Genomic DNA, 227,472 nt, shown 5'->3' with positions numbered 1-227,472 from the left:
GCCGGAATCCCCACCCTCGCCGTCGTCTTCGGGAACTCGACCGCCGGGGGCGCCTACATCCCCGGCATGTCCGACCACGTGATCATGGTCAAGGAGCGGGCGAAGGTGTTCCTCGGCGGGCCGCCGCTGGTGAAGATGGCCACCGGGGAGGAGAGCGACGACGAGTCGCTCGGCGGAGCCGAGATGCACGCGCGCGTGTCGGGTCTCGCCGACTACTTCGCCGTCGACGAGCGGGACGCGCTGCGGCAGGCGCGGCGGGTCGTGGCCCGGCTCAACCACCGCAAGGCGTACGGCGACCCGGGGCCGGTGATCCCTCCCAAGTACGACGAGGAGGAACTCCTGGGAATCGTTCCGGGCGACCTCAAGATCCCCTTCGACCCGCGCGAGGTCATCGCCCGGATCGTCGACGCCTCCGACTTCGACGAGTTCAAGCCGCTGTACGGGACGAGCCTCGCCACCGGCTGGGCCACCCTGCACGGCTATCCCGTCGGGATCCTGGCGAACGCCCAGGGCGTGCTGTTCAGCGCGGAGTCCCAGAAGGCCGCCCAGTTCATCCAGCTGGCCAACCAGCGCGACATCCCCCTGCTGTTCCTGCACAACACCACCGGCTACATGGTCGGCCGGGAGTACGAGCAGGGCGGCATCATCAAGCACGGCGCGATGATGATCAACGCGGTCAGCAACTCCACGGTGCCCCACCTGTCCGTCCTGATGGGCGCCTCGTACGGTGCCGGGCACTACGGCATGTGCGGGCGGGCGTACGACCCGCGCTTCCTGTTCGCCTGGCCCAGCGCGAAATCGGCCGTGATGGGGCCGCAGCAGCTGGCCGGCGTGCTCTCGATCGTCGCCCGGCAGTCGGCCGCCGCGAAGGGGCAGCCGTACGACGACGACGCCGACGCGGCCCTGCGCGCCATGGTCGAGCAGCAGATCGAGTCCGAGTCCCTGCCGATGTTCCTGTCCGGGCGGCTGTACGACGACGGCGTCATCGACCCGCGCGACACCCGCACCGTCCTCGGCCTGTGCCTGTCGGCCGTCCACACCGCGCCCTACGAGGGCGCGCGCGGCGGCTTCGGCGTCTTCCGGATGTGAGGTCCCGAACGTGATTTCTTCCGTCCTCGTCGCCAACCGCGGCGAGATCGCCTGCCGCGTCTTCCGCACCTGCCGTGCGTCGGGAATCCGGACGGTCGCCGTGCACTCGGACGCCGACGACAACGCCCTCCACGCGCGCGTGGCGGACGTGGCGGTACGGCTGCCGGGGGCGACCCCCGCCGAGACGTACCTGCGCGGCGATCTGATCGTGAAGGCCGCGGTGGCGGCCGGCGCGGACGCGGTGCACCCCGGCTACGGCTTCCTCTCCGAGAACGCCGACTTCGCGCGCGCCGTCCTGGACGCGGGCCTCCTCTGGATCGGGCCGCCCCCGGAGGCGATCGAGGCCATGGCGTCCAAGACGCGCGCGAAGGAGCTGATGGGGCTCGCACCCCTGCGCGAGGTCACCGAGGCCGACCTGCCGGTGCTGGTGAAGGCGGCCGCGGGCGGCGGAGGCCGCGGCATGCGGATCGTGCGCCGTCTCGAGGAGCTCGACGGCGCGCTGCGGGGCGCCCGCGCGGAGGCCACGAGCGCCTTCGGGGACGGCGAGGTCTTCGTCGAGCCCTACGTCGAGAACGGGCGCCACGTGGAGGTGCAGATCCTCGCCGACACCCACGGCACGGTGTGGGCGCTCGGCACCCGCGACTGCTCCCTCCAGCGCCGCCACCAGAAGGTGATCGAGGAGGCCCCCGCACCCGGGCTCCCCGAGGAGCTCACGCGGGAACTCCACACGCTGGCCGTGCGCGCCGCCCGCGCGGTCGACTACGTGGGCGCCGGCACCGTCGAGTTCCTCGTCGCCGACGACACGGCGCACTTCCTGGAGATGAACACCCGCCTGCAGGTGGAACACCCCGTCACCGAGGCGGTGTTCGGCGTCGACCTGGTCGCCGAACAGATCAGGATCGCCGAGGGCCACGCCCTCGAAAGCGACCCTCCACGCGCGCGTGGCCACGCCGTCGAGGCCCGCCTCTACGCCGAGGACCCGGCCCACGACTGGGCCCCGCAGACCGGCACCCTGCACCGCCTCGCCGTACCCGACGGCGTCCGCCTCGACACCGGCTACACCGACGGCGACGAGATCGGTGTCCACTACGACCCCATGCTCGCCAAGGCCGTCGCCCACGCCCCCACACGCGCGGAAGCCCTCCGCAGCCTCGCCGGCGCCCTGGAACGGGCGACGATCCACGGCCCCACCACCAACCGGGACCTCCTCGTACGCTCCCTGCGCCACGAGGAGGTCACCACCGCCCGCATGGACACCGGCTTCTACGACCGCCACCTCACCACCCTCACCGAACCGGCCTCCGACCCCTACGCCCCGCTGGCCGCCGCCCTCGCCGACGCCCACGGCCGCTCCCGCTTCGGCGGCTGGCGCAACCTGCCCGCACAGCCCCAGACCAAGCGCTACGCCATGGCCGGCGAGGAACACGAGGTCCACTACCGGCACACCCGGACCGGCCTGACGGCCCAAGGGGTGCGCGTGGTGCAGGCCGACGCGCGTCTGGTCGTACTCGAAGTCGACGGCGTACAGCGGAAGTTCGAAGTGGCCCGCTACGGCGACCAGGTCCACGTCAACGCCACCACCCTGACCGCCCTGCCCCGCTTCCCCGACCCGACCGCGCAACGCGCCCCCGGCTCCCTCCTGGCACCTATGCCGGGCACGGTCGTACGCGTCGCCGAGGGGCTGGCGGTGGGAGCCGCCGTACGGGCCGGAGAGCCCCTGCTGTGGCTGGAGGCGATGAAGATGCAGCACCAGATCGCATCCCCGGTCACGGGCACGCTCAGCGCCCTGCAAGCCACACCTGGTCAACAGGTGGAGCTCGGCATGCTCCTGGCGGTCGTACAGGAAACCTAGGGGCGCGGGGCCGCATCGATATGCGGCTCCGCCGCGCGAGCGTGACCGGCCACAACGAACCCGCACCCGAAGGAGTCACGTGACCACCCTCGTCGAACCCGAAGAGCACAAGGACCTCCGCGCCGCCGTCGCGGCCTTCGGCAAGCGCTACGGCCGCGAATACCTCACCAAGATCGTCGCCGAGGGCGGCTACCCGACCGAGCTCTGGCAGGAAGCCGCCAAGCTCGGCTACTTGGGCGTCAACCTGCCGGCGGCACACGGCGGAGGCGGCGGCGGTATCGCCGAACTCTCCATCGTCCTCGAAGAGCTCGGCGCGGCCGGCGCCCCCCTCCTCATGATGATCGTCTCGCCCGCCATCTGCGGCACGGTCATCGCCCGCTTCGGCACCGAGGAGCAGAAGCGCGAGTGGCTCCCCGCCCTCGCCGACGGCACCCGCACCATGGCCTTCGGCATCACCGAACCCGACGCCGGCTCCAACTCCCACCGCATCACGACCACCGCCCGCCGCGACGGCGACAGCGGGGACTGGCTGCTGACCGGCCGCAAGGTCTTCGTCTCCGGCGTCGACATCGCCGACGCCACCCTCGTCGTCGGCCGCACCGCGGACGCGCGGACCGGCAGCCTCAAGCCCTGCCTGTTCATCGTCCCGCGCGACGCCGAGGGCTTCTCCCGCCGGCCCATCGACATGGAACTGCACGGCGCCGAGAAGCAGTTCGAGCTGCTCCTGGACGAGGTACGGCTGCCCGCCGAGGCCCTCGTCGGCGACGAGGACGCCGGTCTGCTCCAGCTGTTCGCCGGCCTCAACCCCGAGCGGATCATGACGGCGGCGTTCGCGATCGGCATGGGGCGTTACGCCGTGTCCCGGGCGATCGAGTACGCGCGCGACCGTACCGTCTGGAAGACCCCGATCGGCGCCCACCAGGCCATCGCACACCCCCTCGCCCAGGCGCACATCGACCTCGAACTCGCCCGCCTGATGATGCAGAAGGCCGCGTATCTGTACGACGCGGGTGACGACGTCGGCGCGGGCGAGGCCGCCAACATGGCGAAGTACGCGGCCGGGGAGGCCTGCGTGAAGGCCGTCGACCAGGCCGTGCACACCCTCGGCGGCAACGGCCTCACGCGTGAGTTCGGCCTCGCCTCATTGATAACCGCCGCGCGCGTGGCTCGTATTGCTCCGGTGAGCCGGGAGATGATTCTCAACTACGTCTCCCACCAGACCCTGGGTCTGCCCAAGTCGTACTGATCCAGCACGCCGTTGTGCGAGGAGGAACCGTGTCACGAGTGTTCCGCAGCGAGTACGCAGACATCACGCCCGTCGAACTCCCCATCCACGAGGCGGTGCTGGGCCGGGCCGCCGAATTCGGCGACACCCCCGCGCTCGTCGACGGCACCGACGGCACCACCCTCACGTACGAACAGGTCGACCGCTTCCACCGGCGGGTCGCCGCCGCGCTGGCCGAGGCGGGCGTACGCAAGGGCGACGTCCTCGCCCTGCACAGCCCCAACACGGTCGCCTTCCCGATCGCCTTCTACGCCGCCACGCGCGCGGGGGCCTCCGTCACCACCGTGCACCCGCTCGCCACGCCGGAGGAGTTCGCCAAGCAGCTGCGCGACTCCGCGGCCCGCTGGATCGTCACCGTGTCCCCGCTGCTGGAGAGCGCGCGCCGGGCCGCCGAACTCGCGGGCGGCGTCCGGGAGATCTTCGTCTGTGACGCCGCGCCCGGACACCGCTCGCTGATCGACATGCTCGGCTCGGCGGCTCCCGAGCCGCAGGTGGACATCGACCCGAACGACGACGTGGCCGCCCTGCCGTACTCCTCCGGCACCACCGGCGTCCCCAAGGGCGTGATGCTCACGCACCGGCAGATCGCCACCAACCTCGCCCAGCTCGAACCGGCGGTCACGGCGGGCCCGGACGACCGCATCCTCGCAGTCCTGCCCTTTTTTCACATCTACGGTCTTACCGCCCTGATGAACGCGCCCCTGCGCCAGGGCGCCACCGTCGTCGTACTCCAGCGCTTCGAGCTGGAGACCTTCCTCGCGGCCATCCAGACCCACCGCATCACCGGCCTGTACGTGGCCCCGCCGATAGTCCTCGCCCTCGCCAAGCACCCGGCGGTCGCCCAGTACGACCTGTCGTCCCTGAAGTACGTCATCAGCGCGGCCGCCCCCCTGGACGCCGACCTCGCCGCCGCCTGCGCCGAGCGCCTGAACCTCCCGCCGCTGGGCCAGGCGTACGGCATGACGGAGCTGTCCCCGGGCACCCACGTCGTCCCCCTCGACGCCATGCGCGACGCCCCCGCCGGGACCGTCGGCAGGCTCATCGCCGGCACCGAGATGCGCGTCGTCTCCCTCGACGACCCCGACAGCGACCTCGGCATCGGCGAGCCCGGCGAGATCCTCATCCGCGGACCCCAGGTCATGAAGGGCTACCTGGGCCGCCCCGACGCCACCGCCGACATGATCGACAAGGAGGGCTGGCTGCACACCGGCGACGTCGGCCATGTCGACGCCGACGGCTGGCTGTTCGTCGTCGACCGCGTCAAGGAGCTCATCAAGTACAAGGGCTTCCAGGTCGCCCCCGCCGAACTCGAGGCCCTCCTGCTCACCCACCCGGGCATCGCCGACGCCGCCGTCATCGGCGTCTACAACGACGAGGGCAACGAGGTCCCGCACGCGTACGTGGTCCCCCAGCCCACCGCCACCGACCTCTCCGAAGGAGAGGTCATGATGTACGTCGCCGAACGCGTCGCCCCCTACAAGCGCGTCCGGCAGGTCACCTTCATCGACGGGGTGCCGCGCGCCGCCTCCGGGAAGATACTGCGCCGACAGCTGAGGGAGCGGACATGACCCTGATCGGCCGTACCCGCGCGCGTGGCATCGACACGCTCAGCCTCGACTCCCCGGACAACCGCAACGCGCTCTCGGCGGCGCTCGTCGGCGAACTCGCGGACGCGCTGACCGGCTGCGCCAAGGACACCGACGTGCGCGCGGTCGTCCTGACCCACACCGGCAACACCTTCTGCGCCGGCGCCGACCTGCGCGACCCTCCGCACCCGGACGCGCTGGTCGGCCTGCTGCGGCAGATCGTCGAGCTGCGCAAACCGGTCGTCGCCCGGGTCACCGGCCACGTACGGGCGGGCGGCCTGGGACTGCTCGGCGCCTGCGACATCGCGGCCGCGTCGCGCGCGGCCACGTTCGCGTTCACCGAGGTGCGGATCGGGGTCGCCCCCGCCGTCATCTCGCTCACCCTGCTGCCCCGCACGGATCCGCGCGCCCTCGCCCGCTACTGCCTCACCGGCGAACGCTTCGACGCCGTCGAGGCGGCCCGTATCGGCCTGCTGACCGCGACCGGCGACGACGTGGACGACGTACTGGCCCCCGTCCTGGACGGCCTGCGAGGGTCCGCCCCGCAGGCCCTGGCCGAGACGAAACAGCTGCTCACGGCTAGGGTGCTGGAGGCATTCGACCAGGACGCGGCCGACCTCACCGCGCTCTCGGCCCGGCTGTTCTCCTCCGCACAGGCCCGCGAGGGGATGACGGCCTTCCTCGAACGACGGGATCCCTCATGGGTGGTGTGAGCACGGCCGGCGACCGTCTGGAACGTACTCCCAAGCAGGACCGCAGCCGAGCCACCCGGCAGCGCCTCCTGGAAGCCGCCGTGTCCTGCCTCGCCGAACACGGCTGGGCGGGTTCCACGGTCGCGGTCGTCGCCGAACGCGCCGGAGTCTCCCGCGGCGCTGCCCAACACCACTTCCCCACCCGCGAGGACCTCTTCACGGCGGCCGTCGAGTACGTTGCCGAGGAACGCTCGTCCGCGTTGCGCGCGCTGTTCCCCGAAGGCGGCGCCGAGCGCCACGCCGCCGTCGCCGCTCTCGTCGACCTCTACACCGGCCCCCTCTTCCGGGCCGCCCTGCACCTGTGGGTGGCCGCCTCCGACGAGGAACAGCTGCGCCCGCGCGTGACCGAGCTGGAGGCCCGAGTGGGCCGCGAGACCCACCGCATAGCCGTGGAACTCCTCGGCGCCGACGAGTCCGTGCCCGGTGTCCGCGAGACCGTCCAGGGGCTGCTCGACATGGCCCGCGGCCTGGGCCTCGCCAACCTCCTCACCGACGACACAGGCCGTCGGCAACGGGTGGTCGCGCAGTGGGCGGGGCTGCTGGAGGAGACTCTGGGCCGACCTCTGGCCGACCGCCTCAGGGACTGAGCCGTTCCGCCCGCCAGCTTCCGTCCGGCTCCGCCACGTACCGGAGCCGGTCGTGCAGCCGGTTCTCCCGGCCCTGCCAGAACTCCACCGTCTGTGGCGCCACCCGGAAGCCGCCCCAGTTCGGCGGCACCGGGACCTGCTCACCCTCCGGGTAACGCGCGGCCAGCTCGGTGTACGCGGCGTCGAGCTCGGCGCGGGAGAGGATGACGCTGGACTGGGCGCTGGCCCAGGCCCCCAGCTGGGAGCCGTGCGGCCGGCTACGGAAGTAGGCGGCCGTCTCGTCCCGCCCGGTGCGCCGTGCCACGCCCTGGACGATGACCTGGCGGGCCATCGGATGCCAGGGGAACAGCAGCGAGACGTACGGGTTCTCCGCCAGGTCACGGGCCTTGCGGGAGTCGTAGTTGGTGTAGAAGACGAAGCCCTGCTCGTCGAAGTGCTTCAGCAGCACCGTACGGGCACTGGGCCGCCCCTCGGCGTCCGCCGTCGAGACGATCATGGCGTTCGGTTCGAACAGGTGAGCCTCCGCCGCGGCCTGCTTGAACCAGCGTGCGAACTGCTCCACGGGCGTGGTGGCCAGATCGGACTCGGCGAGGCCCTCGGCCCGGTACTGCTTGCGCATCGAGGCGGGATCCGGCGGGGCGGCGTCGTGGGCGGCGTTCACGCGGTCATCTTGCCGTATGCGCGGGCGCCGCCGGGCGGTGTCCCGCATCATGGAGGTGGCACTGTAGGTGGCACTCAGTGCCGCAGGCTCTCCCCAAAGGTGACACCCAGGGATATGGTGCTGATGCCGTCCGGTCGGGGTGACCGCCGACCGCACGGGGCATCACCAGGGTGAGCGCTCAGGACCGCGAGTCTTCGGAGACGACCGTGGATCCGCAGGGCGTACGCCGATTCCCACCGACTCATCCGAGTTCCTGGTCCCCACAACATCATCTGTCGCACACATCATGAGGAGCCGCCTGATGTCCGACTTCGTACCCGGACTCGAAGGAGTCGTAGCGTTCGAGACGGAGATCGCCGAACCGGACAAGGAGGGCGGCGCGCTGCGGTACCGGGGCGTCGACATCGAGGACCTGGTCGGCCACGTCTCGTTCGGCAACGTCTGGGGCCTCCTCGTCGACGGCGCCTTCAATCCCGGCCTGCCGCCCGCCGAGCCGTTCCCGATCCCCGTGCACTCCGGCGACATCCGGGTGGACGTCCAGTCCGCGCTCGCCATGCTCGCGCCCGTCTGGGGCCTCAAACCCCTCCTCGACATCGACGCCGAGCAGGCCCGCGACGACCTCGCCCGCGCGGCCGTCATGGCCCTGTCCTACGTCGCCCAGTCCGCCCGCGGCCAGGGCCGGCCCATGGTCCCGCAGAGCGAGATCGACAAGGCGCAGTCCGTCGTCGAACGCTTCATGATCCGCTGGCGGGGCGAGCCCGACCCCAAGCACGTGGCGGCCGTCGACGCCTACTGGACGTCGGCAGCCGAGCACGGCATGAACGCCTCCACCTTCACCGCCCGCGTCATCGCCTCCACCGGCGCGGACGTGGCGGCCGCCCTCTCCGGCGCCGTAGGAGCCATGTCCGGCCCGCTGCACGGCGGCGCCCCCTCCCGCGTGCTCGGCATGATCGAGGAAATCGAACGTACGGGCGATGCCGGTGCGTATGTCAAGCAGGCCCTGGACCGGGGCGAGCGCCTCATGGGCTTCGGTCACCGCGTCTACCGCGCCGAGGACCCGCGCGCGCGAGTCCTGCGCCGTACGGCCCGGGAACTCGGTGCTCCCCGCTACGAGATCGCCGAAGCCCTGGAGAAGGCCGCCCTGGAGGAACTCCACAACCGCCGCCCGGACCGCGTCCTGGCGACCAACGTCGAGTTCTGGGCGGCCATCATCCTGGACTTCGCCGAGGTCCCGGCCCACATGTTCACGTCGATGTTCACCTGCGCCCGCACGGCCGGCTGGTCGGCGCACATCCTGGAGCAGAAGCGCACCGGCCGCCTGGTGCGCCCCTCCGCCCGCTACATCGGCCCGGGATCACGCGACCCGCGCGAGATCGAGGGCTACGCGGACATCGGTCGCTGAGGTCTCTGCGGCGGGGCATCACGCGGAGCTGAGCAGCTCCGCGTGATGCCGCTCGGCCACCAGCGGATGCGCCCGCAGCTTGCCCTTCAGCTCGTTGTAGCCGTACTCCGCGAACAGCGGATTGGCCGGATCGTCGGTCACACCGGGCGCGGCGGAGGCGTGCGGGAAGGGCAACGGCTCGACGCGCGCGTCCAGCCGCGGGTTGTAGAAGAACGGCACGGAGAACCGCTCGGTGGCTCCGGACGGCGACACGACCCGGTGGTTGGTGGCGACCAGATACCCGTTGGTCGCCACCTCCAGCAACTCGCCCAGATTCACGACGAACGCCCCCTCCAGCGGCGGCACATCATGGAACAGCCCGTCCGCACGCTGCACCTGGAGCCCGCCGACCCGGTCCTGGAGCAGCAGGGTCAGGAACCCGTAGTCCTTGTGGGCGCCCACCCCCTGATCTCCTCCGTCGCCCGCACTCCCCGGATACCGCACCAGCTTCAGATGCGGATGCGCCCGCTCCCCGAAGATGCCGTCGTAGAAGGTGACGGGAGCCCCGATGGCGTCGAGGAGCTCATGCAGCAGCCGCTCGGCGACGCCGCTCAGCCGCTCGATCCAGTGCAGCGCGGCGGCCCGCAGCTCCGGCAGCGCGGCCGGCCACTGGTTCGGCCCCTCCAGCCACCAGTAGGCCGGCTCACCGGGCCCGGGTGTCCGGGCCGGCCTCTCGGCCCCGATGTCCAGCTGATCCCGCCAGTCCCGCAGGCCGCCGGTCCGTTCGTCACCGGTCCTCGTGTAGCCCCGGAAATGCGGCGAGTGCACGTTGTCGATCGCGAGCCGCTCGCTCTCCGGCAGCGCGAAGAACCTCCGCATGGCGGAGAGGAGGGACCCGGTCTCCTGCTCCGTCACCCCGTGCCCCACGAGCTGGAAGAACCCCACGTCATGCGCGGCACTGTGCAACTGCGCGTGCAGCAGCGCACGGGCCTGTGGACCGTGGTCGGCGGCGGAGAGATCGATGATCGGAAGTTGCTGGTACGTCATGAGGTACGTCCGCGAGGGTGTACGGGCGAGCCCGGACCGCCGCGGGGACCTGGGGCGGGGGCACGGGTGCCGAATGAATGGAAGAAGGAGGGAGCGGTGTGAACCGCGGGGCCGGACTGCTCAGACCGAGCGTCGACAGCCCATGCTCGTGACGCGGACGTAGTCCACGTGGCGGCGCCTGACGAGCGAAAGCATGCCCACAGAGTACTGCCCGTCGAAAAATCTGTACGTGGCGCAGGTCACCGGCCGCAGATCCTCCGGACCACCGCAGGTCCTCCGGACCACACGCAAACGCAGACGACCCGCGAGTCTGGTCCTCCAGAGGAGGGGCCGGCCGGACGTACCGGCGACTCGCGGGTCGGGTGACTGCTTTGGATTGGGCCGGCCGCACGCATCTCACGCGCTGGTCCGGCACCGCACTCGGTGTGGTGACGGGCCGCTAGCCCGCAGCCACCTCACGCGTCCGGGTTTCACTCATGTACCCGATCACCTCCCTTCGGTGTAAGCCACACACTAAGAACCCTCCGGTCACCGTTCAACCCTTTTTTGGGCGTTCACGACGAGCCGAGGCGGCCGCCGCCGCATCGCACCCCAGCAGGAGTGACGTATCTGCGCTGCCCACCTACCGTTCCGCCCATGGAGAACACGGAGACGGTGGAGATGCCCGAGCGGCGCGCGATTCTCGGTGGGTCGGTTTTCGAGGAGCAGATCGGGTATGCCCGGGCCGTGGTCGACGGGGACTGGGTGCACGTGTCCGGGACGACGGGGTTCGACTACGGCAGCATGACGATCTCCGATGACGTCGTGGAGCAGGCCGAGCAGTGTCTGCGGAACATCGGGGCGGCGCTGACGGAGGCGGGGTGCGGGTTCGCGGATGTGGTGCGGGTGCGCTATCTGCTGCCCGAGCGGAATGACTTCGAGCCTTGCTGGCCCGTACTGCGGCGGTGTTTCGGGGAGGTGCGGCCGGCGGCGACGATGATGGTGTGCGGGCTGGCGGATCCGCGTATGAAGATCGAGATCGAGGTGTACGCGCGGAGGGGAGACGGGGCCGGGCAATCCCGTTGACCCGTTCGCCGGGGCGGGGTTTGCTGCCCGCATGACTGATCTTCGTATGGAGCCCGTGGCCGGCGACGAGATGGTGGAGCAGTGGCGGCATGTCCACAACGTCATCGTGCCGCCCGCCGCGATGTCCCTCGACGAGGCGCGGGAGCGGCTCGGGCGGAACCGGCTGGAGAACGCCTACCTCGGTGACGTGCTCGTCGGCTGCTCGACCGTACGGCCGCCCGAGGGCGAGGAGGCGGTGGCGACGGTCATCGCGCGCGTGCTGCCGGAGTACCGGGGGCAGGGGTTCGGCGCGGCACTGTACGAGAAGGGACTCGCTCACGCGCGCATGCTGGGTGCCCGGGTGATCGAGACCGTCGTGCTGGCCGTCAACGAGGACGGAGTCCGTTTCGCCGAGGCGCGTGGGTTCGTCGAGGTCGAGCGGTATGTGCTGGACGGTGAGACCGATCTGTGGCTGACGTTGCGGCTGGAGTCCGCCACCGCGTAGGCCCCCCGGACAACCATGCCGTACAACGATTCCTTCAATCTTGTGGGAACTTGGTGTGTGCTGCATCACGTTCGAGTTGAATGATTGCAAGTGACGCAGCCTGCAGGGGGTCCAGGTGAGTGCTTCCCGGCGTAGTGGGACCACCGACGAGCTGGGGCCGGACGAGCCCGAGCAGCCCGAGCGGGAGGCTTCGGACGGCTCGGATCTGCTCGCCGCGCTGCTGGACGGCATGGACGCGGCCCTGTGCGCCTTCGACGTGGACGGCGTCGTCACCCACTGGAACCGGGAGGCGGAGCGGATCCTGGGCTGGACGGCGGCCGAGGCCGTGGGGCGGCACGGGTTCGCCGGGTGGGCCGTGCGCAATGCGGACGCCGAGGAGGTCCAGGGGCGGCTGATGGGCGCCATGCAGGCCCCCGGCCGGCAGGTGCACGAGTTCGCGCTGCTGACCAAGGACGGTGGGCGGGTCCTCGTACGGACCCAGTCGGCCGCCGTGCGCGGGCCCGACGGGAAGCCCGCGGGCCTGTACTGCGCCTTCAGCGAGGTGCACGCGCAGATCGACCTGGAGCGGTCCATCGCGCTGAGCGAGGCACTGTTCGAGGACGCGAGCTGGGGTGTCGTCCTCGTCGACGCCGATCTGCGGCCCGCCGTGGTGAACGCGCACGCGGCCCGGGCGCTCGGCAGCGGGCGTACGGCGGCGCTGGGACGGCCGCTCGGTGAGCTGCTCGCCCAGGGTGTCGAGGAGCTGGAGGGCGCGCTCACGCACGTCCTGGCCGAGGGCGCGCCGCCCGCGCCCGCGGAGATCTGGGTGAGCGTACGCACCCAGGAGGGCGAGAAGCGGCGCTGCTGGCGCAGCGGCTTCCTGCGGCTGGCCTCGCCGCTCGCGGAGGAGCCGGTCCCACTCGGCGTCGGCTGGCTGTTCCAGGACGTCACCGAGTCCAAGCAGGGCGAGCAGGAGGCGGCACTGCTGCGGTTCCGCAGCAATCAGCTGCACCGGGCGGCTCGGGCGGCAGCCGAGTGCGAGGATCCGGCCGAGGCCGCCACCGTCCACCTCGACTTCGCGCTCGCCGGATTCGCCGACCACGGTCTGATCGACCGTGCGGCAGGCGGCGCGGTGGCCGACAGCGAGGCGGCCGCGGGTGCCGTACGGCTGGTAAGGATCGCCGAGACGCCCTCCGGCGCGCCGGGGCCGAGCACACTCACCGGGCAGGCCGGGCTGCCGGCCCGCTATGCCCAGGGGCACCCGGCGTTGCAGTGCGTGGAGCGTACCGGGTCCGTGCGGGCCAGCGTCGGTTCCGTCCCCGCCGAACAGGCGCGCGAGTGGGCCCTGGCCCGACAGTGGCCGGCGGACACGGTGCACGCGCTGTGCGCGGTGCTGCGCAGCCGGGGACGGACGCTGGGCGTCGTGACGTTCCTGCGCGCGGGCGGCCGTAGTGCCTTCGAGCGGTCCGACACGGCGTACGCGGAGGACGTGGCGGTACGGATCGCGGCCGCCCTGGATCTGGCGGGGCAGACCGGCGAGTAGCCGTCGGCCGCGGTGGCGGGTCAGTGCCGGTAGAAGATCCGGTCCCGGTACTCGTCCAGGATCCGGCTGTTCCAGTCGTGGCCGCCGTCGACGTTGCCGGAGCGCAGGAGCGGGGGTTCGATGCCCCGGTCGGCGAGGGCGCCGGCCGTGGTGGCCATGACCGCCTGGAGCAGGGCCGTGGTGACGACGGTGGAGGCCGGGGCGAACGGGGCCGGGATGGTGTCGAGGCTGAGCTCCGCGTCGCCGACCGCGATCTTCGAGTCGAGGACGAGGTCGCAGTGGTCCTTCAGGAACGTCCCCGAGGCGTGCCGGGACTTCGTCTCCGCGGCGTAGGCCACCGACGTCACGCCGATGACCTTCACACCGAGGGCGCGGGCGTTCATCGCCATCTCGACGGGGAGCGCGTTGCGGCCCGAGAGGGAGATGATCACGAGGGCGTCGCCCGCGCGGACGGGGGAGGAGTCCAGGACGGCGCTCGCCAGACCGTCGACGCGTTCCAGGGCGGAGCCGAGGGTGGCGGGCATGACGTCGACGCCTACGACACCCGGGACGGCGAGCAGGTTCATCAGGGCGAGGCCGCCGGCGCGATAGACGACGTCCTGGGCGGCGAGCGAGGAGTGTCCGGCGCCGAAGGCGAAGAGACGGCCGCCGGCGGCGACGGTGTCGGCGAGGAGCGTGCCGGCGGCCTCGATGGCCGCGGCCTCCTCGTCGCGGACCCGTTGCAACAGGGTGATCGCGGCGTCGAAGAACTGGCCGGCCGGTGTGCTGTCGCCCATGCGATGCCCCTTCGCAGCGTCTGGCGGCGTCTGTGCCGCGGATCACCGTGCGGTCTGGACCAGCGCCGTGTCAATACGGCGGTGAGGCGTGCGGGAGCGGGGGACCCCTGCGCGCCTGTCGCCGCATGCGCACGACTGCGGCGACCGCGCACAGCTGCCGTCGGACGCGCACGACTGTCGTCGCTCGGCCCCTCACTCGCGCCGAACGGTACTCGTCCGCCGACACGTGCGCGCCCGTCATCCGGCCCCCTCGTCAAGGCCACGCCCACGCACGCGCGCGTAACCGCCTCGTTTCAACGGCACGGCACGGTTGTCAGTGGTATGCGTCAGAATTGGAGCCAGGGCCAGCGCACGCGCCGCGGAGCCAGCCGCGCTTCCGGCAGATCTCATTTAGGGGCACGTATGTCCGGACTGATCGACACCACGGAGATGTATCTCCGCACCATCCTCGAGCTGGAGGAGGAAGGTGTGGTCCCCATGCGCGCCCGGATCGCCGAGCGGCTCGACCAGAGCGGACCGACCGTCAGCCAGACGGTGGCGCGAATGGAGCGCGACGGACTGGTGTCCGTGGCCAGCGACCGGCACCTGGAGCTGACGGACGAGGGCCGCAGACTGGCCACGCGCGTGATGCGCAAGCACCGGCTCGCCGAGTGTCTCCTCGTCGACGTGATCGGTCTGGAGTGGGAGCAGGTGCACGCCGAGGCGTGCCGCTGGGAGCACGTGATGAGCGAGGCCGTGGAGCGGCGCGTGCTCGAGCTGCTGCGCCACCCGACCGAGTCGCCGTACGGCAACCCGATCCCCGGCCTGGAGGAGCTCGGCGAGAAGGACGGCGCCGACCCGTTCCTGGACGAGGGCATGGTGTCCCTGGCCGATCTCGACCCGGGCCTGGACGGCAAGACGGTCGTGGTGCGTCGTATCGGCGAGCCGATCCAGACGGACGCGCAGCTCATGTACACGCTGCGCCGGGCGGGCGTGCAGCCCGGTTCGGTGGTGAGCGTGACGGAGTCCGCGGGCGGCGTGCTGGTGGGCAGTGGCGGCGAGGCCGCCGAGCTGGAGGCGGACGTCGCCTCCCACGTGTTCGTCGCCAAGCGCTGAGTGGGCCGAAGGCCGAGTGCGTCGAATCGCAGCGGTTCGGCGCTTTGCGTGCCAGGCTGTCGCATGAGGCATACGGCCTGAGGGGGGCGGGGAGGATGTGCCGCAGAAACGTGGATGGCCCCGGCGCCCGAAGGCGCCGGGGCCTGTCCTCCCCTGTACCGACCCGGAGCCCCGAGCTCTCAGGGTCAGTCCCCTCGGACCGTTTTCCCCGAGCGGTCCGCCCCCCGCTGAAGATCTCCCCTCGGTGGCGGCGATCATTCCTCAGGAGTGGTCACTCGAACGAGGGGTGTTGCCCACGGAGAAGGCATTTTTCGAATATGTATTCGATAGTCTGTGGATGAGTCCGCGGAGATTCCGTGGATGGGCCCGTGGATGAGCCTGCAGACGAGCCGGTGGACGGGCCGTAGATGAGCCCGTAGACGACGGACAGCGGCACCACGGCAACGACGGCAGGCAGCAAGCGGTTCACAGGACCGGCGGCTCGAGCGGTCCGAGCGGAGCTAGGGGGTGCCAGAACCTATGGCGCGACGCATCGACGTGACCGGGGCGGGCGGCGTACGCCTCGCCGCCTGGGAGTTCGGCGACCCTCCCAAGAACGACCCGGTGAAGCTCGTACCGGAACAGGCCGGATCGCCCGAGGAGAGCCCGGCGGAGACCGAGCCCACCCCCGGCGTGCTGTTACTGCACGGACTGATGGGCCGGGCCTCGCACTGGGCGTCCACCGCCCGCTGGCTCTCCGAGCGGCACCGCGCGGTCGCCCTCGACCAGCGCGGCCACGGACAGAGCGAGAAGCCCCCGCAGGCGTCCTTCACCCGCGAGGCGTACGTCGAGGACGCCGAGGCCGCCCTGGAACAGATCGGCCTCGCCCACACGGTCCTCATCGGCCATGCCATGGGCGCACTGACCGCCTGGCAGCTCGCCGCCAAACGCCCCGACCTGGTCCACGGCCTGATCATCTGTGACATGCGGGCCTCCGCGCTCGGCGCCGCCTCGCAGCGCGAGTGGGCCGACTGGTTCAAGTCCTGGCCCGCCCCCTTCGCCACCCTCGCCGACGTACGCAAGTGGTTCGGCGAGGACGACCCCTGGGTGGAGCGGCCCAACCCGGCCCGCGGCGAGTTCTACGCCGAGGTCATGCAGGAGTCCCCCGACGGCTGGCGCCCCGTCTTCGAGCCCGAGCAGATGCTGAAGTCCCGCGAGACCTGGGTGTACGACGCGCACTGGGAGGAACTCGCCCAGGTCCAGTGCCCCGCCCTGGTCGTCCGCGGCCTGGACGGCGAACTGGGGCGCGCCGAGGCGCAGGAGATGGTCCGGGTACTGCCCCGCGGGGAGTACGCGGAGGTGGCCGACGCCGGCCACCTCGTCCACTACGACCAGCCGGAGGCGTGGCGGACGGCGATCGAGCCGTTCCTGGACGGCGTACTCACCCCCTGAGGTCGCCCCCGGCCCCCCGGCCCCCCGGCAGCGCCCGGCCGGCCCCCACTACCCCTTGCTGACTGCGGTCAGGATCTCCGGCAGCCGCGCGGACGTGCGCGGCGCGGCCAGCCTCAGCCCCAGCACGGTGATCGCCGCCCCGTACACCGCCCCCACCGGCAGCAGCAGCCAGGTCCACGCGTCGCCGTCGGCGCTGACGTTCAGCCAGATCGTCAGCGCGATGACCGGGGCGCACAACAGGGCGGCGGCCACCATGCCGCCGAAGACGGCGATCCAGGCGAGTCCCGCCTGTCCGGGGGCCACGTTCTTGTAGCCCTCCTGCGGAATGGAGTACGGGAAACGGGCCGACGTCCAGGCGCCGGTCGCCAACATCGCCCCGAGCAGCGCGAACGACAGCCCCAGGACCTCGGGCAGGCGGGGCCAGTCGCCGAGCACGGCGGTCGTCAGGACGGTGACGAGGGTGGCGTACGGGAGGGTGATCAGCAGGAGCGCGAGCGCCCGCGCCCGCAGTTCGGCGTAGGCGTCGCGCGACGACGAGATCGTCATCGCGACCATCCAGAAGGCGGAGGTGTCCTGCCCGAACTGGTTGTACATCTGGATGCCGAGCATCCCCGCGGCGAAGCAGGCGAAGTAGATCGACCCGGTGCCCTGCAACGCGTTGAACACCGGCACGATCAGGCCGATGGCCAAGGACGTCACCCAGGCCGCCTTCGTCTTGGGGTCGCGCCAGATGTAGCGCAGGCTGCGCTCCATGACGGTGCCGGTCCGGCCGGCCGGCAGCAGCCGGGCGGGCCCCGACGACGTACCGTGCCGGCGCACACCCGACTCGGCGGCCTGCCACGTCGACCCGTCGGGTGCCGTCATCAGCCGGGCCAGACTGCGCGCCCACGCCGCCACGAGCAGCACCAGCGCGCCGATGGTCAGCGCGACCTGGGCGGCGGCAACGCCGTACGACCCCTCGCTCACCGCGTCCACCGCCCCGATCGCCGACGCGGGCGGCACCCATCGCAGCACGTCGTACACCGGGTCGAGTTGCGCGAGGCCCGACGAACCGAGCCGTTGCGCACCGAAGTTGACGACCTGCGCGCCGACCGCGATGACCAGACCGCTCAGCACCGCGAGATCGCGTCCCTTGCGGCTGGTCAGCAGCCGGATGTTGGCGGCGGCGACGGCCCGCGCGAGGGCCACGCAGACGAGCAGCGCGAGGCCGACGGCGCCGACCGCGGCGACCGAGGCGGCCGTCCCGTGCGCCACGGAGATCACGGAGCCCAGGAGCAGCAGGAGGGTGAAGAGCGGGCCGATGCCGACCAGTGAGGCCGCCAGCAGCGCCCCTACCAGCGGGCGGGGACGCAGCGGCAGCATCACCAGCCGGGTCGGGTCCAGGGTCTCGTCGCCGCTGGGGAAGAACAGCGGCATCACCGCCCAGCCCAGGCCCAGGACCGCCGTCAGCAGGACGACCAGGGACGCGGCGTGCGCGTGGCCGCGCAGCGCGATCAGGCCGAGCAGTTGCAGCGCGGCGAACAGGAGGGTGATGACGGCGGAGGCGATGTAGGCGGCCCGCCGCCCGCCGGACTGCCGCAGGCCGTTGCGCAGCAGGGACAGCTTCAGCCGGACGACGGTGGAGGTGAGGCCGGCGGAACCCACGGCGGCCGGGCTCGTCATCGGGCCCCGCCGCCCAGCCAGTCGAGGTCGGAGCCGGCGTCGCGGCTGCTCGCGCCGACGAGTTCGAGGAACGCCTGCTGGAGTGTGGGCGCCTCGCCGCGCACCTCGTCGAGCGTGCCGTGGGCGCGGATGCGGCCCGCGGCCATCACGGCCACCCAGTCGCACAGCGACTCGACCAGCTCCATGACGTGGGAGGAGAAGACGACCGTGGCGCCCGAGGCGGTGTACCGCTCCAGGACGCCCCGGATGGTCTGCGCGGACACGGGGTCCACGCCCTCGAACGGCTCGTCGAGGAAGAGGACTTCGGGATTGTGGAGGAGAGCGGCGGCGAGCCCGATCTTCTTGCGCATACCGGTCGAGTAGTCGACGACGAGCTTGTGCTGCGAGCCCGCCAGGTCGAGGACCTCGAGGAGCTGGGCGGCCCGCTTGTCGACCTCGGCACCGGGCAGCCCGCGCAACCTGCCGGAGTAGCCGAGCAGTTCCCGCCCCGACAGCCGCTCGAAGAGCCTGAGTCCCTCCGGCAGCACCCCGATCCGTGCCTTCACCTCGACCGGGTCCCGCCAGACGTCGTGCCCGACGACCTCGACGCTCCCCTGATCGGGCCGCAGCAGCCCGGTCACCATCGACAGGGTGGTGGTCTTCCCGGCGCCGTTCGGCCCCACGAGCCCGATGAACTTGCCCGCCGGCAACTCCAGATCGATTCCGGCGACAGCGACCTGCTGCCCGAACCGCTTCCAGAGCCCTCGTACGCGTACGGCACCAGCACCCACCGGTTCTCCCTCCGTCAGGAAGAACCCTACGGCGGAACAGCGTGCCGTCAGGGGCGCGCGACTGTGCCGGTATGCGGCTCCGCCGCCGGGGCGCGACCAGCCCGCACAACCCGCACCCGCCGAACCGCACGAACCACGCGGTACAGCAGGCGCTACCGATCCCGCCCGCACGCATAGGCAAGCGGCGAGATCAACTCCTCCGCATCCGGCAGCCACCGATTCGCCGGCGTGGGCCGGCAGGCCCACTGCACAGCCCCGCGCGACCCGAACCGGGTGGGCGGCGCAGCCACATACGCCCCTTCCCCGAGTGCCACCAGGTCCAGGGAAGCCATCGACCACCCCAGCTTGCGCACCAGATCAGGCACCTTCACCGACGCCCCGGGAAGAACGAAGAACTGCATCCGACGGTGCGGCGTCAACGTCACCGGCCCCAGTGTCAGCTCCATCCGCTCCATCCGGGCCAGCGCCAGGAACCCGGCCGTCTCCGACACGGAGATCGCGTCGAACGTACGCCCCGTCGGCAGCAGGATCGACGCCGTCGGCTGCTTCTGCCACATCCGGCGCGCGCCGGTCGCGCTGCCCGTCGCCTGTGTCGCCCAGTCCTCCCGCGCGGGATGCGCGCCGGGCGCGTCGCACGCGGCGACGCCGCAGGAGCAGCGCCACACCCCCTCGACGGCTTCGAGCCAGGTGCCGGGGAACACGTCCCAGTGGCGCTCCTCGGCGTAGCGAACGGCGGTCTCCAGCAGTGATTCCCCACGCTGCTTCGGAATCTGTGCGGCTTCGGTGGCCAGGATCGTCTCTTCCACGCTCACTCAACTCCCGCGCCCACCTCGGGTTACGGCCAGGCCTGGCGTTCGCGCGCGGGGGAGGAGCATCGATTCCGCCTCTGGGGCGCATGGATGCATGTGTGGGGGCGCGCGGGAGGATCCACGGCGGGAAGTGGGTAGCCACGAGTGGGGTCGGCTTCCGCCTTTACCCCGGCAATCCTCGCATGTCTCGCATTTTCGCCATGTCCGCGGGGCATTGATCTTCGAGGCCGGATCTTTCTGCTGGACCTGACTGGACCTGACGGGTCCGGCCGTGGAAGACACGTCAACTCGGTGCGCGGGCAGGCACCGCAGCCACAGGGGGTTAAGCCATGGCCGCAAGGCCTCTCGTCGCGCGGCAGCCGAACGAACGGCTGCAGGCGCTCATCCAGGAAGCGGGTTGCTCGAACGCCGGGCTGGCCCGCCGGGTCAACATGTGCGGCGCCGAGCACGGCCTCGACCTGCGCTACGACAAGACGTCCGTGGCCCGCTGGCTGCGCGGACAGCAGCCGCGGGGACGCGCCCCGGCGATCATCGCCGAGGCGCTCGGCCGCAAGCTGGGCCGTACGGTCACGATCGACGAGATCGGCATGGCCAACGGCAAGAACCTCGCGTCGGGTGTCGGTCTCCAGTTCTCGCCGACGGTACTGGGGGCCATCGAGCAGGTCTGTGAGCTGTGGCGCAGCGACGTCGGGCGCCGGGACTTCCTGTCCGGCTCGTCCGTCGCCGCGTCCGCGCTGGTCGAACCGAGCCGCGACTGGCTGATCTCCGCGCCGGACTCGCAGGTGGCGCGGGCGGCGGGGCCACGTGTGGGCCAGTCCGACGTGACGGCCGTACGCGCGATGACCCAGGCGCTGGTCGACCTGGACCACCAGTACGGCAGCGGGCATGTCCGCCCGGTCGTCGTGCACTACCTCAACAGCGTCGTCTCCGGGCTGCTCGCCGGCTCCTACCGGGAGGCGGTGGGCCGCGATCTGTTCGCCGCGGTGGCCCGGCTGACCGAACTCGCCGGATACATGGCCGTGGACACCGGACAGCCGGGCCTCGCCCAGCGCTACTACATCCAGTCGCTGCGGCTGGCGCAGGCGGCGGGCGACCGGGGGTACGGCGGTTACGTGCTCGCCGCGTCCATGAGTCACCTCGCCGCGCAGCTCGGAAACCCGCGGGAGATCGCGCAGTTGGCGCGGGCGGCGCAGGAAGGGGCGCGTGGGCGCGTGACACCGCGCGCGGAGGCGATGTTCTGTGCGGCGGAGGCACGCGGGCACGCGCTGATGGGTGACGTGCGGGCGGCGCAGGCGGCGTCGGGGCGCGCGGTGTCGGCACTGGAGCAGGCGGATCCGGCCGCCGGGGACGACCCGGCGTGGATCGCGCACTTCGACGAGGCGTATCTCGCCGACGAGTTGGCGCACTGCCACCGCGACCTGGGGCAGGCCGAGGCCGCGGCGCGGTGTGCGCAGGAGTCCCTGGCCGGGCACCCCGAGTCGCGGGCGCGCAGGCGGGCCATCGGCTATGTGCTGCTCGCCACGGCGCAGGTGCAGCAGCGCGAGATCGAACAGGCCTGCAACACGGGCCTGAAGGCGGTCGAGTTGCTGGAGACCCTGCGGTCCAACCGCGGCGCCGAGTACCTGGAGGACTTCCAGCAGCGACTGGAGCCGTACCGGGACGAGCCGACGGTAAGGGAGTTCGGGGCGCGGCTGGAGTTGCAGGTAGCTGCGTGAACACGCGGGGCGCCGGTGCGTGAACGCGCGGGAAACGGCCCGTCGGCGCACGGGAGGTGACATCAACAGCGCACGGCGCTCCGTATCTGTTACTGAGGTCACATGGAGGGAGGTCACGCCCTGAGCTGCGTAGCACCCGGTTCCGGGGACCCGGTAGCGTGAGCCGACGATTCCGAAGGTCCCCCATTCGTAGGAGTCCCGGTGACGCAGAGCGGACAGGGCGAGGAGCCCTCGGCGCGGCCCGCGCGCGAAGGCATCGTGCTGCCCTCCGACGGAGGTGAGCCGCTGCTGCCGGGTATGACGGCGGGACCCGCCGGTCAGCAGCACGGCTATCAGAACAACGGCTATCAGAACAACGGTCAGCAGTACGGCCCGGCGTACGGCCAGGACGCCGCCGGCGCGGCGCCGGCCGGTGGTCAGGCCTGGGGCCGGCCGTGGGGCCCCGAGCAGCAGCAGGGCGCGGCCCAGCCGCCCGCGGTGGCCTGGCCGTCCGCCGCGCCCCCCGAGACGGCCTGGGGCACGCCGGAGGCGGCGCCTCCCGGTCCGCCCTGGCAGCCGGGCCCCGGCGCGGGCCCGCTGCCGCCGGAGGGCGCACAGCCCACGGCGTACGGCGCACCGGGCGCCCCGCTGCCGCCCGCCGCCCACGAGGGCGCCACCCAGTACCTCCCGCCCGTCGCGGCCGCGCCCGGCGGCGCCGACAGGGCCGCCCAGCACCTGCCGCCCGTCGCCGTGCCGTCCGCGGACGAGGGGGCGACCCAGTACATACCGCCGGTGGGCCCCGGGGCCCTGCCCCCCGAGATGCCGGCCGCCGGGGCACCGTCCGAGTCCACCCAGTTCCTGGGCCGCGCTCCGCTCGCGGGCCCGCTGCCGAACGCCGCCGATCATCCCGACGCCCAGGCCACGCAGTACATCGCCCCGGTGCCCGCGCAGCCGGCCGCCGCATCGTACGGCGGCGGCCTGCCGGGCGAAGGCGGCGACCGGCAGCCGCCCGCCGAGTTCGACAACCTCTTCCGCAGCGACGCGGGCGGGGCGGGCGGCGAGAGCCAGGCGGGGGCCACGCAGCAGATGCCGCGCATCCCGCAGCACGACTCCGGATACGGCGGACCCGGCGGGTACGACGGCTACTCCGCTCAGCCGAATCCCGCGTACGCCCCGCCGGCCGGTCCCGGTGGCGGGCGGCGCGGGGCCCGGGACGACGACGGTGGGGGCCGAGAGGGCCGAACCGGTTCGCGTGTGCCGCTCATCGCCGGCGTCGGCATCGCCATCGCGGTGGTCGGCATCGGCGCGGGCGCGCTGCTCGGCGGCGGTGGGGGCGGCGACGACAAGGGCGACAACAGTACGACCGTCTCCGCCACGGCGCCCGCGACCGACGGTTCCGCCTCGGCGGCCGCCGATCCGGCCAAGGAGCAGGCCGTCGCGCTGGACAAGCTGCTGGCCGACAGCGGCACCAGCCGGAGCACGGTGATCAACGCGGTCGCCGACGTGAAGTCCTGCGACAACCTCGGCCAGGCGGCCTCCGACCTGCGTGCCGCGGCCAAGCAGCGCACCGACCTGGTCACCAGGCTGTCCGCGCTGTCCGTCGACAAGCTGCCCGATCACGCGGCGCTGACCACCGCCCTCACCGACGCGTGGAAGGCGTCCGCGTCGGCCGACAACCACTACGCGGCCTGGGCCGACCAGACCGCGAGCAACAAGAAGGCCTGCAAGAAGGGCCAGGCCCGCACCACCCCCCAGACCGACGCGGGCAACAAGGCGAGCGGCACGGCCAGCACACAGAAGAAGAAGGCCGCGCAGCTGTGGAACGCGATCGCGCAGAAGTACGGCCTGACCCAGCGCCAGCCGACCCAGCTGTGAGGAACGCGGGCCGGGACCACCCGGCCCGCCCCCGTCAGCTCAGGTCCCCGTGCTCCAGCGTCCCGGTCACGTCGACGAAGCCCTTCCTGGCCGCCACCAGCCGACCCTTGCGTACGACCTGAAGGGTCACGTCGGCGTTGGTCAGGCGCGGGAAGCCGACGGAGGCGAGCCGGTCCTGGAAGCGCCAGCGGAGCGTCGGGGTCAGGCCGCCGGTGCCGATCTCGAGCCCGTCGTCCAGCGCGCGCCGCACGGTGTCGGCGGACACCTCGCCGCCGGCCAGCGACTCGACGACCCGCTTGAACACGGTGTACGCGATCCAGGTGGTCTGCACTCCGGCGTCCGCGGCGTCGATACGGTTGTCGGAGAAGGCCTCCTCGCTGATCACCTTCTTCATCCCGTCCCAGCGCGCGTCGCTCGCCACCGGGTACCAGCCGGTGATGTACGACCCCTCGTACGGCCCCGACGTCCCGCCGGACGCGTCGATCACGGTCTGGTCCACGCTGCCGAGCACGGTGGCGGTCCGCACGGCCGGGTAGTCCTCGCGGGCGCGCCGGAAGGAGTCCATGAAGGTGCTGGTGGCGTCGCCGAGCGCGGGCACCACGCATCCCCGCTGCGCTGTCCCGTTGCCGGTCGCCCGTTGCAGGGCGCGCTCCGACTGCGTGGAGTACTCGGTGGCGTCCTCCACCGCCAGCACGTCGTCCGTCTTCGCGTGCTTGCCCGCCTTCAGTCCCGAGTTGAGCAGATCGGGCAGGGCGTCTCCCGCGATGGTGTCCGGGCGGACGAGCGCGACGGATCCGCACTTCGCGGCGAGCTCCTTGCCGAGGCCGGACAGCAGCGTGGGCTGGCCGCCGTTGACGGGGTAGGACAGGGGACTGGTGAACTCGGCGTTGGTGAGGCCGTAGCCGCCGATGTATGGGATGCCGGCGCCCTCCAGCGGCGGGAAGAACGAGTCGGCGTACTGGCTGTAGGAGCCGAGGACCGCGACGGCCTTCTCCTTGACGGCACGCCGGGCGCACTTCGCGGCGGCGACGCTGTCGTTGTGTTCGTTGCAGGTCAGCACCTTGAGCTTGCGGCCTCCGGCCAGGCCGCCGTGGGCGTTGATCCAACGGGCGTAAGCCAGGGCGAAGGCGGGCATTCCGGGCTTGTTGGTCGCGGTCGTGTCATCCGGTGCCCAGGTCATGACGGTGATCGGGTCGTCCCCTGAGCCCCCCGTGGCGCCGGGGACGACCCCGCATCCGACGGCGAGGGACGCACACGCCACCAGGACGCCCGCGGCGCGGCGGGCCGCTCTGGCGCGTCGGCTGGTGTTGGGGAGGAAGGTGCTGCGCGTGTGTCGCCTGCCAGTCATGGACACGCACGATTCCGTCACATTCCTAACCTGGGAGTGACCCTCGGTCAACGAAGGGTGACGCGAAGGTGAATTGCGGGGGCCGGTGAGGGGCGCGTGAAGAGGAACGTACGATCGATGACCGTGCAAGGTTCGGAGAACTCTTCCCGTCGCGGCCGTCGCTCCTCCACCATGGGCGGCATGCCACTGAACGACATGCCCTGGTGGCGCTGGCGCAGCAATGTGCGCTCCGCGCTGCACATGCTCTCCGATCCGGTGTTCCAGCGGGACGTCTGGCTGGCCGGCGTGGACGGATACGGAGACGTCACCGACGCCGTGTACCGCCTGGTCGAGGACACCTGGCTCGACAACTGGTCCGCGGAGAAGTACGTCGGCACGATATTCCGTGACTCGCAGGAGGCGGCGCTCGTCGACACCGCCGTCCTGCGCGTGCTGCGGATCATGCATCAGGTCGGCCCGGACGCACCCGTCTCCGCGTACGTCGACCACGAGGCGTGGCCGGAGGCGATACGGGCGGCGCGCGACGCGCATGTCCGGCTCGCGGTGAGCGACGGGGACGACCCGGACGCGCCCCCGCGGACGCTCGAGGTGCTGCGGATCCTGACACGGTCCGCTTAGCGGACGGAGTTCCGCCGGGGCCCGGCGGATATGGGACCCTGTCCTGCATGAGTGAGCAGTCCACCCGAGCCGCGGCCCCGGCCGACCAGTACGTCCTCACCCTGTCCTGCCCTGACAAGAAGGGCATCGTGCACGCCGTGTCGAGCTACCTCTTCATGACCGGCTGCAACATCGAGGACAGTCAGCAGTTCGGCGACCACGACACGGGTCTGTTCTTCATGCGCGTCCACTTCTCGGCGGATGCCCCGGTGACCGTGGACAAGCTGCGGGCCAGCTTCGCCGCGATCGGTGACTCCTTCCGCATGGACTGGCAGATCCACCGGGCCGAGGAGAAGATGCGGGTCGTCCTCATGGTCAGCAAGTTCGGGCACTGCCTGAACGACCTGCTGTTCCGGGCGAGCATCGGCGCGCTGCCGGTGGAGATCGCGGCCGTGGTGTCCAACCACACCGACTTCGCCGAGCTCGTGGGCTCGTACGACGTCCCCTTCCACCACATCCCGGTGACGAAGGACACCAAGTCCGAGGCGGAGGCGCGGTTCCTCGAGCTCGTGCGCGAGGAGAACGTCGAGCTCGTCGTCCTCGCCCGCTACATGCAGGTGCTGTCGGACGACCTGTGCAAGCAGCTCAGCGGGCGGATCATCAACATCCACCACTCCTTCCTGCCGAGCTTCAAGGGCGCGAAGCCGTACCACCAGGCGCATGCGCGGGGTGTGAAGCTGATCGGTGCGACGGCGCACTACGTGACCGCCGACCTGGACGAGGGTCCGATCATCGAGCAGGAGGTCGAGCGGGTCGGCCACGGCGTCACGCCGGACCAGTTGGTCGCGATCGGACGCGATGTCGAGTGCCAGGCGCTGGCGCGGGCCGTGAAGTGGCATGCGGAGCGCCGGATTCTGCTGAACGGCCGGCGGACGGTCGTCTTCGCGTAGACGTGCCGCTTGCCGCGTGCGGTCCCGGGTGGGTGATCCGAGCCAGTGCCTGTCGGGGTACTAGATACGGCTCAACGACGCCGCGGCCAGCAGCACGTCCCTGATCGCCTGCCGGTCTCCGACCTGCCCCGCGGCCGCCTCCTCCGGAGGGACATGTCCCGCCGCGAGTCGGCAGAACTCCACGCCGTCCAGGGCGACATGGGCCACCTCGTGGTCCGCGGAGCCGACCGCCGCCGGGGAGTCCAGCGGGATCAGCCACTCCCCGCCGCCATGCCCCTCGATCTCCAGCCGCAGACTGCGCCCGGGATCACCGGCCGGTACGAGGTGCCGCCCCCGGCCGGGCGCGGCGAGCCCGGCGCGGCGGCGCTCGGCCAGCGCGCTCGGCAGCATCCGGGCCGCGAGGTCGATCATTCGGTGCAGATGGCGCGGGGACGGCGGATCATAGGGGTAGTCCACGGCCTCCGCGATGTCCTCCGCGTGCACCCAGCACTCGAACGCACGGTCCAGCATCGCGTCCCGCAGCGGCAGTTCGACCTCGCCGCCGCCGTCACAGTCGCTCTGGCCGTAGGACACCGTCGGCTTCCCGGAGCCTCCGCCCGTGAACGACACCATCCGTACGATGCCGTGGCTCTGCTCCCGCCAGGGGGTGCGTACGGAGCGGGTGGGCGGGAAGTGGGACGTACGCCAGTACGCCTCCGTGCGGCCCGCCGGTGTCGGCGCCGTGCCGGCCGGGAGGTCCGCCAGCGGGTCGTCGAGACCGAGCGCGATCGCGACGAGACCGTCGACCGCCAGCAGATGCGCGATGACCCCGGCGACGGTCGTACGCCGGCTCGCCGCGGCGGCCCCGTCGAACCACCGCAGCCGCACGGGCGCGTGCCACTCGGCGTCCCCGAAGTCCTGGAGCAGCGCGTCGAGGCGGGCGGTCTCGGCGTCGTACGCGTGGGCCCAGTCGGGCACCGGGATGCGCGGCGGACGCCGGTCGAGGCAGCCCGCCAGGACGCGCGTGCGCAGCCCCGGGTCCAGGTCCAGGGGCTCGGGCGGGTGCAGCAGGCCGACCGCCTCGCGCAGCCGCCGTGCCTCGTCCGCGCAGGAGCCGCAGCTGCCGAGGTGCTCCTCGACGGCCGCCGTCTCCTCGGCCGAGCAGGCCGCCAGCGCCCAGGCACCCAGCAGCGCCTTCAGGACCGCGTGCTCCAGCGCGAGCGGCGCGGGGCCCGGCGACGGGGCGGCGAGGTCGGCGGGCGCGGGCAGCGGCAGTCCGGTGTCCTCGACGGAGGCACGTGGCATCGGTATGCGGGGCGGGGGCTCACCCGGGTCCTGGCCGTCACCGACGGCGGGACCGTCCGGTCCGCTGGGACCGGCCGGCCCGTCGGGGCCACCAGGTCCGGCGGCTCCCTCGGTGTCCGCGCGGTTCGGCGCTCCGAACCCGCCCCCCTCCTGATCCTTTTGACCCTCTTTGCCCTCTGGGTGCTTCTCGTGCTCGTCGTGTTCCTCGCGCTTGTCGTGATCGTCCTCGTCGTGCGCCTCGAAGCGGTCCGCCCCGGTCACGCCGCACCTCCGTATTCGGGTGGGGTCCCGGGTGCGCCGACGTCGTGGGCGGTGGACAGCAGCTGCAGGCCCAGGCGGAGCCGGCGGCGGGCCTCGTCCTCGGTGACGCCGAGGTCGGCGGCGGCCTGGCGGTAGTCGCGGCGCTGGAAGTAGGCCAGATCCAGGGCGGCCCGCAGCGGGGCCGGCATGGACTGGACGATGTAGTCGGCGCGGGCGGCGACCGAGGCGTGACGCACCTTGAGCTCCAGTTCCTCGGTGGAGCCGGGGCCGTCGCCGGTGAGGGCCGCGGTCTCGGTGGCGCGCAGGCGCTGCACGGCCAGACGATTGGTCAGGGCGGCCACCCAGGTGCGCAGGGGGCCCTCCTTCGGGTCGTACGCCTCCGGGTGTTCCCAGACGTGGGCGAAGACCTCCCGGGTGACACCGTCGGCGGCCCGATCGTCTCCGAGCACGCGATGGGCGAGACCGTGCACAAGCGATGCGAACCGGTCATAGAGCTCGCCGAGGGCGGCCGCCTCACCGCGTGCGAGCCGCTGTTGCATCTTGCGGTCCCAGCGGGGCGGTGCGTCCTTTTTCGCCATGCGGTCCCCTCACCGGTCCGTCCTGTTTTCCAGCGTGCGCCCACCTTCACTCCGAATGTAGTCGGCGCGTCCGGCAGTGCACGCCCCTTTGTTGCAATGTGCGCCCCTCGAAGAGCCGTGGGTGGTAGTGAACCGCCGAAGGGCCTCGGGAGAGTCTTGGAGGGCCATGGAATGGAGTCTCTGCTCACTCGGCTGCCCAACAACTCGGCGATCAGACACGATCGAACAGGATCGAATTCGATTGAAACAAGCCTTCTCTGATCGATATCCGTTTCTCGGGGAGTGTTTCAGGGAACAGCCGCTGGGCAGCCGCGCTGCAAGGAAGCGAAGGAGTTGCTTCCATTTGGCGAGCGAAGGGCGTGGTGGTGGCATTCAAAGTGACCGACGGCGAGCAAGGCGACTGGGCCGTGCTCCATGTGTCGGGCGAACTGGACCTGGTGACGTCGCCCACGCTGCGTCAGCGCGTGCACGACGTGGTGGCAGAGGGCCGGCACAGCCTCGTCCTCGATCTGTCCGAGGTGTTCTTCTGCGACTCCAGCGGCGTCGGCGTCCTCATCGCCGCCCGCCGTCTGCTGCGTTCCTGCCAGGGCAGCCTGCGGCTGGTCCTGCCGGCCCAGGGCGCGGTCGAGGGCTCCCATGTCAACCGGGTCTTCGGCGCGCTGGGTGTCCGCCGCCTGTTCGACGTCCACCCGGACCTCGCCACGGCCGTCACCGAGGAGTCACGCCCGCTGTCGGCGTGAGCGGCCTCACTTCCTTGCTCCATGCCACACCGTTGTCCCGGAATTCCCCCGGTCCTGGCACAAGCGTCGTTTTCCCCTCCCGGATGGCCCCCGGCGTCGTACGCTCCAGGTCAGATGCACCCAACGTGACGTAAGGCGGGCCGAGAAGACATGGTCAGCAGCGAGTACGAGCGCAGGATCGCCGCCCGGTTCGTCGTCTTCGACCAGGACGGCAGCGGCTACATCGACCGGGAGGACTTCAGCGTGGCGGCCAAGGCGCTGCTCGCGGAGTTCGGCACTCCGGCCCGCTCCGACAAGGGACAGGCCCTGTATGCCGGCGCCGAGGCGTTCTGGCAGGGCATGGCCGGAATGGCGGACCGGGACGGCGACCAGCGCATCACCCGGGAGGAGTTCGTCAACGGCGCGGTCAAGCGCCTGCGCGACAACCCCGACCGGTTCGGCGAGATCGCCCGGCCGTTCCTGCACGCGGCCCTGGACCTGGCGGCCGCACCGGACGGCACGGCCACCGTCGCGGACACCGTGCGCGTGCTCACGAACCTGGGCGTGCCCGAGGACATCGCGCGGACGGCAGCCGCCACGCTCGACACCGACGGCGACGGCCGGGTCGGTGAGGCGGAGATCGTGCCTGCCTTCGCCCGTTACTTCACCGTCCCCGAATAACGTTCCCTGAGCTGGTACTTCAGTACCTTTCGCAGGGTCTCGTTGCGCGGCAGGGCGTCCACCACCTCCAGCTGTTCCGGCAGCTTGTGGACCGAAAGCCCTTCCGCGCGGAGATACGACGTCACCACGTCCAGGGTCAGCCTCTCGGCTCCCGGCGGCTGTTCGACGACGGCACAGACCCGCTCTCCGCGCTCGGTGTCCGGCAGGCCGACGACCGCGACGTCACCGACCGCCGGGTGCCCGTGCAGCAGGTCCTCGATCTCCTTCGCCGAGATGTTCTCGCCCTTGCGGATGATGATGTCCTTGAGGCGGCCGGTGAGGACCAGATGCCCGCTGTCGGTGACGTGCCCGACATCGCCGGTGCGCAGGAACCCGTCCCCGTCGAAGGCGTCCGCCGTCTGGGCGGGGTCCAGATACCCCTGGCACACGGCCTCCCCCTTCAGCCGCACCTCCCCGTCCACGATCCGTATCTCCATTCCCTCCGGCGGCCGCCCCTCCGTCGTCGCCAGGTTCTCCACCGTGTCGTCCGGCGCCCCCATGGTGATCATCGGCACCTCGGTCATGCCGTACCCGTGGGTGAGCTGCACCTCCATCTCCCGTACGACGGCGTGGTACACCTCCGGCGGCTTGGGCGCCCCGCCGCCCGCGAGCAGTCGTAGGGTGGGGATGACCTTCGAACCCGGCTGTTTGCGCTGCTCGGCGAGGAACATCGAGTAGAACGCCGTGGACCCGCCCGCCACCGTCACCCCGTGCCTGCGGTACCCCTCCAGCGCGTCGGGCAGCGCGAACTGCTCGAACATCACCGCCGGGAAGCCGTACAGCAGCAGCATGACCGTGTAGTCGGGGCCGGCGATGTGAGCGTAGGGGAAGGCCATCGAGCCCACGTCGTCCGCCGACAGGTGCAGCGCGTGGGCGAGGCAGGAGCCGCCCGCGATCAGCGAACGGTCCGTGTGCAGTACCCCCTTGGGGTCGGAGGTGGTGCCCGAGGTCCAGTAGATCCAGCGCACCGACGTCCCCTCGGCGGGCGGCGGGGGCAGTACGGACGGATCCCCTTCGGGGAGGGTGTCGTACGCCTCGAAGATCCCCTTCGAACCCAGCCGCCGTGCCATCTCCGTGTGGTCGAAGCCCCGCCATGTCCCGGGTACGGCGAAGAACTCCGCCTTGGACTCACGCAGCGCGAAACCGACCTCCCGGTCCCGGTGGAAGGGGATGACCGGCGTCTGTACGGCGCCCAGGCGGGCCAGGGCGAAGGACAGCAGGGCCGTCTCGATGCGGGTGGGCAGCTGCCAGGCGACCACCGTGCCGGGGCGTACGCCCATCCCGTACAGCCCGGCCGCCACCCGTTCGGCCCGCTCACGCAGCTCTCCGAAGGTCAGCGCACGGTCGTCCTGGAGGAGGACGGGGCGGTCGGGGGTGAGGACGGCGCGGCGGACCACCAGTTCCCAGAGGGTGCGGGCGGAGCTCAGAGCGTGCGCGGTGTCGTTCACTTCGGACCCCTGTTCAGCTGACGGATAGTCAGATCGTGGGCAGAGCGTAGGGCCGACCGCCTTGTCGGTCCAGGGGTGCGCGGCTAGCCTGCCCCTCGGCAGTGAAAAACTGACGGCTCATCAGATGAGTGGCGGGACGAGTGCTCATGGACCTCTCCTACACGCCCGAGGAGGAGGAGTTCCGCGCGCGGCTGCGGGAATGGCTCGCGAGCGTGCTCCCGACGCTGCCGGCGAAGCCGTCCCCCGACGACTGGCCGGGGCGCAGGGCCTACGACCTCGGCTGGCAGCGGATGCTCCACGCCGCCGGGTACGCGGGGCTGCACTGGCCCGTGGACGCGGGCGGCCGGGGGGCCACCCCCACCCAGCACCTGATCTTCCTGGAGGAGACCGAGCGAGCGGGCGCACCCTACGTGGGGGCCAACTTCGTCGGGCTGCTGCACGCGGGGCCGACGATCGCCGCCGAGGGGACGGCCGAGCAGCGTGCCCGCTGGCTGCCGCCCGTCCTGCGCGGCGAGGAGGTCTGGTGCCAGGGCTTCAGCGAACCGGACGCCGGATCGGATCTGGCCGCGTTGCGCACCCGCGCGCGCAGGGACGGCGATCACTACGTGGTGAGCGGGTCCAAGATCTGGACCTCCCACGCCGAAGTGGCCGACTGGTGCGAGCTGTTGGTGCGGACCGACCCGTCGGCGCCCAAGCACCGCGGGATCACCTGGCTCGCCATGCCCATGGACGCGCCGGGCATCACCGTACGGCCGCTGCGGACGCTCGCCGGGTCCGCCGAGTTCGCCGAGGTGTTCCTCGACGAGGTGCGGGTGCCGGTCGCCAACCGGGTCGGGGAGGAGAACGACGGCTGGCGGGTGACGATGGTGACCCTGTCCTTCGAGCGCGGTACGGCGTTCGTGGGCGAGGTGGTGGCATGCCGACGCGTACTGGCCGAACTCGCCCGGGAGGCCCACAAGAACGGCCGGTGGGACGACCCGGCCCTGCGGCGCCGGCTGGGCGTGCTCAACGCCGAGTTCCGCGCCTTGTGGCGGCTGACGCAGTGGAACGTGAGCGAGGCGGAGGCCGGGGGCGGCGGGGTACCCGGCGTCGGGGGTTCGGTTTTCAAACTGAGGTACTCACACGCGCGACAGGAGCTCTACGACGCGGCGGCCGACGTCCTGGGAGTCGAGTCGCTCGATCTCGTCCGGCCCTGGGTGCTCGACCGGCTGTCCTCGCTGTCGTACACCATCGCGGCCGGCACCTCGCAGATCCAGCGCGACATCGTGGCCGAGCGGATCCTCGGACTGCCGAAGGGGCGGTGACTCTCCGGAATGCGTTTCCAACTCACGGAGGACCAGCGAGCGTTGCGGGCCGGCGTGCGAGAGCTGCTGGCCCGGCGCTTCGACCGCGCGGCGCTGCGGGCGGCCGTCGACCGGCGGGGCCTGGACCGGGCGCTGTGGCGGGAGTTGGGCGCCGCGGGGTTCTTCGCGCTGCGGGTGCCGGAGGCGGACGGCGGGGTGGGGCTGGGGCTGCCCGAGGCGGTGTTGGCGTTCGAGGAGGCGGGCCGGGTCCTGCTGCCGGGTCCCCTGGTGGCCACACATCTCGCGGCGGGCGCGGTGCCGGGAGCGGCCGCCGGGGAGGCCGTCGTGGCGGCCGTCGACGGCGGGCTCGTGGAATGGCTGGCGGAGGCGGACGTGGTGCGCGGGGACGCCTCCGGGGCCGTAGCACTGACGTCGGTGGACCCGCTGACGCCCCTGCACCGGGTGCCCGAGCCGACCGGGCCGGGTTCCGCCCCCGACCCCGTCGCCTTGCTCCTCACCGCCGCCGAGCAACTCGGCACGGCCACACGCGCGTGCGAGCTGGCGGCGCAACACGCCCGGACCCGTGAGCAGTTCGGGCAGCCGATCGGGGCCTTCCAGGCGGTCAAGCACCTGTGCGCGCAGATCCTGGTGCGGGCCGAGGTGGCCCGCGCGGCGGTCTACGCGGCCGCCGTCACCGCCGACCCGGTCGACATCGCCGCGGCCCGGCTGCTCGCCGACGAGGCCGCCGTACGCGGCGCCCGCGACTGCCTCCAGGTGCACGGCGGCATGGGCTTCACCTGGGAGTCCGAGGTGCATCTGCATCTCAAGCGGGCGTGGGTGCGGGCGCGGCGTGCGGGCGGCGTCACGGAGAGTGAGGAGCTGCTCGCGGCCGATCTGGCCGTCGGCACGGCATAGCGCCTGACCGGTGGGGTGCCGGCCGCGCGAGTGTCACGGATCGTGGCACGACGAAACTACGGAGCGTTGATATCGGGTTGTGTCCTGTGCCGGGACTCGTCACGGCCCGGAGTCGGCACCCCGCTCCGGTACCTTGTGTGGGATGCGAGTGGTTCCGGATATGAGCCATACCGGTGTTGCCCTTGGGGTGGCCCCGGATCAGGCGGTGCGCGCCGCTGCTCGCGGGACGGGAAGGGCTTGCTCCAGGCCGCGTTTCCCGGCCTGTTCGACTCCCCGCGGCATGGGTCGCACAGTATGCCGCACGGGTACTCCTTGGCGCTGGAATATGCCCGAAGCGCTTGTTGGGGTGACTGTACGTCAACCAAGCTGTCCTATAAGGGTTTCACGTTCCGTGATCCTGGCTCCGGCCATTGTCCTGGCCATGCCGAAAATGGCTACGATCGTGGCCCTCGTCATGGCCCTCGTCGTGGCGCTCGCGTGGCGCGAGTCCATGTGTCCGCCGGTTCGGATGGTGTGAGCGGTGCAGGTGCTACAAGTGCAGTTGGAGGTCCGGCCCGACCCCGCCGAAGTGGGGCGTGCTCGGAGATGGGCGCGCTCGCGGCTCGCCGGGTCCGGTATAGAGGCCGACGAACCGCTCGCCGAGACCCTCGTCCTCCTCGTCTCCGAACTGGTCACCAACGCCGTCGTGCACACCGGCTGTCCGGCTGTCCTGCGCCTGTCGCTGGCCGCCGTGGCGGCGGAGGTCGCCACCGTCCGCCTCGAGGTGGCCGACGCCAGCGTCCGGGCGCCGGTGCCCCGGTGTCCGGACGGCGACGAGACCGGCGGCCGTGGCCTGGCGCTCGTCGACGGCCTCGCCGACCGCTGGGGCTGGAGCCCCGAGGGCGCGGGCAAGCGCATCTGGTGCGAACTGGACCGCTGCGAGCGGCCCGAGGTGCCTGAGACGAGCTGCGGTGGCGTGGCGTCGCCGCACGAGGGGCTGGCGTACGGGGCGTACGAGGCCGTGTGACACGCGCCCATGACGGGTGTGTATGACGGGCGCACGGGTGCGGGAGTTCCGTCGCCCCTGGTGCACGGGTGCGGAAAGCGCTGTCGTGCGGTGAGGGCCGAGGCGTCGTGCGCCCGGACGTGCTTCCGTGCGCGCCCGCGGCGAATCAGGGCGTAAGTAATAAATCCCCGATCGGGTGTTGACGCGACGTGTCCGTTTGATCACGCTTGTGGCAGCGATTCGCCGCGAGGGGACGGCGAGGGTCCCGGTGACGGGGACCCTCGGCGAGTGTGGGTCGTGAATTCGGCGTCGTTTCCCTCAGGGTCAAGGGGAACCGGGGCGGGTACGCCGGAGTCGGATGGCGGCGCGCGGTGCCGTGCTCGGGGCGGGCAGCGGCGCGCCGCCAGCCGAACTCACTCCGAAGGCCCGCCCGGACTCACTCCGCGGGCCGGCCGGACTCGCCCGGCTCGCCTACAGGATCGCGACCGGCGCCACCGGGGTCCCCGTCGCTCCGACGAACGGCTCGGGCATCGCCGACAGCAGGAACGCGTAGCGCCGTTCTTCTCCACAGGCTGTGGACAACTTTTCGATATTCCAGTTCTGGCCCTGCAGCATGCCCATCTCCACGAGGTCGAGCGCGTGCACGGGCAGCCACAGATCCTCGATCTCGGGCGGAAATATCTCAAACGTGAGGGTGTCGTTCGCGACCGCCGCCACATCGCGCGCGTGGAACCACTCCGGCGTCCGGATCGACAGCCCCGGCGACGGATGGGCGTACGCGTGCTTGTCGCCCGCGAGACAGACCTGGATCTGCCCGGTCCGCACGAGCACGACGTCACCGGCACGCACCCGCGTGCCGGCCAGTTCCTCGGCGGCCTCCAGGTCCTCCGGAGTGACGGCGTGCCCGCCGTCCAGCCGCTCGACGCCACGCGCGCGTGCCACGTCCAGCAGCACCCCGCGCGAGACGACGTGCCGCGCCTTGTCGATGCCGCTGAACTCGGCGCCCCCGTGCGCGGTGACGGTGCCGGCCGGGCGGCCGTTGTAGAGCCTGCCCGAGTGCGAGACATGGGTCAGCGCGTCCCAGTGGGTGGCGGCCTGGAGCCCCATGGTCACGGCGTCGTCGCTGCACGCCACCGTCCCCGGCCCGAAGATCTCCTGGTTGATCTGCACCATGGTGTGCAGCGGGTTGACCCGCCCCGGGATCATCCCGGTCTGCACGCCGTCCTCCTGGAGGGGGAGGGCGAGGGGGACACGCCGTCCGGTGCGCACGCATCCGGCCGCCTCCCGGACGACCTCGTCGGTGATCAGGTTCAGGGTGCCGATCTCGTCATCGGCTCCCCAGCGCCCCCAGTTGTTGACGCGCTTGGCGATCTCGTGGAACTCGTCCGGCAGCGACATGAGTCCTCCCCGGGGCTTGTCTCCAGGCATCCGACCGGTCATAAAATCTAACGGTCCGTCAGATACCGCGGGAAGGGGCCGGGCGTGGGGAACTTCTTGGCAGGCAAGGTCGTCGCCGTGACGGGCGCGGGACGGGGCATAGGCCGGGCGGTGGCGCTGGCGGCGGCGGCCGAGGGCGCGCGGGTCGTCGTCAACGACTACGGCGTCGGCGTGGACGGCGCCTCACCGACCAGCGAGGTCGCCGAGGCCGTGGTCAAGGAGATCGAGGCCGCGGGCGGTGAGGCGGTCGCGGTGGCCGACGACATCTCCACCATGGCGGGCGGGCAGCGGGTGGCCGACACGGCCGTGTCGGCGTACGGGCGGCTGGACGGTGTCGTCTGCGTGGCCGGGATCCTGCGCGAGCGGATGCTGTTCAACATGTCCGAGGAGGAGTGGGACCCGGTCGTGGCCACCCACCTCAAGGGCACGTTCACCGTGTTCCGGGCGGCCTCCGCGGTGATGCGCGGCCAGCGCTCCGGCACCCTGATCGGCTTCACCAGCGGCAACCACCAGGGCTCCGTCTCCCAGGCCAACTACAGCGCCGCGAAGGGCGGCATCATCTCGCTGGTGCGCAGCGCCGCGCTGGGTCTGCACAAGTACGGGGTGACCGCCAACGCGGTGGCCCCGGTGGCCCGTACGCGGATGTCGGCGAACGTGCCCATGGAGCTGGCGGAGATCGGCGAACCGGAGGACGTGGCCGCGCTCGTGGTCTACCTGCTGTCCGACCGGGCGAAGGAGGAGCGGATCACCGGCCAGGTGTACACGATCGCCGGCCCCAAGATCGCGGTGTGGGCCCAGCCGAGGGAACTGCGGGCCGCGTACGCCGACGGCTCCTGGACCCCGGAGCGGATCGCGGACTTCCTGCCGGGGACGGTGGGGACGGATCCGATGCCGTTGCTGGAGCGGGTGGAGGCGATGGAGCGGGCGGCGAAGGACGGAGCCAGGCCGAACGCCTGAGCAACTCTTTCCGAGGAGGTCACCGTGGAGTTCGGGTTCACGCCGCAGGACGAGGCGTTCCGCGAGGAGGCACGGGCCTGGCTCGCCGCGCACGCCGACGACGCCCAGGACCGCCGTACCTGGGAGCGCACCCTCGGCAAGGCGGGCTGGATCGGCCTCGGCTGGCCCGAGGACGGCTACGGCAACCGCACGGCCACCCTCACCCGGCAGGTCGCCTGGGCCGAGGAGTACGCCCGCTCGTCCGCGCCCCCGCGCTCCGGGCACATCGGCGAGAACCTCCTCGCCCCCACCCTTCTCGCCCACGGCACCGACGACCAGAAGTCCCGCTTCCTCCCCCCGATCGCCGCCGGTGACGAACTCTGGTGCCAGGGCTACAGCGAACCGGGTGCCGGCTCCGACCTGGCCGGCGTGCGCACCACGGCCGAACGCGAGCCGGGGGGAACGTACTACCGGATCACGGGTCAGAAGATCTGGACGTCACTCGCGCACGAGGCGGACTGGTGCTTCGTGCTGGCGAGGACGGAACCGGGTGCGCGGCGTCACCACGGGTTGAGCTTCCTGCTCGTCCCCATGGACCAGCCGGGCGGTCGCGTCGAGGTCCGCCCCATCCGCCAGCTGACCGGCACGAGCGAGTTCAACGAGGTGTTCTTCGACGGGGCGCACGCGCGCGTGGAGCACGTCGTCGGCGGTGAGGGCGGCGGCTGGCGGGTCGCGATGAGCCTGCTCGGCTTCGAAAGGGGCGTCTCGACGCTCGCCCAGCAGATCGGGTTCGCCGCGGAGTTGGGGCGCGTGGTGCGTACCGCCGTGCAGACGGGGGCCGTGACCGATCCCGTCGTACGGGACCGGCTGGTGCGTCAGTGGGCCGAGTTGCGCACGATGCGCTGGAACGCCCTGCGCACGCTGGGACGGACCGGTGACGCGGGCGCGCCCAGCGTGACCAAGCTGCTGTGGGCCGGCTGGCACCAGCGGCTCGGGGAGCTGGCGATGCTGGTGCGTGGCGCGGCGGCGGGCGTCGGCCCGGCGGACTGGTCGCCCACGGCACCGTACGAACTCGACGCCCTGCAACACCTGTTCCTGTTCTCCCGGGCCGACACGATCTACGGCGGCTCGGACCAGATCCAGCGCACGATCATCGCCGAGCGCGTGCTCGGCCTGCCCAGGGAGCCCAAGGGAGCCGCGTGATGCGAGGCGTGATCTACGACGGGAAGCAGGTACGGGTCGTGGACGATCTGGAGGTACGGGATCCCGGACCCGGCGAGGTGCTGGTCGCGGTCTCCGCGGCGGGCCTGTGCCACAGCGACCTGTCCGTGGTGGACGGGACCATCCCCTTCCCCGTGCCCGTGGTGCTGGGGCACGAGGGCGCGGGCGTGGTGGAGGCGGTGGGCGCGGGCGTCACCCACGTCGCGCCCGGGGACCATGTGGCCCTTTCGACGCTCGCGAACTGCGGTGCGTGCGCGGAGTGCGACCGGGGCCGGCCGACGATGTGCCGGCAGGCGATCGGCCGGCCCGGGCAGCCGTTCTCCCGGGACGGCCGCCCGGTGTACCAGTTCGCCGCCAACTCGGCGTTCGCCGAACGGACCGTGGTGAAGGCCGTGCAGGCCGTCCGCATCCAGAAGGACATCCCGATGCCGTCCGCCGCGCTGATGGGGTGCGGGGTGCTGACCGGGCTGGGCGCCGTGCTCAACCGCGCGCGCGTGGACCGCGGGGACAGCGTGCTCGTGATCGGGACGGGCGGCATCGGCCTCAACGTCATCCAGGGCGCGCGGATCGCGGGCGCACTGCGGATCGTGGCGGTGGACGCGAATCCCGCGAAGGAGGCGGTGGCCCGGCAGTTCGGCGCGACGGACTTCCTGACCTCGACGGAGGGCGTGCGGAACGTCCTGCCGACCGGTGCGGACCACGCCTTCGAGTGCGTCGGCCGGGTCGAGCTCATCCGCGAGGCGATCGACCTGCTGGACCGCCACGGCCAGGCGGTCCTGCTCGGCGTGCCCCCGGCGACGGCGGAGGCGTCCTTCCGCGTCGCCTCCCTCTTCCTGGACAAGGCGATCCTCGGCTGCCGCTACGGCTCGTCCCGCCCGCAGCGGGACATCGCGCTGTACGCCGAGCTGTACCGGCAGGGCCGGCTGCTGCTCGACGAGCTGGTGACGGGGACGTACCCGGTGGAGGACTTCGAGAAGGCGCGGGCGGACGCGGAGGCGGGACGGGTGGCGAGGGGGGTCCTGACGTTCTGACCTGCGGAGTCCGGGCCAGTGGCGCGAGTTGTCCACAGGGTCGGGAAAACTCCTGGGGTGTTGTCGGTGCCGACCCCTAACGTCGTCGCATGACTTACCGCGACGTCGCCTCGAAACCGGTCCTGGCCTGGGCCGGTGTGGCCATCGGTGCCCGCATGCCGGTGGCCATGGCCCCGCTGGCCCTGGTCTTCCTGGTGCGCGAACGCCCCGGGGGCTACTCCCTGGGCGCGGTCCTCGCGGCGGCCTACGTGATCGGCGAGATCGTCGGCGCCCCCGTCCTGGGGATGCGGCTGCGCCCCGAACGGGCCCGGGTCCAGCTGGCCGTCGGCCTCGCGGCCGGAGCCGTCGGCTTCGCGGGGCCCGGGGCGTTCCCGGACGCGCACGCTGTCGTCCTCGCCACGTTCGCGTTCGTGGCCGGGGCCGCTCCGGCCGCCGCCACCGGTGGTCTGCGCACGCTGCTCACCGAGCTGGTCCCCGAGCGGGCCGCGGCACAGGCGCTGTCCATCGAGTCGATGCTGATGGCGGGCGTGTGGGCCGTCTCCCCGGCCGCGGTCGCCGGCCTCGCCCTCGGCGTCGCACCGCGCGTCCCGCTGCTCCTCGCCGCCGCCCTGATGGCGTCGTCGGTCGCGGGCCTGTGGCTGCTTCCGGCGGGTTGGGGCACGGACGACGCGGCAGGTGAAAGCCGGGCGGGCGGGTCGCTGCTCCGGGTGCTGACCGACGCCTGGCCGGTGTACGTCACGGGCGCGGCCAGCCTCACCCTGCTCGGTCTGGCCGAACTCGTCCTGCCCGCCCTGCTCGAACAGCGCGGCATCGGCGTCGGCTGGTCCGGTCCGCTGCTGACGGGGATGGCGGTGGGCGGCGGGCTCGGTGCGTTCGTCTACGGCCTTCGGGGCTGGCCGGGACGACTGCGCACCCGCAGCGTGGTGCTGATGGCGGGGACGTCCGTCTGCGTGACGCTCGCCGCGCTGATACCGGACACGGCGGGGATCGCGATGGCCCTGGCCGCGGGAGGCACGCTCCAGTCGGGCGCGATGCTCACCCGCAACCTCTCCCTGCGCGAGGCCCTCCCGCCGAGCGCCCTGGCCGCGGGCTACTGCGTGATGTACGCGGCGGCGGGCGCGGGCTATGCGGCGACGGGTTCCCTCGCCGGTGCGCTGCTCAAGGTGGTGGCCCCGTCGACGGCGATCCTGGCCGGCGTGGGTCTGACGCTCGCGCTGACCGCGGTCGGCTGGTGGGGCGAGGCGCGGCGCGACGGCCGTTCAGCGCAGGGTGCCGACATCGCCGTAGCGCTCGCTGTCGCGGAGTCCACCGCTCCTGACCCGGAACGTCCGCCGATACGTGGTGGGCGTGACCCCGAGCGCCGCCTGTAGGTGCTGCCGCATCGACTGGGCCGTGCCGAAGCCCGCGTCCCGGGCCACCTGGTCGACCGAAAGGTCGGTGGACTCCAGCAGGTGCCGGGCCCGTTCGACGCGCTGCTGGGTGAGCCACTGGCCCGGGCTGACGCCGACCTCCTCGCGGAAACGGCGGGTGAAGGTGCGTACGGACATGGATTCCTGGGTGGCCATGTCGCGCAGCTGGATGGGTTCGTGGAGGCGGCCGAGGGCCCAGGCGCGGGCGGCGGTCGTGGTGGCCAGCTGCGGGTCGGGCACGGGCCGGTCGATGTACTGGGCCTGCCCGCCGTCGCGGTGCGGCGGTACGACGGTGCGGCGGGCCACCTCGTTGGCGACCGCGGTGCCGTGGTCGCGGCGGACGATGTGCAGGCACAGGTCGATCCCGGCCGCGACGCCCGCCGAGGTCAGCACGTCGCCGTCGTCGACGAACAGCACGTTCGCGTCGACCTTGACCCGGGGGAAGAGCCGCTGGAGGCGTTCGGCGTCGGCCCAGTGCGTGGTCGCGGGGCGGCCGTCGAGGTGGCCGGCGGCGGCGAGGACGTACACGCCGGTGCAGATGGAGGCGAGCCGGGTGCCGGGCCGGATGCGCGCGAGAGCGGCGGCCAGTTCGTCGGTCAGTACGCCCTCCTCGAAGACCGGGCCGAGCTCGTACGACGCCGGGACGACGACCGTGTCGGCGGTGGCCAGGGCCTCCGGGCCGTGGGCGACCTGGACGGAGAAGTCGGCGTCGGTCCGGACGGGCCCCGGCGGCCGGACCGAGCAGGTGAGGACCTCGTACAGGTGCCGTCCCTCGGCGTCCTTGGGGCGCCCGAAGATCCGGTGCGGGATGCCCAGCTCGAAGGGGAGCAGCCCGTCGAGGGCGAGCACGACGACGCGGTGGGGGCGGAACGCACTCTCACTGGCCATGGCCCGATCCTAGCGAATGCTGTCTTTCGGGCCACTCGTTCGGGGCGCTCCCGTATCGGAAGCTTTATGGCGTGACCCAGACAACCGAAGCCGTAGACGCGGCCGCCACGGCGGAATCGCCGTCCGCCAGGAAGCCCCGCGTCCGCATCCACCGGGCGTGGTTCGTCGCCGCCGTCACCTTCGTCACGATCATCGGCGCGGCGGCCTTCCGCTCCCTGCCCGGGCTGCTCATCGACCCGCTGCACCAGGAGTTCGGCTGGTCGCGCGGCACGGTCGGCGCCGCCGTCTCCGTCAACCTCGCCCTCTACGGGCTCACCGCGCCGTTCGCCGCCGCGCTGATGGACCGTTTCGGCATCCGCCGGGTGGTCGCGGTCGCGCTGACCGTGATCGCGGTCGGCTCGGGGCTGACGGTGTGGATGACGGCGGCCTGGCAACTGCTGCTGTGCTGGGGCCTGCTGGTGGGCCTCGGCTCGGGGTCGATGGCGCTGGCGTTCGCGGCGACGGTGACCAATCGCTGGTTCACGACGCGCAAGGGCCTGGTGACCGGCATCCTCACCGCCGCCTCGGCCTCCGGCCAGCTGATCTTCCTGCCGCTGCTCTCCTGGATCGTCGAGAAGCACGACTGGCGCCCGGCGGCCGTCACCGTGGCCCTCGCGGCCCTGGCGGTCGTCCCCTTCGTCTGGCTGCTGCTGCGCGACCATCCGGCGGATGTGGGCCAGAAGCCGTACGGCGCCGAAGAATTCGTACCGAAGCCCGCTCCCGTCCAGGGTGCCGCCCGCCGTGCCGTGACCGTCCTCTTCTCGGCGGTCCGCACCGGCCCCTTCTGGCTGCTGGCCGGCACCTTCGCGATCTGCGGCGCCTCGACCAACGGCCTGGTCCAGACCCACTTCGTGCCCGCGGCCCACGACCACGGCATGCCCATCACGGCGGCGGCCTCGCTGCTGGCGGTCATCGGCGTGTTCGACGTGGTCGGCACGGTGGCCTCGGGCTGGTTCACCGACCGCTTCGAACCGCGCCGCCTGCTGGCCGTGTACTACGCGCTGCGCGGCATCTCGCTCCTCTTCCTCCCGCTGCTGCTGGCGTCCACCGTGCACCCCCCGATGATCTTCTTCATCGTCTTCTACGGCCTCGACTGGGTCGCCACCGTGCCGCCCACCCTGGCCCTGTGCCGGGAGCAGTACGGCGAGGACAGCGCCATCGTCTTCGGCTGGGTCCTCGCTTCCCACCAGATCGGCGCCGCGCTCGTCGCCTTCCTGGGCGGTGTCGCCCGGGACGTCTTCGGCTCGTACGACATGGTCTGGGTCGCGTCGGGCGCGCTGTGCGGGGCGGCGGCGCTGATGGCGCTGGTGATCAGGCGACGGCCGGTGGGGGCGCAGGTGGCGCCGGCCTGACGGTCAGCGTTCTTCCTGGAGCCGCGCGAAGCGCCCCCGGTGGAAGACGAGCGGGCTGCCGACGTCGCCGTCGCGGCCGCCGGTGCCGAGGGCGTCCACCCGCCCCACCACGATGAGGTGGTCGCCGCCGGTGTGCACGGCGTGGATGGTGCAGTCGATCCAGGCGAGGGCCCCGGTGAGGCGCGGCGCGCCGGAGACCGGGGCCGGTTCGTGCGCGACCCCCGCGAACTTGTCCGCACCGCTCACCGCGAAGGCGCGGCACAGCTCGCCCTGGCGCTCGTCCAGGACGTTGACGCAGAAGACGCCGGCCCGGGCGATGCGCGGCCATGTCGTCGACCTGCGGCCGACCATGAAGGCGACGAGGGGCGGGTCGAGGGAGAGGGAGGAGAAGGACTGGCAGGCGAAGCCGGCGGGGGAGTCCTCACCGTCGGCGGGTGGTGCCGTGACAACGGTCACGCCCGTCGCGAAGTTCCCCAGCACCCGCCGGAACTCGCCCTGGTCGACCGGCGCGCGCTCGTCCTCACCGACACACCGCAACTCCGGTCGCGGCAGCGCCTCGACGGGTGCCGGGGCCGAAGCCCCGGCCGACCTGAGGTAACGGACGGCGGCTGCCGCCATCCCTGCGTGTCCCATCACGTTCCCCATTGAAGCTGACGGTGCGTCAGATAGGAAGGGTTGCCGGCCCCCTGAACTGCCGGACCCGGAACACAGTCCGTGAACTACCGGCCCCTGAACTCGGGGCTCCTGCGCTCCACGAACGCCGTCACTCCCTCCCGCGCGTCCTCCGCCGCCATGTTGATCTCCTGCGCGGCGGCCTCCGCCGCGAAGGCGGTGGCGCGGTCGGTGTCGAGGGAGGCGTTGACGAGCTGCTTGGTGAGGGCGAGGGCGCGGGTCGGGCCGGCGGCGAGGCGTTCGGCCCACGCCCGGGACGCCTTGTCCAACTCCCCGTCCGGGACGACGCGGTTGACCAGGCCGAGGCGCTCGGCGTCCGGTGCGGTGAGGGCGTCGCCGAAGAACATCAGCTCCTTGGCACGCTGGGGTCCGACGAGGCGGGGGAGCAGGTAGGCCCCACCGCCGTCGGGGACCAGTCCGCGCCGTACGAACACCTCGATGAACCGCGCGGATTCCGCGGCGAGTACGAGGTCGCAGGCGAGGGCGAGGTGGGCGCCGAGGCCGGCCGCCGTACCGTTCACGGCGGCGATCACCGGCTTCTCGCAGTCGAGGACGGCGGCGACGAGCCGCTGGGCGCCGAGACGGAGGGTGCGGGCGACGTCGCCGGCGATCCGCTCTCCGGCCGTCGAGGCGCCCCGCAGGTCCGCTCCCGCGCAGAAGCCGCGGCCCGTTCCCGTGATGACCACCGCCCGCACCTCAGGGTCGGCGGAGGCGTCACAGAGCAGCCGGATGATGCGTTCCCGCTGGTCAGGGGTGAGGGCGTTGAGGGTTTCGGGTCGGTTGAGGGTGATGCGGGAGACGTGATTGTCAGTGGCGTGCAGTACCAATGACTCAGCGGATTTTTCGGGCTCACGGGTGGAATCCGTGGAGTTTTTGCGATCCGTGAAGTCCGTGCCATCCGTGGAATCGGGGGAACCGGGAGATTCGGGGGAATCGGTCATGTTCATCTCAGTGACACACCGCCAACGCGTCCAAGGCCACGGCACCCTGCCCCCTGGGCAGCACCATCAGCGGATTGATGTCGAGTTCGGCGAGCTCGTCCCCGAGTTCCAGTGCCAGGCGCTGCACGCGCAGGACGACCTCGACGAGGGCGTCGACGTCGGCCGGGGGACGGCCGCGGACCCCGTCCAGGAGGGCCCGGCCACGGAGTTCGGTGAGCATGGTCCTGGCCTGGTCCTCGCCGAAGGGCGGGACACGCACGGCCGCGTCCCGAAGGACCTCGACGAGCACGCCGCCGAGGCCGACGGTCACGGTCGGACCGAACAGGTCGTCGTGCGTGACGCCGACGACCATCTCGACGCCCCGCTCGACCATCTGGCACACCAGGACGCCGTCGAGCGAGACGCCCTCGTAGCGGGCGATCTCCGTCAGCTCACGGTAGGCGTCGCGGACCTGGCTGGCCGAGGTCAGGCCGATCTTCACCAGGCCCAGCTCGGTCTTGTGGGCGATCTGGGCGCCGGACGCCTTCATCACCACGGGGTAGCCGACGAGCCCCGCCGCGCGCACCGCGGCCGCCGCGCTGGTCACCAGCTGTTCGCGCGGCACACGGATGCCGTAGGCCCGCAGCAGCTGCTTCGCCGCGTGCTCGCTCAGCTGCTGCCCCGGCCGCATCAGGGCCCGGGCCTTGCGGAAAGAGGGGGAGAGGGTGCGCGGCGCCTCGTCGAAGGGGGAGCGGTAGCCGCGTACGAAGCGGTGGTGGTCGAGATGGGCGCGGACGGCCGCGAGGCAGTTGCCCACGGTGCGGAAGGTGGCCACGCGCGAGGAGCCGAGCAGCATCTCCCGGTAGGCCGGCTCGGTGCCGACCGGAGACCCCCACACCACGCACACCAGCTTGTCCGTCCCTTCGGCCGCGGCCACCAGGTCCTCGACCAGTCGGTCGCTCAGAGGTGGGAAGGGGCCGGTGATCGGGCAGATCAGTACTCCGACCTCGGGGTCTTCGAGGATCGCGTCAATGATCTTCCGGCCGCGCCGGTCACCGACCGGATGCCCGCCGTTGTCCACGGGGTTGGCCACGCTCAGGTACTCGGGTATCCACTGGTGCAGCTCGGCCTGTTTGGCGTCCGACAGCACGGGCAGTCTCAGGCCCGCCTCGGTCGCCAGGTCGGCGACGTGCGCGCCCGTGCCGCCCGAGATCGAATAGACGACGACCCCGTCGGAGAGCGGGGGGCGGGCCCGGGCCAGCAGGGCCGCGGTGTCCTGGAGTTCGTCGAGGCCGTCCACCCGGATCACGCCGAACTGCCGCATCGCCGCGTCCACCACCGCGTCCGCGCCGGTCAGCTTGCCGGTGTGTGAGGCGGCCGTGCGGGCACCGGTCTCCGTGCGGCCCACCTTGACCGCGACGACCGGCACGCCGCGCCGGGCGGCCCGGTCGGCGGCGAGCAGGAAGGACCGGCCGTCCTTCAGGCCCTCGACATAGCAGGCGATGGCACCGACCTCCGCCCGCTCGGCGAAGTAGGAGATGAAGTCGGAGGTCTCCAGGTCGGCCTCGTTGCCGGTGGGTGCCCAGTGGGAGAGGCGGATGCCGAGCTCCTGGAGGGCGAAGACGGGGCGGCCTTGGTGTCCCGACTGGGTGATGAGGGCGATCGCCGGTCCGTCGAGGTCGTCCCGGAAGCGTTCGAAGGCGTTGAGGTTGGTGTTGGGCCCGAGCAGCCGCAGCCCGGACCGCGCGACGGCGGCCGCGAGCCGGTCCTGCGCGGCCGCGCCGTCCGCGCCGGTCTCCGCGAACCCGGAGGCGAAGGCCACCGCGAACTTCACTTTGGCCTCGGAGAGTTGCTCCACGACGGGAAGGGGATCGGCGACCAGCAGTACGGCGAGGTCGACCTGCTCGGGCAGATCGGCGACGGAAGGAAGACAGGGGATGTCGAAGACCGATTCACGGGTGGGGTGGACGGGGTGCAGCCGTGCCCCCACCCGCTCGGCCCAGGTGATCAACTGCCGGGTGATACCGGTGTTGGGCCGCCCCTCGGTGTCCGAGGCGCCGATCACGGCGACGGATTCCGGCCGGAAGAAGCGGTCCAGGTCGGGGACGCCGGCGTACAGCGGACGGCCGCTGACGTCGAGGTCGTCCACGTCGGCCGGGCGGCCGTGGACGGCCGGTGCCGGAGGCTCGCCGCACGCGCTGACGCGGGCCCGGCGGGAGTCGGTGGTGAGGGTGCCGTGGGTTGATCCAAGCATCGGTCCGCCCGCTCCTGTGTGACAGCGAAATAACTGACGCTCTGTCAGATTACTGAACTGACGTTCCGTCAGGAACCGCTGTGCACGCAAAGAACCGAAGGACGGGCCGAGGAGGACGCTGCGCCGGCCGAGGCGGGTGCCGCGTCGGCCGGCGACGGTGCTGTTCCTCAGCCCGGGAGCCGGGACACCTGCCCCGCACCCGCCCCCTTGCCCGCGACGGCCTTCGCGATCTTCTCCGCGTCGATCGACAGTTCGCGGAGCATGCCGCTGATCGGGTTGGTGAAGCCGGTGAAGTACAGCCCGGGTGCGTTGCGCGGGGCGCGGGCGCCGTGGACGACCGGCTTGCCGCGGGCGTCGAGCACGTCGAGGTGACCGACCAGGTCTTCGAGGGCGCGGACGTAGCCGGTGGCGGCGACGACGGCGTCCGGCGAGATCCGGCTGCCGTCGGCGAGGGCGACCTTGCCGTCCTCGAAGCCGTCGACGGCGGCCACGATCTCGACCTGCCCCTTGCGTACGGCGTCGATGAGGCCGACGTCCTGGACCGGGATCGCCCCCGCGGTGACCCGGCTGTAGAGGCCGGTGTCGGGGCGGGGCAGCCCGTGGGCCGACAGGTCCGGCACGCTGAGCCTGGCCATCGGCTTCGCCAGCCGGTCGACGAGCCCGACCGGCAGGCGCCGTACCAGCACGCCCGTGTACTGCGCGGCCCATCCGGCGGTGGAGCGGCGCACGATGTGCGGTGCCGTGCGGACGGACAGCCGCACCCGGGACGCCCCGCCCTCCACCAGGTCAACGGCGATCTCGGCGCCGGTGTTGCCGACCCCGACGACGAGGACGTCCCGGCCGGCGTAGGGCTTGGCGTTGCGGTACTCGCCGGCGTGCCGGAGCTCGCCGGTGTAGGTGTCGCGGCCCGGCCAGTCGGGGACGCGGGGCGTGTGGTTGTATCCGGTGGCGACGACCACCGCGGCGCCGGTCAGCTCGCGGCCGCCGGTGGCGTGCAGCAGCCAGCCGGTGCCGTCGGGCGAGCGCTCGATGCGGGAGACCTCGACTCCGGTGACGATCTCCAGCTCGTGGTGCTCGGCGTACTTCTCCAGGTAGCGCACCACGTTGTCACGCGACACCCAGCGTCCGAACCGGCGCGGCATCGGCAGCCCCGGCAGGGCGGACAGACGTCGGGTGGTGTGCAGATGCAGCCGGTCGTAGTGGCGCCGCCAGGACGCGCCGACCCGGTCGGACTTCTCCAGGACGACGGCGCGGATGCCCTGGGCGCGCAGCGCGTACGCGACGGCGAGACCACCCGGGCCGCCGCCGACGACGTACACGGGGCGGTCGGCGGGTACCGCCGTGGGGGTCGCGGACGAGGTGGAGTCGGTGGAGTCGGCCATGAGCGCGAGCGTAATCACACACAGAATTGATGGGTCTCGGTCAAGACCGGAATTGGTTGCGGATTGATCACGCCTGTAGGAGAGGCGGGTGGGATCTGTGACGCAGGCCGCCCGACTGTGAATGCGCGGTGGGCGGAAAGCCCGCGACGCCGGGCCCAGGTGCGTGTGGGCCCGGCGTCGGGAGTGAGCGGCGCCCGATCGGACAGACGGGAAGATCGGACGCCGCGTTCAGGGGGCAGGCGGCAACCGCCGGTCGGTCACGGGCTACTTGCCTTCGCGGTATTCATCGTCGACACACAGCTTTGTGGGGCTGCGCAGGGTTTCCCGGGGATCCCTCCAGTCGGCGTCTTGCGAAAGCGCCGGCCATCCGCTGAACTGACATACCGTCAGATGGCGGTGGCGTGGCACGCGTCGACGGGGAGAGTGGATCCGGGACATGGACACGATCTGGCTCAGCGGGGCGGAATGGCTGGCGGTACTGCGGATCGGGCTCGGGCTGTGGTGGCTGGAGAGCTGGCGGCACAAGGACCGCAAGGACTGGTTCGAGCGCGGTACCGGGATCGAGTGGGCGGCGGGCGTCGCGGCGAAGCACCGATGGCACGCGGTCCGCTCCGGCTTCGAGACCGTGGTCGCGCCCAGACCACGCACGATGGCATACGTCGTCGTCTACGCGGAACTCGCCCTGGGCCTCGGCCTGATCGCGGGCTTCCTGACCCCCGTCGCCCTGGTCGGCGGGCTGCTGCTCAACGCTCTCTACTTCATCCTCATGATCCACGACTGGGCGGAGCAGGGGCAGAACTCGATGATGGGGCTGATCTCGGTGGTGGCCCTGTTCGGGATGTCGTGGCAGACGTGGTCACTGGACGGAGCGCTCGGATGGTTCCAATGAGCGGCGCCCCGCGCTACGACCTCCCCGAGCCGGACGCCTTCACGCGCACCTACTGGGAGGCGGCCGCACAGGGGCGCCTGCTGATCCGCCGCTGCGGGGCGTGCGCGCGGGCCCACCACTACCCCCGCGAGTTCTGCCCGCACTGCTGGAGCGACGACGTCACCTGGCAGGAGGCGAGCGGCCGGGCCATGCTCTACACCTGGTCCGTCGTCCACCGCAACGACCTCCCGCCCTTCAGGGAGCGCACACCGTACGTCGCCGCAGTCGTCGACCTCGCCGAGGGCCCGCGGATGATGACCGAGGTCGTGGAGTGCGGGGAGGGTGAGTTGCGGGCGAACGCGGAGCTGGAGGTCGCCTTCCGGGAGGGGGTGCCGGTGTTCCGGCCCAGGGATTCAGGGTCCGTAAGGTTCGAAGGACCGTAGGGATTCAACAGGACCGTAGAGATCCAAAGGTCCATCAAGCAGCTGCCGGCGCCCCGGCCCACCGGCTTCAATGGCCTGATGGCCCACATGAGCGAGCGCCCCCTCGGCTCCCCTTTCCCCGAACTCCAAGGCCACGGACTGCGCCTGACCCACTGGCGCGCGGCGTACGCCGCCGACGTCGCGGCCTGGCTGCGCGGTATGTCCGACCCGGAGTTCCGGCGCTGGAACACCCCGCTCAGGTTCGTCACGGACCTCGACAGCGCCCGGGCCTCGCTGCGGGCCAAGGAGGCGTACGCGGCGGACGGCAGCAGCGCGTCGTTCCGGATCACGGACGCGGCGAGCGGTACGACGCTGGGGCACATCGGCGTCAACGCGATCAGCCCCACCTTCCGCTCCGCCCGGGTCGGCTACTGGGTCCTGCCCGAGGCCCGCGGCCGCGGCGTCGCCACCCGTGCCCTCGCCCTCGCCGCCCACTGGGCCCACACCGACCTCGACCTGCACCGACTGGAACTCGACCACGCCCTGGGCCACGACGCCTCCTGCCGGATCGCCGAGCGGTGCGGCTTCCGCTACGAGGGCACGCTGCGGGGTGCGATGTTCGACGAGGGCCGCCATGACGCGTTCCGCGACATGCACCTGCACGCCCGCCTGTCGACCGATCCGGAGGCGGAACTGTCATGACGGGGCACACATGGCGGTACGTCGACGGCGTGGACGCCTTCCTCGACCGCGCCGGAACCTTCCTGCACGCACGGCCCGCCCTGCACACGGTCTTCCTGACGGTGACCGAGGCACTGCGCACGCGGGGACCGTACGTCTACGGGGACGAGGCGCCCGTCTTTGGCGTCCTGGAGGGGACGAAGGGGGAGGTAGGGGCCGCGTTCTTCCGTACACCACCGCAACGCCTGACCCTCACCCCGCTCGCGAAGGAGCGGACCGGGACACTCGCGCGGTGGCTCGCGGAAGCCGGTCACCCCCTACCCGGCGTCTCCGCGGACCGGGCCACCGCGGAGGCCTTCACGGAGGCGTGGCGGCACGCCACCGGCGCCACCGCCACGCTTCACCGGAGCCAGCGCCTCTACCGCCTCGGCACGCTCACGCCCCCGCGGCCCGCCCCGCTCGGCCGAGCCAGGATCGCCACGGCCCGTGACCGCGACCACCTCGCCCGCTGGCACGTCGAGTTCGCCGAGTCGGTCGGCGCGGCGCCCCAACGCGACCCGGGCGCCTGGGTGGACGCCCGCCTCGCCCACGACGGCCTCACCCTCTGGGAGACCCCCGACGGCACCCCCGTCGCCATGGCGGGCGGGACCCCACAGGTCGCCGGCCAGGTGCGCGTGGCCCCCGTCTACACCCCCGCGCCGCTGCGGGGCCGGGGTTACGCGGGCGCCGTGACGGCCGAGGTCAGCCGCGCCGCAGTGGCGAAGGGCGCGGAGGAGGTGCTGCTCTTCACCGATCTGGCGAACCCGACGAGCAACGGCCTCTACCGGCGGATCGGCTACGAGCCGGTGCGGGACTTCGCGGTGTACGACTTCGACGGGCCGGGACCGGGGCGGTGAGGGCCGGACGTGAACCTCAGGGCCACAGCAGCTCCCTGACCCAGCCCGCGCCCCCGCCCTCCCGCCGGTACCGCAGCCGTAGGTGCCGCCGCCGCTCGTCCCCCTGGAAGAACTCCACCTCCTCCGGCCGCAGACGGTAGAGCGTCCACGTCGGGGATTCGGTGTCCGGTTCCCGCCGGGCCAGCTCCCAGGCGTCCTCCGAGGCCCGCCTCAACTCTTCCACCGAGCCCAGGACTTCGCTCTGTCGCCCGGTCAGCGCGGCGGCCAACGCCCCGGTGGAGCGGGCGTGCAGGTCGGCCCGCGCCGCAGCGGACGGGGCGACGGTCACCGGGCCGCGCACGCGCACCTGGCGGCCCTGGGCGGGCCAGTAGAAGCCGAGGGCGGCGTACGGGCGGGCGGCGAGCTGGCGGCCCTTGCGGCTGCTCGCGTGGGTCGCGAAGGCCCAGCCGTCCGCGTCGGCGCCGTGCAGCATCACGGTCCGTACGTCCGGGCGGCCCTCCTCGTCGGACGTCGCCAGCGACATGGTGTGCGGCTCGGGCTGCCCGGCTGCCACCACCTCCGCGAACCATGCCGTGAACAGCGCGAGGGGCTCGGCGGGCGCGGCGGCCGGGTCGAAGGGCGGCAGCTCGGTCGCCTCCGGGTCCCACACCCGCAGTGACCTCAGCAGCTCGTGAAGATCCGTTCCCATGCCCCGAGTATCACCGACCGCACGACGTGCGCACGCCCGGACCACGGGGGCCGATGCGGTTGATGAACACGGAAGGGCGTCCGTCACGGGCGGCCCGTAGTGGCTCGGGCCGCCTCATTCCCGGCCCAGCACGACCGTCCCCGAGGAGCAGAACCAGCCCCCCGTGCCGGAGGCGACCGCCAGGTGGGGCACATCGCCGTCCCGCCGCCGTACTTGGCGCGCTCCTGCCTCCCCTCGCAGCTGCCGCACCGCCTCCACCAGCAGGAACAGCCCCCGCATCCCCGGGTGCTGGGCCGAGAGCCCGCCGCCGTCCGTGTTCACGGGCAGCTCCCCGCCCGCCACCTTCAACCGGCCCTTCTCCACGAACGCCCCGCCCTCGCCCTTCCCGCAGAAGCCGAGGTCCTCCAGGGTCACCAGCGTCATGTAGGTGAAGGCGTCGTAGATCTCCGCGAAGTCGATCTCGTCCGGCCGCACCCCCGCCCGTTCGAAGGCGAGCCGTCCGCTCACCGCCGCCGGGGACACCGTGAAGTCGGGCCACTCCGACATGGCGGCGTGGGAGACGTGCTCCCCGGTGCCGAGGATCCACACGGGGGCCGTACGACAGTCCCGTACGTACTCCTCGGCGGCGAGCAGTACCGCCGCCCCGCCGTCGGACCGGATGCAGCAGTGCAGCTTGGTGAACGGGTCGGCGATCATCGGGCCGGACAGGACGTCGTCCACGGTGATCGGGTCGCGGAACATCGCCTCCGGGTTCAGGGCGGCGTTCGCCCGGGCCTGCACGGCGATCTCGGCCAACTGCTCGATGGTCGTGCCGTGTTCGAGCATGTGGCGACGGGCGGCCATGGCGTACTTGGCGATGAGGGTGTGGCCGTAGGGCGCCTCGAACTGGAGCGGGCCACGCGCGCCGAAGGAGAGGTCACCGGTGCGGCGGCCGGCCCTGATGTCGGCGCGGGCCGTCGAGCCGTAGACGAGGAGGACGGCGTCGGCGTGGCCCGCGGCGATCGCGTCCGCCGCGTGGGCCGCCATGACCTCCCAGGTGGAGCCGCCCACGGAGGTGGAGTCGACCCAGGTGGGACGCAGGCCCAGGTACTCGGCCACCTCGGCGGGGGCGAGGGTGCCCGTGCCCGCCGACGCGAAGCCGTCGACGAGCGAGCGGTCCAGGCCCGCGTCGTCGAGGGCGCGGCGGGCCGCCTGGGCGTGCAGCGTGTACGGGGTCGCGTCGTCCACGCGGCCGCAGGAAGAGAGCGCCACGCCGACGACGGCTGCTTTCCGGGTCCCTGGAGACATGAATCTGACGGTATATCAGATCGAGAGGGTCCGACAGGCGTTCCACCTCTGGGCATCCTCGCGCGCCCGCCTTAATATGACGCGCCGTCAGATCCGGAAAGAGGTGCCCCATGGACGCCGGCTTCACCGCGGAACAGGACGACATCCGCCGCACCCTCCGCGAGCTGCTGCGCAAGCGTTGCGGGCCGGAGGAGGTGCGGGCCGCCGTCGACAGCCCCGCCGGGCACGATCCCGGCCTCTGGACCGCCCTCGCCGCCCGGCTCGGCCTGCCCGGGCTCGCCCTCCCGGAGCGGTACGGCGGTGTCGGCTGTCCCGTCACCGACCTCGCGCTCGCCTGCGAGGAGACGGGACGATTCCTGGCCCCCTCGCCGCTGCTGACCACCGCCGCCCTCGCCGCCCCGCTCCTGCTCGCCCTCGGCACCGACGCCCAGCGCGCCGAACTGCTGCCCCGGATCGCCACCGGCGCCCTGACCGCCACCCTCGCCGTACCCGGCGCCGGCCTCGCCACCGCCCTCGCCCTGACCGGCACGAACGGCGGCGACTGGGCCGGGGGCGGCCGGGCCGGCGGGGTGCAGGCCCGGCGCGCCGACGGGCGGTGGCGGCTGTACGGGCAGGTCGACCAGGTCCTCGACGGGCACAGCGCCGGTCTCCTCGTCGTCGCCGCCCACACCGGCGGGTTCGCCCGCTCGCGCACCCTGCTGTTCCTCGTTCCCGGCGACGCGTCCGGACTGGTGCGAGTGCGGCAGACCGCGCTGGACGCCACGAGGTCACGGGCGCGCGTCCAGCTGCGGGAGACCGAAGCCCGGCTGCTCGGTGACGACGACCGGGCGGACGTCCTCTCCGCCCTCGCCGCCGTCGGCGACACCGCCGCCGCCGTCCTCGCCTGCGAGGCCGTCGGGGCCGCCGACCGGGCGCTGGAACGGACCGTGGAGTACGTCGGCCGGCGTGAGCAGTTCGGGCGGGCGATCGGCTCCTTCCAGGCGGTGAAGCACCGGCTGGCCGACGTGTACGTCCAGCTGCAGGCGGCACGCTCGGCCGCGTACTACGCGGCCTGGGCGACCGCCCACGAATCAGGAGGTGCGGCGCGAAGCGCCTCTTCGGAAGGGCGGTGGCGGGAGACGGGCGGGCGGGTGGGCGGGCTCGCCCTCGCGCAGGCCCTGGAGGCGCTGCGGACGGCCGCCTCCGAGGGCATCCAGCTGCACGGCGGCATCGGTTTCACCTGGGAGCACGAGGCCCACCTGTACTTCAAGCGGGCCGCGGGCGACGAACTGCTGTTCGGTCCGGTGCACCGCCTGCGGGCGCACGCCGCGGAAACGGCGCGTCTCTTCGAGGAGAGGGAGGTGGCGGTGTGATCACCGTCGGGGTGCGCATGGTGCAGAGGATGTCCTCCACGCGGGGCTTCGCGAAGGTCGCCCCGCACGTCATCCCCGCGCTGGACCGTGCCGTCCACCGCCTCACCCGCGGAAAGATGCTGCTCAGCGCGCAGATGCTGCCGGGCGTGATCCTGACCTCGACCGGCGCGCGCAGCGGACTGCCCCGGCGCGCTCCGCTCGCGTGCATGCCGGAGGGCGGCGGTCGCGGCTGGCTTCTGATCGGCTCCAACTTCGGCCGGAGCGGCCACCCGGCCTGGACCCACAACCTCCTCGCCCACCCCGACGCCGAGGTCAGCTGGAAGGGCGAGGACATCCCGGTCACGGCCCGGCTGCTGGAGGGCGAGGAACGCGCGGCGGCCTGGCGGACGGTACTGGCGTTCTGGCCGCCGTACGCGACGTACCAGGCGCGCGTGGAGCGGGAGATACGGCTCTTCAGGATCGTACGGAAATAGCCGGCAACAGCGCGGCAGGCGGTGGTTCACCCCGGTGACCGGGTGAACCACCGCCTGCCTGACAGGACTTGGTGTCTAAGGGGTTCCGAAAAGGGCCCGGGCTATTTCGTCGGCTTCTTGCCGGTCACGCCCAGGTGCACCAACAGGGCGAGGTTCGGCTTGAGTTCGGCCTGCTTGACGCCCCAGGACTGGAAGCCCTTCTGGTGCGCGGCGACCGCCGCGAGCATCGCGACCAGCGAACCGGCGACCGCGGCCGGGTTCACGTCCTTGTCGACCCTGCCCTTGGACTGCAACTCGGCGACGGCGTCCGAGATCGAGTTGTTCACCGAGTTCAGGATCTTCATGCGGAGCTTGTAGAACCGCTTGTCGCCCTCGGCGGCCCCGAGGTCGACGACCCTGAGGATCGCGTCGTTGCGGCGCCAGAACTCCAGGAATCCGTCGACGAGTTCCTGCGCGGTCTGCCAGCCGGCCTTGCCGACCCAGGAGCGCCCGGCGACCAGTCCGGTCAACTCGGCGCCCTCGGCCGCCATTTGCTCGGCGATCTCCAGGACGGCGCCCTCGACGTCCGGGAAGTACTGGTAGAAGGTGGCGGGCGAAGTGCCCGCCTTCCGGGCGACATCGATGACTTTGACGTCCCGGTACGGGGAGGAGCTGAGCATCTCGCTGAGGCAGTCGAGCAGCTTCTGCCGGGTCGCCTGCCCACGCCGGCCGGCCACCCGGCCGTCGACGGTACGCACTTGTCCTGTCATGTCGTCAGCTTACCGAGGGGTGATGGGAGCGCGATTCGGCCGACTGCAAATGGGGTGCGCGGGGGTGCGGAGGCTGGTGTGCCTGGTCTGCGGGGTGCGTGCCGCGCCGTTACTTTGGCGGTATGGCCGAAAACAGGGCATCGGGGTACGGAGGGGACGTCCGGGAGGGCGTCCCCTGCTGGGTGGACGCGCAGCTTCCCGACGTGGAGGCGGGCAGGCGGTTCTACGGTGAGCTCTTCGGGTGGACGTTCGAGGAGGCGTACGGCACCTACGTGTGGGCCCGCAAGGACGATGAGTCCGTCGCCGCGCTCGCGCACAAGACGGACGGCCGTATGCCCACGGTCTGGACGGTGTACTTCGCGACCCCGGACGCCGAGGCGCTGGTCAGGCGTGTCCGGGAGGCCGGCGGGCAGGTCGTCACGCCACCCGTGCCGATCGACGGCCTGGGTACCGCCGCCCTCGTCGCCGACCCCGAGGGCGCGGTCTTCGGCCTCTGGCAGCCCGGCACCCACCCGGGTTTCGCGACGCGCCACGAGCCCGGCACCTTCGCCTGGGCCCAGCTCTACGCCCGCGACACCGCTGCCGCCAACGCCTTCTACGGCGGCCTCTTCCACGACGCCCTCTTCGGCCGCGACGCCGAGCCCGACTTCGGCCGCGCCCCCGTCACCGACCTCTTCCCGGCCGAGATGCCGCCCCACTTCCTCGTGCACTTCCGGGTCGAGGACTGCGCGACCGCACTCGCCACCGTCAACCGGCTCGGCGGCCGGATCCAGGCCGGCCCCTTCGCCGCTTCGTACGGCACCGTGGCCGTTGTCACCGACAATCAGGGGGCGTCGTTCGCGCTGCTGGAGCGCTGATCGCCGCATATTTGTCCCGATATCGTCAGGGACACCCCGATTGTCACCGGGTTCGCAACCTGGTGTCCGGCCAGGAAGAATCAGGGTGCGTGCCGCCATGGCGGTGCGGTGGTGAGACGCTGCACGGGGTCGCGTACACACGCGGGTTGCGCGGCCCGTACGGGGAGGTGGCAGGGCAAGTGGTGGATCAGCTGACGCAGCACGATCCGCGGCGTATCGGGCCGTTCGAGGTGCTGGGACGGCTGGGTGCCGGCGGCATGGGGCTGGTCTATCTCGCGCGCTCGGCGTCCGGGCGGCGCGTGGCGATCAAGACGGTCCGCACGGAGCTCGCCGAGGACCAGCTCTTCCGCGTCCGTTTCACGCGGGAGGTGGAGGCGGCCCGGGCGGTCTCCGGCTTCTACACGGCCGCGGTCGTCGACGCCGACCCGCGCGCCGCGGTGCCGTGGCTGGCCACGGCGTACGTCCCCGCGCCCTCCCTCGAGGAGATAGTGAACGACTGCGGGCCGCTTCCGGCCCAGGCGGTGCGCTGGCTGGCGGCGGGCGTCGCGGAGGCGCTCCAGTCCATCCATGGCGCCGGGCTCGTCCACCGCGACCTCAAGCCCTCGAACGTCCTTGTGGTCGAGGACGGTCCCCGGGTGATCGACTTCGGCATCGCATCCGGCGTCTCGAACACGCGTTTGACGATGACGAACGTGGCTGTCGGCACGCCCGCCTACATGTCCCCCGAGCAGGCGAAGGACTCCCGCAGCGTCACCGGCGCCAGCGACGTGTTCTCGCTGGGCTCGATGCTGGTCTTCGCCGCCACCGGACATCCGCCCTTCCACGGTGCCAACCCCGTCGAGACCGTCTTCATGCTGCTGCGCGAGGGCCCCGACCTCGAAGGCCTCCCGGACGAGCTGCGCCCGCTCATCGAGTCCTGCATGCAGATGGAGGCGACGGCCCGCCCGAACCCCGCCGACCTCCAGGCCCAACTGGCCCCGCACCTCTTCGGCTCCGGCTCCGACGACAGCGGCACCGCGTCCGCGTGGCTGCCCGAGAAGGCGGTGGGGCTCATCGAGACCCGCCGCGGCGGCCGCCCGCCGGTGAAACCGGCGTCGCCCGGCCCCCGCAGCGGCGGCCGGGCGCCCGTGCCGCCCCCGCCCTCCCGCGACCCCGTCATCCCGGCGCCGCCGCCCGTGCCGGCCCCCATGGGCGCCCCCGACACCGGACCCGTGCGGCTGGCGGGCGCGGCGGTGCCGATCGGGCCCGGCCCGCGCGTCGCCGACGCCCGCGCCGCCGCCGTCAAGGCACCCCCGCCGGAGGCCGGCCTGGTCGCCTCCTGGGCCAAGCCCCGCCCCGGCGTCAACGGCGCAGACCCTGCCGTAGGCCCTGCCGTACCCGCGCCGCCCCCGGCACCCCCGGAGGCGGCGGCCGGCTGGCGCCCCTGGCGGTTCCGCATGTCGAACGACGTGTGGGGCACCCCGGCGGTCGACGGCGACCTCGTCTACGTCACCTCCTTCGAGGTGCACGCCCTGGACGTGGCGACCGGCCGCCGCCGCTTCAAGACCCGGGACGTGGCCTGGTCGATGGCGGTCGCGGACGGCCGTATCCACGCCTCCGACGGCCCCACCCTGTTCGCGCTGGACGCCCGAGAGGGCGGCGACCTGTGGCGGCTGTCCACGGACGCCTGGGTGTACTCCCTGAAGGCCGACCGGGGCACGGTCGTCACCGGCACGCGCGGCGGCGGCGTCCAGGCCTGGGAGGCCTCGAACGGCCAGAAGCTGTGGGAGATCAGCGGCTGCCAGAGCGACTTCGAGTCCCCGGAGGCGGGCCCCGCCGTCCACGACGGCACGGTGTACGTCTGGCAGGACGCCCGGCTGCGCGCCCTGGACGCCCGCACGGGCGACGAGCGCTGGTCGTACCCGATCGGCGACGCCGCCTCCTGCGGCGGAGTGCCGGTCCGCGTCACCCGCGCCCAGGACGGCTACGTGTACCTCTCCGCGGGCACCCGCGTCCTGGCCGTCGACGTGTCCACCGGGATGGTGCGCTGGCACTTCGAGGCCCCGGCCGTCTTCCTCTCCCCGCCCACCTTCGTGCCCGGCCCCGCGGTGACGGGCGGCGGGGTGTACCTGGCCGACTACCTCGGCACGGTGTACGCCCTGGACGCCGCCGACGGCCGCGACCGCTGGCGCATCGCCACCGAGGCCCGGTCGTCCGTCGAGCCGGTGCTGGTGGCCGCGGGTCACGTCCACGTCGGCAGCGGCAGCGGCCTGTACACCCTGGACGCCGTCACCGGCACGCCCAAGTGGCGCTTCCAGGCGGGTGGCGACATCGCGGGCGCCCCCGCGGTGGCCGAGGGCCGCATCCACTTCGGCTCCACCGACCACCTGCTCTACACCCTGAAGGCCGACGACGGCCGGCTGCGGTGGAAACTGGCGACGGGCGGCGAGATCACCGGATCGCCGGTGGTGAAGGACGGCGTCGTGTACGCGTGCAGCAAGGACCGCTGCGTGTACGCGCTGGACGCGGAGAAGGGGACGGGGACGGCGCGCACGGCGTAGGGGTGCTGTGCGCAGGATGCCGAGCGGGGGCGCTGCGCGCAGGGCGCGCGCCCTGGGACGGCCGTCGTACCAGATGCACGGAAGGGATCGGGACGGCGGCCGTCGCTGTGGGAAAGCGGCCCGTTCGCCGCCTTCGTCCCAGACGCTACGCCGGGTACGGGGCGGTCGCCAGGCAGTGACATGCTCGTGACACTGAACGGGCCGGGCGGGAGCGCCGGTCAGCGCGTCCGGAACTCCCCGGCCCCGGTCCGCCGGGCGGCGAACAGCTCCGCCTGGCGGTGTGTGGGCAGGTTGCCGAGCGCGATCAGGTGCGGTGCCTGTGCGAACGCCTGCGCTCGGGCCGCCTCCTCGGCCGCCCACAGCGCACGCACGGTCCCCTGCACGCCCTCCGTCGGACACCCGGCGATGACGGTGGCGCAGCGCACCGCCGCCGCCAACGCCTCGCCGGGCGCGGTGAGCTCGGAGACGAGCCCGATCTCGTACGCCCGCCGCGCCCCGATCCGCTCCGCGCTCCCCATCAGCATCATCCGGGCGACCTCCCCGTACGGCATCCGATGCGCCATGAGCACGGACTCGTAGGCGCTGACCATGCCGTAGGTGGTGTGCGGGTCGAAGAAGGTGGCGGTCGTGTCGGCGACGACGAACTCGCTCTCGCCGAGCAGATAGAAGGCCCCTCCGCAGGCCATCCCGCCCACGGCGGCGACGACCGGCTTCCACAGGTCGTTCGCCTTCGGCCCGACGCGCAGGAGCGGGTCGTCCTGCATGTACGGCGACCCGGGCTGCGGCACGACCGCGTCCCGGTCGAGCCCCGTGCAGAACGCCCGCTCGCCGGCCCCGGTGAGCACGACGGCCCGTACGGTGTCGTCGAACCGGAACGTGCGCCAGGCAGCGGCGAGTTCGGCGGCGGTGTCGAGGTCGACGGCGTTGAGCTTCCCGGGCCGGTCGAGGGTGACGACGGCGACGCCGGTGTCCTTGTCGGTGCTGACCCGCACGTTGCTCACGGCCGCTCCAGAACCCACTGGGGAAGGCCGTCGTCGCTGAAGACGACCTGCACCCTGGCGCCGATGCGGACGCGGTCGGGGGAGAGGGAGTTCAGTGGCGCGCCGGGCCGGCTGACGAGATTCCCCACCAGCCGTATCCGGGGGGCGTCGGCGAGTTCGACGACGACGACGTTGTACGGCGCCTGCTCCGCGTAGTCGGGCAGCAGCGGCGGATGGGCAACGACGTAGGACCAGACGCGCCCGCGCCCGCCGACCTTGCGCCAGGTCGTGCCGAACGACTGGCAGTGGGGGCAGCAGGGGCGGGGCGGGAAGCGGAGTTCGCCGCAGTCGGCGCAGGCCTGGATCCTCAGCTCGCCCTGCGCGGCGTACTGCCAGAAGGGGGCGCCGTCGGGGTCGATGACGGGGGTGAGCATGCTTCTCAACTCCTCGGCTTGCGGTCAGTTCCGCAGGAGCAGGGCGGAGGTGGGTACGCCCTCACCGGCGGTGACCAGGCAGGTGGCGGCGCCCGGGACCTGCGCGGTACTGGTTCCGCGCAGCTGCTTCACGCCCTCGTTGATGAGGTTGAAGCCGTGCACATAGGCCTCGCTGAGCCCGCCGCCGCCGGTGTTGAGGGGCAGCCGACCGCCGATCTCCAGCGCGCCCCCTTCCGTGAACGCCCCGCCCTCTCCGCGCCCGCAGAAGCCGTACCCCTCCAGGGAGAGGAGGATCAGCGGGGTGAACGCGTCGTAGATCTGGGCGACGTCCACGTCCTGCGGGGTGAGGTCGGCGTGCTTCCACAGGTGCCGGGCGGCGGTCCAGGCGGGGCCGGTGAGCGGGTCGTCGTTCCAGTAGTTGACCATTCCGTGGTGCTGGGCGGGCAGGCCCTGGGCGGCGGAGTGGATGTAGACGGGCGGCCGTCGGGAGTCACGCGCACGCTCACTGGACACCACCACACACGCCAGCGCCCCGTCCGTCTCCAGGCAGTTGTCGAAGAGGCAGAGGGGCTCGCTGATCCAGCGGGAGGTCATGTACATCTCCCGGGTGAGGGGCCGGTCGTACATGACGGCGGCGGGGTTCTGGTTGGCGCGGTTCCGGCAGGCGAGGGCGACGTTGAAGAGGTGGTCCCGGCCGGCCCCGTACTCGTGCAGGTACCGGCGGGTGAGCATGGCTATCTCGTCGGCCGGCCGCAGAAGCCCGAAGGGCCGGGTCCACTGGGCGGGGGTGGGGAGCTGGGCGGTCGTGTTCTTCCACGGCCGGGGCCCTGAGCCCCGCTTCCGCGACCGCCAGGCCACCCCGACCGTCGCCTGCCCGGAGGCGATGGCGGCGGCGAGATGGGCGACGGTTGCACACGAACCCCCGCCTCCGTAGCCGACCTTGCTGAAGAAGGTGAGGTCGCCGAGCCCGACCGCCTTCGCCAGCTCCACCTCGTCGGTTTCCTCCATGGTGTAGGAGGCGAGCGCGTCGACCTCGCCCGGGGAGATCCCGGCGTCGTCGAGGGCGGCGAGAACGGCACGGCAGGCGAGGGTCCGCTCGTCCTCGGGAAGGTGTTTGGCGAAGGCGGTCTGGCCGATCCCGACGATGGCGGTGGTGTCCTTGAGGCCGGGTCCCGCACCGCTGCCCACGCCTGTGTCGGCCATGCTGCACACACCTCCGTAGGGAACTGACGTGCTGACAGTTCGTCAGACTACAACTAATCTGACGGACAGTCAGCTACGAGGTGAGAGGCTGGTGGTGGTGATGCACGGTGACGCGGAGTGGGGCAGCATCCCGGGCCTGGTCCGTGCGGCGGCGGAGCGGTATGCGGACGCCGAGGCGGTGGTGGAGGGCCGTACGAGGATCTCGTACGCCGAACTGGCCGCCCGCGTCGACCGCGCGGCGGCGGCGTGCGTGGCGAGCGGGGTCGGTCTCGGCGACCGCGTCGCCGTCTGGGCCCCCAACACCCTCGACTGGATCGTCTCGGCGCTGGGCGCGGTGTCCGCGGGCGCGGTGCTGGTTCCGCTGAACACCCGCTTCAAGGGCGCGGAGGCGGCGGACGTGCTGCGGCGGAGCGGGGCGCGGCTGCTGTTCGTGACGGGGACGTTCCTGGGGACGTCGTATGTGGCGTCGCTGCGCAGGGCGGCGGGGGAGGGGGCGGGCGCCGGTCCCCTGCCGGGGTTGCCGCGGCTGGAGCAGGTGGTGGTGATGTCGGACGACGCGCCGGCCGACTTCCGCACCTGGAAGGACTTCCTGGCGAGCGGGGAGGGTGTGGGGGAGGCGGAGGTACGGACGCGGGCGGACTCCGTGGCCCCGTCCATGCCGTCGGACATCATCTTCACGTCCGGCACGACGGGCCGCCCGAAGGGCGCGGTGATCACCCACGCGCAGACGCTGCGGGGCTACGAGATCTGGGCCGATCTGGCGGGCCTGCGCCGGGACGACCGCTACCTGATCGTGAACCCCTTCTTCCACACCTTCGGCTACAAGGCGGGTGTGATCGCCTGCCTGACGCGCGGCGCGACGATGATCCCCCAGCCGGTGTTCGACGTGGACACGGTCCTGGCGAACATCGCCGCGGAGCGGATCTCGGTCCTCCCCGGACCGCCGACCCTCCACCAGTCCCTCCTGGACCACGCCTCCCGCGACGCCCACGACCTGTCGGCACTGCGGCTCGTGGTGACCGGCGCGGCGGTGGTACCGCTCCGCCTGGTGGAACGCCTGAAGGGAGAGCTGGGGGTGGACACGGTCCTGACGGCGTACGGGCTCTCGGAGGCGAGCGGCATCGTCACGATGTGCCGCCGCGGCGACGCCCCGTCGGTCGTCGCGTCGACCTCCGGCCGCGCGATCCCCGGGACGGAGGTGAGGGTCGCCGCAGCGACCCCGGGCACACCGGGCGAGGTGCTGGTCCGCGGCTTCAACGTCATGTGCGGCTACTACGAGGACGAGGCGGCGACCGCGGAGGTCCTGACGGACGACGGCTGGCTCCGCACCGGAGACGTGGGAGTCCTGGACGAGGCAGGCAACCTCCGTATCACCGACCGCCTCAAGGACATGTTCGTCGTCGGCGGCTTCAACGCGTACCCGGCGGAGATCGAACAACTCCTCGCCCTGCACCCCGCTGTGGCCGACGTGGCGGTGATCGGCATCCCGGACACCCGCCTGGGAGAGGTCGCCAAGGCCTTCGTGGTCCGCCACGAGGGCGCCCTGCTCACGTCCGACGACCTGATCGCGTGGTCCCGCCGAGAGATGGCGAACTACAAGGTGCCGAGGTCGGTGGCCTTCGTGCCGCAGCTCCCCCGAAACGCGAGCGGCAAGGTACTGAAGGGTGCCCTGCGGGGGTGAGGCGGGGGGGGTAATTGGTGGATGTGTTCCCGTACTGAGGTCGCTGACCTGGGGCTTCGCTGGAGCGGAGTGGGACACATGCACCATTTGCTGGTTCACGGGCTGTGGCGGGGCGCGGGGGGAGGGGCAGGGTGGTGTGGATGGCGCGAATTATTTCGGCGGGGCGGTGGAATACGTCCTCGGCGGTGTAGCGCAGCAGGGTTCGTACCTCCGGGCATTGGAGGACTTCGTTGAAGCGGGTGATGTCGCGGCGGTGTGCGTCGCGGGTGCCGTGGTAGGCGTATCCCTCGATCTCCACCGCCAGTCCCGCCTCCCGGAAGAGGAAGTCGAGGTAGCGGCGGCCGCCGCCGGGGAGGCGGAGTTCGACCTGGGACTCGGGGCGCAGGCCGGCATCGAGCATGTGCAGGCGGGCCACCGTTTCCGCGGGGGAGCCGGAGCGGCGGTCGGCGAGGCTCAGCCAGTGCCGGGCGCGGGTGCCGCCGCGAAGCGGGCCTTCGAGTGCGACGGAGAGCGCCGCCATGGAGGTGAGCGGCGCGCGACGTACGCCGTACACGGTGCGGTAGTTGATCGCCGACTCCACGGCCACGAGCGCGTCGTTCCTGGGCCCGGCGCGCAGGAGGTCGGCAAGGGTGCGGGGCACGTCCGTGACGGGCAGCCCGCGCAGCTGTACGACGTCGCCTTCGGCGAGGGGCATCCGGTGGACACGTACGCCTACAGGGCCCCGCACGACGCTGAGCCCGGGATCGGTGAACTCGACGTCCGATGGCTTCCCTTGGTCCCGCCGGCCTCCGTCCAGGATCTCGATCCGCCAGAGCCGGGCCGCCGACCGATGACTCACGACGAGCCGCGGCTTGAGCAGATGAACAGCCTTCAGCCGCATGGCCAGATCGACACTCCGCCCTGGCTCGGCCCAGGCGCCGCTCTGGACCCGCGTCCACCCTTCCGAGCCCAGCCGCCGGAAGAGCGGAGCCCGAGACCACCCCGCTTCCAGGGCCCGCGAGGTGAGCAGCACACCTCCCTCTACGAGCGCCCCCAACTCCGTCCGTTCCACGCCCCTACTGTCCCGGAGACGCTCCGGCCGTGCTCGCGCCTGTGGATAACCGCCGCGTCAGCGCTTCAGGGAGGCGAGGAAGGTGGTCCAGGCGGGGGTTCGGAAGAGGAGTACGGGGTCTGATGCCGCAATTGGTGTCAGGTGATAAGCCGATGGGGCCGAGCGTGGGCTCGGCCCCATTGTGTGGTGAGCTGGTTCGGTAGTCCGGAGTTACTCCGAGACGCCGGTGGCGTGAATGTCGTCCGTCGTGACGGGCGTGCTCGTGGCGTGAATGTCGGCAAAGGCCGGAGCCGACGCGCCGGCGGCAGCGGCAACAGCGATCGCGACGGTGACGAGGACCTTCTTGGTGCGAGTCATGTCAACTCCCCAAGGCGAGTGATCACGGGTGTGCAAGAAGTGACCCTAGTGATCACGGGCGATTGCTTGAGGTGATCGAACAGATCGCGTCAGTATTGGCTGGAACAGGATGCCGAGCATGACTCGGCCGCGGCGGCTCCCCCTCCGCGCCGCCGCGGCCGACTCCCCCGTCAGCGCTGGTTCAGGCGGTCTCGTCCGAGGCGTGGTTGTCCAGGAGTGTGAGCTCTTCACCCGAGGCGTGGTTGTCCAGGGTCGTTATCTGGCTCGCGGATGCCTCAGCCTTTGCGGCGTCGAGGAGGTTCGCCTCCACGACGGAGGCGTGGTTGTCGAGCGGCTTGACGACATCGTCGTTCTTCTCGGCCTGGCTCATGTTCATCAACTCCAGCAAAGTTGTGTAGCAAAGGGGCGGAGCTGCCCGTCCGACGACTCCCCCGAGGGCCGTCGGACGGGCGCGTACAGGCCGTTCACCTTAAGGTGTGGCCTCTCCGCGATCCGTCTGCCCCCCGACGCGACGGATCGGTGTATGTAAGAGTGCCGACCTGCGATAAACGAACGATGAACGAGGTCGGCGTTCCGCTTGTGCAGCAGTCCGGCGGCAACTATGCGGCCGCCGCCGGGGCCAGCAGCTCGCGAACTTCGCCTGCTTCCGAGGAACCCAACAGCTCGTAAATGGAGAGGGCTTCCCGCCAGCAGGCGCTCGCGCGGTCGGACTGGCCGAGGGTGGCGAGCGCCTTCCCCAGGACCGTGAGCACGGTTCCGCGCCGCCACTCCCCGCCTATGCCTCGCAGTGCTATCGCCTGTTCCGCGTGGCTCGCGGCGAGCGTGGGGCGATGGGCCGCGAGGTGAACCTCTGCGATGCGGAAGTGAGTTACGCCCTCCCAGAGAGGCTGTCGATTGTCGTGGAACAACGTCAGCGCATCGGTGAGCTGGTCGAGGGCCTCGGCGAACTGACCGGCTTGGGTCAGGGCGATACCGAGGGCGTATCGGCCGTTGGCGAGCCTCAGGGTGAGGCCCATCCGGTCGTAGATGTCGATGCCCTGCTGAGCGAGGTCTATGGCGCTGGCCGTACGTCCCATGGCCAGGTGGATCCGAGAGAGGTTGCACAGTGCACTGGCTTCACCGACGTCGTTGCCGTCAGCGCGGAAGTTGTCGATCGCCTGCTGGAGGTAGCGTTCGCCGTCGGCGTGCCGGTTTTCGTAAATGGCGATGATGCCCCGGTCGTTGGGGGCCCAGCAGCTGGGGAGCGGGTCATGGGCCTCGCTCGCGAGCTCCATGGCGAGTCGTGCTTTCTCGTCTGCCTCGCTGAAGCGGCCCGCGACAAGGTGGACGTTTGTCAGCGCGGTTAGGGCGCGGCCCTCGGCGCGGGCATCCCCGGCCGCGTGTGCAGCATCCCGGACCGACAGTGCCGCTACCTCGTACTCACGCGCGTTGGCACCCGACTCCGCCAGGTCCTTGGTGGCCCACAGCAGATCAACGGCCCTTCTCAGGCTCTTCGCGTTGCTGGACTGTCGTACGCACGCCAGGAGGCAGTTCGCCTCGGAGTAGAGCCAGTCCTGGGCAGCTCGCGGCGACTCGAACAACAGCCCCGGATACTCCGTCCCCGCCAGGTGATCCACCAGCCGATCCCCCGGCCGCTCGATCGCGTAGACCCCCGCCGCGGTCCCCAGATAGAAGTCCAGCAACCGCGACAGCGCCGCCTCCCGCTCGCTCGGCGGCTGCTCGTCCCGTTCCGCGCAGGCACGCGCGTAGAGCCGGACCAGGTCGTGGAACCGGTACCGACCGGGCGCCGCCGACTCCAGCAACGAGGTGTCCACCAGGGACTCCAGCAAGTCCTCCGACTCGTCCACAGGGAGGTCCAGGACCGCCGCGGCGGCGGCGAGCGAGATGTCCGGCCCGTCCGCCAGTCCCAGCAGCCGGAACGCCCGTGCCTGCGCCGGCTCCAGCGCGCCGTAGCCCAGTTCGAAGGTGGCCTTCACCGCCAGGTCTCCGGCCTGGAGCTCGTCCAGTCGGCGTCGCTCGTCCGCGAGCTTCGCCGCCAGGACCGAGACCGTCCAGGTGCGGCGGGCTGCCAGTCGGGACGCCGCGATGCGGATGGCCAGGGGCAGGAAACCGCACGCCGCCACCACGTCCAGGGCGGCCTCCCGCTCCGACGCCACCCGTTCCTTGCCCACGATCTTCGTGAACAGCGACAGGGCCTCGTCGGGGGACATGACGTCCAGGTCGACCAGGTGGGCCCCGGCCAGGTCCACCATGCGGACCCGGGAGGTCACCAGGGCCGCGCAGCCCTCCGTGCCCGGCAGCAGGGGGCGTACCTGGGCCGCGTCCCGTGCGTTGTCCAGCAGGACCAGGACACGGCGGCCGTCGAGGACCGAGCGGTACAGGGCCGAGCGTTCCTCCAGGGAGTCCGGGATCGCGGAGTCGGCCGTGCCCAGCGCGCGCAGGAAGGAACCCAGTACCGTCTCCGGCTCCGCCGACCGTGACCCCGCGCCCTGGAGGTCGACGTACAGCTGCCCGTCCGGGAAGGACGACCGCGCCTGGTGGGCCACGTGCACGGCGAGGGTCGTCTTGCCGACGCCTCCGATCCCCGCCAGTGCCGACACCGCCATCACCCGGCCCTCCGCCGAGGCCAGCACCTCGCCGAGTTCCGCGACGAAGGACGCCCGTCCGGTGAAGTCGGGGACGGTTGCCGGGAGCTGGGCCGGGCGGACCCGCGCCGCGGCGGGCTCCGTCACCGGGGCCGAGGGCTCGGCCAGGGTCGGGTCCGCCTGGAGGATGCGTTGCTGGAGGTCGCGGAGGCCGGTGCGGGGGTCGACGCCCAGTTCCTCGGCGAGCAGGCGGCGCGTGTCCGCGTACACCGCGAGCGCCTCCGCCTGACGGCCGCTGCGGTACAGCGCCAGCATCAGCAGTTCGCGCAGCCGCTCCCGCAGGGGGTGCGCCGCCGTCAGGGCGGTCAGTTCCGAGACGGCCTCCGCGTGGCAGCCCTGCTCCAGGTCCATGTCGAGACGGGATTCGAGGAGCTGGAGGCGCCACTCCTCCAGGCGGACCCGTTGGGCCTCCGCGTACGGGCCCGGCACCCCCGCCAGCGTCTCCCCGTCCCACAGCGCCAGCGCCCGCCCCAGCACCTCCCGCGCATGGCACAGGTCGCCGGTGTTCCGCGCCTTGTCCGCCTCCGCCGCCAGGTCCTGCGCCACCGCCAGGTCCAGGGCACCCTCGCCGAGCGAACGGATCGCGTAGCCACCCGACTCGCTCACCAGGACACCGGCGTCGAGCACCTTCCGCAACCGGGAGGCGTACGTCCGCAGCGCCGCCAGCGCCTGCGACGGCGGTTCCTCGCCCCACAGCGCGTCGATCAGTTCGGCCGCCGTCGCGGTACGGCCCTCGCGCAGCAGCAGGGCGGCGAGCAGCGCGCGCTGCTGGGGGGAACCCGTGGTGAGCGGCTCGTCGCCGCGCCAGGCGCGTACCGGACCGAGCACGCTGAAGCGCGGCGTCGCCGGCTCCTCGGAGGGGCCGGGACGCCTCTGCTCCGGCACGCGCGGTACACCGTCGTCCATCGGGTCCCCCTAGGCATCCTCAACAACTACGTCAGTTTGCCTTGTTCATGGCGGATGCGTCAGCCGGGCGAGACGCCGATCACAGGCATGGCACAGCCGGGCGCACGGGATATCACAAGGCCCTCACACCCTCTTCGCACAGTTGCGCACACACTCGATCACCGAGAGGTGCGATCCGCTTAGCTGACGCACCGTCAGATCAGCGCTACCGTGGGCGCCATGGAGACCAAGGAGACCCGTCCGACCTTCCCGCTGATCATCTCCGTCGACGACCACACCGTCGAGCCCGCCGATGTCTGGCAGGGCCGCCTCCCGAAGAAGTTCCTGGACACCGGCCCGCGGATCGTCCGCGCCCCGCTGAAGGAGATGTCCTTCCTCGGCGGCCGCTTCAAGCCCGTCATGGGCAGCCCGGGTGACGACGGCCCGCTCGGCGACTGGTGGATCTATGAGGACCTGCGCCGCCCGCTCACCCGACTCGACACAGCCGTCGGCTACAGCAGGGACGACATCAAGCTGGAGGTGATCACGTACGAGCAGATGCGGCCCGGCTCGTACGACGTCCCCCAGCGCCTCGCCGACATGGACGTCAACCACGTCCAGTCCGCCCTCTGCTTCCCCACCTTCCCCCGCTTCTGCGGCCAGACCTTCACCGAGGCCCGGGACCACGAACTGGGGCTGCTCTGCGTGCGCGCCTACAACGACTGGATGGTGGAGGAGTGGTGCGGACCGCAGGCGCGGGGCCGGCTCATCCCTCTCACCCTCATCCCGCTCTGGGACGCCGAGCTCGCCGCCGCCGAAGTACGGCGCAACGCCGCCCGCGGGGTCCGCGCCGTCGCGTTCTCCGAGATACCCCCGCACCTCGGCCTGCCCTCCGTCCACACCGATGCGTGGGACCCCTTCCTCGCCGCCTGCGACGAGACCGGCACCGTCATCGCCATGCACATCGGGTCGTCCAGCCGCATGCCGTCCACCTCCGCCGACGCCCCGCCCGCCGTCGGCTCCACCATCACCTTCGCCAACTGCTGCTTCTCGATGGTCGACTGGCTGATGAGCGGGAAGTTCGAACGCTTCCCCAACCTCAAGGTCATGTACGCCGAGGGGCAGATCGGGTGGATCCCCTACATCCTCGAGCGCGCCGACGTGGTGTGGGAGGAGAACCGGGGATGGGGCGGCGTCGCCGGCAAGGTGCACCGGCCGCCGTCCGAGCTGTTCGCCGACCACGTCCACGGCTGCTTCTTCGACGACGCCTTCGGGCTCAGGAACCTGGACGCCATCGGGGTCGGAAACGTCCTCTACGAGACCGACTACCCCCACTCCGACTCCACCTGGCCGAAGTCGCGGGAGGTCGGCGAGGCCCAGATGGGGCACCTGGACGTGGACGTCGTCGAGCGGATCGTACGGCGCAACGCGATCGAGCTGCTGGGGCTGACGGACGACGGGCTGTGGAGCGGGCGGCCATGAGCACCCCCCTCCGCTACGGGATGCAGCTCCCCGTCCAGTCCCAGAGCACCATCTACGCCGAACCCTGGGAAGCCGCCGCCGGCCCCGACGACCTCCTCGACATCGCCCGCACCGCCGACCGCGCCGGCTTCGACTACCTCGCGAGCTGCGACCACGTCGCCATCCCGCGCCGTCTCGCCCCGGCGATGAGCACGGTCTGGTACGACCCCGTCGCCACCCTCGCCTTCCTGGCGGGGGTGACCCGGCGGGTGCGGCTGTTGAGTCACGTCGCCGTCGTGGGACTACGGCACCCTCTCCTCACCGCCAAGCAGTACGCCACCCTCGACCACCTCAGCGGAGGGCGGCTGATCCTCGGCGTCGGGGCCGGTCATGTGCGGGAGGAGTTCGAGGCGCTCGGGGTGGACTTCGAGCGGCGCGGGGCCGTGCTCGACGAGTCCGTCGACGCCCTGCGCGCCGCCCTCGGCCCGGACGAGTTTCCCGAACACCACGGCAAGCTCTACGACTTCGAGGGGCTCGGACAGCGTCCCCGCCCCGCCCAACCCCGCATTCCCCTCTGGGTCGGCGGCTCCTCGCCCGCCGCCGTCCGCAGAGCCGCGCTCAAGGGGGACGGCTGGCTGCCGCAGGGCGATCCGCGGGACCGGATGCCCGGCCGGATCGACCGGCTGAAGCGGCTCCGGGCGAAGGCCGGCATCGAGGAGCCCCTCGTCGTCGGCGCCATCACCGAGCCGCTGTACGTGGGCGGGCCGCCCGCCTGGGACGTCGGCCGCCGCACCCTCACCGGACCGCCGGACGCGCTCGCCGAGTCCCTCCGGGCCTATCGCGCGATGGGCGTGGACCAGATCCAGGTGCGGTTCCGCAGCCGCGGTCGCACCGAACTCACCGACCAGATGGCCGCGTTCGGCGCCGAGGTGGCGCCCCACCTCTGAGACTCCAAGACCGCTCGGACCCCAAGGAGAACGGAATGGGCAAGCTGGACGGACGCGTCGTGATCGTCACCGGAGCGGCGCGCGGGCAGGGGGAGCAGGAGGCCCGCCTGTTCAAGGCGGAAGGGGCCGAGGTCGTGGTCGCCGATGTCCTCGACGACCAGGGCGGGGCCCTCGCGAAAGAGCTGGGCGCACGGTATGTCCATCTGGACGTGGGCCAGGAGGACCAGTGGCGGTCCGCCGTGAGCGCCGTCAAGAACGCGTTCGGCCGGATCGACGGCCTGGTCAACAACGCCGGCATCCTGCGCTTCAACTCCCTCCTCGACACGCCCCTCGACGAGTTCATGCAGGTCGTGCAGGTCAACCAGGTCGGCTGCTTCCTCGGCATCAAGACCGTCGCACCGGTGATGGAGGACGGCGGCACCATCGTCAACACCGCCTCCTACACGGCCGTCACCGGTATGGCGGCCGTGGGTACGTACGCCGCCACCAAGCACGCCGTCCTCGGTCTCACCCGCGTCGCCGCCCTGGAGCTCGCGGACCGGCGCATCCGGGTCAACGCGATGTGCCCCGGCGCCATCGACACGGCGATGTCCAACCCGGCCCGACTGGACCCGACGGCGGACGCACAGGAGACGAGCCGGGCGCTGGACGAGCTGTACCGCAAGCTCGTGCCGCTCGGGCGCATCGGGAAGCCGGAGGAGGTGGCCCGGCTGGCGCTCTTCCTCACCTCCGACGACTCCTCGTACATCACGGGGCAGCCGTTCGTGATCGACGGGGGCTGGCTGGCGGGGGTGGCGGTCGTCTGACCCCCGCATCTGACTGGCCGTCAGCTATTGACGGTGCATGCGGGCGGTGCAACAGTCGGGCGGCAGAGAAACTGACGGTGCGTCAGGAACCTAGGGATGGTGACCCGCCTTGGAATTCGGGCTCTTTGTACAGGGATACGTGGGCAAGCGCGCCGAGACCGACCCGCTCGCCGAGCACAAGGCGCTGATGGAGGAGACCGAGTACGTCATCCAGGCGGACAAGTCCGGCTTCAAGTACGCCTGGGCGTCCGAGCACCACTTCCTGGACGAGTACTCCCACCTCTCCGCCAACGACGTCTTCCTCGGCTACCTCGCCCACGCCACCGAGCGCATCCACCTCGGCTCCGGCATCTTCAACCCCCTCGCCCAGGTCAACCACCCCGTGAAGGTGGCCGAGAAGGTCGCCATGCTCGACCACCTCTCCGAGGGCCGCTTCGAGTTCGGCAGCGGACGCGGAGCCGGGTCGCACGAGATCCTCGGCTTCCTGCCCGGTATCACGGACATGAACTACACCAAGGAGATCTGGGAGGAGACGATCGCGGAGTTCCCCAAGATGTGGCTCCAGGACGAGTACGTCGGCTTCCAGGGCAAGCACTGGCAACTGCCGCCGAGGAAGGTCCTGCCGAAGCCGTACGGCAAGTCGCACCCGGCCATGTGGTACGCGGCCGGGTCGCCGCCGTCGTACGCCATGGCCGCGAGGAAGGGCCTCGGCGTCCTCGGCTTCAGCGTCCAGAAGGTGTCCGACATGGAGTGGGTGCTGGAGCAGTACAAGACGGCGGTCGTGAACGCCGAGCCGGTCGGGGATTTCGTCAACGACAACGTGATGGTGACGACGACGGCGATCTGCGCGCCCACGCACGACGAGGCGATCCGCATCGCGACCAGCGGCGGGCTGCACTACCTCCCCTCCCTCGTCTTCCGCTACCACGACACCTTCCCGCGCCCCGAGGGCTTCCCGGTCTGGCCGGAGACGCTGCCCGAGTACACACCCGAGTTCGTCGAACTCCTCGTCGAGGAGGAGCTGTTGATCTGCGGCGACCCGGACGAGGTGCTGCGCCAGTGCAAGCGCTGGGAGCAGGCGGGCGCGGATCAGCTGAGCTTCGGGCTGCCGGTGGGCGTGCCGAAGGAGGAGACACTCCAGACGATCCGGCTGATCGGCGAGCACGTGATCCCGAAGATCGACACGGATCCGGTCCACCGGACGACCCGGTTCCGCCAGTCCGCGTAGGGGGTGCTCGGTCATGCTCGACCACCTGATCAAGGGCGCGACCGTCGTCGACGGGACGGGCGCGCCGGCGTACACCGCCGACGTGGGTCTGCGGGACGGCCGTATCGCCGCCATCGGGTCGGTGACCGAGGGGGCCAGGACGCAGGAGGACGCGTCCGGCCTGGTCCTGGCCCCCGGCTTCGTCGACCCGCACACCCACTACGACGCCCAGCTGTTCTGGGACCCGTACGCGACCCCGTCCCTCAACCACGGGGTGACCACGGTCGCCGCCGGCAACTGCGGCTTCACGCTCGCGCCCCTCAACCCGGGCCGCCCCGAGGACGCCGACTACACCCGTCGGATGATGTCCAAGGTGGAGGGCATGTCCCTGGTGGCGCTGGAGGAGGGGGCGCCCTGGAGCTGGAATTCCTTCGGGGACTACCTGGACGCGCTGGAGGGACGGATCGCCGTCAACGCGGGCTTCATGGTGGGGCACTGCGCGCTGCGGCGGTACGTGATGGGGCCGGAGGCGGTCGGTGGTCAGCCGACGAAAGAGCAGCTGGACGCCATGCTCCACCTCTTCCACGAGGCGATGGAAGCCGGCGCCTGGGGCTTGTCCACCACCCAGTCGTCCACCCACTCCGACGGCGACGGACAGCCGGTGGCCTCCCGACACGCGCGCCCGGAGGAGCTGCTGGCCCTGTCCCGGGCCGTCGGTGAGCACGAGGGCACGCAGATCGAGGCGATCGTCGCGGGCTGCCTGGACCAGTTCAGCGACGCCGAGATCGACCTGTTCGTGGAGATGAGCGCGGCGGCCGGACGCCCCCTGAACTGGAACGTCCTCACGGTCGACGCGGCCGTGCCCGAGCGGGTGCCGAGGCAGCTGTCGGCGAGCGAGCGGGCCCGGAAGGCGGGCGGCCGGGTGGTGGCCCTGACCATGCCGATCCTCACACCGATGAACATGTCCCTGGGCACGTTCTGCGCGCTGAACCTGATCCCGGGGTGGGGCTCCGTCCTGGGCCTGCCCGTGCCGGAGCGGATCGCCCGGCTGCGGGAGCCGGAGGTGCGGGCCGAGATGCTCCGGCACGCCGACTCCAAGGAGGCGGGCGTCTTCCGGCGGCTGGTGAACTTCGGCCGGTACGTCATCGGCGACACGTACAGCCGGGCGAACGAGGGCCTCACCGGCCGGGTGGTCCAGGACATCGCGGCGGAACGCGGCCAGGACCCCTTCACCTGCCTGGTGGAGATCTGCGTGGCCGACGACCTGCGTACGGTCCTGTGGCCCATGCCCACCGACAACGACCCCGCGTCCTGGTCCCTGCGCGCCGAGACCTGGCAGCACGAGGACGTCCTGCTCGGCGGCTCCGACGCGGGCGCCCATCTGGACCGCATGTGCGGAGCCCCGTACACCACCCGCTTCCTCGGGGACTGCCTGCGCGGCCGGCAGCTGGTCGGCCTGGAGCAGGCGGTGAAGATGCTGACCGACGACCCGGCACGGCTGTTCGGCCTGCGCGAACGGGGCCGGATCCGGGAAGGCTGGCATGCGGACCTGGTCCTCTTCGACCCGGAGCGGATCGACGCGGGCAAGGCCACCCTGGTGCACGACCTGCCGGGAGACAGCCCGCGGCTGGACTCCAGGGCGATCGGAGTGCGGGCGGTCTGGGTCAACGGGGCGGCGGCGATCCGGGACGACGTGGTGACGGGCGCCGTACCGGGGAAGGTGCTGCGGTCCGGGCGGGACACGAGGACGGTGAGCACCAGGTGACGGACGGGGGGAGGGTGTCCGGCGGGGGACACCCGGCGGCAGCCGGCGGGAAGCTGTTCATCGGCGGCACCTGGGTCGAGCCGGACGGCGGCCACTACGAGGTGACCGACCCGGCGACCGAGGAGCCCGTCGGGTGGGCGCCGGAGGCCTCGCGGGATCAGGTGCGCGCGGCGTGCGCCGCGGCCCGCGAGGCCTTCGGTCCATGGTCGCGTACGACGCCGGAGGAGCGGGCGGCGGTGCTCGGCCGGGCGGCCGAGATCATCGGCAGTCACTTCGCGCCGTACGCCGAACTGGCGCGGGCGGAGACCGGGGCCACCACGGGGACCGCGCGGGCGATGCAGGTCGGGGTGGGCGTGGCCCGGTTCCGGCGGTACGCGCGCGTGGAGCCCGCCGAGTGGGCGATCCCGCCGCAGATCAACGAGGCCGGTGGGGGCACCTCCCACGCCCTTGAGGCAGTGGGGGCGGGGAAGGCCGGCGTGACGGGCGCGCTGGCCGTGCGCCAGCCGGTCGGGGTCGTCACCTGCATCACGTCGTACAACAACCCGTGGGCGAACCCGGCCGGCAAGATCGCCCCGGCGCTCGCGATGGGCAACACGGTGGTCGTGAAACCGGCCCCGCAGGATCCCCTGTCCGTCTACCGGATGGCGGAGGCCCTGGAGGCGGCGGGCGTGCCGCCCGGTGTGGTGAACGTGGTCTCCGGGCGGTCGGTGGAGGTCGGTGAGGCGGCCGTGGACTGCGACGACGTCGACATGGTGAGCTTCACCGGGTCCACGGCGGTGGGGCAGCGCATCGCCGAGGTGTGCGGACGGTCCATGAAGCGCCAGCTGATGGAGCTGGGCGGCAAGGGCGCGGCGGTCGTCTTCGACGACGCGGACGTGGGGTCGGCGGTGGCCGGGATCGGCACCACCTTCTCCTTCTACAGTGGGCAGATCTGCACGGCGCCGACACGGGTGCTGGTGCAGCGGGGACTGTACGACCGTCTGGTCGAGCAACTCGCTGGGTACGCCGGGCGGTTGAGGATCGGAGATCCCCGGATGCCGGAGACGGTGGTGGGGCCGGTGATCTCGGCGGAGCACCGGGCGCGGGTGGAGTCCTACGTCGAACTGGCCCGCAAGGAGGGCGCCACGGTGGTCGTCGGCGGTGAACGCCCCCCGCTCGACCGGGGTTTCTACGTCTCGCCGACCCTGCTGGCCGACTGCACGAACGACATGCGGGTGGCCCGGGAGGAGATCTTCGGCCCCGTGGTGTCGGTGATCCCCTTCGACGACGAGGAAGAGGGCGTGGCCCTCGCCAACGACTCCGACTACGGCCTGATCGACTACGTCTGGTCGGGAGACGTGGCTCGCGCCTTCCGCGTGGCGCGGCGGCTGCGGGCGGGCGGGGTGGGCGTGAACACCGTCGGCCGCAACATGGAGGCGCCGTTCGGAGGGTTCAAGAGGAGCGGGGTCGGACGGGACGTCGGCTCGTACGCGCTGCACGCGTACAGCGAGGTGCAGGCGATCGTGTGGCCGGGGTGAGGCGACTCATGCTCCTTCCTTGACAGTCGGGGATGGTAAATCTCAAGATGGACTGCTGAAAAGTGAGGCTTATGGAAAACAGAGATCATTGAAAAACCGGGGGAAATCGGGGGAGCGCCCGTGGTCGCTCTGTTCTTCGGGGATTCCAGCGTCACTTTGGTGGTCGAACGCGGCAACCGTATCGATCGTACGCAGTTCCGCTTACGCCCCACTCATACCCTGCGGTCCCTACGGCCACCTGCGGATCCCTCCGTGCGTCCGGTGGGGCGGGGAGAGACGCGAGCGGGAATCTGGGCCGGAATTCACGCCAGGATGCCCGTCGAGGTGCATGCGCCCTGTGGTTTCGGCAAGACGGAACTTCTGCGGAGTATCGCGGAGAGCGAGGTCGGTCCTGACGGCCGGAGGCTCGCGATTCCGCGCGTCTATTTCGAAGTGGGGGCGAAAACGAGCGGGGATGTGCTGTACCTGCTCGTGCACAAGCTCTACGCCACCGATGCCCCGGTCAAGCTGTCGCGGGCGGAGTGTGCGCGGCTCGTGAGCGGTTCGAGGGCGCTGTTGCTGCTTGACGACGTTCCGGCCGATCCCTCGTTCGCCGGTTCGCTCGTCGATGAGCTGCCCGGCTGCGGGCTGGTGTTCGCCGGTGAGCGGCCGGTGCTGGGCGGCCGTGCGACGCCTCTTCCGCTGGCCGGGCTCTCCGAGGAGGCCGCCCTGAACCTGCTCTCCCGGGATCTCGGGAGGCGGATCCACGACCACGAACTTCCCCTCGCGCGACGGCTGGTGACCGCCGTGGACGGCAGCCCGCTGCAGCTCAGACAGGCGGCGGCCCTGGAACGCGAGGACCCGCGGCGGTTCGGCCTGGACCGGCTGGCCGCCATCGCCGAGCGCGACGCCGCCGCGCTCGACCGGTACTGCTTCGGCCAGATGTCCGAGGGGGAGCGCCGTGCGCTCGCGGTCCTGGCGGCGGTCGGGGGCGCCGGGCTGCCCCCGGCGGTGATCGGAGCCATGGGCGACATCGCGTACGTCGCCGACTTCCTCGCCGTGCTGCACGGCCGGGGCGTGGTCGAACGCGCCGACGACCGCTTCGGGCTGCCTGTCTGCCGGGCCGAGTCCTTTTGGCCGACGCTCTCCCGCTATGTCCAACTGGCATCGGCCGTACGTGCGTTGGCCGACTGGATCCGTTCCATGGACCCCACCGGTCCGACGGCCGGGTCCGCCGTCGAGGCCGCGGTCGGGTTGCTCGGCGTGGCGGGCGAACGGCGCGAGTGGGCCCTCGTCGTCCGGCTGGTGAAGGTAGCCGAGCCGGTGCTGTTCGCACAGGGGCGCTGGGAGGACTGGCGCAAGGCCCTGGACCAGGGCATCGACGCGGCGCAGCAGCTGGGCGACCGCGCATCCGAGGCGTTCCTCACCCACCAGAAGGGCACCCTGGAGTACGCCGAGGACCGCGCCGAAGAGGCGTACCGGTTGCTGAGCCGGGCCCTGGAGCTGCGCAGCTTGGCCGGCGACGGCCAGGACCCCGAACTGACCCGGCACAACCTCGCCATCGTCTCCCCGCCCGCCGGTGCCGGGACCCGCGCCTGGCGGCAACGGGCGCGCAAGACCCTGACGTACGTGGGCACGGCGTTGGCGGTCATCGCGCTGGTGGTGGGCGTCCAGCAAGGCGTGAGCGCGCTGCTGGGCAGGGGCTCGCCCGGTTCGGGTTCGTCGTCGCCCCCGACCGGCACCGATGTAGGTACGGGGCAGTCGGGCGACAATGACAACGGCGGTAACGAGAACGGTCAGACTTCTGTGGGCCAGGACGGTCAGACGAGCGTGGGCCAGGACGGTCAGACGAGCGTGGGCCAGGACGGTCAGACGAGCGTGGGCCAGATCGGCCAGACAACCGACGGCCTGGGCAAGAAGCCGACTGCCAAGATCACGCCGCCGACCGAACTGACCATCGCCGAAACGACCGTGGGAGAGCAGACGTCCTCCGACACGGTCACCCTCACCAACATCGGCGACGCCGCGCTCTCCGTCCAGACCGCCGCCATCACGGGACCAGACGCCACCGAATTCACGGTGGCCGACGTCGACTGCGCCGACGCGAGCCTCGAGCCCCAGGAGTCCTGCACACTCGCCGTGACCTTTGCCCCGCAGACGGTCGGCATCAAGTCGGCGACCCTGACGATTCCGCACTCCGCGTTGACCAGCCCGGCCCAACTGACCCTCACAGCCTCGGCGGTCGAACGTCCGGACCTGCTCATCTCCGCTGTGGAATTCACGGACGGCAACGAGTCGGCGACCATCACCGTGCACAACGACGGAGGCTCGGAGGCTCCGGCGTCGCTGACGGCGGGCACGTTCGACGGAGTGCCCCTGGACTCTCGTCCGACCGGCCCGATCCCCGCACACGGCAACACCAAGGTCACCTTCAGCCTCCCCGAGGGCTGCGCCGAAGGCTGCTATTACTCGGTGGCGGCCGACTCGGACAAAAAGATCACGGAGCTCAACGAGGAGAACAACGTGAAGGCCATTTACCCTCCAAGGCTGACCGCCCTCGGCCCTACTGGAGGAGGGTGACTTTCGCCGTCGGGATGGCATCATGACCGCCATGACGATGATCTGCCGAAAGGCCGATGCCGCGTAGACGGCCCGGCGCGGTCCGCGCCGCGCGGAGACTGGGAGAACGCCGACTGCCCGACTGGGCAAGGGACTTCCCGCCCATCGACCGCCTGTCGCTGGAGACCAGCGCCGCGATCCGCTTCGCCGAGCACAGCGGTGCTGGCGAACACCTACGACCGGGTGGCACCGCGCGATTCCTGCGCAGTTACCGGGCGTTCCTGCGCCGACCCGGTCGGACACTGAGGCTGATCGCCTCGCAGTGCCCCGCCTGCCCGGGCTGTCAGTACGACGACGTGGCCGTCGTCAGAGACGCGTTGGGGGATGTCATGCGGCTGCTCCCTCCGCGAGCGCGAACTGAACTGAGGGAAGTGCTCACGGTTGTCGACACCGAGTTCCGCCGCCGCACGCTTCCGGACCCCGATCCGGCCCACTGGACGGACTGGATCGGACGGCCGTACGCGTGGTGGCATCGGCGGTTGTACGAGGGTGAGTAGCGGCCGAAGCGGGCGCGGGCACATATCGCCGGGATCTTCCTCCCCTCAAGGCGGCGTGAGGGCCGGCGGAATCGGCCTGGGGGTGCTGGCGGTCCTCACGGTGACGCGGCTGGCCCTCGGCCAGTGATCCGTTCAGCCGCTGTTGTTGCTCTTGAGTGCCCGGAGAAGGGTGCCGAAAGCGGCGGGGGTGGTGGTGAGGACGGCGTGAGCCGGATCGGCGGATTCGGTGAGGTGGATGGAGTCGGGGGTGGCGGATATGTGGACGCAAGCCTCCCCTTCTTGGCAGTAGGACGACTTCTGCCAGGCGGGAGTGGACATGTTGGCTCCTTCACAGGTTCTGGGCGATGGAATGGATCAGGTCGCGCGACTTCTCGGGGCTGAGGGCGGTGGTTTCGACGACGTCCAGGAGGCGGCGGTACTTCTCAAGGTGGGCCTGGGCATCGAGGAGCACGGGGCCGTGGAACTGGTCCAGCTGGACGGTGTCCAGCTCCGGCACCGCGCCGCACAGGTAGTTGATGGACTGGCCTGAACCAGGGAACGCACCGACGTCGAAGGGCAGCACCCGAAGGGTGATGTGGTCCCGCTCGCTCATGCCGAGCAGGTGCCGGAGTTGTTCACGGGCCACGCGCAGGCCGCCGACCCGCATGTGCAGGGCGGCTTCATGGATGACGGTGCTGTACGGATTCGGATCCTCCCGGAACACGACGTCCTGCCGCTTGATGCGGTGCGAGACGCGATGCTCGACCTCGGGCGGAGTGGGTGCCGGGATGGCGTGGCTGAAGATCTCGCGGGCGTGCTCGGTGGTTTGGAGCATGCCGGGGATGTGCGCGGTGAAGGCGGTACGGATGGCTGTGGCGTGATGCTCGAGCTCGGCGAGGGTGAGCAGCCCTGAGGGGAGCACCTCGCGGTACGCGTCCCACCACCAGCCACGCGTCTTCTCCGTGGCCATGTCGGCGAGGGCGTCGATATAGGGCTGGTTCGTGCAGGAATAGATGTTGGCCATCGCCCGGACGCGATCCGGACTCACCCCGAACCGGGCCGACTCGACGTTGCTGAGTTGACCCGAACTACTGCCGAGCAACTGTGCGGCCTCGGTCGAGGTCAGGCCGGCCCGCTCGCGGAGTTTGCGCAGCTCAGTGGCGAGCCGGACGCGTCGGGCCGTTGGCGCGGGCCTTGGCGTCATGAGAGCTCCTCTTGCCGGGCACCCAAAGAGCTTGTCACCCACATGGGGGAGAAAGCGCCGAGATTCTTCGAATGCTCGCAAAGCAGCTTTGCGAAGCCCCTAGATTCATCACCAGGGCCCCCGCCCGGAAGCGCACCGTGGGACGCCACGGCAGAGACACCAGGCACCCTTCCAACCCCCCTCAGTGATCGGAGACTTCCGATGGCAACCGTATCCCCGTCGTGGAACTACACCCTGCATCTTCCGCGCGATCCACGTGCCCCGGGTATCGCAAGGGGCGCCCTCAGGCTGATTCTGGCCGCCCATGAGATGCCCGAGCTGACCCCCACGGCAGAACTGCTGGCAGCCGAACTGCTGACGAACTCGCACTGCCACACCAAGGGCACCTACGCCCTGCGCGTCCTGTCGTCAGAACCCGGTCGGCTACGCGTGGCCGTCTGGGACACGGATCCACGGGTCCCGCCCGGCTTCTCCGAGCGGAGCGCCACCGCACCCCCGCCCGACGACGAGCACGGTCGCGGACTGCGCCTCGTACAGGCCTGCGCGGACGCGTGGGGCGTGTCCGTGCTCCGGGAACTGGGCGCGTCGAGGGGCGGCAAGCTGCTGTGGGCGGAGTGCGGGGGCGGGGCGGCGTGGTGAGCATGCGATGTCCGTCCCGGCAGGGCGGCGCCATACTGGGAGGAGGAGCCATGCCCGTTCATCAGGAGCAGACCATGAGCGCACAGCCTGAGCACGGCTGGGGAGCGATGCCCCTCCCGGAGATCCGGACCGTGGACGACCTGCGCAGTGCGCTCAGCCGCTACGGCTTCCCGGGGGACCGGGAGCGGTTCGAAGAGGAGCTGGCGGCGGCCATAGGAGCTTCCCCGACCGACGACCTCACGGCGGCCGCCACTGTGGTCAGGGCCTATCGCCACCGCGTCCTGATCAGGAACTCGCCGGAAATCATGGCGGCCCTTGAGGACGCCCGCCCAGGGGGAAGCACTACGTGAACGAAATCCCGTTGGAGGAGGCCGAGCCCGCCAGGAAGGCGTTCGGTGACCTGACTGAGGGGGAGCGGGAAGTCGTTCGGGACGCCCTCGCCGTCATCGCGGGCGGCCCGGCGGCGGGGCGGGAGATCCCGGGCTGGCGTCCTCCATCCGTCGAGTACACGTACACAACACGTCTCGCCCGGGACTCGGCCGAGGCAATCACCGGTGTGTACACGTACACACCGGGCATGGGGGTGACGGTCGTCTACTACTTCCGTGACCCGCAGGTCGTGGACTGAGCGAGAGCACCCTCACCCCTGCAGATCCACCCGCACCGTAAGCAACTCCGTCCCCAGCACCCGTACCGCCGCGCTGTTCATGCGAGGCAGGCTGCGCAGGCGGGCCACCGGGTCGTCGTCGGGCATCAGGTGGGCCGTGCCCTCGTGCCAGCGGCCCCCGATACGGACCCGTACCCGCGGGTTCGCCTTGATGTTGCGGACGTACTGCGAACGCTCCCCGAACTCCGAGACCAGCCAGAAGGAGTCGCCGACGCGGCGGCCGCCGACCGGGGTCTGGCGGGGCAGGCCGGAGACACGCCCCGTGGTCTCCAGGACGGTTTGGAGGGGGAGGCGGCGCAGGAGCGGGTTGCCGATGTGGCGCTGGAACGTGGTGGCGGTGCGGAATCTGAGGTCGTCGAGGCGGGACATCGTCCGTGGGGCTCCTGTCTGGTGCGTGACGCAAGGGAGTTGCTTCAATGGTCCTTGATGCCGCGCGAGGAAAGCAGGTGGCTGCGGATGCGAGTCGTGACCTGGAACCTGTGGTGGCGGTTCGGGCCCTGGGAGACGCGGCAGAAGGCGATCCTGGCCACGCTGCGGGAGCTGCGGCCCGACGTCGTCGGGTTGCAGGAGGTGTGGGAGTGCGGCGGCGAGAACCTCGCGGGGTGGCTGGCGGCCGAGCTCGGGATGCACTGGACCTGGGCCGCTTCCGACGCGTCGGACCGGTGGCAGCGGCGGATAGGGGACGCGACGGTCGACGTCGGCAACGCCGTGCTGAGCCGCTGGCCGGTCGTCGAGCAGGACGTGCTGCGGCTGCCCGTCCCCGAGGAACTGGACGACGGACGGCTGGCCCTCTACACCCGCCTCGCCGCGCCCACCCACCCCGTCCCCTTCTTCACCACCCACCTGACCTCGGCCGTCCACGCCTCGGCCGTACGCCGCGAACAGGTCACGGCCCTCGCCGGGTTCGTCGCCGCGCACCGGGGCGGGACGGACTTTCCCCCCGTCGTCACGGGGGACTTCAACGCCTGGCCCGACTCCGACGAGGTACGGCTGTTCGGGGGGTACAAGACGGCACCCGTCGTGCCCGGACAGGTCCTCCTCGACGCCTGGGAGTACGCCGATCCGGCGGCCCCCTCCGCCACCTGGGACCCGGCGAACCCCTACGTCGGCCGGAGCCCCGCCGTGCGGATCGACTACATCCACGTGGGGACCGGCCCCGGCGGCCTGGGAGACGTGCGGGCCGTACGGCGCGCCGGTGACGGGCCGGTCGACGGGGTGTGGCCCTCCGACCACGCGGCGGTCGTCGCCGACCTCGTCGCCGGCCCGCCCGGCTCGTCACCTCACTGACGCCCCAGGAAGACCGGGTTGGTGAACGCCGCCAGCGCCCCCGGCAGCGGTCCCGCAGCCGTCTCGTGCCGCAGCTCCGCCCGTACGTACGCCGCGTACGAAGGCGTCGTACGCCACTCGACCGTCCCGGCGCCGGACACCGGCAGCGGGGCGCTCGTGAACAGCACCCCCTGGTCGGTGACGAACCGGACCGTGCAGCGCGGGGCGCCCGTCACTTCGAGCCGGACCGTCACCGGGGTGTCGCCGGACACCTCCAGGCGCTCGCCGATGCCCGCGTGTTCGCCGCGGGAGCCGGCCGCCGTGAAGGACAGGGACAGCCTGCTCGACTCGGCGACGTAGCAGCGGCCCGCGCGGATGCCCTCCTGGACGGCCTCGCGGGTCAGGTCGTCGGCCAGGACCACCGTCTGGGGGGAGCCGACCACGTCCGGGTCGCGGTGCGCGTCGCTGTTGCCCATCGCCGGGATCCAGTCCCGGCCGCCCGACCGCACCGACGCGACCAGCATCCCGTCCCAGTCCGCGAGCGCCACCTCGTCGTCCGGCGTGTACGGGCCGTTCCACACCTCGACCGCGTCCGCCTCGCCGAAGCCGAACTTCCAGTTGCAGCCGATGCAGGTGGCGTGCGGGTGCGCGGGGACGACCAGGCCCCCGGCGCGGCGGATCTGACGGGCGAACCGGCCGAAGCGGTTGTCCCGCGCCCGGTAGCGCCAGTCGACGAACGTCCCCGGCTCCGTGCCGAGGGCCAGCACGTGACCGTTCCTCGTCGTGACCTCTTCGCCCAGCATGACCAGCAGGTCGTCGCCGGCCACGTCCGCCCAGTGCGGGTGCGCCGAGTGCGTGTTGTGGTCCGAGGAGTTGATGAAGTCCAGGCCCGCCGCCCGCGCCAGCGCCGCGATCTCCGCCGGCGTGCGACGGCCGTCGGAGTGCCAGGAGTGCAGATGGCAGTCCCCCCGGTACCAGGCCCGGCCCCGCCCCTTGGCACGCGAGGGCGGATACACCGGCTCCGGCGTCGCGCCCGGCTCCCCGTAGGTCAGCGTGACCGTGATCTCGTACGACAGTCCCTGCGGCGCCACCGTGTAAGGGCCGAGGGCGAGGTGCCAGGTGCCCTCGCGCACCGGCCCCGGCAGGTAGCCCGGCGTCGCGTCGTCCGCCCGGATGAAGAACTCCGTGCGCGCCCCGCCCGACCAGCCCCGGAAGCCCCGGCCGCCCAGCTCGGTGCCGTGCTCGTCGAAGACGCCGATGTCGAGCGCGTTGCCCGCGGTGCCGGCCGGTACGGGCGGCTTGTCGTAGGTGTACGCGACCCTGAGCTCCCGTACACCGGAAGGGACTTCGAGGGGGACGTACACGAAGTCGGGCGAGCCGGTGGGCAGCGTGCCGCGCACCGTCCTCGTCTCCTGGCCCTGGCCTTCCGCTGAAGCGAAGCTCACGCTTCCCAACGTAAGCGCGGCGGCCGCGCCCGTCACGAACAGCGACCGTCTGCCGATCCCGCCGGTTCCGCTGTGACTGTCCTCGCACATGCTGCTGCTCCCAAGGTGTCGTGAGTGACATGGCATGGGTGGTGCAGGGGTGGCGCGTGCAACTGTCGTATTCAGCCGTGAACTCCCGTGCAAGGGAAGGGGATCGGCAGCTTTCGGTAAGGAACCGGCCGCGCGGCACGAACATGATCCCGACCGGTCGGTATGGACATTCGGGTCGGGGCGCGGTAGAGATTCGGCCATGCGTATCGCTGTCACGATCTTCCTCACCGACGAGACCATCACCCCCACCCGGCTCGCCCGTGAGCTGGAGCAGCGCGGGTTCGCCGGGCTCTATCTGCCCGAGCACACACACATCCCGGTCGAGCGGACCACCCCGTACCCGGCGGGCGGCGAGCTGCCGCGCGAGTACGGCCGCACCCTCGACCCCTTCGTCGCGCTCGGGCAGGCCGCCGCCGTCACGGAGCGCCTGGGCCTGGGCACGGGCATCACGCTCGTCGCCCAGCACGACCCGATCGACCTCGCCAAGCAGATCGCGACCGTCGACCACCTCTCCGGCGGGCGCCTCACCCTCGGCCTCGGCTACGGCTGGAACGTCGAGGAGGCCGCCGACCATGGAGTGGAGTGGCGGACGCGCCGGGAGCTGGTGCGGGACCGGATGGCGCTGATGCGGGCGCTGTGGGCGGAGGAACCGACCGCCTACGAAGGGCGGTTCGGGAGTGTGCGGGCCAGCCACGCCCACCCCAAGCCGGTGCAGAAGCCGCGCGGGCCGGTCGTCGGGCCCCGCACGCTCGTCGGCGGAGCGGCCGGGCCGAAGCTGTTCGCGCACATCAGCGAGTTCGCCGACGGCTGGTTGCCGATCGGCGGCCGCGGCCTGACCGAGAACCTCCCGCTGCTGCGCGCCGCCTGGGCCGACGCGGGCCGCGACCCGGCCGCGCTCCAGGTCGTGCCGTACGCCGTCCACCCCAGCCCGGGCAAGCTCGCGCACTACGCCGAACTCGGCATCGAGGAGGTCGTGGTGCAGCTGCCGTCGGCCGGGGAGGCGGAGGTGCTGCGGCTGCTCGACGGGTACGCGCACCACGTGGCCGGAACCGGCGCTTCAAGTGACACCGTGTAACGAGCGGCGGCCGGGGGCGATTCGGGCGTCGCTTGTTCGACCTGATCAACGCGATCGTATGCTCGAAGGATGACGACTCCCGCGACCTCCGGAACCGGCCCCACCGGCCCCACCGAGAACTCCATGCGTCGCGCCCTCAAACGCGCCCGGGACGGCGTCGCCCTCGACGTCGGCGAGGCAGCGGTGCTGCTCCAGGCCCGCGGCGAGGCCCTCGAGGACCTCGCCGCGTCCGCCGCCCGGGTGCGGGACGCGGGTCTCGAGGCGGCCGGCCGGGCCGGCGTCATCACCTACTCGAAGAGCGTCTTCATCCCCCTCACCCGGCTGTGCCGGGACAAGTGCCACTACTGCACCTTCGTCACCGTCCCCGGCAAGCTGCGCCGCGCCGGCCACGGAATGTTCATGTCGCCCGACGAGGTGCTCGACGTGGCCCGTCGCGGCGCCGCCCTCGGCTGCAAGGAAGCCCTCATCACCCTCGGCGACAAGCCCGAGGACCGCTGGCCGGAGGCGCGCGAGTGGCTCGACGCGCACGGCTACGACGACACCATCGCGTACGTCCGGGCGATCTCGATCCGCATCCTGGAGGAGACGGGCCTGCTGCCCCACCTCAACCCGGGCGTCATGACGTGGACCGACTTCCAGCGCCTGAAGCCGGTCGCGCCCAGCATGGGCATGATGCTGGAGACCACCGCCACCCGCCTCTGGTCCGAGCCCGGCGGCCCGCACCACGGCTCCCCGGACAAGGAACCGGCCGTCCGGCTGCGCGTCCTGGAGGACGCGGGCCGCTCCTCCGTCCCCTTCACGTCCGGGCTCCTGATCGGGATCGGCGAGACGTACGAGGAGCGCGCGGAGTCCCTGTTCGCGCTCCGCAAGATCTCGCGGGCCTACCACGGCATCCAGGAACTGATCATCCAGAACTTCCGCGCCAAACCGGACACGGCGATGCGCGGCATGCCGGACGCGGAACTGGACGAACTCATCGCCACGGTGGCCGTGGCCCGGCACATCATGGGCCCGTCCGCCTGCCTCCAGGCGCCGCCGAACCTCGTGGACTCGGAGTACGCGCGGCTGATCGGCGCCGGTGTCGACGACTGGGGCGGGGTCTCCCCGCTCACCATCGACCACGTCAACCCCGAGCGCCCCTGGCCGCAGATCGAGGAACTCGCCGAGAAGTCCGCGGCGGCCGGTTTCGAACTGCGCGAACGCCTCTGCGTCTACCCGGAGTTCGTCCGGCGCGGCGAGCCCTGGCTGGACCCGCGGCTGCTGCCGCACGTACGGGCGCTCGCGGACCCGGAGACCGGCCTCGCCCTGCCGGACGCGGTGGTCGAGGGCCACCCGTGGCAGGAGCCGGAGGAGGCGTTCGTGGCGTCCGGCCGTACGGACCTGCACCACACCATCGACACCGACGGCCGTACGTCCGACCGGCGCGACGACTTCGACGAGGTCTACGGCGACTGGGGCGCCCTGCGCGAGGCGGCCGCGCCCGGCATGGCCCCGGAGCGCATCGACACGGACGTACGCGCGGCCCTGGCGACGGCGGCCGACGACCCGACGAAGCTGACGGACGACGAGGCGCTGGCCCTGCTGCACGCGGACGGCCCGGCACTGGACGCGCTGTGCGGGATCGCGGACGACGTCCGCAAGTCGATGGTCGGCGACGACGTCACGTACATCGTGACGAGGAACATCAACTTCACCAACGTCTGCTACACCGGCTGCCGCTTCTGCGCCTTCGCCCAGCGCCGCACGGACGCCGACGCCTACACGCTCTCCCTCGACCAGGTCGCGGACCGCGCGCAGCAGGCGTGGGAGGTGGGCGCGGTGGAGGTCTGCATGCAGGGCGGCATCCACCCGGACCTCCCGGGCACGGCGTACTTCGACATCGCGAAGGCGGTCAAGGAGCGCGTCCCCGGCATGCACGTCCACGCCTTCTCCCCCATGGAGGTGGTGAACGGCGCGACGCGTACGGGGATGTCCGTCCGGGAGTGGCTGAGCGCGGCGAAGGAAGCCGGCCTGGACTCCATCCCCGGCACGGCGGCGGAGATCCTCGACGACGAGGTCCGCTGGGTCCTGACCAAGGGCAAGCTGCCGACGGCGACGTGGATCGAGGTGGTGTCCACGGCGCACGAGCTGGGCATCCGCTCCTCCTCGACGATGATGTACGGCCATGTGGACCAGCCCCGTCACTGGCTGGGCCACCTGCGCACGCTGGCGGGGATCCAGCAGCGGACGGGCGGGTTCACGGAGTTCGTGACGCTCCCGTTCATCCACACGAACGCCCCGGTGTACCTGGCCGGAATCGCCCGCCCCGGCCCCACCATGCGGGACAACCGCGCGGTGACGGCGATGGCGAGGCTGCTGCTGCACCCGCACATCCCGAACATCCAGACCAGCTGGGTGAAGCTGGGCACGGAGGGCGCGGCGGAGATGCTCCGCTCCGGGGCGAACGACCTCGGCGGCACGCTCATGGAGGAGACGATCTCGCGCATGGCGGGCTCCTCCTACGGCTCCTACAAGTCGGTCAAGGACCTGATCGCGGTGGCGGAGGCGGCCGGCCGCCCGGCGAAGCCGCGCACCACCCTGTACGGGGAGGTGCCGGAGGAACGGCAGCGGGCGGCACGCGCGTCGGACGGGCATCTGCCGGAGCTGCTGCCGGTACTGGACTGACCTCCGGAGAGCCCGCAGTACGATGATCCGACCCCCGGCACCGGGGGTCGGAGACTGAGGAGATGCGTGCCCGTGCCTGCCCGACGGCTTCCCTCGTGGGCCTGGGTCACCGGCCTGACGGCCGGGGCGATCGCCATCGTCACCGTCCTGGCCATGCAGGCGGACCAGGGTTCGCAGCCCGTGGCCGAGGCGTCTCCCCGCCCGGGCGCCTCGGCGTCGGCGAGCGCGCACCCCACACCCAAGCCGACGAAGACCGCCGCCGTGCCCGACGGCTCGGGCACCGGGCGCCGGATCGTCTACTCCCTCGGGCAGCGGCGCGTCTGGCTGGTCGACGCGAGCGACGCCACGAGCCGCACCTTCACGGTCTGGCCGGGCACGGTGAGCCCCGCCGCGGGCAGCTACACCGTCTCGACCCGCAAGGACGCCACCATCGGCTCCGACGGCGTCCAGATCGAGCACATCATCTACTTCGCCGCCACGTCCGGCGTCAACATCGCCTTCTCCAACGCGGTGGACGGCTCCTCACCGCCGCCCGCCTCGGGCACCCGGACCGGCGGAATCCGCATGCCGAAGGCCGACGGCACGGCGCTGTGGGCGTTCGGGACGGCGGGCACGAAGGTGTCCGTCGTCGACTAGCGCCGGTCGGACAGCGTCGGTCAGACGGCGCCGTCCGTCTCCTGCCCGTGCTCACGCAACGGCAGCTGGACGACGAGCAGCACGACGCCACTGAGGAGAAACACCCGGGTCGCGGCGTCCAGCCCGTTCCAGTCCTCCGACTGCCACATCGCGAACCACTCCCCGCCGATCGCGATGAACCCGGCCCCGAAGAGCAGCATCAGCAGCCCGTACGTGGAGAATCGCCGCGCCCGGCCGTAGTCCCGCCGCCCCCAGAACCACGTCCCGGCGACGAGCACGAGCGCCGCGACCGTCTCCCACACGATGATCGCGACGTATGCCGCGTCCTGAAGCCCCTTGCTGGTGACGGCCCGCCACATCAGGTCGTCGTCCTTGAACGTCGTGTCCATGGCCAGAACGTGCCGTACGAACTGCTGGTTGGTCCCGAAGTCGGTGATGTTCCCGAAGGCGACCAGGGCCGTGTAGAGGGCGACGGTGGCGGTGAGGAAGGTGGCGGTGAGGGTGAGGGTGCGGGAGGTGGCGGTGGGAGAGGTGGGGGTGGTCATGCCCATGATTCTTCCCGCCCGGGACGGCCGCCTCGCGTCGCCATTGAGCCAGATTCGCGCCAGGCATGCCCCGTCCTTCGCGCCGACTGCGCCCTTTCCGTCATGTGACCTGTTCCTGCCGAAAGCTGACCACAAAGGACCACTCAGGTCACTCCCCGCATACCGATCCGCCCCCTGATCCGCCCGTTCCAGGTCGATTACAGTGCTGAGCTGTCGTACATGCGGACGGTGCCACGGGAGGTCTTGGTGGGTGCGACGACCGGCGCTGTCTGGGGCCGTGCCGAGCAGCAGGACTTCCGTGGGCGGGTGCGGGGCACCTTGCTCGGCGCGGCCCTCGGAGACGCGCTGGGGGCGCCGGTCGACGGGCTCGGGATCGACGGGATCCGGGAGGCCCACGGGGCGGAGGGCGTCGTCGATCTGGCGCCTGCCTACGGGCGGCGCGGTGCCGTCACGCATCTCACGCAGCTCACGCTGTTCACGGTGGACGGCCTGATACGGGCGCAGGTACGGCGCGACACCGGAGCCTGGCATCCGCCGACCGATCTGCACCGGGCGTATCTGCGCTGGGCCGCGACCCAGCGCGACTGGGGGCCCGACGAGCGCCGCAAGGACGACGGGTGGCTCGCGCGCGAGGAGTGGCTGTATGCGCGACGGGACCCGGCCCAGGCCCTGCTGCTGGGCCTCGGCGACGAGACCATGGGCACGCTGGAGGCGCCCAAGAACCCCGGCGAGCCCGGTCCGGAGGCGGCCGCCCGTTCGGCGCCCTTCGGGCTGCTGGTGGGCTGGGAGCCGCAGTTGGTCGTGCAGCTCGCCGTGGAGTGCGCGGCGCAGACCCACGGGCATCCCACCGCCTGCCTCACGGCCGGCGCGTACGCCGTGATCGTGCACGGGCTCGCCCGGGGCGAGAGCCTCGACGGGGCCGTGCAGCACACGCTCGCCCTGCTCGCCGCGCGCCCCGGACACCAGCCGGTCTCCAGCGCGTTGCAGCATGCGCTGGGCGCGGTGCGGCAGGGGATCCCGACGCCGGGGAGGGTGGAGGAGCTGGCGGGCGACGGTACGGCGGAGGGGCTGCTGGCCGTCGCCGTCTACTGTGCGCTGGTCGGGGAGGACGTCCGGCACGGGCTGCGCCTTGCCGTGAATCAAGGGGGTCCCTCCGGGGCCGCGGGTGCGCTGACCGGCGGGCTCCTCGGTGCCCTGCACGGCGAAACGGCCCTCCCCCCGGCCTGGCTGGCCGAGCTGGAGGGCCGTCCCACGATCCTGGAACTCGCCGACGACTTCGCGATGGAGATGACCCAGGGGCCCGCGCTGCACGGCCCGGCGGGGGCGTCCCCGGGGTGGCTGGCGCGTTACCCGAGGGGAGCCCAGTAGACCCGTCGAACCTCACAGGCCGGCGTCGTCCTTCACCGTCGTACCGACACCTCCGCTCGCCGGAGCCGGCACCGGAGCCGCGGCAGCCGCCCCGTCCCCGTCCGTGTTGATCCGCTCGATGACGGCCAGCCGCTCCGGGGTGTCCTCCGGCTTCAGGTAGCCGATCAGGATGTAGAGGACCAGGGACACCGCCAGCGGGACCGACACCTGGTACTGCAACGGCACCCCGCCGTCGACGTTCCAGTTGATCGGGTAGTTGACCAGCCAGAAGGCCAGCAGGCCCAGCGCCCAGCTGGTGAGCGCGGCCGTCGGGCCGGAGCGGCGGAACGGACGCAGCAGACCCAGCATCATCGGGATCGCGATCGGGCCCATCAGACCGGCCACCCACTTGATGACGACCGTGATGATGTCCTTGAAGGTGGGGGAGTTGACCTGCGTGGCCACCGCCATCGACAGGCCTAGGAACACCACCGTCGTGACCCGCGCGGCGATCAGGCCCGACCGCTCGCCCCACGCCCGCGCCTTCGACGACAGCACCGGCGCCACGTCCCGCGTGAACACGGCCGCGATCGCGTTGGCGTCGGACGAGCACATGGCCATCGTGTGCGAGAAGAAGCCGACGATGACCAGACCCAACAGCCCGTGTGGCAACAGCTGTTCGGTCATCAGGCCGTAGGAGTCGGAGCCGTCCGGCTTCTGCGCGGTGACCAGCAGCGGCGACATCCACATGGGGAAGAAGAGGACGACCGGCCACACCAGCCACAGGACGGCGGACAGGCGGGCCCCGCGTTCGGCCTCCCGGGGAGTGGCCGTGGCCATGTAGCGCTGGGCCTGGTTGAGCATGCCGCCGTTGTACTCGAAGAGCTTGATGAAGAGGAAGGCGAGCAGGAACACCGTGCCGTACGGGCCGACCAGCGGCTTGCCGTGGCCGTGCAGCGCCGGCTCGTCCCAGGCGTCGAAGAACCCGATCCCCTTGTCGTTCAGCTTCAGCACCACCGCGACGAACATCGAGACGCCGGCCAGCAACTGGATGACGAACTGCCCCAGTTCGGTCAGCGCGTCCGCCCACAGACCGCCGATCGTGCAGTACACGGCCGTGATCGCACCGGTGATCAGGATGCCCTGGTTCAGCGACACCCCGGTGAAGACGGACAGCAGGGTCGCGATCGCCGCCCACTTCGCGCCCACGTCCACGATCTTCAGCAGCATGCCGGACCAGGCCAGCGCCTGCTGCGTGGACAGGTTGTAACGGTTCTTCAGGTACTCCAGCGGAGAAGCCACATGCAGCCGCGACCGCAGCCGGTTGACGCGCGGCGCGAACAGCTTCGATCCGATGGCGATGCCGAGCGCGATCGGGAAGGACCACGTCACGAAGGACGTCACGCCGTAGGTGTAGGCGATGCCCGCGTACCCGGTGAACATCACCGCGCTGTAGCCCGACATGTGGTGCGAGATGCCGGAGAGCCACCACGGCATCTTCCCGCCGGCGGTGAAGAAGTCGCTGACGTCGTCCACCCGCTTGTGCGACCAGACGCCGATCGCGACCATCACGCCGAAGTAGCCGACGAGCACGGCCCAGTCGAGACCGTTCATGAGCCCCCTTCCAGAGTCCGTCGCCAGGGTCAGGCATGTGAACTCTGGGTTCGTGGGCATGTGCACGGCAAGGATGGGGTAGGTCAAGGGAAAGTAAATTCGTTCTTTTGGGTGACCTGAGTTTATGGATGTGAACTCGCCATTGCCGGAAGGAGCCCTCAGCGCATCAGCTCCCCCGCGTTGACCAGCAGCGACTGCCCCGTGATCGCCCGCGCCCGGTCGGACGCCAGGAACACCACCGCGTCCGCCACGTCCCCGTCCGACGCCAGCTCCGGCAGCGCCATCCGCTCGGTCAGCCGCGCGAGCACCTCACCCTCCGGCACGCCTTCGGTCTGCGCGGTGAACTGCACGTAGGCCCGCACCGGCGGCCCCCACATCCAGCCCGGCAGCACGGTGTTGACCCGGATCCGGTACGGCCCCAGCTCCCGCGCCAGCGAGTACATCGCGCTCGTCAGCGCCCCCTTCGACGCCGCGTACGCCGCCTGACGCACCTGCGAGGGCGCGGCCACGGCCGACTGGGTCCCGATGAACACCACCGAGCCGCCGCCCCCGCCCCCGCCCGCCTTCAGTCCCGGCAGACACGCCCGTGTCATCCGCAGCGAGCCCAGCAGGTTCACGTCGAGCACCGACTGCCAGGTCGCGAAGTCCGCGTCCTCGAGGCCGCCGAAGCAGGAGTCCCAGGCCGCCACGTGCACCACGGCGTCGATCCCCCCGAACCGTTCCGACGCCAGTCCGGCCAGCGCCGCGCACTGCCCCTCGTCGGTGATGTCGGTGGCCCGGTAGGCCGTGTGCGCTCCGTCCGGATCGATCTCGGCGGCGCTCTTGGCGAGGTTCGCCTCGGTGCGCGCGCCGAGGACCGCGTTCCCGCCGTCCCGTACGACGGCGGCGGCGACCTGATGGCCGAGACCGGCCCCCACCCCCGACACGACGACGGTCTTGCCCGCGAGCAGTGACATGAGAGCCCTCCTTGACCCCTGGCGCATTACCTGACGGGGCGTCAGAGTATGGGCGAGCCGCCCAGGAAGGGGAAGAGCATGAGCGAGGAGACCCGCAGCGAGACGTACGCCGAACTGGCCGCCGTAGGACCGTACGGTGTCCGCCCCGGCCACGCCCTGATCACCATGGTCGAGCCGCACCCGGGCCACGAGTACGCCTACAACCGCTGGTACGAGGACGACCACTACTACGCCGGCGCGATGGCCATGCCCTGGATGTACGCCGGCCGCCGCTGGGTCGCGACCCGGGACCTGCAACTCCTGCGCTACCCGGAGAAGTCGGCGATCGCCCAGCCGGTGACCGCCGGCTGCTACCTCTCGACGTACTGGATCACCGCAGGCCGCTACGACGAGCACATGAAGTGGACCGTCGCGATCAACAAGCGGCTCAACCGGGACGCCCGCGTCTACCACGACCGTACGCACGTCTTCACGGCGTTCCAGGACCACGAGACGACGGTGTACCGCGACGGAGCGGCGGGTCCGAGGGACTACCACGCCCTCGACCACCCCTACGCGGGCCTGGTGCTGCAGGTGATCGACGCCGGGTCCGCGGAGCGGCGTGCCGAACTGGTGGACCGGCTCCGCACCCGCCACCTGCCCAGGCGGATCGCGGGCTCCCCGGCCGCCATGGTGACCGTCTTCCGCCCGACCCCCCTGCCCGGCGACCGCATGACCTACGTCAAGCAGGTCGAGGGCGTCGACACCCGGCTGACCCTGCTGTGGTTCCTGGAGACGGATCCACGGGAGTGCTGGGAGGACCACTTCACCGACCTCGACCCGGTGGTCACCGAGTCGGGGCTGGGGACGGTGGAGCTGGTGGCACCCTTCATCCCCACGGTGCCGGGCACGGACCGGTACGTCGACCGACTGCGTTGATCACGCCGGTCCGCGGCACGGTCACTTCAGCTCGTCCGGACACGGCGTGCCCCGCGGCAGCTGATACGGCGCCGCCAACCGGTACGTCCCCGTCTTCGGCGCCACCAGCACCGTCCACTTGTCGCCCTCCGTGTCCTCCTCCGTCTCGATCAGGCAGCCGTTGACGTTGTCGTACGTCTTCGGCGTGTCCTCGGCCCGGCGCTTGGACGCCTCCGTCTCCTGCGGCGGCTGGAGCTTCTTGCCGTCGGCGTCGACGATGCTCAGCCACGGCGAGTACGGGATGCGGATGAGGATGCGGCCCGCCTTCTTCACCTCGATCGTCAGCTCGACCTGCTCGGCCCGGTCGACGACGGCGTTCGGCTCGGCGAGCGGCGCCGGGTCGGTCACCTGGAACAGCTGCCAGTTGGCGTCGCCCCAGACCTGCTTCAGATACGGCAGCCCGCGCTGCACCAGTTGCAGCTCGCGCTGCCCGCCGTCGCCGTCGGGCTCGTCCTTGGGTACGACGACGAAGTGCACGGCCCACCGCTGGAGCCACTCGTGGTAGTTCGCGGAGTTGAGCGTGTCGTCGTAGAAGAGGGGGTTGCGCTCCATGTCGGCCTGGCGGTTCCAGCCGCGGGCCAGGTTGACGTACGGGGCGAGGGCGGAGGCCTCGCGGTGGGAGCGGGCCGGTACGACCTCCACGCGGCCCTTCTCGGCGCCGACCTCCTGGAGCTGGTTGACGAGCGGCGCCAGCTCGCGCGCCCAGGACGCCGCCGGGGTCGTATGGATGATGTCGTCGACCGACTTGAAGCCGATCCAGCCGGCGAAGCCGGCGAGGGCCACCACGATCGCGTACCACTTGCGTGAGCGCGGGACCACGAAGGGCAGGGCCGCCACCAGGGTCACGCCCGCGAACAGCATCGCCAGCCGGGTGATGTTGGAGCCGATCTGCGAGCTGATCAGCCACACCAGCAGCACCGCGAGCCCGTACACCGCGGCCGTGATCCGGACGGTCGTCCACTCGCGCGGGACGACGGCGAAGACGACCGCCGAGAACAGCAGCGGCAGCGACGCCGAGCCGAAGGACATCGGCTGGGTGCCGGAGAAGGGGAACAGCCAGGCGGAGAGGGCGACGACCGCCGTAGGGGCGAGGCCCAGCGCCCACGCGCCCGGCCGCCGCTTCTGCAGGAACAGCGCGGCGGCGACGATGCCCACGAAGAGCCCCGCCACCGGCGAGCCCATCGTGGCCAGCGCGGCGAGGGGTGCCGCGCACAGCGCCTTCGCCCACCGCTTGTAGCGCCAGCGGTACGGCCAGCAGAACACGACGGCGACCGCGCCCAGCGCGAACATGGTGCCGAGCCCGAACGTCACGCGCCCGGAAATCGCGTTGCAGAGGAGAGCGAGGACACCGGCCAGCGAGGCCCACAGGGGGTTGCGGACCGACCGGCTGCGCACGAGGACCAGGGTCAGCAGCCCGGCCGACACGGTCCCGGCGATCATCATCGTCGTACGGACGCCGAGCACCGACATCAGATACGGCGACACCACGCTGTACGACACCGCGTGCATCCCGCCGTACCAGGCGAGGTTGTACGCCGAGTCCGGGTAGCGGCCGACGAACTCGGCCCACGCGTCCTGCGCCGCGAGGTCTCCGCCGCTGTTCGCGAACGTGAAGAACCAGGCGATGTGCAGGACCCCGGCGAGGGCGGTGACGGACAGGACGGGGTGCTGGAGCAGACGCTGCCGGAGGACGTAGGCGGCGGCCCGCACCCGGGCGCCCCTGTCCCTGCCGCCGTTGCCGCGGGGGGCGCTCGTCCCGGTTTCAGGCGGTGGTATTCGCGGGCCGGCGTCCGTTCCCGGAGCGGTGTCCGTACCCGGGCGCGTGTCTGCTCCCGGGCCGTCCGTTGCCGGACCGGTGTCGTCGGCGCGTGTCGGCTCCACTGTGGTCACCTGAAGGCACTCCCCGTGTCCCGTCTTCTGTTCTCGGCCGCGACCCGTTCTCCTCGGCTTCACGGCGGCGTTCCCGCGACAGGCGACCTGTCCTGTTTCGTGACGCTAGCACGCACCCCGCCGGTGGGCTCCCGGGCGGGGGCCACACGACGGGGTGCGCTGGTGCGGAGTTGAGGGCGCGCGACGGGCGCGATCAGCCGAGACGTGTCAACTTGTTCGTGAAGCCCGGTTCGGCCAGGTCCGTCTGCAGGGCCACGGGCACCTCGACCGCGTCGCCCGAGCCGTCGCCGACGGTGAGCGTGCCCACCTGGGTGCCGGCCTTCGCGGTATGCGGTACGTCACCGGAGTCGAAGGTCAGCTTCACCTTCAGCCCGGCCCAGCCGACCGCCGTGACGTCCTTGGCGACGACGACCGGCGTACGACCGCCGAGCTGGTCGTCGACGTACCCGACGACGTCGCCCTTCTTCAGGATCTTCGCCGAGGTCATCGCGTCCTGCGCGGCGAGCATCGCGGTCTTGCTGACCGCGTTGACGGTGTCGATGATCGGCGCCGTGTGCTGGCCGAGGACCGCGCCGACCAGAGTGACCGTTTCGCCGCCGACCTCCTTGGTAGCGGCGAACAGCAGGTTGCCGCCGGCCTTGGTGGTGGAGCCGGTCTTGATGCCGAGGGCGTTGTTGTAGGGGACCAGCGTGTTGTAGTTGCGGTGCTTCTGTCCCGACGGGTCGGTCCAGCTGGGCAGCTTGGTGATGTCCATCAGCGCCTGGATCTTCACCAGCTCGTGGCCCAGCTTCACCTGGTCCTCGGCGGTGGAGACGGTGGTCTCCTTCAGGCCGGAGGCGTCGGTGTACGTCGTGTTCGACATCCCGAGCTCCTTGGCGGTGGCGTTCATCTTCTTGATGAACGCCGTCTCGCTGCCCGCGTCCCAGCGGGCCAGCAGCCGCGCGATGTTGTTCGCCGACGGGATCATGACGGCCGACAGGGCCTGCTTCTCGGTGAGCTTGTCGCCCTCCTTGACGGTGTTGAGCGTGGACTCGCCGTCCTTGTCGTAGCCGCCCTCCTTCTCGGCGGTGGCGTCGACGGTGATGCTCGCGCCCTCCTCACCCGACTTCAGCGGGTGGTCCTTGAGCACGATGTACGCCGTCATCGCCTTGGCGACCGAGCCGATGGCGACCGGCGTCTGCTTGCCGAAGTCGCCCATCGAGCCGATGCCGTTGACGTCCATCCAGCCCTGGCCCTCGCTCGGCCACGGCAGGTCGACCTTGGCGCCGTCGAAGGTGTACGAGTCCTCGGCGGTGAGCGTGAGCGCGGTCGCGGGCAGCGGGCGTACGGCCTGCACGATCGCAAACACGATCGCCAGCAGGATGACCAGCGGCGTCCAGATCTTGACGCGACGGAAAGTCGTCCGCAGTGCCGTCTCCGGGGGCCGCGGAGTGTTCGTCAGCTCGGCCAGCAGATCCAGTGGCGGCTTCGGCGGCAGCGGCTGCTGCGTGGTCCGCTCCGGCCCGATCTGCGGTACGGCCGCGGTCTCGTCCGCGGGGGCCGGCGCGACGGGCTTCGGCTTACGGGTCTCCGGGGCGTCCAGCGGCTTGAGCGCGACGAACTTGCTGGTGCGCTCGGGGTCGGACTCGGGGGCCGTCGCCGGGGCCTTCGCGGGAGCCTTGGGGGGCTTTGCGGCCCCGCCCAGCTTCAGCATGGTCGTGGGCTGGTCGACGGCGGGCTTGTCGGGGCGTACGAGCTTGAAGACGGCGGTGGGCTGGTCCACGGGGGGTCCGGAGTCGGGTTCGGAGTCCGACTTGGCGTCGTTCCCGGGATCGGCCTTGGGGGTCGCGGAGTCTGACTTGGCGTCGGCCTTGGGGCCGGTCCCGGCGCCGGCCTTGGCGTCGGTCCCGGAGTCTGACTTGGCGTCGGTCTCGGCGTCGGCCTTGGAGCCGGTCCCGGAGTCCGACTTGGCCTCGGTCCCGGAGCCGGCCCTGGCGTCGGTCTCGGCGTCGGCCTTGGCGTCGGTCCCGGCGTCGACTTTGGAGCCGGTCGCGGAGTCCGACCGGGCGTCGGTCCCGGAGCCCGACTCGGCGTCAGTCCCGGAGCCGGTCCCGGAGTCGGTCCCAGAGTCCGTCGCCGCGGCCGGCTCGGAGTCGGCCTTCGGAGCGTGCTCGTCGGCGTCCTGGTCGGCGTTCTCGGCCTCGCCGGCGGAGGCGGCCACCTCTGAACCCTCGGAGGCGCCCTTCGAGGCGCTCTCGGGGCTCTCAGGGCCCTCGGTGGCACCTTCCGCGTCCTCGACCGCCCCGGCGTCCGCGACCGACGCCTCATCGGCCTTCCCGTCGGCCGTCTTCTGGTCGGCGGACCCCACCCAGGCGGCCACGGCGGCCCGCAGCCGCGCGTCACCGTCCACGTCGGTGCCGTGGCTGCTGCTGTCGTCGCCGCCGGAGGCGCCCGCGCCCTCGGCGTCCTCCGAGCCCGCCTCCTCCGCCGACTCCGCGACCGCCTCGTCGCCGGTTTCCTCGGCCGCGTCGGCCTCGGTCGTCTCGACGTCCGTAGCCGCGCCGCGTGTCGCCGATGCGTCAGCTGTCGCCGAGACGTCAGTCGTCTCCTCGGCGTCCGTCGCCAGCTCCCGTACGGAGAAGATCTTCGTCGCGGTGTCGACCCCGCCGGACGACGACTCCCGCGTCACCGAAAGCCGAGGATCACGCACCTCGCCCCGAGCCTCGGGAACCGCACCCGCGCTCCCCGACGTCGGTTTCGTCGACGACTCGCGCTGCTTCGACCTGTCGGGGGACTCGCCCGCCACCGATGCCTCCTCCATGCGCCGCACGCCGTCCGTGCGGCTACCGAACCGTGTGAACCGCCGCCCGTGACACCGCTCACCGCGCTGTCCGAACCATGTACCAGTGTCCTGTGTGAGGGCTTGGCTCCTGCGGTAGACGAGAACGACATACCTGCCGGTTCCCTCACGAACCGGTCACGCGCCCTCGACAGACCAATGTGAGAGGGGTCACCCTGTCATTCATCCACGCGGGGAGGCATGGATGGGCAGGAGCCGCAGAACAATTCCGGAGGAGCTTCTGCTGCTGGCACTGGACCCGGCCACGGGTACCACTGCACAGCCGCAGTCGCTCGACCTCGGTCTGGCCGGAGCACAGCTAGTGGAGCTGGCGCTGGCCGGACGGATAGCCCCAGACGGGGATCGTATCGCCGTGGTGGTACCACGGCCGACTGGAGATCCAACTTTGGACTGTGCGTTGGAGTTGCTGCGCAGGCGTGGCGCTCCCGTGCGGGCGGTCAACTGGATTGGCGGGCCACGACTGGGGCTCCGCCAGACCTACCTCTCGCATCTGGAGCGGTGCGGCATGGTGCATGCCGTGGCCGGTCAGATGTGCGGGGTGCTGCCGACGACTCGCTACCAGGCGACGGACACCGACATCAGCCGGGAGATCAGGGCCCGGCTGGACTCCGCGATCCGCACCGGCGTGCCGCCGGACCCGCGGACCGCGGCGCTCGCCGCACTGGCGCACGCGGTCGGCCTCGGCAAGCACCTGTATCCGGGGAACGAGGGACGTTCGTCCCGCTCCCGACTGCGGGACCTGATCAGGCACGACCCCATGGGCGGCCTCGTGGCGCACGCCGTGATGGACGTCCAGAGCGGCGTGGCGGCACAGCCGCGTCGCAACCCTGCCCCGGCCGGCCGCCAGGCCGGAGCGGGCGCCAGGTCCGCGCCGGAACCAGCTCGTGGCGTTCCGTCGCAACCACGCCATGGTTCCATGGCGCGCGCCGTGGCCCACTGAGCCGAAGTCCCACGGCACTCAGACCCGGTACGGGAGCCGCTGGTGGAGCGGGGGGGGGGGGGGGGGGGGGGGGGGGGCCCCCCCCCCCCCCCCCCCCCCCCCCCCCGCTCCATCGCATCCGGAACCGGTGCGTAACTGGCGCGTACCTGCCGCATATCCACCGTTTGCCAGCGGTAAGAAGCATCTTGGTGGCAATCTGCTCAGCAGCAGATAAGCAAAGTGGCAAGTTGAGGCACGCAGCCGGAGGTGCACGTCCCGTGGCGTCCAATGTCAATCCCACTGTCAGGCGACGCCGGCTGGGCCAGGAGCTGCGCCGGCTCCGTGAGCTCAAGGGCATGACGGCCGAAGAGGTGGCCGAGCGACTGCTGGTGTCGCAGTCGAAGATCAGCCGGCTGGAGAACGGCCGGCGCAGCATCAGCCAGCGTGACGTCCGCGACCTGTGCGGGGTCTACGAGGTGGAGGACGTCCGGATCGTCGACTCGCTGATGCAGATGGCCAAGGACTCCCGCCAGCAGGGCTGGTGGCATTCGTTCGGGGACATCCCGTACAGCGTCTACATCGGCCTGGAGACGGACGCGGCGAGCCTGCGGGTGTACGACCCCCAGGTCGTCCCGGGCCTCCTCCAGACCCGGCAGTACGCCGAGGCGCTCATCGCGGGCGCGCTGCCGGAGACGGCGTCGGCGGACATCGAGAAGCGCGTACAGGTACGAATGCGCCGACAGGAACGAATCTCCACCCCCGAGAACCCGCTGCGCCTGTGGACGGTACTGGACGAGGCGGCGCTGAAGCGGGTGGTCGGGAACAAGTCCCTGATGCGGGACCAGTTGGAGCATCTGGTCGAGCAGTCCCAACTCCCGCACGTCACCGTGCAGGTGATCCCCTTCGACATGGGCGCGCACCCGGGCCTGAACGGCCAGTACGCGATCCTGGAGTTTCCCGACGCGGCGGACTCCAGCGTGGTCTACATCGAGGGCGTCACCAGCGACCTGTACCTGGAGAAGGCGAACGACGTCCAGAAGTACAGCGTGATGTACGAGCACCTGCGGGCGCAGGCCCTCAACGTCGACCAGTCGCGCCAGTTCATCGCGGACATCGCCAAGGACTACGCGCGCTAGAGCCACGCGAGAGCGAAAGGCGCCGCACGGTACACCTTCCACCGTCCGGGATGGAAGGCCCCACTGGAATATGCCATCCAGTCGAGTGAATGGCCGCTTCGTGAGCGGATGTTGGCGAGTAGCGTCGATCACGCCATCAGCAAGAACGTTGGCGCAAACCGCGCTGTGGGTCCGGAGTCGGACGCGTCGTGCGGTGACAGAAACTCAACAACTGGCAATCCGGAGCAGAAATGGCAATTCGTCAGGGCGCCACGGACACGTGGACCAAGTCCTCCTACTCCACGGGGAACGGCGCGTGCGTCGAGGTCAAGTCACCGGTCGTCGCGGCCATGTCCGTACGTGACTCCAAGGTCCCCGAGGGTCCCGTGCTGGCCTTCCCCGCACAGTCGTGGAACGCCTTCGTCACCGAGGTCGCCAGGGGAGTGCTCGACCTCCACTGATGCACCACCACGACTCACAACTCCATAAGCACCGAAAGAGCCCTCTCGACCAGCTCGCCGTCCTTGCCGAGAGGGCTCGGCTTTTTCCCCGGCCCGACGGTGGCGCCCCGCCCCGCCCGGCCCGGCAGCGGCTCCCGCCCCTCCCTCACCTCACCGGAAACGCCACATCGCACACCACGTCATCCGGTCCCGCCGCGTCCCAGTCCGCGAAGTACACCTCGCGGCAGGGGCCGTCGTAGCGCAGCCCCTGGGCCCTGATCCACTCCTCCACCGCCTCGAACGCGGCCAGGATCTGGGGATGGGCCACCTGGGCCTTGGTGATGCGCGTGCGGGCGAGTCGGCGGGGCGGCTCGACGCGGACCTTCGTCTCCCAGGTCCGGCCGTGTGCCGCCGCCCATGCACGGGCCGCGGCCTCGTCGGCGACGGGGATGCACGACTCCGCGGGGCCGTCGCTCTCCATGGACACCTCGGAGTGGTAGACGACGAAGGGGGCGGCCACGGCACCTCCGCAGTCCCGGGCCGCCGCCTCCAGTCGGTCCAGTGACGAACCGATCCAGGCGGGCAGTTCGTCCGCCAGGGTGTGCCGGGTCATGGTGATCAGCACCTGCTCGGGCACGTCGACCGTATCGATCGCGAACTTTCCGTACATCTCGGAGCTCCTCCCCGACATCCGTCCACGGAGGTACGCGGCGAGCGTCCGCTGCCGGGCGATCCGCGCCTCGACGTCCGCCCAGTACGCGTCGAGCCGGTCCGCGGCCGCGCCGCCGTCCGACTCGAGCGCGTCGACCACCTCGGCGATCGCGGCGAGCGGCATGTCGAGCCGGCGCAGCAGCGCGACCGTGCGGGCGCGTTCCACCTGGCCGGCGCGGTAGTACCGGTAGCCGGTGGTCTCGTCGACGTGTGCCGGGGCGAGCAGGCCGAGGCGGTCGTACAGCCGTAGGGCCTTGGCCGAGAGCCGGGCCCGCGCGGCGAACGCCCCGATGGTGAGCAGTTCGTCGTTCACCGTGTCATCCTCCGTCACCGGGCACCGTCCGCCCGGTGACAAGGACGCTCACCCCTGCCCCAGGGGCAAGGTCAACCGGACCCCGGCGGCAAGGTCAGCCGGCCAGCTGGGCCTCCACCGCCGCCACGACCTCCGCCGCCTCCGGCTCGGTCTGCGGCGAGAACCGGGCGACGACCTTGCCGTCCCGGCCGATCAGGAACTTCTCGAAGTTCCAGCGGATGTCCCCGGTGTGGCCCTCGGCGTCGGCGAAGCCGACCAGGCGCTCGTACAGCGGGTGCCGGGCCTCCCCGTTCACCTCGACCTTCTCGGTCAGCGGGAACGTCACGCCGTACGTCGCCGAGCAGAACTCGGCGATCTCCTCGGCGGAGCCGGGTTCCTGTCCGAGGAACTGGTTGCAGGGCACGCCGAGGACGGTGAAGCCCTGGTCGGCGTAGCGCTCGTGGAGGCGCTCGAGGCCGGTGTACTGCGGGGTCAGCCCGCACTTGGAGGCCACGTTCACCACGAGCACCGCCTTGCCGGCGTACTGCGCGAGGTCCGCGGGACCGCCCTTGAGGGCACCGATTTCGACGTCGTGGAGAGTTGCGGATGCAGAAGAGTCAGCAGTCATGCCTGCGATGCTAACCAGCACGGAACGATCACCGTCCGGGCCCCGCGGACAGCGTGCTCCCGCTACGTTGGAGATCGGCAGAGCCACGGAGCCGGAGCTACAGGGCTGCAGAGCGCCGGAGCCGCAGAGCCGCAGAGCCGCACGAAGGAGAGCGAACCTTGTCCGGTCACATCCTCCACGGGCTGTACGAGATCCTGGACGACCGCTTCCGCACCGGCCGCTGCGCCAACGGCGACAGCAGGCTGGAGGTGCTGCACTCGGGCAGCCGCTGGGCCGAGGGACCGCTCTACGTTCCCGCCTGGCGTCAGCTGATCTGGAGCGACATCCCGAACGACCGGATCCTGCGCTGGGACGAGACCACCGGCACGGTCGGCGTCCTGCGTACCCCGGCCGGGAACAGCAACGGCAACACCCTCGACCGCCAGGGCCGCCTGATCTCCTGCGAGCAGGGCAACCGCCGCGTCACCCGAACCGAGCACGACGGCACGGTCACCGTCCTCGCCGACCGCTTCGCCGGCAAGCGCCTCAACAGCCCGAACGACTCCGTCGTACGCTCCGACGGCACGATCTGGTTCTCCGACCCCGACTTCGGTATCACCAGCGACTACGAGGGGCACCGCGCGGAGTCCGAGATCGGCGCGTGCAACCTCTACCGGATCGACCCGGCCACCGGAGAGGTCCACCTCGCCGCCGACGGCTTCGACGGGCCCAACGGTGTCATCCTCTCGCCCGACGAGAAGCAGCTGTACGTCTCCGACTCCCGTGCCGCCCGCATCAGCGTCCACGACGTCCGCGACGACGGCACCCTCTCGCCGGGGAAGGTCTTCGCCGAGGGAAAGGACGACGTCCACTTCGACAACATCCGCTTCGACGACGAGGGCCGCCTGTGGGCCGCCGCCCTGGAGGACGGCGTGCACTGCTACGACCCCGACGGCACCCTCATCGGCCGCCTGATCGTGCCCGAGACGGTCTCCAACATCACCTTCGGCGGCCCGAAGAACAACCGCATGTTCATCACCGCCTCCACCTCCCTGTACTCCCTGGTGATGTCGGTGACGGGCGCCCCGCGCATCTGAGCGCTCACCCTCGGCGGGCGGCCTTCACCAGAACCTCCCCGGCGGCAGTCCGCGAGTACAGCACGGACCGCCCCGCCCGCCGCCGCTCCACCAGCCCCGCGTCCAGCAGCACCCGCAGATGTCGCCCGACCGTCCCGAGCCCCTGCCCGGTCACGGCGACCAGCTGCGTCGTGCTCATCGGACCGCCGAGCAGCACGAGCACCCCCGCCCGCGCGGCCCCCAGCAGCGCGCCCAGGCCGGCGGGCACGGGCGGGCGGTCGTGGCCGTCGGCGAGGGCGCCCGCGCACGGGTAGACCACGGCGTACCGGTCGGACTCCTCCCACGACACCCAGCCGGTCTGCGGGGTGACCGGCACGAACACCAGCTCGGCCCCGGAGATCTCGCGCGGCGGGTACTCGTGCAGGTTGACCTGGAGCCGGTTCTCGCCGAGCCACCGCGTCCCGGGCCGCAGCGCGTCCAGTACGGCCGCCCAGCCGCCCCGGCTGACCTGAGCGGTCCGGGCGACGACATCGGCCTCCAGGACACGCCTGCGCCGCGCCCAGTACGGCCGTACGGTCCCGTCCCAGACCCACTCCAGCAGGGCCGCCGCCCGCTCGGGCAGGTCGTCGGTCCGCTCCAGGGCGGAGGGCAGCGGGCCCGCGAGGGAGACCCGCAGCTGCGCACGGGCCGCGGCGGCCGGAACCGCCCGTACCCGGGCGACACCCTCGCCGAAGGTCTCCCCGTCCCGCGGGGTGGGCGTGAGGAAGTCGGCGATCCAGTTCCGCCCGAGCCCGGCGTGCACCAGCAGCGCGGTGACCGGGTCGCCGGCGAGCCGCTCCCGGTAGGCGGGCAGGTGCGCCCGCAGCCAGGCCTGCTCCCCGGGATGCCGGCCCACGCCCGCGTGCAGCAGCTTCAGGCTCGCGAAGGTCTCGGCGAGCGGGGAGAGGACGAACCGGCTGCGGGCGAGTGTGTCGGCGTTGACCTGCCACCAGCCCATGGACCCCGCCCCCTCCAGGTTTCGCGCCTGCGCGAAACAATAACGACCGCTCACGGCCCGGCCCGAGACTCCGCCCATGACCGCAGACATCAGCCACAAGAGCTACAAGTCGCTCTTCCGCACCCCCGAGTTCACCCCCCTCTTCCTCTCCTCCTCCGTCGGCATCGCGGCCCAGACGGTGAGCGGTCTGGCGCTCGGCACGCTGGTGTACCGGGCGACGGGCTCCCCGCTCCTCTCGGCGGTGAGCATGTTCGGCCCTTCCCTGGCCCAGGTGGTGGGCGCGACCTTTCTGCTCTCGGGCGCCGACCGGCTGCCCCCGCGCACGACCCTGGCGGGCATCGCGCTCTCCTTCGCGGCGGCGACCGCTGTGCTGGCCGTCCCGGGCCTGCCGATGTGGGCGGTCCTCACCGTCGTACTCGTTCAGGGCCTGATCGCCTCGCTCGGCGGCGGGGTCCGCTGGGGCCTGCTGAACGAGATCCTGTCCAAGGGCGGCTACCTGCTGGGCCGCTCGGTGTTCAACATGATGGTCGGGATCATGCAGATCACCGGTTACGGCATGGGCGGCATCCTGGTCGCCACTCTTTCCCCGCGGCCGGCGCTCCTCCTCGCGGCGGCGCTGTACGCCGTCTCGGCCGCCGGACTCCGTCTCGGCCTGACCCACCGCCCGCCCCGGGCCGGCGGCCGCCCCTCCGTCGCCGCGACCTGGCGCACCAACGCCCTGCTGTGGTCCTCCCGCCCGCGCCGCCTGGTCTACCTGGGCCTGTGGCTCCCCAACGGCCTGATCGTGGGCTGCGAGTCCCTCTACGTGCCCTACGCCCCCGACGCGGCCGGGCCGCTGTTCGCCTGCGCGGCGCTCGGCATGCTGGCGGGCGATGTCACGGTCGGCCGCCTTCTCCCGCCCGCCGTCCGCCCTCGCCTGATCACCCCGCTGCTCCTCCTGCTGGCGACGCCGTACGTGCTCTTCGCCCTGCACCCGGCCGTGCCCGTGGCCGCCGTTCTCGTGACCCTGGCCTCCGCGGGCTTCGGCGCGAGCCTGCTCCAGCAGGAGCGGCTGATGACCCTCACCCCGGACGAACTGAGCGGCCACGCCCTCGGGCTGCACTCCGCCGGGATGCTCACGATGCAGGGCGTGAGCGCCGCACTGGCGGGCTCGATGGCCCAACTCACCTCGCCCGCGACGGCGATGACGACGATGGCGACCGCGTCGATCGCGGTGACGGCGACCCTGGCCATGGCCCGGCCCCGCGCCACAGCGCCCCTCGGCGCTACCGGCTGACCGGCCCGAGCCGCCTAGCGACGGGCGAGCGGCAGGAACGCGGTCCAGGTGGCGGGGGTGACGGTGAGGGTGGGGCCGGTGCCGGGGGATTGCTTGGAGTCGCGGATGTGGATGGTGGCGGGGGTGGTGGCTACTTCGAGGCACGCCCCGCCCTGCTCGCTGCTGTAGCTCGACTTGCGCCAGGAGTAGGCGACTTCCAGGCAGTTGCCGCCCTGCTCCGTGCTGTAGCTGGACTTGAACCACTCCAGTGGGGTGCTCATTGCTCTCCTAGCAAACGGTCCAACAAGCTCTTGGTCTCCTGGGGGTTCAGAGCCTGTGTTCGCAGCATCGCATACTTGCGCTCCAGGGTGGACACTTCGTCCGGGTCGGCGATCACCCAGCCTTTGCGCTGCCCCTCGACGTAGGCAACGCGCTGGTGGTCGGGGGTCTCGATGAGCACGAATGGGCCGGAGAGCCCCGCGTGGAATTCGCGCCCAACAGGCATCACCTGGAGGGTGACTCCGGGGAGGAAGGCCCATTCCTGTAGGCGCTTCAGCTGCTCGAAGTGCACCTCACGGCCGCCCAGTCGGTCCATGAGGGTCACCTCGGAGATGATGAAGGTCGCCGTCGGAGGCACCTTCCGCTGGAGGATCTCCTGACGTTCCATGCGTGCCCCGACACGCTGCTCGATCTCGTCGGCGGTCAGCACCGGGACTTCGTTGAGGAAGATCGCGCGAGCGTACGCCGGAGTCTGGAGCAGGCCGGGCAGGGCCTGGTTCTCGAACGACGAGAACGCGAGCGCCTCCCGCTCAAGATCAATGAATTCCTCCGCCCACCGCGGAAACAGATCCACCTCGGGCATGTTGGCCACCGCGACCTCCAACGCCCCCTTCGTCTCCAGGAGTTCATCCAGCGCCGCCGCCAGATCCTCCTTCAGCATCCTCCGCCCCTGCTCGATCGACGCGATCGTCTCCTCGTCGACGAGCAGCCGCTCGGCGAGAGCCCGTTGGGTGAAACCGGCCGCTCGTCGGAAGGTGCCGACGAGTGAGCCGACCATCTTCATCGCGGACGCGTTCTTCCTGCGGCGCCTGCCGCTGCTGCCGTTGTTCATGCCGCCGAACTCCCCACCGCAGGACGTGCCTTCACCGCGCGGGACCCGTACAAAAAAATCTGTACGGGCTCGCGCACTGCACCATCATGACCACGGAGCGTTACGTTCGCCTCGTGAACGCCGAAACACCGCCCGGCGTGGGAATACTGATGCCAACCATGCGGCGAGGGGGGCATGTTGAAGGCGTACGCAGTCGTGCTCATGGCGGTGTTGCTGGGGCTCTTCGCCGTGCCCGAGCAGGCACGCGCCGCGGACGACGTCTGCCGGAGTGAGGGCCTCGTGGGCGGACGGGCGAGTACATCCGTCCGGCTGGACGACCACCACCGTACGCAGACCAAGATCGTCAGTCGGCTGACCGTTCATGTCCCGTCCAAGTGGCCGTATGCCACCGGGCTGCTCCTGGGGGAGGACTCCGAGGAGTATCGGCGGGCGATGCGCTGCCTGATGAGGGGTTCGTCGGAGGTGCCGTATGAGTGGTGGGACGAATGGCGCTCGCACCGTCCGGAGATCGCGGCGGAGAAGAACGGCGTCGAGGTGCGGGTCGACACCTATGCCTGGGCCGACGATGAAGGACTGACCTATGTCGGTCCCTGGGACGTCGTCATCGGGCACGACCACTGGAGCATTCGTCTGCATCCTGCCGAGGCGCTGACACAGGTCACGTGGTCGTCCGTCGTCGTGGATCCGGGCTCTGCCAGCGCCATCTCCGCCGAGCCCCGGCCGACGACCGGCAAGGGCGAGGCCGGTGTGGTGTGGCAGCGGAAGTCCGGCCAGGCCATGCCGGCCGTGGATGTGCGTCTGGATCCCGGCTGGCAGCGTTCGTGGGCGGCGCAGGACGACCGTCTGCGCTTCCTCACCAGCAGCTCGGTCGGCGCGATGATCTGGAGCTGGTCCCTGGGCGCCATGCTGATCTACTCGGCCCGCAGGGCCAGGCGGGCAGGGCCCCTGCCACCGGTCGAGGCCGAGCGAGTCACCACGGCGGCCCGGTGGGGTTGGGTCATCCTGCTGGTGTCGCTGCTCACCTGGGGCGACAACGTGTTCTACACCGTGATGGAACGGCACTTCCACGACGATGAATGGGCCGACCGGCACGCACACCACGGTCTCCTCATCAGCATCGCGTTGGGCTGGATCCTTCTCGTCTTCGGTCTCCCCAGGCGGTGGACGATCTGGAGTGCCGGCGCCGTGCTCACTGTGCCCGGCGTGGTGGTGGCATACAGTCCCGAGAGATTCGGGCTGACCGAGCACACCTTCCTCGACGACTACGCCCCGGACAAGGCGGTCCTGGCTCTCTTCACCGCCGCAGGCTGCGTCTTCGCCCTCCTCCTCATGGGGTCGGTGGCGAGCGGGTGGCGGCTGGCGCGTTTCGCCGGGCTCATTCGTCCTCGCCCGCCCGCGACGCCTGGTGGGCCGCCCGAACCGCGTGAACTCCGCCTGCGCTACACGGCACCGCCGGTCACCCTCGCCGTCGCCGTGATCGGTCTCTGCGTGGCGAACACCCGCGAGCGGGACTGGCAGCGCGCCTCCTGGCTGAGCCGGCACGTGGACGACCAATACGGAATCAGCCATCTCAAGGCGCTGCGGAGTGAACTCACCTGGTTCTCCGTCAACAGCGAGGACTGGTGGGTGCTTTACCAATGGCTGTTCGCCGGTCTGGTGATTCTCGCCGTTCTGCGGGTCCGAGCCGCTGGGGCGACGGCTTCCGCGGCTTCCTCCGATCCCGACCGGTTCGACGAGCTGTGGATGCTCGTCTTCTTTCCGGCCATGGTCGGAATGGGCCTCGGGTGGTACGTCGGGAACGGCGCTCTGAGCTGGTTGTGGTTCTTCGCGAACCTCGGCGCCCTCGGCCTCGTCATCCGATTCGGCCGAGGGAGATCCGTACTCGACAGGACCCTGCAGAAGCACGGTGCTTCGCTGGCCGAGGCGATCGGCCCGTCGCGGCGACACGAACTGCTCGACCGTGCCCGCAGGTACAGAGAGATCCACGCGAAACTCCGCCGCCTCGACCAGGGGCAGTCGGACGACGAGGCGCTCAGCCGGCGAGCCTACGAACGGGAACTGCGACGCCTGCACAACTGGAGAGACCCGTCCTCCGGCGCCCCCGACAAACTTCCCGCGGACATCTCGGTCGTCGACGCGGCGCTCGCTCTCGGGCCGTATGACAAGTGGTGGGACAACGGCCGGCGCGCCGCCAGGCTCGCCGGGCTCATAGGGCTGCCTGCCACCGTGCTGATCGTCTGGGCCGAGCAGTTCAGGGGGGAGTCGATGACGTCGACCCTCTACTACGGCTTCGGGCTGCCGGGCGTACTGATGGACGTCCTCTACTGGGAGGTGACATGGGCCGGGGCCGGATTCCTGCTCGGTGCGCTCTGGCGCAGGCTCCCGGGACGCCGAGGGCCGGTGCGGAGCCTCAGTATTGCGGCTGCGTTCGCCCTGCCCATAGGGCTCGACGCCGTCGGTAACTGGTTCACCCGGGAGGCCCAGACGAACCTCGCCCTGTACGCCGCGGCGATGCTGCTGGTCCTGACGCTCACCGGCATGGCCCTCGACCTGGAGACCTTTCGCGACGAACGCCGCTACTGGCAGAGCCGCCTGGGTCTGCTGCTGTCCGTCTACCAGATGCGTTATTTCTCCTTGCAGATGGCCTACTTGCTGGCTCAGCTCATTGCCGTCTTCACTCTCTGGCAGTTCTTCACGGACGGGGGCGGACCTCCGGAGCAGGGCGCTGACGCCGGGGGAGGCGGAGCCGGTCAGTAGAACGTAGTGTGACCGTCGTGTCTGCTGCCGAACAGACGGGAATTCCAAGGGGGTTGGGCGACGCTCCGGACGTGGTCGTGGTGGACGGCCGGGCGCAGTCCTACAGCGGCAATGTCCACGAGGAGCTCAAGCTGGTCCTCGTGCTCGGCTCCGGCTTCACCGTGCGCAGGCGCGGTACGACGTTCCGGGCGGCTCCGGGTCAGCTGGTCGCGCTCCATCCGGACGACGCGCACTCCGGGGCGCCGGACGATCCCGGCTCGGCGCGCTGGCTGATCATGTGCGTGTCGCCGTCGCTGATCGCGGAGGTCGCCGCACCGGAGGCGGTCCGGTTCGGGGACCCGGTGATCCGGGACGCCGGGTCGGCCGAACGCTTCCGGGCCGTGCACGGTTCCCTCTACCGGCCGTCCGGGCCGCCGGGCTCGGCGCTGACGCACGAGACGGGCGTACTGGAGCTCGTCTCGACGCTGGCCGGTCACGCGCCCGGCGGCGCGGAGGACGAGCGGGGTGTGGCGCGGCGGGTCCCCGAGACCGTACGCGAGTATCTGCGGGAGAACCTGGCGCGCAATGTGACGCTGGACGAGCTCAGCGCGGTGGCGGGGCTGAGCAAGTACCGGCTCGTGCACGTCTGCAAGGCATGGTTCGGACTGCCGCCGCACAAACTGCACCTGCGGCTGCGCCTCGACCGCTCCAGGCAGCTGCTGCGGCGGGACATGGGCATCGCGGAGGTCGCGTTCGAGACGGGCTTCCATGACCAGCCGCATCTGACCCGGGCGTTCTCCCAGGCGTACGGGATGACCCCGGCCGTCTACCAGGCGGCGTTCCGCGGCGCGGGGTGGCGGGGCCTTCGCAGCAAGAACGTGCAATACGCGGGGCGCGTCCCCGAATAGCGTTCCTTTCACGAAGACGCCAACGCGTCACATTCACAGGGGGATTGACGATGCAGATCGAGAAGATCGAGTTCCTCGGCGACGGCTACCGGCTGGCCGGTGACCTCCATCTGCCCGAGTCGGGGACCGCGCGCGGCGCGGTGGTGCTGACCGGCCCGTTCTCCGGGGTGAAGGAGCAGGTCACCGGCTACTACGCGGAGCGGTTCGCGCAGCGCGGGTACATCGCCCTGGCCTTCGATCACCGCAACTGGGGCGACAGCGAGGGGGAGCAGCGCCAGCACGAGGACGCCACGGCCAAGGTCGCCGACCTGCGCGCCGCGGTCGGGTACCTGGCCGCGCGGCCGGAGGTCGACCCGGAGAAGATCGCGGTGTGCGGGGTGTGCCTGGGCGGTATCTACTCGGTGCAGCTGGCCGCGTTCGACCCGAGGGTGAAGGCCGTGGCGCTGGTCGCCGCCGCCTACAACAACCCCAAGCTGATCCACGACCGCTTCGGCGCGGACAACTTCGCCGCCCTGATGGGCCAGTTCGCGCAGATCGCGCAGCGGCAGGCGGAGAGCGGTGAGGTCGAGTACTGGCCGGCCGTCAACCCCGAGGGCATGCCCGCGGGCAACCCGGGCCCGGAGCCGTACGCGTACTACGGAACCGAGCGGGGTGCCCGCCCCGGCTGGGAGAACCGCTGCACGGCCCTGTCGGTCCTCCAGGAACTGACCCTGGACGTCGACGCCTACCTCCCTCTTCTCACCACCCCCCTCCTCATCGTCCACGGGCGCGGCGACCAGGCCATCCCGCTGACCGACGCGGAGGCGGCGTTCGCGGCGGCGCCCGAGCCGAAGGAGCTGGTGGTGCTGGACACGAGCAACCACATCGACCTCTACGACGACGACACGTATGTGGTGCCGGCCGTGGAACGGGCCGTCGACTTCTTCGACCGGAGCTTGTGAGGCGCTCGCGCACACAGGGGCCATCGGGGCGAAGGGTTCCTCAACAGGCAACCCGGACCCACCTTTTACCTCTCTCACAGGATGCACACAGATTTCGCATCGCAGACGAGGAACCGATGACCAGTCAGGAACAACGCCACCGTCTGAAGCGCTCGACGCTCGCCTTAGGCGCCGCGCTCACCGTCGTCGTCACCGCGGCCGGGGCCGCTCCCGGAGCCGGAGCGGCCTCGGCCACACCCGGGAAACCGAAGCTCAAGCTGATCGCCGCGTCGAACTCCGTGACGCTCGACCGCTGGGAGGGGGACCCCGGGGTCTACCTGGACCTCGGCACGTACGTCACGGTCGACAACGCGCCGCTGGAGCTCAAGGTGACGCGGAAGTCGTACAAGGACCCGGTGGTCGCGCAGCAGATCCTCCGCAACGGCAGGAGCACGCAGACCAAGACCCTCCCCGCCGGCCTGGTGAAGGACTTCTCCGGCCTTCCCGGCTTCCTCGAGGTGTCGATCAAGAACGCGGCGGGCCAGGAGGTGTCGAAGAACAAGGGGACCTTCTGCCCGAACAACGCCTCGGGCCGGCTCCGCCCCGACGCGCCGGCGACCTCGCACTACCCGGAGAGCTGCTCCACCAATCCGTTCACGCTGGGCTCGGTGTGGGGCGTCGAGAAGGGCTGGGCGTCGAACTCCAGCACGGTCGACTACGACAAGCCGGTGGACCTGCCGGCGGGCGAGTACACGGCCAAGGTCTCGGTGGCCAAGAAGTACCGCGACCTGTTCGGCATCCCGAACGATCAGCCGACGGTCAAGGTGACGGTACGGCAGATCAGTGACGAGGGCGGCGGCCAGGGCCTGACGGCCGGCCACGACGCGCACTCCGGGCACTCCGGGCACATGGCGCCCGCCGTCGGCTCGGCCCACCAGCACGGCCCCCGCGGCGCCGACGCACCCACCCCGCCCGCCCTCTCCCACGCACTCGAGGACCGCGGCCTGGCGCACCACCTGGGTGACGCCCCCGGCCACACCGACGGCTCGCGCATCGCGCCCGCGCTCACGCCCAACGCCAGGCGGCCCTTCGGCCGGGCGGGCGCCCCCGCGAACGTGCCCAAGCCCGATCTGCGTTCGCTCCCGGCCTGGGACATCGCCATCACGGACGGCGAGGACGGGGACGTGCCGGGCAAGGACTACCTCGCCTTCAGCGCGAACGTCTGGAACGCGGGCCCCGCTCCCCTCGTCGTGGACGGCTTCCGCAGCCCAGGCAAGGACGTGATGGACGCGTACCAGTACTTCTACGACGCGAACGGCAAGCAGGTCGGCTACACCCCCACCGGCACCATGGAGTGGGACCCCCGGATCGGCCACGAACACTGGCACTTCACCGACTTCGCGAGCTACCGCCTGCTGAGCGAGGACAAGACCAAGGAGGTGCGCAGCGGCAAGGAGGCGTTCTGCCTGGCCAACACCGACGCCATCGACTACACGGTCAAGAACGCCAACTGGCACCCGTACAACACCGACCTGTCGACCGCCTGCGGCCGGCAGAACTCGATCTCCGTACGTGAGGTCCTCGACGTCGGCTCCGGCGACACGTACACCCAGTACCGCCCCGGCCAGTCCTTCGACATCACCGGCCTGCCCAACGGTACGTACTACATCGAGGTCATCGCCAACCCGGAGAAGCGTCTCCAGGAAACCAACCTCAACAACAACGTCGCCCTGCGCAAGGTCGTCCTGGGCGGCACGCCGGACGCCCGCACGGTGACCGTACCGCCGCACGACCTGATCGACGTCCATTAGTGACGCGGTGAGCCACGACATCCCGGGCTCGCTGCCACGATGCGGGCCCGGGGTGATCTTCCTGGACAGCAGAAGTCGATATTGAAGTCGTAAGACCGACCGAGGCCCTCCGGCGGAATATCTTTCTCCTGTCCGAAGAGAACTCAAAAGACAAACCGCTCGACTCCTTACGTGCTGAACGCAGGCCCGGCCGGTTCTAATGACAAACGCCCTCGTCAATGATTGCGCCGCATTACGCTCACTCTTTTGCCGCGCATCTGGATGAGTCGAGCGGCGTTAGCGAGATATGACGAAAGCAAGGCTCTTTGGCTCGCACCGCACCGGAGCGGCGGCGGAGGATCTGCCCGCGGCCCATGGTGTGACAGTCGGGCAATACACCTACACGCCCGCGGCGGCGTATTCGTCGCCTGATGCCAGCGGCACGCTGCACGTGGACGGTGCAGCGGTGGAACTGCGGGTCACTGAGTCGCTGCTCAGTGATTTTCTGACGCTGCTGGACGCGGCCCAGGAGGAACTCGGCCGGCGGTGGAACGGTCAGGGACTTTCCGGTTGCCACGCGCCCCGCACGTGACGGGGGCACATTTTCGTGAATGACGACTACCCGGATATCTCCTTCGGCCGACATGAACGGTATCCCGGCGGATACGCCACCGGAGTGTCCACCGGTCGGCACAGGGGCCCTGACGATGCCCTGCACTCGGCGGCCCCTTTGGAAGGCTGGGACCCGGTCGAGGAACTCACCTATCTCTTGCAGGACGCCGCGACGGCGGATCAGGCGGCTGCCGTGCCGCCACCTCGTAGCGAGCCGTCGGCCGACGCGGGCTTCGCCGGCGATCCGATGGACAACCTGGTGCAGATCACTGCCGAGTTGCCGCCCATCCGGCGCTTCTCGGCCGGCCATCGGAAGGTGCGAGCCCGCAAACTGCGCTTCACGTGGTTGCAGACGGTCAGCTTCGTGATGGCCGCAGTTGCCGCTGTCATCGTGTCGATGGTGAGTGTCTTCGGCGGCATGGTGGCCTACGCACCTCTGCGGCACATCGCATCCGGTACGCAGGGCGGAGCGGTTCCCTGGTGGCCCCTTCTGATCTACGGCCCCTGGATGGTGGCCTCGCTCTCCATCCTGCGGACCGCCCTGCACCAACGCCGCGCCCTGCACTCCTGGTTCGTCGTTCTGCTGTTTTCCTCCCTCGCGATGATGCTCTGCGTGGCCGAGGCCGACAGGACCTTCACGAGTATCGCCGCAGCAGCCTTGCCGGCCGTCGCGTCCCTGGCCTGCTTCCAGCAACTGGTCCGTCAAATCACACTGACCCGCCCACCGCGCCAGCGGATCTCCCGCCACCGGCACTCCGACAACCAGCTCCGCAATGCTCGCAGCCAGTCGGCTTCGCCTCCCCAGCCATGAACCCGTCGGGCCGCAGGGCGGGCAATCGCGGCACAGCGACCGGATCCTGCTGTTCGGCGTTGTGCGGCGCGAAGCTCAGCCGGGGGCGCGGAAGGAAACCTGCCGGCGGGTGGCCTCGTCGATCTCGGCGAGGGTGAGGAGGGGGGTGGCCCGGGTGTGCAGGGCGCCGCTGGCCTTGACGGCGAGGCTGATGGCGGCCATGGAGACCGGGTCGGGGAGGTCGATGATGAGCACGATGTCCTCCTCCCCGAAGGCGAAGTACATGGCCTCGACCTTCCCGCCGAGGTCGGAGACGACCTGGTCGACGGCAGCCCGGCGGCCACTGGCGCCTTCATTGAGCAGCCCCTTGGTGCCCTCGGGCGTATAGGTGGCCTGGATGAGGAACTTCGGCATCGGGACGCTCCCTGCACATCGCATGTCCGGTATGCAGAATGGCCTTCCCGTGTCGCCCGGGCCGGCACTCACCGAGCGGTCCGATTCACTCGTTGGAAGCCAATCCGCTTTCGGCTGATCACGGAGGGTGTGGCTGTCGGTCCGGGGGCGTCGAACCTGCCGTTCAGTCCCCCGAGTGGCCCCAGAAGCGGATTTCTCGCGGCGTGCCCTCGTCGTCGTGCAGCACCGCGCACCGTCCGATCCATCGCGACCGGGGGAAGACGTCGAAGTCCTCGACGTGCGCACGGGTCAGCTTCTCCGTCCCCAGCAACTCGAGTGCCTCGTCGGCCGTCACGGGTTCCACGGTGCAGTAGTCCGGGGTGTCGTCAGGCCCCACGACACTGAAGACGTCCAGGATCGAGTGTGTGCCGGTCTCCTGGACCGACTCGTCCGCCCACAGCTCCTCCAGCGACCGCGGCCGAGGCTCCCGTTCCTCCTCCGGTCGCCAGTCGCCACCGTTCACCCAGTAGTAGTCCCCTGTTTCGAACACCTCTCGCCGCAACTGCTGAAGCGCGGCGTTCAGGTCTTCCTGGTACGGCACGTAGTAGTCCCAGTCCGAAGCCCCCACCAGAGCCTCCTTCCCTTCCGGTCTTTCTTGAACGGCGGAAGGTAGCAGCCGGCTCTGACATCCGGGCCCTCAGCTCGGGGAGCTCACCCGAGGAGGGGCCGATGCCGCATGGCCCGACATCACCGCGAGGGCGAGAACGCCTTCACTCGTACCCCGGTGTCGCAGATGCGCGCCGCCTTCTTCTTCCCGCCCGTGGTGGTGAAAGCGGGGGTGAGGGACCGGGATTCGCCGGGAGGGACGACGTCGAGGCCGGTGACCACCTCGCACTCGTCGAGGCTGGTGAAGGTGAGCGTGGCGGCAGCGGAATCGCCGGGAGCGAGCGTGAGCTTCGTGGCGTCGGCGGCTGCCCCGGCCCAGTCCACCGGCAGTTCGGTCCGGCCGCCCTCGCTGATGAAGAGAAGGGAGGGGAAGCCACGCACCGTGCAGGAGCCGTCCCCCTTGTTGGTGATCACGACCGAGGCTCGGCCCTGCCCGGTGCCGCGTGCCACGGCCGTCAGGTTCTTCGTACGGCAGTGGTCGGCGGCGGGGCTGGGAAGCGAGTCGGCTCCCAAGAGCACCCCGGCGGGCGGGGCGGACGCGCCGCCACTGCCGCCGTTCTTGCCGGAGGCCCCGTTCCCGCCGGCGCTCGGCGAGCCGCCGCTCTGTGACCCGCCGCCGGCCACGGTGCTCGACGAGCCCGAACCGGAACCGCCTCCCGCACTCTCCTCGCCGCCGGACGACGAGGAGGCGGACGACGAACACCCTGCCGCGCCGACGAGGAGCAGGACCGTGACTGCGGAGATCAATGGTCGGCGCATGGCTCCCGCTGGTTGTTCGAACGGATTGACGGACCCGGTGCCGCATGCGTGAGGGTATTGCATAGAATCCACGGCGATCACGTTCACCGGCGCTGCGCAGCGCACCGCCTCTGGGGGGAAAGGCGCGCGTGTGCACCCGAGCGGCAACGACAACGGCATCAACGGGGTACGCCGTAGGCGGTTCCTGGGCGCGGGAGCTGTCACCCTGGGGGCCGCGGGTGCCGTAGCCGCCGGGCAGCTCCTGACGGGCAGCGCCTCGGCCTCCGTGAGCGGGGGGACCGCCACGGCCGGTGCCGGTGCGTCGGTGAGCGGCACGGTCTTCAAGCTGGGCGTCGCCTCCGGCGACCCGCTGCCCACCGCGATCGTGCTGTGGACCAGGGTGGTGCCCGCCAACCAGGGCAGCTCCGGCATCCTGGCCCCCACCGTCGCGGTGACCTGGGAACTCGCCTCGGACAGCGGCTTCACCAAGATCGTCAAGAGCGGTACGGCGACGGCGAGCAGCGGCCTCGGCTACAGCGTCCACGTGGACGTCACCGGGCTGACCCCGGCCACCGACTACTGGTACCGGTTCAAAGCGCTGGGCCGCACCTCCATCACCGGCCGCACCCGCACCGCCCCCGCTGCCGGAAGCACCCCCGAGAACCTGCGGATCGCGCTCGCCTCCTGCCAGAACTGGCAGCACGGCTACTTCACCCCCTACCGGGACATGCGCGAACAGAAGCCGGACCTCGTGCTGTTCGTGGGCGACTACATCTACGAGAGCTCGGCCTACTCCTACCGCGTACGCCGTCACGAAGGCACGGGCCAGCCCGTCACGCTCGCCCAGTACCGTGCCCGCCACGAGCAGTACAACACCGACCCGGACCTGCAGGCGATGCGCGCCGCCGCCCCCTTCGTGGTCGTCTTCGACGATCACGAGGTGGAACAGGACTGGGCGGGCGACGTGGCGAACGACCCGGTCGCCTGGCCCACCGCGAAGTTCCTGGCCCGCCGGGCCGCCGCCTTCCAGGCCTTCTACGAGCACATGCCGATCCGGGCCGCGCAGAAGCCCAGCGGTCCGGACGTCCTGATGTACCGCAAGCTCGACTTCGGCACCCTGGCCCGGCTGCACGTCCTGGACACCCGGCAGTACCGCGACGACCAGGCGACCACCCCCGACGCGGCGTCCGAGACCGGCCGCGTCATCATGGGCGACACCCAGCGGAACTGGCTGGTGAACAGCATGCGCACCTCCGGCGCGCGGTGGAACCTGGTCGCCTCGCAGGTGATGATGGCCGAGACCGACTTCCTCGCCGGTGAGGGCAAGGAGTGGTCGTACGACGCCTGGGACGGTTACCGGAAGGAACGCGCCGCCCTGCTCGCCGAGTTCCAGGACGTCCGCAACCCCGTGGTGCTGTCCGGCGACCGGCATCGCACCATCGTCAGCGACCTCAAGCTGGACTTCGACGACGCGGACTCGGCGGTGGTCGGCGCGGAGTTCGTCGGGACCTCCATTTCCAGCAACGGCGACGAGGATCTGGTGGCCTTCGCCGCCGAGTGGGCGCCCAAGCTGGCGGACAATCCGCACTGGAAGATCATCGACGCCCGGCGCGGCTATCTGCTCTTCGACATCACCGCGGACAGCGTCGAGGCACAACTGCGGGCGATCTCCACCGTGGTGACCAAGAACGGTACGACCGCCACAGCCGCGACCTTCCGAGTGGAGGACGGTGTGCCGGGCGTGTACCAGGTCGGCGTCCAGCCCGAGCCCTCAGCGAGTACGAGTGAGAGCGCGGAGGAGTCCGCGGGGGCGGCGGACACGGCCACTCCGGCGGACACGGCCACTCCGGTGGACGCGACGGCGACGACGGACTCGGCGGATCCCACACAGTCACCGGCCTCGGCGGAAGCGACCGCCGCCCCGGCCACGGCGACCGACCCCGCGTCGCCTTCCACCGCCGAGTCCCCGAGCGACGCCTCCACCGCCGTCTCCACCACCCCCTGACCCACCGGGAGAGAACGTGTTCACCACCCGACCCCGGCGGCGCGACGGGAGCCACGCACACCGGCGCTCCTCTGCCGTGAAGGCATCCGTGCTGGCCGGCGCGGCGGCGGTACTCGCGGCAGGCGTCTTCGTGATGCTGCCCACCAGCGCGGACGCGACCACCCCGGCGCGCGGCGACTTCGACGGAGACGGCACGTCCGACCTGGTCTACCGCAACGTCGCGGGCCAGTTGTACGTCAACACCGGCTCGGCGGAGACCATGGTCCTCGACTCGGACGTCGCGAAGGTCAAGGACGTACTGACCCCGGGCGACCTCGACTCGGACGGGGTGCAGGATGTGCTGACCCTCAGTCCGAGCGGCGTGCTGTACTTCCACACCGGCCTGTACGCACGCACCCCGGGCGGCCTGGGCTCGTACCGTACGGTCGCGTCCGGCTGGCAGGTCTACAACAAGGTCACCGCCCCCGGGGACCTGAACGGCGACGGCAAGGCCGACCTGCTGGCCCGCACCCCGGCCGGCTCGCTCTACTACTACCCCGGCAAGGGCACCGGCGCCTTCGGCAGCCGCGTGCTGGTCGGAACCGGCTGGCAGCAGTACGACCAGCTGATCGGTGCCGGCGACCTCAACGGCGACGGGGTCGGCGACCTCCTGGCCCGCACCCCGGCCGGTGTCCTCTACCGCTACCAGGGCAGGAAGGGCGGCACCTTCAGCACCCGGGTCAAGGACCCCAAGACCGAGTGGGCGTCGTACAACCAGATCATCGGCGGCGGAGACTGGGACGGCAACGGCAAGGCCGACCTGTTGGCCAGGGACTTCTCCGGCGCTCTGTGGTTCTACCCGGGCAACGGCAAGGGCACCTTCGGTACCCGGTCCGCCCGTAGCAAGGGCTGGGGCAACGTCACGCAGTTCGCGGGAGCCGGCAACAACCCGCACTTCGGCAAGTTCGGGACCATGGCCCGTACGTCCGCCGGAAGCGTCTACAGCTACCAGGTCACCGGCACCGGCACGCTGACCAGCAAGCTTCTGGTCGGTGCGGCCTGGCCGTCCGCCACCACCCGCCTCGCGTACGCCTCCTCGCTCCGTCAGAACGGCCTCGCCGACCTGGTCGTCCAGTCCGTCAGCACCGGCAAGCTGACCAACCCGGCGTTCTACGCCCTCTCCGACCCCACACTCGCCACCGGATCGACCTCCTACAACCGGATCGTCGGCCCCGGCGACGTGACCGGAGACGGCAAGGGCGACCTGCTGGCCGTGACCACCGCCGGCACGCTCTACCTCTACCCGGGCGACGGCACCGGCACCTCTGTCGGCTCCCGCGTCAAGATCAGCACCGGCTGGGAGCGCTACAACGCCGTCGTCGGCGCGGGCGACTTCACCGGCGACGGCCGCCCCGACCTGATGGCCCGGGACACCTCCGGCGTCCTGTGGCGCTACGCGGGCACCGGCGTCGCGTCCGCCCCGTTCTCGGCCCGGGTGAAGGTCGGCACCGGCTGGCAGCAGTACAAGAAGCTGTTCTCGCCCGGCGACGCCAACGGCGACGGCAAGGCCGACCTCATGGCCACGAACTCCACCGGTGCCCTGTACTTCTACGCCGGCACCGGCACCGGCGGCTTCAAAACCCGCGTCACGAAGGCCACCAGCGGCTGGAGCGGCTGGACCGACCTGCTGTGAGCTCCGCCCGGCCGGACACCCACGGGAAGCCATGAGCCACATGGACCGGCCCGCGAGCATCACCAGTCGATGTCTTCGTACCCCTCCGGCGGTACGCCCACGTCCGAGAAGATGTCCGACGCCTGCTGCCGCATGAGGTCAGCGGCAGCGCTGTCGGTCTTCTGGAGGGCGCGGGCGAGTGCCACGAGCGCGCGGGCTTCGCCGAGCCGGTGGCCGGTCCCACGGTGTACGGCCAGCGCCTCCCGGCCGAGAGCGACGGCTGTGGCATACGCCGACTCGGACTCCGCCGTACCGCACAGGACGGTCAGGGCCTGCCCCTCCACCACTCGGAAGCCGTACTCACGTGCCAGGCGCAGGGCCTCCTCGGCATGGCGGCGGGCATCCTCGTGGCGGCCGAACCGCCGGTGGGTGAGGGACAGCCCCAGGACGCTGTCCGCCTCAGCTCGTCTGAACCTCGCCTCCCGGGCCAGGGCGAGGGCGTGTGTGTCAGCCTGAAGGGCTCGGTCGAGGTGGGCCAGATGCCGGTGGGCGGCGGCGACCGTGTTGAGGATGCCGGACTGGATCCACGGCCGTCCCGGGGCCTTGACCATGGCGAAGGCGCGCTCGGTTTGCGTCAGCGCCTCGTCGTGACGGCCGAGCTCGATGTTCATCTTCGCGATGGCGTCGAGCATCATCGCGCGGCCGTTGCGGTATCCGCCCCTCTCGTCGGCGGTCACCTTGGGGCCGAGGACGGCCAGGCCGTCGGCGAGACGGCCGAGCTCCCAGTAGACCCCGCCCAGAATCTGCAGCGCCAGGCTGTCGTCCCACCAGCCCGTCTCCGCGTTGCGGCTGATGACCAGTTCGAGGTGATCCGCGGCCTCCCGCAGCCGGCCCAGATCCCGGCAGGTCAGACCGAGACCGAGCAGCCCGAAGGTCTCGAGGGACCGGTTTCCGGTTTCATGGGTGATCCGCACGCCGGCGGTGAGGCGCTCGTACGCACTGTCGAGGCGCGCCATACTCCATTCCACGCAGCCGCCGACGCCGAGAGCCGCGGCTTCCCCGATCGGCCAACCGAGCTCCCGGCTGATGTCCAGTACACGGGTGTGGTGTTCCGTCGCCTCCCTGGGCTGTCCCCAGTCCCAATGGATCACTCCGAGGTTGGTGTGCATGGCGGCCTGGCCGGGCAGGTCGCCCTCGGTCACGGCCGCTTCCAGCGCCGTCTGTGCGATGGCCTGCCACGTCGCCCGCGGCAGATGAAGCCAGAAATGGCCGAACAGCGCGGAGATCAGATGCCTGGCAACGAGGCGGGGACCGTGGCGGCCCGCATGGTTGATGACCGCGAGCAGATTCGCCCGCTCCGCCTCCAGCCACTGTCCGGCTCCGCCGGCGGACGGCATGCCCTGCTGATCACCTGGGTCGAGGGCGCCGGGCAGCTCCGGGAAGAGCCAGGTCCCCGCGGCGGCGCGAGTGGCGTGCAGGTACCAGATCAGGACACGTTCCAGCGCGGCGTCACGATCCGCCGCCGTCTCCTCGGCCTGCGCACACTCCTGGCCGTATTCGCGAAGAAGATCGTGGAACCGGTACCGGCCCACCGTCACCGGTTCGATCAGGTGGGCGGCGGCCAGCGCGCCGAGCAGACGCCGGGCCTGCGGCAGCGGCGCGCCCAGGAGGCCCGCCGCGGCCTCGGCGGTGAACTCCGGACCGGGAAACAGGCTGAGCAACCGGAACAGCCGGCGCGCCGCGGGCACCAGCACCCGGTACGACACGGAAAAGGCCGTCCGCAAAGGGGAGTTCTCGTAGCCGTCCGGCTCCAGCGCCTGAAGCCGGTTGCCCTCGGACATCTCCGTGACCAGATCGGCCAGGCGCAGACCCGGATCGCCCGCCAGCCTGGCGGCGGCCACGCGCAGTGCCAGCGGAAGGCTGCCGCACAGCCGTATCAGTTCGTCGACCGCGTGCGGTTCGGCGGACAGCCGGTCCGCGCCGAGTGCCTCGCTCAGCAGCGCGCGGGCCTCGGCCGGCAGGAGGAGGTCCAACGGCAGGGCGTGCGCCCCGTCACGGGCCACGAGATCCCCGAGCCGGTTACGGCTGGTGACGACGACACAGCAGGACGGGCTGCCCGGCAGCAGCGGACGGACCTGCTCCGCCGAGGCCGCGTTGTCCAGCAGGACGAGCAGGCGTCGGCCGGCCAGCAGGGTCCGGTACACCCGCGCCTGGGCCTCGTCGTTCGCGGGGATCTCCGACGCCTCGAGCCCCAGGCTGCGCAGCAGCAGCTCAAGGGCTTCGCCGGCCTTGAGCGGCTGCCGATCGTGATCGAAACCGTGCAGGTTCACATACAGCTGACCGTCCGGGAAGCGATCACGCACCTGGTGCGCCCAGTGCACCGCCAGAGCGGTCTTGCCGATGCCGGCGGCACCGCCGATGGCGGAGATGACCACCGTCTTCGCCGGCCCCGGCCCCCGCTCCGGCGGGAGCAACGCGTGCAGTTGGGCGAGTTCGTCGGCGCGGCCGGCGAACCCCGCGGCATCGTGCGGCAACTCGGCCGGCGCCGACGGAGCACTGTCGCGTGGCGGGGGAGCGGACCGCCCCGATGACGACCCGGGTCGCCTCGGCACGGCCGCCGCCAGTCCATCGCGGAGGGGGAGCTTCAAGAGCGTTCGCGCGGCAGGATCCACCGGACCGAGGAGGCCGGAGTCGTCCTGGTGCAGCACGGCCTCGTGCACCCGGCGGAGCTCCTCACCGGGATCGACGCCGAGCTCGTCACGCAGTCGTACGCGCATGTCCTCATAGGCGCTCAGCGCCTCCGCCTGACGTTCGCAGCCGTACAGAGCCCGCATCCGCAAGGCCAGCAGCGACTCGTCATACGGATCGGACGCGGACAGCGCGGCGAGGTCGTCCAGGGCATCGGCGAACCGGCCGAGCAGGACCAGGCACTCGAGTCTCTCCAGCCGGAGCGTTCGCCGACGTTCCGACAGCCGCTCCCGCTCGGCCTGCGCGAACGGTCCCGGCACGTTGGCCAAGGGCTCGCCCCGGAACAGGGCGAGCGCTGCCGAGAACTGGTCCGTCGCGGTGGCCAGGTCGCCGGACGCCTTGGTGCGCAGCGCCTCATCGGCCCGCTCGGCCAGGTCCGCCAGATCGAGCCGGACCTCGTCGACGACGAAGCGGTACCAGCCCTTGCCGCTGCGGATCACCGACTCCGTATGCCGGGTGCCTGCCGCGTCGAGCGCCCTGCGCAGCGGGTTGACGTGACTGGCCAGCACCTTCTGACCGGACGCGGGCGGCTCCGACCCCCATACCCCGTCGAGCAGCTGCTCATGGCTCACCACGGCCCCCCGACGCAGCAGCAACGCGGCCAGCACGGCCTGCCGCTTGACGGGCCCCAGATCCAGTGGTGCCGCGCCCCGCCAGGCCCGCAACGGCCCGAGCACCTCGATCCGAAGCCGCTGAGGAGATCCCCCGCCCACCCCGAGCCTCCGCTCCCGCACTTCATCGGAATTTCATCAGCATTGCAGCACCTTCGGCCAGGGTGATGGACGCCAGATCGCACAACCCGCACAACTGAAGGGGGCCCGAGTGGCCGAAGTGGATGTGGTGGCCACCGCGTTGGCCACCGGGGTGGCGGCCGGACTCACGGACTCCGGGCGCGGAGCCGTTCACGATCTCCACGCCGCGCTGAGTCAGGCGGTCCGCCGACGGTTGCGCGGGGGCAGCGGCTACGGCGTACGGGTGCTGGAGGCGTACGAGACGGACCCCGACGTGTGGCGGAACCGGCTCCTCAAGGTCCTGACGGGATCCGGGGTGGAGACGGACGAGGAGATCCTCGCGGCGGCCCGCGCCGTGCTCCGCGCGGAGCACCGGACCTGGCACAGCCGGGTGGGCGCCCCCAACGGATCGTGACAGTCGTTGCGCAGGCCGGCCCGGCTCGGCCAAGGGGTGTGCCATCCCCCGGCCCGGCTCGGCCAGGGGGGTGCCGCCCCGCGCAGGTTCCGCCGGATCGCAGACCGCGGAGCTAGGCTCGCCGAGTGGGTCGATCCGAGCAGCGTGGCGAGGGCGCGGGACCGTTCACGACCCGGCTCACATGGGCCCTTCCTGAGGGCGGTACCGCGGTCTGGGAGTCTCGTCCCGCGCGTAAGCGCGGAACGCTGACTGTGCGCGCCGAAGGGGCTGCCGAGGGCCGCCTGCGCACCGCGGGCACGGTGTCACTCGTACGCCTGCGCAGGTTGAACACCGTCGCGGCTGTCTCGTTCTGCATCGGCGGACTCCTGTTCGCCCTCGGTGGCGGTCTTTCGCAGTTCGGCCCCGGCAGCCCGATGACGAGTGCCTCGATCTACTTCACAGGGGGCCTGTTCTTCACCGCCGGTGGTTACGCCTCCTTGCTGCAGGCGATCAACACGCCACGCAGGGCCGACCACGGTGTCCTGCTGACTCCCGGCTGGAGATGGTGGAGCTACGAGCCGCACCGGATCGACTGGCTGAGCACCTTCGTCCTCTTCGCAGGAACACTCGTCTTCGGCATCAACCTCCTCGATTCGTTCCTGCGCGGACTCACCGTCCAGCAGACCAACCGGCTGATCTGGGCCCCGGACATGATCGGATGCACGCTGTTCCTCATCTCCGGACACCTCGCCTTCGGCGAGGTCTGTCATGGGTGGCCATGGCCTTGGCCCTGTCTGCACACACGGAGTCTCGGCTGGTGGATCGTCGCGATCAACCAGTTCGGCTCCTGGCTCTTCCTGATCTCCGCCCTGGCCGCATTCACCCGCCCGGTGACCGGGAGCCAGATCAACACCGGTACCGCCAACTGGGGAACCCTTACCGGCGCACTGTGTTTCACCGTCGGTGGAGTCCTGCAGTACCTCGAGCGGCCGAAGCCGGACGAGTCGACGTGATCGGTGACCGCAGCCGTGCAGTTCTGACCAGAGGGAATCAGCAGCGCGCGGCAGCGCCAGGCACCACCCGGCACTTGATCCGGCTCATGCCGCCCTGTGCCGGGCTGTCCGCTCACGCGTCGCTCACGCGCTGCCGGCTGCTGATCAGCGCCAGGTCAGACCTGCCCGAGGTCGATCTCCACCGGGAAGGGGGCCACTGCCTTGAGGACACCGGTGAACAGGTCTCCGTCCCGGTAGGTCTTCGTCGCGGGGTCGAGAACGTAGGTGTACACGAGAGGAACGCCTGTCGCGGCCTGCTCGATCCGCCAGTAGAAGCCGATGCCTGCCTTGGCGTACTGGTCGACCTTCACGATCCGGTCGGTGGTCTCCGAGCCTGGCGACACCACCTCCGCGACCAGCAGCACGTGCTCAGGGCGGGTGGGGGTGATGTCGATCGTGTCCGCGCGGTACACGACGACGTCCGGACGGCGATTGGTGAGCGGGACGTCCTGAAGCCGGACGTCGAAGTCCGTGTCGGCGTTCCACTCCGGGCCCGCGGCGCCATCCAGGGCGTTGGCCAGAATGCGAGCCAGCCGGTTGTGCCGCTTGGACGCGCTCGGACTCACGACGACCATCCCGTCCACGATCTCGATGCCCACACACTGCTCCTCGGACCAGGACTCGTACTCCTCCACCGTGATCTGCTCATGCATCCACGCCGGGGCCATCATCTCGGCCGTCATGAAGCACCTCCTGGACACTGTGCTGCGGTCCCGTTCCCGCTGGATTCAGCGTACTGTCCGCCGTCCTTCCGGCACCCTGGTCTCGCTCACGCCCCTCCCCGGCGGCCGGCATCCGACACCAGCGCGCCCACGACAAGAGTGAGGTACCGGCACGGTGGCCTCGTCACCAGGGGACCGGGCGGGCCGGCGGCACCACTCGGTGAGGATCCTTCGCATGGCGGTGCCGACCTGTCCGGTGGCTCCGACGATTCCGACCTTCATGAGAGTTCCTCCTGGCTCATGTATGCGTCGTGTGCTGAGGGCTCTGCGTTGAGGCGGCCGGACGAGAGCCGGCTTGAGAGGTCATGGCACGCACCGGGGGCCGTGTCGGGCCCGGACCGTACGAGCCAGGCGACGAAGTCGTCGACCATGGCGATCTGTACGTCCTCGGGGAAGCGCCCGGGGTCGAAGAGCGCCTGGACGACGAGTCCGTGGACGAAGGCGACGGCAGCGGCGGCCAGTTGGCCGGGGTCGGCGTTCGTGGGGATCTCCCCGAGGCCGCGTGCCCTTTCGAGGTGAGGGCGGAAGCTGTCGCGCAACCTCGTGTATCGGTCGCCCTGTTGGGCGGCCAGCGCGTCGTCGGCGAGGGAGAGGTCCCAGGAACTGACCCAGATGCGGTTGCGTGCCGTGTCGGCCGGGGTGAGCGGCAGGATGTCGAGCAGCATGGCCCGCACGGTGGGCAGGCCATCGGCGGGAGGCGTCCGGCGCGGGCGTCCAGCGGTGTCCTGTTCCAGCAGGTCCAGCGCGTGCGTGACAAGGGCCCGTTTGCTGGGGAAGTAGTGCGTCAGCATGCCGGTCGAGACGCCCATCTCCGTGGCGACGGCGCGCAGCGTCAGGCCGCCGAACCCCTTGGCGGCAAGGACCTGCCACACCGCCTCGGAAACGTCCTTGCGGCGGGCTTCGTGATCTCCGGGTGCGGGTGGCGGCATGCTGCTAGCGTACGTACCAAACGCTTGTTACGTACCCCCTTCGCCATGTGGTCTGCCGACGGCCTCCGTGACACAGTCTCCGCGCCACGGCTTTCGTGCCGGCAGCCTCGTCCCGTTTTCTCACCGGCCCAGACCTGGAGGGCGGAACGCCCATGTTCACTCTCGCGCTCGGCGACCACGCTCAACTCCGCCCTCTGGAGCCCTGGCAGGCACCGGAGTTCCTCGCGCACATCGACCGGGCCCGCCCCCTGGTCGACCCGTGGATCCCATGGGCGTCGCTCACCACCGACCTGCCCTCGGCCACGACGACCCTCCAGCGCTACGCCGACCTCCTGGCCTCCGACAGCGGCCGGATATACGGGATATGGCTGGACGGTGAGCTGGTCGGCGGCGTCATGTTCACCCGCTTCGACACCGCTTCGGGAGTGTGCGAGATCGGCTGCTGGCTGGAGGAGGCCGGGCAGGGTCACGGGCTGGTGACCCGCGCGTGCCGGGCGCTGATCGACTGGGCCTTCGCCGAACGCGGGATGAGCCGGGTCGAGTGGTGGGTCGCCTCGGGCAACACCCGCAGTATCGCGGCTGCGCGCCGCCTGGGCATGACCCGGGACGGCGTGCTCCGGCAGCGTTATCCGTACCGCGGGCTGCGGCACGACAGCGAGGTCTGGTCCGTCCTGGCGGAGGAGTGGCCGCCGACGGAGGGACCGGCCGCGTCCGGATCAGGAGTCCAGGCCGAACTCGACCGACTGATGGGTCTGTTCATGAACTCGTTCACCAACACCGGCGGCAGGCGACCCGATCTGGATACCATCCGCGACCTGTTCGTCCCGGATGGGAGGATCATCTCGAACGCCGGGGCCGCACCCGTGATCATGGACGTGGACGCGTTCATCGAACCGCGCCAGAAGATGCTCACCGACGGAACGCTGACGGAGTTCTCCGAGTGGGAGGTCTCCGAGCGCACGGAGATCTTCGGATCGGTCGCTCACCGGTTCAGCCGGTACGGCAAGTCAGGTGTCCAGGACGGAGAGCGCTTCGAGGCACATGGTCACAAGACCACCCAGTTCCTTCGCACCCGGGCAGGCTGGAGGATGTCCTCGATGGCCTGGGACGACGAACCCGTCCGTCCTCCGGAGTGACGAGCATCCGGGTCGGCTCACGCCGAGCTGGCGTCGGCGGACGTGTTGGGCGTACCGCTGCACAGTGCGGGGCGGGAGGACGGCGATCGCCGTCAGCATGTGAGCCCTATGTGTGCCGCAAGCGCGGGAGCCCTCCCGTCCGCTGGACGGAAGGGCTCCTGACCTGGTGTTTCTCTGTGCCCCCGGCAGGAACCTGCGACACCCGCTTTAGGAGTTCGATCCACGCCCGCCCCTGATGCCGTCATCGGCAGGTTTGGCGGTCGTGCGAGGGTGCTGGCGTATGCCGCCGTCCGGCCTCGTTGATGTCAGCCATGGATGTCAGACCGCCATGACATCCTGCGTCCGTGCCAATGACATGGGCCGACTTCTGGGCGCTGATAGCGATCTTGGAGGGTCAAGCCACCCAAGTGAACTGCGAGCGCCTCGCTGAAGAGTTGAGCCGCCGCTCCGTCCCCGACATCGTCGGCTTCGCGGAACGCCATGCCGAGGCGCTCTACCGTCTGGACCAAGAACGGTTCGGCACCCTCCCCGTCGTCGACCTGACCGCCAGGTACGGCAGCCCCTTCCCGCAGTCGGACGACGGGTTCCTGTACGCACGGTGCGCTGTGGTGGCCGCGGGACGGGACGTGTGGGAGAGCGTCTTCTTCGATGTCGACAAGTTCGTCCCGTACACCTCCACCGAGCGCGACGGCGAATGGCTCCTGTACGTGCCGGACAAGGCGTACGAACTGGCCGTCGGCGAGGAGTGGGACCACCTGACCCGGTACTCCTTCGAGAGCTGCTCCAACCTGGACGGCTGGCCGCACCTGCGGGACTGAGCCGGGCTACCGCTTGACCGGGATTTCGTAAACGATCTCGCTCAGGGCGGCCAGCCCAGAGATGGCCCAACTTCAGTCCGATCGGCTGACAGCCAGGCCTTTCGACGCGCTTCGCCTGAACCTCAGCCGACGACAGTCAGCCACGACGGCGGGTGCGCCACCCGACCACGCACGCGTATGCCTCGCTCCGCCTCCACGAGCCTCAGCCACGCCGCCGGTCCCGTTGACCAGAGCAGGCTGTGACGGCTGGCTCGTGACCGCATCGCTGAGCCCTCAGCTTGGGAAGCTGCGCGCCTCTGCGGGCGCCTTGAGCGCTGACCTTGGCGAACAGCCGGGGTGCGGCATCGGCGGGCTCGACTGCTTTCACCGTGGTGCCCCGGTGTTCCCCGCTCGATCTGGTGTGGTTGTGGTGCAGCTGTTCAGAGAGCGGGGGCGCGGGCGTTCAGTGCTCACGCAGGCCGCATTCCGCCGAGTACAGGGTTGATCCCGGGATGATCTTGGTGGCGAATGAGACCAGAACTGAGACCGCCGACGTGAGTTGCGCTTGTGGTGGCGCTGCGGTGCGTGGGCGTAGGGTGCCGGCTACCCGTAATGATCTACGCTGCGCTTTGGAGTTCTTCGTGCGAATACGGCCATTGGCGGCCTTCGCTGTCATTGCCCTGGCCGGCGGGACGGCCGTGTGCGTGCAGCCCGCCGTCGCGGCCCCGGACACCCTTTACGTGAACAACGCAACTCGGGCCAACTGCTCAGACGCCGGGTCTGGCACCCAGGATCAGCCCTACTGCACTCTGCAGACCGCCGCGGCGGCCGTACAGCCGGGACAGACCGTCGAGGTCACGGGCGGTACGTACAAGGGCGAGGTGGACATCACACGGTCGGGTACCCCGGATGCGCCGATCACCTTTACTGCGGCCAAGAGGTGGACGGCGTTCGTCCATGGCGACCCTCACGCGTTTACGGTCTCAGGAGCACACGACATTGTCATCCGCGGCTTCTCCATGTCCAGCAGTGCCGAGGACGTAGTCGTCACCGATTCGAGCCGCATCACGATCGACCAGAACCGGGTCCCCAGTATCGGCATCCGGGGCACCGGGAGTCGAATCCCCGGCATCAGGATCACCGGGCAGAGCGGTGACGTGACGGTCAGCCGCAACCTGATGTACAGCTCCGCGGCGGAGGAGGTCCTTGTCGCGCCCGGCGTCACCGGTACGGTGATCACGACCAACCAGCTCAGCGGCTACGGGGGCAGCGCCGTACTTGCGACGGACGCGCCGGGCACTGTGGTGACCAGCAACAGCATCTCTGGCGACTGCACTCCCCAGATCGCACTGGCTGGCGCCTCGACAGGTTCCACCCTCGAGAACAACGTCCTGGTGGATGGCATCGACGACGACAAACTGTGTGCGTCGGCCCCCGCAGCACACGCGAAGATCTCGATTTCGTCGGACTCGGCGACACAGGCCATCAGTGACTACAACGTGATCCAGCCGCCGGGGTCCGGCGCCGCACCGTACGACTGGGCCGGAGTCTCGTACGCCGACCCTGAATCGCTGCTGGCGGCGACCGGCCAGGGCGGCCACGACCTTGTGGCGCAGCCAGACTCGTCGTCGGACGGTAGTCCGGCCTTTGACTCGGCTGATGCCGACGCTCCCGGCGAGTTGCCCACCGACATGTACGGATACACCTCTGTCGACGACCCGCTCGTGGCGGACACGGGGGCGGGAACCGTCATTTTCCGGGATCGCGGCGCCAGCGAGTTCCAGGACCCGTACAACATCAGCTCGGTCACGGTCACTCCGGATCAGGGGCCGTACCCGCTGCCGGTCACGGCGACCGCCGTGGAGCTGAACCCGTGGTCCACGCCGGTGGAGTCCTACACCTTTGACTTCGGTGACGGCAGCGCACCGGTGGTCACCACCACGCCGAGCGCACAGCACACCTACACCGCGCGGCCTGCCAACGGCAGCTACTACACGGTGAGCGTGATTGCCACGACCGCCACCCGGACGCTAGTGCCCCGGATCGGTCACGTCTGGGTCAACGAGCCCGCCCCGTTGGTACCGGCGCTGAAGCTGACCACACCTCCTTCTGCCATCGGCTGGCTGACCGTTACGGCGGACACTTCCGCCTCGACCGATGCGTGGGCCATCACCAACCGCAAGATCGACTTCGGTGACGGCAGCGCGCCCGTCGACGAGGGCACCACCACCACGGACACCCACACCTACGCCAAGCCCGGCACCTACGCGGTCAGGCTCACCGAGACGGACTGGGCCGGCAACACCGCGTCCACGACCACCTCGATGACCGTCCCGACGGTCCGCTTCAGCACGGCCCTGTCGCTGACCACCAATGCCTCCTCGTATGCGTACGGCGCGACGGCGACGGTCACTGCGCACCTCGGCACGACGTACAGCAACCGCACCGTCTCGATCTACGCTCAGCCGTACGGCGGTACGAAGACGCTGGTCAAGACGGGCACGGTGGACAGCCACGGCAACCTGGTGGCCTCGTACAAGGTCACCCGGAACACCGTCTTCACCACCGCCTTCTCCGGCGACCTCGAGTACGCCCCAGCGACGGCGTCCAGGACCGCCTACGGCTATGCGAGGGTGGCGGAGTCGCAGTCGGGCTACTACACCAGCACCTACTACGGCAGCACCCGCTACCGCGTCTACCACCACACCGCGAAGGCCCAGTTCAACGCCGCGGTCACGCCCAACAAGGCCGGCCAGTGCCTGATCTTCCGGCTGCAGAAGTACTACAGCGGCGCCTGGCACACCCAGTCCACCTCCTCCTGCCACACCCTGAGCTCCACAAGCACCGGATACCTGAAGCTGACCCTCACCAGCGGCGCGATCAATGGCAAATACCGGATGGCCTCCGAATACGTCCACAGCACCAAGGACAACACCAACCTCAACACTTGGAGCTCCTGGCAGTACTTCACTGTCAGGAAGTAAGCGAGGCAATCCCGGCTCTGCCGGGACCGGAACGACGTGAAGTCTGACTGGGCTGCCCGAACGAGAACACAGGGTGGGGGCCGGACGGGAGACCGTCCGGCCCCCACCTTCATGTCAGGCTCAGAGCGAGCTGCACTCCACGCTTTCGAGGGTCTGCGATCGCTTCCTCCCCAGAGACTGCCGCGATGCCAGCGACGGGTACGGACACCGGCTGGGTCGCCCACGCGGTCGGCGTAGCGACTTTGAGGCACTGTTCTGACCTCAACTGCCCGCCGTGCGGTAACCAGTTCATGGTTCTCGGCTCATCAGCCTGAGGGCAGCTGCGGCGCAGCAACTTCCGGGACGACTGGGTCAAGGCTCGGAAGGATGCGGGCGTCACGGCCGAGCTTCACTTTCACGATCTGCGGCACACGGGCAACACGCTCGCCTCCACGGCTGGGGCAGCACGCGTGAGCTGATGACCCGCATGGGACACAGCAGCTCACGCGCGGCGCTGATCTATCAGCACATGACCAGTGATCGTGACCGGGCCATTGCCGATCGGCTCGGGGCCATGATCCGGGGCGGTGGGGGAGCGGCCTCGGGGTCCGCCGGAGAGGGTGCCGAGCGGTCATAGTGGCACGCGTGTGGCACGGCGCCTGATACGGCGAAGGGCCAGCCCGGGAGGAAACCCCTCCTGGACTGGCCCTTTTCTCTGTGCCCCCGGCAGGATTCGAACCTGCGACACCCGCTTTAGGAGAGCGGTGCTCTATCCCCTGAGCTACGAAGGCGGAGGTGCTCCCCCAGAGTGTAGCGGCTGGTGGTGGGGCGGCGGGTGGGTCGGGGCCGGAGGGGGGATCCGGGATGTGGGGGCAGGGGGAGTGCGGGGGCTCAAGAGGTCGTGGTCAGCACGAGGCTTACGGTGTGGCCGCCGAAGCCGAACGAGTTCGCGAGGGCGGCGGGCCAGTGGCCGGTGCGGTTGGTGGCCTGGACGAGGTCCAGGTGGATCCGGGGTGCCCGGGGAGCCGGGCCCGCCCCGCCGGACACGTCCGGGCCCTGAACACCGCCGGGCCGGATCAGGACAGCGCGACGCGCGTGAACCGGGACGCGGTGCGCAGGTCCGCCTGGATCAGGTCGGCCGCCGCCCGCAGTTCGGGCAGGACCTGCGTCACGCACTCCTCCAGGCTGCGGCGGGCCGCGTGGGTGGCCACGTTCACCGCGGCGACCGCCCGGCCCGTACGGTCGCGGACCGGCACCGCGATCGAGCGCAGCCCCGACTCCAGCTCCTCGTCCACCAGGGCGTATCCGCGCGCCCGGACCTCCGCGAGCTCTGCCGGCAGGACCTCCGGGCGGTCCGGGACGTCCGCGAGGAGCACCCGGCCCAGGGAGGTCGACCGGGCGGGCAGCCGGCTGCCCACGGTGACGTCCACGGTCAGCACGCGGCTCGCGACGGCGCCGGCGGTGTACTGGATCTCGGTGTCCGACGCCAGCACCGCCAGCGCCGTCGGCTCGTGCAACAGGTCGGCCAGCGCCCGCAGATGGGGCGCGGCCAGCCGGGGCAGCGTCGTCCGGGACAGCGGCGGGAAGCCCAGCCCCAGCACCCGGGGCGTGAGGGTGAACGTACGGTCGGGACCCGGGGCCACCAACCCCAGGTGCTCGTAGGTGATCAGCGCCCGGCGGGCCGTCGCCCGGGCCAGTCCCGTCGCCTTCGCGACCTCCGTCAGGGTCAGCGCCGACCGGCTCTCGCCGAACGCGGTCAGTACGGTCAGGCCCCGCGCCAGCGACTCGACGAACTCCCGGCCCAGCTCGTGCTTCGAGGCGGTCGTCCAGGTCGCCAGACCCGACGGCGCCGGCCCCGCGTGGGGCGGCGGCGCCTGGCGCAGGTCGTCCTCCATCGCCGCCACCGCCGTACGCAGCCGGGGCAGCAGTGTCTCGCGCAGGTCGTCGGCCGAGTGCCGGCTGGTGTGGCTCACCACGCTCGCCACGCACACCACCCGCCCGGAGCCGGGATCCCGCACCGGCACGGAGACCGCGACCAGCCCGGGTTCGATGAGCTGGTCGTCCAGCGCCCAGCCGTCCCGTCCCGCCCGCCGGGCCCGCCGCTCGAAGTCGTCGCCGGCGGACGGTTCCCGGGGCGGTACGGCGGTGAAGCCCGCGTCCCGCGGGTCAGCGGCCCGGCGCTCCCGCCACCGGTCCCAGTCCGCGTCCGTCCACTCGGCCGCGAACAGCGGGCCCGGCGCGGTGCGTTCGGCCGGGAGCAGGTCGCCGATGCGGAAGCTCAGGGACATCGCGCGGCGCCGGGTGGCCTGGTGGATGAAGCGGATGCCGTCGAGGTCGGCGACCGCCAGCGACACCGACTCGTCCAGCGCGTCGGCGAGCGCGTCCGCGCGGGCGTCCAGCAGCGCGGGCAGCCGGAGCGCGGCCAGATAGGCGTTGCCCAGCTCCATCACCCTGGGCGCGAGCACCGCGTCCCGGCCGTCGAGCCGGACGTACCCCATGCGGGCGAGGGTGGCGGTGATCCGGTCGACCGTGGACCGCGCGAGCCCGGTCGAGCGCTCCAGGGCGGTGGGGCCGGCCGTTCCGCCCGCCTCGGTCAGGTGCCGCAGCACGGCGATCCCCCGGATCAGCGGCGCGACCGCCTCGTCCGGCGGTGCGCCCTGGGCGTGCGGTGCGGTGGTGACGGGCATCGGCTCTCCGGTACGGCGGTCGGGGCACGCCTACCGTAAACCCGGTCCCACCTGCCTATCGCCGGGTCACCCGCACCCGGTAGTGCCCGGCCAGGTCCGCCCCGGACACCTGGATCACGATCCCCTTGCCCGGGTCCTTGAAGGTCTCGCCCGGGGTGAAGGCGGCGTCGGAGAGTTCCGCGTGCACGTTCGGGCTGCGGGTGCAGCCGCCGGAGTCACGCCGGGAGTCGTACACCTTGACCGGCCCCATACCGGTGTCGACGTCCGCGTCGACCTTGTAGATCAGCACGCCCGGCCGGCACACCGCTTGGTCGTTGCCCTCGCGGGTGCGCAGCTCGAGGGCGTACCCGGTGCGTTCGCTGAGGGGGACGAAGACGAGCTTCGGGCCGCCCTTGCGGGCCAGCGGCGTCAGTGTGTACTCGGCCGTCCCGTGCCGCGCCGCGCAGCTGACCTGCGAGGCGTCCAGCCAGCCGAGCTTCCACTTGTGCCAGCCGAGCAGGTCGTTGTCGGCGCCCCAGTCCTCGCTCATGATGTCCCAGTGGCCGACCGCGCCCCCGCCGTCCTGGGTGTAGAGGTCGGGCAGGCCGAAGACGTGGCCGTTCTCGTGGGGCAGGACGCGGTAGCCGGTGCGGTCGTAGGAGCCGGAGCCGTCGTCCTGGCGGGAGTAGACGAAGGAGGCGTTGGCCACCGGGACGCCGTCCGCGACCGGCGCCTGCTTGTTGCCGGCGAAGGTCACCGACAGGACGGTGTCCAGGGCGGAGGGGCCGGCGTTGGGGGTCATCAGCACGTTCAGGAGGTCGTACGAGCGGAAGTCGACCTTCGGGTCGGCGGTGGCCACGATGTCCTGGACCAGCTCGCGGTAGCCGGGGTCGAACGGTGCGCCGCGCTCTATGCCGTACGCCTTGAAGGGCTTGGGCATGCGCAGCCAGTGGGTGACCGGCGTCTCCGGGCGGTAGTCGAGGTGGCCGTAGGAGCTGGTGCGGAACCACTCCTGGGTCTGCGGGAAGAACTCGTGGTAGCGGTCCATCGCGTCGCCCGGGCCCACCGCGTCGGAGAAGTCGATCATCAGGGTCAGGGCGTGCACGGTGCCGGTGGAGCGGGAGTAGTCGCGGGGGGTCGGGACGCCTTCCGACATCTGGATGGTCTTGTCGCCGCGGATCATGCAGGGGCTGAGGGCGGCGGAGGCGCGGCCCAGGGAGAACGGGCCCGCCCCGGCCCGCTGGGACAGGGTGAGGTGTCCGGTGCCCGCCGAGGTGCTGACCACGAAGGTCAGGACGGTCACGGACGCGAGTGCGGCCACGCGGCGCGGGCGTATCCGACGGCCGATTATCCGACGGTCCGGCTGCGGCTGCATGGACGGGCCCTTCACTCCAGGCAGCCGCCGGTTCCAGGCTGCACCCCTGCGATCACCCTGTGTCGGTGGCCTCGCGGGCGCGCGCTGGAGGGGCCGATCGTGGGTTTCTCGCCGGTAGGAGGGACCATGAGAGTGTGATGCCGGTCACAGTAGATGGAGCAGGGGAGCGCGTGTGACTCAGGTCACATGAAAACTCCTCAAGTGCGGGAAATAACCGGGGATCGTTTCCCCGTTTAGTCCTGTGTCCGGGCGAAACGGGGAGAGCTTCCCCGGATCGCGCCTCTGGGTCACTTCCCCGGACCGCAGCCCTGTTCGATCCCTACTCGACTCATGGAGTACGCCGTGCACACCGCGACCCCCGTGCAGCGCAAGACGCCCCGGCCCCGCGCCGATGCCCTGCGCAACCGGGAGCGGATCGTCACCGCCGCCCAGGAGATGTTCGTGGAGTTCGGGCCCGACGTGCCCCTCGACGAAGTCGCCCGCCGGGCCGGCGTCGGCAATGCCACGGTGTACCGCAACTTTCCGGACCGCGACGCCCTCGTCCGCGAGGTCGTCTGCTCGGTCATGGACCGTACCGTGCGGGCCGGCGAGCTCGCGCTCGCCGAGACCGGTGACGCCTTCGCGGCGCTGGAGCATTTCGTGCACGTCGCCGCCGACGAGCGGATCAGCGCGCTGTGCCCGATGGTCTCCAGCACGTTCGACAAGAACCACCCCGACCTGGAAGCCGCGCGCGAGCGCGTCGAGCGGGTCATCGAAGAGGTCATGGACCGCGCCAGGGCGGCCGGGCAGCTCCGCCCCGACGTGGGTGTCGGCGACCTGATGGTCGCCGTGGCCCAGCTCAGCAGGCCCCCGGCCGGTACGGGGTGCCTCAGCGCCGACCGCTTCGTGCACCGCCATCTGCAACTGTTCCTGGACGGTCTGCGGGCCCCGGCCCCATCCGTCCTGCCAGGCACCGCCGTGACCATGGAGGACCTGCGCCAGGCCTGAGCGATACAGCGATCCCGAGACCCGAATCCGAGACCCGATCCCGAGACCCGATCTCGAGACCGGCGATCCCGAGGCCAGTGATCCCGAGACCAGTGATCCCGAGACCGGCGATCCCGATACCCCGGTGACGCGACGCGATCGGTTCCGCGCGCTCCACCCGTCTGAAGACCGTTGATCCGAGGCCGTCTGAACAGCGCAGTGCAGACGGTCCGTCCCTTCTCCTTGCCTTTTTCCGTCACGAAGTCCCGAAGTGGGTACCCCCATGTCTCAAACAGCCCGGAGCGTCCCCGACGCCACCGACGCGCACTCCAACCGCTGGAAAGCGCTCACCTTCATCGCGCTCGCCCAGCTGATGGTCGTCCTCGACGCGACCATCGTGAACATCGCGCTGCCGTCCGCCCAGCAGGACCTGGGCATATCCGACGGCAACCGCCAGTGGGTCATCACCGCCTACGCGCTGGCCTTCGGCGGCCTGCTGCTCTTCGGCGGCCGTATCGCCGACATCTGGGGCCGCAAGCGCACCTTTGTGACCGGCCTGATCGGCTTCGCCGCCGCGTCCGCCCTCGGCGGCGCCGCGCAGAGCGAGGCGATGCTGCTCGGCGCCCGCGCCCTGCAGGGTGCCTTCGGCGCACTGCTCGCACCGGCCGCGCTGTCCCTGCTCGCGGTGATGTTCACCGACGCCAAGGAGCGCGCCAAGGCGTTCGGCATCTACGGTGCGATCGCCGGCGGCGGCGGTGCCGTCGGCCTGATCCTCGGCGGCTTCCTCACCGAGTACCTGGACTGGCGCTGGACGTTCTTCGTGAACATCCCGTTCGCGATCGTCGCCGCCGCCGGTGCGTACTTCGTCATCCGTGAGCCGGCCGGTGGCCGCAACCGCTCGCCGCTCGACATCCCGGGTGTCGTCCTGTCCACCCTGGGTCTGGTCTCCCTCGTCTACGGTTTCACCCGCGCCGAGTCCGAGGGCTGGAGCGACTCGACGACGATCGGCCTGTTCGTCGCCTCGGTGCTGCTGCTCGCGTCCTTCGTGTTCGTCGAGTCCAAGGTCAAGGCTCCGCTGCTGCCGCTGCGCGTGATCACCGACCGCAACCGTGGTGGCGTGTACCTCTCGCTCGGCCTCGCGATCATCGCGATGTTCGGCCTGTTCCTCTTCCTGACCTACTACCTGCAGATCGTGAAGGGCTACTCGCCGGTCAAGACCGGCTTCGCCTTCCTGCCGATGATCGTGGGCATGATCACGGGCTCCACCCAGATCGGCGCCCGTCTGATGACCCGCGTTCCGGCGCGGCTGCTGATGGGCCCCGGCTTCCTGACCGCCGCGGTCGGCATGCTGCTGCTGACCCAGATGGAGATCGGCTCCTCGTACGCGACTCTGCTGCTGCCGGCCATGCTGCTGCTCGGCCTCGGCATGGGTACGGCGTTCATGCCGGCGATGTCCCTGGCCACCCTGGGCGTCGAGCCGCGTGATGCGGGTGTCGCCTCCGCGATGGTCAACACCTCGCAGCAGGTGGGCGGCGCGATCGGTACCGCCCTGCTGAACACGGTCGCCGCCTCGGCCACCACGTCCTACATCAAGGACCACATCGCCTCTGCCGCTTCCAAGCCGCAGCAGCAGCTGGTCCAGCTGGAGGGCATGGTGCACGGCTACACCAGCGCCATCTGGTTCGCCGTCGGCATCCTGGTCGTCGCCGCGGGCATCGCTTTCACCCTGGTCAACGCGGGCCGTCCGGACATCACGGCGGTGAGCGGTTCCGGCGAGGGCGTCGAGGACGAGCTGCCGGTACCCGTGATCGCCCACTGACGACGGCCGTCCCGGCCGTACCCCTTCGGAACTCGCGTACGTACGAGGAAGGGGACGCCTCGTACGTACGACTTCCGGACCTGCCCCGGTCGCGTGAGCCGCGTGCTCAGCGCAGCCAGGGCAGGTCCGCACCCGCTTCGTTCGGCTGGAGTCCCTCGGCGACGATCTGCATGATCTCGCCGAGGGACTTCTGCTGTTCCGGGGTCAGCCGGTCGAACAGCGCCTGGCGTACGGCTGCTACGTGGCCCGGCGCGGTGCGTCGCAGCACCTCGAGGCCGGCGTCCGTGAGCACCGCGAACTGGCCCCGCTTGTCGGAGGGGCAGTCCTCGCGGCGGACCCAGCCGTTCTTCTCCAGGCGGGCGATCGCGTGGGAGAGACGGGAGCGGGTGATCTTCGCCTTCATGGCCAGTTCGGTCATCCGCAGCCGGCGGCCCGGGGCCTCGGCGAGCGCGACGACGAGACCGTAGTAGATGTGCGGCATGCCCGCGTCCCGCTGGAGCTGGCGGTCGAGGTGGTCCTCGAGCAGCGTGGTGGCCTGCACGTAGGAGCGCCAGACGCGCTGCTCCTCGGAGGTGAGCCACTGGGGCTCCTCGGCGGGTGATGTGGATGCCGTGTTCATGGATTCCACTGTACGAGCACTCTCCTTGAAACTTAAACAAATGGAGGCTACAGTCTTCGCGTAAGCTTGAGAGTTCAAACATTCGGACAGCTTCTCGAACGACTTCCGGAGGGAGCCGCCGTCATGTCCGCCGCCACCCACGAGCGCATGCCCGCCCTGTACCTCAGCCACGGCGCCCCGCCGCTCGCGGACGACCCGGTCTGGCCCGGCCAGCTCGCCGCCTGGTCCGCCGACCTGCCCCGCCCCAAGGCGATCCTCATGGTCTCCGCCCACTGGGAGGAGGCCCCGCTCGCCCTCGGCGCCACCCGGCCCGTGCCGCTCGTCTACGACTTCTGGGGCTTCCCCGAGCACTACTACCAGGTGAAGTACGGGGCACCCGGCGCCCCCGAACTCGCCGAGTCCGTACGCAAGCTGCTGCGCGCCCCCGGCATCCCCGTGCAGGACATCCCGGACCGCGGCCTCGACCACGGCGCCTACGTCCCCCTGGTGGAGATGTTCCCCGACGCCGACATCCCGGTCCTCCAGGTCTCCATGCCGACCCTCGACCCGGTGAAGCTGATGGAGATCGGCCGTAAGCTCGCCCCGCTGCGCGACGAAGGCGTGCTGATCGTCGGCTCCGGCTTCTTCACCCACAACCTGGCCGCGCTGCGGCACGCCGGCGGGGGAGTGCCCACCTGGTCGTCCGAGTTCGACGACTGGGGTCGGCGCGCCCTGGAGGCGCGCGACTGGGACGGCCTGCTGGACTTCCTCCACAAGGCCCCGGCGGGCCGCTACGCCCACCCGCGCACCGAGCACTTCGCCCCGCTGTTCGTGACCATGGGCGCGGCGGACGTGGCCGGTGAGCTGGACGCCCAGCGGTCGGTGATCGACGGGTTCTGGATGGGGATGGCGAAGCGGTCGGTGCAGTTCGGGTGACCTTCACGAAGGGGAGCGGCCGTGGCTCCTCCTGGGGGAGGAGTCACAGCTCTTTCTCGTACCAGGCCACATCCCAGTACCGGCCGAACTTGCGGCCCACCTCCCGGTAGGTGCCGACATGCCGGAACCCGAAGCGTTCGTGCAGCCGCACGGACGCTTCGTTGGGCTGGGCGATGCCCGCGTAGGCGCGGTGCAGGTCCTCGTCGGCCAGGGCCTCGAAGAGGGCCTTGTAGAGGAGTGTGCCGATGCCGCGACCCCCGGCGTGCGGGGCGAGGTAGATCGTGACCTCGACGGAGGTCGAGTAGGCGGCCTTCGGGCGGTAAGGGCTGGACGTGGCGTAACCCAGAATCTCCTGTGAGTTCCCTCCGGGGCCGGCCTCCACGGCAACCATCAGCCGGTGCGGTCCGTCTTCAGGGTGGGAGAGCAGCCAAGGGCGGCGCTCTTCGGGAGTGAAGACGGCGGTATCGAATGTGATGGGCGTCACGCGTACATAGTGGTTGTAGAGGTCTGTGAGGGCCTCGAGGTCAGCCTCGACTCCTGGTCTGACCTGGATCTCTGTACGTTCCGAAACCATCCTGTCTCCCTCCGTGGCGGCAGAGGATACTGCATGATCAGAAAAATTGGGGGGCGGGTTGGGAATTCTGTCCTGATTCCAGTCGTTGTTTCCACTGGATGCAGGGCACCCGAGCAGAGTCCGGATAAACCCGCAAGAGTCCCGGACGCGGTGTCAGGCGTCCGAAGGACCACTCGCTGACCCCATCATCGCAAGGGAGCACGCATGGCAACCCGTGCCGTCGCCCGTCGTAAGTCCGCCACCGGCGAGACGGCCGACGCGGCAAGCAGTGTTCGCGCCCATGCCGGCGAGATCGCCGACCGCGACCTGGTTGGCATGTACCTCGACGAGATCGCGCGTACACCGCTGCTCGACGCCGCAAAGGAAGTCGAGCTGTCCCAGACCATCGAAGCGGGTGTGTTCGCACGACATGTCCTCGACGGCGAGGTGGAGTCCGGCACGGACGCCACCCGCGAGGAGCTCGAGGCACTGTTCGCCGCCGGAGAGCGGGCCAAGGACGTTTTCATCCGCTCGAACCTCCGTCTGGTCGTCGCCGTGGCGCGCCGCTACCCCCGCAGTGGCCTGCCCCTGCTCGACCTGATCCAGGAGGGCAACGCCGGCCTGGTGCGCGCGGTCGAGAAGTTCGACTACCGCAAGGGCTTCAAGTTCTCGACGTACGCGACCTGGTGGATCCGTCAGGCGATCACGCGCTCGATAGCCGACCAGTCCCGCACCATCCGCCTGCCCGTCCACCTGGTTGAGGAGCTGGGCCGGATCCGGCGCGTGCAGCGCGAGTTCAACCGTGAGCACGGTCGCGAGCCGGAGCCCGCGGAGGTCGCCGCCGAGCTGGGCTCGACGCCGGAGCGCGTCATCGACGTGCTCGACTGGGCCCGCGACCCGGTCTCGCTGAACATGGCGGTGGACGACGACGGCGACACCCAGTTCGGTGACCTCCTCGAGGACACCTCGGCCGTGTCGCCGGAGCAGTCCGTCATGACGCTGCTGCGCAGCGAGGAACTCGACGACCTGATCGGCCGCCTCGACCAGCGCACGGCCTCCATCATCAAGATGCGCTACGGCATCGAGGACGGCCGCGAGCGCACGCTGACCGAGGTCGGCAAGGAGCACGGCCTGACGCGCGAACGCATCCGCCAGATCGAGAAGCACGCACTGCTGGAGCTGAAGAAGCTGGCACGCGACACCGGGTTCGACGCGGCGGCCTGACGCTCGTCGATGTGAGTGCGGGTTTTCGCCATCCGGCGTACGACCCCGGCGGTGGCGTACGCCGGGTGGCGAGAGCCCGCGCAAACATGGCGATGTAACGTCGCTTCAACCGGCAGTGCCCCGGGAACAAGACCTCAGGGCCCAGGAGTTCGGGCCGCGTGGGACATCTCGGTGGCCCGTCCTTGAACCAAGTCCCGACGCAATCCCCCCGGCGCCGGGACTCTCCCAGCCGGGCTTCGGCGCCCTCCCCCCGGGTGCCGGAGCTCGGCTCTCTCCGTGGGTTCGTGCAGGGGCACGTTCGTGTTCCAGGGCATGGCCCGCTTGGAGGGCGGGGCACCCCGTACCTGAACTCCGGGGTGGCCCGCCGAATGGCAGATTGTGCCACATGGGCATAGCCTGCCGAACGTGAGTACCACCCCCACACCAGCTTCTTCTGGCTCTTCCTCTTCCTCCGCTGCCCCCTCTTCCTCGTTGACCGAGCGGCGCAAGGCGGCGACTCGGATGGAGATCGCCCGGGCGGCAGCCGGCCTCTTTGTGACGCATGGCCTGCGGGCCACCCGGGCCGAGGACATCGCCCAGGCCGCCGGCATCGCCCCCCGCACCTTCTACCGCTACTTCGCCACCAAGGAAGAGGCCGTCGCCCCGCTCTACGCGGCCGGCGCCCAGCGCTGGGCGGAGGCGGTGCGCGAGGCGCCGGCCGAGCTCTCGTTGCCGCAGGCTCTCGAACACGCGGTACGGGACACCCTGACGCCCGGTATCGGAGTGTCGGCGGCCGCCTGGGAGTGGGCCCGCACCCTGATCCGCCTGGCCGAGGCCAGCCCCGCCCTGGGGAAGGTGTGGGCCGAGGTGTGCCACGACTCGGAGGGCGCGCTGACCGAGACCCTGGCGCGACGGCTGGCCCAGGGTGATGACATCGTTGCCACCCGGCTCACCACGTCCCCCCGCCTCCGGTTCGCCGCCGCCACGGCGAGCGCCGCGGTACGTGTGGCCGTCGAGGTCTGGGCGGTGGGGAGCGCGGCGCCCACCTCCGGCGAAGGGCCGGCGGCACTGGCGCTGGCGAACCTGGCGGCGCTACGAGGTTTTTCGTGGGAGGACGTCCAGTAAGGCCGGGGCAGGGGGACCGTGTCCGGCAGTGGTGCGGGGCAGGGGGACCGTGTCCACAGTGAGGTGCGGGGCACGGCGACCGCGTCCGGCAGTGAGAGGCGGGGCAGGGCGGCCGCGTCCGCAGAGCAGGGCGGGCAACAGGGCCACGTCCGGTAAGGGGCGGTCAGGGGGCTATCCGCCCCCGGCACGGCTGAGTCGCCCACCCAACTCCCGTACACACGCGAGCAGTTCCGCCGGCTCCCGCACCTCGAACTCGCACCCCGCCATCGCCAGCCGCACCGCCAGCCACTCGACGGGATCGCCGGTCGCGCCCCGCAGCCGGCACCCGCCCGCCTCCCACGGCTCCGGCACGCCGAGCGAGCCCGGCAGCCGTGCCGCGACGACCTCGGGCGGTGCGGCGAAGGTGACCTCGAACTCGTAGGCCTCCTGACGCCGTTGGATCGACCGCCGCAGATACTCCGCCGCACTCCCCGTCGGCAGTTCCCGCGGAGTGAACCGTGCCCCCGTCGCGAACGGCTCGCTCACCCGGTCGACCCGGAACGTGCGCCAGTCCTCACGGTCGAGGTCGTACGCGACGAGGTACCAGCGCCGTCCGGTCGACACCAGCCGGTACGGCTCGGTCACGCGCCGGGACCCGGTGCCGTCCGCCGCCTGGTAGGCGAACCGCAGCCGCTCGCGCCCGGCCACCGTCGAGGCCATGACGGTCAGCGTCTCGGGCGCGATGGTCGCCCCGTCCCCGCTGGTCAGTGGCGTGGTCGCGGCCTGGAGCGTGGCCACGCGGTGGCGCAGCCGGGACGGCAGTACCTGCTCCAGCTTGGCCAGCGCCCGCACCGACGCCTCGTCCACGCCCTCCAGTGCGTGCCCGGCGCCCGCCCGCAGCCCCACCGCGATCGCCACCGCCTCCTCGTCGTCGAGCACGAGCGGCGGCATCGCCTTGCCCGCGACCAACCGGTAGCCGCCGTCGGCGCCCTTGCTCGCCTGCACGGGATAGCCGAGCTCGCGCAGCCGGTCGATGTCCCGCCGGACCGTGCGGCGGGAGACCCCGAGCCGGTCGGCGAGCTCGCCGCCGGGCCATTCGCGGGGCGTCTGGAGGAGGGAGAGGAGCTGGAGGAGCCGGGCCGGAGTGTCCGTCGTCATGAGTTCGAGGATGCCGTAGAACTAGGACACGATCTGACCTAATAGGGCCATAGCTTCAAGGTATGACCTCCACCGAAACCCTTGTGGACAGCTCGGCTCCGGCAGGGGACCGCCGCCGCTGGTTCGCCCTCGCCATCGTGATGACCGCGGCCTTCATGGACCTTGTCGACGTCACGATCGTCAACATCGCCATCCCGTCGATCCAGCGGGACGAGGGCGCGTCGTTCAGCCAGATCCAGTGGATCACCGCCGGCTACGCGCTGGCCTTCGCCGCCGGACTCGTCACCGGCGGACGGCTCGGCGACATCCACGGCCGTAAGCGGCTCTTCCTCATCGGCATCGGCGGATTCACCCTCGCCTCGGCCCTCTGCGGCTTCGCCACGAACCCGGAGATGCTCGTGGCCTCGCGCATCCTGCAGGGCGGGATGGCGGCGATGATGGTGCCGCAGGTGCTGTCGATCGTGCACGCGACGTTCCCGGCGCACGAGCGGGGCAAGGTCTTCGGCATGTTCGGCGCGATCGTCGGACTGGGTGCCGTGTCCGGTCCGCTGCTCGGCGCGCTGCTGATCGAGTGGAACCTGTTCGGCCTGGAATGGCGGCCGATCTTCCTGATCAACCTGCCGGTCGGCATCGCGGGGCTGCTCCTGGGCCGGAAGTTCATCACCGAGTCGAAGGCCCCGAAGGCCCTGAAACTGGACCTCGTCGGCGTCGCCCTGGTCACCCTGGGGCTGCTGATGCTGCTCTACCCGCTGACGCGCGGCCGCGAGCTGGGCTGGCCGGTGTGGGGGTACGTGTCGATGGCCGGCGCGCTGGTCGTCTTCGCGGCGCTGGTGGCGTACGAGAAGAAGAAGACGGCGCGGGACGGTTCGCCGCTGGTCGAGCTGTCGCTCTTCAAGGTGAAGAGCTTCGCGGCGGGCATCGCCGTGCAGACGGTCTTCGGCGTCGGCCTCGGCATCTTCTTCCTGATCTGGACGCTCTACATGCAGAAGGGGCTCGGCTGGAGCGTGCTGCGGGCGGGTCTGACGGGGGTGCCGTTCTCGATCGCGGTGTCGGCGGCGGCCGGCATGTCGGTGCAGCTGCTGGTCCCGCGGTTCGGGCGCAAGGTGCTCCAGGCGGGCGCGCTGATCATGGCGGCGGGAGTGCTGCTCTACATCTGGGAGTCCGACCGGTACGGCATGTCCATCGCCTCCTGGCAGATGGCGCTTCCGCTGGTGGTCATGGGTGTGGGGATGGGCTTCATCGTGGCCCCGCTGACGGACGCGGTCCTGTCGGAGGTCCCGCGTGAGCACTCCGGCTCGGCCTCGGGTCTGATCAACACCGTCCAGCAGATGGGCAACGCGCTGGGGCTCGGCCTGGTCTCGGTGGTCTTCTTCGGCGAGATCGGCGACCGGCTGACCCCGGCGCAGGTCGGACCGGCCTTCGTGCACGCCTTCCAGCACGCCCTGGTCTGGGTCGCCGTGGTGATGGCCGCCATCTTCCTGCTGATGTTCGCCCTGCCGAAGCGGCCGGCGCAGCACATGGAAGGCGCGCCGGAGACGGCTGCCGCAGTGACGGACCGGGAGTCCGAGGGGACGGATCGGGAGCCCGAGCTGGTCTCCTGACCTGCTGGTTCGCGGCCCGACTCGGCCCGACTCGTCCCGATGTGAAACGGCGGTGCCTCCGGGCACCGCCGTTTCACATGACATCGACGCCCGTTTGCGTCCGACCTGTGTCCGAACCTGTTTACTTTCCGGAAATCCGGGCGTAGCCTCCAAGCGAAACCACAAGTTCGGGCATCAGTCGGAGGCAAACGGATATGTACGCACCGGAGCGGCAGCAGGAGATCCTCCGGCTCGCCCGTGACGGCGGCCGGGTGGACGTGGTGTCGCTGGCCGAGGAGTTCCAGGTCACGGCGGAAACGATCCGCCGGGACCTGAAGGCCCTCGACCGCGCCGGTCTCGTCCGCCGGGTCCACGGTGGTGCCATCCCGGCCGGACGCCTCGACTTCGAGCCGGACCTCGCCGAACGCGAGTCCACCTCGACGGACGAGAAGGACCGCATCGCCAAGGCGGCCCTCACGGAACTGCCGGGCGAGGGCACGATGATCCTCGACGCCGGTACGACGGTCGCCCGCCTCGCCGCGGCCATCCCGCTGGAGGCCTCGCTCACCGTCGTCACGCACAGCCTGCCGATCGCGGCCCGCCTCGCGGACCACCCCGGCATGCAGCTCCATCTCGTCGGGGGGCGCGTACGGCACCGTACGCGCGCCGCAGTCGACGCCTGGGCGCTGCGCGCGTACGGCGAGATCCGGGCGGACGTTCTCTTCGTGGCCGCCAACGGCTTCTCCGCCGAGCACGGTCTGACCACCCCCGACCTCGCCGAGGCCGCGGTGAAGCGGGCGGCGATGGCCGCCGCCCGCCGCGTGGTGCTGCTCGCCGACTCCGCCAAGCACGGCCAGGAGCACTTCGCCCGCTTCGGCGACCTGAGCGACGTGGACCTGCTGATCACCGACAGCGGGCTGAGCCCCGAAGACACCGCCGTCATCGAGCGCGGCGGCACGGAAGTAGTGCGCGCATGATCCTCACCGTCACCCCCAACCCGTCCCTCGACCGTACGTACGAGGTCCCCTCGCTGGAGCGTGGAGAGGTCATCCGTGCCACCGGCGAGCGTATGGACCCCGGTGGCAAGGGCGTGAACGTCTCGCGCGCCGTCGCGGCCGCCGGACGGCGCACGGTCGCCGTTCTGCCCCTGGGGGGTGCGCCGGGCGCGCTCGTCGCCGACCTGCTCGACGCGCAGGGTATCGAGGTGGCGCCGGTCCCGGTCGCCGGAGCCACCCGCTCGAACATCGCCCTCGCGGAGACGGACGGCGTCCTGACGAAGATCAACGCGCCGGGTCCCGAACTGTCCGTCGCCGAGCAGGAACTGCTCCTCGAGACGGTGCGGGCGCAGTCGCGCGACGCCGACTGGATCGCCTGCTGCGGGAGCCTGCCGCGGGGGCTCGCGCCGTCGTGGTACGCCGACCTGGTCGCGCGGGCGCACGCCGCGGGGGCGCGTATCGCACTGGACACCTCGGGGCCCGCGCTGCTCGAAGCGCTGCGCGAGCGGCCCGACGTGGTGAAGCCGAACGCCGAGGAGCTCGCCGAGGCCGTCGGGCGCCCCCTGGCGACCGTGGGCGACGCGCTGAAGGCGGCCGAGGAGTTGCGCGAGATGGGCGCACGCGCCGTGCTCGCGAGCCTGGGTGCCGACGGGCAACTGCTCGTGGACGGCGCGGGCGCCTGGTTCGCGAGCGCGCGCGTCGACGCCGTACGCAGCAACGTGGGCGCCGGCGACTCCTCGCTCGCCGGCTTCCTGATCGCCGGCGGCAGCGGCCCGGAGGCGCTCGCCTCCGCCGTCGCGCACGGCGCGGCCGCCGTCCAGTTGCCCGGCAGCATGATGCCGACGCCGGCCGACCTGGACCCGGCGGCGGTGACGGTGACGGCCGAGGTCCCCACGGACCGCGAACTGACGGAGCCGGTGTCATGAACGTTCGTACGACGTCTCTTGAGCCGTCTCGTGAGGCGGGCAGCCCGAGCCGCCTCGTCCTCCGGTGGAGGCGGGGTTTCCCCGGCCCCGCCTCCACCACCCCCGCTTCCCCCCACAGCACCCCCGTCCCCCTTTTCGCCCACCCCACTCCCCGGGCGATACGCGTGCGAAGGAGCCCGCGATGAGCGACATGATCACCGCGGACCTGGTCGATCTCGACCTGTCCGCCGATACCAAGGAAGCGGCGGCTCGTGCCCTCGCCGAGCGCATGGTCGACCTGGGCCGGGTGACCGACCTGGAGGGCTTCCTCGCCGACGTGGCCGCCCGTGAGGCGCAGATGCCGACCGGGCTCGACGGCGGCATCGGCATCCCGCACTGCCGCAGTGCGCATGTCACCGAGCCGACGCTCGCCTTCGGGCGCAGCGCCGCCGGGATCGACTTCGGCGCGCCGGACGGACCGGCCGACCTGATCTTCCTGATCGCGGCGCCCGCCGGCGCCGACGACGCCCACCTGACGATCCTGTCGTCGCTGGCCCGGCAGCTGATGAACGCCGAGTTCACCGACGCGCTGCGGTCGGCGGGCGACGCGGCGGCCGCGGCGGCGCTCATCCGCGGGGAGGAGGCACCGGCGGATGCGCAGGGCGCATCCGCGGACGCTTCAGAGGTGTCCACGGGTGTGTCCACGGGTGCTTCCGGGGGCGCTTCCGAAAGTGCGGAGGCCGCCGCGGGCGCCTCCGAAGGTTCCGCTGCGGCGTCGGTGGCGGCCTCCGCCGACGCCGCAGCGGGTGGTACGGCGACGGACGTCGCCTCCGGCGCGGGCGAGCGCCCCTTCCGTATCGTCGCCGTCACCTCCTGCCCGACCGGCATCGCGCACACGTACATGGCGGCCGAGTCGCTGGAGAACGCGGGCCGCGAAGCGGGCGTCGAGGTGGTCGTCGAGACGCAGGGCTCGGCCGGCTTCACCCGGCTCGACCCGGCGGCCATCGCGGCGGCGGACGGCGTGATCTTCGCGCACGACGTGCCCGTACGCGACAAGGACCGCTTCGCCGGCAAGCCGACCGTCGACGTCGGCGTGAAGGCGGGCATCAACCGTGCCGCCGAGCTCATCAGCGAGGTCCGTGGCAAGGCGGAGCGCGGTGAGGTCACCGCGGCGGCCGCCGCGGGCGGCACGCCGGTCGAGCGCGCCGGTGACTCCACCGAGGGCTACGGCACCAAGCTGCGCAAGTGGCTGATGAGCGGCGTCAGCTACATGGTCCCGTTCGTCGCCGCGGGCGGTCTGCTGATCGCCCTCGGCTTCGCGATCGGCGGCTACAAGATCAACAAGGCGCCGTCGGTCATGGACCACTTCGTGTGGACCCAGACGGACAGCTGGGCCGCGCTGCTCTTCCAGATCGGCGTCGTGTCCTTCGGCTTCCTGGTCCCGGTCCTGGCGGGCTACATCGCCTACGGCATGGCGGACCGCCCCGGTCTCGTTCCCGGCTTCGTCGGCGGCGCGATCTCGGTGACGATCAACGCGGGCTTCCTCGGTGGTCTCGCGGCCGGTCTGATCGCCGGTGGCGTGGTGCTCTCGATCCAGAAGGTGAAGATCCCGGCCGCGGTGCGCGGCATCATGCCGGTGGTCGTGATCCCGCTGATCTCCTCGGCGATCGTCGGATTCCTGATGTTCGTGGTGATCGGCAAGCCCATCGCCTCCGCGCAGAAGGGCCTGACCGACTGGCTCAACGGCCTCACCGGCACCAACGCCGTCCTGCTCGGCGCCCTGCTCGGCCTGATGATGTGCTTCGACCTCGGCGGCCCCGTCAACAAGGTCGCGTACACCTTCGCCACGGCCGGTATCGCGGTCGCCAGCCCGAGCGACTCGGCCATGAAGATCATGGCGGCCGTGATGGCGGCCGGTATGGTCCCGCCGCTGGCGATGGCGCTGGCCACGACCGTGCGCGGGAAGCTCTTCACGCAGACCGAGCGCGAGAACGGCAAGGCAGCCTGGGTCCTGGGCGCCTCCTTCATCTCGGAGGGCGCGATCCCGTTCGCGGCGGCCGACCCGCTGCGTGTCATTCCGTCCGCGATGGTGGGCGGCGCGATCACCGGCTCTCTGTCGATGGCCTTCGGCGCCACCCTGCGCGCCCCGCACGGCGGCATCTTCGTGGTCCCGCTGATCGGCAACCCGTTCCTCTACCTGGTCGCCATCGCCGCGGGCGTGTGCGTCACGACGGCCCTGGTCGTCGTCCTCAAGGGCCTGCGCAAGCCGGTCTCCGGGGCGACGGCGTCAGAGGCGCCCGAGGGCCCGGCCACGGCAGCGGCGCAGAAGAAGCAGCCGGTCGCGGCGTAAGGAACCGGCGGGACAACACTGACGGCCGCAGCCCACGCGGGACAGGGCTGCGGCCGTCGGCATGCCGCCGACGGCCTCTCAGGAACTCCGCGCCGCGCGCCGCTCCATCGCTTCCCGCGCCGCGTCCTCGGTCGGGTACACCTCGCACATGTGCCGCCCGTCGGGCGTCGCCGTGTGCTCGACCTCCCACAGGGCGATCTCCTGGCCGTCGCGCAGCAGGAACGCGTGTTCGTAGAGCGAGAAGCAGAGGCCGGCGCGGCCCGCGCGGCAGGGCCGGCCGAAGGCCTGGGTGATCTGGTGGGCGAACGCCGTCGCCAGCAGGTCGGCCGTGTCCGTGCCCGGCCGGTCCGCGTTCTCCGCCCGGCGCAGGAGCCGGCGCGCGTGGTCCGCCGAGTCGTCGGGGACGTAGGCGTGCCGCGGCTGCGGGACCGGCGACAGCTGGACCGTCACCGGCAGTTCGAAGTCCGGGGCGTCCGGCGGCAGGGGCAGCCGGGCCGTGGCGGCGCGCAGCTCCTCTTCGTCGACGTACACCTCGTGCTGCGGATCGCTGCCCGGCGCGGTGTTGTGGACGAGCTCCCACAACGTGAGCGCCGAGCCGTCGGCGAGCAGCCACGTGTGCCGGTACGTCTCCCGGTGCAGCCCCGCGCTGTGGTGCGCGGAGTGCAGCGAACTGTCGTGTGCCAGCGCGCAGTCGAGGCGCCGAATCGTCTCGTCGGGCAGCTCGAAGGAGTTCAGCGCACGGCCGAGGAGTCGCGCGAGGTGCTCCTCCGGAGACTCGGGCGACTCGGGTGGTTCGTACGCTGCCGTCTCGTACGGAACGCTCAAGGTTTCTCCCGGCGTTGCTGCATGTCACCTTGTGGGTGCATACCGTAGCCCCTCGGTCGGACATCATGTCCGGGAACCGAGAAAACGTACGCCGAGAAAACGCCCGGGCCGCGTGGGGAGTTCCCGCACGGCCCGAGGAACCGTCAGAAACCGCTGGTCAGCGGGAAGGTCTGTCATTTCCGCCAGTTCTGTGAAGTCGCCCGGCCAGGTCCGCTCGCCCGGTCAGGCGGCGCTGCCCGCGCCCCACTCGCTCCATGACATGTTCCAGCCGTTGAGCCCGTTGTCCGGCGCCACGGTCTTGTCGGGGGAGTTCTTGACGATCACGACGTCGCCGATGAGCGAGTTGTCGTAGAACCACTTCGCGGAGGTGTCGCCCTGCGCACCCTGGACGTCCGCGAGACCGACGCAGCCGTGGCTGGTGCCCGTGCGGCCGAAGGGCGGGTTGGACTTGCTGTACCAGTAGTTGCCGTGGATGAAGGTGCCGGACTGCGTCAGACGCATCGCGTGCGGCACGTCCGGGATGTTGTACTCGCCGCCCAGACCGACCGTCTGGCTGTTCATGCGGGTCTGCGTGAACTTCTCGGAGATCACCATCTGCCCGTTGTACGTGGTGTGCTGCGGGCTGCCCGACGAGATCGGGACCGTCTTGAGGGTCTTGCCGTCCCGCGCCACCGTCATGGTCTGCGTGTTCACGTCGACCGTGGAGACCTGCGAGCGGCCGATGGTGAAGGTGACGGTCTTCTTCTGCACCCCGTAGACGCCGTTCGCGCCCTGCACGCCGTCCAGGTCGATCTTCATCGTGACCTTGGAGCCGGCCTTCCAGTACTCCTGCGGCCGGAAGTCCAGCCGCTGCGCGCCGAACCAGTGCCCGAGGACCTGCTGCCCGCTGCTGGAGGTGACCGTGATGTGCGACTGCACGGCCTTCGTGTCGCTGATGGCCTTGTCGAAGGTGAACGACACCGGCATCCCGACGCCGACCGTCGTGCCGTTGTCGGGCGTGTACGTGCCGATGAAGCTGTTCGCCGACGAGACGGTGGTGAAGATGGAGTTGGCGGCGGCGGTCTTGCCGTTCGCGTCCTTCGCGGTCGCCGATATCTCGTACTTCGTCCCGCGCTCCAACTGCTCCTTCGGTTTCCAGCTGCTGCCGTCGGCCGACAGGGAGCCCTGTACGGCCTGCCCCGTCCCCGCCACGGTCATCTTCACGTCGGTCAGCGTGCCGTCGCTGACCCGCACGCCGGTCGTGTTGATCGACGCGCCGCTCGAACCGTCCTTGGCCGAGATGACGATCTTCGCCGTGGACGTCTTGGCGGAGTCCTTCCCGCCCTTGCCGTCGTCGTTCTTGGCGTTGGCGCTGCCACCGCAGGCGGTGAGGGTGAGGGCGCCGACCATCAGGGCGGCACAGGCCCCCAGTACGCGCCGCGCTGTCATGTCCGGCGTTGTCACGATCTGCTCCCGGTTCATGTGGTGTACGTGATCCGCTCCAGTACGTGGAGAAGGAGGGATCGGGCGGCAGTTCGGGTTCCCAACCGCTGCCTGGTACACCATCACGTGACAGAACCGGGACAATCGGATGCGCACCACGGCGCGGGGCTGCACCGCCAACTCCCTTGACTCCCTTGGCGCGCGGTGTGATGGCGCCTTCACGGCGCACCGCACCTCCGGCTAACGCCTCCCGTACAGCGACTCGTACGACGGCCACGCGCCGCCCGGCCCGTCCACCGACTCGGCGGCTCTTACGGCCCGTACGATCGCCCGCGTCACGAGGTCCGCGCCCGCTTCGAGGATCTCGTTCAGCGCGAGTGGGCGCTCGGCGTCGAGGGGACGCGCTCCTGTCGCCAGCGTGAACACGGTGTCCCCGTCGTTGAGCAGGTGCACCGGCCGTACGGCGCGCGCGATCCCGTCGTGCGCCGTGCCGGCCAGCTTCTGCGCCTGCGCCTTCGACAGCGCCGCGTCGGTCGCGACCACCGCGAGCGTGGTGTTCAGCAAAGGAGGCGTGTTCCTCGCCGCCGCCTCGGCGAGGCGGCGGCGCGCAGCCTCATGTACGCGCGCCTCCGGACAGTCCACGCGCCCCTGGAACAACTCCCCGTACAGAACGCCCGAATCCGGGTCCATCACGGACCCCACCGCGTTGGCCACCACCAGCGCGCCCACCGTGATTCCCGAGTCGAGGACGGTGCTCGCGGTGCCGACCCCGCCCTTCACCGGCCCGCACGCGGCTCCGGTACCGGCGCCCACGCAACCCTCCCGCACGCGGGCGCCGGGTGCGCTCGCCGCGGCCGCCTCGACCGCGGCCCGTCCGGTGGCCGCGTCCGGCCTGGCCCGGAAGTCGCCGCCCCGCCCCAGATCGAAGACGCAGGCGGCGGGCACCACCGGCACGACGTGCGTCGGATCCGCGCCGACGGACACCCCGCGCCCCTGTTCCTCCAGCCAGGCCATCACCCCCGACGCCGCGTCGAGCCCGTACGCGCTGCCACCGGTCAGCACGATCGCCTCGACCCTCTGCACCACGTTGCGCGGGTCCAGGGCGTCGGTCTCCTTCGTACCGGGGCCGCCACCGCGCACGTCCACGGCGGCAACGGCCCCGCCCTCCGGGGCGAGTACGACCGTGGTGCCCGTGAGCCACCCGTCGCCGGTGCGCGTCGCGTGTCCTACCCGCACACCGGCGACGTCCGTCAAAGCGTCAACTGTCATGGAGGTCAGTGTCGCTCTGCACGGGGCGTGTTCAGGTATGGGGCGTGTTCGGATACGGGGCGTGTTCAGCGGTGTCACGCTGCCGGGGCGGATGCTCTCGCCGCGCGGTCCTTGGCGATCGTGCGTGCCGTCAGTGTCGAGCCGACCACAACCGTCAGTGCCGACACCAGGCCCGCCGCGAGGACCGCCCAGTCGCCGAGGAAGGTGCAGCAGATCACCAGCAGCGACGTGGTCGGGAGCACCAACTGCTGGGAGATGCCCACCTTGAAGTGGCGCGAGTGCAGTGCCCAGAGGGTGATCAGGTAGAGCGCTGTCGGCAGCGTCACCGCGGCCGACGCGGCCAGGGTGGAGATGTGAGCCTTGCCGACCGCCTGCTCGACCGCCACCTCCAGGCCCGCGCCGATCGCGGCCGCCGAAGCGAAGATCAGGTAGTGGCCGTAACCCCAAAGGAACGCTTGCTTGCTGGTGCGCAGATGCCCGTGGATCGGTACCACGAAGTAGATCCACCAGGCGCAGAACACGATCAGCAGACCGCCGGCCGCGATCGGCAGCAACTCGCCCAGCGCTTGGTGTTCGTCCACGGCCGACTTCACGGCGACCGTGGCCGCGGCGATGGTCTCGCCGAGCACGATGATCGTGAACAGGCCGTACCGCTCGGCGATGTGGTGCGGATGCCACGACGTGGTGAAGTCCTTCTCCGCGAACACCGGCACGCACAGTTCCGCGAGCGCCATGACCAGGAACACCCAGGGGCGGGTGGGCTCCGGCAGGAACACCAGGCCCAGCCAGCCGATCTGGCACACCAGCACACCGCCCGCGTACCGCCGCGCGGTGCTTCTCTCCGCGGCCTCGGCGGAGCGCGCGGCCCGCAGCCACTGCGCCGCCATCGCCAGTCGCATGATCACATAGCCGAGCACGACCACGACGAAGTCGCGGTCGTCGAAGGCCCGCGACACCCCGGCGGCCAGCACCAGGACACCGGCGATCTGGACCAGGGTGACGACCCGGTAGAGGGCGTCGTCGTTGTCGTACGCCGAGGCGAACCAGGTGAAGTTCATCCAGGCCCACCAGATGGCGAAGAACACCATCGCGTAGTTCAGGATCCCCTCGCCGACGTGTCCTTCGGCAAGGGCGCGCACCAACTGAACGCCCGCCTGCGCGATGGCCACGACGAAACACAGGTCGAAGAAGAGCTCGAGCGGCGAGGCGACCCGGTGGGCCTCGTCGCGGCCGCGGGCGGTGAGCCTGCGCAGCGGTCTCTGGCGCGCGGGCTGCGGAGTCGAACTGGACGTCATGGGTCCAGCACAGCAGATAGGCCCCGAAAATTCTTGTGAACATATTCACAAATGGCGGGGGTTCCGTCGACGGGCGTCGAGGGCCCGGCCGCCGACCCCAGCACCGACCCGGGCGCCGACCCCAGTACTGGCCCCGTCGCCGACCCCGGCACTGGCCCCGGTGACGGCCCCAGGGCAGGCCCCGGCGACGGCGGTCGTCGGGGCCGTACCCTGGACGCATGACCACCGCCTCCGCCCCCGAGCCGCGCGACCCGAAGGCCGCGCTGATCTTCGACGACCCGCTGGACCGGCAGTCCTCGGACGACACGGACCGCGGGTGGGGGGAACGGCCGGGTACCGACGGCGGCAGCGCGGCCGACCTGAAGCGCTTCCTCGACGAGAAGCCGCCCCACCACATCTGAGCCACGCCGCCTGCCGCCGCTAGCGTGCGTCGTGGCCGGAGCCGCGCTGCGCGACCAGGGCGTCGCGGATCTCCTTGAGCACCTCCAGCTCGGTCACCTCGATGACCTCGTGCGTGCCCTCCCTCGCCTTCCTGCGGGCCTCCTGCCGGGCCAGGTACTTCGACATCGGCAGGACCATCAGGAAGTACACGACCGCCGCGGTGATCACGAAGCTGAGGGTGGCGCCGAGGACCGACCCCCACAGCAGCTGGATCCCCTGGTCGCCCTTGCAGGACGAACTCAGGCACGACCTGTAGGCGTCGAGGTTCTGCGTCCCGATCGCCCCGACCAGCGGGTTGATGATGCCCTTCACCAGCGAGTTGACGATGTTGGTGAAGGCGGCGCCGATCACCACCGCTACTGCCAGATCGACGACGTTGCCGCGCATCAGGAAGGCCTTGAAGCCCTGCCAGACGCTCGGTTCCTTCTTCTCGCTCACCTCGGGGCCTCTTCTCGCATGCACAGGGTGTGGAACAAAACGCTCCGCAACCTACGTCAGGGCCGACCCATCGTGCCCAACGGGGTCGCTCGAAGGAGGGAGTTGACGAGGATCCCCGCAAGGCGCGGACGGCGTGGCTCAGCACAGCGTCACCGCCAGCCGTGCCGTCGCGCCCGCTCCCACGAGGCGTGCCGCGATGACCCGCGGCACGGAGAGCACCACCAGGGCGCCGCCGTCGGCCGTGTCGTCCAGCGGCTCCGGAACCTTCGTCACCAGCGCCCCGCGGGCGACCACGCGTGCGTCACCCCCGGTCGCCGTCTGCGCGGCGGCGATGACGTCGACCCGGTCGCCGGGCCGCAGCAGCCGTACGGTGGCCGCGTCGGCGATCCGCACCGGAGCCGTCACCGTCTCGACGGCGCCATGCCTTCGTGCGGGGTCGTCGCTTGTCGACTCCGCGTGGGCCGGGGCCGCTCGCCCCGGATGCCCGCGGGCCTGCTCGGCGTCCCGAGGGCCCGCCGCCACGAGCGCGGCCGCGGTCACGGCGAGGCCGAGCGCGACGGCCCGCCTCCGGTGCCGCAGAAGTCGGTGCAGCTGGTACCGCGCGCCGCCTACGCGCACGGGAGCGAAGTGCGGCACCTCGCATGTGGCGGGAGCCTCGGTGCCGGGCGGGCGAGGAGAGGAAGAGAACGGAGAGGACGCAGGGGCCGGAGATGAAGGAGAGAAATGAGAGGAAGAAGAGAAAGGAGAGGGAGAGGAGGGGAGGAGAGGCGAAGAGGGATTGGGAGAGGGAGGGAGAGGCACGGGAATCACCACCTGCGACGAGGAATCGGCCTGCGACCCCACGATGAGGCTTCTCGTCGAAGCCCGCTGAGGCCGGTGCACTACCGGCGGGTTGTGGACAACTCCCTCACCCGAACGGGACGTTCCGCCGACGTCTCCGCCGACCTTCCACCTCCCCAGCCCCAGCCCTATCCCCGACCTCAGCCTCGGCCCCGACCCGACCTCAGCCCCGCCCCGCCTCGGCCCGACCCGACCTCAGCCCCGCCCCGCCTCGGCCCGGCCCGGCCCGGCCCCAGCCTCGCCCAGCCCTCGCTACGGCTGTTCGAACCCCGGCTCGCCCAGCCCTCGCTACGGCAGTTGGAACCCCGGATCCATCCCGCCCAGCGCCTTCGTGCACAGGCAGTCCCGCTCCTCGGCGGCGGGCAGCGCGGCCACCGCGTCGAACAGCACACCGCGCAGCCGGTCCACGTTCGCCGCGAACACCCGCAGCACCTCGTCGTGCGAGACGCCCTCCCCGGACTCGGCGCCGGCGTCCAGGTCGGTGACCAGGGTCATGGACGTGTAGCAGAGCTCGAGTTCACGGGCGAGCGCCGCCTCGGGGTGGCCGGTCATGCCCACCACCGACCAGCCCTGTGCCTGGTGCCACAGCGATTCGGCGCGGGTCGAGAAGCGCGGCCCCTCGACCACCACGAGCGTGCCGCCGTCCACCGGCTCCCAGTCCCGCCCGCGCGCGGCCTTCAGCGCGGCCGCACGCCCGGCGGGGCAGTACGGGTCGGCCAGTGACACGTGCACCACGTTCGACACCGTGCCGTCGGGCAGCGGCAGCCCGTCGAAGTACGTACCCACCCGGGACTTCGTACGGTCGACCAGCTGGTCCGGCACGAGCAGCGTGCCCGGCCCGTACTCGGGGCGCAGACCGCCCACCGCGCACGGGCCCAGGACCTGGCGCACGCCGACCGAGCGCAGCGCCCACAGGTTGGCCCGGTAGTTGATGCGGTGCGGCGGCAGATGGTGGCCGCGGCCGTGCCGGGGCAGGAAGACCACTCGCCGGCCGGCGATCTCGCCGAGGAAGAGGGAGTCGCTGGGCGGCCCGTAGGGGGTGTCCACCTGGAACTCGGACACGTCGTCGAGGAACGAGTAGAAGCCGGAGCCGCCGATTACACCGATCTCTGCGTTTCCACCGATCTCTGTGTTCGCCATGACCAGAACAGTAGCTGGCACCCCACGTACGTGGGGGACGGCATCGGAGACACCGAAGACCCTGCCGTCGGTCCTGCGACGACAGGGTCCCGCGAACGAGTCCTAGGCGGCGGAGCTGCCGGCCGAGGAGCTGGAGCTCGACGACTTCGAGTCCGACGACGACGAAGACGACGAGGTCGAAGAAGAGCTCGAGGACGAGGACGTCGACGGCTTCGACGTGGCCGGCGAGCTGCTCGACGAGGAGCCGCGGCTGTCGTTCCGGTAGAAGCCGGAGCCCTTGAAGACAATGCCGACGGCGGAGAACACCTTCTTCAGGCGGCCACCGCAGTTGGGGCACTCGGTCAGGGCGTCGTCAGTGAACTTCTGCACCGCCTCGAGGCCCTCGCCGCACTCGGTGCACTGGTACTGATAGGTGGGCACTGTCTTCCTCCTGGCACTCTCACTCGATGAGTGCTAACGACGATCCATACTGGCGTATTCCCGCGGATCAGTCCACCGTCACCGGCATGCGGTGACCGACGCCACGTGCGACGGTACGGCCGTGGGGCCGTGTCGCGAGCCGCGATCGCAGCGCCAGCAGGGTCGCCAGGGCGAGCACCGTGCCGCCCATCGGCACCAGGAATCCGGTGCCGTTCCCGAAGCGGTCCTCCAACTGTCCGGCGACCGTGACGGCGGCGGCCTGGCCGAGCGCCACCGCGCCGCTCAGCCAGGTGAAGGCCTCGGTGCGCGCTCCCGCCGGGACCAGGCCCTCGATCAGCGTGTAGCCGGTGATGAGGGCGGGCGCGATGCACATGCCGACCAGCAGGCCGAGCCCGGCGAGGACCAGGACCGAGTGCGCGGCCCAGAGGCCGGAGGCGGTCAGGGCGAGCGCCGTGTACCCGACGACCAGGCGCTGCTGCGGGGCGGCCCGCCAGGCGATCGCTCCGCACACGATGCCGGAGAGCATGTTGCCCGCGGCGAACACCCCGTACAGGACGCCGTTCAGGCCGGGCTCACCGATCGACTCGGTGAACGCGGCCAGCGAGACCTGCATACCGCCGAAGACGGAGCCGATGCCCAGGAAGGTCACGACCAGCACGCGTACGCCGGGGACGCGCAGGGCGGAGACGTGCTCCACGCGCGCGTGCCCTTCGGCGGTGACGGGAGGCTGAGTGCCCTTCTGCGCGGCGAACAGCAGACCGCCGACCAGGGTCAGCGAGGCCTCCGTGACCAGGCCCGCCGCCGGGGTCACGGTGGTGCACAGGGCGGTGGCCAGCAGCGGGCCGAAGACGAAGGTCAGCTCGTCCGTGACGGACTCGAAAGCAGCTGCCGTCGTCATCAGCGGGGAGTCCTGGAGCTTCACGCCCCAGCGGGCGCGCACCATGGGCCCGATCTGCGGCACCGAGGCGCCCGTGGGTACGGCCGCCGCGAACAGCGCCCACAGGGGCGCGTGTGCCAGCGCGAGTGCCATGAAGGTCAGACCCGAGAAGGAGTGGACGAGGACGCCGGGCAGCAGTACGGCGCGCTGTCCGTAGCGGTCGGCGAGGCGGCCGCTGTAGGGCGCGAACAGCGCCATGGAGACACCGGTGACGGCCGCGGCGGCGCCCGCCGCGCCGTACGAGCCGGTGGTGTGCTGTACGAGCAGCACGATGGAGATCGTGAGCATCGCGAACGGCTGGCGCGCCGCGAAGCCGGGGAGCAGGAACGTCCAGGCGCCGCGGGTACGCAGCAACTGCCCGTATCCGGGGCGGGAGGTGACCGTGGATGCCACGGCCCGTGCCTTTCTGCCGCCTGGTAGCGCGCCCGTGCGGGGGCACCGAGAGCTGTCCTCTTGCGCGGAACTGCGGTAGATGCCGGCGCCCACTGAGGGAGGCGTCCCGGCCGCCATACGGTCGCGCCAGCACTGCGTCAGGCAGAGTTGGTTCGATCAAGATGAGCGTTCATCGTACAGGGATCAATGCCTGACGCACCTGTGAAAACGAGCACCATGGGGGTGTTCGCCTGCGATTGGCAGGGGTGTGAACCGTATGAAACGCGCCCTTAACGATCGCGGCCCGAGCCGCCCGTACCGGGCGTGCCGTTCGCGCCCAGCCACCCGGCCAGCTTGCCGCCGTGGCCCACCGCGCGCAGTCGCTTCTCCGCCGCGTCGCGGACCGGATCCGTGGCGACCACGAGCAGCTCGTCGCCGCGCCGCAGCACCGTCGTCGGCAGCGGAACAAACGATTTTCCCTCGCGTACGACAAGGGTGACCGCGGCCCCGGCCGGCAGCCTCAGCTCGTTGACCTCGACGCCGTGCATCTTCGACTCCTCCGGGATGTCGACGGACAGCAGATGTCCGCGCAGCCGCTCCAGGGGAGCCGATTCGATACCGAGGTCGGCGGCCTCGGAGTCCTCACCGAGCCGCAGCTTGCGGGCCAGCCACGGCAGCGTCGGCCCCTGGACCAGGGTGTAGACGACGACCAGGACGAAGACGATGTTGAAGATGCGGCGGCTGGCGTCGACGCCGTTCACCATGGGGATCGTCGCCAGGATGATGGGCACGGCGCCGCGCAGTCCGGCCCAGGACATCAGTGTCTGCTCCTGCCACGGCACCCGGAACGGAGTGAGGCAGAGCACCACGCTCAGCGGGCGCGCGACCATCGTGAGCACGAGGCCGATGACGAGGGCGGGCCACACGTCGTCGCCCAGCTCGTGCGGGGTGACCAGAAGGCCGAGCAGGACGAACATGCCGATCTGGGCGATCCAGCCGAGCCCTTCGGCGAAACCGCGGGTGGCCGGCCAGTGCGGCAGCTTCGCGTTGCCCATCATCATCGAGGCCAGATAGACGCCCAGGAAGCCGCTGCCGTGCGCCAGGGAGCCCGCCGCGTAGGCCATGACGGCGATCGCCATGACGGCGATCGGGTAGAGGCCGGAGGCGGGCAGGGCGACGTGCCTGAGGCCCCAGGAGCCCAGCCAGCCCACCGCGAGGCCGATGGCGGCGCCGATGGCCAGCTCCAGCGTGATCTCGCCCAGCAGGACGTACCAGTGTTCGTACGGGCCCGCGGTCGAGAACGCGACGACCAGGATGACCACCGGGGCGTCGTTGAAGCCGGACTCCGCCTCCAGGGTGCCCGTCACGCGCGCGGGGAGCGGGATCTTCCGTAGCACGGAGAACACCGCCGCCGCGTCCGTCGAGGACACCACCGCCCCGATGATGAGCGCCTGCCGCCACTCGAGCCCGATCAGGTAGTGCGCGGCCGTTGCCGTGACCCCGACGCTCACCGCGACCCCGCCCAGCGCCAGCGCGGAGGCGGCCGGCAGGGCCGGTTTGATCTCCTTCCACTTCGTGCCCAGGCCACCCTCGGCCAGGATCACGACCAGCGCCGCGTATCCGATGACCTGGGTCAGTTCGGCATTGCTGAAGCGGATGCCGCCGATGCCGTCCTGGCCCATGAGGACGCCGATCCCCAGGTAGACGAGCAGGCTGGGGAGCCCGCTGCGCGAGGAGATCCGGACCGCTGCCACGGCGACGAGCAGGACGAGCGAGCAGACGAGCAGGAGCTGGTTGAGGTGGTGGACAGTCAGCGGCCGTTCCCTTCCTTGGCGCGCGCGGCGTGCGCGGGCGCTCACGTACATCGGACACGACGCTCGCGCGCCGTGCACCCAAGTACTTCGTTACCTTACCTAACTCTTGACGATTTCTTGACGCTTGCCGAGGCAAGATCGACCATCCGTCTCCGCCGGTTCCCGACTCCGCGTCAAGGGGCTCAGGGCCCTGCGCCTATGGTTGCTCCAGCACTCCAGGACCGCCTGCCGCTCGCGTTAGGACAGCAAGGACAGCGATGCCCCCCAACACCACCGCCACAACGGGTGACAAGCCCGGCAAGTCCGGCAGGAAGAAGGGGCGCAAAGGCCGCCTCGTCGTGCTCGTACTGGTGCTGGCCGTCATCGGAGGCATCGCTTTCGGGGCGTACTGGTCCATCAGCACCGTCCGTGCCTCCTTCCCGCAGACGACGGGATCGATCGCGCTCGACGGCCTCTCCGGACCCGTCGACGTCAAGCGCGACGGTTACGGCATCCCGCAGATCTACGCCTCCTCCGACGAGGACCTGTTCATGGCGCAGGGCTACGTCCAGGCGCAGGACCGGTTCTACGAGATGGACGTGCGCCGTCACATGACCTCCGGGCGTCTGTCGGAGATGTTCGGCAAGGGGCAGGTCGAGAACGACGAGTTCCTGCGCACCCTGGGCTGGGACCGGGTCGCCAAGCAGGAGTACGACTCCGAGCTGTCCGCTTCCACGAAGAGGTACCTCCAGGCGTACGCCAAGGGAGTCAACGCCTACCTCGAGGGCAAGGACGGCAAGGACATCTCCCTGGAGTACGCCGCCCTCGGGTTCACCAACGACTACAAGCCCCAGGAGTGGACCCCGGTCGACTCGGTCTCCTGGCTGAAGGCGATGGCCTGGGACCTGCGCGGCAACATGCAGGACGAGATCGACCGCGCCCTGATGACCAGCCGCCTCGACCCGAAGCAGATCGCCGACCTGTACCCGGACTACCCGTACGACCGGAACAAGGCGATCGTCCAGGAGGGTCAGTACGACGCGCTGACCGGGACCTTCGAGCAGGGCAGCGGCACGAGCGGCGCCGGCGGCACGTCCACGAGCGGTACGGGCACGTCCTCGTCCGCCTCCGGGACGGCCCTGCAGAGCCAGCTGTCGGGCCTCTACGACCTCCTGGACGACCTCCCCACGGCCGTCGGCGTGAACGGCAACGGCATCGGCTCCAACTCTTGGGTCGTCTCCGGCGAGCACACCATCACCGGCAAGCCGCTGCTGGCCAACGACCCGCACCTGTCGGCCTCGCTGCCGTCCGTCTGGTACCAGATGGGCCTGCACTGCCGCGCGGTCTCCAGCAAGTGCCAGTACGACGTCGCCGGCTACACCTTCGCGGGCATGCCGGGCGTGGTCATAGGTCACAACCAGGACATCGCCTGGGGCATGACCAACTCCGGTGTCGACGTCACCGACCTCTACCTGGAGAAGCTCAGTGGCGAGGGCTACCTGTACGACGGCAAGGTGAAGCCCTTCAAGACCCGCGAGGAGACCATCAAGGTCGCCGGCGGCACCGCCAAGAAGATCGTCGTCCGGGAGACCCGAGACGGGATGCCCCTGCTGTCCGACCGCGACGACGAACTCGTGAAGGTCGGCAAGAAGGCCACCGTCGACACGGAGGCCCCCGACCGGGGCGACGGCTACGCCATCGCGCTGAAGTGGACCGCCCTCGACCCTGGCACCTCCATGGACGCCGTCTTCGCGATGGACAAGGCGGCCGACTGGAGCGACTTCCGCGCCGCGGCCGAGAAGTTCGACGTGCCCTCGCAGAACCTGACGTACGCGGACAAGACCAACATCGGTTACACCCTGCCCGGAAAGATCCCCACGCGCGCGAAGGGCGACGACGGGTCCATCCCGGCGCCGGGCTGGGACTCCACGTACAAGTGGACCGGCTACATCGATCAGGACGAGCTGCCGTACGAGTACAACCCGAAGCGCGGCTACATCGTCACCGCCAACCAGGCCGTGATCGACGAGGACAAGTACCCCTACACGCTCACCACGGACTGGGGCTACGGCACCCGCAGCCAGCGGATCACCAGCCTGATCAAGCAGAAGATCGACGGCGGCGGCAAGATCTCCACCGACGACATGCGCCAGATGCAGCTGGACAACTCCAGCGAGATCGCCAAACTGGTCGTCCCGAAGCTGCTCAAGATCGACATCGACGACCCGGACGTCCGCGAGGCGCAGAAACTCCTCGAGGGCTGGGACTACACCCAGGACGCCGACTCGGCGGCGGCCGCCTACTTCAACTCGGTCTGGCGCAACATCCTCAAGCTCGCCTTCGGCAACAAGCTGCCCAAGGAGCTGCGCGTCAAGGGGCAGTGTCTGCTGGTCGATCCGGTCAACACCACCGGTCCCGCGGACGAGACCGCCAAGGTGCGCGAGTGCGGCCAGCGCGATGCCGACCAGGCGCAGCCGGACGGCGGTGACCGCTGGTTCGAGGTGGTCCGCAAGCTGATGGACGACGAGAACAGCCATTGGTGGACGACGCCCAAGTCGGGCACGCGCCCCGGAGCGACCGACAACCGCGACGACCTGTTCCGGCGCGCCCTGATCGACGCCCGCTGGGAGCTGACCTCCAAGCTCGGCAAGGACCTCGACACCTGGAGCTGGGGCCGGCTGCACCGCCTGTTCCTGAAGAACCAGACCCTGGGCACCGAGGGCCCCGGCATCCTGCAGTACGTCCTCAACCGCGGTCCCTGGAAGCTCAGCGGCGGCGAGGCGGCGGTCAACGCGACCGGCTGGAACGCGGCCGGCGGCTACGGCGTCGTGTGGGTGCCGTCGATGCGGATGGTGGTCAACCTCGACGACCTCGACAAGTCGAAGTGGATCAACCTCAGCGGCGCCTCCGGACACGCCTACAGCGCGCACTACACCGACCAGACGGACAAGTGGGCCGACGGCGAGCTGCTGCCCTGGTCCTTCTCGGACAAGGCGGTCGGCGACAGCACGAGCGACACCCTGGTGCTGAAACCGTGAGTCAGTCCGTCCCGAAGCGGCGCACGGCCGACGGTGTCACCACCGCGTGGACCGGCCGGTCGTGCGCCTCTTCGGGGACGTGCGCGACGACCTCGGAGTCGTAGAGGAGCACGACGAGCGCGGGGTGTGCGCCCGCGCGCTCCAGGCGGGCGAGCACGCGGTCGTACGAGCCTCCGCCGCGCCCCAGGCGCATGCCGCGCGCGTCGACGGCGAGCCCCGGCAGCAGCACGACGTCGGCGGTCGTCACGGCGTCCGGGCCCAGGCGTGCGCCGGCGGGTTCCAGCAATGCCATCTTGCCGCCGTGCCGCACGCGCGCGAGGGAGCCCGCACCGGCGTACGCCCCCCAGTCCAGGTCGTTGTCGGGCAACAGCGCCGGGAGCAGCACCCGCACGCCCCGCGTGCGCAGCGCGTCCAGGAGCGCGAGCGTTCCGGGTTCGCTCCCCACGGAGACGTACGCCGCCACCGTGTGTGCCTGCGCCAGCTCGGGCAGCTCCAGCGCCCGTTCCGCCAGCGCGGCCGCCGCCTCCCCCACGGCATCGGCCGTCAACCTGCTTCTCACCTCGAGGAGCTCTCGCCGCAACATACGCTTGTCAGACTCGGCTGCGGGGCTGCTGTGACTCACGTGGTGCTCCCGTAGGTTTCAATGTGCTCATATGAGCACGAATTAACCGGAGCCTCAGATTCGCTGCCAAGGCACCGGATAAGGTGTCGGCCATGACCCAGTCGCACCCCAGGATCAGCAAGGCTGTCATCCCCGCAGCCGGCCTCGGTACCCGGTTCCTGCCGGCGACCAAGGCCACTCCCAAGGAGATGCTGCCCGTCGTCGACAAGCCGGCGATCCAGTACGTGGTCGAAGAGGCCGTGTCCGCCGGTCTCGACGACGTCCTCATGATCACGGGCCGCAACAAGCGCCCGCTCGAGGACCACTTCGACCGCAACTACGAGCTCGAGTCCGCTCTGCAGAAGAAGGGTGACGCCGACCGGCTCGCCAAGGTCCAGGAGTCCAGCGACCTCGCGACCATGCACTACGTGCGTCAGGGCGACCCCAGGGGCCTCGGCCACGCCGTCCTGTGCGCCGCCCCGCACGTCGGTCACGAGCCCTTCGCGGTCCTGCTCGGCGACGACCTGATCGACCCGCGCGACCCGCTGCTCGCGCGCATGGTCGAGGTCCAGGAGCAGCGCGGCGGCAGCGTCGTCGCGCTCATGGAGGTCGCACCCGAGCAGATCCACCTCTACGGGTGCGCGGCCGTCGAGGCCACCGAGGACGGCGACGTCGTCAAGGTGTCCGGCCTGGTCGAGAAGCCCGACGCGAAGGACGCCCCCTCGAACTACGCCATCATCGGCCGCTACGTCCTCGACCCGCACATCTTCGACATACTGCGCACCACGGAGCCGGGCCGCGGCGGCGAGATCCAGCTCACCGACGCCCTCCAGCAGTTGGCGCAGGACGAGAAGGTCGGCGGACCGGTGCACGGCGTGGTCTTCAAGGGCCGCCGCTATGACACCGGCGACCGCGGCGACTACCTGCGTGCCATTGTCAGACTCGCGTGCGAACGTGAGGACCTGGGCCCGGACTTCCGGACCTGGCTTCGCAGTTACGTCACCGAGGAGATGTAGCAACCTTGAGCAGCGCCGCGCCCCACGCCACCGGCCAGGACCAGCTCTGGTCGGTGGACGAGCACCTGGAGGACATCCTCGCCGCCGTCCGCCCCCTCGAACCCATCGAGCTTCAGCTCCTCGACGCCCAGGGCTGCGTCCTGGTCGAGGACGTCACGGTGCCGGTGTCGCTGCCGCCGTTCGACAACAGCTCCATGGACGGGTACGCGGTGCGGGTCGCGGATGTCGTGGGCGCGAGCGAGGAGTTCCCGGCCGTCCTGGATGTCGTCGGGGACGTCGCGGCGGGCCAGGCCGACCTGCTCCGGGTGGGCCCGGGCCAGGCCGCCCGCATCATGACGGGCGCTCCGCTGCCGCCCGGCGCCGAGGCCGTCGTCCCCGTGGAGTGGACCGACGGCGGGCTCGGCGAGGGGCCGGTCAGCGGGATGCGCGCCCGTAGCCTCGCCCCCGAGGGCGCCTCCGGGCAGGTGCGCGTGCACCGGTCGGCGGAGGCACGCGCGCATGTGCGGGCGGAGGGCAGCGACGTGAAGGCGGGCGACCGCGCCCTGGAGGCGGGCACCGTCCTGGGGCCGTCGCAGATCGCCCTGCTCGCCGCGATCGGCCGCGGCACGGTCCGGGTGCGCCCGCGCCCGCGCGTGGTCGTCATGTCCACCGGCAGCGAACTCGTCCAGCCCGGCGAGGAGCTGGGCGGCGGACAGATCTACGACTCCAACAGCTTCGCCCTCACCGCGGCCGCCCGCGACGCCGGCGCGATCGCCTACCGGGTGGGCGCCGTCGCCGACGACGCCGAGACCCTCCGCTCCACCATCGAGGACCAGCTCGTCCGCGCCGACCTCGTGGTCACCACGGGCGGCGTCAGCGTCGGGGCGTACGACGTCGTCAAGGAGGCGCTGTCGCACGTCGGCGACGAGGACGAGGCGGGCAGCGGCATCGACTTCCGCAAGCTCGCCATGCAGCCCGGCAAGCCCCAGGGCTTCGGCACCATCGGCCCCGACCACACCCCGCTGCTGGCGCTGCCCGGCAACCCCGTGTCGTCGTACGTCTCCTTCGAGCTGTTCGTACGGCCGGCGATCCGCACCCTCATGGGGCTCGAGGACGTCCACCGGCCCACCACGCGCGCGACGCTCACCGCCGACAAGGCGCTGACCTCGCCGAAGGGCCGCAGACAGTTCCTGCGCGGCGTGTACGCCGACGGCGCCGTCAGGCCGGTCGGCGGTGCCGGATCCCACCTGGTCGCCGCCCTCGCGCACGCCGACGCACTGATCGTCGTCCCCGAGGACATGACGTCCGCCGAGCCCGGCACCCAGCTCGAGGTGGTCCTGCTCGGCTGAGCCCACGCGCGCGTACCTGCTCGCAGGACGGTCCTGCCCCGTTGCGCGCCCCGGCTTGGCGGTACCGTGTCGCGCACAACAGGCCCCCCGTGCGCCGCACCGCGACGGGCCCGGACCAGGAGCGCAACACCATGACTGTGCCTTCCCGGGGGGAGACCCCCGGACCCCCTGTGCAGGACCGACTGACGCACATCGACGACGCGGGTGCCGCCCGCATGGTCGACGTGTCCGACAAGGACGTCACCGCGCGCACCGCCCGCGCCAGCGGCCGCGTCCTCGTCTCGCCCCGCGTGGTCGAACTGCTGCGTGGCGAGGGGGTGCCCAAGGGCGACGCCCTGGCGACCGCGCGGATCGCGGGCATCATGGGAGCCAAGCGCACCCCCGACCTGATCCCGCTGTGCCACCCCTTGTCGGTGTCCGGTGTGAAACTGGATCTGTCGGTCGCGGACGACGCCGTGGAGATCCTGGCCACGGTGAAGACGACGGACCGCACGGGCGTCGAGATGGAGGCCCTCACCGCGGTCTCCGTCGCCGCGCTCACCGTGATCGACATGGTCAAGGCGGTCGACAAGGGAGCGGTCATCACGGACGTACGGGTGGAGGAGAAGACGGGCGGCAAGTCGGGCGACTGGAGCCGGACATGAGCGGCGGCCCCTACCGTGCGCTGGTCGTGACCGCCTCCAACCGCGCCGCCGCGGGCGTGTACGAGGACAAGGGTGGTCCGCGGATCGCCGACGGCCTCCAAGGCCTCGGGTTCGCCGTCGACGGGCCGCAGGTGGTCCCCGACGGGGACCCGGTGGAGGCCGCGTTGCGCGCTGCCGTGGCGGCCGGGTACGACGTCGTCGTCACCACCGGCGGCACCGGCATCTCGCCCACCGACCGCACCCCCGAGGCGACCCGCCGGGTGATCGACTACGAGGTGCCGGGCATCGCGGAGGCCATCCGGGCGTTCGGACGGGAGAAGGTGCCCACCGCGGCTCTCTCCCGAGGCCTGGCCGGAGTCGCGGGCGGGACGCTGATCGTCAACCTGCCGGGTTCGACCGGCGGCGTGAAGGACGGACTGGCCGTCCTCGAACCCCTGTTGGTCCACGCCGTCGACCAGATCCGCGGCGGCGACCACCCCAGACCCGGCGTCAGTCATGGGGGTGCGAGCTGAACAGCCCGTCCTGGCCTGTCGAGCTGGTGGACGGCGATGTCGTCCTCCGGCCGATAAAGCTGCGCGACCAGCGGATGTGGCGCGAGGTCAACCGGCGCAACCGTGACTGGCTGCGCCCCTGGGAGGCGACCATTCCGCCGCCCACGCCCAGCGGGCCGATCGCGCACCGGCCGACCTACCGCCAGATGGTCCGGCACCTGCGTTCGGAGGCGAACGCGGGCCGGATGCTGCCGTTCGTCATCGAGTACCAGGGGCGCCTCGTCGGGCAGTTGACGGTCGCGGGGATCACCTGGGGTTCGATGTGCTCGGGGCACGTCGGCTACTGGGTGGATCAGTCGGTGGCCGGTCGCGGGGTGATGCCGACGGCCGTGGCACTCGTCGTGGACCACTGTTTCCGGACCGTCGGACTGCACCGCGTCGAGGTCTGCATTCGGCCCGAGAACGGACCGAGCCGCCGGGTCGTGGAGAAACTGGGATTCCGCGAGGAGGGGCTCAGGCCCCGTTATCTCCACATCGACGGCGCCTGGCGCGACCACCTCGTCTTCGCGCTCACGGCGGAGGAAGTCCCGGAGGGCCTGCTGAGCCGCTGGCGGCGCACACGTCCGCAGAGCGCTCCCCGGGACCAGGGAATCCCGCACAGCCCGGGGAATTGAATATATGTTCGAAATTGATCGGCCGGTGACCGCCTCGGGGCATCAAATTCGCACCCGCGGCGGCTTGGTGATCGCATCGGTCACAAAAAAAGCTCGAAATATCAGCCGGATCGTGCGACACACCGGCCCAATTGGCGGATGGCCTCACGCAAACCCCTCTACCGTGTGAGTTGTGAGCAGCAGCGGCCTCATCTACGCAGTCATTGTCGGGGCCTGGGCCGCCTACTTGGTGCCGATGTGGCTCCGTAGGCAGGACGAGCTGAACGAGGCCCGTCCGACGGAGCGCTTCAGCACCGCCATCCGGTTGCTGTCCGGACGGGCGGGCATGGAGCGCCGATACGCCAAGGACCTGCGGGCGCGCTCCACCGAAGAGGGGGAGCCCGGCGCCGGTGTTCCGGACGCCGTCACCGACTCGGTGGACGTCCGGGCCTTCGCCATGCCTCCGACCCGCCCGCAGGCGCAGGCAGTGGTACAGGCGCAGGCGCCGGAGCCCGCGGAACCGACACGTGAACCGATGCGCGAACCGGCGCGCAAACAGCAGTCCGCGTCGGCACCCGAACCCGCCGGCGCGCCGGAGCGGAAGCGGGTGCCGGACGACCGGCGCTCACCCTCGGCACAGGCGGCCGCAGCGCGCGCCCAGCGCTCCAAGGCGCTTGCGCGCCGGAGGCGTACGACCGTCATGCTCTTCCTCGCGTTCACGCTCGGCGCGATCGCCGCGGCCGTCGGGGGGCTCGCGTTCCTGTGGGCGCCCGGCGTGCCCGCCGTGCTGCTCAGCGCGTACATCGGCTACCTGCGCGCCCAGGAGCGCCGGCGCTTCGCCTTCCAGATGGACCGGCGCCGCGCCGAGGTCGCGGCGCAGCGGCTGCGCGAGCGTGCGCGCCAGCCGCGCCGGCGCACGGCCATGGACACCGGCACGCATGCCCAGCCGGACGCCGACGAACCCGAGGAGGCGTACGAGGCGGAAGAGGACCCGGGGATGTCCGCGCTCGCCGCCGACCGGCGCGCGCTCGTCGAGCAGACCGACCACGCGGAGTGGGTCGACCAGCAGCGGGAGCGGCAGCGGCGGCCGGGCCGGGGAGAGAGCTGGGAGCCCGTGCCGGTGCCGTTGCCGACGTACGTGACCGCCCCGGTCGCTCCCCGGGCGACGGCCGACGTGGATCTCGGGGCGCCGGACGCGTGGAGTTCCGCACGGTCGAGCTCCGTCGCGCGGGAGCCGGAGTCCGGGGCCGACGGCGGTGCCGCGGCGGGCGAGGGGCCCGCCGACGCCGGGCAGGCGGAGGAGAAGGGCGACGGGGGCGGGCGGAGCGATGCCCGCCGGGCCGCGTCCGCTCGCCGGTCGCGGGAGCGCGGACGTACGCCGTTGTTCGACCAGTACGAGGACGGCGGGCGCCCTCGGGCCGCCAACGAGTGAAGCTCTGCCGGGGCGCCACGCATGTGCCCCCGTCTCACCTGCATGGTGTCCGCACGGGGGCCCCGGCAACGGATTTCCGAGCACGCCGATCGGGATGCTAGAGTTTCACTCGTTGCAAGGGCCTGTGGCGCAGTCCGGTAGCGCACCTCGTTCGCATCGAGGGGGCCAGGGGTTCGAATCCCCTCAGGTCCACTGCATCACGAGATCCCGTCCAGTTCATCGAACTGGGCGGGATCTCTTGCGTTCTGAGGCGTCGGCATCCGGCTGCCGGCTACAGCCCCTTGGCGTAGCAGCGGCTCGACTCGTAGAAGCGGTAGTGGCCGAACTTCGTGCACGGCTCGTAGCCGCTGGAGGTGTAGAGGCCGATGGCCTCGGGCTGCTCGACGCCGGTCTCCAGGACCATGCGGACGCGGCCTGCCGCGCGGGCGTCGTCCTCCAGGGCGGCGAGCATCCGGCGGGCGAGACCGCGGCCGCGCGCCTCCGCGACGACGTACATGCGCTTGAGCTCGGCGTCGCCGTCCTCGTTGCCCTGGTCGTTCTCGTCCTGGGTGCGCCAGCCGCCCGTCGCGAGGGGTCTGTCGTTCTCGTCGTACGCGATCAGGTACACGCCGTTCGGTGGCTGGAAGTCCGAGGCGTCCAAGGGTGTGGCGTCCCCGCCGTCGCCGTAGCGCACGTGGTACTCGGCCTGGACCTCGGCGTCGAGCTTGACGGCGTCGGGGTGGTCGTAGGGAACAATACGTATATTCATGCTGATCACTGTACATGTATGCGCAATTGAAGTACGGGCTCCGTACAGTGTGCCGGTATCGTGCCCGGGTGCTGACTGTGACCTCTGTGAACGTGAACGGCCTGCGGGCTGCCGCCAAGAAGGGCTTCGTGGAGTGGCTGGCGGACACCTCCGCCGACGTGCTCTGCCTCCAGGAGGTGCGCGCCGAGCCGCAGCAGCTGCCCGAGCCGGTGCGCGCCCCGGAGGGCTGGCACGTCGTACACGCTCCGGCCGCGGCCAAGGGGCGTGCGGGCGTCTCCCTCTACACCCGGCGTGAGCCCGACGCCGTCCGGGTCGGCTTCGGGTCGGCCGAGTTCGACGGCAGCGGACGGTACGTCGAGGCCGACCTGCCGGGCGTCACCGTCGCCTCGCTCTATCTGCCCTCCGGTGAGGTCGGCACGGAGCGGCAGGACGAGAAGGTCCGCTTCATGGGCGAGTTCCTCGCCCACCTGAAGGGGCTTCGCGAGCGGGCCGCCGCCGACGGGCGTGAGGTCGTCGTCTGCGGCGACTGGAACATCGCCCACCAGCAGGCCGACCTCAAGAACTGGCGTGGCAACACCAAGAACTCCGGCTTCCTGCCGGAGGAACGGGAGTGGCTGGGGCGGGTCCTCGACGCGGAGGAGGGCGGGTACGTCGATGTCGTACGGGCCCTGCATCCGGATGTGGAGGGGCCGTACTCGTGGTGGTCGTACCGGGGGCAGGCCTTCGACCGCGACACGGGATGGAGGATCGACTACCAGATCACGACCCCCGGGCTGGCGGCGAAGGCCGTCAAGGGGTTCGTCGAGCGGGCGGCCACGCACGCCGAGCGGTGGTCCGATCACGCGCCGGTGACGGTGGTCTACGACCTCTAGGACAGGCCCGAGTCCCGCTTGCGCAGGTGCCGGTCCAGTGCCAGGGACAGTTCCGCCTCCACCACGCTGCGGGCCAGTGGGCGCAGGCGCTGGAGGTCCTCCTCGGGGGCGTGACGCAGGACCAGGTTCCTGAAGAGTTCCGCCAGGGCGTCCGCGTGCTCGCGGACCTGCTTGGCAGCCGCCAGGACCTCCGCGAGGGGGATGCCCTCGCGGACCAGGGCCGAGGAGACGTCCAGCAGGCGGCGGCTGATGTGGACGATCTCGTCGCCGTCGGTGCCGAGGTAGCCGAGGTCCAGCGCGGCGGCGAGGTTCTCCGCGGTGACCTCGCCCTCGAAGCGGGCGGCGAGTTCCTCGGGGGTGAGGCGGACCGGCTCCTCCTCGGTGGGGGCGTCGAGGCCGATGAGCTCGGCCACGTCGCGGCCGTGGTCGAGGGCGTCCGCCAGTTCGGCGATGCCGTTGAGGGTGTGGCCGCGCTCCAGAAGGGCGGAGACGGTGCGCAGGCGGGCCAGGTGGCTGTCGTCGTACCAGGCGAGACGGCCCTCCCGGCGCGGTGGGTGGATCAGCTTGCGCTCGCGGTAGAAGCGCAGGGTGCGCACCGTGATCCCGGCCTCCCTGGCCAGCTCCTCCATGCGGTATTCACGCTTGTCAGCCACGCCCGCACTCTATGTCGTACCGCCGGTAACTTTCCTCGTTCGGCCCCTACCGCTCGGTACGCGGCTGCTCTACAGTCCGACCGTGCCAGTGTTTACTGGCGCGGTCGCAGGGGCAGCGTCGTAGGGCAGGAGGTGTGTCGGCATGACCGAACACGTACGGGTGGCGGTGATCGGGTCCGGGTTCGGCGGGCTGGGGGCCGCCGTGCGGCTGCGCCGGGAGGGGATCACCGACTTCGTGGTCCTGGAGCGCGCCGACAGCGTCGGCGGCACCTGGCGGGACAACACCTACCCGGGGTGCGCCTGTGACGTGCCCTCTCACCTGTACTCCTTCTCCTTCGCGCCCAACCCCGACTGGCCGCGCACCTTCTCCGGGCAGGAGCACATCCGCGCCTATCTGGAGCGCGTCACGGACGTCTTCCGGCTCCGTCCGCACATCCGTTTCGGCGCCGAGGTCCAGCGGATGACGTGGAACCCGCAGGAGCTGCGCTGGGACATCGAGACGGCGGCCGGCGCGTTCTCCGCCGACGTCGTCGTCTCCGCCACGGGCCCGCTGTCCGACCCGCGGATCCCGGACCTGCCGGGGCTGAACTCCTTCCCCGGCAAGGTCTTCCACTCGTCGCGCTGGGACCACGACCACGACCTGCGCGGCAAGCGGGTCGCGATGGTGGGGACGGGGGCGTCCGCCATTCAGATCGTGCCCGCCATCCAGCCGCAGGTCGGCCGTCTCACCCTCTTCCAGCGCACCCCGCCCTGGGTCATGCCCCGCGTCGACCGCGCCATCACCGGCGCCGAGCGCGCCCTGCACCGGGCCCTGCCCGTCACCTCCCAGCTGCGCCGCGGACTGCTGTGGGGCCTGAGAGAGTTGCAGGTCCAGGCCTTCACCAAGCATCCGAACGAGCTCGGCTTCGTCGAGCAGCTGGCCAAGCGCAACATGGCCCGCGCGATCAAGGACCCGGCGCTGCGGGCCAAGCTGACCCCCGACTACCGGATCGGCTGCAAGCGGATCCTGCTGTCCAGCGAGTACTACCCGGCCCTGGCCCGGCCCAACGTGGACGTAGTGGCGAGCGGGCTGCGCGAGGTCCGCGGCTCCACCCTCGTCGCCGCCGACGGCACCGAGACCGAGGCCGATGTGATCGTCTTCGGCACCGGTTTCCACGTCACCGACCTGCCGATCGCCGAGCGGGTCGTGGGTGCCGAGGGCAAGACGCTGGCCGAGTCCTGGAAGGACGGCATGGAGGCCCTGCGCGGCGCCTCCGCGGCCGGCTTCCCCAACTGGTTGACGATCATCGGGCCCAACACCGGCCTCGGGAACTCCTCCATGATCCTGGTGATCGAGTCCCAGCTGAACTACATGGCCGACTTCGTACGGCAGTTGGACGTGCTGGGCGGCCGCGCGGCCCTCGACGCCCGCCCGAGCGCCGTGCACGCGTGGAACCGCCGGGTGCAGGAGCGCATGAAGCGCACGGTGTGGAACACCGGCGGTTGCACCAGCTGGTACCTGGACGCGAACGGCCGCAACACCACCATCTGGCCGGGGACGACGAGCGAGTTCCGGCGGGCGACCCGGCGGGTGGACCTCGCGGAGTATCAAGTCCTGCGGGTTCCGGCCGGCAAGCGGGCCACGCAGGGCGAGAAGACGGAGGCGACCGCATGAGCCGCCTCACCCGCCTCAGCTCCGTCGCCTCCGGCCCCTACGCCCCGCCCGCCCCCGCCCGTGAGCTGACCGCCGTCTCCGCCGACGGCGCCCGCCTGCACGTCGAGGTCCACGGCCCCGACGGCGCCCCGCCCGTCGTCCTCGCCCACGGCTGGACCTGCTCCACCGCCTTCTGGGCGGCCCAGATACGCGAACTGGCCACCGACCACCAGGTGATCGCCTACGACCAGCGCGGCCACGGACGCAGCCCGGCGAGCCAGGCGTGCGGTACGGACGCGCTCGCCGACGACCTGGAAGCCGTACTGGAGGCGACCCTCGCGCCCGGCGAGAAGGCTGTGGTCGTCGGGCACTCCATGGGCGGCATGACGGTGTTGGCGGCCTCCGCCCGCCCCGCCTTCCGGGCGCACGCGGCGGCCGTCCTGCTGTGCAGCACGGGCAGTTCGCGGCTGGTCGCCGAGTCGACCGTCGTACCGATCCGGGCCGGACGGTTGCGGACCTGGCTGACCCGGCACATCCTCGGGTCGAGGGCGCCGCTCGGGCCGGTCACGCCACTGGCCCGGCGGATCCTCAAGTACGGCACGATGGGCGCCGGTTCGGCGCCGCACATGGTCGAGGCGTGCGCGCGGATCGTGCACGCGTGCCCGCGCAAGGTCAGATACGCCTGGTCGCAGGTGCTCGACCTGCTCGATCTCGACCAGGGAGTAAGGGAGTTGGCGGCGCCGACGGAGGTGGTCGTGGGCACGGCCGACCGGTTGACGCCGCCGGTGCACGCGCGCTCGCTGGCCGCCGCGCTGCCGCACTGCCTCGGTCTCACCGAGCTGCCCGGCCTCGGGCACATGACCCCGGTCGAGGCGCCCGAGCTGGTCACCGGAAAGATCCGGGAACTCGTCACCGCGTACGTACATGTCAAGGAGGGCGCATGAGCAGGGTCAGCCTCGAGGGGCAGGTCGCGGTCGTCACCGGAGCCGCGCGCGGCGTGGGGGAGCTGCTCGCGCGCAAGCTGTCCGCGCGTGGTGTCAAGGTGGCGCTGGTCGGACTGGAGCCGGACGCCCTCAAGCAGGTCTCGGAGCGGCTGCACAGCGACAGCGCCCACTGGTACGCCGACGTCACCGACCAGGAGGCCATGGCCCGGGTCGCGCGGGAGGTCAAGGAGCGGTTCGGGAAGGTCGACATCGTCGTCGCCAACGCCGGGGTCGCCACCGGCGGACCGTTCGTCGACTCCGACCCGGAGGCCTGGCGGCGGGTGATCGAGGTCAACCTGATCGGCTCGGCGGTGACGGCGCGCGCCTTCCTTCCGGCGTTGATCGAGAGCCGCGGGTATCTGCTCCAGATCGCGTCCCTGGCCGCCATCACGCCCGCGCCGATGATGACCGCGTACTGCGCGTCCAAGTCGGGCGTGGAGGCGTACGCGCACAGCCTGCGCGCCGAGGTCGGCTACAAGGGCGTGCGGGTGGGGGTGGGGTACCTGTCGTGGACCGACACGGACATGGTGCGCGGGGCGGACCAGGACGAGGTGATGCGGGAGCTGCGGCAGCGACTGCTGTGGCCGGCGAACAAGACCTATCCGCTGGGGCCCGCCGTCGACCGGATCGTCGCCGGCATCGAGCGGCGGTCCAGTCATGTGTACGCACAGTGGTGGCTGCGTGGGATGCAGGGGGTGCGCGGGCATCTGCCGGGCCTCATCGGGAGTGTGGGGCAGCGGGAGATGCGCAGGTTCGCGCCCAGGTTGCAGGGCATGCGGTCCGGGCTGGTGGGAGCGGGTGGGGCGGCCGACGAAGAGGCGCGCGCTACGCACCGTAACTGATCGAAATGCGCGCTGTGTTCCCCCATGCCAGGCTGGTCGAGGCTTAACCCCCTCACCCACAACAGGAGTGAACTGACATGGGTATGAAGGACAAGTTCCAGGAGCAGGCCGAGCAGATGCAGCAGAAGGGCAAGCAGAAGGCCCAACAGGGCAAGCAGAAGGCCGAGCAGGCCAAGCAGCAGGCCCAGCAGCAGCGCGGCAAGATCCAGGACGACGCCGAGCGCCAGCGCCAGCAGGAGCAGGACCGCTTCAACGAGGACTACGACGCCTGAAGCGCACTGCCTCGGTGAGCAATGAGTGAGGGGTGCCCCTGACGAGGGGCACCCCTTCCTCACGTCCGCGGTGGCTCAGGCCCGCGGCGGCAGCTTCGGCCGCGACCGGTCCGGTACGCGGCTGTAGTCCGGAGGGCTCGCGGGCGGGTTCGTGCCCAGGAGGTCCAGGGCGAGTCGCACCGCGTCGCCCAACTGGGCCTGCCGCCCCTCCGCCCAGTCCAGGGGCGTGCGGAGGATCTCCAGGTCGGGGAGCACCCCGTGGTTCTCGACGGTCCAGCCGTACGCCTCGAACCAGGCCGCGTTCATCGGCACCGTGATCACCGTGCCGTCGCCCAGCCGGTGCCGCCCGGTCATGCCGACCACCCCGCCCCAGGTCCGCTGGCCGACCACCGGGCCGAGCTTCAGCAGCTTGAAGGCGGCCGTGATCATGTCGCCGTCGGAGGACGTGGCCTCGTCGGCGAGGGCGACCACCGGGCCCCGGGGGGCGTTCGAGGCGTACGACACCGGCTGGGCGTCACGCGTCAGATCCCAGCCGATGATCTTGCGCGTGAGCTTCTCCACGACCAGCTCACTGATGTGGCCGCCGGCGTTGCCGCGCACGTCCACGAGGAGCGCGGGCCGGGACATCTCCATGCGCAGGTCCCGGTTGAACTGGGCCCAGCCGGAGCCGCCCATGTCGGGGATGTGCAGATAGCCGCAGTGGCCGCCGCTCAACTCCCGTACCACCTCGCGGCGTTTGGCCACCCAGTCCTGGTAGCGCAGCGGCCGCTCGTTGATCAGCGGCACCACGGCCACCCGACGGGGCCGGCCGGCCTCGCCCTCCGCCGAGTCGGAGGGTTGGGCGAAGGTCAGCTCCACCGTCGTACCGCCCGCGCCCGCCAGCAGCGGGTACGGTCCCGCCACCGGGTCCACCGGACGTCCGTCGACGTGGGTGAGGATCGCCCCCTCCCGGATGCCCGTGCCGGCCAGCGGTGAGCGGGCCTTGGAGTCGGAGGAGTCGCCCGCCAGGATCCGCTTGACGGTCCAACCGCCGTCCCGGCGCACGAAGTTGGCGCCCAGCAGGCCCTGCCAGCGCTGGTAGTGCGGCGGGCCCTCGTTGCGGCGGGCGGCGGTGACGTACGCGTGCGAGGTGCCCAGCTCGCCCAGTACCTCACGCAGCAGGTCGGCGAACTCGTCCGGGGACGCGACCCGTTCGACCAGTGGCCGGTACTGGTCCAGCACGCCGTCCCAGTCGACGCCGCTCATGCCCGGATCCCAGAAGTAGGCGCGGATGAGGCGGCCCGCCTCCTCGTACGACTGGCGCCATTCGGCGCCCGGATCGACCTCGTGCAGGATGCGGCGCAGGTCGATCCAGACCGTCGTGTCGGCGTCGCCGGCCTCGCTGGACGGCACCGCCCGCAGGTCGCCCTCGTCGACGACGACCAGCCGTGTCCCGTCCCCGCTCACCGCGAACCAGTCCAGATGTTCGACGAGTTCGGACTTCTTCGCCTTGGTGATGGTGAAGTACTCCAGTGTGGGCCGCCCGCTGGTGTCGGCCGGGTTCACGAACGTCTCGCCCAGCGCGCCCGAGATCGGCCAGCGCAGCCAGACGAGCCCACCGCCCGCGACCGGATTCAGTGCCGAGTACTTGGAGGCGGGGACCGGGAACGGTGTCACCCGGCTCTCCAGTCCCTCGAGCTCGACGGTCACCGCGCCGCCGCCGCCCTCGTCCTCCACGGGGTCCAGGCCTCCGGCGGCCGGGCGGCCCTCGGGGGTCAGGGCGAAGGGGGAGGGAGTCGCCGACGAGAGCGGAACCAGGTAAGGGCGGCAGCCCAACGGGAAGGACAGGTCCCCGGTGTGCACGTCGTACACGGGGTCGAAGCCGCGCCAGGAGAGGAAGGCGAGGTAGCGGCCGTCCCGGGTGAAGACGGGGTTCTCGTCCTCGAAGCGGCCGTTGGTGACGTCGACGATCAACCGGTCCTTTATCCGCGCCATCTTGATCTGCCGCAGCGACCGCCCGATCCCGGGATGCGACCAGGTCAGCCACGCCCCGTCCGGCGAGAAGGCCAGGTCCCGCACGGGTCCGTTGATCGACCGGATGAGCTCGGTGACCTCGCCGTCGGTGATCTCGCCGCCGGAGTCCTCGGTGCCCGCGGCGGCCGCTTCGTCGGACACGACGGCAGCCGCTTCGTCGGACACGCTGATCAGCAGCAGCCGTCCGTCGTGCGCGGCGATGGCGATGCGCTCACCCTCCGGATCGGAGACCATTTCCAGGACCCGCCCCAGTTCCCCGGAGGCCAGGCGCCTGGGCTCGCGGTCGCCCGTCGCTCTCGGCAGACAGGCGATCTCGATCGCGTCCTCGCCCTCCGCGTCCGTCACGTACGCGACCTGCCCGCTGGAGCCGAGCATCTCCGGCAGCCGGACCCGTACGCCCGGGGTGTCGGTGAGGGTGCGGGCCGGCCCGTCCCGGTGCGTCAGCCAGTACAGGCTCCCGCGCACCACGACAGCGCTCGCCCGCCCGGTCTCGTCCACGGAGATGCCGTCCACGTGCTGTGCGGCCGGCACCTGGTACGTACGGCGTCCGGCGCGCGGGCCGCCCAGCCGTACGTCGAGCTTGCGGGGGACGGAGTCCGCGGCCAGACCGTCCACGATCCACAGGTCGCCCGCGCACTGGTACACCACCCGGGTGCCGTCGCTGGAGGCGTGCCGGGCGTAGAAGGCGTCGTGGTCGGTGTGGCGGCGCAGGTCGGAGCCGTCGTACGCGCACGAGTACAGGTTGCCGATGCCCTCGTGGTCGGAGAGGAAGGCGATCCGTCCGCCGACGAACATCGGGGAGTGCAGATGGCCGCCGATGCCGGCGACCAGCTGCTGCCCGTGCAGCCACAGGCGGCCCATGGCCCCGCCCCGGTAGCGCTTCCAGGAGGCCGGTTCGTGCGGCGGGGTGCCGGTGAGGAGGAGTGTCCTGCGTTCCCCGTCGATGTCGGCGACCTGGATGTCGGCGACCGGGCCCCAGGGCAGCCGGCCGCCGGGGTCGCCGTCGGTGGGCACCTTGTAGGCCCAGGTGAAGTGCGAGAAGGGCTGGCCGTGGGAGGCGACGGCGAGGATGTCGCCGTCCGGGGTCCAGCCGCAGACCTGGGTGTCGGCATTGCCCCAGTAGGTGAGTCTTCGTCCGGGACCGCCGTCCACCGAGGTCAGATGGATCTCGGGGACGAGGCTGCGCCAGGTCGTGTACGCGATCCGGCGGCCGTCGGGCGAGAAACGGGGGTGGCCGACCTTGGTGCGGTCGACGGTGAGCCGCCAGGCGCGGCCCGGTCCGTCGAGCGAGGTCAGCCAGAGGTCGTCCTCGGCGACGAAGCACAGCAGGTCTCCGTTGAGGTGGGGCAGGCGCAGATAGCTCACCTCCCCATGCTTTTCCTCCGAATGGACCCGGGCAACTCGTAATAAAGGGGTGCAGGTCACTCAAGCGTGACTCAGGACACGTACGAAACGGTTTCGTTTCGCAGATGGCTGCGCTACATTCATTACGTACGAATACGAAACCGTGTCGTTCGGAGTGGGAACGGTGAGTGGCATGACTGAGGTCGCAACGGCGCGTCGCAGTCGGATCACGCCCGAGCGTGAGGCCGAGTTGTACGAGGCCGTGCTCGACCTGCTCCGGGAAGTCGGCTACGACGCCCTCACCATGGACGCCGTGGCCGCCCGCACCCGGTCCAGCAAGGCGACGCTCTACCGCCAGTGGGGCGGCAAGGCCGAGCTGGTGGCGAAGGCGGTGCGGCACAACAAGCCCCACGGCTCCTTCGACGACATAGACACCGGGTCGCTCCAGGGCGATCTGCACGCCCTCACGCTGCGTTCGGACGACTGCCACATGGAGCAGAACTCCGCGCTGATGCGGGGTCTGGTCATGGCGATCCACGGCAACCCGGATCTCCTGCAGGCGTTCCGGGAGCATCTGATCGACCCGGAGGTGGCGGAGTTCCGTCGCGTGCTGCAACGGGCGGTCGACCGGGGTGAGGTCCGTGCGGACAACCCGGCGATCGAGTACGTGATGCACATGATGATCGGTGGATTCGCCGCCCGCGCGATGATCGACGAGAAGCCGCCGACACAGGCCTTCCTCCTTTCGTACATCGACGCCGTGGTCCTCCCCGCCCTCGGCGTGCCCACCGTCTGACAAGTCCCCGCAGCTGGCCCCCACCTGACGTAACCGCTCACGTCGTCGGGCTGATCACCCCTGCCCTGAAAACCCCACGACTGACCGGGAGTTCGCCTTCGTGGCCACATTCCTCTACAAACTCGGCCGGTTCGCCTTCCGGCGACGGCACTTCGTTGCCCTGATCTGGGTGGCGCTGCTGACCCTCGCCGGTGTCGGCGCGGCCAGCGCCCCCGCGGCGGGCAGCTCGTCCTTCTCCATCCCCGGTACGGAAGCGCAGAAGGCTTTCGACCTGCTGGAACAGCGCTTCCCCGGCATGAGCGCCGACGGCGCGACGGCACGCGTCGTCTTCAAGGCGCCGAGCGGCGAGAAGATGACGGACGCCGCCAACAAAGCGACCGTCGAGAAGACGGTGAAGGAGCTGTCCGACGGCTCCGAGGTCGTCTCCGCCGCCGACCCGTTCAAGGCGAACGCGGTCAGCAAGGACGGGACGATCGCGTACGCGTCCGTCAAGTACAAGGTCTCCGGCATGGAGCTGGAGGACGCGTCCAAGGACGCCCTGAACGAGGCCGCGCAGAACGCTCGGGACGCGGGGCTGACCGTCGAGATCGGCGGTGACGCGCTGACGGCGGTGCCCGAGACCGGTGCGACGGAGGTCATCGGCATCGCGATCGCCGCGGTCGTCCTCGTCATCACCTTCGGTTCGCTGCTCGCGGCCGGTCTGCCCCTGCTCACCGCCCTGATCGGCGTGGGTATCGGCGTCTCGACGATCACGGCACTGGCGAACGCGCTGGACCTGGGCTCGACCACCTCCACCCTCGCCATGATGATCGGCCTCGCGGTCGGCATCGACTACGCGCTGTTCATCGTCTCCCGCTACCGGGCCGAGCTGGCCGAGGGCCGGGAGCGTGAGGACGCGGCCGGTCGGGCCGTCGGAACGGCGGGCTCCGCGGTGGTCTTCGCGGGCCTGACGGTGGTCATCGCGCTGGTCGGCCTCTCCGTCGTCAACATCCCGATGCTGACGAAGATGGGCGTCGCGGCGGCGGGCACGGTCGCGATCGCGGTGCTGATCGCGCTGACGATGATCCCGGCGCTGCTGGGCTACGCGGGCCGCAAGGTGCAGCCGGCGGGCAGGAAGAGCAAGCTGCTGGGCGGCGGCCGGGCGGCGAGGAAGGCCGCTTCGGGAGCCCCGGCCAAGCCGAACATGGGCACGCGCTGGGCGAGCTTCGTCGTACGCCGTCCGGTGGCCATCCTGCTGCTGGGCGTGGTCGGACTCGGCGCGGCGGCCCTCCCGGCGACCTCGCTGGAACTGGGTCTGCCCGACGACGGCTCGCAGCCGACGTCGACGACCCAGCGACGAGCGTACGACCTCCTGTCGGAGGGCTTCGGCCCCGGCTTCAACGGCCCGCTGATGGTCGTGGTCGACGCGGAGTCGAGCGACTCCCCGAAGGCCGCCGTCACCAAGGTCACCGACGAGATCAAGGGCCTCAAGGACGTCGTGACGGTGACCCCGGCGACGTACAACAAGGCCGGCGACACCGCGACGATCACCGTGATCCCGGACTCCAAGCCGTCCTCGGTCACCACCGAGGACCTGGTGCACGGCATCCGTGACGCGGGCACGGAGATCAAGGCCGACACGGACGCGCAGGTCCTCGTCACCGGCTCGACGGCGATGAACATCGACTTCTCGCAGAAGATGAACGACGCGCTGCTGCCGTACCTGACGCTGGTGGTGGGCCTGGCCTTCCTCCTCCTGATCTTGGTCTTCCGCTCGATCATGGTCCCGCTGAAGGCGGCCGTCGGCTTCCTGCTGAGCGTGATGGCGGCGCTGGGCGCCGTGGTCGCGGTCTTCCAGTGGGGCTGGCTGTCCGGGCTGCTGGGCGTCGAGGAGACCGGCCCGATCATGTCGATGATGCCGATCTTCATGGTGGGTGTCGTCTTCGGTCTCGCGATGGACTACGAGGTGTTCCTCGTGACCCGGATGCGCGAGGCGTACGTCCACGGGGAGACGCCGAGCCAGGCCATCGTGACCGGCTTCAAGCACGGCGCACGGGTGGTCACGGCCGCGGCCGTCATCATGATGGCCGTCTTCTCCGGCTTCATCGGCTCCAGCGAGTCGATGATCAAGATGATCGGCTTCGGCCTCGCGATCGCGGTCTTCTTCGACGCGTTCGTGGTCCGTATGGCCATCGTCCCGGCGGTGCTCGCCCTGCTCGGCAAGAAGGCCTGGTGGCTGCCGAAGTGGCTGGACCGCGCCCTGCCCAACGTGGACGTGGAGGGCGAGGGCCTGCGTACGGCCGACGGCTCCAGGGACACGGACCCGGACGAGGACCGGGAGCTGGTACGCGCCTGACGCGACGGCTCCGCTGAGAGAGACCAGCCGGTGAGGGTCCCGTGGGGACGGGGTGCCCTCACCGGCTTCCCTTTGTCACGACCGGGTCCGTCGCGACCGAGCCGTCGACCGGGGCGGCGGGCCCCGACCTCGAAGCCCCGCGTCCACGCCCCGTAACCCGGTCGCCTGTCTCGTACACGTACCGCTAGCGTGCCGTGCATGACGACGACGACCGATGGCACTGCCCCCGAGGACTCCGCAGCTCATCCCCGGTTCGCCGAGGCCCTGCGTGAGTTGGGGCTCGCAGACCTGCATGCACGGATCCGGCGCTTCCCGGACGCCACCCGTACCGCCGCCGAGGCCGCCGCGGCGATCGGGTGCGAGCTGAGTCAGATCTGCAAGTCGCTGATCTTCGCGGCGGACGGCGTGCCGGTGCTGGTCCTCATGGACGGGGCGTCCCGGGTGGACGTGGAGCTCGTGCGCAAGGAGCTCGGCGCCGAGAAGGTGACGCGGGCCAGGGCCGATGTCGTACGGGAGACGACGGGGTACGCCATCGGGGGCGTGCCGCCCTTCGGGCACCGGACGAGGACCCGGGTGCTCGCCGACCGGTCCCTGCTCGGGCACGACATCGTCTGGGCCGCCGCCGGAACCCCGTACACCGTCTTCCCCATGGAGCCGAGGACGCTGATCGCCCACGCCGGCGCGACACTCGTGGACGTGCGCGAGCTCGCCTCGTGACTCCACTCGTGACGGCTGCCGTACTGCTGGCCGCGGTCACGCACGCCGGCTGGAACGCCATCGCCCACCGGATCACCGACAAACTGGTCGGGTTCACGCTGATCGCGGGCGGCGGACTGCTGCTCGGGCTGGCGGCGGCGCCGTTCGTGGCGTTCCCGGCGGCGAAGGCGTGGCCGTATCTCCTGGCGTCCGCCGCCATCCACATCGCGTACTACGCGCTGCTGATGACGTCGTTCCGGCTGGGTGACTTCGGGCAGGCCTATCCGATCGCGCGGGGCAGCGCGCCGCTCGTGGTCACCGTGCTCGCCGCCGTCTTCGCGCACGAGGTGCCGGACGGCTGGGCGGCCGCGGGCATCGCCGTGTCCTGCGCGGGGCTGACGGGCGTCGCGCTGTGGGGGCTGCGCGGACGCAGGCCCGACTGGGCGGCGATCGGGGCCGCGTTGGCGACCGGCCTGACCATCGCGGCGTACACGGTCGTCGACGGGCTGGGGGTGCGCGCCTCGGGCTCGTCCCTCGGGTACATCGCGTGGCTGATGGCGGTCCAGGGCGGTGTCCTTCCCGCGTACGCCCTCTACCGCCGACGCCGGGAACTGCCCGCCGTCCTGCGGCCCTTCGCCGGAGTGGGGCTGCTCGGCGCGGCCCTGTCCGTGGCGGCGTACGCACTGGTGCTGTGGGCGCAGACGAAGGCCGACCTGGCACCGATCGCGGCCCTGCGCGAGTCGTCGATCATCGTGGGTGCGGCGATCGGCGCGCTGTTCTTCAAGGAGCGTTTCGGGGCGCCGCGGATCGCGGCGGCGGGGCTGCTGGTGGTCGGGATCGGGCTGATGCTGCACGCCGGTTAGGCGCAGGCGGAGGCACTGTCCTTCGGCGCGCGGATTCCCGACCGCACTGGGTGCGTCCGTGCCCCGTGAGGCGCACCCTGGAAGCAGAGGTTCCGGAGGTGATCGTCATGATGCACACCGCAGTGGGATGGCATGTCGAGATGGAGTTCCAGGAGGACGACCAGCACACGCGCGCGGTCGCGCTGGTGCGTCTGCCCGACGGCAGCGAGGTACGGGCGCACGGCCATGCCAGCCGTCACCACTCCGACTCCAATCAGCCGAGGGTCGGGGAGGAGGTGGCGGGTGCCCGTGCGCTGAACGAACTGGCCATGCAGCTGCTGACCAAGGCGCACGGGGAGATCGACGCGGCATCCGGGCGGACCTCGCATTCGATCAACGTCTGAGCCCGGGTGCGGGAGCAGCACGCGCGGACGACGCGCGTGCCGCTTCCGTGCGGCTCGCGCGGCTTCGCCCACGGGCGGTGTCTCAGCGAGGCAGCGTCTCCCGCACCGCCCGCACCAGCGCCTGCGCCCGCGGATCGGCCGTCACGCTCTTCCTGAACCCGTTCGTCACATAGCCGAAGGCGATGCCCGACTCGGGATCGGCGAAGCCGAGCGCGCCGCCGCGGCCGGGGTGGCCGAAGGAGCTGGGGGAGAGGAGCGGCGAGGCCGCGCCGTGCAGCATGTAGCCCAGGCCGAAGCGGGTGTGGACCACCAGGACGCGGTCGGCGCCCGCCGACCGCTCGCCGCGGGCCAGCTCCACCGTCTCCGGCGTGAACAGCCGTGTTCCACCGTCCACTTCGCCGATCAGGGAGGCGTAGAAGCGGGCCAGTCCGTCGGCCGTCGCGATGCCGTTGGAGGCGGGCAGGGCCGCCGCCCGGTACGCCGGGTCGTTCTCGTCCGGCAGGGGCGTGATCGCGGCGAAGGCGCGGCGGGTCAGGGAGTCGGGATCGGCGTAGGCGTCGGCGACGGACCGCTTGGGCCGCGTCCGCAGACCGCCCGCCTCGGCCGGCGGCTCGACCGGCCCGACCCGGCCCACGCGGCCGGTCTCCGTCCCGGGCAGTCCGAGCCAGAGGTCGGCCCCGGCCGGCCCGGCGATCCCGGCCGCGACCCACTCGCCGACCGGCCGGCCGGTGATCCGCCGGACCAGCTCGCCGGTCAGCCAGCTGTACGTCTGCGCGTGGTAGCCGTGCTCCGTCCCCGGCTCCCACACCGGCGCCTGCGCCGCGACCGCCGCCGCCCCCAGGTCGGGGTCGGCCGCCTCGGCCGGGCTCAGCGGCCGGTCCAGCACCGGGACGCCCGCGCGGTGCGCGAGCAGATCCCGTACGCGCGTCCGTTCCTTGCCCGCCGCCTTGTACTCGGGCCAGTACGTGCCGACCGGCGCGTCGAGGTCCAGCTCGCCGCGCTGGTGCAGCAGCAGGAGTACGGCGGCGGCGACGCCCTTCGTCGCCGAGCGCACGATCTGGGCCGTGCCCCGCTCCCAGGGCGCCGTGCCGTCGACGTCCTTCGTCCCGCCCCACAGGTCGACGACCCGGTGCCCGTCCCGGTAGACGGCGACCGCCGCGCCCCGGTCCCCGAGCACCTCGAAGTTCCGTACGAACGCCGCCCTGACCGGCTCGAAGCCCTCGGCCACTGTGCCGTTCACGTTCACGGCCGTACTTCCCTTCGGCTGCTCCGGATCGCCTTCAACCGTGGGTGCAACGCCCTGGTCGAGCCTGCGATTCCTTCGTTTCGTCAGCCGAGAAGGATCGTTATGTCGATGTTGCCGCGGGTCGCGTTGGAGTACGGGCAGACCTCGTGGGCCGCGTCCACCAGCTTCGCGGCGATGTCCGGATCGAGGACCGGGAGGGAGACGCTCAGGGCGACCGCGAGGCCGTAGCCGTGGGTCTTGTTCGGGCCGATGCCGACCTTCGCGGCGACCGTGGAACCGGTCAGGTCGTAGCCGGAGCGGTTGCCGACCAGGATCAGCGCGTTGTGGAAGCAGGAGCTGTAGCCGGCCGCGAAGAGCTGTTCCGGATTGGTGCCGTTGCCGTCGCCGCCCAGCTCCGGCGGCATCGCGACCTTCAGGTCGATCTGGCCGTCCTGACTGGTGACGTAGCCGTCCCGGCCGCCGTGCGCGGTGGCCTCGGCGACGAACATGATCTTCGTCGGGCGGGTGTCGACAGCGGCGCCTTCGATCACGGCGGGACCTCCCCCAGGGCGTTACGAGTACACAAGTACATCGTGCACAAGGTACCGGCCGGTAGGGGTCGGGTGAAGGTGGGGGGAGTAATCGTCGGCAACCACCGGGCGGTGGGTCGCAGGGGCAGGTCAGTGGGGGCGCTCGGCCGCGCCGTGCGCCCGTTGGGCGAGCAGCCACAGCTCCTCGCGCAACCTCGCGATCTCCGTCGTGCCGAGCCCCGTCGCCGTGAGCAGTGCGCCGGGCACGCGCGCGGCGCGTTCCCTGAGCGCCTCCCCGCGCCCGGTGACCGCGATGAGCACCGAGCGCTCGTCGCGCGCCGAGCGCTCCCGGCGCACGAGCCCCGCCGAATGCAGCCGCTTCAGCAGCGGCGAGACCGTGCCGTAGTCGAGCCGCAGTGCCTCGGTCAGCTCCTTGACCGTGATCTCGCCGCGCTCCCAGAGCACCAGCAGTACGAGGTACTGCGGGTAGGTGAGCCCGAGCTCGTCGAGGAGCGGGCGGTACGCCGCCGTCACCGCGCGCTGGGCCGCGTACAGCGCGAAGCACAACTGGTCGTCCAGCAGCAGCGACCCGGCGTCCGGTCGTGCGTCCGGCCCGGAGTCCGACCCGGCGTCCTCTTGATGCGTCACGCGCCCATTGTCACCGAGCGCGGGTCGAAGCCGAAGGGCAGCTCCAGGCGGTGGGCCCGCATCAGTTCGTCGTCCGCGAGCAGTTCGCCCGTCCGCCCGTCGGCCGCGATCACGCCCTCGCTCAGGATCAGGGCGCGCGGGCACAGCTCCAGCGCGTACGGCAGGTCGTGCGTCACCATCAGCACCGTCACGTCCAACGACCGCAGGATGTCGGCGAGTTCGCGCCGGGAGGCGGGGTCCAGGTTCGACGAGGGTTCGTCCAGGACCAGGATCTCCGGCTCCATCGCCAGCACGGTCGCCACGGCCACCCGGCGGCGCTGCCCGAAGGAGAGGTGGTGCGGCGGGCGGTCCTTGAACTCCGCCATGCCGACCTGCGCCAGCGCGCGGTCCACACGCTCCTCCAGCTCCGGCCCCTTCAGCCCGGCCGCCGCCGGCCCGAACGCCACGTCCTCGCGGACGGTCGGCATGAAGAGCTGGTCGTCCGGATCCTGGAAGACGATGCCCACCCGGCGGCGGATCTCCGCCATGTGCTTCTTGCCGACGGGCAGCCCCGCGACCGTCACCGTGCCCGCCCCGCCGGTCAGGATGCCGTTGAGGTGCAGCACGAGGGTCGTCTTGCCCGCGCCGTTCGGCCCGAGCAGCGCGACCCGCTCGCCGCGCCCGATCGAGAGGTCCACGCCGAACAGGGCCTGGTGGCCGTCGGGGTACGCGAAGGCCAGTCCGGCCACTTCCAGCGAAGGTGTCACAGAGTCCATCCCAGCAGACATACGACGAGGGCGGTGAAGGGGAGGGCGAGGGCGTACGACCACTGCGCCCGGGAGGCGGTCACCTCGTCGATGACCGGCATCGCGCCGGCGTACCCCCGGCTGACCATGGCCAGGTGCACGCGCTCGCCGCGCTCGTAGGAGCGGATGAACAGCGCGCCCGCGGACTTCGCGAGCACCCCCCAGTGCCGTACGCCCTTCGCCTCGAACCCGCGCGACTCCCGTGCGATCCGCATCCGCCGCATCTCGTCGGTGATGACGTCGCCGTAACGGATCATGAAGGAGGCGATCTGCACCAGCAGGGGCGGGAGCTTCAGGCGTTGCAGGCCGAGGAGGAGTTCGCGCAGCTCGGTGGTGGAGGCGAGCAGGACGGAGGCGGCGACGCCGAGGGTGCCCTTGGCGAGCACGTTCCAGGCGCCCCACAGGCCGTTCACGCTCAGGGAGAGGCCGAGTACGTCCACCCGCTCGCCCTCCGCCACGAACGGCATGAGCACGGCGAACGCGACGAACGGCACCTCGATCAGCAGCCGTTTCAGCAGGAAACCGGCGGGCACGCGCGCGACGTACGCGACGGCGCCCAGCAGGACGGCGTACAGGCCGAACGCCCACATCGCCTCCCGCGGGGTCGACACCACGACCACCACGAAGGCGAACGCGGCGGCGAGCTTGGTGTGCGGCGGCAGCCCGTGCACGGGGGAGTGCCCGTGCCGGTAGAGCCGGTGTGCGTGCCCTGCGCCCATCTCAGACGCCCGTGCTCGCCGGGGACACATCGGCCGTACGCCGTCTGCGTACCGCCCAGAACACCGTGCTGCCCGCCACGACGGTGACGCCGACGCCGATCACGCCCGCGAGACCGCCGGACAGGCGCGCGTTCTCGACGTCCTTGACGCCGTAGTTCGCGAGCGGGGAGTCGGCGGACGCGTGCTTGTCGGTCTTCTGGTCGATGCCCTTGTCGTGGGCGACCTTCTCCAGGCCGTCGGGGTTGGCGGAGGCGTAGAAGCTGACGAAGCCGGCGAGGACCAGGGAGGTGACGAGACCGGTGATCCACAGTGTGCGGCGGGAGGTCCGCGCGGCCACCGGGGCGGGCGCGGCGGTGGGTACGTCGACCAGCTCGCCGTGCACGCGCAGCTTCAGCCGCTGCTCCAGGCCGCGCGCGCCATGGACGAGGTCCGGGCGTACGGCGATCACGGCGCCGACGGTCAGCGCGGTGATCACGGCCTCGCCGATGCCGATCAGCACATGCACGCCGATCATGGCGGTGGCGACCTTGCCGATGGCGACGTCCGTGGTGCCGCCGACCGCGTACATCAGCGTGAACGCCACGGCGGCGGCCGGGACGGAGACGAGGGCGGCGACGAAGGAGGCGACGGTCACCGACCGTCGCTTGCGGGGCAGCACCTTCAGCAGGCCGCGGAAGACGGTGTACGACACGACCGTCGTCACGATCGCCATGTCGGTGATGTTCACGCCGAGGGCGGTCAGGCCGCCGTCGGCGAAGAGGATGCCCTGCATGAGCAGGACCACGGACACGCACAGGACCCCTGTGCAGGGGCCGACGAGTATCGCGGCGAGCGCGCCGCCGAGCAGATGCCCGCTCGTCCCCGCCGCGACGGGGAAGTTCAGCATCTGTACGGCGAAGATGAACGCCGCCACGAGTCCCGCCAACGGGGCCGTGCGCTCGTCGAGTTCGCGGCGCGCGCCGCGCAGGCTCACGGCGATGGCTCCCGCGGCGACGACTCCGGTCACGGCGGAGGTGGGCGCGTTGATGAATCCGTCAGGCACATGCACCGTTCGATGATAGTGGCTTAATGCGAATGAGTTGCAAGAGCGAGATGCTCGTGCATCGCACGTACATACATACGGGATGTTTCATGTCAGGAGGCAGGTTTCGTGAAATATGCGACATTGGAGTGGAAGCGGAGGCACAGCTTTCGCACAGGTGACGCACGGTTAGGGGCCGTCCGATGTCTGTAGTCGAGCAGTACGCCCGAGCCCATATCGTCACGGACGAGGACATCCAGGAGGATCCGGGTGCCATCCCCGTGGTCCTGCGCTACGACCCGGATGCCGACCCCCGCGCCGTCCGCATAGACCTCCCCGGCACGCACGAGTGGACGTTCTCCCGGTCCCTGCTGGAGCAGGGGCTGCGGGCCCCGGCGGGCTCGGGAGACGTACGGGTGTGGCCGTGCGGCCGGGTTCAGGCCGTCGTCGAGTTCCACTCGGCGCAGGGGGTCTCGGTGGTGCAGTTCGAGTCGAAGACGCTGGCGCGTTTCCTGCGCCGTACGTACACGGCGACGCCCGTGGCGCACTGAGGGCGCCCGGAGAGCGTTGAGGCAGCCGCGTCGAAGGAGTCGCTCAACCGCCCATCCGCAGCAGTGACGCCACGATCGGGCCCGCCGTGTCACCGCCGTGGCCGCCCGCCTGGACGACGCCGGCCGCCGCGAGATCACCGCGGTACGCCGTGAACCAGCCGTTCGGCTTGTCCTGGCCGTCGACCTCCGCCGAGCCCGTCTTGGCGCCGTAGTCCGGGCCGAGCCCCGACATCGCCTCCGCGGCGGTGCCGTAGGCGGCCGTGTACTGCATGAGCTCGCGCAGTTGCGACAGCGTGGACCCGGACATCGTGCGGGAGGCGGTGGCCAGCGTGCGGTTGTCCACGCTCCGGGAGACCAGGTACGGCTGGTGGAAGACGCCCGACTTCACCGTCGAGGCGACGGACGCCATGTTCAGCGGGTTCATCCGCACCCCGCCCTGGCCGATCAGCGACGCCGCCTTCTGCGCCGCGCTCTGCACCGGCACCGCGCCGTCGAAGGAGGGCACACCGATCGCCCAGTTGTTCATCGACAGGCCGAAGACCTGCTGCGCCTGCTTGGTCAGGTCGTCGTTCTCCAGCTCGCCCGACTGGCTGATGAAGGCCGTGTTGCAGGAGCGCGCGAAGCTCGCCTTGAACGTGCCGCCCTTGATCTCGAAGTCGTCGTCGTTGTGGAACTTCCAGCCGCCGTAGGTGAAGGTCTTGGGGCACGGGTGCGTCTTGTCCGCCGACGCGAGGCCCTTGTCGATCAGCAGCGACGAGGTGATGACCTTCATCGTGGAGCCGGGGGCCAGCGAGCCCTGGAGCGCGGTGTTGAAGCCGTGGTTGGTGTTCGCCACCGCGAGGATCTCGCCCGTCGACGGACGCATGACGACCACCGACGCCTTCGCCTGCTTGGCCACCTGCTGCTCCGCCGCGGCCTGATAGATCGGGCTCAGCGTGGTCTTCACCGTGCCCGGCGTGCCCTTGCTCAGCTCCAGGAGGGTCTTGTCGGAGGCCTTCTTGGCCTTCGCCGCCTTCCCGCGCACCACCTGGAGCTCGATTCCGGCCTTTCCACCCGCCGTCTTGCCGTACTTCTCGCGCAGTCCGTCCAGCACCGTGCCCAGCGACGGGTACTTGGCGGCGGTGATCTCCCCGCCGTGGCGGTCCAGCGCCGTCACCGGCGGGGTGCCGGACTCGCCGGTGACGAGCGTGTCGCCGTCCTGGAGGTCGGGGTGGACGACGGAGGCGTGCCAGTCCACCAGCGGCTTGCCGTCCGCCGTCCGGCGTACGACCGTGAGCGCGCTGTCGTACGTGAGCGGCTTGCTGATGCCCTTGTACGTCACCGTGCCCTTCACCGAGAACGGCACTTTGTCGCCGTCGCGGGTGCCCGTGGTGAGGGTGACGCCTGTGATGTGGGCGTCCTTGGTGTAGCCGGTCAGCAGGGCGGTCGCGGCCGCGGAGTCGTCGGTGACGGCCGCGGCCTGGGTGACCCTGCCCTGCTGCCACGCCGTCAGGAACCCCTGGGCCGCGGTGGTGACCTCGGTCGCCGACAGCGGCCCGGTCTTGACGGCCTTCGCCTTCGCGCTGGCCGCCGTCGCCGCGCGCCCCTCGGCCGCGGCCCCGCCGTCGTACAGCGCGTACACCCCGAACCCGGCGCCCCCGACGACGACGGCGACCATCCCGCCGACCATCGCCGGTCTCGTTCGCCGCCGCTCGGCGACCCGTCTCCTGTTACCCACTGTCCGACCCTCCGCGCTTCCCCAGGGCCCCCTCGCCCCGCTGTCCACGTTGCCCTCACGCACCCCAACGACAGCAACAGCCTAGAGTCCCGCTCTGTGCGGGTGACGTGAGCCACCCGTACGACTGCTTTCACCACCCGCGCGCGGGTGTGGGTGTCGTGTCAGCCGCCCGCTCGCAGTACCGCCGCCACGATCGGGCCCGCCGCGTCGCCGCCGTGGCCGCCCTCCTGGGTCATGGCCGCTGCCGCGATGTCGTTGCGGTAGCCGGTGAACCAGCTGTTGGACTTGGACTGGCCGTCGACCTCGGCGGAGCCGGTCTTCGCGCCGATGTGGTCGCCGAGGCCGGACATCACGCGGGCGGCGGTGCCGCTGGTGGCGGTGCGGTTCATCATGGAGCGCAGTTGCCGGACCGTGCTGCCGGACAGGCCCCGCGCCTTGGCGAGCTCACGGTCGTCGAGGCTCTGGGGCACGATCACCGGCTGGCGGAAGGCGCCCGTCATCGCGGTCGCCGTCACCGAGGCCATGTTCAGCGGGCTCATCTGGACCTGCCCCTGGCCGATCATGTTGGCCGCCGTGTCCGGGCCGCCGGACGCCGGGACGGAACCGTCGAAGGACGGGATGCCGGTCTTCCAGTTGTCGCGGCCGAGCCCGAAGCGGTCCTGCGCCTCGTTGGTCAGCGACTCCACCTTGACCGAGTCCGCGAACTTCACGAAGGCCGTGTTGCAGGAGCGGGCGAAGCTCTCGGAGAGGGTCGCGTTCTCGTTCGGGGCCATGTTCGTGAGGTTGTGGAAGGTCTGGCTCTGCCAGGTCGCGTCGGGCGGGCAGGGAGCCGGGCCGTTCGCGGTGGTGAGCCCGAGGTCGATGAGGGTCGCCGCGCTGATGATCTTCATCGTGGAACCGGGGGCCACTTCACCGAGGAAGGCCGCGTTGAATCCGTCCTTACGGTTGTTCGCCACCGCCAGCACCTCACCCGTGCTCGGCTTCACGGCCACCACGGACGACTCGGCGTAGTTCTTCACCGCCTTCTCGGCCGCCGCCTGTGCGCTCGCGCTGAGTGTCGTCGGCAGCTTGCCCGCCTTGCCCTCGGCGAGGGTCAGCAGCGAGGTGTCGGCGGTGTTCGCGTCGGCGTGCCGGATACTCAGCTCGACGCTGGGCGAGCCGCCCGCCTGCTCGCCGTACTTGTCGCGCAGCTCGTCCAGGATCGGCCCGAGGGAGGGGTACTTCTCCTTCGTCAGGACCTTCCCGTTGCGGTCCACGGCCTCGATCGGCGGGCTCGCCGACTCGCCCGTGACGAGCGTGTCGTCCATGCCCTTCAGCTCGGGATGCACGACCGACGGCTGCCAGTCGACCAGCGCCTTCCCGGTGGTGAGCCCGCGCACCACCGTCAACTGGCTCTTGTAGTCCAGCGGCTTGGACTTCCCGTCGTACGACACCGTCGCCTTCACCGTGAAGGGAACCGTGTCACCGCTCGCCGCACCCGGCGTGATCTTCACGTCCGTGATGTGCGCGTCCTGGCCGTACGACGTCAGCAGCGGCTCAGCCTTGACCTCGTTGTTCGTGTACGCCGCCGCCTCGGCCGCCTGCCCCTTCTCCCAGGCCGCGAAGAAGGCGGCGGTCGTCTCCTTCACCTCGCCGCTGCTCGGCGGCCCGGTCTTCACGGGCGCCGGCCCGCTCGCCCCCGATCCCCCGCCACCGTCTCCGTTCAGCGCGGACACGACGTTGAAAGCGCCGTACCCGGCCCCGCCCACCATCACGGCGAACACCGTGCCGACTATGGCGGTCTTTGCCCCCTTGCGCATGTGCGAACCCCTCCCCGTTCCCCGTTGTGTGCCCTCCCGAGCACTTTCTGAACGCGTTCAGAAAGTGCCCACCGGGCTCACAGTAAACGGAAAGAGGGGCTCCTGGTACTGGAGTTACCGGAATCGTTAGACCCAGGTGTCCAGCCACATCCGTGAACGCCAGTCGTCGATCGGGATGGCGGTTCCGGTGTACAGGGGCCAGAAGTAGATGAAGTTCCAGGCGATGAGCAGCACCAGGACACCCGCGCCCGTCGCCCCCGCGACGCGTCGCGTGTCGCTCGAACCCGGTGGTCCGACGATCGCGCCGATCAGCATCGCGACCGCCAGGCACAGGAACGGCACGAAGACGACGGCGTAGAAGAGGAAGATCGTGCGCTCCTGGTACATGAACCAGGGCAGGTAACCGGCCGCGATGCCGCAGGCGATCGCGCCCGCGCGCCAGTCGCGGCGGAAGAACCAGCGCCACAGGACGTACACGAGCGCGAAGCAGCCCACCCACCAGAGCATCGGCGTGCCGATCGCCAGGACCTCGCGCGCGCACTTCTCGCCCGCGTCGGAGGGGCAGCCGTCGGCGCCGGGCGCGGGGGACTCGTAGAAGTACGAGACCGGGCGGCCCAGGACGAGCCAGCTCCACGGGTTCGACTGGTACGTGTGCGGCGAGGAGAGGTTGACGTGGAACTCGTAGACCTCGTGCTCGTAGTGCCACAGGCTGCGCCACCAGTCCGGGAACAGCCAGGACCAGTTGCTGTTCTTCCCGTCGGTCACCGCCCAGTTGCGGTAGTAGCCGCCGGAGCCGTTGTCCGGGGAGAGGATCCAGCCGGTCCAGGACACGAGGTAGGTGGCGATCGCGACGGGGACGGTGGCCAGGAACGCGATGCCCGTGTCGTGCTTCAGGACGGGCACGTACGCGTTGCGCGCGCCGGCGACCTTGCGGGAGCCGACGTCCCACAGCAGCGTCAGCACGCAGAACGCCGCCAGGATGTACAGGGTGTTCCACTTGGTGCCGAGGGCCAGGCCGAGCATGAGGCCGGCCGCCCAGCGCCAGGGGCGCCACCCGAGGCCGGTGGTCTCGGCGATGTGCGCGTTCGGCCGGACCCGGCCGTCGGCGTCCGCCGGGAGCGCCGCCGCGAGTTTCTGGCGCGCCCGGTCGCGGTCGACGACCAGACAGCCGAACGCGGCCAGCACGAAGAACATCAGCACGCCGTCGAGCAGCGCGGTACGGCTCATCACGAAGTGCAGCCCGTCGACCGCCATGAGGGCGCCCGCCAGGCAGCCCAGGAAGGTGGAACGGAAGATCCGGCGGCCGATCCGGCACAGCATGAGCACGCTGAGCGTGCCGAGCAGCGCCGTCATGAACCGCCAGCCGAACGGGTCGAACCCGAAGATCAGCTCGCCGAGCCCGATGACGTACTTGCCGACCGGCGGATGCACGACGTAGGCCGCGTCCGACGGGATGGTGACGTGCCCGCCCGAGGAGAGGATGAGGTCGTTGGCGTTCTTGTCCCAGTTGACCTCGAAACCGCGGTGGACGAGTGCCCACGCGTCCTTGGCGTAGTACGTCTCGTCGAATATCACCGCCTTCGGGCTGCCCAGGTTCCAGAACCGCAGCACTCCCGCCATCAGCGTGACCAGCAGCGGACCGCCCCAGCCGGACCAGCGCGCGAGGCGCTCGGCGAGCGTGTGCGGGATGCCGAGCGCCGCCCACAGCCGTGGACTGGGCTCGGCGTACGGCGGCACGAGCCGTTCGCGGACGTCGCTTCCTGGTCCCGTCGTGTCCGCCGAGTAGCCGAATCGGCGCAGCCGCCGCTGCCACGACGGCCGCTGGTCGTGCGGGTCCCGGCCCTGCCGGATGTCCGTGGAGGACGCGGTACTGGTCACCGCGCCATCGTAGGGAACCGTTCTGTGTGAGTCCCGTGCATGGGTGGTACCGGTCCGGATGCGTTCCCCTTCGTCGGCCCCTGTCGTCGCCCCCTGTCGTCGACCCCTGGGAGGATGGAGGCGTGACTGGAACCCTTGTTTTGGCGGGCACCCCCATCGGCGACGTTCAGGACGCTCCTCCGCGGCTCGCCGAGGAGCTGGCCGGCGCCGACGTCGTCGCCGCCGAGGACACGCGGCGGCTGCGGCGCCTGACGCAGGCGCTGGGCGTCACGCCCAAGGGGCGGGTGGTGTCGTACTTCGAGGGCAACGAGACGGCCCGTACGCCGGAACTGGTCGAGGAGCTGGTGGGCGGCGCGCGGGTGCTGCTGGTGACCGACGCGGGGATGCCGTCCGTCTCCGACCCCGGGTACCGGCTGGTCGCGGCGGCCGTCGAGAAGGACATCCGCGTCACCGCCGTACCCGGCCCGTCCGCCGTGCTCACCGCGCTCGCGCTGTCCGGGCTGCCCGTCGACCGCTTCTGCTTCGAGGGGTTCCTGCCGCGGAAGGCGGGCGAGCGGCTGTCGCGGCTGCGGGAGGTCGCGCAGGAGCGCCGGACCCTCGTGTACTTCGAGGCCCCGCACCGGCTCGACGACACCCTCGCCGCCATGGCCGAGGTCTTCGGCGCCGACCGGCGTGCCGCCGTCTGCCGCGAGCTGACCAAGACGTACGAGGAGGTCCGGCGCGGCGGCCTTGCCGAGCTGGCCGCGTGGGCCGCCGAGGGCGTACGCGGTGAGATCACCGTCGTCGTCGAGGGGGCGCCGGAGCGTGGCGCGGAGGCGCTCGACGCCGAGGAGCTCGTGCGTCGGGTGCGGGTGCGCGAGGAGGCGGGGGAGCGCCGCAAGGAGGCGATCGCGGCGGTGGCGGCGGAGGCCGGACTGCCCAAGCGCGAGGTGTTCGACGCGGTGGTGGCGGCGAAGAACGCGGGACGCTGAGGCGTATCCCTTGCCGGGTGCCTGCCGGGCGTCTGGTGCGCGTCGTTCATGCCTTCCGGGTGGCTGCCGGATGCCTGCTGCGGCTCGTGTGTGGCTGCCGGATGACTGCCGGGTGTGCTTGGTGTGTGCCTGGCGTGTACCCGGTGTGACATGCGCGACATGGCCTCTGAGCAGGGTGCATCTCCCATGAGCGGGCGCCCCATGCGGGGGCAAAGGGCTCTCGTGAAAGGCAAAGCCCAGAGCCGGTGGCCGGGGCCGCTTTGGCAAGACCGGTCCAAATCGGATCCAACACTCGACAGGCCTGATGCGTTCGCGCCGGTGGAGGCGTCCACTGGGAACAGGGACGCACCCGTCCCTCGCCCCCAAGGGGATTCCGGGGGGAATCCCCCATGCCGGGGGCGCTTGTCCAGCGGACAGCAGGAGCTGGCATGAGTGAGATCACAGGGCAGACCGGCCTCCGCGGCGCAGCGACGGCCGTGGTCAACGAGTCGTACTCCTTCGCCTGCATGCATTGCGGGCACGGCTGGGAGCAGTCGTACGAGATAGAGCACCACACGGACGCCGACGGCCACGAGTTCGTGCTGTACGTGGCGGGCGGCCAGGTCGTGCCGTCCCCGCTGAGCCGCCCCGCCTGCGTGAACTGCGACGGACACGTCGTACGGATCATGCGCGCGGGCCAGGTGTCCTCCGTGCAGAACTGCCTGCACGGGCCGTCGCACCAGACGCCCCGTCTCGCGGCGGAGGCGCAGGCCCCGGCAGCGGAGGGGGCGGAGCTCAAGGAACACCACCACTGGCACCTGTCCGATCTCCTGCACCCGTTCCACCGCAAGGCGAGCTGACGCCCCGCGGCATCGATGACGGCATGCCCCTTTCGTAGGATCGGGGCATGCCTTCGAACGACGACAAGAACGCGGCGCCGCCGCTCCCGGAGCCCCTCCGGGTGCCGGTCGCCGACTCCCACACCCACCTCGACATGCAGTCCGGCACCGTCGAGGAGGGCCTCGCGAAAGCCGCGTCGGTGGGAGTCACGACGGTCGTCCAGGTCGGCTGCGACATCAAGGGCTCGCAGTGGGCCGCCGAGACCGCGGCGGCGTACGACAGCGTCCACGCGACCGTCGCCCTGCACCCCAACGAGGCCCCGCGCATCGTCCATGGCGACCCCGACGGCTGGTCGCGGCAGGGGGCGCGGGTACCGGGCGGTGCCGCCGCGCTCGACGAGGCGCTCGCCGAGATCGACCGTCTGGCCGGGCTGCCCCAGGTGAAGGGCGTCGGCGAGACGGGACTGGACTACTTCCGCACCGGCCCCGAGGGCAAGGAGGCGCAGGAGAGGTCCTTCCGCGCCCACATCGAGATCGCCAAGCGGCACGGCAAGGCGCTCGTCATCCACGACCGCGACGCCCACAGCGACGTCCTGCGCGTACTGAACGAGGAGGGCGCTCCCGAGCGGACCGTCTTCCACTGCTACTCCGGCGACGCCGAGATGGCGGAGATCTGCGCACGCGCCGGCTACTTCATGTCCTTCGCCGGCAACGTCACCTTCAAGAACGCCCAGAACCTGCGGGACGCCGTCGCGGTCGCCCCGCTGGAACTGCTCCTCGTGGAGACCGACGCACCCTTCCTGACGCCGGCCCCGTACCGCGGACGGCCCAACGCCCCCTATCTCATTCCGGTCACGGTCCGCGCCATGGCCGCCGTACGGGGCATCGACGAGGACGCGCTGGCGACAGCCCTCGCGGCGAACACGGCCCACGCCTTCCGCTACTGACAGTAGCCGTTCGTAACCGGTAGATAACGCTCACGCGGGCTCGGCTTCGGCCCGACGGCTACCGTGCGTAGTCGCGTCGCTTTGGATAGTGACGGTCGCTCCGCTAGGTTCTGGCCCGATCCGGACCCCTCTGGCCCCTCTGGAGCGTGTCGCGTGAGCAATTCGCAGTACGAGACGGACGAGACGGACGAGACGTATAAGACGTATAAGACGTACGAGCGGTACGAGCGGTACTACGGGGAGTACGGCGGCCCGAGCCCCCACCCCCACCCCCGCCCGAGCCCGGCCCAGCGGTCCGAGGCCTCGGCTTACGGCGGCTTCGATGTGCACAGCGCACGGACCCTGGCGGCGTACGGCGTGTACGCGGCGCCGGGGGAGTACGAGGACACGTACCGGCCCGCATACGAGATGTCCGAGGCACCGCTCCCGCGCCAGGCGGGAAGCGTGGCGGGTGAGTACGCGCCCACGCTGGAGTACGCGCCCACGCTTGTCGAGCGCACCGTGACGGACCGGCGCGCCCCGCGTCGGCGTAAGGCCCGGTACGCCGAGCGTGCGGACAGCCGCGTGCGCCGGCTGCTCCCGCGGGCGCTGGTCGTGGTCTTCCTGGCCGGCGGCACCACCGCCTTCGTCGCCAAGGACAAGGCCGTCGAGCTGAGCGTCGACGACAAGCCGCGCACCCTGCACACCTTCGCCGACGACGTGACCGAGCTGCTGGCGGAGGAGGGCGTGACGGTCGGGCCGCACGACATGGTGGCGCCCGCCCCCGGTACCGCCCTCGCCGGCGGCGACCAGGTCGCGGTGCGCCATGGGCGCCCCGTACACCTCACGCTCGACGGACAGCGGCGTGAGGTGTGGACGACGGCGCACACGGTGGAGGAGGCCCTCGAACAGATGGGGGTACGTGTGGAGGGCGCCCACCTGTCGACTCCGCGCTCCCGGCGCATCGGGCGCGAGGGGCTCGCGCTGAACGTGCGCACCGAACGCGCCGTGACGATCATGGCGGACGGCCGTGCGCGCACCGTCCGCACCAACGCCGCCACCGTGCGCGAGGCCGTCGAGCAGGCCGGGATCACCCTGAACGGCCAGGACACCACCTCCGTCCCGCCCGGGAGCTTCCCGCGCGACGGGCAGACGGTGACCGTGCTGCGGATCACCGACAGCAAGGAGGTCCAGGAGAAGCCGATCCCGTTCGAGGTGCGGCGCACCGACGACGCCTCGCTGTACAAGGGCACGGAGGTCGTCGAGCGGCCGGGCCGGCCGGGGCTGCGGCGGATCACGTACGCCCTGCGGAGCGTCAACGGCGTCAGGCAGAAGCCGCGACGCGAGAAGTCCGAGGTGGTGCGGGAGCCGCGGGACGAGCTGGTGAAGGTCGGTACGAAGCCTCGGCCACGGTCGGTCCACGACGTCGACCGCCTGAACTGGAAGGGCCTCGCGGCCTGCGAGTCGGGTGGGCGGCCGAACGCCGTCGACTCGTCGGGAACGTACGGGGGCCTGTACCAGTTCGACAACCGGACCTGGCACAGCCTCGGCGGCCGCGGGCGGCCCCAGGACGCGTCGGCGGCGGAACAGACCTTCCGGGCGAAGAAGCTGTACCTGCGGCGGGGAGCGAGCCCTTGGCCGCATTGCGGGGCAAGGCTGCACAAGTGAGCGCGGCGTGCCTCGGCGGGGCAAGGGTGCGGGGTGAGCGCGGCGTGCCCCGTCGGGCAAGGCCGCATGGGTGAGCGGGCGCACCCCGGCGGGCAAGGCCGCATGGGTGAGCGGGCGCACCCCGCGGCCGGGCGAGGGGGTCGCCCGCAGCCCCGTACCCTTGTGCCGTGAGCAGCCCCACCCCTGACGCCCTGCTGGGCCCCGCCGACATCCGCGAACTGGCGGCCGCCCTCGGGGTGCGCCCGACCAAGCAGCGCGGCCAGAACTTCGTGATCGACGCGAACACGGTCCGCCGTATCGTGCGCACCGCCGAGGTCCGCCCCGACGACGTGGTCGTCGAGGTGGGCCCGGGGCTCGGCTCTCTCACCCTCGCGCTGCTGGAGGTCGCCGACCGCGTCACGGCCGTGGAGATCGACGACGTCCTGGCCGGCGCGCTGCCCGCGACCATCGCGGCGCGGATGCCGGAGCGCGCCGACCGGTTCGCGCTCGTGCACTCCGACGCGATGGACATCACCGAGCTGCCGGGCCCCGCCCCGACCGCGCTGGTCGCCAACCTCCCCTACAACGTCGCCGTCCCCGTCCTGCTGCACATGCTCGACACCTTCCCGAGCATCGAGCGCACCCTGGTGATGGTGCAGTCGGAGGTCGCCGACCGGCTGGCCGCGCCGCCCGGTTCGAAGGTGTACGGCGTCCCGTCCGTGAAGGCCAACTGGTACGCGGAGGTCAAGCGGGCCGGCGCCATCGGCCGCAAGGTCTTCTGGCCCGCACCGAACGTCGACAGTGGCCTGGTGGCCCTCGTCCGGCGCACCGAACCCGTCAAGACGACCGCCTCGAAGCGCGAGGTCTTCGCCGTCGTCGACGCGGCGTTCGCCCAGCGCCGCAAGACGCTGCGGGCCGCGCTCGCCGGATGGGCCGGGTCCGCCGCCGCGGCGGAGGCCGCGCTCGTCGCGGCCGGGGTGTCCCCGCAGGCGCGCGGCGAGGCGATCACGGTCGAGGAGTTCGCGCGCATCGCCGAGAACAAGGCCGAGAAAAAGGCTGAGAACCGCAGCGCCGAGAACAAGGAGTCCGGTCACCAGTGAGCGTCACCGTGCGCGTCCCGGCCAAGGTCAACGTCCAGCTCGGCGTGGGCGCCGCCCGTCCCGACGGCTTCCACGACCTGGCCAACGTCTTCCTGGCGGTCGGCCTGTACGACGAGGTCACGGTCACCCCGGCCGACGAGCTGCGCGTGACCTGCGCGGGGCCGGACGCCGGCCAGGTCCCCCTGGACCGTACGAACCTGGCGGCGCGCGCGGCCGAGGCGCTCGCCGAGCGCTACGACCGCAGCCCCGACGTGCACATCCACATCGCCAAGGACATCCCGGTGGCCGGCGGCATGGCGGGCGGCAGTGCGGACGGCGCGGGCGCGCTGGTGGCGTGCGACGCGCTGTGGGGGACGGGCGCCTCCCGTGACGAACTCCTCGACATCTGCGCCGAGTTGGGCAGCGACGTGCCGTTCAGCCTGGTCGGCGGCGCGGCCCTCGGCACCGGGCGCGGCGAGAAGCTGACGGCCCTGGAAGTCGGCGGCGCCTTCCACTGGGTGTTCGCGATGGCCGACCGCGGGCTGTCGACCCCGGCCGTCTTCCGGGAGTTCGACCGGCTCGGTGCGGGGCTGGACATCCCCGAGCCCGTTGCCTCCGAGGAGTTGCTCGACGCCCTCGCCAAGGGTGACCCCGACGCGCTCGCCGCCGCCGTCTCCAACGACCTGCAGCCCGCCGCCCTCTCGCTCTTCCCGGAACTCGCCGCCACCCTCGCGGCCGGCCGCACGGCAGGCGCCCTCGCCGCGCTGGTCTCGGGCTCCGGCCCGACCACGGCCTTCCTCGCGCGCGACCCCGGGTCGGCGGCCGAGGTGGCGGAGGCGCTCAGGGTCTCCGGCACGTGCCGCACCGTGCGCACGGCGTCGGGTCCGGCACCGGGGGCCACCCTGCTGCCCTCCGCATCGCCTGCATAAATATGCAGGTCAAATGTTACCTACTTCACGGTAATCAATTGTTCGTCAATGAACTGCATGATCCTTTTCGTGTGGTCTGCTCCACGGTGAGTGCTGGCATGATCGGCCGTCCCCGGTCCTCCGTTACCGGCGGTATTTGCTGCGCGCGGCCATGACCACGCGCCATGCCCGAGAGGAACTCCCATGGGGCACATGGATCATTTCAGTGCCGGATGGGTCACCCCCGTCCTGTCCTATGTGATGGCCTGCGTCGGTTCGGCGCTCGGACTGCGCTGTACCGTCAGGGCGCTCGAGGCGGACGGAGCCTCCAAACGCAACTGGCTGCTTCTCGCCTCCTTCGCCATCGGGTCCGGAATCTGGACGATGCACTTCGTCGCGATGATGGGCTTCTCCGTCGAGGGCACGCCCATCCGCTACGACGTCCCGCTGACCGTGCTCAGCCTCGTCTTCGCGATCGCCGTCGTCAGCGCCGGCATCTTCACGGCCGGATACGGCCGCTCGCGTGTGATGTCGGTCCTGCTCGGCGGACTCGGCACCGGTCTCGGTGTCGCCGCCATGCACTACGCCGGTATGGCCGCGCTCAATCTGCACGGCCGGATCGACTACGACCCGCTGCTCGTCGCCGCGTCCGTCGCGATCGCCGTCGTCGCCGCGACCGCCGCGCTCACCCTCACCCTCATCGTGCGAGGGCCCCTGCTCGCCGCGGTCTCGGCCCTCGTCATGGGCCTCGCGGTCAGCAGCATGCACTACACCGCGATGTGGGCCGTCGGCGTCCGCCTCGACCCCAGCAGCGCGGAACTGCCCGGCGTCACGGCCACCGAGTTCCTCTTCCCGCTCGCCGTCCTGCTGGGCTCCTTCCTCTTCCTGACCTCCGCGTACGTCGCCCTGTCCCCGACGGGCAAGCGCCACGAGTCGGCCGTCGCCGCCGAACTGCTGCGCGAGGTCGAACTCACCACCGCCTGAGCCGAGCGCCCCTCGGCGAGAGCCGAGCGTCACCTCGGTGCGCTCGGCCCGGGCCGCATTGCCTTCACCCTCTCTGAACGAGGTCCCCCCATGCGTGTGCGTCGCCGTACCTCCGAACGACTCCGCCCCAGATCCGTCCGGGCCAAGATCGTCGCCCTGCTCATGCTGCCCGTCGTGTCCCTCATGGCGTTGTGGGCCTTCGCCGCCGTCACGACCGCGTCGAGCATCGGCGACACCGAGACCGCCAAGGACGTCAACTCCCGCCTCCTGACCCCCCTCGACGACCTCGTCACCGCGCTCCAGGGTGAGCGCACCGCGGCCGTCCGCTACGCCGCCGACTCCGACTCGGCCGGCCTCACCGCGCTGAAGGCGGCGCAGAAGACCACCGACACGGCCACCGCCGCGTTCACCGACGGAGCCAACGCCTCCACCGCGGACGCCGGACTCCTCGACGCCGGGCTGCCCGCCCGTATCGAACGGCTCTCCTCCGACGTCAAGGGCCTGGCGACCCTCCGCTCCCGGACCAACGAGAAGGGCGAGACGTCGGCCGCGTACACCAGGTACTCGGCCGTCATCGAGCACGCCTTCGCCGTCACCGGCGCGCTCACCGGCCAGAAGGCCACCGACGCGGCCTCCGAGGCGCGGGTCGTGCTCGAACTCGCCCGGGCCCGTGACGCCGTCGCCCGGGAGCGGGCGCTGCTCGCCGCCGCGGACGCGGCCGGGCGACTGACCGACGAGCAGTACGCGCTGTTCGTGGGCGCGGTGGCCACGCAGCGCGAGCTGCTCGCACCCGCGGTCGCCGATCTGAGGGCCGCGCACCGGGCGGCGTACGAGACGGTCCTCGACAGCGGGAGCCACAAGAGCCTCGCCGCCGTGGAGGACCGGGTCCGCAAGGCCGGCCCCGGCGCCTCGGCGGTGTCGCGGAGCGTGCTGTCCGGCTGGCCGAAGTCCGCGGACGCCGTACTGAAGGGGCTGACCGCCGCCGAGACGAAGGCCGGTACGGGCGCCACCGCCCAGGCCGACCCGTTCGGCTGGGACACACTGGGCGCGTCCGGTGTCGCCGTGGTCCTCGGCCTGGTCGGCGTGCTGCTGTCGCTGCTGGTCTCCGTGCTCGTCGGCCGCGGCCTCATCGTCGAACTGCTCGACCTGCGCAACTCCGCGCTGGAGGTGGCCGGCCGCAGCCTGCCGCAGGCCATGCGCAAGCTGCACGCCGGCCAGGGCGTCGACATCGACGCCGAGGCTCCCATGCGCAGGCTGGCCGGCGACGAGCTGGCCCAGGTCGGCACCGCACTGACCGCCGTCCAGCGGGCCGCGCTGAAGGCCGCGTCCGAGCGGGCCGAGCTGCTCAGCGGGATCTCCGGGGTCTACGTCAGCCTCGCCCGCCGCAGCCAGGTGCTGCTCCACCGCCAGCTGGACCTGCTCGACGCGATGTCACGCCGGCAGCAGGATCCGGCGGAGCTGCAGGACCTGTACCGGGTGGACTACCTGGCGACCCGTATGCGCCGCCACTCCGAGAGCCTGCTGATCCTCTCCGGCATCGCGCCCGGCCGCGGCTGGCGGGACCCGATCCCGGTGGCGGACGTGCTGCGCGCCGCCGTCGCCGAGATCGAGAACGCGCCCCGGGTGCAGATCTGGGCGGCGCCGCGGGTGTCCGTGGTGGGCGGCTCGGTCGCCGACGTGATCCACCTGCTCGCCGAACTCGTGGAGAACGCGGCCGCTTTCTCGCCGCCCAGCACCCAGGTGCAGCTGCGCGCGGCCCGGATGCGCGAGGGCCTGCTCATCGAGGTCGAGGACAGCGGCTTCGGCATGAACGAGGCGGCGATGACCGAGGCCAACCGCAAGATCCAGTCCGAGAAGGTCGACCTCCTCGACGCCAAGCAGATCGGCCTGTTCGTGGTCAACCGGCTGCGCGAGCGGCAGGGCCTGCGTGTGGAGCTGCGTCAGTCTCCCAACGGCGGGGTCACCGCGGCCGTCCTCATCCCCGAGACCCTGATGCGGGACGACATGCCGGTGGGCGACCCGGCGGCCCAGGGCCGGGGGCTGGCCCCGGCGGCGGCGCTGATACAGCAGCAGCGGCTGGGCGGGGCCCACTGACCTGACCTGCGGGGATCGGTCACCGACCGGCGAGCACTAGGCTGGGAGGCTGACCGTCCCCGTGCGCAGGAGTGAAATGGCCGTCAACCTGGTCAATGTCGAGAACGTCAGCAAGGTGTACGGCACCCGTACCCTCCTCGACGGCATCTCGCTCGGCGTGTCCGAGGGCGATCGGATCGGTGTGGTCGGCCGCAACGGCGACGGCAAGACCACGCTGATCCGCATGCTCGCCAAACTGGAGGAGGCCGACTCCGGCCGGGTCACCCACAACGGCGGGCTGCGGATGGGCGTGCTCACCCAGCACGACTCCCTCGACCCCGAGGCCACCGTCCGGCACGAGGTCATCCGCGACCTGGCCGACCACGAGTGGGCGGGCAACGCCAAGATCAGGGACGTACTGACCGGCCTGTTCGGCGGGCTCGACCTGCCCGGCTTCCCGCAGGGCCTCGACACCGTCATCGGCCCGCTCTCCGGCGGTGAGCGCCGCCGTATCGCGCTGGCCAAGCTGCTCATCGACGAGCAGGACCTGATCGTCCTCGACGAGCCGACCAACCACCTCGACGTCGAGGGCATCGCCTGGCTCGCGCAGCACCTGCGCGAGCGACGGTCCGCGCTCGTCTGCGTCACCCACGACCGCTGGTTCCTCGACCAGGTCTGCACCCGCATGTGGGACGTGCAGCGCGGCGACGTGCACGAGTACGAGGGCGGCTACTCCGACTACGTCTTCGCCCGCGCCGAGCGCGAGCGCATCGCCGCGACCGAGGAGGTCAAGCGGCAGAACCTGGTCCGCAAGGAGCTGGCCTGGCTGCGGCGCGGGGCGCCCGCGCGTACGTCCAAGCCGCGCTTCCGGGTCGAGGCCGCCAACGAGCTGATCGCCGATGTGCCGCCGCCGCGCGACAGCAGCGAGCTGATGAAGTTCGCGTCGTCCCGGCTCGGCAAGACCGTCTTCGATCTCGAGGACGTCACCGTCCAGGCCGGTCCCAAGGTGCTGCTCAAGCACGTCACCTGGCAGCTCGGCCCCGGCGACCGCATCGGCCTCGTCGGCGTCAACGGCGCGGGGAAGACATCCCTGCTGCGGGCCATGGCCGAGGCGGCCCGCACGGAGGGCGAGGCGCAGCCCGCCGCCGGACGCGTCAAGGTCGGCCGGACCGTCAAGCTCGCCTACCTCTCCCAGGAGGTCGCCGAGCTCGACCCGAAGCTGCGGGTCCTGGAGGCCGTCCAGCGGGTGCGTGAGCGCGTCGACCTCGGCAAGGGGCGCGAGATGACCGCCGGGCAGCTGTGCGAGACGTTCGGCTTCAACAAGGAGAAGCAGTGGACGCCGGTGGGCGACCTGTCCGGCGGTGAGCGACGCCGCCTGCAGCTGCTGCGCCTGCTCATGGACGAGCCCAACGTCCTCTTCCTGGACGAGCCCACCAACGACCTCGACATCGAGACCCTCACCCAGCTCGAGGACGTCCTCGACGGCTGGCCCGGCTCGATGATCGTCATCTCGCACGACCGGTTCTTCGTCGAGCGCACCACCGACCGGGTGTTCGCCCTGCTCGGCGACGCCACCCTGCGGATGCTGCCGCGCGGCATCGACGAGTACCTGGAGCGGCGGCAGCGCATGGAGGAGGCGGCGGCCGCCGCCGTCGCGCCCGCGGCTCCGGCGAGGCCCGCCACCGAGAAGAGCGCCGCCGACCAGCGTGCCGCCAAGAAGGAACTCCAGAAGATCGAACGGCAGTTGGACAAGATCTCCGAGAAGGAGTCCAAGCTGCACGCCCAGATCGCCGACAACGCCACCGACTTCGCGAAGGTGGCCGAACTGGACGCTCAATTGCGGGAGTTGTCCGGCGAGCGCGACGAACTGGAGCTGCGCTGGCTGGAACTCGCCGAGGACGCGTGAACTCGGGGCAGCGGGCCTGAAGGCGCATAACGGAGGCATCACAGGCCGGTCCTCCCTTGGGAACAGGGGAGGACGCGCGTCCGTGCGCTGTCGGTCCCTGGTGGTAGAAAGAGCCGTCTGAGAACTGCCTGAGAACGACTCTGGGTCCATCACGTACCTCAGGGCGTGGCGAGAAATCAGTGAGCAAGGGGGAAACACGCTGATGACGCAGCCGCCCGACCAGCCACCACCGCAGGGGGGTTTCGGCGCCCCGCAGGACCAGCCGCCATCGGGCGGCCCCGGCTTCGGGGCGGCTCCGCCCCCGGCGCCCCAGGCCCCGCAGCCCGGTTACGGCGATCCGCAGCAGCCCGGCCCGTACGGCGCCCAGGGCGCCCCGGGCCCGTATGCCGCGCCCGGCCCGTACAGCCGGCCGCAGCAGCAGCCGGGGGCGTACGACCAGCCTCAGCAACCGGGTCCTTATGGTCAGCCGCCGCAACAGCCGGGCCCGTACGGTCAGCCTCAGCAATCGGATCCTTATGGTCAGCCGCAGCAGCCGGGCGCGTACGGTCAGCGGCCCGGCTACGGCTACCCGCAGCCGACGGCGCCGCTCCACCCCGGGCGGGCGGACCGGCGGGCGGGCCCACCGGTGGCGGACGCAAGCCCAACGCCCAGCCGCTGATCATCGTCGCGGCCGTCACGGCGATCGCGCTGATCGTCGGCGGCGGCATCTGGTACGCGTCGTCCGGCAAGGGCGACGGCAAGAAGGACGACACCGGGAGCTCCAGCGGCACCACCGGCGGCACCTCGGGCGGCTCGGAGAAGGCGCCCTCCGACACCGGCTCCAAGGTGCTCTTCCAGATCCCCTCGCCCGAGGTCACGGACAACGTGAACACCTTGGGTTCCTGGCTCACCGACAAGGCGTACGTCAAGAGCGGCGTCGCCGAGATCGTCGGCTACGACCCCGACAAGGGCACCGAGCTGTGGACGATCAAGCTGCCCGGCCCGGTGTGCGAGGCCACTCCCCACACCACCGCTGACGACCGGACGGCGATCCTCTTCGAGCCCGCCATGCCGACCAAGGCCGAACCTTCGCACGGCTGCAGCCAGATCGCCGCGATCGACCTGGACGCGGGCAAGAAGCTGTGGACGAAGACCGTCAACTCCGGTGACGAGCCGATCACCTTCGACAACATCACCGTCAGCGCTCACACGGCCGCCCTGGGCAGCACCGACGGCGGCGCCGCGTTCGACATCGACTCCGGCAAGCTGCTGTGGCAGCCGAAGGCGGCCGACACCTGTTACGACGCCGGCTACGGCGGCGGCGAGAAGCTGGTCGCGGTGCGCAAGTGCGGCGAGTACGACGACCGCCGGCTCGGCATCCAGACCATCGACCCGGCCTCCGGGAAGGTGATCTCGGAGTACAAGATGGCGAAGGGCATCGAGTACGCCAGCGTCGTGTCGACGAACCCGCTGGTCGTGGCCGCCGACGTCGGCGACAACGCGGGCGACGGCAGCGGCATCTCGGACTTCTTCTCCATCGACGACAGGACCGGCCAACTGCGCACCCGGATCTCGGCGCCGGGCGACGAGTACGCGGCGCGCTGCGAGGGCGTCAACAGGGTCGAGTACTGCAAGGGCCTGGTCGTCGGCAACGACCGGCTCTACGTACCGACCGAGGAGCACGACGGCACCGAAGCGGGCAGCCGGACCAACGAGATCGTCGCGTTCGACCTGGCCACCGGCAAGCCGACCGGCCAGCGCGCCGACGCCGGCGACGGATACGCGATCTTCCCCCTGCGCATGGACGGCGGCAACCTGATCGCCTACAAGCGCCCGCCCTGGGACAAGGGCGCCCAGATCGTGAGCATCGACGGCAGCGGATTCAAGGAGACGAAGCTGCTGGAGAACCCCGCGACGGAAGCCGTCCACACGGCGGAGCAGAGCATGGCCCCCGACTACGCCGAGATCCTCTACTCGCAGGGCCACCTGTACATGTCCCGGGTCCACGCCGGTAAGGCGTTGACCGGTTCGGGGGACAAGGAGGACCTGGCGATCGCGCTCGCCACCGGTGGCTGACCGGGCGCCCGCCGCCCCGGAAACACGGCCCCGTCCCTGCTCAGGGGTGGGGCCGTGCGCGTACCGCTCATCACCCTCGAATGCGAGGAATTTCGGCGATCCGGGGCACTTCTCACGAGTAGGGGCAGCGCAACGTCGAACAAGCGTGTAGCTTCCGGGGGCATGAAGGGCGGGGGGTGCCGGGGGGCGCCCTCTGTCCATGTGGACCAGTGGACATCCATAGTGGGCATCCATTGGGGGGACTGGGGGGTTGCTCTGTGGGAGTGCGGCTGATGGTGGTCGACGACCACCGACTGCTCGCCGAGGCGCTGGCCTCGGCGCTGAAGCTGCGGGGGCACCGGGTGCTGGCCGCGGCGGCACCCGCCGCCGGCGCGGCGGAACTGGTGATCACCCGCGCACCTGAGGTGTGCCTGCTGGGCACGGCGACACCGGCCGAGCCGGGGATCTTCGACCCGGTGATCCGGATCAAACGGGAGCGCCCGCAGGTCGCGGTCCTGGTCCTGGGCCCCGTGCCCAGCCCACGCGGTATCGCCGCGGCCTTCGCCGCGGGCGCCTCGGGCTACGTACGCCACGACGAACGCATAGAGGGCGTGGAACGAGCGATCATGAAGGCGAGGGCGGGCGAGGCGGCCGTGGCCCCTCAGCTCCTCCAGGGCGCCTTCAGCGAACTGCTCAACCCGGCGGCCCAGCCCGACGACGAGGGCCAGCGCCTGCTGCAGATGCTGACCCCGAGGGAGGTCGAGGTCCTGGTCCGCGTGGCCGACGGCGAGGACACCCGTCTGATCGCGGCCGGCATGGGCATAGCCCCCTCCACCGCCCGCACCCACGTCCAACGCGTCCTGATGAAACTGGGCGTGGGCTCCCGCCTGGAGGCAGCGGCCCTGGCGGCGAGGACGGGCCTACTGGACAGAGCGGGCCCGCTGCCGCAGCCGGAAGCGGGGCTGGAGTCTTAGCCGTTCGTCAACCGGTGCTGCGGGAAACCCCTCCGGGGAGGCCGGCTGCGTGGTTGATCCCTCCTCGCCCGACTCGACGAACGCCCGAGGCGGGCGGGGGCGGATCCGCCGGGCCCCCTCGTAGGTCCGCGCAGTGTGACACTTTTCGGGAATGTGTAACAGTCGCCGACGGGACACCCCCCGGGCTACCGGAACGGGTGCGCAGCCCTACGGGGCCGAAGCCGTCAACCCGACTCCAACCCCGTAAACCCCTGCGCGCGCTACTCGGACGCCCGCTCCTCCGGCGGCGCCTCGGGCGGAGCCATCGGGCGCAGCTTCAGCCAGGCCAGGAAGAACAGGCCCAGGATCAGCATGCCGAGCCCCGTCCACAGGTTGATGTTGACACCCTCCGACTTGTCGAGGGAGGCGTCGGACGCGGTGAATCCGGCGATCATGACGATGACGCCGTAGATCACGAACAGGCCGCCGATGATCCGGCGCAGGTCGAAGATCCGAGCCGCGGTGGCGGACTTGCTCTCCAGCTCGGTGACCTCGCGCTGGACGTCCTTCTCGGAGTAGCCGTGGTGTTCGGACATGGTCTCTCCATCCTCCCGCGATCAGAACGAGAACGGGATGTAGCAGATGACGGCCAGAATCACCGCACCCCAGCCCAGCAGGGCCGGCTTGCGGTACCAGGCGTCGTCGCCGACGGCGGGCGGTTCCGCCATGCCGGGGGAGACGGTGCCGTAGACCAGGCCCTGGAGTTCGTCGGCCGGCTTCGGCGCGGTGAACAGGGACACCGCCACCATGACCACCGCACCCGCGACGAACCCGGCGATCGCCGACACGAAGTTGGCGCCCTGGTCGGTGGGGATGTCGATGATGCCCTGCTTGTAGATGACGAAGTAGTTGATCATCGCCGCCGTGGTGCCCGCCAGCAGGCCCCAGAAGCCGGACTTCACCGACGCCCGCTTCCAGAACATGCCGACGATGAAGACCACGAACATCGGCACGTTGAAGAAGGAGAACAGCGTCTGGAGGTAGGCCATGATGTTGGAGAAGGATGAGGCCAGGAAGGCCGTGCCGATCGACGCGAACACGCCGATCGCGGTGATGAGCCGGCCGAAGCGGACGTAGTAGGTGTCCTCCCGGCCCTTGACCACGTACCTCGCCCAGATGTCGTTGGTGAACACCGTGTTGAAGGACGAGACGTTGGCCGCCATGCCGGCCATGAAGGCGGCGAGCAGACCCGTCACCGCGATACCGAGCACGCCGTTGGGCAGCAGCTCCTGCATGAGATAGGGGATGGCGTCGTTGTACTGGAGGCCCGAGCCGGCGGTGCCGATCTTCGGGACCAGGACCGCCGCCACCAGGCCCGGGATCATCACCAGGAACACGATGAAGATCTTCGGGTAGGCGGCGATCAGCGGGGTGCGCTGGGCCGCGGAGAGGTTCCGCGCGGACAGGGCGCGCTGCACCTCCGCGAAGTTCGTCGTCCAGTAGCCGAAGGACAGCACGAAGCCGAGGCCCAGGACGATCGTCAGCCAGTTCGCGCCCAGCGGGTTCGCGCTGCCGATGCCCGTGCCGCCCCAGGCGGTGACGAAGTTGTCGCCGTGGGTCTTCGTCAGGGAGTCCGTCAGACCGCCCCAGCCGCCCACCTTCTTCAGGCCGAGGATCGAGAGCGGGATCAGGGCCGCCAGGATCACGAAGAACTGGAGAACCTCGTTGTAGATCGCCGAGGACAGGCCACCGAGAGTGATGTACGCGAGGACGAAGAAGCCGGCCACGACGATGGCCACCCACTGCGGCCAGCCGAGCAGCGCCTCGACGACGATCGCGAGGGCGTAGAGGTTGACGCCGGAGATCAGGACGGCGGCGAAGGCGAACAGGGCCGAGCTCAGCAGATGGGCACCCTTGTCGAAGCGGAGCAGCAGGAACTCGGGGACCGAGCGGACCTTCGAGCCGTAGTAGAACGGCATCATCACCAGGCCCAGGAACACCATCGCCGGGATGGCGCCGATCCAGTACCAGTGCACGGTGTACGCGCCGTACTGGGCACTGTTGGCGGCCATGCCCAGGATCTCGGTGGCGGCCAGGTTGGCCGAGACGAACGCCAGACCGGTGATCCAGGCGGGCAGGGAGCGGCCGGAGAGGAAGAAGTCGAGGCTGGTCTTCACCGAGCGGCGGGCCGCGAATCCGATGCCGAGTACGACGACGAAGTAGATCGCCATGATCACGTAGTCGAGCGCGTTGGTGGGCAGCCGCAGTTCCGCTGCCAGATGTGTGGGGGTTTGCATCCAGAGCTCACCTTGCTTGGTGTTCTTTGTTTGGTTGTGAGGGTGACCGGCGTGGGGTTTTGTGGTTTGATGTGTTTGGTTCTGTTTGAAGCTTCGCTAGGTGTACGGATGGAGTGCCGCGGTGAAGAAGACCTCGACCCGGCTGGCGGACGGTCGTGAGCTGATCTATTACGACCTGCGGGACGACTCGGTGCGCGACGCGGTGGACCGCCGTCCGCTGGACCCCACGGTCACCACCTCGGAGGTACGCAGGGACCCCCTGCTCGGCGACTCGGTCGCCATCGCCTCGCACCGCCAGGGCCGCACCTACCACCCCCCGGCCGACGAGTGCCCGCTGTGCCCCTCGCAGGGCGACCGACTGAGCGAGATCCCGGACTCGTCGTACGACGCCGTCGTCTTCGAGAATCGTTTCCCCTCGCTGGCCGGCGACTCCGGCCGCTGCGAGGTCGTCTGCTTCACCTCCGACCACAACGCCTCCTTCGCCGATCTGAGCGAGGAGCAGGCGCGCCTGGTGCTGGACGCGTGGACCGACCGGACGTCCGAGCTGTCGCATCTGCCCTCCGTGGAACAGGTGTTCTGCTTCGAGAACCGCGGAGCCGAGATCGGAGTGACCCTCGGTCACCCGCACGGGCAGATCTACGCCTACCCCTTCACCACCCCCCGCACCGCCCTGATGCTGCGCCAAGTGGCCGCACACAAGGAGGCGACCGGCGGCGAGAACCTCTTCGACGCCGTCCTGGAGCGGGAACTCGCCGATGAGCGGGTCGTCCTTGAGGGTGAACACTGGGTGGCCTTCGTGCCGTACGCGGCGCACTGGCCGTACGAGGTCCACCTGTACCCGAAGCGCCGCGTGCCCGACCTGCTCGCGCTGGACGAGGCGGCGCGCACAGAGTTCCCCCAGGTCTATCTGGAACTCTTGAGGCGCTTCGACCGGATCTTCGGGGAAGGCGAGCCTCCGACGCCCTACATCGCAGGCTGGCACCAGGCACCGTTCGGCGCGCTGGAGGAGTTCGACGGCGTCAATCGCGACGACTTCGCGCTCCACCTCGAGCTTTTCACCATTCGCCGTACTTCCGGCAAGCTGAAGTTCCTCGCGGGTTCCGAGTCCGGCATGAACGTGTTCATCAACGACGTGCCGCCGGAGACCGCGGCCCAGCGACTGCGAGAGGTAGCGAGTTCATGAGCGGGAAGTACCTGGTCACCGGTGGCGCGGGGTATGTCGGCAGTGTGGTCGCCCAGCACCTGCTGGAGGCCGGCCACGAGGTCACCGTCCTCGACAACCTCGCGACCGGCTTCCGCGAGGGCGTGCCGGCCGGTGCCGCCTTCATCGAGGGCGACATCCGCGATGCCGCCAAATGGCTGGACTCCTCCTACGACGCGGTCCTGCACTTCGCCGCCTTCTCCCAGGTCGGCGAGTCGGTCGTGAAGCCGGAGAAGTACTGGGACAACAACGTCGGCGGCACGATGGCGCTGCTCGGCGCCATGCGCGACGCCGGGGTGCGCAAGCTGGTGTTCTCCTCCACGGCGGCCACCTACGGCGAGCCGGTCAGCACCCCGATCACCGAGACCGACCCGACGGCCCCGACCTCGCCGTACGGCGCCTCGAAGCTCGCCGTCGACCACATGATCACCGGCGAGGCGGCCGCCCACGGCCTGGGCGCGGTCTCCCTGCGCTACTTCAACGTGGCCGGCGCCTACGGCGCGCAGGGCGAGCGCCACGACCCCGAGTCCCACCTGATCCCTCTCGTCCTGCAGGTCGCGCAGGGCCGCAGGGACGCGATCTCGGTCTTCGGCGACGACTACCCGACGCCGGACGGCACCTGCATCCGCGACTACATCCACGTCGCGGACCTGGCCGAGGCCCACCTGCTGGCGGTCCAGGCCGCGCGGCCCGGCGAGCACCTGATCTGCAACCTCGGCAACGGCAACGGCTTCTCCGTCCGTGAGGTCATCGAGACGGTCCGCCAGGTCACCGGCCACCCGATCCCCGAGGTGGCCGCCCCCCGCCGCGGCGGCGACCCCGCGGTCCTGGTGGCCTCGGCCGCCACCGCCCGCGAGAAGCTGGGCTGGAACCCGTCCCGCGCGGACCTCGCCGGGATCGTCGCGGACGCGTGGGAGTTCGCGCAGCACATCGCAAGCACCGCAAGGGAGCAGTAGTGGGGGCACAACAGGTTCAGGTCCGGGAAGGCTTCGCCGAGCTGTACGGGGCCGAGCCCGAGGGCGTCTGGGCGGCGCCGGGCCGGGTCAACCTCATCGGCGAGCACACCGACTACAACGACGGCTTCGTCATGCCCTTCGCGCTGCCGCACACCGCGGTCGCGGCGGTCTCGCGGCGCACGGACGGCCGTCTGCGGCTGCACTCGGCGGACGTCGAGGGCGGCGTCGTCGAGCTGTCCCTGGACGACCTCGCGCCGGAGCGCGACAAGAGGTGGACGGCGTACCCCGCCGGTGTGGTCTGGGCCCTGCTCGAGGCCGGCCACCCCGTCACCGGTGCCGACATCAACCTGTCCTCGACGGTTCCGTCGGGCGCCGGACTGTCGTCGTCGGCGGCCCTGGAGGTCGTCGTCGCGCTGGCCCTGAACGACCTGTACGAACTCGGCCTCCAGCGCTGGCAGCTGGCCCGCCTGTGCCAGCGCGCCGAGAACGTCTACGTCGGCGCCCCCACCGGCATCATGGACCAGACCGCGTCCGCCTGCTGCGAGGCCGGCCACGCCCTGTTCCTCGACACCCGCGACCTGTCCCAGCAGCAGATCCCCTTCGACCTGGCCGCCTTGGGGATGCGCCTGTTGGTCGTCGACACCCAGGTCAAGCACGCCCACAGCGGCGGCGAGTACGGCAAGCGCCGCGCCGGCTGCGAGAAGGGCGCTGACCTGCTCGGCGTCGACGCCCTGCGGGACATCGCGTACGCGGACCTGGACGCGGCGCTGGAGCGGCTCGGCGACGAGGAGGAGGTGCGCCGCCTGGTGCGCCACGTCGTCACCGAGGACCAGCGCGTGGAGCGGGTCGTGGCGCTGCTGCGAGCCGGTGACACCCGCGCCATCGGCCCGGTCCTGACCGAGGGCCACGCCTCCCTGCGGGACGACTTCCGCGTCTCCTGCCCGGAGCTGGACCTGGTCGTCGACACGGCGCTGTCCGTCGGCGCCCTGGGCGCCCGTATGACCGGCGGCGGCTTCGGCGGCTCGGCGATCGTCCTGGCCGAGGAGGCCGACGTGGAGACCATCACCAAGGCGGTCGAGGACGCCTTCGCCACGGCCGGCTTCACCGCGCCGCGGGTGTTCGAGGCGGTGCCCTCGGCGGGCGCGCGCAAGCTCAGCTGAGCCGCTTCGTCAGCGTGTACTCCGTGATCCCCGGCGGATAGTCGGGGATCACGCACACCACCTCGTACCCCCGCTTCCGGTAGAACCCGGGCGCCTGGAAGTCCCAGGTCTCCACCCGCGACCCCCGGCAGTCCCGCTGGTCACGCGCGATGCGCTCCGCCCGCGCCAGCAGCCGGGAGCCCAGCCCCGCCCCCCGGTGGCGTTCGTCGACCCACAGGTAGGTGACGTGCAGCCAGGTCGTCCAGGTGTGGCCGACCAGGCCGCCGGCCAGCTCGCCCGTGTCGTCCGACGCCCAGACGTGCACAGGGTTGTGACGTTCGTGAGGCGTGTTGCGCATGGCGCGCAGGGCCGGGGAGGCCGCCGTGTTCGTGTCGCGCAGGCGCGTACGGAGCAGATCGCGCCGCTCTTTGTCGACTTCTGCCTCAATACGAAACATGCGGCACACCATAAACGGCCTGGCCAACCAGTTCTGCAAATCCGCTTCCGCTGCGGGCCCCCGGCCGTACTCTGATGGACAGCACCGGTGGGGGCCGGTGCTGATCAGGGGGCGAGACAGTCGGGTACGACGCCCGCAATGGGGGTAGCAGTTTCTGCACGGCGGCGGCCGTGCGGTGGCGCCGACCCCGGGCGTCGTACCCGCGCCGGTCGGCGTCCTCCGGACGGTGGGGTGTCCCCTGCTCTTCGAGAGCCTGGGGAAGGGGGGTTTCGTGGTTCGTATCCGAGTCCTGGTCGTCGACGATCACCGTATCTTCGCCGAGTCGCTCGCCGCGGCACTGGCGGCCGAGCCGGACGTCGACGTCTCCGCGGCCGGCAGCGGCCCGGCGGCACTGCGCAGCCTGGAGCGCGCGGCCGCCGAGGGGCGCCGGTACGACGTGCTGCTCGTGGACGCCGATCTGGGCGGCAGCGTGCCGGGCATACGGCCGGCGATGCCCGTGCAGGAGGTGGGCGAGGAAGGGTTCGTCGACGGGATATCCCTCGTCGCCGGGGTCCGCTCCGGTCAGCCCCATGTGCGGACGGTCGTCCTCGCCGAGAAGGACGATCCGCGGCGGGCCGCGCTCGCCCTGCAGGCCGGGGCCTCCGGCTGGGTCGCCAAGGACTGTTCGCTGTCGCGGCTGCTGACCGTGATCCGGGGTGTGCTGCGCGACGAGACGCATCTGCCGCCCGCCCTGCTCACCGGCGTCCTGCGCGAGTTGACCGCTGCCCGCAAGCACCGCACCGAGAGCGAACGGCTGGTGGAGTCCCTCACGCCGCGCGAGCGGGAGGTGCTGCGCTGCATGGTCGCGGGGCTGGGCAGGAAGGCCGTCGCCGAGCGGCTGTTCCTCTCCCCGCACACGGTGCGCACCCATATGCAGAACGTCCTCGGGAAGCTGGGCGTCCACTCCACCCTCGCCGCCGTCGCGCTCGCGCGGCGGGCCGGCGTCGGGCCGGTCGACCTGGGGTCTGCCGGGCGGATCGGGGTGGAGGCAAGCAGCAGCGCCTGACCGGTCCGCGTGAGCGGGGACGATGGTCCTCCCCCGGTCGAAGCGAAGCCGGGACCGGGGGAGTGCGTGCGGCCGGCCAGGCCAGGTCCTAGCCGGGGATATTGTCGAACGGTGCGGTCAACTGGCGCAGCAGAGCGGCCAGTTCGGCGCGCTGGGCGTGGGAGAGTTCGGCGAGGATCGCCCGTTCCTGGTCGAGGAGTCCGGCGAGGGCCTGGTCCGCGCGGTCCCGGCCCTCGGCCGTGAGACGCACCAGCACGCCACGGCGGTCGCTGGGGTCCGGGAGTCGCTCCACCAGACCCTTCTTCGTCAGGCGGTCGATGCGGTTGGTCATCGTGCCGGAGGTGACCAGGGTCTGGGTGAGCAGCTGTCCCGGCGAGAGCTGGTACGGGGCTCCGGCGCGCCTGAGTGCGGTCAGGACGTCGAACTCCCAGGGTTCCAGGCTGTGCTCGGAGAACGCGAGGCGGCGTGCGCGGTCCAGGTGCCGGGCCAGCCTGCTCACCCGGCTGAGCACCTCGAGCGGCTCCACGTCGAGGTCCGGGCGCTCGCGGCGCCATGCTCCGACCAGCCGATCGACCTCGTCCTCCATGACGATCAGTGTAGTGGTTGTGTCGACGTGAAGTCTCTTGACGTCAAGATACTTTGCGGGGCAGGCTGGAGATCGACACCGATGCTCACGCCCCGTGACGTCCGAGGAGGCCCACCCATGCCTGCCACCAGCCCCAGCTGGGACCCCGCCCAGTACCTGCGGCACGCCGGCCACCGCGCCCGCCCCTTCGCCGATCTCCTCGCCCGCGTCCCGGACCTGCCCGGCGACCCGCCCCGCATCGCCGACCTCGGCTGCGGCCCCGGCAACGTCACCGCGGTGCTCGCCGAACGCTGGCCCACCGCCCGCATCACCGGCTACGACAACTCCGCGGAGATGCTGGCACGGGCGGAGGCGTACGCGGGCCCGACCCCGGGCGGCGGCCACCTCGACTTCGCCCACGCCGACGTGGGCACCTGGACGCCCGCGGAGACCTACGGCCTGATCATCAGCAACGCCACGCTGCAGTGGGTACCCGCACACATCGACCGGTTCGGCGACTGGATCGCCGCCCTCGCGCCCGGCGGTACCTTCGCCTTCCAGGTGCCCGGCAACTTCGACGCCCCCAGCCACCAGCTGATGCGCGCCCTGGCTCACTCCGCCCGCTGGAAGGGCCTCCTCGCCGAGACCCTGCGCCACGACGACGCCGTCCTCGCACCCGAGGCCTACCTCGAGCGCCTGGCCAACCTCGGCTGCACGGCGGACGTGTGGGAGACGACGTACGTCCATCTGCTGACCGGCGAGGACCCCGTCCTCGACTGGGTGAAGGGCACCGGACTGCGACCCGTCCTCACCGCCCTCGCCGAGGACCCGGGGGCCCGTGAGGAGTTCGTCGCCGAATACCGGGCCGCCCTGCGCGAGGCCTATCCGGCCGGCGCCCACGGCACCCCGTTCCCGTTCCGCCGCATCTTCGCGGTCGCCCGCAAGGACGCAGGCTGACGTCACGGTGTCATGGTGTCCGGCCCAGGTGGGTGACGAGGATGTGGATCACGTCGTCGTCGATGACGTAGAGGACGCGGTAGTCACCGACGCGGAGCCTGCGGATGTTCGGGCCGTAGGCGGTGGAGTTGGTGGGGCGGGGTGCCTTCGCGAGGGTGCCGACGGCCTCGTACACGGCCGCGAGCCCGGTCGGGTCCTCCTCGAGGAACCGCACTGCCGCGTTCGTGGCAGCCGGCTCCCAGATGATGCGGTAGGTCACGGACGCAGCCCCAGCATGCGTCCGACTTCCTCGTGCGGGATGCCCTCGTCGAGCGTTCCCTCGGCCTTGCGGCGCTGGTAGTCCGCGACCGCGAGGGCGTCTTCGAGATCCTCTATCACCTGAGGGGAGACCAGAAGTGCCGCCACGTGTCCATGGTCGGTGAGGGCGATGGTCTCGCGGCCGTGGGCCGCGCGGCGGACCAGGTCGCCGAGCTGGGAGCGGGCTGCGCTGATCGCGATCTCAGTCATGACCACATGGTTTCACAAGATTAACCATGTGGTCTATTAGTTCATCCGTTCGGCTCAGCTCTTCCGGTGACCTATCAGCCGGGGCTTCGCCTCCAGTCCGTCCAGGCCGTGCCATGCCAGGTTCACCAGATGCGCCGCGACCTCCGCCTTCTTCGGACGGCGTACGTCCAGCCACCACTGGCCGGTCAGGGCGACCATGCCGACGAGGGCCTGGGCGTAGAGGGGGGCCAGCTTGGGGTCGAAGCCGCGGCTCTTGAACTCGCGGCCCAGGATGTCCTCCACCTGGGTGGCGATGTCCGAGATGAGAGACGCGAAGGAACCCGTCGACTGGGGGATGGGGGAGTCGCGGACCAGGATGCGGAAGCCGTCCGTGTACTCCTCGATGTAGTCCAGGAGGGCGAACGCGGCCTGTTCGCACAGCTCGCGCGGATGGCCGGCCGTGAGGGAGCCGGTCACCATGTCCAGCAGACGCCGCATCTCACGGTCCACGACGACCGCGTACAGGCCCTCCTTGCCGCCGAAGTGCTCGTACACCACCGGCTTGGAGACCCCCGCCTTCGCCGCGATCTCCTCCACGGACGTGCCCTCGAAGCCCTTCGCCGCGAACAGTGTGCGACCGATCTCAAGGAGCTGCTGGCGCCTCTCCGCCCCCGTCATACGGGTGCGACGCGCGCGCCGGGGCTTCTCATTGCCGGGGGTACTGCTGGGATCGGTCGCCACGCCGTCAATCATGCCGCGTCGGCGGTCGCCCTCCCCCTTCGGGCGCCGTCGTCACCCGTCTTCCGGCGTGAATCGATACGCGAGCGTGACGGCCAGCGCACGTCGTACGCCCACCCCAGCTGCTCGAACCAGCGGATGAGACGTGCGGAGGAGTCCAGCTGGCCGCGCTCCACACCGTGCCGCGCGGAGGTCGGGTCGGCGTGGTGCAGGTTGTGCCAGGACTCACCGCAGGACAGCACCGCCAGCCACCACACGTTGCCCGAGCGGTCCCGCGACTTGAACGGGCGCTTGCCGACCGCGTGACAGATCGAGTTGATCGACCACGTGACGTGGTGCAACAGCGCCACCCGGACGAGCGAACCCCAGAAGAAGCCGGTGAACGCCCCCCACCAGGACATCGTCACCAGACCGCCGATCAGGGCCGGCAGCGCCAGCGACAGCATCGTCCACAGGACGAACTGCCGGGAGATCGCCCGCAGCGTCCGGTCGGCGATCAGGTCCGGCGCGTACTTGTCCTGCGAGGTCTGCTCCTCGTCGAACATCCAGCCGATGTGTGCCCACCACAGGCCCTTCATCAGCGCCGGGACCGTCTCCCCGTAGCGCCAGGGAGAGTGCGGGTCGCCCTCCGCGTCGGAGAACCTGTGGTGCTTGCGGTGGTCCGCGACCCAGCGGACCAGCGGGCCCTCCACCGCCATCGACCCCGCGACCGCCAGAGCGATCTTCAGGGGCCGCTTGGCCTTGAAGGAACCGTGCGTGAAGTGACGGTGGAAACCGATGGTGATGCCGTGACAGCCCAGGTAGTAGAAGAACACCAGCAGACCGATGTCCAGCCAGCTCACCCCCCAGCCCCACGCCAGCGGCACGGCGGCGAGGAGCGCGAGGAAGGGGACGGCGATGAACAGCAGAAGGGTGATCTGTTCGATCGAACGCTTCTGCTCGCCGCCCAGCGTGGCCGAGGGCATGGGCTCGTCGCCGGGCGCCTTCGGGGCGTCTTCGATCACGTCGGGGCGTGTGGTCATGGGCGTCCCCTGTGGGGTCGAGGTTGGAGAGGGGTGCGGGGTTACGGCAACCGTGCACGGCTTCCTACGGTTCCGTAACCTACGGCGTCGTAAGTATGGCAGCGCGCCGCCCGGCGGCAAGAGCCCGACAGTCTGCGCGTCCGCATGGACACCTATCCTTGGAGTCGGTCGGACAGCGCGGTCCGCTCTCATTCCTTCCCGGATGCCCGGCCCGTATGCGGCAGCCGCCGCGCGAGACGTACTTCCGGGTTCCCCCCCGGACGAGCTTCAACACTGCAAGGAGCCGCACCTGTGAGCAGTGCCGACGACCAGACCATGACGACCAGCAGCGAGCTTCGCGCGGACATCCGCCGACTGGGTGACCTCCTCGGCGAGACCCTCGTTCGGCAGGAGGGTCCCGAGCTCCTGGAGCTGGTCGAGAAGGTCCGCCGCCTCACCCGCGAGGACGGCGAGGCCGCCGCCGAGCTGCTGCGCGGCACCGAACTGGACACCGCGGCCAAGCTGGTCCGCGCCTTCTCCACCTACTTCCACCTGGCCAACGTCACCGAGCAGGTGCACCGCGGCCGCGAACTGCGCGCCCGCCGCGCCGCCGAGGGCGGTCTGCTCGCCCGTACGGCCGACCGGCTGAAGGACGCCGACCCGGAGCACCTGCGCGAGACGGTCAAGCACCTCAACGTCCGTCCCGTGTTCACGGCGCACCCGACCGAGGCCGCACGCCGGTCGGTACTGAACAAGCTCCGGCGCATCGCCGCGCTCCTGGAGACCCCGGTCATCGAGTCCGACCGCCGCCGCTACGACACCCGTCTGGCCGAGAACATCGACCTGGTGTGGCAGACCGACGAGCTGCGCGTCGTCCGCCCGGAGCCCGCCGACGAGGCCCGCAACGCCATCTACTACCTGGACGAGCTGCACGCGGGCGCCGTCGGCGACGTCCTGGAGGACCTCACGGCGGAACTGGAACGCGTCGGCGTCAAGCTTCCCGACGACACCCGCCCCCTCACCTTCGGCACCTGGATCGGCGGCGACCGCGACGGCAACCCCAACGTGACCCCCCAGGTCACCTGGGACGTGCTGATCCTCCAGCACGAGCACGGCATCAACGACGCCCTGGAGATGATCGACGAGCTGCGCGGCTTCCTGTCGAACTCCATCCGCTACGCCGGCGCCACCGAGGAGCTCCTGGAGTCCCTCCAGGCCGACCTCGAACGCCTGCCTGAGATCAGCCCCCGCTACAAGCGCCTCAACGCCGAGGAGCCCTACCGGCTCAAGGCCACCTGCATCCGGCAGAAGCTGGAGAACACCAAGCAGCGCCTGGCCAAGGGGACGCCGCACGAGGCCGGCCACGACTACCTGGGCACCGCGGAGCTGCTGCACGACCTGACGCTGATCCAGACCTCGCTCAGGGAACACCGCGGCGGCCTGTTCGCCGACGGCCGCATGGACCGCACCATCAGGACGCTGGCCGCCTTCGGCCTTCAGCTCGCCACCATGGACGTCCGCGAGCACGCCGACGCCCACCACCACGCCCTCGGCCAGCTCTTCGACCGGCTCGGCGAGGAGTCCTGGCGGTACGCGGACATGCCCCGCGAATACCGTACGAAGCTGCTGGCCAAGGAGCTGCGCTCGCGCCGTCCGCTGGGCCCGACCCCGGCGCCCGTGGACGCGGCCGGCGCCAAGACCCTCGGCGTCTTCCAGACCGTCAAGCGGGCCCTGGAGGTCTTCGGACCCGAGGTCATCGAGTCCTACATCATCTCCATGTGCCAGGGCGCCGACGACGTCTTCGCCGCCGCCGTCCTGGCCCGCGAGGCAGGCCTGATCGACCTGCACGGCGGCTGGGCGAAGATCGGCATCGTGCCGCTGCTGGAGACCACCGACGAGCTGAAGGCCGCCGACACCATCCTGGAGGAGATGCTCTCCGACCCCTCCTACCGGCGCCTCGTCGCCCTGCGCGGGGACGTCCAGGAGGTCATGCTCGGCTACTCCGACTCCTCCAAGTTCGGCGGCATCACCACCAGCCAGTGGGAGATCCACCGCGCCCAGCGCCGCCTGCGTGACGTCGCCCACCGCTACGGTGTCCGCCTGCGCCTCTTCCACGGCCGTGGCGGCACCGTCGGCCGTGGCGGCGGCCCCTCGCACGACGCGATCCTCGCCCAGCCCTGGGGCACCCTGGAGGGCGAGATCAAGGTGACCGAGCAGGGCGAGGTCATCTCCGACAAGTACCTGATCCCCTCCCTGGCCCGGGAGAACCTGGAGCTGACCGTCGCGGCCACCCTCCAGGCCTCCGCCCTGCACACCGCCCCCCGCCAGTCGGTGGAGGCCCTGGCCCGCTGGGACGCCGCGATGGACGTGGTGTCCGACGCCGCCGAGGGCGCCTACCGCAGGCTGGTCGAGGACCCGGACCTGCCCGCGTACTTCTTCGCGTCCACCCCGGTCGACCAGCTCGCCGACCTCCACCTGGGCTCCCGCCCCTCCCGCCGCCCCGACTCGGGCGCCGGCCTCGACGGCCTGCGCGCCATCCCGTGGGTGTTCGGCTGGACCCAGTCCCGGCAGATCGTCCCCGGCTGGTACGGCGTCGGCTCCGGCCTGAAGGCACTGCGCGAGGCCGGCCTCGACACCGTGCTCGACGAGATGCACGAGCAGTGGCACTTCTTCCGCAACTTCATCTCCAACGTCGAGATGACCCTCGCGAAGACCGACCTGCGCATCGCCCAGCACTACGTCGACACCCTCGTCCCGGACGAGCTGAAGCACGTCTTCGACACGATCAGGGCCGAGCACGAACTGACCGTGCGCGAGGTGCTGCGGGTCACCGGGGAGCAGGACCTGCTCGACGCGACACCGGTCCTGAGGCAGACCTTCACCATCCGCGACGCCTACCTCGACCCGATCTCCTACCTCCAGGTCGCCCTGCTCAAGCGACAGCGCGACGCCGCGGCGGCCGGCGAGCCGTCCGACCCGCTGCTGGCCCGGGCCCTGCTGCTGACGGTCAACGGCGTGGCGGCGGGCCTGCGCAACACCGGCTGACGGTCCTCGTGCACACGGCGGTGCCCCCGAGCCTCGTGGAGGTTCGGGGGCACCGTCATGTACGCGATCAGGCCTTACGGCGACGGAACATCAGGTAACCGCCGGCCGCGACCAGCGCGGCCGCCAGGCCGCCCAGCAGGCCGACCGGGGCACCGTTGCCGGTCTCGGCGAGGTCGCCGCCGGCGCCCTGCGCGGAGGGGGAGGCCTCGGAGCCGCCGGAGGAGGACCCGGCCTCCGGCGCGGCCTGTGACGCGGACGTCGAGGGAGAGGCCGACGCCGACGCACCCGGAGTGGCGGTCGTCCCGCCACCCGGCTCGCCCTCGCCCTCGTCCTCGCAGTCCGTCCAGAACACCTTCTGCTTGGCGGCGCCCTTCTCGCCCTCGAAGTTCCAGAACAGCTTGTAGTGCCCGTCGGGCAGCGACAGATCGTCCGTACGGCCGTGACCGTCGCCGTCCAGGGTGATCGCGCCCGACTTCACCGTCTCGCCCTTGACGTCGGCGGTCGGGGCCCAGGCCTCGATGTGCCAGTCGACCTGCTGGACGGCGTCAAAACCGAAGGCGTCGAGATAGAAGGTGCAGACGTGCGGCTCGTTCTTGCGGAGCTCCTCGCCGGTGGCGGCGTCATGGATCTTCACCGTCCCGTTGTCACCGGGGGCGGTGGCGTGGGCGGCGGGGGCCGCGAGCAGCGCGGCCGAGGCGACGGCGCACACGGCGCCGGCGCGGGTGAGGGTACGCATGTGGCAGTAGTCCATCTTCGTGTTGCGAGCGGGAAGATGTGGAGGGGGCGGCTCAGCATCAGGCCTCGCCCGCCACCAGGTCAATCACGAACAGGCAACACACCGATCCTGCACAGAGTCGGAAGCCGTCCCAACGGGTCAGACCGCCACGAATGCCGCCGTCAGCAGCACAGTCCCCGCCCCCGCCATCACCCACGCGATCCGTGTCCGCCGCAGCCCGCCCGCGACCACCACCGAGGCGAGCAGCAGCGCCCCGCCCAGCGGAACCCACGCGTACAGCACCCCGGCCGGCCCCGAGCGGACCACCTCGTCACCGCCCGGCTTCACCACCACGGTGTACGTCTGCCCCTTGCGCACCGCGACCGTCTTCTCGATCACCACCGTCGTACGGGCCGTCGACCCGGCCGACCGGGGCGTGTACGGCCCGCTGCACGTGTCCGAACCGCAACTGGTCACCCGGATCGTGCCGCTCTCCCGGCCCTTCGTCAGCATCACGTGCTGCGCCGTCCCCCAGGACGCCCACACCCCCGCGATCAGGATCAGCACCGCGACCGTACCCATCGCCGCGAACCGCCCGAACCGCAGCGCGGCCTGGGCACCTTGAGTGGAAACGACGGCAGAGGGCATGGCCGCGATCCTTGGCCATGAGGTCACACCACGTCAATGTTCGTCTCTGCGGGAACTTAAACGGCGCCCCACAACTTCCATAAAATGAACGGACGGTGAGAACCGGCGGCACTCCAACACCGTGAACGGGGGAGAACGTGAGGGCACTGCTTTTCGTCCACGGAACAGGCGTCCGCCGGACCGCCTGCGACGAGACCATGACGCTGCTGCGGGACACCATGGGCGGCCTCGCCCGAGAAGTCCCCGTGCACGAGTGCTACTGGGGCGACGCCTTCGGCGTCCCCGACGGCGTGGGCACGGCCGCGCTGCCCGGCACCGCCCCCGCCGAACCCGAGCCGGAAACCGGTGCGGACACGGTCACGACGAGCGAACTCGACCCCGACGACAACACCGCCCTCCAATGGGGCCTGCTCTACGAGGACCCGCTGTCCGTGCTGCGCCGGCGCCCCGACCCCGCCGCGGCCTTCACCGGCATCGTCGCCGACCGCTCCGGACCCCAGGTCACCGCCCGCGCCCGAAACCTCGCCACCACCCTGCCCGACGAACTCGACCAGCTCCTGGCGGAGCCCCGGGTCAGGCAGGAGTTCACCGCCTCCCTCACCTCCGTCCTCGAAAGCACCGAAGGCCACGACGCCCTCACCCACGGCCTGGGCCCCGGCGAACTTCCCGGCGCCCTCGCCACCGCGATCGTCGCCCACCTCCTCGGCGGCACCCAGCGCCGCGGCACCCCGGTGCTGTGGAGCACCGCGCAACGCGACGAGGCCGTCCGCCTCCTCACCCACGCGCTCGGCGGCACCGCCCGCGGCAAGATGGACCGCGCCGTACTGCGTGCCTCCTTGTGGACCGCCCGCCGGTTCGGCGTGATGCGCAGGCTCGACAAGAACCGCGCCGACCTCATGACGGGCGCCCACCCGAAACTGGGCGACACCCTCAAGTACCTCGCCCGGGGACGGCAGCTGCGCACCCTCCTCAAGGACCGCATCACACAGCTCAACCAGGCCCACGGCCCCGTCGTCCTGCTCGCCCACAGCCTCGGCGGCATCGTCGCCGTGGACCTGCTGATCGAGGAGGAACTCCCCGGCGTGCACCACCTGGTCACCGTCGGCACCCAGGCCGCGCACCTCCACGAGCTCGGCGCCCTGCCCAGCCTCGAACCCGGAACGCCGCTGCCCGAACACTTCCCCGGCTGGACCAACGTCTACGACAAACGCGACCTGCTCGGCTTCACCGCCGAACCCGTCTTCCCCGACCGCGTCGACGACGTGGAACTCAACAGCGGAGAACCCTTCCCCGTCGCCCACAACGCCTACTTCACCAACCCCGACTTCCAAAACCTCCTCGCACGCATCCTTCTGGGCGGCGCATGAGCACAGAGCTTTCGGGCGTCACCCCGGAGCGGACCCGGGCGATCCTCGTCGGCGTCGAACGCTACGACCAAGGCCCGTTCCACGACCTCCCCGGACCCGCCCGGGACGCCCTCGCCCACGCGCAGTGGCTCCGCGACAACGGCGTACCCCCCGACAACATCCGGCTGTGCGTCTCCCCCCTGGACCACAACCGCGAACACACCCGGACGACCGCCCGACACCTCGGCCTCACCCTGCACGACGCCACCCACGACGTGGTGAAGCGGATCCTCGTCGACGAACTGCCCGACTGGGAGGGCGACCTGCTCTGGTTCGCCTGGAGCGGGCACGGCGCGATCACCTCCGGCACCCCGCGGCAACTCCTCATCCACGCCGGCGGCGAACCCTACAAGGAGGTCGCCCTGTGCACGGACAACCTCCAGAACGCCCTGCTCCACAGCCCGCCGTACCAGCGCATCCCCCACAAGGTCCTCTGCCTCGACGCCTGCCGCAACCACGTGGAGACACTCGAGGCGTTCGCACAGACCCAGCTCCCCACCCGACCGCCCGCCACGACCGACACCCGCCTGCTCGTCCTCCACGCCACCCAGGACGGAGACCTCGCCCAAGGTGACGAACAGGGCGGCGTGTTCACCCGTGCCCTGCTCACCGAACTGCGGACCACCGACACCCCCTGGCCGCCGGACCCCAGACGACTGCTCGAAACCGTCCGTGAACGCATGGCGGACGAC

The 227,472-nt window shown here is 71.0% G+C and carries 202 protein-coding genes, 2 tRNA genes and 1 pseudogene (2 of these 205 running past the window's edge); 120 read left to right on the top strand and 85 right to left on the bottom strand.

Translation table 11 applies throughout. The features are described from left to right. The 6 genes from ACFY16_RS23900 to ACFY16_RS23875 form a co-directional block, all read left to right on the top strand. A protein-coding gene (locus ACFY16_RS23900) for an acyl-CoA carboxylase subunit beta (protein ID WP_390649188.1) crosses the window boundary here: on the top strand, positions 1 to 1,089 show its 3' portion. It extends 519 nt beyond the left edge of the window; 1,089 of the gene's 1,608 nt are visible here — the last part of the coding sequence; its start codon lies beyond the left edge, outside the window; its stop codon occupies positions 1,087 to 1,089. Positions 1,090 to 1,099: 10 nt separating this feature from the next. Beyond that, entirely contained in the window at positions 1,100 to 2,941 is a 1,842-nt protein-coding gene (locus ACFY16_RS23895) for a biotin carboxylase N-terminal domain-containing protein (protein WP_390649187.1), read from the top strand. A gap of 79 nt (positions 2,942 to 3,020) precedes the next feature. Continuing rightward, a complete protein-coding gene (locus tag ACFY16_RS23890; RefSeq protein ID WP_390649186.1) occupies positions 3,021 to 4,187 on the top strand; it encodes an acyl-CoA dehydrogenase family protein in 1,167 nt (388 codons plus the stop codon). Between the two features lie 38 nt (positions 4,188 to 4,225). Then, on the top strand, positions 4,226 to 5,794 hold the full coding sequence (locus ACFY16_RS23885) for a 4-coumarate--CoA ligase family protein (RefSeq protein ID WP_390649254.1): 1,569 nt from the start codon (positions 4,226 to 4,228) through the stop codon (positions 5,792 to 5,794). Beyond that, positions 5,791 to 6,525: an enoyl-CoA hydratase family protein gene (locus ACFY16_RS23880; RefSeq protein WP_390649185.1), complete on the top strand. Its 735-nt coding sequence runs from the start codon at positions 5,791 to 5,793 to the stop codon at positions 6,523 to 6,525. Before ACFY16_RS23885 ends, ACFY16_RS23880 begins: the two co-directional genes overlap by 4 nt. Beyond that, on the top strand, positions 6,513 to 7,151 hold the full coding sequence (locus tag ACFY16_RS23875; protein ID WP_390649184.1) for a TetR/AcrR family transcriptional regulator: 639 nt from the start codon (positions 6,513 to 6,515) through the stop codon (positions 7,149 to 7,151). The genes ACFY16_RS23880 and ACFY16_RS23875 overlap by 13 nt, the downstream gene beginning before the upstream one ends. On the opposite strand, the gene pdxH is transcribed toward ACFY16_RS23875, so the two are convergent. Further along, on the bottom strand, positions 7,141 to 7,770 hold the full coding sequence (gene pdxH / locus ACFY16_RS23870) for a pyridoxamine 5'-phosphate oxidase (protein ID WP_390649253.1): 630 nt from the start codon (positions 7,768 to 7,770) through the stop codon (positions 7,141 to 7,143). The genes ACFY16_RS23875 and pdxH overlap by 11 nt on opposite strands. A 343-nt stretch (positions 7,771 to 8,113) precedes the next feature. Here pdxH and ACFY16_RS23865 point away from each other — a divergent pair, with 343 nt between their 5' ends. Beyond that, complete coding sequence (locus ACFY16_RS23865; protein WP_390649183.1) at positions 8,114 to 9,214, top strand: citrate synthase 2; 1,101 nt, start codon at positions 8,114 to 8,116, stop codon at positions 9,212 to 9,214. An 18-nt stretch (positions 9,215 to 9,232) separates the two neighbouring features. Here the strand turns inward: ACFY16_RS23865 and ACFY16_RS23860 are convergent, their stop codons facing one another. Further along, positions 9,233 to 10,240, bottom strand: coding sequence for an isopenicillin N synthase family dioxygenase (locus ACFY16_RS23860; protein WP_390649182.1), 1,008 nt, complete (start codon positions 10,238 to 10,240; stop codon positions 9,233 to 9,235). A 660-nt stretch (positions 10,241 to 10,900) separates the two neighbouring features. Between ACFY16_RS23860 and ACFY16_RS23855 the strand changes: the two genes are divergently transcribed. The 3 genes from ACFY16_RS23855 to ACFY16_RS23845 all read left to right on the top strand — a co-directional run bounded on the left by ACFY16_RS23855 (position 10,901) and on the right by ACFY16_RS23845 (position 13,311). Continuing rightward, a complete protein-coding gene (locus ACFY16_RS23855) occupies positions 10,901 to 11,305 on the top strand; it encodes a RidA family protein (protein ID WP_390649252.1) in 405 nt (134 codons plus the stop codon). A 31-nt stretch (positions 11,306 to 11,336) separates the two neighbouring features. Continuing rightward, on the top strand, positions 11,337 to 11,789 hold the full coding sequence (locus ACFY16_RS23850) for a GNAT family N-acetyltransferase (protein WP_390649181.1): 453 nt from the start codon (positions 11,337 to 11,339) through the stop codon (positions 11,787 to 11,789). A 115-nt stretch (positions 11,790 to 11,904) separates the two neighbouring features. Further along, a complete protein-coding gene (locus ACFY16_RS23845) occupies positions 11,905 to 13,311 on the top strand; it encodes a PAS domain-containing protein (RefSeq protein WP_390649180.1) in 1,407 nt (468 codons plus the stop codon). A gap of 20 nt (positions 13,312 to 13,331) precedes the next feature. Here the strand turns inward: ACFY16_RS23845 and ACFY16_RS23840 are convergent, their stop codons facing one another. Continuing rightward, complete coding sequence (locus ACFY16_RS23840; protein ID WP_390649179.1) at positions 13,332 to 14,087, bottom strand: SIS domain-containing protein; 756 nt, start codon at positions 14,085 to 14,087, stop codon at positions 13,332 to 13,334. Between the two features lie 402 nt (positions 14,088 to 14,489). Between ACFY16_RS23840 and ACFY16_RS23835 the strand changes: the two genes are divergently transcribed. Together ACFY16_RS23835 and ACFY16_RS23830 are read left to right on the top strand one after the other, a co-directional pair. Beyond that, positions 14,490 to 15,182, top strand: a complete 693-nt coding sequence (locus tag ACFY16_RS23835; protein ID WP_360930877.1) for a metal-dependent transcriptional regulator — start codon at positions 14,490 to 14,492, stop codon at positions 15,180 to 15,182. A gap of 519 nt (positions 15,183 to 15,701) precedes the next feature. Further along, a complete protein-coding gene (locus ACFY16_RS23830; RefSeq protein WP_390649178.1) occupies positions 15,702 to 16,613 on the top strand; it encodes an alpha/beta fold hydrolase in 912 nt (303 codons plus the stop codon). A 48-nt stretch (positions 16,614 to 16,661) separates the two neighbouring features. Here ACFY16_RS23830 and ACFY16_RS23825 read toward each other — a convergent pair whose 3' ends face one another. The 3 genes from ACFY16_RS23825 to ACFY16_RS23815 all read right to left on the bottom strand — a co-directional run bounded on the left by ACFY16_RS23825 (position 16,662) and on the right by ACFY16_RS23815 (position 19,851). Next, positions 16,662 to 18,275 carry a transporter gene (locus ACFY16_RS23825; RefSeq protein WP_390649177.1) on the bottom strand — a complete coding sequence of 538 codons (1,614 nt, stop codon included), beginning with the start codon at positions 18,273 to 18,275 and terminating at the stop codon, positions 16,662 to 16,664. Beyond that, positions 18,272 to 19,063 (bottom strand): ABC transporter ATP-binding protein, encoded by a 792-nt coding sequence (locus tag ACFY16_RS23820; protein ID WP_390649251.1) that lies wholly within the window; start codon positions 19,061 to 19,063, stop codon positions 18,272 to 18,274. Before ACFY16_RS23820 ends, ACFY16_RS23825 begins: the two co-directional genes overlap by 4 nt. Before the next feature lie 134 nt (positions 19,064 to 19,197). Further along, positions 19,198 to 19,851 carry a bifunctional DNA primase/polymerase gene (locus tag ACFY16_RS23815; protein WP_390649176.1) on the bottom strand — a complete coding sequence of 218 codons (654 nt, stop codon included), beginning with the start codon at positions 19,849 to 19,851 and terminating at the stop codon, positions 19,198 to 19,200. Positions 19,852 to 20,183: 332 nt separating this feature from the next. Between ACFY16_RS23815 and ACFY16_RS23810 the strand changes: the two genes are divergently transcribed. Both ACFY16_RS23810 and ACFY16_RS23805 read left to right on the top strand, forming a co-directional pair. Beyond that, the gene (locus ACFY16_RS23810; RefSeq protein WP_390649175.1) at positions 20,184 to 21,569 is read left to right on the top strand and encodes a transcriptional regulator; all 1,386 of its coding nucleotides are present in this window, start codon (positions 20,184 to 20,186) and stop codon (positions 21,567 to 21,569) included. A gap of 201 nt (positions 21,570 to 21,770) precedes the next feature. Further along, positions 21,771 to 23,423 carry a hypothetical protein gene (locus ACFY16_RS23805; protein WP_390649174.1) on the top strand — a complete coding sequence of 551 codons (1,653 nt, stop codon included), beginning with the start codon at positions 21,771 to 21,773 and terminating at the stop codon, positions 23,421 to 23,423. 34 nt (positions 23,424 to 23,457) lie between these two features. Here the strand turns inward: ACFY16_RS23805 and ACFY16_RS23800 are convergent, their stop codons facing one another. Then, positions 23,458 to 24,771, bottom strand: a complete 1,314-nt coding sequence (locus ACFY16_RS23800; RefSeq protein WP_390649173.1) for an ABC transporter substrate-binding protein — start codon at positions 24,769 to 24,771, stop codon at positions 23,458 to 23,460. A gap of 117 nt (positions 24,772 to 24,888) precedes the next feature. Here ACFY16_RS23800 and ACFY16_RS23795 point away from each other — a divergent pair, with 117 nt between their 5' ends. Together ACFY16_RS23795 and purU are read left to right on the top strand one after the other, a co-directional pair. Next, entirely contained in the window at positions 24,889 to 25,389 is a 501-nt protein-coding gene (locus ACFY16_RS23795; RefSeq protein WP_351144517.1) for a hypothetical protein, read from the top strand. Positions 25,390 to 25,436: 47 nt separating this feature from the next. Further along, positions 25,437 to 26,318, top strand: coding sequence for a formyltetrahydrofolate deformylase (gene purU, locus ACFY16_RS23790; RefSeq protein WP_390649172.1), 882 nt, complete (start codon positions 25,437 to 25,439; stop codon positions 26,316 to 26,318). Between the two features lie 60 nt (positions 26,319 to 26,378). Here the strand turns inward: purU and ACFY16_RS23785 are convergent, their stop codons facing one another. Together ACFY16_RS23785 and ACFY16_RS23780 are read right to left on the bottom strand one after the other, a co-directional pair. Then, the gene (locus tag ACFY16_RS23785) at positions 26,379 to 27,863 is read right to left on the bottom strand and encodes a zf-HC2 domain-containing protein (protein WP_390649171.1); all 1,485 of its coding nucleotides are present in this window, start codon (positions 27,861 to 27,863) and stop codon (positions 26,379 to 26,381) included. After that, complete coding sequence (locus ACFY16_RS23780; RefSeq protein WP_390649170.1) at positions 27,860 to 28,441, bottom strand: sigma-70 family RNA polymerase sigma factor; 582 nt, start codon at positions 28,439 to 28,441, stop codon at positions 27,860 to 27,862. Before ACFY16_RS23780 ends, ACFY16_RS23785 begins: the two co-directional genes overlap by 4 nt. A gap of 359 nt (positions 28,442 to 28,800) precedes the next feature. Between ACFY16_RS23780 and ACFY16_RS23775 the strand changes: the two genes are divergently transcribed. Continuing rightward, complete coding sequence (locus tag ACFY16_RS23775) at positions 28,801 to 29,181, top strand: STAS domain-containing protein (RefSeq protein ID WP_390649169.1); 381 nt, start codon at positions 28,801 to 28,803, stop codon at positions 29,179 to 29,181. 150 nt (positions 29,182 to 29,331) lie between these two features. Next, complete coding sequence (locus ACFY16_RS23770; RefSeq protein WP_390649168.1) at positions 29,332 to 29,841, top strand: EF-hand domain-containing protein; 510 nt, start codon at positions 29,332 to 29,334, stop codon at positions 29,839 to 29,841. Here ACFY16_RS23770 and ACFY16_RS23765 read toward each other — a convergent pair. Beyond that, positions 29,820 to 31,328, bottom strand: a complete 1,509-nt coding sequence (locus tag ACFY16_RS23765) for a class I adenylate-forming enzyme family protein (protein ID WP_390649167.1) — start codon at positions 31,326 to 31,328, stop codon at positions 29,820 to 29,822. The genes ACFY16_RS23770 and ACFY16_RS23765 overlap by 22 nt on opposite strands. Positions 31,329 to 31,474: 146 nt before the next feature. On the opposite strand from ACFY16_RS23765, the gene ACFY16_RS23760 reads away from it, so the two are divergent. The 3 genes from ACFY16_RS23760 (at position 31,475) to ACFY16_RS23750 (ending at position 34,532) form a co-directional block, all read left to right on the top strand. After that, entirely contained in the window at positions 31,475 to 32,632 is a 1,158-nt protein-coding gene (locus ACFY16_RS23760) for an acyl-CoA dehydrogenase (protein ID WP_390649166.1), read from the top strand. A 9-nt stretch (positions 32,633 to 32,641) separates the two neighbouring features. Beyond that, positions 32,642 to 33,526, top strand: a complete 885-nt coding sequence (locus ACFY16_RS23755; RefSeq protein WP_390649165.1) for an acyl-CoA dehydrogenase family protein — start codon at positions 32,642 to 32,644, stop codon at positions 33,524 to 33,526. Positions 33,527 to 34,061: 535 nt separating this feature from the next. After that, complete coding sequence (locus ACFY16_RS23750) at positions 34,062 to 34,532, top strand: ATP-binding protein (protein ID WP_390649164.1); 471 nt, start codon at positions 34,062 to 34,064, stop codon at positions 34,530 to 34,532. A 450-nt stretch (positions 34,533 to 34,982) separates the two neighbouring features. Here the strand turns inward: ACFY16_RS23750 and ACFY16_RS23745 are convergent, their stop codons facing one another. After that, positions 34,983 to 35,909: a cyclase family protein gene (locus ACFY16_RS23745; RefSeq protein ID WP_390649163.1), complete on the bottom strand. Its 927-nt coding sequence runs from the start codon at positions 35,907 to 35,909 to the stop codon at positions 34,983 to 34,985. Between the two features lie 84 nt (positions 35,910 to 35,993). Here ACFY16_RS23745 and ACFY16_RS23740 point away from each other — a divergent pair, with 84 nt between their 5' ends. The 4 genes from ACFY16_RS23740 to ACFY16_RS23725 all read left to right on the top strand — a co-directional run bounded on the left by ACFY16_RS23740 (position 35,994) and on the right by ACFY16_RS23725 (position 40,506). Next, positions 35,994 to 36,905: an SDR family NAD(P)-dependent oxidoreductase gene (locus ACFY16_RS23740; protein WP_390649162.1), complete on the top strand. Its 912-nt coding sequence runs from the start codon at positions 35,994 to 35,996 to the stop codon at positions 36,903 to 36,905. A gap of 24 nt (positions 36,906 to 36,929) precedes the next feature. Then, on the top strand, positions 36,930 to 38,087 hold the full coding sequence (locus tag ACFY16_RS23735; RefSeq protein ID WP_390649161.1) for an acyl-CoA dehydrogenase family protein: 1,158 nt from the start codon (positions 36,930 to 36,932) through the stop codon (positions 38,085 to 38,087). Next, on the top strand, positions 38,087 to 39,136 hold the full coding sequence (locus ACFY16_RS23730) for a Zn-dependent alcohol dehydrogenase (RefSeq protein WP_390649160.1): 1,050 nt from the start codon (positions 38,087 to 38,089) through the stop codon (positions 39,134 to 39,136). The genes ACFY16_RS23735 and ACFY16_RS23730 overlap by 1 nt, the downstream gene beginning before the upstream one ends. Positions 39,137 to 39,225: 89 nt before the next feature. Further along, complete coding sequence (locus ACFY16_RS23725; protein ID WP_390649159.1) at positions 39,226 to 40,506, top strand: MFS transporter; 1,281 nt, start codon at positions 39,226 to 39,228, stop codon at positions 40,504 to 40,506. Here the strand turns inward: ACFY16_RS23725 and ACFY16_RS23720 are convergent. Beyond that, positions 40,396 to 41,433 (bottom strand): GlxA family transcriptional regulator, encoded by a 1,038-nt coding sequence (locus ACFY16_RS23720; RefSeq protein WP_390649158.1) that lies wholly within the window; start codon positions 41,431 to 41,433, stop codon positions 40,396 to 40,398. The two genes, ACFY16_RS23725 and ACFY16_RS23720, sit on opposite strands and share 111 nt — an antisense overlap. A gap of 71 nt (positions 41,434 to 41,504) precedes the next feature. Between ACFY16_RS23720 and ACFY16_RS23715 the strand changes: the two genes are divergently transcribed. Beyond that, a complete protein-coding gene (locus ACFY16_RS23715; protein WP_390649157.1) occupies positions 41,505 to 42,824 on the top strand; it encodes an MFS transporter in 1,320 nt (439 codons plus the stop codon). A 3-nt stretch (positions 42,825 to 42,827) separates the two neighbouring features. On the opposite strand, the gene ACFY16_RS23710 is transcribed toward ACFY16_RS23715, so the two are convergent. From ACFY16_RS23710 to ACFY16_RS23695, 4 genes are all read right to left on the bottom strand, one after another. Next, positions 42,828 to 43,457 (bottom strand): flavin reductase family protein, encoded by a 630-nt coding sequence (locus tag ACFY16_RS23710; protein ID WP_390649156.1) that lies wholly within the window; start codon positions 43,455 to 43,457, stop codon positions 42,828 to 42,830. An 86-nt stretch (positions 43,458 to 43,543) separates the two neighbouring features. Next, positions 43,544 to 44,323 carry an enoyl-CoA hydratase/isomerase family protein gene (locus ACFY16_RS23705; protein WP_390649155.1) on the bottom strand — a complete coding sequence of 260 codons (780 nt, stop codon included), beginning with the start codon at positions 44,321 to 44,323 and terminating at the stop codon, positions 43,544 to 43,546. A 121-nt stretch (positions 44,324 to 44,444) separates the two neighbouring features. Then, entirely contained in the window at positions 44,445 to 46,670 is a 2,226-nt protein-coding gene (locus ACFY16_RS23700) for an acetate--CoA ligase family protein (RefSeq protein ID WP_390649154.1), read from the bottom strand. A 167-nt stretch (positions 46,671 to 46,837) separates the two neighbouring features. After that, positions 46,838 to 48,052, bottom strand: a complete 1,215-nt coding sequence (locus ACFY16_RS23695; protein ID WP_390649153.1) for a flavin-containing monooxygenase — start codon at positions 48,050 to 48,052, stop codon at positions 46,838 to 46,840. 436 nt (positions 48,053 to 48,488) lie between these two features. On the opposite strand from ACFY16_RS23695, the gene ACFY16_RS23690 reads away from it, so the two are divergent. The 4 genes from ACFY16_RS23690 (at position 48,489) to ACFY16_RS23675 (ending at position 50,919) form a co-directional block, all read left to right on the top strand. Further along, positions 48,489 to 48,941 (top strand): DoxX family protein, encoded by a 453-nt coding sequence (locus ACFY16_RS23690; protein ID WP_351144497.1) that lies wholly within the window; start codon positions 48,489 to 48,491, stop codon positions 48,939 to 48,941. Then, a complete protein-coding gene (locus ACFY16_RS23685; RefSeq protein WP_390649152.1) occupies positions 48,938 to 49,363 on the top strand; it encodes a Zn-ribbon domain-containing OB-fold protein in 426 nt (141 codons plus the stop codon). The genes ACFY16_RS23690 and ACFY16_RS23685 overlap by 4 nt, the downstream gene beginning before the upstream one ends. A 78-nt stretch (positions 49,364 to 49,441) precedes the next feature. Continuing rightward, complete coding sequence (locus ACFY16_RS23680; protein ID WP_390649151.1) at positions 49,442 to 50,044, top strand: GNAT family N-acetyltransferase; 603 nt, start codon at positions 49,442 to 49,444, stop codon at positions 50,042 to 50,044. After that, positions 50,041 to 50,919, top strand: a complete 879-nt coding sequence (locus ACFY16_RS23675; protein WP_390649150.1) for a GNAT family N-acetyltransferase — start codon at positions 50,041 to 50,043, stop codon at positions 50,917 to 50,919. Before ACFY16_RS23680 ends, ACFY16_RS23675 begins: the two co-directional genes overlap by 4 nt. 16 nt (positions 50,920 to 50,935) lie before the next feature. Here ACFY16_RS23675 and ACFY16_RS23670 read toward each other — a convergent pair whose 3' ends face one another. Beyond that, positions 50,936 to 51,607 carry a pyridoxal 5'-phosphate synthase gene (locus ACFY16_RS23670; protein WP_390649149.1) on the bottom strand — a complete coding sequence of 224 codons (672 nt, stop codon included), beginning with the start codon at positions 51,605 to 51,607 and terminating at the stop codon, positions 50,936 to 50,938. 114 nt (positions 51,608 to 51,721) lie between these two features. Next, positions 51,722 to 52,894, bottom strand: a complete 1,173-nt coding sequence (locus tag ACFY16_RS23665; protein ID WP_390649148.1) for an acetyl-CoA acetyltransferase — start codon at positions 52,892 to 52,894, stop codon at positions 51,722 to 51,724. Between the two features lie 110 nt (positions 52,895 to 53,004). Here ACFY16_RS23665 and ACFY16_RS23660 point away from each other — a divergent pair, with 110 nt between their 5' ends. Beyond that, the gene (locus ACFY16_RS23660) at positions 53,005 to 54,246 is read left to right on the top strand and encodes an acyl-CoA dehydrogenase family protein (protein ID WP_390649147.1); all 1,242 of its coding nucleotides are present in this window, start codon (positions 53,005 to 53,007) and stop codon (positions 54,244 to 54,246) included. 29 nt (positions 54,247 to 54,275) lie between these two features. Beyond that, entirely contained in the window at positions 54,276 to 54,719 is a 444-nt protein-coding gene (locus ACFY16_RS23655; RefSeq protein WP_390649146.1) for a nitroreductase family deazaflavin-dependent oxidoreductase, read from the top strand. Positions 54,720 to 54,820: 101 nt separating this feature from the next. Here the strand turns inward: ACFY16_RS23655 and ACFY16_RS23650 are convergent, their stop codons facing one another. Then, positions 54,821 to 55,456, bottom strand: coding sequence for a TetR family transcriptional regulator (locus tag ACFY16_RS23650; protein WP_390649250.1), 636 nt, complete (start codon positions 55,454 to 55,456; stop codon positions 54,821 to 54,823). A 134-nt stretch (positions 55,457 to 55,590) separates the two neighbouring features. On the opposite strand from ACFY16_RS23650, the gene ACFY16_RS23645 reads away from it, so the two are divergent. Next, positions 55,591 to 56,325, top strand: a complete 735-nt coding sequence (locus ACFY16_RS23645; protein WP_390649145.1) for a VOC family protein — start codon at positions 55,591 to 55,593, stop codon at positions 56,323 to 56,325. Positions 56,326 to 56,504: 179 nt separating this feature from the next. After that, positions 56,505 to 58,865 (top strand): PQQ-binding-like beta-propeller repeat protein, encoded by a 2,361-nt coding sequence (locus ACFY16_RS23640; protein WP_390649144.1) that lies wholly within the window; start codon positions 56,505 to 56,507, stop codon positions 58,863 to 58,865. A 218-nt stretch (positions 58,866 to 59,083) separates the two neighbouring features. Here the strand turns inward: ACFY16_RS23640 and ACFY16_RS23635 are convergent, their stop codons facing one another. The 3 genes from ACFY16_RS23635 to ACFY16_RS23625 are packed head-to-tail and all read right to left on the bottom strand — an operon-like array spanning position 59,084 to position 61,482. Then, positions 59,084 to 59,866: an enoyl-CoA hydratase/isomerase family protein gene (locus tag ACFY16_RS23635; protein ID WP_390649143.1), complete on the bottom strand. Its 783-nt coding sequence runs from the start codon at positions 59,864 to 59,866 to the stop codon at positions 59,084 to 59,086. Further along, entirely contained in the window at positions 59,863 to 60,279 is a 417-nt protein-coding gene (locus ACFY16_RS23630; RefSeq protein ID WP_390649142.1) for a Zn-ribbon domain-containing OB-fold protein, read from the bottom strand. Before ACFY16_RS23630 ends, ACFY16_RS23635 begins: the two co-directional genes overlap by 4 nt. 24 nt (positions 60,280 to 60,303) lie before the next feature. Continuing rightward, positions 60,304 to 61,482, bottom strand: coding sequence for a lipid-transfer protein (locus ACFY16_RS23625; RefSeq protein ID WP_390649141.1), 1,179 nt, complete (start codon positions 61,480 to 61,482; stop codon positions 60,304 to 60,306). 100 nt (positions 61,483 to 61,582) lie between these two features. Here ACFY16_RS23625 and ACFY16_RS23620 point away from each other — a divergent pair, with 100 nt between their 5' ends. Together ACFY16_RS23620 and ACFY16_RS23615 are read left to right on the top strand one after the other, a co-directional pair. Beyond that, positions 61,583 to 63,163, top strand: a complete 1,581-nt coding sequence (locus ACFY16_RS23620; protein ID WP_390649249.1) for a FadD3 family acyl-CoA ligase — start codon at positions 61,583 to 61,585, stop codon at positions 63,161 to 63,163. A 217-nt stretch (positions 63,164 to 63,380) separates the two neighbouring features. Further along, positions 63,381 to 64,337 (top strand): hypothetical protein, encoded by a 957-nt coding sequence (locus tag ACFY16_RS23615; protein ID WP_390649140.1) that lies wholly within the window; start codon positions 63,381 to 63,383, stop codon positions 64,335 to 64,337. Positions 64,338 to 64,424: 87 nt separating this feature from the next. On the opposite strand, the gene ACFY16_RS23610 is transcribed toward ACFY16_RS23615, so the two are convergent. The 3 genes from ACFY16_RS23610 to ACFY16_RS23600 all read right to left on the bottom strand — a co-directional run bounded on the left by ACFY16_RS23610 (position 64,425) and on the right by ACFY16_RS23600 (position 68,122). After that, positions 64,425 to 64,571 (bottom strand): hypothetical protein, encoded by a 147-nt coding sequence (locus tag ACFY16_RS23610; RefSeq protein WP_390649139.1) that lies wholly within the window; start codon positions 64,569 to 64,571, stop codon positions 64,425 to 64,427. Positions 64,572 to 64,752: 181 nt separating this feature from the next. Further along, positions 64,753 to 64,941 carry a sigma-like protein gene (locus ACFY16_RS23605; RefSeq protein ID WP_390649138.1) on the bottom strand — a complete coding sequence of 63 codons (189 nt, stop codon included), beginning with the start codon at positions 64,939 to 64,941 and terminating at the stop codon, positions 64,753 to 64,755. A gap of 229 nt (positions 64,942 to 65,170) precedes the next feature. Next, positions 65,171 to 68,122: a BTAD domain-containing putative transcriptional regulator gene (locus tag ACFY16_RS23600; RefSeq protein ID WP_390649137.1), complete on the bottom strand. Its 2,952-nt coding sequence runs from the start codon at positions 68,120 to 68,122 to the stop codon at positions 65,171 to 65,173. 219 nt (positions 68,123 to 68,341) lie between these two features. On the opposite strand from ACFY16_RS23600, the gene ACFY16_RS23595 reads away from it, so the two are divergent. From ACFY16_RS23595 to ACFY16_RS23560, 8 genes are all read left to right on the top strand, one after another. Next, entirely contained in the window at positions 68,342 to 69,583 is a 1,242-nt protein-coding gene (locus ACFY16_RS23595; RefSeq protein WP_390649136.1) for an amidohydrolase family protein, read from the top strand. Beyond that, the gene (locus tag ACFY16_RS23590; protein WP_390649135.1) at positions 69,580 to 70,509 is read left to right on the top strand and encodes an LLM class F420-dependent oxidoreductase; all 930 of its coding nucleotides are present in this window, start codon (positions 69,580 to 69,582) and stop codon (positions 70,507 to 70,509) included. The genes ACFY16_RS23595 and ACFY16_RS23590 overlap by 4 nt, the downstream gene beginning before the upstream one ends. Positions 70,510 to 70,544: 35 nt before the next feature. After that, positions 70,545 to 71,315, top strand: coding sequence for an SDR family NAD(P)-dependent oxidoreductase (locus tag ACFY16_RS23585; protein ID WP_390649134.1), 771 nt, complete (start codon positions 70,545 to 70,547; stop codon positions 71,313 to 71,315). A 109-nt stretch (positions 71,316 to 71,424) separates the two neighbouring features. Beyond that, positions 71,425 to 72,543, top strand: coding sequence for an LLM class flavin-dependent oxidoreductase (locus ACFY16_RS23580; protein WP_390649133.1), 1,119 nt, complete (start codon positions 71,425 to 71,427; stop codon positions 72,541 to 72,543). Between the two features lie 13 nt (positions 72,544 to 72,556). Continuing rightward, positions 72,557 to 74,287 (top strand): amidohydrolase family protein, encoded by a 1,731-nt coding sequence (locus ACFY16_RS23575; protein WP_390649132.1) that lies wholly within the window; start codon positions 72,557 to 72,559, stop codon positions 74,285 to 74,287. Beyond that, a complete protein-coding gene (locus tag ACFY16_RS23570; RefSeq protein WP_390649131.1) occupies positions 74,284 to 75,804 on the top strand; it encodes an aldehyde dehydrogenase family protein in 1,521 nt (506 codons plus the stop codon). The genes ACFY16_RS23575 and ACFY16_RS23570 overlap by 4 nt, the downstream gene beginning before the upstream one ends. A 312-nt stretch (positions 75,805 to 76,116) precedes the next feature. After that, positions 76,117 to 78,363: a choice-of-anchor D domain-containing protein gene (locus ACFY16_RS23565; RefSeq protein WP_390649130.1), complete on the top strand. Its 2,247-nt coding sequence runs from the start codon at positions 76,117 to 76,119 to the stop codon at positions 78,361 to 78,363. Between the two features lie 56 nt (positions 78,364 to 78,419). Then, complete coding sequence (locus ACFY16_RS23560; RefSeq protein WP_390649129.1) at positions 78,420 to 78,899, top strand: hypothetical protein; 480 nt, start codon at positions 78,420 to 78,422, stop codon at positions 78,897 to 78,899. Between the two features lie 132 nt (positions 78,900 to 79,031). On the opposite strand, the gene ACFY16_RS23555 is transcribed toward ACFY16_RS23560, so the two are convergent. Beyond that, positions 79,032 to 79,217: a DUF397 domain-containing protein gene (locus tag ACFY16_RS23555; protein ID WP_390649128.1), complete on the bottom strand. Its 186-nt coding sequence runs from the start codon at positions 79,215 to 79,217 to the stop codon at positions 79,032 to 79,034. 10 nt (positions 79,218 to 79,227) lie between these two features. Beyond that, entirely contained in the window at positions 79,228 to 80,082 is an 855-nt protein-coding gene (locus ACFY16_RS23550) for a helix-turn-helix domain-containing protein (protein WP_390649127.1), read from the bottom strand. A 201-nt stretch (positions 80,083 to 80,283) separates the two neighbouring features. Between ACFY16_RS23550 and ACFY16_RS23545 the strand changes: the two genes are divergently transcribed. The 3 genes from ACFY16_RS23545 (at position 80,284) to ACFY16_RS23535 (ending at position 81,349) form a co-directional block, all read left to right on the top strand. Continuing rightward, on the top strand, positions 80,284 to 80,721 hold the full coding sequence (locus tag ACFY16_RS23545) for an ATP-binding protein (RefSeq protein ID WP_390649126.1): 438 nt from the start codon (positions 80,284 to 80,286) through the stop codon (positions 80,719 to 80,721). A 74-nt stretch (positions 80,722 to 80,795) separates the two neighbouring features. Next, complete coding sequence (locus tag ACFY16_RS23540; protein ID WP_390649125.1) at positions 80,796 to 81,071, top strand: hypothetical protein; 276 nt, start codon at positions 80,796 to 80,798, stop codon at positions 81,069 to 81,071. After that, positions 81,068 to 81,349: a hypothetical protein gene (locus tag ACFY16_RS23535; RefSeq protein ID WP_390649124.1), complete on the top strand. Its 282-nt coding sequence runs from the start codon at positions 81,068 to 81,070 to the stop codon at positions 81,347 to 81,349. Before ACFY16_RS23540 ends, ACFY16_RS23535 begins: the two co-directional genes overlap by 4 nt. A gap of 12 nt (positions 81,350 to 81,361) precedes the next feature. Here ACFY16_RS23535 and ACFY16_RS23530 read toward each other — a convergent pair whose 3' ends face one another. Next, positions 81,362 to 81,757 (bottom strand): nitroreductase family deazaflavin-dependent oxidoreductase, encoded by a 396-nt coding sequence (locus tag ACFY16_RS23530; RefSeq protein WP_390649123.1) that lies wholly within the window; start codon positions 81,755 to 81,757, stop codon positions 81,362 to 81,364. Positions 81,758 to 81,844: 87 nt separating this feature from the next. On the opposite strand from ACFY16_RS23530, the gene ACFY16_RS23525 reads away from it, so the two are divergent. After that, positions 81,845 to 82,675, top strand: a complete 831-nt coding sequence (locus ACFY16_RS23525; protein ID WP_390649122.1) for an endonuclease/exonuclease/phosphatase family protein — start codon at positions 81,845 to 81,847, stop codon at positions 82,673 to 82,675. Here the strand turns inward: ACFY16_RS23525 and ACFY16_RS23520 are convergent. After that, the gene (locus ACFY16_RS23520; protein ID WP_390649121.1) at positions 82,669 to 84,189 is read right to left on the bottom strand and encodes a CehA/McbA family metallohydrolase; all 1,521 of its coding nucleotides are present in this window, start codon (positions 84,187 to 84,189) and stop codon (positions 82,669 to 82,671) included. The genes ACFY16_RS23525 and ACFY16_RS23520 overlap by 7 nt on opposite strands. A gap of 199 nt (positions 84,190 to 84,388) precedes the next feature. On the opposite strand from ACFY16_RS23520, the gene ACFY16_RS23515 reads away from it, so the two are divergent. The 3 genes from ACFY16_RS23515 (at position 84,389) to ACFY16_RS23505 (ending at position 88,564) form a co-directional block, all read left to right on the top strand. Beyond that, positions 84,389 to 85,264: an LLM class F420-dependent oxidoreductase gene (locus tag ACFY16_RS23515; RefSeq protein WP_390649120.1), complete on the top strand. Its 876-nt coding sequence runs from the start codon at positions 84,389 to 84,391 to the stop codon at positions 85,262 to 85,264. A 69-nt stretch (positions 85,265 to 85,333) separates the two neighbouring features. Then, complete coding sequence (locus tag ACFY16_RS23510) at positions 85,334 to 87,928, top strand: bifunctional FO biosynthesis protein CofGH (protein WP_390649119.1); 2,595 nt, start codon at positions 85,334 to 85,336, stop codon at positions 87,926 to 87,928. A 66-nt stretch (positions 87,929 to 87,994) separates the two neighbouring features. Further along, a complete protein-coding gene (locus ACFY16_RS23505; RefSeq protein ID WP_390649118.1) occupies positions 87,995 to 88,564 on the top strand; it encodes a hypothetical protein in 570 nt (189 codons plus the stop codon). A gap of 20 nt (positions 88,565 to 88,584) precedes the next feature. Here the strand turns inward: ACFY16_RS23505 and ACFY16_RS23500 are convergent, their stop codons facing one another. Continuing rightward, positions 88,585 to 89,109, bottom strand: a complete 525-nt coding sequence (locus ACFY16_RS23500; RefSeq protein ID WP_390649117.1) for a DUF2165 domain-containing protein — start codon at positions 89,107 to 89,109, stop codon at positions 88,585 to 88,587. A 246-nt stretch (positions 89,110 to 89,355) separates the two neighbouring features. On the opposite strand from ACFY16_RS23500, the gene ACFY16_RS23495 reads away from it, so the two are divergent. Next, positions 89,356 to 90,477: an ADP-ribosylglycohydrolase family protein gene (locus tag ACFY16_RS23495; RefSeq protein ID WP_390649116.1), complete on the top strand. Its 1,122-nt coding sequence runs from the start codon at positions 89,356 to 89,358 to the stop codon at positions 90,475 to 90,477. Between the two features lie 12 nt (positions 90,478 to 90,489). Here ACFY16_RS23495 and ACFY16_RS23490 read toward each other — a convergent pair whose 3' ends face one another. Both ACFY16_RS23490 and ACFY16_RS23485 read right to left on the bottom strand, forming a co-directional pair. After that, positions 90,490 to 92,070, bottom strand: a complete 1,581-nt coding sequence (locus ACFY16_RS23490; protein ID WP_390649115.1) for a sodium:solute symporter family protein — start codon at positions 92,068 to 92,070, stop codon at positions 90,490 to 90,492. A 158-nt stretch (positions 92,071 to 92,228) separates the two neighbouring features. Further along, on the bottom strand, positions 92,229 to 93,026 hold the full coding sequence (locus ACFY16_RS23485; RefSeq protein ID WP_390649114.1) for an SDR family oxidoreductase: 798 nt from the start codon (positions 93,024 to 93,026) through the stop codon (positions 92,229 to 92,231). 78 nt (positions 93,027 to 93,104) lie between these two features. Between ACFY16_RS23485 and ACFY16_RS23480 the strand changes: the two genes are divergently transcribed. After that, a complete protein-coding gene (locus tag ACFY16_RS23480; RefSeq protein WP_390649113.1) occupies positions 93,105 to 93,944 on the top strand; it encodes a hypothetical protein in 840 nt (279 codons plus the stop codon). 21 nt (positions 93,945 to 93,965) lie between these two features. On the opposite strand, the gene ACFY16_RS23475 is transcribed toward ACFY16_RS23480, so the two are convergent. Together ACFY16_RS23475 and ACFY16_RS23470 are read right to left on the bottom strand one after the other, a co-directional pair. Further along, entirely contained in the window at positions 93,966 to 95,873 is a 1,908-nt protein-coding gene (locus ACFY16_RS23475; RefSeq protein WP_390649112.1) for an MFS transporter, read from the bottom strand. Positions 95,874 to 96,066: 193 nt separating this feature from the next. Beyond that, on the bottom strand, positions 96,067 to 98,673 hold the full coding sequence (locus ACFY16_RS23470) for a D-alanyl-D-alanine carboxypeptidase (RefSeq protein ID WP_390649111.1): 2,607 nt from the start codon (positions 98,671 to 98,673) through the stop codon (positions 96,067 to 96,069). 223 nt (positions 98,674 to 98,896) lie between these two features. Here ACFY16_RS23470 and ACFY16_RS23465 point away from each other — a divergent pair, with 223 nt between their 5' ends. The 3 genes from ACFY16_RS23465 (at position 98,897) to ACFY16_RS23455 (ending at position 101,207) form a co-directional block, all read left to right on the top strand. Next, positions 98,897 to 99,652, top strand: coding sequence for a GPP34 family phosphoprotein (locus ACFY16_RS23465; protein WP_390649110.1), 756 nt, complete (start codon positions 98,897 to 98,899; stop codon positions 99,650 to 99,652). A 257-nt stretch (positions 99,653 to 99,909) separates the two neighbouring features. Further along, a complete protein-coding gene (locus ACFY16_RS23460; RefSeq protein ID WP_390649109.1) occupies positions 99,910 to 100,767 on the top strand; it encodes a helix-turn-helix domain-containing protein in 858 nt (285 codons plus the stop codon). Positions 100,768 to 100,997: 230 nt separating this feature from the next. After that, positions 100,998 to 101,207, top strand: coding sequence for a DUF397 domain-containing protein (locus tag ACFY16_RS23455; protein WP_390649108.1), 210 nt, complete (start codon positions 100,998 to 101,000; stop codon positions 101,205 to 101,207). Between the two features lie 145 nt (positions 101,208 to 101,352). Here ACFY16_RS23455 and ACFY16_RS23450 read toward each other — a convergent pair whose 3' ends face one another. Next, entirely contained in the window at positions 101,353 to 102,210 is an 858-nt protein-coding gene (locus tag ACFY16_RS23450; protein WP_390649107.1) for a MerR family transcriptional regulator, read from the bottom strand. A 94-nt stretch (positions 102,211 to 102,304) separates the two neighbouring features. Next, positions 102,305 to 102,817, bottom strand: a complete 513-nt coding sequence (locus ACFY16_RS23445; RefSeq protein ID WP_390649106.1) for a glutathione peroxidase — start codon at positions 102,815 to 102,817, stop codon at positions 102,305 to 102,307. 158 nt (positions 102,818 to 102,975) lie between these two features. Between ACFY16_RS23445 and ACFY16_RS23440 the strand changes: the two genes are divergently transcribed. Then, entirely contained in the window at positions 102,976 to 103,893 is a 918-nt protein-coding gene (locus ACFY16_RS23440) for an SMP-30/gluconolactonase/LRE family protein (RefSeq protein WP_390649105.1), read from the top strand. A 4-nt stretch (positions 103,894 to 103,897) separates the two neighbouring features. Here the strand turns inward: ACFY16_RS23440 and ACFY16_RS23435 are convergent, their stop codons facing one another. Beyond that, entirely contained in the window at positions 103,898 to 104,869 is a 972-nt protein-coding gene (locus ACFY16_RS23435; protein WP_390649104.1) for a helix-turn-helix domain-containing protein, read from the bottom strand. Between the two features lie 76 nt (positions 104,870 to 104,945). Between ACFY16_RS23435 and ACFY16_RS23430 the strand changes: the two genes are divergently transcribed. Continuing rightward, a complete protein-coding gene (locus tag ACFY16_RS23430) occupies positions 104,946 to 106,145 on the top strand; it encodes an MFS transporter (protein ID WP_390649103.1) in 1,200 nt (399 codons plus the stop codon). Between the two features lie 14 nt (positions 106,146 to 106,159). Here ACFY16_RS23430 and ACFY16_RS23425 read toward each other — a convergent pair whose 3' ends face one another. Together ACFY16_RS23425 and ACFY16_RS23420 are read right to left on the bottom strand one after the other, a co-directional pair. Then, entirely contained in the window at positions 106,160 to 106,405 is a 246-nt protein-coding gene (locus ACFY16_RS23425; RefSeq protein WP_390649102.1) for a DUF397 domain-containing protein, read from the bottom strand. After that, complete coding sequence (locus ACFY16_RS23420) at positions 106,402 to 107,235, bottom strand: Scr1 family TA system antitoxin-like transcriptional regulator (protein ID WP_390649101.1); 834 nt, start codon at positions 107,233 to 107,235, stop codon at positions 106,402 to 106,404. Before ACFY16_RS23420 ends, ACFY16_RS23425 begins: the two co-directional genes overlap by 4 nt. Before the next feature lie 174 nt (positions 107,236 to 107,409). On the opposite strand from ACFY16_RS23420, the gene ACFY16_RS23415 reads away from it, so the two are divergent. The 6 genes from ACFY16_RS23415 (at position 107,410) to ACFY16_RS23390 (ending at position 115,012) form a co-directional block, all read left to right on the top strand. Continuing rightward, a complete protein-coding gene (locus tag ACFY16_RS23415; protein WP_390649100.1) occupies positions 107,410 to 109,992 on the top strand; it encodes a DUF6185 family protein in 2,583 nt (860 codons plus the stop codon). Between the two features lie 71 nt (positions 109,993 to 110,063). Beyond that, entirely contained in the window at positions 110,064 to 110,879 is an 816-nt protein-coding gene (locus ACFY16_RS23410) for a helix-turn-helix domain-containing protein (protein WP_390649099.1), read from the top strand. A 50-nt stretch (positions 110,880 to 110,929) separates the two neighbouring features. Then, complete coding sequence (locus ACFY16_RS23405; protein WP_390649098.1) at positions 110,930 to 111,820, top strand: alpha/beta hydrolase; 891 nt, start codon at positions 110,930 to 110,932, stop codon at positions 111,818 to 111,820. 116 nt (positions 111,821 to 111,936) lie between these two features. Then, on the top strand, positions 111,937 to 113,610 hold the full coding sequence (locus ACFY16_RS23400; protein ID WP_390649097.1) for a lysyl oxidase family protein: 1,674 nt from the start codon (positions 111,937 to 111,939) through the stop codon (positions 113,608 to 113,610). Between the two features lie 286 nt (positions 113,611 to 113,896). Then, complete coding sequence (locus ACFY16_RS23395) at positions 113,897 to 114,181, top strand: hypothetical protein (RefSeq protein ID WP_390649096.1); 285 nt, start codon at positions 113,897 to 113,899, stop codon at positions 114,179 to 114,181. A 15-nt stretch (positions 114,182 to 114,196) separates the two neighbouring features. After that, positions 114,197 to 115,012 (top strand): DUF2637 domain-containing protein, encoded by an 816-nt coding sequence (locus tag ACFY16_RS23390; RefSeq protein WP_390649095.1) that lies wholly within the window; start codon positions 114,197 to 114,199, stop codon positions 115,010 to 115,012. Between the two features lie 75 nt (positions 115,013 to 115,087). Here the strand turns inward: ACFY16_RS23390 and ACFY16_RS23385 are convergent, their stop codons facing one another. From ACFY16_RS23385 to ACFY16_RS23375, 3 genes are all read right to left on the bottom strand, one after another. Next, positions 115,088 to 115,405, bottom strand: coding sequence for a GYD domain-containing protein (locus ACFY16_RS23385; RefSeq protein WP_390649094.1), 318 nt, complete (start codon positions 115,403 to 115,405; stop codon positions 115,088 to 115,090). A gap of 163 nt (positions 115,406 to 115,568) precedes the next feature. Then, entirely contained in the window at positions 115,569 to 116,012 is a 444-nt protein-coding gene (locus tag ACFY16_RS23380) for a hypothetical protein (protein ID WP_390649093.1), read from the bottom strand. Positions 116,013 to 116,131: 119 nt separating this feature from the next. After that, on the bottom strand, positions 116,132 to 116,809 hold the full coding sequence (locus ACFY16_RS23375) for a DUF4232 domain-containing protein (protein WP_390649092.1): 678 nt from the start codon (positions 116,807 to 116,809) through the stop codon (positions 116,132 to 116,134). 130 nt (positions 116,810 to 116,939) lie between these two features. Between ACFY16_RS23375 and ACFY16_RS23370 the strand changes: the two genes are divergently transcribed. Next, positions 116,940 to 118,793, top strand: a complete 1,854-nt coding sequence (locus ACFY16_RS23370) for an alkaline phosphatase D family protein (RefSeq protein ID WP_390649091.1) — start codon at positions 116,940 to 116,942, stop codon at positions 118,791 to 118,793. Positions 118,794 to 118,869: 76 nt separating this feature from the next. Next, the gene (locus ACFY16_RS23365) at positions 118,870 to 120,465 is read left to right on the top strand and encodes an FG-GAP repeat domain-containing protein (protein ID WP_390649090.1); all 1,596 of its coding nucleotides are present in this window, start codon (positions 118,870 to 118,872) and stop codon (positions 120,463 to 120,465) included. A gap of 59 nt (positions 120,466 to 120,524) precedes the next feature. Here ACFY16_RS23365 and ACFY16_RS23360 read toward each other — a convergent pair whose 3' ends face one another. Further along, positions 120,525 to 123,905, bottom strand: a complete 3,381-nt coding sequence (locus tag ACFY16_RS23360) for a BTAD domain-containing putative transcriptional regulator (RefSeq protein WP_390649089.1) — start codon at positions 123,903 to 123,905, stop codon at positions 120,525 to 120,527. A gap of 109 nt (positions 123,906 to 124,014) precedes the next feature. Between ACFY16_RS23360 and ACFY16_RS23355 the strand changes: the two genes are divergently transcribed. Continuing rightward, a complete protein-coding gene (locus ACFY16_RS23355) occupies positions 124,015 to 124,338 on the top strand; it encodes a hypothetical protein (protein ID WP_390649088.1) in 324 nt (107 codons plus the stop codon). Positions 124,339 to 124,463: 125 nt separating this feature from the next. Then, positions 124,464 to 125,330 (top strand): hypothetical protein, encoded by an 867-nt coding sequence (locus ACFY16_RS23350; RefSeq protein WP_390649087.1) that lies wholly within the window; start codon positions 124,464 to 124,466, stop codon positions 125,328 to 125,330. Positions 125,331 to 125,485: 155 nt separating this feature from the next. Here ACFY16_RS23350 and ACFY16_RS23345 read toward each other — a convergent pair whose 3' ends face one another. Then, positions 125,486 to 126,052: a Uma2 family endonuclease gene (locus tag ACFY16_RS23345; RefSeq protein ID WP_390649086.1), complete on the bottom strand. Its 567-nt coding sequence runs from the start codon at positions 126,050 to 126,052 to the stop codon at positions 125,486 to 125,488. 257 nt (positions 126,053 to 126,309) lie between these two features. Continuing rightward, positions 126,310 to 127,020: a TetR/AcrR family transcriptional regulator gene (locus ACFY16_RS23340; RefSeq protein ID WP_390649085.1), complete on the bottom strand. Its 711-nt coding sequence runs from the start codon at positions 127,018 to 127,020 to the stop codon at positions 126,310 to 126,312. A 152-nt stretch (positions 127,021 to 127,172) separates the two neighbouring features. Between ACFY16_RS23340 and ACFY16_RS23335 the strand changes: the two genes are divergently transcribed. From ACFY16_RS23335 to ACFY16_RS23320, 4 genes and pseudogenes are all read left to right on the top strand, one after another. After that, on the top strand, positions 127,173 to 128,156 hold the full coding sequence (locus ACFY16_RS23335) for a GNAT family N-acetyltransferase (protein ID WP_390649084.1): 984 nt from the start codon (positions 127,173 to 127,175) through the stop codon (positions 128,154 to 128,156). A gap of 350 nt (positions 128,157 to 128,506) precedes the next feature. Then, positions 128,507 to 128,974, top strand: coding sequence for a DUF4240 domain-containing protein (locus ACFY16_RS23330; protein ID WP_390649248.1), 468 nt, complete (start codon positions 128,507 to 128,509; stop codon positions 128,972 to 128,974). A gap of 719 nt (positions 128,975 to 129,693) precedes the next feature. Next, positions 129,694 to 131,937, top strand: coding sequence for a PKD domain-containing protein (locus tag ACFY16_RS23325; RefSeq protein ID WP_390649083.1), 2,244 nt, complete (start codon positions 129,694 to 129,696; stop codon positions 131,935 to 131,937). Positions 131,938 to 132,251: 314 nt separating this feature from the next. Beyond that, positions 132,252 to 132,553, top strand: a pseudogene (locus ACFY16_RS23320) (tyrosine-type recombinase/integrase); the annotation flags it as partial. Positions 132,554 to 132,634: 81 nt separating this feature from the next. On the opposite strand, the gene ACFY16_RS23315 reads toward ACFY16_RS23320, so the two are convergent. From ACFY16_RS23315 to ACFY16_RS23300, 4 genes are all read right to left on the bottom strand, one after another. Continuing rightward, positions 132,635 to 132,707: transfer RNA gene (locus ACFY16_RS23315), tRNA-Arg, on the bottom strand. A 100-nt stretch (positions 132,708 to 132,807) separates the two neighbouring features. Further along, positions 132,808 to 132,963 (bottom strand): hypothetical protein, encoded by a 156-nt coding sequence (locus tag ACFY16_RS23310; RefSeq protein ID WP_390649082.1) that lies wholly within the window; start codon positions 132,961 to 132,963, stop codon positions 132,808 to 132,810. Between the two features lie 29 nt (positions 132,964 to 132,992). Next, on the bottom strand, positions 132,993 to 134,603 hold the full coding sequence (locus ACFY16_RS23305; RefSeq protein ID WP_390649081.1) for an IclR family transcriptional regulator C-terminal domain-containing protein: 1,611 nt from the start codon (positions 134,601 to 134,603) through the stop codon (positions 132,993 to 132,995). 55 nt (positions 134,604 to 134,658) lie between these two features. Continuing rightward, positions 134,659 to 135,957 (bottom strand): M6 family metalloprotease domain-containing protein, encoded by a 1,299-nt coding sequence (locus tag ACFY16_RS23300; RefSeq protein ID WP_390649080.1) that lies wholly within the window; start codon positions 135,955 to 135,957, stop codon positions 134,659 to 134,661. Between the two features lie 330 nt (positions 135,958 to 136,287). Here ACFY16_RS23300 and ACFY16_RS23295 point away from each other — a divergent pair, with 330 nt between their 5' ends. Together ACFY16_RS23295 and ACFY16_RS23290 are read left to right on the top strand one after the other, a co-directional pair. After that, positions 136,288 to 136,944: a TetR/AcrR family transcriptional regulator gene (locus tag ACFY16_RS23295; protein WP_390649079.1), complete on the top strand. Its 657-nt coding sequence runs from the start codon at positions 136,288 to 136,290 to the stop codon at positions 136,942 to 136,944. Positions 136,945 to 137,206: 262 nt separating this feature from the next. Next, complete coding sequence (locus tag ACFY16_RS23290; protein WP_390649078.1) at positions 137,207 to 138,742, top strand: MFS transporter; 1,536 nt, start codon at positions 137,207 to 137,209, stop codon at positions 138,740 to 138,742. Between the two features lie 106 nt (positions 138,743 to 138,848). On the opposite strand, the gene ACFY16_RS23285 is transcribed toward ACFY16_RS23290, so the two are convergent. Then, positions 138,849 to 139,361, bottom strand: coding sequence for a MarR family winged helix-turn-helix transcriptional regulator (locus ACFY16_RS23285; RefSeq protein ID WP_390649077.1), 513 nt, complete (start codon positions 139,359 to 139,361; stop codon positions 138,849 to 138,851). A 123-nt stretch (positions 139,362 to 139,484) separates the two neighbouring features. On the opposite strand from ACFY16_RS23285, the gene ACFY16_RS23280 reads away from it, so the two are divergent. Further along, the gene (locus ACFY16_RS23280) at positions 139,485 to 140,276 is read left to right on the top strand and encodes a dioxygenase (RefSeq protein ID WP_390649076.1); all 792 of its coding nucleotides are present in this window, start codon (positions 139,485 to 139,487) and stop codon (positions 140,274 to 140,276) included. Positions 140,277 to 140,319: 43 nt separating this feature from the next. Here ACFY16_RS23280 and ACFY16_RS23275 read toward each other — a convergent pair whose 3' ends face one another. Beyond that, on the bottom strand, positions 140,320 to 140,850 hold the full coding sequence (locus tag ACFY16_RS23275; protein WP_390649075.1) for a GNAT family N-acetyltransferase: 531 nt from the start codon (positions 140,848 to 140,850) through the stop codon (positions 140,320 to 140,322). A gap of 204 nt (positions 140,851 to 141,054) precedes the next feature. Here ACFY16_RS23275 and ACFY16_RS23270 point away from each other — a divergent pair, with 204 nt between their 5' ends. Further along, positions 141,055 to 142,053 carry an RNA polymerase sigma factor RpoD/SigA gene (locus ACFY16_RS23270; RefSeq protein WP_390649074.1) on the top strand — a complete coding sequence of 333 codons (999 nt, stop codon included), beginning with the start codon at positions 141,055 to 141,057 and terminating at the stop codon, positions 142,051 to 142,053. Between the two features lie 501 nt (positions 142,054 to 142,554). Then, positions 142,555 to 143,157: a TetR/AcrR family transcriptional regulator gene (locus ACFY16_RS23265; RefSeq protein WP_390649073.1), complete on the top strand. Its 603-nt coding sequence runs from the start codon at positions 142,555 to 142,557 to the stop codon at positions 143,155 to 143,157. A gap of 171 nt (positions 143,158 to 143,328) precedes the next feature. On the opposite strand, the gene ACFY16_RS23260 is transcribed toward ACFY16_RS23265, so the two are convergent. Continuing rightward, on the bottom strand, positions 143,329 to 144,294 hold the full coding sequence (locus ACFY16_RS23260; protein WP_390649072.1) for a helix-turn-helix transcriptional regulator: 966 nt from the start codon (positions 144,292 to 144,294) through the stop codon (positions 143,329 to 143,331). A 62-nt stretch (positions 144,295 to 144,356) separates the two neighbouring features. Here ACFY16_RS23260 and ACFY16_RS23255 point away from each other — a divergent pair, with 62 nt between their 5' ends. From ACFY16_RS23255 to ACFY16_RS23240, 4 genes are all read left to right on the top strand, one after another. Further along, on the top strand, positions 144,357 to 145,895 hold the full coding sequence (locus ACFY16_RS23255; RefSeq protein ID WP_390649071.1) for an MFS transporter: 1,539 nt from the start codon (positions 144,357 to 144,359) through the stop codon (positions 145,893 to 145,895). A 194-nt stretch (positions 145,896 to 146,089) separates the two neighbouring features. Further along, the gene (locus tag ACFY16_RS23250; RefSeq protein ID WP_390649070.1) at positions 146,090 to 146,851 is read left to right on the top strand and encodes a DeoR/GlpR family DNA-binding transcription regulator; all 762 of its coding nucleotides are present in this window, start codon (positions 146,090 to 146,092) and stop codon (positions 146,849 to 146,851) included. After that, complete coding sequence (gene pfkB, locus ACFY16_RS23245; protein ID WP_390649069.1) at positions 146,848 to 147,795, top strand: 1-phosphofructokinase; 948 nt, start codon at positions 146,848 to 146,850, stop codon at positions 147,793 to 147,795. Before ACFY16_RS23250 ends, pfkB begins: the two co-directional genes overlap by 4 nt. A gap of 181 nt (positions 147,796 to 147,976) precedes the next feature. Continuing rightward, on the top strand, positions 147,977 to 150,124 hold the full coding sequence (locus ACFY16_RS23240; RefSeq protein ID WP_390649068.1) for a fructose-specific PTS transporter subunit EIIC: 2,148 nt from the start codon (positions 147,977 to 147,979) through the stop codon (positions 150,122 to 150,124). A gap of 78 nt (positions 150,125 to 150,202) precedes the next feature. On the opposite strand, the gene ACFY16_RS23235 is transcribed toward ACFY16_RS23240, so the two are convergent. From ACFY16_RS23235 to ACFY16_RS23220, 4 genes are all read right to left on the bottom strand, one after another. Then, complete coding sequence (locus ACFY16_RS23235; protein WP_390649067.1) at positions 150,203 to 150,949, bottom strand: DUF6227 family protein; 747 nt, start codon at positions 150,947 to 150,949, stop codon at positions 150,203 to 150,205. Positions 150,950 to 151,171: 222 nt separating this feature from the next. Further along, on the bottom strand, positions 151,172 to 152,377 hold the full coding sequence (locus tag ACFY16_RS23230) for an Ig-like domain-containing protein (protein WP_390649066.1): 1,206 nt from the start codon (positions 152,375 to 152,377) through the stop codon (positions 151,172 to 151,174). Between the two features lie 234 nt (positions 152,378 to 152,611). Continuing rightward, positions 152,612 to 153,640 (bottom strand): P1 family peptidase, encoded by a 1,029-nt coding sequence (locus ACFY16_RS23225; protein ID WP_390649065.1) that lies wholly within the window; start codon positions 153,638 to 153,640, stop codon positions 152,612 to 152,614. A gap of 74 nt (positions 153,641 to 153,714) precedes the next feature. Then, on the bottom strand, positions 153,715 to 154,935 hold the full coding sequence (locus ACFY16_RS23220; RefSeq protein ID WP_390649064.1) for a low temperature requirement protein A: 1,221 nt from the start codon (positions 154,933 to 154,935) through the stop codon (positions 153,715 to 153,717). Positions 154,936 to 155,153: 218 nt separating this feature from the next. On the opposite strand from ACFY16_RS23220, the gene ACFY16_RS23215 reads away from it, so the two are divergent. Then, positions 155,154 to 155,336: a hypothetical protein gene (locus ACFY16_RS23215; RefSeq protein ID WP_351144407.1), complete on the top strand. Its 183-nt coding sequence runs from the start codon at positions 155,154 to 155,156 to the stop codon at positions 155,334 to 155,336. Positions 155,337 to 155,355: 19 nt separating this feature from the next. Here ACFY16_RS23215 and mscL read toward each other — a convergent pair whose 3' ends face one another. The 6 genes from mscL to ACFY16_RS23185 all read right to left on the bottom strand — a co-directional run bounded on the left by mscL (position 155,356) and on the right by ACFY16_RS23185 (position 161,388). After that, positions 155,356 to 155,814, bottom strand: coding sequence for a large conductance mechanosensitive channel protein MscL (gene mscL / locus ACFY16_RS23210; RefSeq protein ID WP_390649063.1), 459 nt, complete (start codon positions 155,812 to 155,814; stop codon positions 155,356 to 155,358). 138 nt (positions 155,815 to 155,952) lie between these two features. Beyond that, complete coding sequence (locus ACFY16_RS23205) at positions 155,953 to 156,432, bottom strand: hypothetical protein (protein WP_390649062.1); 480 nt, start codon at positions 156,430 to 156,432, stop codon at positions 155,953 to 155,955. A 510-nt stretch (positions 156,433 to 156,942) separates the two neighbouring features. Beyond that, entirely contained in the window at positions 156,943 to 157,794 is an 852-nt protein-coding gene (locus ACFY16_RS23200) for an S-methyl-5'-thioadenosine phosphorylase (protein WP_390649061.1), read from the bottom strand. Between the two features lie 102 nt (positions 157,795 to 157,896). Further along, positions 157,897 to 158,214, bottom strand: a complete 318-nt coding sequence (locus ACFY16_RS23195) for an FmdB family zinc ribbon protein (RefSeq protein WP_390649060.1) — start codon at positions 158,212 to 158,214, stop codon at positions 157,897 to 157,899. A gap of 67 nt (positions 158,215 to 158,281) precedes the next feature. Beyond that, positions 158,282 to 159,544 carry an MFS transporter gene (locus ACFY16_RS23190; RefSeq protein WP_390649059.1) on the bottom strand — a complete coding sequence of 421 codons (1,263 nt, stop codon included), beginning with the start codon at positions 159,542 to 159,544 and terminating at the stop codon, positions 158,282 to 158,284. Positions 159,545 to 159,813: 269 nt separating this feature from the next. Next, complete coding sequence (locus ACFY16_RS23185; protein ID WP_390649058.1) at positions 159,814 to 161,388, bottom strand: potassium/proton antiporter; 1,575 nt, start codon at positions 161,386 to 161,388, stop codon at positions 159,814 to 159,816. 206 nt (positions 161,389 to 161,594) lie between these two features. On the opposite strand from ACFY16_RS23185, the gene ACFY16_RS23180 reads away from it, so the two are divergent. Continuing rightward, positions 161,595 to 164,354 (top strand): penicillin acylase family protein, encoded by a 2,760-nt coding sequence (locus ACFY16_RS23180; protein ID WP_390649057.1) that lies wholly within the window; start codon positions 161,595 to 161,597, stop codon positions 164,352 to 164,354. 1 nt (position 164,355) lies between these two features. On the opposite strand, the gene ACFY16_RS23175 is transcribed toward ACFY16_RS23180, so the two are convergent. Continuing rightward, complete coding sequence (locus tag ACFY16_RS23175; protein ID WP_390649056.1) at positions 164,356 to 164,937, bottom strand: 5-formyltetrahydrofolate cyclo-ligase; 582 nt, start codon at positions 164,935 to 164,937, stop codon at positions 164,356 to 164,358. Positions 164,938 to 165,068: 131 nt separating this feature from the next. Here ACFY16_RS23175 and galU point away from each other — a divergent pair, with 131 nt between their 5' ends. The 7 genes from galU to ACFY16_RS23140 all read left to right on the top strand — a co-directional run bounded on the left by galU (position 165,069) and on the right by ACFY16_RS23140 (position 170,711). Next, positions 165,069 to 165,971, top strand: a complete 903-nt coding sequence (galU, locus tag ACFY16_RS23170; RefSeq protein ID WP_390649055.1) for a UTP--glucose-1-phosphate uridylyltransferase GalU — start codon at positions 165,069 to 165,071, stop codon at positions 165,969 to 165,971. Between the two features lie 5 nt (positions 165,972 to 165,976). After that, complete coding sequence (glp, locus tag ACFY16_RS23165; protein WP_390649054.1) at positions 165,977 to 167,299, top strand: gephyrin-like molybdotransferase Glp; 1,323 nt, start codon at positions 165,977 to 165,979, stop codon at positions 167,297 to 167,299. A gap of 131 nt (positions 167,300 to 167,430) precedes the next feature. Then, positions 167,431 to 167,943, top strand: coding sequence for a cyclic pyranopterin monophosphate synthase MoaC (moaC, locus tag ACFY16_RS23160; RefSeq protein ID WP_351144399.1), 513 nt, complete (start codon positions 167,431 to 167,433; stop codon positions 167,941 to 167,943). Beyond that, the gene (locus ACFY16_RS23155; RefSeq protein ID WP_390649053.1) at positions 167,940 to 168,455 is read left to right on the top strand and encodes a molybdenum cofactor biosynthesis protein B; all 516 of its coding nucleotides are present in this window, start codon (positions 167,940 to 167,942) and stop codon (positions 168,453 to 168,455) included. The genes moaC and ACFY16_RS23155 overlap by 4 nt, the downstream gene beginning before the upstream one ends. Positions 168,456 to 168,481: 26 nt before the next feature. Further along, positions 168,482 to 169,108 (top strand): GNAT family N-acetyltransferase, encoded by a 627-nt coding sequence (locus ACFY16_RS23150; protein WP_390649052.1) that lies wholly within the window; start codon positions 168,482 to 168,484, stop codon positions 169,106 to 169,108. Between the two features lie 172 nt (positions 169,109 to 169,280). Then, positions 169,281 to 170,519, top strand: a complete 1,239-nt coding sequence (gene glpR, locus ACFY16_RS23145; RefSeq protein ID WP_390649051.1) for a gephyrin-like molybdotransferase receptor GlpR — start codon at positions 169,281 to 169,283, stop codon at positions 170,517 to 170,519. Between the two features lie 118 nt (positions 170,520 to 170,637). Next, a tRNA-Ala gene (locus ACFY16_RS23140) sits at positions 170,638 to 170,711 on the top strand. A gap of 79 nt (positions 170,712 to 170,790) precedes the next feature. On the opposite strand, the gene ACFY16_RS23135 is transcribed toward ACFY16_RS23140, so the two are convergent. Then, a complete protein-coding gene (locus tag ACFY16_RS23135) occupies positions 170,791 to 171,267 on the bottom strand; it encodes a GNAT family N-acetyltransferase (protein ID WP_390649050.1) in 477 nt (158 codons plus the stop codon). A gap of 68 nt (positions 171,268 to 171,335) precedes the next feature. On the opposite strand from ACFY16_RS23135, the gene ACFY16_RS23130 reads away from it, so the two are divergent. Beyond that, positions 171,336 to 172,139, top strand: a complete 804-nt coding sequence (locus ACFY16_RS23130) for an exodeoxyribonuclease III (RefSeq protein ID WP_390649049.1) — start codon at positions 171,336 to 171,338, stop codon at positions 172,137 to 172,139. Here ACFY16_RS23130 and ACFY16_RS23125 read toward each other — a convergent pair. Then, positions 172,136 to 172,768, bottom strand: a complete 633-nt coding sequence (locus tag ACFY16_RS23125; protein ID WP_390649247.1) for a MerR family transcriptional regulator — start codon at positions 172,766 to 172,768, stop codon at positions 172,136 to 172,138. The two genes, ACFY16_RS23130 and ACFY16_RS23125, sit on opposite strands and share 4 nt — an antisense overlap. 166 nt (positions 172,769 to 172,934) lie before the next feature. Between ACFY16_RS23125 and ACFY16_RS23120 the strand changes: the two genes are divergently transcribed. The 4 genes from ACFY16_RS23120 (at position 172,935) to ACFY16_RS23105 (ending at position 176,522) form a co-directional block, all read left to right on the top strand. Continuing rightward, a complete protein-coding gene (locus ACFY16_RS23120) occupies positions 172,935 to 174,446 on the top strand; it encodes a flavin-containing monooxygenase (protein ID WP_390649048.1) in 1,512 nt (503 codons plus the stop codon). Further along, positions 174,443 to 175,369, top strand: a complete 927-nt coding sequence (locus ACFY16_RS23115; protein WP_390649047.1) for an alpha/beta fold hydrolase — start codon at positions 174,443 to 174,445, stop codon at positions 175,367 to 175,369. Before ACFY16_RS23120 ends, ACFY16_RS23115 begins: the two co-directional genes overlap by 4 nt. Further along, the gene (locus tag ACFY16_RS23110) at positions 175,366 to 176,250 is read left to right on the top strand and encodes an SDR family oxidoreductase (protein WP_390649046.1); all 885 of its coding nucleotides are present in this window, start codon (positions 175,366 to 175,368) and stop codon (positions 176,248 to 176,250) included. Before ACFY16_RS23115 ends, ACFY16_RS23110 begins: the two co-directional genes overlap by 4 nt. Positions 176,251 to 176,327: 77 nt before the next feature. After that, complete coding sequence (locus ACFY16_RS23105; protein WP_390649045.1) at positions 176,328 to 176,522, top strand: hypothetical protein; 195 nt, start codon at positions 176,328 to 176,330, stop codon at positions 176,520 to 176,522. Positions 176,523 to 176,597: 75 nt separating this feature from the next. On the opposite strand, the gene ACFY16_RS23100 is transcribed toward ACFY16_RS23105, so the two are convergent. Beyond that, complete coding sequence (locus ACFY16_RS23100; RefSeq protein ID WP_390649044.1) at positions 176,598 to 179,900, bottom strand: S41 family peptidase; 3,303 nt, start codon at positions 179,898 to 179,900, stop codon at positions 176,598 to 176,600. A 172-nt stretch (positions 179,901 to 180,072) separates the two neighbouring features. Between ACFY16_RS23100 and ACFY16_RS23095 the strand changes: the two genes are divergently transcribed. From ACFY16_RS23095 to ACFY16_RS23075, 5 genes are all read left to right on the top strand, one after another. Then, positions 180,073 to 180,675, top strand: coding sequence for a TetR/AcrR family transcriptional regulator (locus ACFY16_RS23095; RefSeq protein ID WP_390649043.1), 603 nt, complete (start codon positions 180,073 to 180,075; stop codon positions 180,673 to 180,675). Positions 180,676 to 180,775: 100 nt separating this feature from the next. Continuing rightward, the gene (locus ACFY16_RS23090; RefSeq protein WP_390649042.1) at positions 180,776 to 183,010 is read left to right on the top strand and encodes an MMPL family transporter; all 2,235 of its coding nucleotides are present in this window, start codon (positions 180,776 to 180,778) and stop codon (positions 183,008 to 183,010) included. Positions 183,011 to 183,208: 198 nt separating this feature from the next. Then, positions 183,209 to 183,727: a YbaK/EbsC family protein gene (locus tag ACFY16_RS23085; protein ID WP_390649041.1), complete on the top strand. Its 519-nt coding sequence runs from the start codon at positions 183,209 to 183,211 to the stop codon at positions 183,725 to 183,727. Next, positions 183,724 to 184,569, top strand: coding sequence for an EamA family transporter (locus tag ACFY16_RS23080; RefSeq protein ID WP_390649040.1), 846 nt, complete (start codon positions 183,724 to 183,726; stop codon positions 184,567 to 184,569). The genes ACFY16_RS23085 and ACFY16_RS23080 overlap by 4 nt, the downstream gene beginning before the upstream one ends. 107 nt (positions 184,570 to 184,676) lie before the next feature. After that, positions 184,677 to 184,952 (top strand): DUF1876 domain-containing protein, encoded by a 276-nt coding sequence (locus tag ACFY16_RS23075; RefSeq protein WP_390649039.1) that lies wholly within the window; start codon positions 184,677 to 184,679, stop codon positions 184,950 to 184,952. A gap of 82 nt (positions 184,953 to 185,034) precedes the next feature. On the opposite strand, the gene ACFY16_RS23070 is transcribed toward ACFY16_RS23075, so the two are convergent. The 6 genes from ACFY16_RS23070 to ACFY16_RS23045 all read right to left on the bottom strand — a co-directional run bounded on the left by ACFY16_RS23070 (position 185,035) and on the right by ACFY16_RS23045 (position 189,907). After that, a complete protein-coding gene (locus tag ACFY16_RS23070; RefSeq protein ID WP_390649038.1) occupies positions 185,035 to 186,198 on the bottom strand; it encodes a serine hydrolase domain-containing protein in 1,164 nt (387 codons plus the stop codon). Between the two features lie 83 nt (positions 186,199 to 186,281). Further along, positions 186,282 to 186,728 (bottom strand): organic hydroperoxide resistance protein, encoded by a 447-nt coding sequence (locus ACFY16_RS23065; protein ID WP_390649037.1) that lies wholly within the window; start codon positions 186,726 to 186,728, stop codon positions 186,282 to 186,284. Between the two features lie 129 nt (positions 186,729 to 186,857). Then, positions 186,858 to 187,355 carry a MarR family winged helix-turn-helix transcriptional regulator gene (locus tag ACFY16_RS23060; RefSeq protein WP_390649036.1) on the bottom strand — a complete coding sequence of 166 codons (498 nt, stop codon included), beginning with the start codon at positions 187,353 to 187,355 and terminating at the stop codon, positions 186,858 to 186,860. After that, positions 187,352 to 188,110: an energy-coupling factor ABC transporter ATP-binding protein gene (locus ACFY16_RS23055; RefSeq protein ID WP_390649035.1), complete on the bottom strand. Its 759-nt coding sequence runs from the start codon at positions 188,108 to 188,110 to the stop codon at positions 187,352 to 187,354. Before ACFY16_RS23055 ends, ACFY16_RS23060 begins: the two co-directional genes overlap by 4 nt. After that, positions 188,098 to 188,859 carry a cobalt ECF transporter T component CbiQ gene (gene cbiQ, locus ACFY16_RS23050; RefSeq protein ID WP_390649034.1) on the bottom strand — a complete coding sequence of 254 codons (762 nt, stop codon included), beginning with the start codon at positions 188,857 to 188,859 and terminating at the stop codon, positions 188,098 to 188,100. Before cbiQ ends, ACFY16_RS23055 begins: the two co-directional genes overlap by 13 nt. 1 nt (position 188,860) lies before the next feature. Next, on the bottom strand, positions 188,861 to 189,907 hold the full coding sequence (locus ACFY16_RS23045) for an energy-coupling factor ABC transporter permease (protein WP_390649033.1): 1,047 nt from the start codon (positions 189,905 to 189,907) through the stop codon (positions 188,861 to 188,863). Between the two features lie 176 nt (positions 189,908 to 190,083). On the opposite strand from ACFY16_RS23045, the gene ACFY16_RS23040 reads away from it, so the two are divergent. Further along, on the top strand, positions 190,084 to 190,431 hold the full coding sequence (locus tag ACFY16_RS23040) for an SsgA family sporulation/cell division regulator (protein WP_390649032.1): 348 nt from the start codon (positions 190,084 to 190,086) through the stop codon (positions 190,429 to 190,431). 43 nt (positions 190,432 to 190,474) lie between these two features. On the opposite strand, the gene ACFY16_RS23035 is transcribed toward ACFY16_RS23040, so the two are convergent. From ACFY16_RS23035 to ACFY16_RS23025, 3 genes are all read right to left on the bottom strand, one after another. After that, entirely contained in the window at positions 190,475 to 192,148 is a 1,674-nt protein-coding gene (locus ACFY16_RS23035) for a penicillin-binding transpeptidase domain-containing protein (protein ID WP_390649031.1), read from the bottom strand. 161 nt (positions 192,149 to 192,309) lie between these two features. Further along, positions 192,310 to 193,947 (bottom strand): penicillin-binding transpeptidase domain-containing protein, encoded by a 1,638-nt coding sequence (locus ACFY16_RS23030; RefSeq protein WP_390649030.1) that lies wholly within the window; start codon positions 193,945 to 193,947, stop codon positions 192,310 to 192,312. Between the two features lie 126 nt (positions 193,948 to 194,073). Beyond that, complete coding sequence (locus ACFY16_RS23025) at positions 194,074 to 195,825, bottom strand: dolichyl-phosphate-mannose--protein mannosyltransferase (protein ID WP_390649029.1); 1,752 nt, start codon at positions 195,823 to 195,825, stop codon at positions 194,074 to 194,076. Positions 195,826 to 195,947: 122 nt separating this feature from the next. On the opposite strand from ACFY16_RS23025, the gene rsmI reads away from it, so the two are divergent. The 11 genes from rsmI (at position 195,948) to ACFY16_RS22970 (ending at position 210,145) form a co-directional block, all read left to right on the top strand. After that, on the top strand, positions 195,948 to 196,796 hold the full coding sequence (gene rsmI / locus ACFY16_RS23020) for a 16S rRNA (cytidine(1402)-2'-O)-methyltransferase (RefSeq protein WP_390649028.1): 849 nt from the start codon (positions 195,948 to 195,950) through the stop codon (positions 196,794 to 196,796). Between the two features lie 428 nt (positions 196,797 to 197,224). Continuing rightward, positions 197,225 to 197,635 (top strand): hypothetical protein, encoded by a 411-nt coding sequence (locus tag ACFY16_RS23015; protein WP_390649027.1) that lies wholly within the window; start codon positions 197,225 to 197,227, stop codon positions 197,633 to 197,635. 47 nt (positions 197,636 to 197,682) lie between these two features. Next, on the top strand, positions 197,683 to 198,561 hold the full coding sequence (locus tag ACFY16_RS23010) for a TatD family hydrolase (RefSeq protein WP_390649026.1): 879 nt from the start codon (positions 197,683 to 197,685) through the stop codon (positions 198,559 to 198,561). 153 nt (positions 198,562 to 198,714) lie between these two features. Continuing rightward, positions 198,715 to 200,208: a ubiquitin-like domain-containing protein gene (locus tag ACFY16_RS23005; RefSeq protein WP_390649025.1), complete on the top strand. Its 1,494-nt coding sequence runs from the start codon at positions 198,715 to 198,717 to the stop codon at positions 200,206 to 200,208. A gap of 167 nt (positions 200,209 to 200,375) precedes the next feature. Then, positions 200,376 to 201,287, top strand: coding sequence for a 16S rRNA (adenine(1518)-N(6)/adenine(1519)-N(6))-dimethyltransferase RsmA (gene rsmA / locus ACFY16_RS23000; RefSeq protein WP_390649024.1), 912 nt, complete (start codon positions 200,376 to 200,378; stop codon positions 201,285 to 201,287). Further along, positions 201,284 to 202,195 carry a 4-(cytidine 5'-diphospho)-2-C-methyl-D-erythritol kinase gene (locus tag ACFY16_RS22995; protein ID WP_390649023.1) on the top strand — a complete coding sequence of 304 codons (912 nt, stop codon included), beginning with the start codon at positions 201,284 to 201,286 and terminating at the stop codon, positions 202,193 to 202,195. The genes rsmA and ACFY16_RS22995 overlap by 4 nt, the downstream gene beginning before the upstream one ends. A gap of 183 nt (positions 202,196 to 202,378) precedes the next feature. Then, positions 202,379 to 203,158, top strand: a complete 780-nt coding sequence (locus tag ACFY16_RS22990) for an MHYT domain-containing protein (RefSeq protein ID WP_390649022.1) — start codon at positions 202,379 to 202,381, stop codon at positions 203,156 to 203,158. 90 nt (positions 203,159 to 203,248) lie between these two features. After that, the gene (locus ACFY16_RS22985; RefSeq protein ID WP_390649021.1) at positions 203,249 to 205,252 is read left to right on the top strand and encodes a nitrate- and nitrite sensing domain-containing protein; all 2,004 of its coding nucleotides are present in this window, start codon (positions 203,249 to 203,251) and stop codon (positions 205,250 to 205,252) included. A gap of 76 nt (positions 205,253 to 205,328) precedes the next feature. After that, positions 205,329 to 207,137, top strand: a complete 1,809-nt coding sequence (locus ACFY16_RS22980; RefSeq protein WP_390649020.1) for an ABC-F family ATP-binding cassette domain-containing protein — start codon at positions 205,329 to 205,331, stop codon at positions 207,135 to 207,137. Between the two features lie 825 nt (positions 207,138 to 207,962). Continuing rightward, positions 207,963 to 209,192: a PQQ-binding-like beta-propeller repeat protein gene (locus tag ACFY16_RS22975; protein WP_390649019.1), complete on the top strand. Its 1,230-nt coding sequence runs from the start codon at positions 207,963 to 207,965 to the stop codon at positions 209,190 to 209,192. Positions 209,193 to 209,449: 257 nt separating this feature from the next. Continuing rightward, positions 209,450 to 210,145 carry a LuxR C-terminal-related transcriptional regulator gene (locus tag ACFY16_RS22970; protein ID WP_390649018.1) on the top strand — a complete coding sequence of 232 codons (696 nt, stop codon included), beginning with the start codon at positions 209,450 to 209,452 and terminating at the stop codon, positions 210,143 to 210,145. Between the two features lie 260 nt (positions 210,146 to 210,405). Here the strand turns inward: ACFY16_RS22970 and ACFY16_RS22965 are convergent, their stop codons facing one another. Further along, the gene (locus tag ACFY16_RS22965; RefSeq protein WP_390649017.1) at positions 210,406 to 210,720 is read right to left on the bottom strand and encodes a hypothetical protein; all 315 of its coding nucleotides are present in this window, start codon (positions 210,718 to 210,720) and stop codon (positions 210,406 to 210,408) included. 21 nt (positions 210,721 to 210,741) lie between these two features. Further along, on the bottom strand, positions 210,742 to 212,421 hold the full coding sequence (locus ACFY16_RS22960; RefSeq protein WP_390649016.1) for a sodium:solute symporter family protein: 1,680 nt from the start codon (positions 212,419 to 212,421) through the stop codon (positions 210,742 to 210,744). 121 nt (positions 212,422 to 212,542) lie between these two features. On the opposite strand from ACFY16_RS22960, the gene galT reads away from it, so the two are divergent. Genes galT through galK form a run of 3 tightly spaced genes read left to right on the top strand, consistent with a single transcriptional unit; the run spans position 212,543 to position 215,738 of the window. After that, complete coding sequence (gene galT / locus ACFY16_RS22955; RefSeq protein ID WP_390649015.1) at positions 212,543 to 213,604, top strand: galactose-1-phosphate uridylyltransferase; 1,062 nt, start codon at positions 212,543 to 212,545, stop codon at positions 213,602 to 213,604. Then, positions 213,601 to 214,578 (top strand): UDP-glucose 4-epimerase GalE, encoded by a 978-nt coding sequence (galE, locus tag ACFY16_RS22950; protein WP_390649014.1) that lies wholly within the window; start codon positions 213,601 to 213,603, stop codon positions 214,576 to 214,578. Before galT ends, galE begins: the two co-directional genes overlap by 4 nt. After that, entirely contained in the window at positions 214,578 to 215,738 is a 1,161-nt protein-coding gene (gene galK, locus ACFY16_RS22945) for a galactokinase (RefSeq protein ID WP_390649013.1), read from the top strand. The genes galE and galK overlap by 1 nt, the downstream gene beginning before the upstream one ends. Here galK and ACFY16_RS22940 read toward each other — a convergent pair. Next, entirely contained in the window at positions 215,731 to 216,186 is a 456-nt protein-coding gene (locus ACFY16_RS22940) for a GNAT family N-acetyltransferase (protein WP_390649246.1), read from the bottom strand. The two genes, galK and ACFY16_RS22940, sit on opposite strands and share 8 nt — an antisense overlap. A gap of 259 nt (positions 216,187 to 216,445) precedes the next feature. On the opposite strand from ACFY16_RS22940, the gene ACFY16_RS22935 reads away from it, so the two are divergent. After that, a complete protein-coding gene (locus ACFY16_RS22935) occupies positions 216,446 to 217,219 on the top strand; it encodes a LuxR C-terminal-related transcriptional regulator (RefSeq protein WP_390649012.1) in 774 nt (257 codons plus the stop codon). Positions 217,220 to 217,307: 88 nt separating this feature from the next. Here ACFY16_RS22935 and ACFY16_RS22930 read toward each other — a convergent pair whose 3' ends face one another. Further along, positions 217,308 to 217,805, bottom strand: coding sequence for a MarR family transcriptional regulator (locus tag ACFY16_RS22930; protein ID WP_355495521.1), 498 nt, complete (start codon positions 217,803 to 217,805; stop codon positions 217,308 to 217,310). Positions 217,806 to 217,922: 117 nt separating this feature from the next. Between ACFY16_RS22930 and ACFY16_RS22925 the strand changes: the two genes are divergently transcribed. Then, complete coding sequence (locus ACFY16_RS22925) at positions 217,923 to 218,741, top strand: trans-aconitate 2-methyltransferase (protein WP_390649011.1); 819 nt, start codon at positions 217,923 to 217,925, stop codon at positions 218,739 to 218,741. Between the two features lie 10 nt (positions 218,742 to 218,751). Here the strand turns inward: ACFY16_RS22925 and ACFY16_RS22920 are convergent, their stop codons facing one another. From ACFY16_RS22920 to ACFY16_RS22905, 4 genes are read right to left on the bottom strand one after another with little or no spacing between them, the layout of a single operon-like run. Further along, the gene (locus ACFY16_RS22920) at positions 218,752 to 219,000 is read right to left on the bottom strand and encodes a type II toxin-antitoxin system RelE/ParE family toxin (protein ID WP_390649010.1); all 249 of its coding nucleotides are present in this window, start codon (positions 218,998 to 219,000) and stop codon (positions 218,752 to 218,754) included. After that, positions 218,997 to 219,248: a type II toxin-antitoxin system Phd/YefM family antitoxin gene (locus ACFY16_RS22915; protein WP_390649009.1), complete on the bottom strand. Its 252-nt coding sequence runs from the start codon at positions 219,246 to 219,248 to the stop codon at positions 218,997 to 218,999. The genes ACFY16_RS22920 and ACFY16_RS22915 overlap by 4 nt, the downstream gene beginning before the upstream one ends. Positions 219,249 to 219,302: 54 nt before the next feature. Continuing rightward, a complete protein-coding gene (locus tag ACFY16_RS22910) occupies positions 219,303 to 219,980 on the bottom strand; it encodes a TetR family transcriptional regulator (protein ID WP_390649008.1) in 678 nt (225 codons plus the stop codon). Beyond that, complete coding sequence (locus ACFY16_RS22905) at positions 219,977 to 220,987, bottom strand: acyl-CoA desaturase (RefSeq protein WP_390649007.1); 1,011 nt, start codon at positions 220,985 to 220,987, stop codon at positions 219,977 to 219,979. Before ACFY16_RS22905 ends, ACFY16_RS22910 begins: the two co-directional genes overlap by 4 nt. Positions 220,988 to 221,278: 291 nt before the next feature. On the opposite strand from ACFY16_RS22905, the gene ppc reads away from it, so the two are divergent. Next, positions 221,279 to 224,011: a phosphoenolpyruvate carboxylase gene (ppc, locus tag ACFY16_RS22900; RefSeq protein ID WP_390649006.1), complete on the top strand. Its 2,733-nt coding sequence runs from the start codon at positions 221,279 to 221,281 to the stop codon at positions 224,009 to 224,011. Between the two features lie 67 nt (positions 224,012 to 224,078). Here the strand turns inward: ppc and ACFY16_RS22895 are convergent, their stop codons facing one another. Together ACFY16_RS22895 and ACFY16_RS22890 are read right to left on the bottom strand one after the other, a co-directional pair. Then, positions 224,079 to 224,747, bottom strand: coding sequence for an LPXTG cell wall anchor domain-containing protein (locus ACFY16_RS22895; protein WP_390649005.1), 669 nt, complete (start codon positions 224,745 to 224,747; stop codon positions 224,079 to 224,081). 138 nt (positions 224,748 to 224,885) lie between these two features. After that, the gene (locus ACFY16_RS22890) at positions 224,886 to 225,374 is read right to left on the bottom strand and encodes a hypothetical protein (RefSeq protein WP_390649004.1); all 489 of its coding nucleotides are present in this window, start codon (positions 225,372 to 225,374) and stop codon (positions 224,886 to 224,888) included. Between the two features lie 137 nt (positions 225,375 to 225,511). Here ACFY16_RS22890 and ACFY16_RS22885 point away from each other — a divergent pair, with 137 nt between their 5' ends. Both ACFY16_RS22885 and ACFY16_RS22880 read left to right on the top strand, forming a co-directional pair. Continuing rightward, a complete protein-coding gene (locus ACFY16_RS22885) occupies positions 225,512 to 226,741 on the top strand; it encodes a hypothetical protein (RefSeq protein ID WP_390649003.1) in 1,230 nt (409 codons plus the stop codon). Next, positions 226,738 to 227,472 carry the start of a caspase family protein gene (locus ACFY16_RS22880; RefSeq protein ID WP_390649002.1) on the top strand. The gene runs 3,720 nt beyond the window's last position, so only the first 735 of its 4,455 coding nucleotides appear in the window; its start codon is at positions 226,738 to 226,740; the stop codon falls past the right edge of the window. The genes ACFY16_RS22885 and ACFY16_RS22880 overlap by 4 nt, the downstream gene beginning before the upstream one ends.

This window comes from Streptomyces sp. NPDC001315 (assembly GCF_042896175.1).
Taxonomy (GTDB): Bacteria; Actinomycetota; Actinomycetes; order Streptomycetales; family Streptomycetaceae; genus Streptomyces.
The sequence above is the reverse complement of the archived record's forward strand: the minus strand, read 5'-3'. Positions and strand labels throughout refer to the sequence as shown.

Bases quoted from the DNA above. Each gene is read 5' to 3' on its own strand.
- ACFY16_RS23395 (WP_390649096.1), top strand. From the start codon at position 113,897: ATGACGAAAGCAAGGCTCTTTGGCTCGCACCGCACCGGAGCGGCGGCG.
- ACFY16_RS23710 (WP_390649156.1), bottom strand. From the start codon at position 43,457: ATGGGACACGCAGGGATGGCGGCAGCCGCCGTCCGTTACCTCAGGTCG.
- ACFY16_RS23110 (WP_390649046.1), top strand. From the start codon at position 175,366: ATGAGCAGGGTCAGCCTCGAGGGGCAGGTCGCGGTCGTCACCGGAGCC.
- ACFY16_RS23085 (WP_390649041.1), top strand. From the start codon at position 183,209: ATGACGACGACGACCGATGGCACTGCCCCCGAGGACTCCGCAGCTCAT.
- ACFY16_RS23095 (WP_390649043.1), top strand. From the start codon at position 180,073: ATGACTGAGGTCGCAACGGCGCGTCGCAGTCGGATCACGCCCGAGCGT.
- ACFY16_RS23220 (WP_390649064.1), bottom strand. From the start codon at position 154,935: ATGACGTCCAGTTCGACTCCGCAGCCCGCGCGCCAGAGACCGCTGCGC.
- ACFY16_RS23525 (WP_390649122.1), top strand. From the start codon at position 81,845: ATGCGAGTCGTGACCTGGAACCTGTGGTGGCGGTTCGGGCCCTGGGAG.
- ACFY16_RS23720 (WP_390649158.1), bottom strand. From the start codon at position 41,433: ATGGCCAGTGAGAGTGCGTTCCGCCCCCACCGCGTCGTCGTGCTCGCC.
- ACFY16_RS23270 (WP_390649074.1), top strand. From the start codon at position 141,055: ATGGCAACCCGTGCCGTCGCCCGTCGTAAGTCCGCCACCGGCGAGACG.
- ACFY16_RS23105 (WP_390649045.1), top strand. From the start codon at position 176,328: ATGGGTATGAAGGACAAGTTCCAGGAGCAGGCCGAGCAGATGCAGCAG.
- ACFY16_RS23255 (WP_390649071.1), top strand. From the start codon at position 144,357: ATGACCTCCACCGAAACCCTTGTGGACAGCTCGGCTCCGGCAGGGGAC.
- ACFY16_RS23690 (WP_351144497.1), top strand. From the start codon at position 48,489: ATGGACACGATCTGGCTCAGCGGGGCGGAATGGCTGGCGGTACTGCGG.
- ACFY16_RS23685 (WP_390649152.1), top strand. From the start codon at position 48,938: ATGAGCGGCGCCCCGCGCTACGACCTCCCCGAGCCGGACGCCTTCACG.
- ACFY16_RS23760 (WP_390649166.1), top strand. From the start codon at position 31,475: ATGGACCTCTCCTACACGCCCGAGGAGGAGGAGTTCCGCGCGCGGCTG.
- ACFY16_RS23530 (WP_390649123.1), bottom strand. From the start codon at position 81,757: ATGTCCCGCCTCGACGACCTCAGATTCCGCACCGCCACCACGTTCCAG.
- ACFY16_RS22930 (WP_355495521.1), bottom strand. From the start codon at position 217,805: ATGGAGGACGAGGTCGATCGGCTGGTCGGAGCATGGCGCCGCGAGCGC.
- ACFY16_RS23135 (WP_390649050.1), bottom strand. From the start codon at position 171,267: ATGAATATACGTATTGTTCCCTACGACCACCCCGACGCCGTCAAGCTC.
- ACFY16_RS23300 (WP_390649080.1), bottom strand. From the start codon at position 135,957: ATGCAGCCGCAGCCGGACCGTCGGATAATCGGCCGTCGGATACGCCCG.
- ACFY16_RS23585 (WP_390649134.1), top strand. From the start codon at position 70,545: ATGGGCAAGCTGGACGGACGCGTCGTGATCGTCACCGGAGCGGCGCGC.
- ACFY16_RS23840 (WP_390649179.1), bottom strand. From the start codon at position 14,087: ATGGGCGACAGCACACCGGCCGGCCAGTTCTTCGACGCCGCGATCACC.
- ACFY16_RS23185 (WP_390649058.1), bottom strand. From the start codon at position 161,388: ATGTACGTGAGCGCCCGCGCACGCCGCGCGCGCCAAGGAAGGGAACGG.
- ACFY16_RS23810 (WP_390649175.1), top strand. From the start codon at position 20,184: ATGGCCGCAAGGCCTCTCGTCGCGCGGCAGCCGAACGAACGGCTGCAG.
- purU (WP_390649172.1), top strand. From the start codon at position 25,437: ATGAGTGAGCAGTCCACCCGAGCCGCGGCCCCGGCCGACCAGTACGTC.
- ACFY16_RS23275 (WP_390649075.1), bottom strand. From the start codon at position 140,850: ATGGTTTCGGAACGTACAGAGATCCAGGTCAGACCAGGAGTCGAGGCT.
- ACFY16_RS23250 (WP_390649070.1), top strand. From the start codon at position 146,090: ATGTACGCACCGGAGCGGCAGCAGGAGATCCTCCGGCTCGCCCGTGAC.
- ACFY16_RS22895 (WP_390649005.1), bottom strand. From the start codon at position 224,747: ATGCGTACCCTCACCCGCGCCGGCGCCGTGTGCGCCGTCGCCTCGGCC.
- ACFY16_RS23660 (WP_390649147.1), top strand. From the start codon at position 53,005: ATGGACGCCGGCTTCACCGCGGAACAGGACGACATCCGCCGCACCCTC.
- ACFY16_RS23670 (WP_390649149.1), bottom strand. From the start codon at position 51,607: ATGGGAACGGATCTTCACGAGCTGCTGAGGTCACTGCGGGTGTGGGAC.
- ACFY16_RS23040 (WP_390649032.1), top strand. From the start codon at position 190,084: ATGTCTGTAGTCGAGCAGTACGCCCGAGCCCATATCGTCACGGACGAG.
- ACFY16_RS23335 (WP_390649084.1), top strand. From the start codon at position 127,173: ATGTTCACTCTCGCGCTCGGCGACCACGCTCAACTCCGCCCTCTGGAG.
- ACFY16_RS23115 (WP_390649047.1), top strand. From the start codon at position 174,443: ATGAGCCGCCTCACCCGCCTCAGCTCCGTCGCCTCCGGCCCCTACGCC.
- ACFY16_RS23375 (WP_390649092.1), bottom strand. From the start codon at position 116,809: ATGCGCCGACCATTGATCTCCGCAGTCACGGTCCTGCTCCTCGTCGGC.
- ACFY16_RS23770 (WP_390649168.1), top strand. From the start codon at position 29,332: ATGGTCAGCAGCGAGTACGAGCGCAGGATCGCCGCCCGGTTCGTCGTC.
- ACFY16_RS23695 (WP_390649153.1), bottom strand. From the start codon at position 48,052: ATGGCCGACTCCACCGACTCCACCTCGTCCGCGACCCCCACGGCGGTA.
- ACFY16_RS23490 (WP_390649115.1), bottom strand. From the start codon at position 92,070: ATGAACGGTCTCGACTGGGCCGTGCTCGTCGGCTACTTCGGCGTGATG.
- ACFY16_RS23540 (WP_390649125.1), top strand. From the start codon at position 80,796: ATGAGCGCACAGCCTGAGCACGGCTGGGGAGCGATGCCCCTCCCGGAG.
- ACFY16_RS23825 (WP_390649177.1), bottom strand. From the start codon at position 18,275: ATGACGAGCCCGGCCGCCGTGGGTTCCGCCGGCCTCACCTCCACCGTC.
- ACFY16_RS23700 (WP_390649154.1), bottom strand. From the start codon at position 46,670: ATGCTTGGATCAACCCACGGCACCCTCACCACCGACTCCCGCCGGGCC.
- moaC (WP_351144399.1), top strand. From the start codon at position 167,431: ATGACTGTGCCTTCCCGGGGGGAGACCCCCGGACCCCCTGTGCAGGAC.
- ACFY16_RS23010 (WP_390649026.1), top strand. From the start codon at position 197,683: ATGCCTTCGAACGACGACAAGAACGCGGCGCCGCCGCTCCCGGAGCCC.
- ACFY16_RS23215 (WP_351144407.1), top strand. From the start codon at position 155,154: ATGACCACCGCCTCCGCCCCCGAGCCGCGCGACCCGAAGGCCGCGCTG.
- ACFY16_RS23280 (WP_390649076.1), top strand. From the start codon at position 139,485: ATGTCCGCCGCCACCCACGAGCGCATGCCCGCCCTGTACCTCAGCCAC.
- ACFY16_RS22960 (WP_390649016.1), bottom strand. From the start codon at position 212,421: ATGCAAACCCCCACACATCTGGCAGCGGAACTGCGGCTGCCCACCAAC.
- ACFY16_RS23590 (WP_390649135.1), top strand. From the start codon at position 69,580: ATGAGCACCCCCCTCCGCTACGGGATGCAGCTCCCCGTCCAGTCCCAG.
- ACFY16_RS23550 (WP_390649127.1), bottom strand. From the start codon at position 80,082: ATGACGCCAAGGCCCGCGCCAACGGCCCGACGCGTCCGGCTCGCCACT.
- ACFY16_RS23725 (WP_390649159.1), top strand. From the start codon at position 39,226: ATGACTTACCGCGACGTCGCCTCGAAACCGGTCCTGGCCTGGGCCGGT.
- ACFY16_RS23875 (WP_390649184.1), top strand. From the start codon at position 6,513: ATGGGTGGTGTGAGCACGGCCGGCGACCGTCTGGAACGTACTCCCAAG.
- ACFY16_RS23830 (WP_390649178.1), top strand. From the start codon at position 15,702: ATGGCGCGACGCATCGACGTGACCGGGGCGGGCGGCGTACGCCTCGCC.
- ACFY16_RS23435 (WP_390649104.1), bottom strand. From the start codon at position 104,869: ATGGGCTGGTGGCAGGTCAACGCCGACACACTCGCCCGCAGCCGGTTC.
- ACFY16_RS22965 (WP_390649017.1), bottom strand. From the start codon at position 210,720: ATGTCCGAACACCACGGCTACTCCGAGAAGGACGTCCAGCGCGAGGTC.
- pfkB (WP_390649069.1), top strand. From the start codon at position 146,848: ATGATCCTCACCGTCACCCCCAACCCGTCCCTCGACCGTACGTACGAG.
- ACFY16_RS23285 (WP_390649077.1), bottom strand. From the start codon at position 139,361: ATGAACACGGCATCCACATCACCCGCCGAGGAGCCCCAGTGGCTCACC.
- ACFY16_RS23625 (WP_390649141.1), bottom strand. From the start codon at position 61,482: ATGGCCGACACAGGCGTGGGCAGCGGTGCGGGACCCGGCCTCAAGGAC.
- ACFY16_RS23610 (WP_390649139.1), bottom strand. From the start codon at position 64,571: ATGACTCGCACCAAGAAGGTCCTCGTCACCGTCGCGATCGCTGTTGCC.
- ACFY16_RS23295 (WP_390649079.1), top strand. From the start codon at position 136,288: ATGGAGTACGCCGTGCACACCGCGACCCCCGTGCAGCGCAAGACGCCC.
- ACFY16_RS23850 (WP_390649181.1), top strand. From the start codon at position 11,337: ATGACTGATCTTCGTATGGAGCCCGTGGCCGGCGACGAGATGGTGGAG.
- ACFY16_RS23560 (WP_390649129.1), top strand. From the start codon at position 78,420: ATGCCGCGTAGACGGCCCGGCGCGGTCCGCGCCGCGCGGAGACTGGGA.
- ACFY16_RS22890 (WP_390649004.1), bottom strand. From the start codon at position 225,374: ATGCCCTCTGCCGTCGTTTCCACTCAAGGTGCCCAGGCCGCGCTGCGG.
- ACFY16_RS23455 (WP_390649108.1), top strand. From the start codon at position 100,998: ATGGCAATTCGTCAGGGCGCCACGGACACGTGGACCAAGTCCTCCTAC.
- ACFY16_RS23630 (WP_390649142.1), bottom strand. From the start codon at position 60,279: ATGCTCACCCCCGTCATCGACCCCGACGGCGCCCCCTTCTGGCAGTAC.
- ACFY16_RS23565 (WP_390649130.1), top strand. From the start codon at position 76,117: ATGCCCGTCGAGGTGCATGCGCCCTGTGGTTTCGGCAAGACGGAACTT.
- ACFY16_RS23880 (WP_390649185.1), top strand. From the start codon at position 5,791: ATGACCCTGATCGGCCGTACCCGCGCGCGTGGCATCGACACGCTCAGC.
- ACFY16_RS23835 (WP_360930877.1), top strand. From the start codon at position 14,490: ATGTCCGGACTGATCGACACCACGGAGATGTATCTCCGCACCATCCTC.
- ACFY16_RS23665 (WP_390649148.1), bottom strand. From the start codon at position 52,894: ATGTCTCCAGGGACCCGGAAAGCAGCCGTCGTCGGCGTGGCGCTCTCT.
- ACFY16_RS23225 (WP_390649065.1), bottom strand. From the start codon at position 153,640: ATGACAGTTGACGCTTTGACGGACGTCGCCGGTGTGCGGGTAGGACAC.
- ACFY16_RS23480 (WP_390649113.1), top strand. From the start codon at position 93,105: ATGAGCGAGGAGACCCGCAGCGAGACGTACGCCGAACTGGCCGCCGTA.
- ACFY16_RS23730 (WP_390649160.1), top strand. From the start codon at position 38,087: ATGCGAGGCGTGATCTACGACGGGAAGCAGGTACGGGTCGTGGACGAT.
- ACFY16_RS23175 (WP_390649056.1), bottom strand. From the start codon at position 164,937: ATGTTGCGGCGAGAGCTCCTCGAGGTGAGAAGCAGGTTGACGGCCGAT.
- ACFY16_RS23680 (WP_390649151.1), top strand. From the start codon at position 49,442: ATGGCCCACATGAGCGAGCGCCCCCTCGGCTCCCCTTTCCCCGAACTC.
- ACFY16_RS23865 (WP_390649183.1), top strand. From the start codon at position 8,114: ATGTCCGACTTCGTACCCGGACTCGAAGGAGTCGTAGCGTTCGAGACG.
- ACFY16_RS23555 (WP_390649128.1), bottom strand. From the start codon at position 79,217: ATGTCCACTCCCGCCTGGCAGAAGTCGTCCTACTGCCAAGAAGGGGAG.
- ACFY16_RS23855 (WP_390649252.1), top strand. From the start codon at position 10,901: ATGCCCGAGCGGCGCGCGATTCTCGGTGGGTCGGTTTTCGAGGAGCAG.
- galU (WP_390649055.1), top strand. From the start codon at position 165,069: ATGACCCAGTCGCACCCCAGGATCAGCAAGGCTGTCATCCCCGCAGCC.
- ACFY16_RS22990 (WP_390649022.1), top strand. From the start codon at position 202,379: ATGGGGCACATGGATCATTTCAGTGCCGGATGGGTCACCCCCGTCCTG.
- ACFY16_RS23520 (WP_390649121.1), bottom strand. From the start codon at position 84,189: ATGTGCGAGGACAGTCACAGCGGAACCGGCGGGATCGGCAGACGGTCG.
- ACFY16_RS23385 (WP_390649094.1), bottom strand. From the start codon at position 115,405: ATGCCGAAGTTCCTCATCCAGGCCACCTATACGCCCGAGGGCACCAAG.
- ACFY16_RS23120 (WP_390649048.1), top strand. From the start codon at position 172,935: ATGACCGAACACGTACGGGTGGCGGTGATCGGGTCCGGGTTCGGCGGG.
- ACFY16_RS23290 (WP_390649078.1), top strand. From the start codon at position 137,207: ATGTCTCAAACAGCCCGGAGCGTCCCCGACGCCACCGACGCGCACTCC.
- ACFY16_RS23445 (WP_390649106.1), bottom strand. From the start codon at position 102,817: ATGACTGCTGACTCTTCTGCATCCGCAACTCTCCACGACGTCGAAATC.
- ACFY16_RS23645 (WP_390649145.1), top strand. From the start codon at position 55,591: ATGGCCGAAAACAGGGCATCGGGGTACGGAGGGGACGTCCGGGAGGGC.
- ACFY16_RS23415 (WP_390649100.1), top strand. From the start codon at position 107,410: ATGTTGAAGGCGTACGCAGTCGTGCTCATGGCGGTGTTGCTGGGGCTC.
- ACFY16_RS23345 (WP_390649086.1), bottom strand. From the start codon at position 126,052: ATGACGGCCGAGATGATGGCCCCGGCGTGGATGCATGAGCAGATCACG.
- ACFY16_RS23240 (WP_390649068.1), top strand. From the start codon at position 147,977: ATGAGCGACATGATCACCGCGGACCTGGTCGATCTCGACCTGTCCGCC.
- ACFY16_RS23425 (WP_390649102.1), bottom strand. From the start codon at position 106,405: ATGAGCACCCCACTGGAGTGGTTCAAGTCCAGCTACAGCACGGAGCAG.
- ACFY16_RS23655 (WP_390649146.1), top strand. From the start codon at position 54,276: ATGTCCTCCACGCGGGGCTTCGCGAAGGTCGCCCCGCACGTCATCCCC.
- ACFY16_RS23420 (WP_390649101.1), bottom strand. From the start codon at position 107,235: ATGAACAACGGCAGCAGCGGCAGGCGCCGCAGGAAGAACGCGTCCGCG.
- ACFY16_RS23125 (WP_390649247.1), bottom strand. From the start codon at position 172,768: ATGGAGGAGCTGGCCAGGGAGGCCGGGATCACGGTGCGCACCCTGCGC.
- ACFY16_RS23470 (WP_390649111.1), bottom strand. From the start codon at position 98,673: ATGGAGGAGGCATCGGTGGCGGGCGAGTCCCCCGACAGGTCGAAGCAG.
- ACFY16_RS22980 (WP_390649020.1), top strand. From the start codon at position 205,329: ATGGCCGTCAACCTGGTCAATGTCGAGAACGTCAGCAAGGTGTACGGC.
- ACFY16_RS22940 (WP_390649246.1), bottom strand. From the start codon at position 216,186: ATGGTGTGCCGCATGTTTCGTATTGAGGCAGAAGTCGACAAAGAGCGG.
- ACFY16_RS23200 (WP_390649061.1), bottom strand. From the start codon at position 157,794: ATGGCGAACACAGAGATCGGTGGAAACGCAGAGATCGGTGTAATCGGC.
- ACFY16_RS23800 (WP_390649173.1), bottom strand. From the start codon at position 24,771: ATGACTGGCAGGCGACACACGCGCAGCACCTTCCTCCCCAACACCAGC.
- ACFY16_RS23260 (WP_390649072.1), bottom strand. From the start codon at position 144,294: ATGACGACGGACACTCCGGCCCGGCTCCTCCAGCTCCTCTCCCTCCTC.
- pdxH (WP_390649253.1), bottom strand. From the start codon at position 7,770: ATGCGCAAGCAGTACCGGGCCGAGGGCCTCGCCGAGTCCGATCTGGCC.
- ACFY16_RS22925 (WP_390649011.1), top strand. From the start codon at position 217,923: ATGCCTGCCACCAGCCCCAGCTGGGACCCCGCCCAGTACCTGCGGCAC.
- ACFY16_RS22985 (WP_390649021.1), top strand. From the start codon at position 203,249: ATGCGTGTGCGTCGCCGTACCTCCGAACGACTCCGCCCCAGATCCGTC.
- ACFY16_RS23055 (WP_390649035.1), bottom strand. From the start codon at position 188,110: ATGGACTCTGTGACACCTTCGCTGGAAGTGGCCGGACTGGCCTTCGCG.
- ACFY16_RS23745 (WP_390649163.1), bottom strand. From the start codon at position 35,909: ATGTCGCTGCCGGACGAGTTCCACGAGATCGCCAAGCGCGTCAACAAC.
- ACFY16_RS23330 (WP_390649248.1), top strand. From the start codon at position 128,507: ATGACATGGGCCGACTTCTGGGCGCTGATAGCGATCTTGGAGGGTCAA.
- ACFY16_RS23620 (WP_390649249.1), top strand. From the start codon at position 61,583: ATGCACGGTGACGCGGAGTGGGGCAGCATCCCGGGCCTGGTCCGTGCG.
- ACFY16_RS23545 (WP_390649126.1), top strand. From the start codon at position 80,284: ATGGCAACCGTATCCCCGTCGTGGAACTACACCCTGCATCTTCCGCGC.
- ACFY16_RS23485 (WP_390649114.1), bottom strand. From the start codon at position 93,026: ATGTCACTGCTCGCGGGCAAGACCGTCGTCGTGTCGGGGGTGGGGGCC.
- ACFY16_RS23575 (WP_390649132.1), top strand. From the start codon at position 72,557: ATGCTCGACCACCTGATCAAGGGCGCGACCGTCGTCGACGGGACGGGC.
- ACFY16_RS23430 (WP_390649103.1), top strand. From the start codon at position 104,946: ATGACCGCAGACATCAGCCACAAGAGCTACAAGTCGCTCTTCCGCACC.
- ACFY16_RS23465 (WP_390649110.1), top strand. From the start codon at position 98,897: ATGGGCAGGAGCCGCAGAACAATTCCGGAGGAGCTTCTGCTGCTGGCA.
- ACFY16_RS23605 (WP_390649138.1), bottom strand. From the start codon at position 64,941: ATGAGCCAGGCCGAGAAGAACGACGATGTCGTCAAGCCGCTCGACAAC.
- ACFY16_RS23510 (WP_390649119.1), top strand. From the start codon at position 85,334: ATGACGACTCCCGCGACCTCCGGAACCGGCCCCACCGGCCCCACCGAG.
- galE (WP_390649014.1), top strand. From the start codon at position 213,601: ATGAGCGGGAAGTACCTGGTCACCGGTGGCGCGGGGTATGTCGGCAGT.
- ACFY16_RS23515 (WP_390649120.1), top strand. From the start codon at position 84,389: ATGCGTATCGCTGTCACGATCTTCCTCACCGACGAGACCATCACCCCC.
- ACFY16_RS22910 (WP_390649008.1), bottom strand. From the start codon at position 219,980: ATGATTGACGGCGTGGCGACCGATCCCAGCAGTACCCCCGGCAATGAG.
- ACFY16_RS23795 (WP_351144517.1), top strand. From the start codon at position 24,889: ATGACCGTGCAAGGTTCGGAGAACTCTTCCCGTCGCGGCCGTCGCTCC.
- ACFY16_RS23030 (WP_390649030.1), bottom strand. From the start codon at position 193,947: ATGCGCAAGGGGGCAAAGACCGCCATAGTCGGCACGGTGTTCGCCGTG.
- ACFY16_RS23340 (WP_390649085.1), bottom strand. From the start codon at position 127,020: ATGCCGCCACCCGCACCCGGAGATCACGAAGCCCGCCGCAAGGACGTT.
- ACFY16_RS23405 (WP_390649098.1), top strand. From the start codon at position 110,930: ATGCAGATCGAGAAGATCGAGTTCCTCGGCGACGGCTACCGGCTGGCC.
- ACFY16_RS23595 (WP_390649136.1), top strand. From the start codon at position 68,342: ATGGAGACCAAGGAGACCCGTCCGACCTTCCCGCTGATCATCTCCGTC.
- ACFY16_RS23265 (WP_390649073.1), top strand. From the start codon at position 142,555: ATGGAGATCGCCCGGGCGGCAGCCGGCCTCTTTGTGACGCATGGCCTG.
- ACFY16_RS23075 (WP_390649039.1), top strand. From the start codon at position 184,677: ATGATGCACACCGCAGTGGGATGGCATGTCGAGATGGAGTTCCAGGAG.
- ACFY16_RS23400 (WP_390649097.1), top strand. From the start codon at position 111,937: ATGACCAGTCAGGAACAACGCCACCGTCTGAAGCGCTCGACGCTCGCC.
- ACFY16_RS22915 (WP_390649009.1), bottom strand. From the start codon at position 219,248: ATGACTGAGATCGCGATCAGCGCAGCCCGCTCCCAGCTCGGCGACCTG.
- ACFY16_RS23230 (WP_390649066.1), bottom strand. From the start codon at position 152,377: ATGACAGCGCGGCGCGTACTGGGGGCCTGTGCCGCCCTGATGGTCGGC.
- ACFY16_RS23500 (WP_390649117.1), bottom strand. From the start codon at position 89,109: ATGACCACCCCCACCTCTCCCACCGCCACCTCCCGCACCCTCACCCTC.
- ACFY16_RS23675 (WP_390649150.1), top strand. From the start codon at position 50,041: ATGACGGGGCACACATGGCGGTACGTCGACGGCGTGGACGCCTTCCTC.
- ACFY16_RS22905 (WP_390649007.1), bottom strand. From the start codon at position 220,987: ATGACCACACGCCCCGACGTGATCGAAGACGCCCCGAAGGCGCCCGGC.
- ACFY16_RS23180 (WP_390649057.1), top strand. From the start codon at position 161,595: ATGCCCCCCAACACCACCGCCACAACGGGTGACAAGCCCGGCAAGTCC.
- ACFY16_RS23755 (WP_390649165.1), top strand. From the start codon at position 32,642: ATGCGTTTCCAACTCACGGAGGACCAGCGAGCGTTGCGGGCCGGCGTG.
- ACFY16_RS23155 (WP_390649053.1), top strand. From the start codon at position 167,940: ATGAGCGGCGGCCCCTACCGTGCGCTGGTCGTGACCGCCTCCAACCGC.
- ACFY16_RS23305 (WP_390649081.1), bottom strand. From the start codon at position 134,603: ATGCCCGTCACCACCGCACCGCACGCCCAGGGCGCACCGCCGGACGAG.
- cbiQ (WP_390649034.1), bottom strand. From the start codon at position 188,859: ATGGGCGCAGGGCACGCACACCGGCTCTACCGGCACGGGCACTCCCCC.
- ACFY16_RS23780 (WP_390649170.1), bottom strand. From the start codon at position 28,441: ATGGCGAAAAAGGACGCACCGCCCCGCTGGGACCGCAAGATGCAACAG.
- ACFY16_RS23860 (WP_390649182.1), bottom strand. From the start codon at position 10,240: ATGACGTACCAGCAACTTCCGATCATCGATCTCTCCGCCGCCGACCAC.
- ACFY16_RS23015 (WP_390649027.1), top strand. From the start codon at position 197,225: ATGAGTGAGATCACAGGGCAGACCGGCCTCCGCGGCGCAGCGACGGCC.
- ACFY16_RS23600 (WP_390649137.1), bottom strand. From the start codon at position 68,122: ATGGACGACGGTGTACCGCGCGTGCCGGAGCAGAGGCGTCCCGGCCCC.